Source organism: Rhizobium sp. 01N48 (assembly GCF_056399145.1).
Genome location: NZ_JBFTQT010000002.1, coordinates 288,358 through 519,043, shown reverse-complemented (window position 1 = coordinate 519,043; position 230,686 = coordinate 288,358). Strand labels below are relative to the sequence as shown.

At 60.9% G+C, this 230,686-nt stretch carries 197 protein-coding genes and 1 riboswitch (2 of these 198 running past the window's edge); of the genes, 99 read left to right on the top strand and 98 right to left on the bottom strand.

Going from position 1 to position 230,686, the window contains the following annotated elements:
• The 4 genes from AC1DOG_RS06010 to cysP form a co-directional block, all read right to left on the bottom strand.
• Nucleotides 1-173, bottom strand: partial view of a sulfate/molybdate ABC transporter ATP-binding protein gene (locus AC1DOG_RS06010; protein WP_112943249.1) — the 5' end (the start) only. It extends 862 nt beyond the left edge of the window; 173 of the gene's 1,035 nt are visible here — the first part of the coding sequence; its start codon is at nucleotides 171-173; its stop codon lies beyond the left edge, outside the window.
• A complete protein-coding gene (cysW, locus tag AC1DOG_RS06005; RefSeq protein WP_047504281.1) occupies nucleotides 170-1,078 on the bottom strand; it encodes a sulfate ABC transporter permease subunit CysW in 909 nt (302 codons plus the stop codon). The genes AC1DOG_RS06010 and cysW overlap by 4 nt, the downstream gene beginning before the upstream one ends.
• Nucleotides 1,079-1,080: 2 nt before the next feature.
• Complete coding sequence (gene cysT / locus AC1DOG_RS06000; RefSeq protein WP_112943251.1) at nucleotides 1,081-1,902, bottom strand: sulfate ABC transporter permease subunit CysT; 822 nt, start codon at nucleotides 1,900-1,902, stop codon at nucleotides 1,081-1,083.
• A 105-nt stretch (nucleotides 1,903-2,007) separates the two neighbouring features.
• The gene (cysP, locus tag AC1DOG_RS05995) at nucleotides 2,008-2,994 is read right to left on the bottom strand and encodes a thiosulfate ABC transporter substrate-binding protein CysP (protein ID WP_112943252.1); all 987 of its coding nucleotides are present in this window, start codon (nucleotides 2,992-2,994) and stop codon (nucleotides 2,008-2,010) included.
• Between the two features lie 400 nt (nucleotides 2,995-3,394).
• Here cysP and AC1DOG_RS05990 point away from each other — a divergent pair, with 400 nt between their 5' ends.
• The 9 genes from AC1DOG_RS05990 to AC1DOG_RS05950 all read left to right on the top strand — a co-directional run bounded on the left by AC1DOG_RS05990 (nucleotide 3,395) and on the right by AC1DOG_RS05950 (nucleotide 15,844).
• A complete protein-coding gene (locus AC1DOG_RS05990) occupies nucleotides 3,395-4,003 on the top strand; it encodes a YkoF family thiamine/hydroxymethylpyrimidine-binding protein (RefSeq protein ID WP_112943253.1) in 609 nt (202 codons plus the stop codon).
• A gap of 33 nt (nucleotides 4,004-4,036) precedes the next feature.
• Nucleotides 4,037-4,861: an ABC transporter permease gene (locus AC1DOG_RS05985; RefSeq protein ID WP_112943254.1), complete on the top strand. Its 825-nt coding sequence runs from the start codon at nucleotides 4,037-4,039 to the stop codon at nucleotides 4,859-4,861.
• Complete coding sequence (locus AC1DOG_RS05980; RefSeq protein WP_477927056.1) at nucleotides 4,858-5,646, top strand: ABC transporter ATP-binding protein; 789 nt, start codon at nucleotides 4,858-4,860, stop codon at nucleotides 5,644-5,646. The genes AC1DOG_RS05985 and AC1DOG_RS05980 overlap by 4 nt, the downstream gene beginning before the upstream one ends.
• Nucleotides 5,643-6,683, top strand: a complete 1,041-nt coding sequence (locus AC1DOG_RS05975; protein WP_112943256.1) for an ABC transporter substrate-binding protein — start codon at nucleotides 5,643-5,645, stop codon at nucleotides 6,681-6,683. The genes AC1DOG_RS05980 and AC1DOG_RS05975 overlap by 4 nt, the downstream gene beginning before the upstream one ends.
• Before the next feature lie 444 nt (nucleotides 6,684-7,127).
• Nucleotides 7,128-12,638, top strand: a complete 5,511-nt coding sequence (locus AC1DOG_RS05970; RefSeq protein WP_112943258.1) for a glutamate synthase-related protein — start codon at nucleotides 7,128-7,130, stop codon at nucleotides 12,636-12,638.
• Between the two features lie 2 nt (nucleotides 12,639-12,640).
• A complete protein-coding gene (locus AC1DOG_RS05965) occupies nucleotides 12,641-14,410 on the top strand; it encodes a sulfite reductase subunit alpha (protein ID WP_477927055.1) in 1,770 nt (589 codons plus the stop codon).
• Between the two features lie 254 nt (nucleotides 14,411-14,664).
• The gene (locus tag AC1DOG_RS05960) at nucleotides 14,665-14,868 is read left to right on the top strand and encodes a hypothetical protein (protein ID WP_112819834.1); all 204 of its coding nucleotides are present in this window, start codon (nucleotides 14,665-14,667) and stop codon (nucleotides 14,866-14,868) included.
• 167 nt (nucleotides 14,869-15,035) lie between these two features.
• Nucleotides 15,036-15,260 (top strand): hypothetical protein, encoded by a 225-nt coding sequence (locus tag AC1DOG_RS05955; RefSeq protein WP_477927054.1) that lies wholly within the window; start codon nucleotides 15,036-15,038, stop codon nucleotides 15,258-15,260.
• Nucleotides 15,261-15,571: 311 nt separating this feature from the next.
• Nucleotides 15,572-15,844 carry a DUF982 domain-containing protein gene (locus tag AC1DOG_RS05950; protein WP_112943261.1) on the top strand — a complete coding sequence of 91 codons (273 nt, stop codon included), beginning with the start codon at nucleotides 15,572-15,574 and terminating at the stop codon, nucleotides 15,842-15,844.
• 14 nt (nucleotides 15,845-15,858) lie between these two features.
• On the opposite strand, the gene AC1DOG_RS05945 is transcribed toward AC1DOG_RS05950, so the two are convergent.
• The 4 genes from AC1DOG_RS05945 to AC1DOG_RS05930 all read right to left on the bottom strand — a co-directional run bounded on the left by AC1DOG_RS05945 (nucleotide 15,859) and on the right by AC1DOG_RS05930 (nucleotide 21,267).
• Nucleotides 15,859-16,278, bottom strand: coding sequence for a hypothetical protein (locus AC1DOG_RS05945; RefSeq protein ID WP_289727708.1), 420 nt, complete (start codon nucleotides 16,276-16,278; stop codon nucleotides 15,859-15,861).
• Nucleotides 16,279-16,328: 50 nt separating this feature from the next.
• The gene (locus AC1DOG_RS05940; RefSeq protein ID WP_112819842.1) at nucleotides 16,329-16,823 is read right to left on the bottom strand and encodes a histidine kinase; all 495 of its coding nucleotides are present in this window, start codon (nucleotides 16,821-16,823) and stop codon (nucleotides 16,329-16,331) included.
• A gap of 179 nt (nucleotides 16,824-17,002) precedes the next feature.
• The gene (locus AC1DOG_RS05935; RefSeq protein WP_477927053.1) at nucleotides 17,003-20,155 is read right to left on the bottom strand and encodes an efflux RND transporter permease subunit; all 3,153 of its coding nucleotides are present in this window, start codon (nucleotides 20,153-20,155) and stop codon (nucleotides 17,003-17,005) included.
• Nucleotides 20,155-21,267 (bottom strand): efflux RND transporter periplasmic adaptor subunit, encoded by a 1,113-nt coding sequence (locus AC1DOG_RS05930; RefSeq protein WP_477927052.1) that lies wholly within the window; start codon nucleotides 21,265-21,267, stop codon nucleotides 20,155-20,157. Before AC1DOG_RS05930 ends, AC1DOG_RS05935 begins: the two co-directional genes overlap by 1 nt.
• A 786-nt stretch (nucleotides 21,268-22,053) precedes the next feature.
• Here AC1DOG_RS05930 and bcsN point away from each other — a divergent pair.
• From bcsN to AC1DOG_RS05895, 7 genes are all read left to right on the top strand, one after another.
• Nucleotides 22,054-23,046: a cellulose biosynthesis protein BcsN gene (bcsN, locus tag AC1DOG_RS05925; RefSeq protein WP_112943265.1), complete on the top strand. Its 993-nt coding sequence runs from the start codon at nucleotides 22,054-22,056 to the stop codon at nucleotides 23,044-23,046.
• 59 nt (nucleotides 23,047-23,105) lie between these two features.
• Nucleotides 23,106-25,295 (top strand): UDP-forming cellulose synthase catalytic subunit, encoded by a 2,190-nt coding sequence (gene bcsA / locus AC1DOG_RS05920; protein WP_112943266.1) that lies wholly within the window; start codon nucleotides 23,106-23,108, stop codon nucleotides 25,293-25,295.
• Nucleotides 25,295-27,871, top strand: coding sequence for a cellulose biosynthesis cyclic di-GMP-binding regulatory protein BcsB (locus AC1DOG_RS05915; protein WP_112943267.1), 2,577 nt, complete (start codon nucleotides 25,295-25,297; stop codon nucleotides 27,869-27,871). The genes bcsA and AC1DOG_RS05915 overlap by 1 nt, the downstream gene beginning before the upstream one ends.
• Nucleotides 27,868-28,920: a family 8 glycosyl hydrolase gene (locus AC1DOG_RS05910; protein ID WP_112943268.1), complete on the top strand. Its 1,053-nt coding sequence runs from the start codon at nucleotides 27,868-27,870 to the stop codon at nucleotides 28,918-28,920. The genes AC1DOG_RS05915 and AC1DOG_RS05910 overlap by 4 nt, the downstream gene beginning before the upstream one ends.
• Nucleotides 28,917-31,280 carry a tetratricopeptide repeat protein gene (locus AC1DOG_RS05905; RefSeq protein ID WP_112943269.1) on the top strand — a complete coding sequence of 788 codons (2,364 nt, stop codon included), beginning with the start codon at nucleotides 28,917-28,919 and terminating at the stop codon, nucleotides 31,278-31,280. Before AC1DOG_RS05910 ends, AC1DOG_RS05905 begins: the two co-directional genes overlap by 4 nt.
• A gap of 127 nt (nucleotides 31,281-31,407) precedes the next feature.
• The gene (locus AC1DOG_RS05900; protein ID WP_165936891.1) at nucleotides 31,408-31,575 is read left to right on the top strand and encodes a hypothetical protein; all 168 of its coding nucleotides are present in this window, start codon (nucleotides 31,408-31,410) and stop codon (nucleotides 31,573-31,575) included.
• A 129-nt stretch (nucleotides 31,576-31,704) separates the two neighbouring features.
• The gene (locus AC1DOG_RS05895) at nucleotides 31,705-32,373 is read left to right on the top strand and encodes an HAD-IA family hydrolase (protein WP_477927051.1); all 669 of its coding nucleotides are present in this window, start codon (nucleotides 31,705-31,707) and stop codon (nucleotides 32,371-32,373) included.
• A gap of 70 nt (nucleotides 32,374-32,443) precedes the next feature.
• Here AC1DOG_RS05895 and AC1DOG_RS05890 read toward each other — a convergent pair whose 3' ends face one another.
• The 6 genes from AC1DOG_RS05890 to AC1DOG_RS05865 all read right to left on the bottom strand — a co-directional run bounded on the left by AC1DOG_RS05890 (nucleotide 32,444) and on the right by AC1DOG_RS05865 (nucleotide 39,520).
• The gene (locus tag AC1DOG_RS05890) at nucleotides 32,444-33,769 is read right to left on the bottom strand and encodes an ABC transporter substrate-binding protein (protein WP_026282913.1); all 1,326 of its coding nucleotides are present in this window, start codon (nucleotides 33,767-33,769) and stop codon (nucleotides 32,444-32,446) included.
• 81 nt (nucleotides 33,770-33,850) lie between these two features.
• Nucleotides 33,851-34,702: a carbohydrate ABC transporter permease gene (locus AC1DOG_RS05885; RefSeq protein WP_018898041.1), complete on the bottom strand. Its 852-nt coding sequence runs from the start codon at nucleotides 34,700-34,702 to the stop codon at nucleotides 33,851-33,853.
• The gene (locus tag AC1DOG_RS05880) at nucleotides 34,699-35,634 is read right to left on the bottom strand and encodes a carbohydrate ABC transporter permease (RefSeq protein ID WP_112943270.1); all 936 of its coding nucleotides are present in this window, start codon (nucleotides 35,632-35,634) and stop codon (nucleotides 34,699-34,701) included. Before AC1DOG_RS05880 ends, AC1DOG_RS05885 begins: the two co-directional genes overlap by 4 nt.
• Nucleotides 35,627-36,727 (bottom strand): ABC transporter ATP-binding protein, encoded by a 1,101-nt coding sequence (locus AC1DOG_RS05875; RefSeq protein WP_112943271.1) that lies wholly within the window; start codon nucleotides 36,725-36,727, stop codon nucleotides 35,627-35,629. The genes AC1DOG_RS05880 and AC1DOG_RS05875 overlap by 8 nt, the downstream gene beginning before the upstream one ends.
• 247 nt (nucleotides 36,728-36,974) lie before the next feature.
• The gene (arfA, locus tag AC1DOG_RS05870) at nucleotides 36,975-38,486 is read right to left on the bottom strand and encodes an arabinosylfuranosidase ArfA (RefSeq protein ID WP_112943272.1); all 1,512 of its coding nucleotides are present in this window, start codon (nucleotides 38,484-38,486) and stop codon (nucleotides 36,975-36,977) included.
• Nucleotides 38,487-38,593: 107 nt separating this feature from the next.
• On the bottom strand, nucleotides 38,594-39,520 hold the full coding sequence (locus AC1DOG_RS05865; RefSeq protein ID WP_112819868.1) for an ArsR/SmtB family transcription factor: 927 nt from the start codon (nucleotides 39,518-39,520) through the stop codon (nucleotides 38,594-38,596).
• 193 nt (nucleotides 39,521-39,713) lie between these two features.
• Between AC1DOG_RS05865 and AC1DOG_RS05860 the strand changes: the two genes are divergently transcribed.
• The gene (locus AC1DOG_RS05860; RefSeq protein WP_112943590.1) at nucleotides 39,714-40,085 is read left to right on the top strand and encodes a hypothetical protein; all 372 of its coding nucleotides are present in this window, start codon (nucleotides 39,714-39,716) and stop codon (nucleotides 40,083-40,085) included.
• 57 nt (nucleotides 40,086-40,142) lie between these two features.
• On the opposite strand, the gene melA (AC1DOG_RS05855) is transcribed toward AC1DOG_RS05860, so the two are convergent.
• The 6 genes from melA (AC1DOG_RS05855) to melA (AC1DOG_RS05830) all read right to left on the bottom strand — a co-directional run bounded on the left by melA (AC1DOG_RS05855) (nucleotide 40,143) and on the right by melA (AC1DOG_RS05830) (nucleotide 49,147).
• Complete coding sequence (gene melA, locus AC1DOG_RS05855) at nucleotides 40,143-41,513, bottom strand: alpha-glucosidase/alpha-galactosidase (RefSeq protein WP_112820139.1); 1,371 nt, start codon at nucleotides 41,511-41,513, stop codon at nucleotides 40,143-40,145.
• 21 nt (nucleotides 41,514-41,534) lie between these two features.
• Nucleotides 41,535-43,202 carry an ABC transporter ATP-binding protein gene (locus tag AC1DOG_RS05850; RefSeq protein WP_112943591.1) on the bottom strand — a complete coding sequence of 556 codons (1,668 nt, stop codon included), beginning with the start codon at nucleotides 43,200-43,202 and terminating at the stop codon, nucleotides 41,535-41,537.
• 14 nt (nucleotides 43,203-43,216) lie between these two features.
• Nucleotides 43,217-44,350 (bottom strand): ABC transporter permease, encoded by a 1,134-nt coding sequence (locus tag AC1DOG_RS05845; protein ID WP_112943273.1) that lies wholly within the window; start codon nucleotides 44,348-44,350, stop codon nucleotides 43,217-43,219.
• Between the two features lies 1 nt (nucleotide 44,351).
• Nucleotides 44,352-45,359 carry an ABC transporter permease gene (locus tag AC1DOG_RS05840; RefSeq protein ID WP_112943274.1) on the bottom strand — a complete coding sequence of 336 codons (1,008 nt, stop codon included), beginning with the start codon at nucleotides 45,357-45,359 and terminating at the stop codon, nucleotides 44,352-44,354.
• A gap of 108 nt (nucleotides 45,360-45,467) precedes the next feature.
• Complete coding sequence (locus tag AC1DOG_RS05835) at nucleotides 45,468-47,555, bottom strand: ABC transporter substrate-binding protein (protein ID WP_111560630.1); 2,088 nt, start codon at nucleotides 47,553-47,555, stop codon at nucleotides 45,468-45,470.
• Nucleotides 47,556-47,680: 125 nt separating this feature from the next.
• Nucleotides 47,681-49,147, bottom strand: a complete 1,467-nt coding sequence (melA, locus tag AC1DOG_RS05830; protein ID WP_112943276.1) for an alpha-glucosidase/alpha-galactosidase — start codon at nucleotides 49,145-49,147, stop codon at nucleotides 47,681-47,683.
• A 201-nt stretch (nucleotides 49,148-49,348) separates the two neighbouring features.
• Here melA (AC1DOG_RS05830) and AC1DOG_RS05825 point away from each other — a divergent pair, with 201 nt between their 5' ends.
• Nucleotides 49,349-50,239, top strand: a complete 891-nt coding sequence (locus AC1DOG_RS05825) for an AraC family transcriptional regulator (RefSeq protein ID WP_112943277.1) — start codon at nucleotides 49,349-49,351, stop codon at nucleotides 50,237-50,239.
• Between the two features lie 16 nt (nucleotides 50,240-50,255).
• Here the strand turns inward: AC1DOG_RS05825 and AC1DOG_RS05820 are convergent, their stop codons facing one another.
• Both AC1DOG_RS05820 and AC1DOG_RS05815 read right to left on the bottom strand, forming a co-directional pair.
• The gene (locus tag AC1DOG_RS05820) at nucleotides 50,256-50,705 is read right to left on the bottom strand and encodes a YbaN family protein (RefSeq protein WP_112943278.1); all 450 of its coding nucleotides are present in this window, start codon (nucleotides 50,703-50,705) and stop codon (nucleotides 50,256-50,258) included.
• Nucleotides 50,706-50,790: 85 nt separating this feature from the next.
• On the bottom strand, nucleotides 50,791-52,827 hold the full coding sequence (locus AC1DOG_RS05815; protein WP_477927050.1) for an FUSC family protein: 2,037 nt from the start codon (nucleotides 52,825-52,827) through the stop codon (nucleotides 50,791-50,793).
• A gap of 191 nt (nucleotides 52,828-53,018) precedes the next feature.
• Here AC1DOG_RS05815 and AC1DOG_RS05810 point away from each other — a divergent pair, with 191 nt between their 5' ends.
• The 4 genes from AC1DOG_RS05810 (at nucleotide 53,019) to AC1DOG_RS05795 (ending at nucleotide 58,219) form a co-directional block, all read left to right on the top strand.
• Nucleotides 53,019-53,480: a MarR family transcriptional regulator gene (locus tag AC1DOG_RS05810; RefSeq protein WP_112943280.1), complete on the top strand. Its 462-nt coding sequence runs from the start codon at nucleotides 53,019-53,021 to the stop codon at nucleotides 53,478-53,480.
• A 338-nt stretch (nucleotides 53,481-53,818) separates the two neighbouring features.
• Nucleotides 53,819-55,120, top strand: coding sequence for an HlyD family secretion protein (locus AC1DOG_RS05805; RefSeq protein ID WP_477927049.1), 1,302 nt, complete (start codon nucleotides 53,819-53,821; stop codon nucleotides 55,118-55,120).
• Between the two features lie 64 nt (nucleotides 55,121-55,184).
• Nucleotides 55,185-56,486, top strand: a complete 1,302-nt coding sequence (locus AC1DOG_RS05800; RefSeq protein ID WP_112943282.1) for a hypothetical protein — start codon at nucleotides 55,185-55,187, stop codon at nucleotides 56,484-56,486.
• Nucleotides 56,471-58,219, top strand: a complete 1,749-nt coding sequence (locus AC1DOG_RS05795; protein WP_477927048.1) for a glycosyltransferase family 2 protein — start codon at nucleotides 56,471-56,473, stop codon at nucleotides 58,217-58,219. The genes AC1DOG_RS05800 and AC1DOG_RS05795 overlap by 16 nt, the downstream gene beginning before the upstream one ends.
• Before the next feature lie 323 nt (nucleotides 58,220-58,542).
• On the opposite strand, the gene AC1DOG_RS05790 is transcribed toward AC1DOG_RS05795, so the two are convergent.
• The 5 genes from AC1DOG_RS05790 to AC1DOG_RS05770 form a co-directional block, all read right to left on the bottom strand.
• Nucleotides 58,543-60,159 carry an FGGY-family carbohydrate kinase gene (locus AC1DOG_RS05790; protein WP_112943284.1) on the bottom strand — a complete coding sequence of 539 codons (1,617 nt, stop codon included), beginning with the start codon at nucleotides 60,157-60,159 and terminating at the stop codon, nucleotides 58,543-58,545.
• A gap of 61 nt (nucleotides 60,160-60,220) precedes the next feature.
• On the bottom strand, nucleotides 60,221-60,949 hold the full coding sequence (locus tag AC1DOG_RS05785; protein WP_477927047.1) for an SDR family oxidoreductase: 729 nt from the start codon (nucleotides 60,947-60,949) through the stop codon (nucleotides 60,221-60,223).
• A 22-nt stretch (nucleotides 60,950-60,971) separates the two neighbouring features.
• Entirely contained in the window at nucleotides 60,972-62,234 is a 1,263-nt protein-coding gene (locus AC1DOG_RS05780) for an ABC transporter permease subunit (protein WP_112943286.1), read from the bottom strand.
• Nucleotides 62,231-63,052 (bottom strand): ATP-binding cassette domain-containing protein, encoded by an 822-nt coding sequence (locus tag AC1DOG_RS05775; RefSeq protein WP_037179379.1) that lies wholly within the window; start codon nucleotides 63,050-63,052, stop codon nucleotides 62,231-62,233. The genes AC1DOG_RS05780 and AC1DOG_RS05775 overlap by 4 nt, the downstream gene beginning before the upstream one ends.
• 69 nt (nucleotides 63,053-63,121) lie before the next feature.
• A complete protein-coding gene (locus AC1DOG_RS05770) occupies nucleotides 63,122-64,168 on the bottom strand; it encodes an ABC transporter substrate-binding protein (protein WP_112943287.1) in 1,047 nt (348 codons plus the stop codon).
• 263 nt (nucleotides 64,169-64,431) lie between these two features.
• Here AC1DOG_RS05770 and AC1DOG_RS05765 point away from each other — a divergent pair, with 263 nt between their 5' ends.
• Complete coding sequence (locus AC1DOG_RS05765) at nucleotides 64,432-65,442, top strand: LacI family DNA-binding transcriptional regulator (protein WP_112820145.1); 1,011 nt, start codon at nucleotides 64,432-64,434, stop codon at nucleotides 65,440-65,442.
• 79 nt (nucleotides 65,443-65,521) lie between these two features.
• On the opposite strand, the gene mnhG is transcribed toward AC1DOG_RS05765, so the two are convergent.
• The 6 genes from mnhG to AC1DOG_RS05735 are packed head-to-tail and all read right to left on the bottom strand — an operon-like array spanning nucleotide 65,522 to nucleotide 71,483.
• Nucleotides 65,522-65,878 (bottom strand): monovalent cation/H(+) antiporter subunit G, encoded by a 357-nt coding sequence (gene mnhG / locus AC1DOG_RS05760; protein WP_183794294.1) that lies wholly within the window; start codon nucleotides 65,876-65,878, stop codon nucleotides 65,522-65,524.
• Nucleotides 65,875-66,156: a K+/H+ antiporter subunit F gene (locus AC1DOG_RS05755; RefSeq protein WP_112819904.1), complete on the bottom strand. Its 282-nt coding sequence runs from the start codon at nucleotides 66,154-66,156 to the stop codon at nucleotides 65,875-65,877. The genes mnhG and AC1DOG_RS05755 overlap by 4 nt, the downstream gene beginning before the upstream one ends.
• Nucleotides 66,153-66,629 carry a Na+/H+ antiporter subunit E gene (locus AC1DOG_RS05750; RefSeq protein WP_112943288.1) on the bottom strand — a complete coding sequence of 159 codons (477 nt, stop codon included), beginning with the start codon at nucleotides 66,627-66,629 and terminating at the stop codon, nucleotides 66,153-66,155. The genes AC1DOG_RS05755 and AC1DOG_RS05750 overlap by 4 nt, the downstream gene beginning before the upstream one ends.
• Nucleotides 66,629-68,248 (bottom strand): monovalent cation/H+ antiporter subunit D, encoded by a 1,620-nt coding sequence (locus AC1DOG_RS05745; protein ID WP_112943289.1) that lies wholly within the window; start codon nucleotides 68,246-68,248, stop codon nucleotides 66,629-66,631. The genes AC1DOG_RS05750 and AC1DOG_RS05745 overlap by 1 nt, the downstream gene beginning before the upstream one ends.
• Nucleotides 68,245-68,580, bottom strand: a complete 336-nt coding sequence (locus AC1DOG_RS05740; protein ID WP_112943290.1) for a Na+/H+ antiporter subunit C — start codon at nucleotides 68,578-68,580, stop codon at nucleotides 68,245-68,247. The genes AC1DOG_RS05745 and AC1DOG_RS05740 overlap by 4 nt, the downstream gene beginning before the upstream one ends.
• Nucleotides 68,580-71,483, bottom strand: a complete 2,904-nt coding sequence (locus tag AC1DOG_RS05735) for a monovalent cation/H+ antiporter subunit A (protein WP_112943291.1) — start codon at nucleotides 71,481-71,483, stop codon at nucleotides 68,580-68,582. Before AC1DOG_RS05735 ends, AC1DOG_RS05740 begins: the two co-directional genes overlap by 1 nt.
• A gap of 139 nt (nucleotides 71,484-71,622) precedes the next feature.
• Here AC1DOG_RS05735 and AC1DOG_RS05730 point away from each other — a divergent pair, with 139 nt between their 5' ends.
• Nucleotides 71,623-71,880 carry a helix-turn-helix domain-containing protein gene (locus tag AC1DOG_RS05730; protein ID WP_112819912.1) on the top strand — a complete coding sequence of 86 codons (258 nt, stop codon included), beginning with the start codon at nucleotides 71,623-71,625 and terminating at the stop codon, nucleotides 71,878-71,880.
• Between the two features lie 51 nt (nucleotides 71,881-71,931).
• Here AC1DOG_RS05730 and AC1DOG_RS05725 read toward each other — a convergent pair whose 3' ends face one another.
• From AC1DOG_RS05725 to AC1DOG_RS05645, 17 genes are all read right to left on the bottom strand, one after another.
• The gene (locus AC1DOG_RS05725; RefSeq protein WP_112943292.1) at nucleotides 71,932-73,002 is read right to left on the bottom strand and encodes an ABC transporter ATP-binding protein; all 1,071 of its coding nucleotides are present in this window, start codon (nucleotides 73,000-73,002) and stop codon (nucleotides 71,932-71,934) included.
• 11 nt (nucleotides 73,003-73,013) lie between these two features.
• Nucleotides 73,014-75,104: an ADP-ribosylglycohydrolase family protein gene (locus tag AC1DOG_RS05720; RefSeq protein ID WP_112943293.1), complete on the bottom strand. Its 2,091-nt coding sequence runs from the start codon at nucleotides 75,102-75,104 to the stop codon at nucleotides 73,014-73,016.
• Between the two features lie 13 nt (nucleotides 75,105-75,117).
• Nucleotides 75,118-75,951: a carbohydrate ABC transporter permease gene (locus AC1DOG_RS05715; protein WP_477927046.1), complete on the bottom strand. Its 834-nt coding sequence runs from the start codon at nucleotides 75,949-75,951 to the stop codon at nucleotides 75,118-75,120.
• Nucleotides 75,948-76,793 carry a carbohydrate ABC transporter permease gene (locus tag AC1DOG_RS05710; protein WP_112819920.1) on the bottom strand — a complete coding sequence of 282 codons (846 nt, stop codon included), beginning with the start codon at nucleotides 76,791-76,793 and terminating at the stop codon, nucleotides 75,948-75,950. The genes AC1DOG_RS05715 and AC1DOG_RS05710 overlap by 4 nt, the downstream gene beginning before the upstream one ends.
• Before the next feature lie 98 nt (nucleotides 76,794-76,891).
• On the bottom strand, nucleotides 76,892-78,202 hold the full coding sequence (locus tag AC1DOG_RS05705; RefSeq protein ID WP_112943294.1) for an extracellular solute-binding protein: 1,311 nt from the start codon (nucleotides 78,200-78,202) through the stop codon (nucleotides 76,892-76,894).
• 25 nt (nucleotides 78,203-78,227) lie between these two features.
• Nucleotides 78,228-79,268: a LacI family DNA-binding transcriptional regulator gene (locus AC1DOG_RS05700; protein WP_162725049.1), complete on the bottom strand. Its 1,041-nt coding sequence runs from the start codon at nucleotides 79,266-79,268 to the stop codon at nucleotides 78,228-78,230.
• Nucleotides 79,269-79,903: 635 nt separating this feature from the next.
• Nucleotides 79,904-80,872, bottom strand: a complete 969-nt coding sequence (locus AC1DOG_RS05695) for a 3'-5' exonuclease (protein WP_112943295.1) — start codon at nucleotides 80,870-80,872, stop codon at nucleotides 79,904-79,906.
• A 193-nt stretch (nucleotides 80,873-81,065) separates the two neighbouring features.
• Complete coding sequence (locus AC1DOG_RS05690; RefSeq protein ID WP_112943296.1) at nucleotides 81,066-82,745, bottom strand: ABC transporter permease; 1,680 nt, start codon at nucleotides 82,743-82,745, stop codon at nucleotides 81,066-81,068.
• Between the two features lie 28 nt (nucleotides 82,746-82,773).
• Nucleotides 82,774-83,736 carry an ABC transporter substrate-binding protein gene (locus AC1DOG_RS05685; RefSeq protein ID WP_112819925.1) on the bottom strand — a complete coding sequence of 321 codons (963 nt, stop codon included), beginning with the start codon at nucleotides 83,734-83,736 and terminating at the stop codon, nucleotides 82,774-82,776.
• A gap of 28 nt (nucleotides 83,737-83,764) precedes the next feature.
• A complete protein-coding gene (locus AC1DOG_RS05680; RefSeq protein ID WP_113168351.1) occupies nucleotides 83,765-84,805 on the bottom strand; it encodes an ABC transporter ATP-binding protein in 1,041 nt (346 codons plus the stop codon).
• Nucleotides 84,806-85,031: 226 nt separating this feature from the next.
• A complete protein-coding gene (gene pqqE, locus AC1DOG_RS05675; protein WP_477927045.1) occupies nucleotides 85,032-86,159 on the bottom strand; it encodes a pyrroloquinoline quinone biosynthesis protein PqqE in 1,128 nt (375 codons plus the stop codon).
• Nucleotides 86,159-86,452, bottom strand: coding sequence for a pyrroloquinoline quinone biosynthesis peptide chaperone PqqD (gene pqqD / locus AC1DOG_RS05670; protein WP_112819931.1), 294 nt, complete (start codon nucleotides 86,450-86,452; stop codon nucleotides 86,159-86,161). Before pqqD ends, pqqE begins: the two co-directional genes overlap by 1 nt.
• Complete coding sequence (gene pqqC, locus AC1DOG_RS05665) at nucleotides 86,452-87,234, bottom strand: pyrroloquinoline-quinone synthase PqqC (protein ID WP_051110751.1); 783 nt, start codon at nucleotides 87,232-87,234, stop codon at nucleotides 86,452-86,454. Before pqqC ends, pqqD begins: the two co-directional genes overlap by 1 nt.
• Nucleotides 87,206-88,120, bottom strand: a complete 915-nt coding sequence (gene pqqB, locus AC1DOG_RS05660) for a pyrroloquinoline quinone biosynthesis protein PqqB (RefSeq protein ID WP_112943297.1) — start codon at nucleotides 88,118-88,120, stop codon at nucleotides 87,206-87,208. Before pqqB ends, pqqC begins: the two co-directional genes overlap by 29 nt.
• 44 nt (nucleotides 88,121-88,164) lie before the next feature.
• Nucleotides 88,165-88,260 carry a pyrroloquinoline quinone precursor peptide PqqA gene (gene pqqA, locus AC1DOG_RS05655; RefSeq protein WP_018896842.1) on the bottom strand — a complete coding sequence of 32 codons (96 nt, stop codon included), beginning with the start codon at nucleotides 88,258-88,260 and terminating at the stop codon, nucleotides 88,165-88,167.
• Between the two features lie 145 nt (nucleotides 88,261-88,405).
• Complete coding sequence (locus AC1DOG_RS05650) at nucleotides 88,406-89,236, bottom strand: aldo/keto reductase (RefSeq protein WP_112943298.1); 831 nt, start codon at nucleotides 89,234-89,236, stop codon at nucleotides 88,406-88,408.
• A 22-nt stretch (nucleotides 89,237-89,258) separates the two neighbouring features.
• Entirely contained in the window at nucleotides 89,259-90,452 is a 1,194-nt protein-coding gene (locus tag AC1DOG_RS05645) for an MFS transporter (protein WP_112943299.1), read from the bottom strand.
• Nucleotides 90,453-90,582: 130 nt separating this feature from the next.
• On the opposite strand from AC1DOG_RS05645, the gene AC1DOG_RS05640 reads away from it, so the two are divergent.
• Entirely contained in the window at nucleotides 90,583-91,476 is an 894-nt protein-coding gene (locus tag AC1DOG_RS05640) for a LysR family transcriptional regulator (RefSeq protein WP_112819939.1), read from the top strand.
• Nucleotides 91,477-91,551: 75 nt separating this feature from the next.
• On the opposite strand, the gene AC1DOG_RS05635 is transcribed toward AC1DOG_RS05640, so the two are convergent.
• Entirely contained in the window at nucleotides 91,552-92,541 is a 990-nt protein-coding gene (locus AC1DOG_RS05635) for an aldo/keto reductase (protein WP_112943300.1), read from the bottom strand.
• 356 nt (nucleotides 92,542-92,897) lie between these two features.
• On the opposite strand from AC1DOG_RS05635, the gene AC1DOG_RS05630 reads away from it, so the two are divergent.
• Nucleotides 92,898-93,185: a hypothetical protein gene (locus tag AC1DOG_RS05630; protein ID WP_112819943.1), complete on the top strand. Its 288-nt coding sequence runs from the start codon at nucleotides 92,898-92,900 to the stop codon at nucleotides 93,183-93,185.
• Nucleotides 93,186-93,219: 34 nt separating this feature from the next.
• On the opposite strand, the gene AC1DOG_RS05625 is transcribed toward AC1DOG_RS05630, so the two are convergent.
• On the bottom strand, nucleotides 93,220-94,125 hold the full coding sequence (locus tag AC1DOG_RS05625) for a LysR family transcriptional regulator (RefSeq protein WP_112943301.1): 906 nt from the start codon (nucleotides 94,123-94,125) through the stop codon (nucleotides 93,220-93,222).
• Between the two features lie 366 nt (nucleotides 94,126-94,491).
• Between AC1DOG_RS05625 and AC1DOG_RS05620 the strand changes: the two genes are divergently transcribed.
• From AC1DOG_RS05620 to AC1DOG_RS05610, 3 genes are read left to right on the top strand one after another with little or no spacing between them, the layout of a single operon-like run.
• A complete protein-coding gene (locus AC1DOG_RS05620) occupies nucleotides 94,492-95,862 on the top strand; it encodes a c-type cytochrome (protein WP_477927044.1) in 1,371 nt (456 codons plus the stop codon).
• Between the two features lie 50 nt (nucleotides 95,863-95,912).
• A complete protein-coding gene (locus AC1DOG_RS05615) occupies nucleotides 95,913-96,440 on the top strand; it encodes a sugar dehydrogenase complex small subunit (protein ID WP_112943302.1) in 528 nt (175 codons plus the stop codon).
• Nucleotides 96,441-96,453: 13 nt separating this feature from the next.
• Nucleotides 96,454-98,088, top strand: a complete 1,635-nt coding sequence (locus tag AC1DOG_RS05610) for a GMC family oxidoreductase (RefSeq protein ID WP_477927043.1) — start codon at nucleotides 96,454-96,456, stop codon at nucleotides 98,086-98,088.
• Nucleotides 98,089-98,205: 117 nt separating this feature from the next.
• On the opposite strand, the gene AC1DOG_RS05605 is transcribed toward AC1DOG_RS05610, so the two are convergent.
• The gene (locus AC1DOG_RS05605; RefSeq protein ID WP_018896831.1) at nucleotides 98,206-98,916 is read right to left on the bottom strand and encodes a transcriptional regulator NanR; all 711 of its coding nucleotides are present in this window, start codon (nucleotides 98,914-98,916) and stop codon (nucleotides 98,206-98,208) included.
• Nucleotides 98,917-99,106: 190 nt separating this feature from the next.
• On the opposite strand from AC1DOG_RS05605, the gene oiaX reads away from it, so the two are divergent.
• The 13 genes from oiaX to dhaL all read left to right on the top strand — a co-directional run bounded on the left by oiaX (nucleotide 99,107) and on the right by dhaL (nucleotide 112,849).
• The gene (oiaX, locus tag AC1DOG_RS05600; RefSeq protein WP_112943303.1) at nucleotides 99,107-100,366 is read left to right on the top strand and encodes a 3-oxo-isoapionate-4-phosphate decarboxylase OiaX; all 1,260 of its coding nucleotides are present in this window, start codon (nucleotides 99,107-99,109) and stop codon (nucleotides 100,364-100,366) included.
• Between the two features lie 4 nt (nucleotides 100,367-100,370).
• Nucleotides 100,371-101,705 (top strand): four-carbon acid sugar kinase family protein, encoded by a 1,335-nt coding sequence (locus AC1DOG_RS05595; protein ID WP_477927042.1) that lies wholly within the window; start codon nucleotides 100,371-100,373, stop codon nucleotides 101,703-101,705.
• 2 nt (nucleotides 101,706-101,707) lie between these two features.
• Nucleotides 101,708-102,466, top strand: a complete 759-nt coding sequence (locus tag AC1DOG_RS05590) for a triose-phosphate isomerase (RefSeq protein ID WP_112943305.1) — start codon at nucleotides 101,708-101,710, stop codon at nucleotides 102,464-102,466.
• Nucleotides 102,467-102,521: 55 nt separating this feature from the next.
• Nucleotides 102,522-102,959 carry a D-erythrulose-4-phosphate isomerase gene (derI, locus tag AC1DOG_RS05585; RefSeq protein WP_018896827.1) on the top strand — a complete coding sequence of 146 codons (438 nt, stop codon included), beginning with the start codon at nucleotides 102,522-102,524 and terminating at the stop codon, nucleotides 102,957-102,959.
• Between the two features lie 76 nt (nucleotides 102,960-103,035).
• Nucleotides 103,036-103,863: a phosphogluconate dehydrogenase C-terminal domain-containing protein gene (locus AC1DOG_RS05580; RefSeq protein ID WP_477927041.1), complete on the top strand. Its 828-nt coding sequence runs from the start codon at nucleotides 103,036-103,038 to the stop codon at nucleotides 103,861-103,863.
• Nucleotides 103,864-103,939: 76 nt separating this feature from the next.
• Complete coding sequence (locus AC1DOG_RS05575) at nucleotides 103,940-104,881, top strand: substrate-binding domain-containing protein (protein WP_477927040.1); 942 nt, start codon at nucleotides 103,940-103,942, stop codon at nucleotides 104,879-104,881.
• Nucleotides 104,882-104,965: 84 nt separating this feature from the next.
• On the top strand, nucleotides 104,966-105,610 hold the full coding sequence (locus AC1DOG_RS05570) for a DUF2291 family protein (protein ID WP_112943307.1): 645 nt from the start codon (nucleotides 104,966-104,968) through the stop codon (nucleotides 105,608-105,610).
• Between the two features lie 2 nt (nucleotides 105,611-105,612).
• On the top strand, nucleotides 105,613-107,157 hold the full coding sequence (locus AC1DOG_RS05565; protein WP_112435306.1) for a sugar ABC transporter ATP-binding protein: 1,545 nt from the start codon (nucleotides 105,613-105,615) through the stop codon (nucleotides 107,155-107,157).
• A complete protein-coding gene (locus AC1DOG_RS05560) occupies nucleotides 107,154-108,218 on the top strand; it encodes an ABC transporter permease (RefSeq protein ID WP_018896822.1) in 1,065 nt (354 codons plus the stop codon). Before AC1DOG_RS05565 ends, AC1DOG_RS05560 begins: the two co-directional genes overlap by 4 nt.
• 3 nt (nucleotides 108,219-108,221) lie before the next feature.
• Complete coding sequence (locus AC1DOG_RS05555) at nucleotides 108,222-109,256, top strand: Gfo/Idh/MocA family protein (protein ID WP_112943308.1); 1,035 nt, start codon at nucleotides 108,222-108,224, stop codon at nucleotides 109,254-109,256.
• Nucleotides 109,253-111,130 (top strand): D-apionate lactonase, encoded by a 1,878-nt coding sequence (apnL, locus tag AC1DOG_RS05550; RefSeq protein WP_477927039.1) that lies wholly within the window; start codon nucleotides 109,253-109,255, stop codon nucleotides 111,128-111,130. Before AC1DOG_RS05555 ends, apnL begins: the two co-directional genes overlap by 4 nt.
• A gap of 58 nt (nucleotides 111,131-111,188) precedes the next feature.
• A complete protein-coding gene (locus AC1DOG_RS05545) occupies nucleotides 111,189-112,205 on the top strand; it encodes a dihydroxyacetone kinase subunit DhaK (protein WP_112943310.1) in 1,017 nt (338 codons plus the stop codon).
• The gene (gene dhaL, locus AC1DOG_RS05540) at nucleotides 112,205-112,849 is read left to right on the top strand and encodes a dihydroxyacetone kinase subunit DhaL (protein WP_477927038.1); all 645 of its coding nucleotides are present in this window, start codon (nucleotides 112,205-112,207) and stop codon (nucleotides 112,847-112,849) included. Before AC1DOG_RS05545 ends, dhaL begins: the two co-directional genes overlap by 1 nt.
• Before the next feature lie 27 nt (nucleotides 112,850-112,876).
• Here dhaL and AC1DOG_RS05535 read toward each other — a convergent pair whose 3' ends face one another.
• Nucleotides 112,877-114,076, bottom strand: a complete 1,200-nt coding sequence (locus tag AC1DOG_RS05535; protein WP_112943311.1) for an ROK family transcriptional regulator — start codon at nucleotides 114,074-114,076, stop codon at nucleotides 112,877-112,879.
• A 232-nt stretch (nucleotides 114,077-114,308) separates the two neighbouring features.
• On the opposite strand from AC1DOG_RS05535, the gene AC1DOG_RS05530 reads away from it, so the two are divergent.
• The 5 genes from AC1DOG_RS05530 to AC1DOG_RS05510 all read left to right on the top strand — a co-directional run bounded on the left by AC1DOG_RS05530 (nucleotide 114,309) and on the right by AC1DOG_RS05510 (nucleotide 120,076).
• Nucleotides 114,309-115,547, top strand: coding sequence for an ABC transporter substrate-binding protein (locus AC1DOG_RS05530; RefSeq protein ID WP_112943312.1), 1,239 nt, complete (start codon nucleotides 114,309-114,311; stop codon nucleotides 115,545-115,547).
• Between the two features lie 99 nt (nucleotides 115,548-115,646).
• Nucleotides 115,647-116,543: a carbohydrate ABC transporter permease gene (locus AC1DOG_RS05525; protein WP_477927037.1), complete on the top strand. Its 897-nt coding sequence runs from the start codon at nucleotides 115,647-115,649 to the stop codon at nucleotides 116,541-116,543.
• Nucleotides 116,544-116,548: 5 nt separating this feature from the next.
• Nucleotides 116,549-117,430 (top strand): carbohydrate ABC transporter permease, encoded by an 882-nt coding sequence (locus AC1DOG_RS05520; protein ID WP_026282700.1) that lies wholly within the window; start codon nucleotides 116,549-116,551, stop codon nucleotides 117,428-117,430.
• Between the two features lie 36 nt (nucleotides 117,431-117,466).
• Nucleotides 117,467-118,987 (top strand): DUF5060 domain-containing protein, encoded by a 1,521-nt coding sequence (locus tag AC1DOG_RS05515; RefSeq protein ID WP_477927036.1) that lies wholly within the window; start codon nucleotides 117,467-117,469, stop codon nucleotides 118,985-118,987.
• A gap of 24 nt (nucleotides 118,988-119,011) precedes the next feature.
• Nucleotides 119,012-120,076 carry an ABC transporter ATP-binding protein gene (locus AC1DOG_RS05510; RefSeq protein ID WP_477927035.1) on the top strand — a complete coding sequence of 355 codons (1,065 nt, stop codon included), beginning with the start codon at nucleotides 119,012-119,014 and terminating at the stop codon, nucleotides 120,074-120,076.
• Nucleotides 120,077-120,393: 317 nt separating this feature from the next.
• On the opposite strand, the gene AC1DOG_RS05505 is transcribed toward AC1DOG_RS05510, so the two are convergent.
• Nucleotides 120,394-120,603: a hypothetical protein gene (locus AC1DOG_RS05505; RefSeq protein WP_112943316.1), complete on the bottom strand. Its 210-nt coding sequence runs from the start codon at nucleotides 120,601-120,603 to the stop codon at nucleotides 120,394-120,396.
• A gap of 173 nt (nucleotides 120,604-120,776) precedes the next feature.
• Between AC1DOG_RS05505 and AC1DOG_RS05500 the strand changes: the two genes are divergently transcribed.
• The 9 genes from AC1DOG_RS05500 (at nucleotide 120,777) to AC1DOG_RS05460 (ending at nucleotide 130,097) form a co-directional block, all read left to right on the top strand.
• Nucleotides 120,777-121,580: a potassium channel family protein gene (locus tag AC1DOG_RS05500; RefSeq protein ID WP_112943317.1), complete on the top strand. Its 804-nt coding sequence runs from the start codon at nucleotides 120,777-120,779 to the stop codon at nucleotides 121,578-121,580.
• Between the two features lie 85 nt (nucleotides 121,581-121,665).
• Complete coding sequence (locus AC1DOG_RS05495; protein ID WP_477927034.1) at nucleotides 121,666-122,436, top strand: SDR family NAD(P)-dependent oxidoreductase; 771 nt, start codon at nucleotides 121,666-121,668, stop codon at nucleotides 122,434-122,436.
• Nucleotides 122,437-122,667: 231 nt separating this feature from the next.
• A complete protein-coding gene (hisD, locus tag AC1DOG_RS05490; RefSeq protein ID WP_113168354.1) occupies nucleotides 122,668-123,996 on the top strand; it encodes a histidinol dehydrogenase in 1,329 nt (442 codons plus the stop codon).
• Between the two features lie 4 nt (nucleotides 123,997-124,000).
• The gene (locus AC1DOG_RS05485; protein ID WP_477927033.1) at nucleotides 124,001-125,014 is read left to right on the top strand and encodes a zinc-dependent alcohol dehydrogenase; all 1,014 of its coding nucleotides are present in this window, start codon (nucleotides 124,001-124,003) and stop codon (nucleotides 125,012-125,014) included.
• Between the two features lie 49 nt (nucleotides 125,015-125,063).
• Complete coding sequence (gene hutC, locus AC1DOG_RS05480) at nucleotides 125,064-125,801, top strand: histidine utilization repressor (protein ID WP_113168203.1); 738 nt, start codon at nucleotides 125,064-125,066, stop codon at nucleotides 125,799-125,801.
• Between the two features lie 41 nt (nucleotides 125,802-125,842).
• Nucleotides 125,843-127,135 carry a hypothetical protein gene (locus AC1DOG_RS05475; RefSeq protein WP_477927032.1) on the top strand — a complete coding sequence of 431 codons (1,293 nt, stop codon included), beginning with the start codon at nucleotides 125,843-125,845 and terminating at the stop codon, nucleotides 127,133-127,135.
• Between the two features lie 279 nt (nucleotides 127,136-127,414).
• On the top strand, nucleotides 127,415-128,431 hold the full coding sequence (locus AC1DOG_RS05470; protein WP_477927031.1) for an ABC transporter substrate-binding protein: 1,017 nt from the start codon (nucleotides 127,415-127,417) through the stop codon (nucleotides 128,429-128,431).
• Between the two features lie 24 nt (nucleotides 128,432-128,455).
• The gene (locus AC1DOG_RS05465) at nucleotides 128,456-129,313 is read left to right on the top strand and encodes an ABC transporter permease (RefSeq protein ID WP_112819994.1); all 858 of its coding nucleotides are present in this window, start codon (nucleotides 128,456-128,458) and stop codon (nucleotides 129,311-129,313) included.
• 1 nt (nucleotide 129,314) lies between these two features.
• Nucleotides 129,315-130,097 (top strand): ABC transporter ATP-binding protein, encoded by a 783-nt coding sequence (locus tag AC1DOG_RS05460; RefSeq protein ID WP_112819996.1) that lies wholly within the window; start codon nucleotides 129,315-129,317, stop codon nucleotides 130,095-130,097.
• On the opposite strand, the gene AC1DOG_RS05455 is transcribed toward AC1DOG_RS05460, so the two are convergent.
• Entirely contained in the window at nucleotides 130,094-132,103 is a 2,010-nt protein-coding gene (locus AC1DOG_RS05455) for a N,N-dimethylformamidase beta subunit family domain-containing protein (RefSeq protein ID WP_477927030.1), read from the bottom strand. The two genes, AC1DOG_RS05460 and AC1DOG_RS05455, sit on opposite strands and share 4 nt — an antisense overlap.
• A 349-nt stretch (nucleotides 132,104-132,452) precedes the next feature.
• On the opposite strand from AC1DOG_RS05455, the gene AC1DOG_RS05450 reads away from it, so the two are divergent.
• Complete coding sequence (locus AC1DOG_RS05450; RefSeq protein WP_477927029.1) at nucleotides 132,453-132,680, top strand: hypothetical protein; 228 nt, start codon at nucleotides 132,453-132,455, stop codon at nucleotides 132,678-132,680.
• A gap of 47 nt (nucleotides 132,681-132,727) precedes the next feature.
• Here the strand turns inward: AC1DOG_RS05450 and AC1DOG_RS05445 are convergent, their stop codons facing one another.
• The gene (locus AC1DOG_RS05445) at nucleotides 132,728-133,342 is read right to left on the bottom strand and encodes a biliverdin-producing heme oxygenase (RefSeq protein WP_112943325.1); all 615 of its coding nucleotides are present in this window, start codon (nucleotides 133,340-133,342) and stop codon (nucleotides 132,728-132,730) included.
• Between the two features lie 153 nt (nucleotides 133,343-133,495).
• Nucleotides 133,496-136,432: a PAS domain-containing protein gene (locus AC1DOG_RS05440; protein ID WP_112943326.1), complete on the bottom strand. Its 2,937-nt coding sequence runs from the start codon at nucleotides 136,430-136,432 to the stop codon at nucleotides 133,496-133,498.
• 283 nt (nucleotides 136,433-136,715) lie between these two features.
• Between AC1DOG_RS05440 and AC1DOG_RS05435 the strand changes: the two genes are divergently transcribed.
• Nucleotides 136,716-136,862, top strand: a complete 147-nt coding sequence (locus tag AC1DOG_RS05435; protein ID WP_477927028.1) for a hypothetical protein — start codon at nucleotides 136,716-136,718, stop codon at nucleotides 136,860-136,862.
• A gap of 104 nt (nucleotides 136,863-136,966) precedes the next feature.
• Here AC1DOG_RS05435 and AC1DOG_RS05430 read toward each other — a convergent pair whose 3' ends face one another.
• The 3 genes from AC1DOG_RS05430 to AC1DOG_RS05420 all read right to left on the bottom strand — a co-directional run bounded on the left by AC1DOG_RS05430 (nucleotide 136,967) and on the right by AC1DOG_RS05420 (nucleotide 141,323).
• Entirely contained in the window at nucleotides 136,967-139,135 is a 2,169-nt protein-coding gene (locus AC1DOG_RS05430) for a TonB-dependent siderophore receptor (RefSeq protein WP_477927027.1), read from the bottom strand.
• A 171-nt stretch (nucleotides 139,136-139,306) separates the two neighbouring features.
• Nucleotides 139,307-140,191 carry a helix-turn-helix domain-containing protein gene (locus AC1DOG_RS05425; RefSeq protein ID WP_113009063.1) on the bottom strand — a complete coding sequence of 295 codons (885 nt, stop codon included), beginning with the start codon at nucleotides 140,189-140,191 and terminating at the stop codon, nucleotides 139,307-139,309.
• Between the two features lie 118 nt (nucleotides 140,192-140,309).
• Nucleotides 140,310-141,323: a LacI family DNA-binding transcriptional regulator gene (locus AC1DOG_RS05420; RefSeq protein WP_112943329.1), complete on the bottom strand. Its 1,014-nt coding sequence runs from the start codon at nucleotides 141,321-141,323 to the stop codon at nucleotides 140,310-140,312.
• Between the two features lie 193 nt (nucleotides 141,324-141,516).
• Between AC1DOG_RS05420 and AC1DOG_RS05415 the strand changes: the two genes are divergently transcribed.
• From AC1DOG_RS05415 to AC1DOG_RS05395, 5 genes are all read left to right on the top strand, one after another.
• Complete coding sequence (locus AC1DOG_RS05415; protein ID WP_477927026.1) at nucleotides 141,517-142,317, top strand: inositol monophosphatase family protein; 801 nt, start codon at nucleotides 141,517-141,519, stop codon at nucleotides 142,315-142,317.
• 127 nt (nucleotides 142,318-142,444) lie between these two features.
• A complete protein-coding gene (locus AC1DOG_RS05410; protein WP_112820016.1) occupies nucleotides 142,445-143,362 on the top strand; it encodes a DnaJ C-terminal domain-containing protein in 918 nt (305 codons plus the stop codon).
• Between the two features lie 2 nt (nucleotides 143,363-143,364).
• Complete coding sequence (locus tag AC1DOG_RS05405) at nucleotides 143,365-143,694, top strand: chaperone modulator CbpM (protein WP_112436559.1); 330 nt, start codon at nucleotides 143,365-143,367, stop codon at nucleotides 143,692-143,694.
• Between the two features lie 53 nt (nucleotides 143,695-143,747).
• Nucleotides 143,748-144,242, top strand: a complete 495-nt coding sequence (locus AC1DOG_RS05400) for a cupin domain-containing protein (protein ID WP_113168212.1) — start codon at nucleotides 143,748-143,750, stop codon at nucleotides 144,240-144,242.
• A gap of 601 nt (nucleotides 144,243-144,843) precedes the next feature.
• A complete protein-coding gene (locus tag AC1DOG_RS05395; RefSeq protein ID WP_018896782.1) occupies nucleotides 144,844-145,242 on the top strand; it encodes a helix-turn-helix domain-containing protein in 399 nt (132 codons plus the stop codon).
• A gap of 27 nt (nucleotides 145,243-145,269) precedes the next feature.
• Here the strand turns inward: AC1DOG_RS05395 and AC1DOG_RS05390 are convergent, their stop codons facing one another.
• The 6 genes from AC1DOG_RS05390 to AC1DOG_RS05365 form a co-directional block, all read right to left on the bottom strand.
• Complete coding sequence (locus AC1DOG_RS05390; RefSeq protein WP_018896781.1) at nucleotides 145,270-145,539, bottom strand: hypothetical protein; 270 nt, start codon at nucleotides 145,537-145,539, stop codon at nucleotides 145,270-145,272.
• A gap of 79 nt (nucleotides 145,540-145,618) precedes the next feature.
• The gene (locus AC1DOG_RS05385; protein WP_112943332.1) at nucleotides 145,619-146,362 is read right to left on the bottom strand and encodes a TfuA-like protein; all 744 of its coding nucleotides are present in this window, start codon (nucleotides 146,360-146,362) and stop codon (nucleotides 145,619-145,621) included.
• Nucleotides 146,359-147,615, bottom strand: coding sequence for a YcaO-like family protein (locus tag AC1DOG_RS05380; RefSeq protein WP_477927025.1), 1,257 nt, complete (start codon nucleotides 147,613-147,615; stop codon nucleotides 146,359-146,361). Before AC1DOG_RS05380 ends, AC1DOG_RS05385 begins: the two co-directional genes overlap by 4 nt.
• An 11-nt stretch (nucleotides 147,616-147,626) precedes the next feature.
• A complete protein-coding gene (locus tag AC1DOG_RS05375) occupies nucleotides 147,627-147,752 on the bottom strand; it encodes a hypothetical protein (protein ID WP_477927024.1) in 126 nt (41 codons plus the stop codon).
• A gap of 120 nt (nucleotides 147,753-147,872) precedes the next feature.
• Nucleotides 147,873-149,822 (bottom strand): BTAD domain-containing putative transcriptional regulator, encoded by a 1,950-nt coding sequence (locus AC1DOG_RS05370; RefSeq protein ID WP_477927080.1) that lies wholly within the window; start codon nucleotides 149,820-149,822, stop codon nucleotides 147,873-147,875.
• 260 nt (nucleotides 149,823-150,082) lie between these two features.
• Nucleotides 150,083-151,123, bottom strand: a complete 1,041-nt coding sequence (locus tag AC1DOG_RS05365; protein ID WP_112820026.1) for a glutamine synthetase beta-grasp domain-containing protein — start codon at nucleotides 151,121-151,123, stop codon at nucleotides 150,083-150,085.
• A 481-nt stretch (nucleotides 151,124-151,604) separates the two neighbouring features.
• On the opposite strand from AC1DOG_RS05365, the gene AC1DOG_RS05360 reads away from it, so the two are divergent.
• Together AC1DOG_RS05360 and AC1DOG_RS05355 are read left to right on the top strand one after the other, a co-directional pair.
• Complete coding sequence (locus AC1DOG_RS05360; protein ID WP_112943335.1) at nucleotides 151,605-151,808, top strand: DUF2735 domain-containing protein; 204 nt, start codon at nucleotides 151,605-151,607, stop codon at nucleotides 151,806-151,808.
• A gap of 140 nt (nucleotides 151,809-151,948) precedes the next feature.
• Nucleotides 151,949-153,157, top strand: a complete 1,209-nt coding sequence (locus AC1DOG_RS05355; RefSeq protein WP_112943336.1) for a TIGR03862 family flavoprotein — start codon at nucleotides 151,949-151,951, stop codon at nucleotides 153,155-153,157.
• On the opposite strand, the gene AC1DOG_RS05350 is transcribed toward AC1DOG_RS05355, so the two are convergent.
• From AC1DOG_RS05350 to panC, 5 genes are all read right to left on the bottom strand, one after another.
• On the bottom strand, nucleotides 153,158-156,241 hold the full coding sequence (locus AC1DOG_RS05350; protein WP_112943337.1) for an efflux RND transporter permease subunit: 3,084 nt from the start codon (nucleotides 156,239-156,241) through the stop codon (nucleotides 153,158-153,160). It abuts the gene before it with no gap.
• Nucleotides 156,238-157,314, bottom strand: coding sequence for an efflux RND transporter periplasmic adaptor subunit (locus tag AC1DOG_RS05345; protein ID WP_112943338.1), 1,077 nt, complete (start codon nucleotides 157,312-157,314; stop codon nucleotides 156,238-156,240). Before AC1DOG_RS05345 ends, AC1DOG_RS05350 begins: the two co-directional genes overlap by 4 nt.
• Entirely contained in the window at nucleotides 157,314-158,387 is a 1,074-nt protein-coding gene (locus tag AC1DOG_RS05340; protein WP_112943339.1) for an efflux RND transporter periplasmic adaptor subunit, read from the bottom strand. Before AC1DOG_RS05340 ends, AC1DOG_RS05345 begins: the two co-directional genes overlap by 1 nt.
• Nucleotides 158,388-158,691: 304 nt before the next feature.
• Nucleotides 158,692-159,513 (bottom strand): 3-methyl-2-oxobutanoate hydroxymethyltransferase, encoded by an 822-nt coding sequence (gene panB / locus AC1DOG_RS05335; RefSeq protein ID WP_477927023.1) that lies wholly within the window; start codon nucleotides 159,511-159,513, stop codon nucleotides 158,692-158,694.
• Nucleotides 159,513-160,382: a pantoate--beta-alanine ligase gene (panC, locus tag AC1DOG_RS05330; protein WP_112943341.1), complete on the bottom strand. Its 870-nt coding sequence runs from the start codon at nucleotides 160,380-160,382 to the stop codon at nucleotides 159,513-159,515. Before panC ends, panB begins: the two co-directional genes overlap by 1 nt.
• A 350-nt stretch (nucleotides 160,383-160,732) precedes the next feature.
• Between panC and AC1DOG_RS05325 the strand changes: the two genes are divergently transcribed.
• Nucleotides 160,733-161,404 (top strand): J domain-containing protein, encoded by a 672-nt coding sequence (locus AC1DOG_RS05325; protein WP_112943599.1) that lies wholly within the window; start codon nucleotides 160,733-160,735, stop codon nucleotides 161,402-161,404.
• Nucleotides 161,405-161,428: 24 nt separating this feature from the next.
• Here AC1DOG_RS05325 and AC1DOG_RS05320 read toward each other — a convergent pair whose 3' ends face one another.
• The 3 genes from AC1DOG_RS05320 to AC1DOG_RS05310 all read right to left on the bottom strand — a co-directional run bounded on the left by AC1DOG_RS05320 (nucleotide 161,429) and on the right by AC1DOG_RS05310 (nucleotide 163,860).
• Entirely contained in the window at nucleotides 161,429-162,463 is a 1,035-nt protein-coding gene (locus tag AC1DOG_RS05320; RefSeq protein WP_477927022.1) for a Tim44 domain-containing protein, read from the bottom strand.
• A 107-nt stretch (nucleotides 162,464-162,570) separates the two neighbouring features.
• Complete coding sequence (locus AC1DOG_RS05315) at nucleotides 162,571-163,029, bottom strand: YbaK/EbsC family protein (RefSeq protein ID WP_112943343.1); 459 nt, start codon at nucleotides 163,027-163,029, stop codon at nucleotides 162,571-162,573.
• A 39-nt stretch (nucleotides 163,030-163,068) separates the two neighbouring features.
• Nucleotides 163,069-163,860, bottom strand: coding sequence for a DeoR/GlpR family DNA-binding transcription regulator (locus AC1DOG_RS05310; RefSeq protein WP_112943344.1), 792 nt, complete (start codon nucleotides 163,858-163,860; stop codon nucleotides 163,069-163,071).
• Between the two features lie 513 nt (nucleotides 163,861-164,373).
• Here AC1DOG_RS05310 and AC1DOG_RS05305 point away from each other — a divergent pair.
• The gene (locus AC1DOG_RS05305; protein WP_477927021.1) at nucleotides 164,374-165,867 is read left to right on the top strand and encodes a DegQ family serine endoprotease; all 1,494 of its coding nucleotides are present in this window, start codon (nucleotides 164,374-164,376) and stop codon (nucleotides 165,865-165,867) included.
• 96 nt (nucleotides 165,868-165,963) lie between these two features.
• Here AC1DOG_RS05305 and AC1DOG_RS05300 read toward each other — a convergent pair whose 3' ends face one another.
• Both AC1DOG_RS05300 and AC1DOG_RS05295 read right to left on the bottom strand, forming a co-directional pair.
• Entirely contained in the window at nucleotides 165,964-167,130 is a 1,167-nt protein-coding gene (locus AC1DOG_RS05300) for a dihydrodipicolinate synthase family protein (RefSeq protein ID WP_477927020.1), read from the bottom strand.
• A 10-nt stretch (nucleotides 167,131-167,140) separates the two neighbouring features.
• Nucleotides 167,141-167,326 carry a hypothetical protein gene (locus AC1DOG_RS05295; protein ID WP_162725048.1) on the bottom strand — a complete coding sequence of 62 codons (186 nt, stop codon included), beginning with the start codon at nucleotides 167,324-167,326 and terminating at the stop codon, nucleotides 167,141-167,143.
• Nucleotides 167,327-167,399: 73 nt separating this feature from the next.
• Between AC1DOG_RS05295 and AC1DOG_RS05290 the strand changes: the two genes are divergently transcribed.
• The 12 genes from AC1DOG_RS05290 to AC1DOG_RS05235 all read left to right on the top strand — a co-directional run bounded on the left by AC1DOG_RS05290 (nucleotide 167,400) and on the right by AC1DOG_RS05235 (nucleotide 181,775).
• Nucleotides 167,400-168,446, top strand: a complete 1,047-nt coding sequence (locus tag AC1DOG_RS05290; RefSeq protein ID WP_112943347.1) for a LacI family DNA-binding transcriptional regulator — start codon at nucleotides 167,400-167,402, stop codon at nucleotides 168,444-168,446.
• Entirely contained in the window at nucleotides 168,443-169,447 is a 1,005-nt protein-coding gene (locus AC1DOG_RS05285; RefSeq protein ID WP_113168222.1) for a Gfo/Idh/MocA family protein, read from the top strand. The genes AC1DOG_RS05290 and AC1DOG_RS05285 overlap by 4 nt, the downstream gene beginning before the upstream one ends.
• 5 nt (nucleotides 169,448-169,452) lie before the next feature.
• Nucleotides 169,453-171,066, top strand: coding sequence for an acyl CoA:acetate/3-ketoacid CoA transferase (locus AC1DOG_RS05280; RefSeq protein WP_112943349.1), 1,614 nt, complete (start codon nucleotides 169,453-169,455; stop codon nucleotides 171,064-171,066).
• Entirely contained in the window at nucleotides 171,059-171,838 is a 780-nt protein-coding gene (locus tag AC1DOG_RS05275; protein ID WP_112943350.1) for an enoyl-CoA hydratase/isomerase family protein, read from the top strand. The genes AC1DOG_RS05280 and AC1DOG_RS05275 overlap by 8 nt, the downstream gene beginning before the upstream one ends.
• Entirely contained in the window at nucleotides 171,832-173,346 is a 1,515-nt protein-coding gene (locus tag AC1DOG_RS05270; protein WP_296433338.1) for an aldehyde dehydrogenase family protein, read from the top strand. The genes AC1DOG_RS05275 and AC1DOG_RS05270 overlap by 7 nt, the downstream gene beginning before the upstream one ends.
• Before the next feature lie 104 nt (nucleotides 173,347-173,450).
• On the top strand, nucleotides 173,451-174,713 hold the full coding sequence (locus tag AC1DOG_RS05265) for an ABC transporter substrate-binding protein (RefSeq protein ID WP_477927019.1): 1,263 nt from the start codon (nucleotides 173,451-173,453) through the stop codon (nucleotides 174,711-174,713).
• An 85-nt stretch (nucleotides 174,714-174,798) separates the two neighbouring features.
• Nucleotides 174,799-175,752, top strand: coding sequence for a carbohydrate ABC transporter permease (locus tag AC1DOG_RS05260; protein ID WP_112436635.1), 954 nt, complete (start codon nucleotides 174,799-174,801; stop codon nucleotides 175,750-175,752).
• Nucleotides 175,749-176,684, top strand: coding sequence for a carbohydrate ABC transporter permease (locus AC1DOG_RS05255; RefSeq protein WP_018896755.1), 936 nt, complete (start codon nucleotides 175,749-175,751; stop codon nucleotides 176,682-176,684). Before AC1DOG_RS05260 ends, AC1DOG_RS05255 begins: the two co-directional genes overlap by 4 nt.
• Before the next feature lie 4 nt (nucleotides 176,685-176,688).
• Nucleotides 176,689-177,804, top strand: coding sequence for an ABC transporter ATP-binding protein (locus AC1DOG_RS05250; RefSeq protein WP_112943352.1), 1,116 nt, complete (start codon nucleotides 176,689-176,691; stop codon nucleotides 177,802-177,804).
• Nucleotides 177,805-177,824: 20 nt separating this feature from the next.
• Complete coding sequence (locus AC1DOG_RS05245; RefSeq protein WP_477927018.1) at nucleotides 177,825-179,330, top strand: FAD-dependent oxidoreductase; 1,506 nt, start codon at nucleotides 177,825-177,827, stop codon at nucleotides 179,328-179,330.
• Nucleotides 179,327-180,106 (top strand): 3-ketoacyl-ACP reductase, encoded by a 780-nt coding sequence (locus tag AC1DOG_RS05240; protein WP_112943354.1) that lies wholly within the window; start codon nucleotides 179,327-179,329, stop codon nucleotides 180,104-180,106. The genes AC1DOG_RS05245 and AC1DOG_RS05240 overlap by 4 nt, the downstream gene beginning before the upstream one ends.
• Before the next feature lie 13 nt (nucleotides 180,107-180,119).
• Nucleotides 180,120-181,775, top strand: a complete 1,656-nt coding sequence (locus tag AC1DOG_RS05235) for a GMC family oxidoreductase N-terminal domain-containing protein (RefSeq protein WP_113009042.1) — start codon at nucleotides 180,120-180,122, stop codon at nucleotides 181,773-181,775.
• Nucleotides 181,776-181,781: 6 nt separating this feature from the next.
• Here AC1DOG_RS05235 and eutC read toward each other — a convergent pair whose 3' ends face one another.
• From eutC to AC1DOG_RS05180, 11 genes are all read right to left on the bottom strand, one after another.
• The gene (eutC, locus tag AC1DOG_RS05230; protein WP_112943356.1) at nucleotides 181,782-182,567 is read right to left on the bottom strand and encodes an ethanolamine ammonia-lyase subunit EutC; all 786 of its coding nucleotides are present in this window, start codon (nucleotides 182,565-182,567) and stop codon (nucleotides 181,782-181,784) included.
• A complete protein-coding gene (locus AC1DOG_RS05225) occupies nucleotides 182,560-183,945 on the bottom strand; it encodes an ethanolamine ammonia-lyase subunit EutB (protein WP_112943357.1) in 1,386 nt (461 codons plus the stop codon). Before AC1DOG_RS05225 ends, eutC begins: the two co-directional genes overlap by 8 nt.
• A 258-nt stretch (nucleotides 183,946-184,203) precedes the next feature.
• Complete coding sequence (locus AC1DOG_RS05220; protein WP_477927079.1) at nucleotides 184,204-185,001, bottom strand: class I SAM-dependent methyltransferase; 798 nt, start codon at nucleotides 184,999-185,001, stop codon at nucleotides 184,204-184,206.
• A 12-nt stretch (nucleotides 185,002-185,013) separates the two neighbouring features.
• A complete protein-coding gene (locus tag AC1DOG_RS05215) occupies nucleotides 185,014-185,784 on the bottom strand; it encodes an ABC transporter ATP-binding protein (RefSeq protein ID WP_112943359.1) in 771 nt (256 codons plus the stop codon).
• Nucleotides 185,781-186,821 (bottom strand): FecCD family ABC transporter permease, encoded by a 1,041-nt coding sequence (locus AC1DOG_RS05210; protein ID WP_477927017.1) that lies wholly within the window; start codon nucleotides 186,819-186,821, stop codon nucleotides 185,781-185,783. The genes AC1DOG_RS05215 and AC1DOG_RS05210 overlap by 4 nt, the downstream gene beginning before the upstream one ends.
• A complete protein-coding gene (locus AC1DOG_RS05205) occupies nucleotides 186,818-187,849 on the bottom strand; it encodes an ABC transporter substrate-binding protein (RefSeq protein ID WP_477927016.1) in 1,032 nt (343 codons plus the stop codon). Before AC1DOG_RS05205 ends, AC1DOG_RS05210 begins: the two co-directional genes overlap by 4 nt.
• 245 nt (nucleotides 187,850-188,094) lie before the next feature.
• Nucleotides 188,095-188,333: riboswitch (cobalamin riboswitch) on the bottom strand.
• Nucleotides 188,334-188,381: 48 nt separating this feature from the next.
• Nucleotides 188,382-188,768, bottom strand: coding sequence for a c-type cytochrome (locus tag AC1DOG_RS05200; protein WP_112820082.1), 387 nt, complete (start codon nucleotides 188,766-188,768; stop codon nucleotides 188,382-188,384).
• Between the two features lie 117 nt (nucleotides 188,769-188,885).
• A complete protein-coding gene (locus AC1DOG_RS05195; protein WP_477927078.1) occupies nucleotides 188,886-190,139 on the bottom strand; it encodes an ABC transporter substrate-binding protein in 1,254 nt (417 codons plus the stop codon).
• A gap of 2 nt (nucleotides 190,140-190,141) precedes the next feature.
• Nucleotides 190,142-191,194 carry an aldo/keto reductase gene (locus AC1DOG_RS05190; RefSeq protein WP_477927015.1) on the bottom strand — a complete coding sequence of 351 codons (1,053 nt, stop codon included), beginning with the start codon at nucleotides 191,192-191,194 and terminating at the stop codon, nucleotides 190,142-190,144.
• A 9-nt stretch (nucleotides 191,195-191,203) separates the two neighbouring features.
• Nucleotides 191,204-191,554, bottom strand: a complete 351-nt coding sequence (locus AC1DOG_RS05185; RefSeq protein WP_477927014.1) for a TIGR04076 family protein — start codon at nucleotides 191,552-191,554, stop codon at nucleotides 191,204-191,206.
• The gene (locus AC1DOG_RS05180) at nucleotides 191,547-192,317 is read right to left on the bottom strand and encodes a GntR family transcriptional regulator (RefSeq protein WP_477927013.1); all 771 of its coding nucleotides are present in this window, start codon (nucleotides 192,315-192,317) and stop codon (nucleotides 191,547-191,549) included. Before AC1DOG_RS05180 ends, AC1DOG_RS05185 begins: the two co-directional genes overlap by 8 nt.
• A 100-nt stretch (nucleotides 192,318-192,417) precedes the next feature.
• On the opposite strand from AC1DOG_RS05180, the gene AC1DOG_RS05175 reads away from it, so the two are divergent.
• Genes AC1DOG_RS05175 through AC1DOG_RS05155 form a run of 5 tightly spaced genes read left to right on the top strand, consistent with a single transcriptional unit; the run spans nucleotide 192,418 to nucleotide 197,305 of the window.
• The gene (locus AC1DOG_RS05175) at nucleotides 192,418-193,227 is read left to right on the top strand and encodes an ABC transporter ATP-binding protein (RefSeq protein ID WP_112943367.1); all 810 of its coding nucleotides are present in this window, start codon (nucleotides 192,418-192,420) and stop codon (nucleotides 193,225-193,227) included.
• Nucleotides 193,224-193,964, top strand: a complete 741-nt coding sequence (locus tag AC1DOG_RS05170; protein ID WP_477927012.1) for an ABC transporter ATP-binding protein — start codon at nucleotides 193,224-193,226, stop codon at nucleotides 193,962-193,964. Before AC1DOG_RS05175 ends, AC1DOG_RS05170 begins: the two co-directional genes overlap by 4 nt.
• Nucleotides 193,961-194,872 carry a branched-chain amino acid ABC transporter permease gene (locus tag AC1DOG_RS05165; protein WP_477927011.1) on the top strand — a complete coding sequence of 304 codons (912 nt, stop codon included), beginning with the start codon at nucleotides 193,961-193,963 and terminating at the stop codon, nucleotides 194,870-194,872. The genes AC1DOG_RS05170 and AC1DOG_RS05165 overlap by 4 nt, the downstream gene beginning before the upstream one ends.
• A complete protein-coding gene (locus tag AC1DOG_RS05160; RefSeq protein WP_112943370.1) occupies nucleotides 194,869-195,840 on the top strand; it encodes a branched-chain amino acid ABC transporter permease in 972 nt (323 codons plus the stop codon). The genes AC1DOG_RS05165 and AC1DOG_RS05160 overlap by 4 nt, the downstream gene beginning before the upstream one ends.
• 4 nt (nucleotides 195,841-195,844) lie before the next feature.
• Complete coding sequence (locus AC1DOG_RS05155; RefSeq protein ID WP_477927010.1) at nucleotides 195,845-197,305, top strand: aldo/keto reductase; 1,461 nt, start codon at nucleotides 195,845-195,847, stop codon at nucleotides 197,303-197,305.
• Between the two features lie 89 nt (nucleotides 197,306-197,394).
• Here AC1DOG_RS05155 and AC1DOG_RS05150 read toward each other — a convergent pair whose 3' ends face one another.
• Nucleotides 197,395-198,309: a proline iminopeptidase-family hydrolase gene (locus tag AC1DOG_RS05150; protein WP_477927009.1), complete on the bottom strand. Its 915-nt coding sequence runs from the start codon at nucleotides 198,307-198,309 to the stop codon at nucleotides 197,395-197,397.
• Between the two features lie 53 nt (nucleotides 198,310-198,362).
• The gene (locus AC1DOG_RS05145) at nucleotides 198,363-199,145 is read right to left on the bottom strand and encodes a helix-turn-helix transcriptional regulator (protein WP_477927008.1); all 783 of its coding nucleotides are present in this window, start codon (nucleotides 199,143-199,145) and stop codon (nucleotides 198,363-198,365) included.
• Nucleotides 199,146-199,269: 124 nt separating this feature from the next.
• On the opposite strand from AC1DOG_RS05145, the gene AC1DOG_RS05140 reads away from it, so the two are divergent.
• The 5 genes from AC1DOG_RS05140 to AC1DOG_RS05120 are packed head-to-tail and all read left to right on the top strand — an operon-like array spanning nucleotide 199,270 to nucleotide 205,240.
• Nucleotides 199,270-200,160, top strand: a complete 891-nt coding sequence (locus tag AC1DOG_RS05140; RefSeq protein WP_477927007.1) for a proline iminopeptidase-family hydrolase — start codon at nucleotides 199,270-199,272, stop codon at nucleotides 200,158-200,160.
• Nucleotides 200,161-200,211: 51 nt separating this feature from the next.
• Nucleotides 200,212-201,150 carry an ABC transporter permease gene (locus tag AC1DOG_RS05135; protein ID WP_112943374.1) on the top strand — a complete coding sequence of 313 codons (939 nt, stop codon included), beginning with the start codon at nucleotides 200,212-200,214 and terminating at the stop codon, nucleotides 201,148-201,150.
• The gene (locus tag AC1DOG_RS05130) at nucleotides 201,147-201,998 is read left to right on the top strand and encodes an ABC transporter permease (RefSeq protein WP_112820095.1); all 852 of its coding nucleotides are present in this window, start codon (nucleotides 201,147-201,149) and stop codon (nucleotides 201,996-201,998) included. Before AC1DOG_RS05135 ends, AC1DOG_RS05130 begins: the two co-directional genes overlap by 4 nt.
• Complete coding sequence (locus AC1DOG_RS05125) at nucleotides 201,995-203,707, top strand: dipeptide ABC transporter ATP-binding protein (protein WP_477927006.1); 1,713 nt, start codon at nucleotides 201,995-201,997, stop codon at nucleotides 203,705-203,707. Before AC1DOG_RS05130 ends, AC1DOG_RS05125 begins: the two co-directional genes overlap by 4 nt.
• 18 nt (nucleotides 203,708-203,725) lie before the next feature.
• Complete coding sequence (locus AC1DOG_RS05120) at nucleotides 203,726-205,240, top strand: ABC transporter substrate-binding protein (RefSeq protein ID WP_112943376.1); 1,515 nt, start codon at nucleotides 203,726-203,728, stop codon at nucleotides 205,238-205,240.
• Nucleotides 205,241-205,312: 72 nt separating this feature from the next.
• Here the strand turns inward: AC1DOG_RS05120 and AC1DOG_RS05115 are convergent, their stop codons facing one another.
• Both AC1DOG_RS05115 and AC1DOG_RS05110 read right to left on the bottom strand, forming a co-directional pair.
• Nucleotides 205,313-205,840, bottom strand: a complete 528-nt coding sequence (locus tag AC1DOG_RS05115) for a hypothetical protein (protein WP_477927005.1) — start codon at nucleotides 205,838-205,840, stop codon at nucleotides 205,313-205,315.
• A gap of 161 nt (nucleotides 205,841-206,001) precedes the next feature.
• Entirely contained in the window at nucleotides 206,002-206,259 is a 258-nt protein-coding gene (locus tag AC1DOG_RS05110) for a YMGG-like glycine zipper-containing protein (protein WP_111560741.1), read from the bottom strand.
• 189 nt (nucleotides 206,260-206,448) lie between these two features.
• Between AC1DOG_RS05110 and AC1DOG_RS05105 the strand changes: the two genes are divergently transcribed.
• Nucleotides 206,449-207,984 (top strand): phospholipase D-like domain-containing protein, encoded by a 1,536-nt coding sequence (locus tag AC1DOG_RS05105; RefSeq protein ID WP_112943378.1) that lies wholly within the window; start codon nucleotides 206,449-206,451, stop codon nucleotides 207,982-207,984.
• Here AC1DOG_RS05105 and AC1DOG_RS05100 read toward each other — a convergent pair.
• Complete coding sequence (locus tag AC1DOG_RS05100) at nucleotides 207,934-208,905, bottom strand: lysylphosphatidylglycerol synthase domain-containing protein (protein ID WP_112943379.1); 972 nt, start codon at nucleotides 208,903-208,905, stop codon at nucleotides 207,934-207,936. The two genes, AC1DOG_RS05105 and AC1DOG_RS05100, sit on opposite strands and share 51 nt — an antisense overlap.
• A 45-nt stretch (nucleotides 208,906-208,950) precedes the next feature.
• On the opposite strand from AC1DOG_RS05100, the gene AC1DOG_RS05095 reads away from it, so the two are divergent.
• The 3 genes from AC1DOG_RS05095 to treZ all read left to right on the top strand — a co-directional run bounded on the left by AC1DOG_RS05095 (nucleotide 208,951) and on the right by treZ (nucleotide 214,171).
• Nucleotides 208,951-209,727 (top strand): endonuclease/exonuclease/phosphatase family protein, encoded by a 777-nt coding sequence (locus AC1DOG_RS05095; protein WP_477927004.1) that lies wholly within the window; start codon nucleotides 208,951-208,953, stop codon nucleotides 209,725-209,727.
• An 85-nt stretch (nucleotides 209,728-209,812) separates the two neighbouring features.
• A complete protein-coding gene (treY, locus tag AC1DOG_RS05090; protein WP_477927003.1) occupies nucleotides 209,813-212,278 on the top strand; it encodes a malto-oligosyltrehalose synthase in 2,466 nt (821 codons plus the stop codon).
• A gap of 123 nt (nucleotides 212,279-212,401) precedes the next feature.
• A complete protein-coding gene (gene treZ / locus AC1DOG_RS05085; RefSeq protein ID WP_477927077.1) occupies nucleotides 212,402-214,171 on the top strand; it encodes a malto-oligosyltrehalose trehalohydrolase in 1,770 nt (589 codons plus the stop codon).
• A gap of 42 nt (nucleotides 214,172-214,213) precedes the next feature.
• On the opposite strand, the gene AC1DOG_RS05080 is transcribed toward treZ, so the two are convergent.
• Nucleotides 214,214-215,272 (bottom strand): DNA topoisomerase IB, encoded by a 1,059-nt coding sequence (locus AC1DOG_RS05080; RefSeq protein WP_477927002.1) that lies wholly within the window; start codon nucleotides 215,270-215,272, stop codon nucleotides 214,214-214,216.
• Between the two features lie 426 nt (nucleotides 215,273-215,698).
• Entirely contained in the window at nucleotides 215,699-216,136 is a 438-nt protein-coding gene (locus AC1DOG_RS05075; RefSeq protein ID WP_477927001.1) for a hypothetical protein, read from the bottom strand.
• Here AC1DOG_RS05075 and AC1DOG_RS05070 point away from each other — a divergent pair.
• Genes AC1DOG_RS05070 through AC1DOG_RS05050 form a run of 5 tightly spaced genes read left to right on the top strand, consistent with a single transcriptional unit; the run spans nucleotide 216,102 to nucleotide 225,938 of the window.
• Nucleotides 216,102-220,817, top strand: coding sequence for a DUF4082 domain-containing protein (locus tag AC1DOG_RS05070; RefSeq protein ID WP_477927000.1), 4,716 nt, complete (start codon nucleotides 216,102-216,104; stop codon nucleotides 220,815-220,817). The genes AC1DOG_RS05075 and AC1DOG_RS05070 overlap by 35 nt on opposite strands.
• 8 nt (nucleotides 220,818-220,825) lie before the next feature.
• Nucleotides 220,826-222,043, top strand: coding sequence for a GTP-binding protein (locus tag AC1DOG_RS05065; protein WP_477926999.1), 1,218 nt, complete (start codon nucleotides 220,826-220,828; stop codon nucleotides 222,041-222,043).
• A gap of 34 nt (nucleotides 222,044-222,077) precedes the next feature.
• Nucleotides 222,078-222,371, top strand: coding sequence for a hypothetical protein (locus tag AC1DOG_RS05060; RefSeq protein ID WP_112943385.1), 294 nt, complete (start codon nucleotides 222,078-222,080; stop codon nucleotides 222,369-222,371).
• A gap of 31 nt (nucleotides 222,372-222,402) precedes the next feature.
• Entirely contained in the window at nucleotides 222,403-224,538 is a 2,136-nt protein-coding gene (locus AC1DOG_RS05055) for a peptidase domain-containing ABC transporter (protein ID WP_112943386.1), read from the top strand.
• Nucleotides 224,535-225,938: an HlyD family type I secretion periplasmic adaptor subunit gene (locus AC1DOG_RS05050; protein WP_477926998.1), complete on the top strand. Its 1,404-nt coding sequence runs from the start codon at nucleotides 224,535-224,537 to the stop codon at nucleotides 225,936-225,938. Before AC1DOG_RS05055 ends, AC1DOG_RS05050 begins: the two co-directional genes overlap by 4 nt.
• 152 nt (nucleotides 225,939-226,090) lie before the next feature.
• Here AC1DOG_RS05050 and AC1DOG_RS05045 read toward each other — a convergent pair whose 3' ends face one another.
• On the bottom strand, nucleotides 226,091-227,005 hold the full coding sequence (locus tag AC1DOG_RS05045) for a hypothetical protein (protein ID WP_296433301.1): 915 nt from the start codon (nucleotides 227,003-227,005) through the stop codon (nucleotides 226,091-226,093).
• Between the two features lie 80 nt (nucleotides 227,006-227,085).
• Nucleotides 227,086-228,570, bottom strand: coding sequence for a hypothetical protein (locus tag AC1DOG_RS05040; protein ID WP_296433300.1), 1,485 nt, complete (start codon nucleotides 228,568-228,570; stop codon nucleotides 227,086-227,088).
• 265 nt (nucleotides 228,571-228,835) lie between these two features.
• Between AC1DOG_RS05040 and AC1DOG_RS05035 the strand changes: the two genes are divergently transcribed.
• Nucleotides 228,836-230,230 (top strand): O-antigen ligase family protein, encoded by a 1,395-nt coding sequence (locus AC1DOG_RS05035; RefSeq protein WP_477926997.1) that lies wholly within the window; start codon nucleotides 228,836-228,838, stop codon nucleotides 230,228-230,230.
• Nucleotides 230,231-230,262: 32 nt separating this feature from the next.
• Here the strand turns inward: AC1DOG_RS05035 and AC1DOG_RS05030 are convergent, their stop codons facing one another.
• Nucleotides 230,263-230,686 carry the 3' end of a glycosyltransferase family 2 protein gene (locus AC1DOG_RS05030; protein WP_112943388.1) on the bottom strand. Its footprint extends 554 nt past the window's final position, so 424 of the gene's 978 nt are visible here — the last part of the coding sequence; its start codon lies off the right edge, out of view; the stop codon is at nucleotides 230,263-230,265.

Genomic DNA, 230,686 nt, shown 5'->3' with positions numbered 1-230,686 from the left:
TGGCCGCCATCCGAATATTCGAGGCCGGCGACCATGCGCAGGATCGTGGTCTTGCCGGAACCCGATGGCCCCAGCAACGCGAGAAGTTCGCCGCTGCGAATATCCAGCGAGACGTCGCGCACGGCGCGGAACGTGTCGAAGGTTTTGACGACGTGGTCGAGGCGGATCTTCATGAGTTTTTCTCTGCTGGCTGGGCAACGAGGACAGGACGCGCGGCGGGCTTGGCGCTGCTGGAGCGGCGGCCGGCTCCCTGGCGCTCGAGCGCCACCTTGGCGATGATGGTGAAGATGGCGATAACCGCCAGGATCGAGGCGGCGGCGAAGGCGCCGGTTGCCTGATAATCGTGATAAAGCAGCTCAATGTGCAGCGGCAGCGTATTCGTCTGGCCGCGGATATTGCCCGAGACCACCGAGACGGCGCCGAACTCGCCCATCACGCGCGCATTGCAAAGCACCACACCGTAGAGCATCGCCCATTTGATATTCGGCAGCGTGACCGAGAAGAACGTGCGCCAACCGGACGCGCCGAGTGACGTCGCCGCTTCTTCGAGATCGCGCCCTTGCGCCTGCATCAGCGGTATGAGTTCGCGCGCGACGAATGGCGCGGTCACGAACATCGAGGCGAGCACGATGCCTGGGATCGCGAACAGGATCTTGATGTCATAGGCCTCAAGCGTCGGCCCGAAGATGCCCTGCAGCCCGTAGACGAAGAGATAGGCAACGCCGGCGACGATGGGCGATACGGAGAACGGCACCTCGATCAGCACGAGCAGGAAGCGCTTGCCCCAGAAATCGAATTTGGTGATCGACCATGCGGCCGCGACGCCGAACGCCGTGTTGATGGGCACCGCGATCAGCGCGGTCAGCACCGTCAGCATGATCGCATGCAGCGTATCGGGATGACTGATTGTGGCGCTGTAGACCTGCCAGCCCTTGGCGAAGGCTTCGACGCCGATGATGACGAGCGGCGCCAGGATGAGGAACGCGCCGATGATCAGCACAAGGCTGATCAAGGTGCGCCTGACGATCGGCTGATCGCCGACGCGCGGCGGTTTGCGGCGGGTGGGAATGCTGCTCATGATCAGTTCCTCACCGTGTATCGCAGCGCCCGCGCCTGCATCCAGTTGGTCAGCGCCAGCATGACGAAGGCCGTCAGCAACAGGACGGAGGCGATCGCCGCGGCCGCCTGATAGTCGTACTCCTCGAGCCGGATGAAGACGAGAAGTGCGGTGATCTCCGTCGACATCGGCTGGTTGCCGGCGATGAAGATGATGGCGCCAAATTCGCCGAGCGAGCGGGCGAAGGACAAGGACACGCCGGCGAGCAGCGCCGGCGTCAACAGCGGCAGCATGACCTTGCGGAAGATCGTCCAGTCCGAACCACCCAGCGACTGCGCAGCCTCTTCGTAAGCGGGGTCGAGATCTTCCAGAACCGGCTGCACGGTACGGACGATGAAAGGAAGGCTGGTAAAGCACATGGCGACCATGATGCCGATCGGCGTATAGGCAACCTTGATGCCGATGCCTTCAAGCACGGATCCGAACCAGCCGTTCGCCGCAAACAGCGTTGTCAACGCGATACCGGCCACTGCGGTCGGCAGTGCAAATGGCAGATCGACCATCGCATCGACAAGCCGCCAGCCGGGAAAGCGATAGCGCGTCAGCACCCAGGCAAGCGCGAAGCCGAAAAACAAGTTGAAGATCGTGGCGCCGAGCGCGGAAAACACCGTCACCCGGTAGCTGGCCAGCGCGCGCGAGGATGACACGATGCGCCAGTAGTCCTCTGGCCCAAGGCTTGCGGCCTTGAACACCAGGGCAGCCAGAGGCAAGACGACGATAAGGCCGACATAGAGAAGGGTCACACCCAGCGACAGGCGTAATCCGGGCAGGACATTGCGTCTCAAGCGGTCATTCCCTGTTTCATAAGTCCTGCTCTATAAGCACGATGACGAAAGTGGCCCGGCAGGCAAAGGCCAGCCGGGCCAAGAGATGTGATATCCAGTTAGTGCTTACCGGCTGCCATAAAGCTTGTCGAGAATTCCGCCGGAGGCGAAGTGTTCCTTCTGGATCTTTTCCCAGCCGCCGAAGGTATCGTCGACATTTACGAGACGGATCGCTGGAAACTGATCTTTGAACTCGCCGATCACCTTCTCATCGCGAACGCGATGGCCGAACTGCGCGGCAATCCGCTGGCCTTCCTCGGTGTAGAGGAAGTCGAGATAGGACTTCGCAAGCGTCTCGGTGCCATGCTTGGCGGCGACCTTGTCGACCACAGCGACGGGAAACTCGGCAAGCAGGCTGACGGACGGGATCACGCCCTGAACCTTGTCGGAACCGTACTGCTTCTCGATGCCGCGCGTCTCCGCTTCGAAGGTGATCAAGACATCGCCGGTCTCGCGCTCGACGAAGGTCGTCGTGGAGGCGCGGCCGCCGGTGTCGAAGACCGGCACGTTGTCGAAGATCTTGGTGATGTAGGCTTCGATCTTACCTTCGTCGCCCTTGTAGGCTTCTTTGGCCCAGGCATAGGCGGCGAGATAGGTGTAGCGCGCATTGCCCGATGTCTTCGGGTTCGGGAAGACCGCATGCACGTCGTCACGCGCTAGATCGTCCCAGTCCTTGATGTTCTTCGGGTTGCCGGCGCGCACCAGAAAGGATGGAAAGGAGTAGAATGGCGAAGCGTTGTTCGGGAACGCCTTGGTCCAATCCTTGGAGACGAAACCGTTCTTTGCCAGGAAATCGATGTCCGTCGACTGGTTGAAGGTGACGACGTCGGCTTCCAGCCCCTCAATGATCGAGCGCGCCTGCTTGGAAGTGCCGGCATGCGATTGATCGATGGTCACACCGGGATGCTGCTTGATGAAGGCTTCGTTCTCGGAGGCGAAAAGCTCGCGCGAGACGTCATAGGATGCGTTCAGAAGCTTCGTAGGCTCTTCGGCACGGACCTGAACGGAAAAGAGGGCGGCAAGCGCTGTGCCGAGAATGAGAAGGCGTTTCATCTATCGCTCCGGTGTTTTGTGGTGCGGTGAAACTAATCGCAAGGCGACCTGATCGCGAGGAACCACCGCCCCCGGTTGCGGACCGGCTTAGAAATTCTGTCCTTTTTTTGCCATATTTCGCGTCGGTTTTACTTCATCGACGTTCCGCCCTTCTCGCGACGTTTTCCTAAGCCTCTGCCAATAAAACGCTTTTCGAGTATCGGGCACTTGAGCCTGCCGCATGACGATCGGCGGGAGGTCATGGCTCACCGGCCCAATACATAGCCCTTGCGCTCGGTCAGGCTTTGGCGTATCACCCTGGCATCACAGGGGTGCTCCGTAATGCCGGGGCTGAGATACGGTCGCATGATCGTGGACCCTCAAGCTGATCTGGATAATGCCAGCGGAGCGAGGTAGAGCGATGTTTTCCGGCGCGCAGATTTCACTATATCCCATGACCGACGATTTCGTCGGTGTCATCACCCATGCGCTTTCTGCGCTCGATCCCCATCGTGACAGACTGCGGATCGAGACGGACGACATTTCGACGCTGATCATCGGCACGCCCGACGTCGTCTTCGCCGCCATGCGCGATCTGTTTGCGGCAGCCGCCAGCAGCGGCAAGCATTGCGTCCTGCACGCTACCATTTCGCGCGGCTGCCCCGGCGAGCCTGACGATCCGATCTGCCAGACGCCCGAACTGACCGGCCCCATGGCGCCGCTTGATGAGCGCAAGGCCCGCGCACACCAGGCGGTCAAGGACGCGCCTGTTATCGGCCAGGAAACGGCCGCGCAGTTTTCGCTCTATACGCTCGGGATCGACGGCCACATGGGCGAGATTTACGGCTGCATCGACTTCCTGAAGAATTCCGGTGTCTTCGAGAAATCGAAGAACTTCTGCACGAAGCTGCGCGGCGACACCGGCGCGGTTTTCGCGACCGTGCATGAGGCGCTGGTGCGCTTTGGCCCGCCGGCGGGCCATGTGACGATCGACCTTACCGTCTCGGCAAACAGCCCGTCCAAGCGCTAAGCGCCGACCCAGGCTCGCCCAAACGGTTGCTCCATGTCGATATCACGCCCGCCTTCACGGCAGGTCTTTCACGGCCTGCAACACAACATCCGCTCCGCTCTGAGCCGGGCCCTGCCGGCAATCGCGGCCGTCTGCCTTTTGGTGGCAGCTTGGGAGGCCTATGTCCGCCTGTCAGGCATCTCGCCCACGACCTTGCCCGCGCCGTCCCGCGTGCTTGCGCAGACCTTCCAGTCCCGGCAGGCCCTGTTCGACAATACGCTCCCGACATTGAGGGCCACGCTTGCCGGTTTCGGCTGCTCGCTTGCGGGCGCCTTCACCCTGTCGGTGCTGATCGACTTCTGCAAGTCCCTGCGTCGCGCACTGTTTCCGCTCTTCATCATCAGCCAGACGCTGCCGCTGGTCGCCATCGCGCCGTTGATCGTTCTGTGGTTCGGCTTCGGCCTGATGCCGAAGATCCTGCTGGTCGCGCTCGTTACCTTCTTCCCGATTCTGGTGGCGCTTTGCCAGGGCTATCAATCGACCGAGGACGAGCTGCAGCAACTGGTTGCCTCGATGGGCGCGCCGCGCTGGAAGCAGTTCCTGCTTACCCGCCTGCCATCCGCCCTGCCCTTTTTCTTCGCTGGGCTGCGTATATCCATCACCTACGCCGTCGTCGGCGCGATCTTCGCGGAATACGCGGGTGCTGCCAAAGGGCTCGGCATCTACATGCTGAACGCCAAGAACAATTTCCGACCCGACCTGGTACTGGCCGCAGTGTTCGTCAGCGCCGCGCTGACCCTCACGCTGTTTTCCCTCACCGTCATCGCCGAACACCTAGCCATGCCATGGGCGAGACGCGGAAAGGGAAGCGGCCGATGACCGTGCTGCGCTTGGAACTCGATCACATCACCTGCCGCTACGACGAAACCCCAGTGCTGTCGGACATCTCTCTGACAGTCAAACCCGGCGAATTCGTCTCCATTCTCGGGCCCTCGGGCTCTGGAAAATCCACGCTGTTCAAGCTGCTCACCGGCGCTCGCAAACCCGATGGCGGCAGCATGCGCTTCGAAGGCCATATGCTAAACGGAACAATCCGCCCCTTTGCCTTCATGCCACAGCGCGACGCTCTGATGCCGTGGCGACGCATAGTCGACAACACCACGCTCGGTCTCGAGGTTAAAGGCATACACCGCGCCGAGGCGCGCCGGCGGGTGCTGCCGCTGTTTTCCGAGTTCGGCCTCGACGGCTTCGAGCAACATTATCCGGCGGAATTGTCCGGCGGCATGCGGCAGCGCGCGGCACTGCTGCGCACCGTGGTCCAGGACAAGCCGATGCTGTTGCTCGACGAACCATTCGGCGCGCTCGACGCATTGACACGCGCGGGCATGCAGCGCTGGCTGGAAGAGATGTGGTCGCAGTATGACTGGACCGCGATGCTCGTCACCCATGATGTGCGCGAAGCGGTCTATCTCTCCGACCGCATCTATATCTTTTCGCCCCGCCCGGCCCGCGTTATCCGCGAGATCACCATCGATCTCCCACGCCCGCGCATACTAGACGGCGCGGCGCGTGCGCGCGCGACCGAGATCGAGGCCGACATTCTCAACACGCTCTTCAATGCCCCGAACGACGCCACAAGGACCAACTTGGAGGAACCACGATGAAAAACGCGATGCTGACCCGCCGCGCAGCCTTGGCTTCGGCCGCAGGGCTTGCTCTGACGCTGCCAATATCGCCGCTTCTGTCGAAGCCGGCCCGCAGCGAGGAGAAGCGCCCTGTCAAGGTCGCCCTGGACTGGACGCCGAATACCAACCACATCGGCCTCTTCGTGGCCCGCGACAAGGGATTTTACCGCGATGCGGGCCTCGACGTGGAGATCCTGCCCTACACGGACACTTCGGCAGGTACGCTCGTCGCCAACCATGTCGCTGATTTCGGAATTGTCGGCACCATTGGCCTCATGGCCCAGCGCACGGCAGACGCCGATCTGGTGGCGACCTACGCCGTCGTCCAGACAGAGACCGGACGTCTCGTCTTCAATGCCGATCGCGACGACATTCGCAGCCCCAAAGATCTAGACGGCAAGACCTATGGCGGCTTCGGCAGCGCCTGGGAGAACGCGCTGATCGGCTCGCTCATCCGCCATGACGGCGGCAAGGGCGAATTCGAGACCGTGACGCTCGGCACCTCCGCCTATCAGGCGCTCGCCAACGGCAGCGTCGATTTCACGCTTGAGGTTTACACCTGGGAGGGCGTGCAGGCGGAACTCGAGGGGATGAAGCAACGCGCCTTTCGCTACTCCGATTATGGCGTTCCGGACGAGCACACGACGCTACTTGCCTCCAGCCAGGCATTTCTAGACGAGAAGCCGGACCTCGCCCGCGTCTTCCTGGGGGCGACGCGCAAGGGCTTCGAGTTCGCGGTGGATCATCCCGACGACGCGGTCGAGCTCATGATCGCGGCCAATAGCGACGCACTGACCAATCCCGCGTTGGTCAAGGCCTCGTTGAAGGCGCTGATCGACGGACACTACTTCCGCACACCGGATGGCATCACCGGCCGCATCGATCCGGCCAAGATGACGGCGATCGGCGACTATCTCTTCAAGTCGAAAATACTGAAGGATGCCAATGGCAAGACACTTACAGCAGCGCCGGATTTCGCGCCGTACTTCAGCAATATCCCGCTCGACGCTGCTTGAGTTAGAAATCGACCGAAAAGTCGTCGCGGAATCTCGCGGCAGAACCTTCACTGTATGAAAAGAGGCGGCGTTTCCGGAACGTCGCCTCTTTCCATTTCACTTGCCAGCGAGGCAAGCCAGGCTTCGTCGAGAGGAAAAGTGCTCGCACTCCCGACTTAAACTTGACTCCAATGATCAAGATAAGTAAGCAATGCTGACGTAATCGAAGGTCAGCCATCGGCGGCCGTTACGCGGGTCCATTTCGACGATGACAGCACGCGCCTACAGCAAAGTGACGGTCCTCACGGCAGCGATTGCGCAGCCGGCCGCCACGCGTGCGTCCACGCATACCGCCAATAAAAAACGCCTTTAAATCGCCAGCGGAGGAGCGTGCCAGGTCACCTGCGGCTCCGCCTGCGGGACTGAAACGACACGCGCCAAGGCGCGACCAAGGGAGACGGGCAGATGAGCGCACAAGACAGGGTCACGGGCCTTTACGACATCAGCGAAGACAAGAGCAGCTGTGGTGTCGGCTTCATTACCCGCAAGGACGGCGTTCAGACCCACGACGTGCTGAAGAGGGGGCACGAGGCGCTCTGTGCCGTCCCTCATCGCGGCGGCATGTCGGCGGAGGGCGTCGGCGATGGCGCCGGCATCTCGGTCGATCTCTCCCTCTCCTTCTTCCGCGGCCTCACCGGCAAGCCTGATCTCGCGACCGGTCGCTTCGGCGTCGGCAATTTCTTCCTGCCGAACAACCCAGGTGAGCACCAGCGCGCGGCCGATATCATCGAGGCGGCGCTCGCCGATGAGGGCTTGCCCGTGCTTCTCGTGCGAGACGTGCCTGTCGACAATGACGCGATCCGCCCGATCGCCATGCGCTACCAGCTGCCGATCCGCCAATGGGTGTTCGCAGCTCCTAAGACCGCGAAGACGCCGGCCGAATTCGACTGGCGCATCCACAAGGCACTGCTTGCCATCGAAGCCATTGCCTATACCGATCCAGCCTTGGCCGGCTTCTATCCGCTGTCGCTCAGCGCCCGCACCCAGGTCTTCAAGGGCCGGTTGAACTCGAACGAAGTTCTGCCCTACTTCCGCGACCTCGTGGATCCCGCACACCAAATCCATACCATGTATTTCCACACGCGCTTTTCCACCAACACCGACCCGCACCCCTCCATGGCCCAGCCCTTCCGGCTGATGGCGCATAATGGCGAACTGAACACCGACAAGAAGAATCGCCTCTCCGAGGCCGCGATCGCGCTTGCCCGCAATTCCGCGATCATCCGCCCGAAAGGCCAGTCCGACAGCTGCCGTCTCGACCAGACCCTGCAGAGCCGCGTCATGGAAGATGGCCTCGATCTCGTCACCGCCGTCGTCTCGATGATGCCGCCGGCCTGGGAGAACGACGAGACGCTGTCTAAGGACGTCAGGGCAATGTTCGAGTATTTCTCGCTATACGAGGAGAAGAACGACGGCCCGGCCGCGCTGATCTTCGGCAACGGCACGATCGTCGGCGCCAGGCTTGACCGTCTCGGCCTGCGGCCGCTGCGCACCGTCGAGACCTCCGACTATCTCTGCGTGATGTCTGAAGCAGGCCAGATCGCCTTTCCGCCTGAGACCGTCCTCCGGCGCGGCCGGATCGAGGCCGGCGGCATGCTCTACTTCGACCACGCGGCCGGCCGATCCTTCTCGACATCAGAAGCGCTCGATATGCTCGCCGCACAGCGCGACTACAAAACGCTTCTCACCGAGGCCCGCATCCGCCTTGAGGACCTGACCGAAATACCGGCCGACCAGCAGGGATCCCCGCTCCGCTATAATGGCGATCTTGAGCGTCATCAGCGCTACGTCGCCTATTCGCACAATCAGGAAAGCTTCAAGTTCCTGATGGATCCGATGCTGGCGACGGGCGCCGAGAAGATCTCGGCAATGGGCTACGGCAATGCGATCAACGCCCTTTCAGACCAGGAAGGCGGCGTTGCCAAGTATTTCTCGCAGCGTTTCGCCCAGGTGACAAACCCGCCGCTCGACAGCATTCGCGAAGCCGACGGCATGACATTGCGCGTCGCGCTCGGCGCCAAGCCGAACACCGGCGCCAAGGCCGCCCGACAGATCGTCGTGCGCTCGCCGATCCTCACCCATCTCGACATGCTGAAGATCCGCGAGCAGAGCGAGACGCCGCTGCGTCGCTTCGAGATGCTATACACGCCCGTTGCCGGCGATGCCAAGGCCAACGAGCAGGCGCTGGAGGACGCGATCTCCAGGTTGTGCGACGCGGTGGAGGCCTTCGCGGCCGAAGAGGGCGGCATCGCCGTCGTCACCGATCGCCATGTGGCGCGCGACCGCGCGGCCCTGCCGATGATCATCGTCATCTCCGCGCTTAACCAGCGCCTGATCGAGACCGGCCTTCGCCTACGGGTCTCTATCATCGCAGAGAGCGGCCAGATCTCCTCGTCTCATCATATTGCCGCTGCGCTTGGCTTCGGTGCGTCCGCCGTTTATCCGCTCGGCGTTCAGTTCCGGGCCGAGGAGAAGTTCGGCGCCGACGCCGACAAAGCGTTCAAGCGCTTCGCCAAGGCGGCGGAAAAGTCGCTGATGAAGACGATGGGCAAGGTTGGTCTTTGCACGGCCGAAAGCTACATCGCCGGTGAATTCTTCGAGCCCAACTTCCTCGACACCAACGATCCCGTGCTGCGCCGCTATTTCCCGAATGTGAAGACCCCTGTTGGTGGCGTGAACTTCACCGTCATCGCTCAGGCGGTGTGCGACTGGCACATGCGGGCGCTCACAGTCACCGGTGAAAACGCTATCCCGCTGCTCGGTCTCTTCAAGGAGCGCGCCGAGGGCGCCGGTCACTCCTACGGCACGACCGCGGTGCGTGGGTTCGTCGACATGACCGAGGAGAAGATTGATTTCGAGCGGATGGCCAGCGACACCGACCAGTCCGAATTCTTTCGGCTCCTGCCGCTCAACCGGCTGGAAGATGCCTTCGGCCTCAACGATGCCGCCTATTACAGCACCAGCTTCGAAAAGCTGACACCCGAGGCGATCGACCGCTTCGAGATCACGCCCGGCTACCGCGCCTTCGCCCGCATGATGATGGAAGAGCGCATGAGGCGCCCAGCGGCATTGCGAGATGTGCTGGATCTGCCCGCCGATGTCAGCTTTTGCAGCAATGCCGAGGATTTCAGGCGCGAGATGGGCCGATTTTCCCGCATTGGGAACAACGCCTTCATGGTGCGCGGCCTTGCCTGCGAAAGGACCGGTAACGACGAGTTCCGGCTGCGGTTGACGGCCTCCAATGGCGGCCAGCTGACGCTGCTTTCTGCGCTTGCACAATCGCTGGTGAAGCGCTTCGAAAGCGACATCGTCGGCCACTGGCTGGAAGCAGGCGCTCTTGCCGTGCAGGCGAAGGGCGAGGCCCGCGACTATCTCTCGCTGCTGCGCACCGCGCCCGCGAGCATCCCACTTTCCGAGGTTCAAAACGCAAGCGAGATCACGCCGCTGCTCGCCTCCGGCGCCATGAGCCACGGCGCGCTTGTCGCTGCTGCCCATGAAGCGGTCGCCCACGGCACCAACATGGCCGGCGGCATGTCAAACTCCGGCGAAGGCGGTGAGCATCTGTCGCGCTACGGCACGATCCGCGCGTCCAAGATCAAGCAGTTCGCCTCAGGGCGCTTCGGCATATGGGCGGGTTATCTCGCCGATCCGATGCTGGAGGAGATCGAGATCAAGATCGGCCAGGGGGCCAAGCCCGGCGAAGGCGGCCAGCTGCCCTCGCCCAAGGTGACCGTTGAGATCGCGGCCGCCCGTGGCGGCACGCCCGGCGTCGAGCTCGTCTCGCCTCCCCCTCATCACGACACCTATTCGATCGAGGATCTGGCGCAACTCATCCATGATGCGAAGGCGGCGCGCGTGCGTGTTGTCGTCAAGCTCGTCTCGTCGGAAGGGATCGGCACGATCGCCGTCGGCGTCGCCAAGGCAGGCGCCGACGTCATCAATGTCGCCGGCAATACCGGCGGCACGGGTGCCGCTGCCGTCACCAGCCTGAAATACACCGGACGCGCCGCCGAGATCGGCATCGCCGAGGTTCACCAGGCGCTTTGCGCCAATGGCTTGCGCGAAAAGGTCACGCTGCGTTGCTCGGGCGCGCACCAGACGGCCAGCGACGTCATCAAGTCTGCTTTGCTTGGAGGCGACAGCTTCGAGTTCGGCACCACCGCGCTGATGATGCTGAAGTGCGTCATGGCGAAGAACTGCAACATCAAGTGCCCGGCCGGGCTGACCACCAACCAGGAGGTCTTCAACGGCGATCCGAGGGCGCTTGCGCAGTATCTGCTCAACATCGCCCACGAGACCCGCGAGCTCCTGGCATCGCTCGGCCTGCCGTCGCTGCGCCAGGCGCGCGGGCGTTCCGACCTCCTTCATCTCCTCGATCACCCCTCGAGCGTCGGGCAGCTTGACCTCCGCGCGATGCTTTGCGTGGTCGAGGAGGTGAAGATTACCGACCCCGTCTATATGGAGAAGGACTACGCCGTCGATGATGGCTTCCTCGAGCTCGTGCAGTCGGCGTTTATCGAAAACGGCAAGGCGACCGTCGAACTCGGCGGCAACCGCTTCCTCAACAACTGCAACAAAAGCGTCGGCGGGCAGCTGGCGGTCGATATCGAGCGGATGCTGAACTACGAGATCGATGCCGCCACGGCAGCCACCCTGCCGGCCGTTCGCCGGGACGAGCGCGGCCGCCGCTTCCTCGAGCCCGGATCGGTCAATATCGCGACCTCGGGTTCAGCCGGACAATCCTACGGCGCGTTCTGCAATGACGGCATGGTGCTCACCCATACCGGCACCTGCAATGACGGCGTTGGCAAGAGTGCCTGCGGTGGCACCATCGTCGTCAAGTCGCCGGGCGGCGGCTCCGACGAGGCGGGCGGCAACGTGTTGATCGGCAACTTCGCGCTCTTCGGCGCCACCGGCGGCCGCACCTTCGTGGAAGGCCAGGCCGGGGACCGTTATGCCGTCCGCAATTCCGGCGCGACATCAGTTGTCGAGGGCGTCGGCGACTTCTGCTGCGAATACATGACGAATGGCGCGGTTCTCAACCTCGGAAGCTTCGGCAAGGGCTTCGGCAATGGCATGAGCGGCGGCTTCGTCTATCAGTACGACCCCTATGGCGATCTGCCGAAGAAGGTCAGTCACGACTCGATCCTGCTCGGCTCGATCTCCGACAAAGGCGATGAAGCGGCAATCCATAGCCAAGCCGTGCACATGCTGCTCACCTGGCACCTGACTGCGACCGGCTCGTCCAAGGCGCGCTGGCTCTTGGAGAACTGGGAGAGCGAACACCACAATTTCGTCTATGGCATGCCGCGGGCGCTGCTGTTGTACCAGGATAGCGACGCGATCCTGAAGGCAAAGGCACGCAAGGAGCTGACCGAGGAACTGGCCTCGGCGCTGGCTGCCCATCAGGTCCGCAAGTTCAAGCTGGCCTACCGCGACCGCAAGCCGGTGCTCAACGGCCGGGTGCCCGGCTACGGGGAGACTGACACCGACGAAATGTTCGCGCTTCTCAACAATTACACCGTGCTTTCCATGGCACAGGGGCTGGCGATGGCGCGTGTGCCCAACGCACTCGGACCATCCGAGCCGGCCGTGGAAAAGGCTGTGCGAAACCTCATCCTGACGGAGGATTTCGCGCTGATGAGCAAGCTGATGCGGCACGCACGCGACGCGATCGATAGCCACAGCGACGAGCAGCTGGCGGTGATGATCGCCGCCAAGCGGCTCGCCGACTACAAGGAGGCGCTGGCGCGCCGCAACATCCTGTCGATGGATAGCCCCGGCACCTACGGCTGGATCATCCACCAGCATGCCCGCAACATCGGAAGGATCGGGCGCCTGCCGAGCTTCGAGGAGCTGTTCGCCAAGCGCGCCGTCTCCGACCTGACGACATCTGCCAGAACCAGCCGAGTGTGACGATGAAAGTGCCCTATATCCCCGCAGACGCCCCCTTCAATGGCGACCAGCGCGCCTGGCTTTCCGGCTTCCTGGCTGGCCTCCACTCTCGCCTGGCAATGGATGGTGACGGCAGCAACGCCGTAGCGACAGCGCCGCAGCAGCAGGCATCAAGCCCACTGCATATCCTCTATGGCACGCAGACCGGAAATGCCGAGGGTGTGGCCATGGATACCGCCGCGGCTGCCCGGGCCGCCGGGATGCAGCCGGTGGTCGAGGCGCTCGACGATATCGACATGGCTCGCTTCGCAACGATGAAGCGGGTTATTGTGGTTGTATCCACCTATGGCGAAGGCGAGATGCCTGATAATGCCCAACTCTTCTGGGAGGCGCTTTCGGCCGACAGCGCTCCCAGGCTTGAAGCCATGAACTTCGGCGTGCTGGCGCTCGGCGACACCGGCTATGATGGCTTCTGCCAGGCGGGAAAGCTGATCGACACCCGGCTGGAGCAGCTCGGCGCCCGCCGGATGGCGGACCGCCTGGATTGCGACGTGGATTACGAGGATGCCGCATCGGCCTGGGTCGGCGAGACCCTGCCGGTCGCAGCAGCGATCGACGGCGGAGCCGCAGAGCCGGCGGAACTGGCCGAAGCGACGGCCCTGCCTGTCCGCGAGAAGTCGCAATGGAACAGGAAGTCGCCCTATCCCGCGACCCTTGCCGTCAACCGGTTGCTTTCGGGCGCCCGATCCGCAAAGGAGATCCGGCATTTCGAGTTCGATCTTGGCGATAGCGGATTGGTTTACGAAGCTGGCGATGCGCTGGGCGTCATGCCAGTAAACAATCCGGCCCTTGTTTCGGCCATTCTGGAGCGCTTGGGTGCCGACGCGGAAGCGGCCGTTTCCGGCCTCGCCCAGCCCCTGGGCCGAGAGTTGACGACCAGCTTCGAGATTTCCACGCCTTCGCGCGAGCTGATCGCGGAGATCGAAAGGCGCGCCAGCCACGAAGAGCTCAGCCATATTCTGCGCCATGGGGACAGGCAAGCGCTGGAGAACTGGCTGTGGGGCAAGGACAGTCTCGACCTCCTGCAATTGCTCCCCGAGAACGCGATGAGCGCCGCCGATTTCGTCGGTCTGCTGAAGCCGCTGCAGCACCGCGCCTACTCGATCTCCTCGAGCCCGCTTGCTGCCGAGGGGCGCGTGCACCTGACCGTTGCCAGCGTGCGCTACACCACCAACGGCCGCGAGCATGGCGGGGTCTGCTCGACCTATCTGGCGGATCGAACAGAAGGCGATCTGGCCGGCATCTTCGTGTCGCAGAACAAGGCATTCCGCGTTCCCTCGGATGATTCTACCCCTGTTATCATGGTCGGCCCCGGCACTGGCATCGCGCCGTTCCGGGCCTTCCTGCAGGAGCGGCTGGCGTGCGGCGCGACGGGTCGGAACTGGCTATTCTTCGGCGACCAACACCGGGCGGACGATTTCATCTACGAAGAGGAGCTTGCTGCGATGAGCAGCGCCGGGCTGCTGACGCGGCTCGATCTGGCCTTTTCCCGCGACCAGCAGGAAAAGATCTACGTGCAGACCCGCATGCGCGAGAACGGCAAGGCGCTCTACGCGTGGCTGGAAGAGGGCGGGCACTTCTATGTTTGCGGCGATGCAACCAGAATGGCGCGCGACGTGGATCACGCCCTGCACGACATCATTGCCGTCCACGGCGGCCATTCCGCTGATGCCGCGACGACCTACGTCAACGAATTGAAGCGACAGAAGCGATACGTTCGCGACGTCTACTAGGGCCGGGACCGACTGGGCCCGTCACAATCCGAACATGCCATAGAGCGGTCGAAAACATCGGCCGCTCGAACGCGTTAATCAACACGGACCAAGTGCCGGGTAGGAAAACGTGAGCGTTCGTGCTCTCTTGGCACGGCGCGGTGTCATTTCGGCACGCTACTGGCTATAGTTTATTGGATATTAAGAACGTTGAACGAGACTCGCCTAGCCGTGACAGCGAAGCATGTAAATCGATGCAGGCAAGAATCGCTTGCATGAATGGCATGGCGGAAAACATGGAACATGAAGGTTTCGATTTACCGTTCCTCCTCAAGGAGATTGATATCCTTGCGGATGAACTCAGCAAGCTGCCCCCTTCGATGGACAGGACAGCGCTGGAACTTAGGCTGGCACAGATGCGCCAGATCGTTGAACTGCGACACAAGCGCCGCAGCATGAAGAACCTCGATCCCAACTGACGGCTCGACTGTTATCATGTGGTACACTCGCCTGCCGTGGATGTGGCAAGCGAATGCCCCGCTACCTACTCGTGACATGAGCGCGCTGTCGCCCGTATTGAGGATTGTGCTTCGAAATCCCCGGCAAAGAGGCTAATAAGCGCGCAAACCAACGAGAGGAATTGGCCATGGAACCGGAAACCGTAACGATCGACAACCGCAACGACTTCTCGCTTTGGGCGATCGAGCACGCCAAGCTGATTGTCAGCGAACAGGGAACGGCGCTCGCGCTTGCGGCGCGAGACATGGGTGACACGGAGATCGGCCAGGCTGGCAACGCGCTCGGCCAAGCGATTGCCGACGCTATGCTGGAAGTTTTCGATGGGCTGATGAACGGCGTTGCCGAGGAATAGCAGGCCCGCAGTTGTTCTGCTGACCTGAAAATGTGCAAGAATGAGCACTCGATATTCTTTGGGAACTTTTCTGCAGCTGGGGGGTTTTATCTGCGCAACGTATTGAAATCCGCGTTGCTGGATCAGCAAGCCCAATGCAGTCCAACCAAAAAGCCCGGTGCAGCCCCTCGCACCGGGTTTTTCACGTCCGCAGTCAACTGCACCACGTGCACCCACGCTTGATGCATTAAGAACATGCTATATATTAAGAGCGCGCTGGCAGCCCCACACGGGCTGTCGCCAATAAAATGCGCTTCGAGGGGTAGAAAGCGTTGGACACGAGACCATGGACGATCCCTGTTTTGGTCGCCTGCCGTCGTACCGGCGCCGTTTACACGGTCACCAGTACTCGTGAGGCGCTCAAAATGCTTTTTACCGCCTGGCCGGTCGCAGAGGGCAAGGCCTACTTTTCCGCCCTGGAAGTGTGCGACGGCGTCGCGATCGGCAAGGCATCGCCGGAAGATGCGCGCCTCGCCTTTATCGCCGCGGCCGATGAGGCCAAGGTGCCTTATGACGTGGTACCCGCCGCACCGGTCCCGCTATAACCGCTTCAGCGCGCTCACTCCTCGACGCCTTCCTCGAACGTGTAGGACGCGCACATTTCGTCGGAGCTTTTCGGCGCATGATGACCGGTAAACACCGCGATAGCGGCCAAGCCATCTCCGGCGGACCAATCCACGACATAGGTGACCGGCCCGGATCCACAGAGACGATTACCGTTCAGTAACTCGGGGTCGGAAGGATCGGCCACTCGATAGACCGAAGCCGGTACACGCTCGCCATCGACGATGAAGTGATCGGCGACCAGATTGGAGAACGACAGCTCGTCACCCGTTTCAAAGGTGATGCTGAAGTCGTCCATCGAGATGTCGCCGGTGACCGACATGGCCGTGTTGCTGACGGCCTTGTACGCGTCGGCCCATGACGGGCTCGCGGCCGACAGCATGGAAAAAATAAGACAGGATTTGAAGAAGCGCACGGTGACCTCGGGAGCAAAGGCAGGCACGGTAGAGCCGTGCCCGCGCGATATTACTCGGCTGCTGGTTTCAGGGAGCTGATGATCGCCTGGAGTTCAGGCCCATGTGCCTCCTGTGTCCCCTGCGATCCCCAATAGGTGATGACGAGCAGCTTGCCTGGTTTCGGTGAGAGCAGCGAGAGGCCGATATTGACGGCGCCGTCATTGTCGGTGCCGGTCCAGTCGAAGTTGGTCATGTCCATGCCGTTGATCGGCTCGTCGGACTTCTTCTGTGTCGAGCCGTCAACCTTCACGCCGTTCTTTTCAAGAAAGGCGATGGCGTCGTCGATGACCTTGTCCGTGCTCTTCTCGTCAGCGACGTCGATCGAGAGATAGATGGCCGAGTCATCGGACGTCGCCTGGATGCCGGTTTCGGTTTCCTCGGGTTCCCAGCTGTCGGGAATGGCGATTTGCGCGATGGGCGCGTCGCTCGGGAATGCAAGCGTCTTGGCCTGACTGATGCCGGGTATGAGGGCGGCAAGAAGCGCCCCGACGATAATCGTCTTCATGTAAGGTCCCTGGGGGTTAGAGAACATGTGTGCGGGTGCATATTAGCGTTGCGACGTTAAGAAGATCCGCACGCAGTCGCAGCGAGTCCGCTCCACCCCAGAAATGGTTTAGGCCCAGAAACAGTTCGGGCCGGCGTGGACATCATGTCCGCGCCGACCCGTTGTTCGAAAGACCGACTTTACTCGCCGGGAACGATCGACGCGCTGTTGCCGTGAGCCGCTTGCAGGCTATCCGCAGGCTTCGGCGCCTTCCAGGCGATCAGGCGGTAGAACATCGGAATGAAGAAGGTCGCGATGAACGTTGCCGCGAGCATGCCTCCGATAACGCCCGTACCGATGGCGTGACGGCTGGCCGAGCCCGCACCCGTGCTGACGGCCAGCGGCACGACACCCAGGATGAATGCCAGCGACGTCATGACGATCGGGCGGAAACGCAGGCGGGCGGCTTCGATCGCAGCCTCGCCGGCCGTCAGTCCCTCCTGGCGCTTCAAAACGGCAAACTCGACGATGAGGATGGCGTTCTTGGCGGCCAGACCGATCAGCGTGACCATACCGATCTGGAAGTAGACGTCGTTTGTCAGCCCGCGCAGCATCGTTGCTAGCAACGCACCAAAGAGCGCGAACGGGATGGCGGTTATAACTGCCAACGGCAGCGTCCACTTCTCGTACTGCGCGGCAAGGATCAGGAACACCATGATAATGCCGAAGAGCATAGCTTGCGTTCCAGCGCCCCCCGTTGCCAGTTCCTGGTAGGCCGAGCCTGTCCAGGCGATCTGGTAGCTCGCGGGCAAGGTCTCGTTGGCAACCTCCTGCAATGCGCGGATGGCGTCACCCGACGTATAGCCGGGAGCCGGGTTACCGGTGACTTTGGCCGAGTTGAACGCGTTGAAGCGTTCGACCTGGTCCGGACCGATAATGCGGGTAACCTTCACCAGCGCATCCAGCGGGATCATGTTGCCATTGGTCGAGCGGACGAACACTTGGCGGAGATCGTCAGGCGATTGGCGGAAAGCCGATTCCGACTGCAGATTGACCTGATAGTTGCGGCCGTAGAGTGTGAAGTCGTTGACATAGAGGCTACCGAACGTCGCCTGCATGGCATCGAAGACCGTGTTGATCGGCACGTCGAGCGCCTTTGCCTTCTCGCGATCGAGATCCGCGTGGTATTGCGGAACGCTAGCATCGAAAGTGGTGCGCACGGCAGTCAGCTCGGGGCGCTTGGAAGCCGCAGCCACGAGAGCATTGGCCTGTTCGGCAAGGTTCGCGATACCGTTGCCGCCACGGTCCTGAACATAGGCTTCGAAGCCACCCGTGGTGCTCAAGCCCTGGATCGGCGGTGGATTGAAGGCGAGAACCATCCCGTCCTTGATGCCGCTATTGGCACCGATGATCGGCCCGGCCATGTTTCGGGCGTCCAGGGCCGCCGTCGTGCGCTCCTTCCAGTCATCGAGAATGATGAAGGAGACACCGGCACTGCTCTTGATGCCGCCGGCGAGGATATCGAAGCCGGAAACCGCAAAGACGTCATGAACGCCCTCGAGCCTGGAGGTGTTTTCGACCACTTGGTTCATGACAGCTTCGGTGCGCGGAAGCGCTGCGGCCGGTGGCAAGATTGCGATCTGCAGTACCCAGCCCTGGTCTTCGTCGGGAACGAGCGATCCCGGAATGGAGTAGAAGAGATAGCCTGTCGCACCGAGCAAGGCGCCAACCAGCACAAGTCCGATGGCAAAACGCTTGACAAAGAAGCGAACTCCCGCCGTGTAGCCCGACGTCAAGCGCTCAAAGGCGCGATTGAAGACGCGAAACGGCAGCGCCGGTTCGTGATGACCTGGCTTCAGGATCAGGCCACAGAGAGCGGGCGTCAGCGTCAGAGCGACGATGCCCGATAGGATCACGGAGATCGCGATCGTGACGGCGAACTGCTTGTACATCTGGCCCGCAAGCCCGCCCATGAAGGAGACGGGGATAAAGACCGAGCAGAGCACGAGCACGATGGCAACGACCGGTCCGGTCACTTCGCCCATTGCCTTGATCGCCGCGTCTTTGGGGGACAACTTGTCCACCGTCATCAAGCGTTCAACATTCTCAAGAACCACGATCGCGTCATCCACGACGATACCGATCGCCAGCACCAGGCCGAAGAGTGTCAAGAGGTTGATCGAGAACCCAAGCAGGTACATGCCCGCGAAGGTACCAATGATCGAGATCGGAACTGCGATCACCGGGATGAGCGTCGCTCGCCAGTTCTGCAGGAACAGGTACACCACGATGACGACAAGCGCGATCGCTTCGAAGAAGGTGTGGATGACTTCCTCGATCGAGACCTGAATGAACTTCGTCGTATCGTAGGGGATGCGATAGTCAATCCCATCGGGGAAGGACTTCTTCAGTTCCGCCAGGCGCGTTGAGAGCTCGTGCATCGTGTTTAGCGCGTTGGCGCCCGGCTGCAAGTAGATCGCGATCGGAACTGCCGGCGTACCGTTGAGGCTGCTCTGCACCGCGTAGCTTTTGGTGCCAAGTTCGATGCGCGCTACATCCTTCAACCTGAGCGTCGCCGCGTTGCTGGTCGAGCGCAGGATGATGTTTCCGAAGGCTTCCGGATCCGTCAAGCGGCCTTGTGTCGAGACGCTGTAGGTAAAGGGCTGGCCGGTTGCGCTCGGTTGATCTCCAAAACGACCGGCGGCGAACTGCGAGTTCTGTTCCTGGATGGCTGTCGACACGTCGCTCGGCGTTAGGCCGTACTGCGCCATCTTGTCCGGCCGCAGCCAGACGCGCATCGAATAGTCGATATCACCCAGAACGTTGACGTCGCCAATGCCGGGAAGACGCTTCAGGTCGTCGATGACGTTCAAGAGCGCGTAGTTGCCGACATAGGCGCGGTCATATTGCGCGTTGTTGGAGAACATCGCCACGAAGGCAAGAATGGAATTCGAGCGCTTAGCGACAACGACACCCTGACGGGTGACTTCCTGCGGCAAGGTCGAGGTCGCACGCTGGACACGATTGTTGACATTGATCGCGGCCTGGTCCGGGTCGGTGCCAAGCGCGAATGTCACCGTGATCTGCATGGTGCCGCTGTTGGAGTTCGTCGATTGCATGTAGAGCATGTTTTCGACGCCGTTGATTTGTTGCTCGAGCGGCGCCGCAACGGTCTGTGCGACCGTCTCGGCGCTGGCGCCGGGATAGCTCGCAGTCACAACGACCTGCGGCGGTACAAGCTCGGGATACTGTGCAATCGGCAGGGCCCGCAGGGCCAAAAGACCCGCCAGAACAATGACGATGGAAATGACCGCCGCGAAGACCGGACGGTCGATAAAGAACCTATTACCCATCAGTTTGACGCCGTCTCTTTCGTATCCTTGCCACCGTCGGCCGCGGCGGCTTCAGCCGTCGCGTTGACGGCCGAACCCGGCCGCACCTTGATGACGCCCTCGGTAATCAGCTGGTCACCGGCCTCGAGACCCGAGTTGACGATCCAGTTGCTGCCGACTTTCTGGCCGAGTGTAACCGCATTGATCTTTGCCTTGCCGTCCTTGCCGACGGTGTAGACGAATTGACCCTGCGGCCCCTGCAACAGCGCCACCTCGGGGATGACGATCGCGTCATCGGCGGTCACGCCGCTTACTGTGGCGCGTACGAACTGGCCGGGGATCAGCTGGCGATCCGGATTGTCGATGATCGCACGGGCTTGGATAGTGCCCGTGTTGACGTCAACGGTCGCGGACGTGAAGTCGACAACGCCTTCGTGGTCGTAGGTCGAACCGTCGCCGAATGTCAGCTTGACGCGCAGCTTCTGTTCCTGGCCCTTGCTCTTCATCAGATCGATGAGATGGCGGACTTCGCGCGCCTCGGAATCCGAGAAAGAGAAGTTGACGTAGACAGGGTCCAGCTGGGTGATGTTGGTCAGCAAGCTTGAATCAGTGCTGATCAGGCTGCCTTCGGACATCTGCTCAAGGCTCGTGATGCCGCTGATCGGAGCAGTCACCTTGGTATAGCCGAGATTGAGCCCGGCGGTCGTGACCTGGGCCTGAGCGGAGGCGACGGCCGCCTCGGCGAGCTCGCGCGCCGAAATCGCATCATCGCGGCTCTTTTGGCTGCCGACATTCTGGTCAAAGAGACTGATGTTGCGCTTCTCCTCGCGGATGCCCTGATTGAGCTGCGCCTGCGCCTGTTTGAGCCCGGCCTGTGCCTGCATCAGTGCGGCTTCATAGGGCGCGGGATCGATGAGAAATAGTACATCGCCCGCCTTGACCTGGGCGCCCTCGACGAAGTTGCGCTTCAACAGGATGCCGCTCACGCGGGCGCGGACCTCCGTCTGGCGAAACGCCGAGACACGCGCGGCGTATTCGTAGCTCAGCGGTACAGAGCTGGCGGCAACTTTCACGGTCGTAACGGACGGAGGAGGCGGGGAAGCAGCCTGCTGGGCCATTGCCACGGAGGACATGAATATTGATACAGCCGCCACAAGCACGCCGCTGCGAACGGTGGAAAAACGCCGCTGATTTGTATTTTGCACTATAGTCGCCTTTACTTGGGCTCGATTCACCGAGCAACCTGGTTCCCTCCTCCCCTTGGCTCCTCCGCCAAGCTTTATTCCGGTTTGAAAATTGGCCAGCGAGGTTCCACCCGCAAGCAACCAAACGAATTTCGCTTGTCGCTCGCCTTGCCTCGAAGAACCTGCGCACGTCGATCAGGAAACAGCCGGCATTTTGCCTCTGCTTCCGGTTTCTTGTTTTATATCCCGTATTTAACAGCCAACCTGAGCGGAGCTCGGTCTTAGTGTCTACCTAACAGCTCGGTCCGAACATGTTAAGATGGCCAAATCAGCATAGGGCTATAAAGCACGTTCATGAATGGCTCTCCGCCGGCAGCAAGCGCGGAGTCGCCGGGTGGTTTCCGGGGCACTCAAATAGAAGCCATGCCATCATAAACCTACTCTAAAGTATCTTTTTATCTTTGTTATTAGCCGAACCTAAATTCGCCATATCTGCGCAGGCAAAGGCCGAGCATAGCCGCTTGAGTGGCGACGTATCGACGCAAGCAACTTTTTGTGTTCACTCCCCATCGCCATCACTCCGATGACGCGCAAATTAACGATTGGTTAACCATATCCGTCGTTTAGAATGATTAACGGCCGTCTGGTCGTTGATTCGAAGTCCGGGCGCCAAAATTGCGCCGGATACGGGGAAATACGATTGCGGCGATCGGAAACATGGGTTTGCTAAGATTGATGGCCCTTGCTGGGTTGGCTGGTCTTGCTGCCAGCTGCACATCGACTGGAAATATCAGACAACCGAGCGCCGCTGAAACAATTGCGAGCGAGAAGGCGCTTGTCCTGCCGCCCCCCGGCGGGCCGTCGATCGTGAGCGTAGTGGAGCAGAAGCGCGGCAATGGCGTCGATCAGTCGATTTCGCTGTTCACCTCGTCCTCGGTCCCCGGCCAGAACTTCCTGAAGGTGCAGTTTCTCGGCGGGCGCGGCGAAAATCCTGGTGCCGGCAACTCATCCTATAAAATGGTCAATGAGAGCGCCATTGGACGCGAGATGGCCGCCTCCATCCCCGGCGTGCGGATGGCACGCTCGGCGACCTTCCTGCAAAACAGCTACGGCCCCTTCGGCTACGCCTCCGGCACCAGCCGCAGCGGCGATACCTGCGTCTATGGATGGCAGCAGATCCGGTCCAGCCGCTCCGCCCAGACACAGGCCCGCAATTTCGGCATGATCCAGGTTCGCCTGCGCCTGTGTGACGCGCGCGCGACCGAGCGTCAGTTGCTGGGTGTGATGTACGGATATACCGTTATCGGCACGTTCAACGGCGAAATCTGGAACCCTTACGGCATGACGCAAGGGGGCGACCCCCCCATCGGGCGGCCGGGAAACCCGATCTATCCCGACGAAGGCGGTTATCGCTCCACACCGATGCCGATCGGCTACGAACCGGCGCCGACGCAGACCTTCTCGCGCCCAGCGCCGGTGCGCCGCGCAGCGGTTCGCCCTGCCGCCACGGCACCGGCGGCGCTGACTTTGCCGCCGGCGATCGGCCCGCGCGTGCCGGGACCCGACCTTTCCGAAAACGTGCCACAGGCTCCGATGGGTGCACCCACGTTGCCCAATGCGTCCGCGCGCCAGCACGCCTCGCAACAGACGATGACAGCGACCGGCGTGAACGTGCCGTCGCCGGAATGCATCGGCAACACGGCGGCAAGTGCCGCCTGCCAGAGATGACGATCAGCTAGGCCGGCACAGGAAACGGTGCCCGGCGCAATGCCTTTGAAGGAAAGCCGATGCATAAGGCCCGCAGCATCTTGATCTGGGCAGTGGTTGCGATCTGTGTGGTCGCACTGGTGACCCTGCCGGTGAATTTGCAGGCGCAGCTGATCGCCAGCATTACCGTGGTCGCCGTGATGGCGATCATCAAGGGCTTGAAGGGTGAAGGCACATGGCGCCTGATCGCGCTCGCCTTCGGTACGGCGATCGTCATGCGCTATGTCTATTGGCGAACGACCAACACATTGCCCCCGGTCAACCAGCCTGAAAACTTCATTCCCGGCCTGCTGCTCTATCTCGCAGAAATGTATAGCGTCGCCATGCTGGCGCTCAGCCTCTTCATCGTCGCGACACCCTTGCCGCCTCGTCCTTCGCGCGTGGGAAAGCTCCAGCGTTTTCCGCACGTCGACGTCTTCGTGCCCACCTATAACGAAGATTCCCACCTTCTCGCCAACACACTCTCGGCCGCCAAGGCGATGGACTATCCGGCGGACAAGCTGACCGTCTGGCTGCTTGACGACGGCGGGACCGTGCAGAAGCGCAACTCGAACAAGCTGCTCGAGGCGCAGGCAGCCGTCGCGCGCCACAACGAACTCAAGCAGCTCTGCGAGGAAATCGGCGTCCGCTATCTCACGCGCGAACGCAACGAGCATGCGAAAGCCGGCAATCTGAACAATGGTATGCAGCATTCGACCGGCGAACTGATCGCGGTTTTCGATGCCGACCACGCACCTGCGCGCGACTTCCTGCTTGAGACCGTCGGCTATTTCGACGACGATCCGAAGCTTTTCCTGGTCCAGACGCCGCACTTCTTCATCAATCCCGATCCGCTGGAGCGCAATCTGCGCACCTTCGACAACATGCCGAGCGAGAACGAGATGTTCTACGGCATCATCCAGCGCGGGCTCGACAAATGGAACGCGGCCTTCTTCTGCGGCTCTGCGGCGGTTCTCAGCCGCAAGGCGCTGGAATCGCAGAACGGTTTCAGCGGCATCAGCATCACCGAAGACTGCGAGACAGCACTTGCACTTCACGGAAGCGGCTGGAACAGCATCTATGTCGACAAGCCGCTGATTGCCGGCCTGCAGCCGGCGACGTTTGCGAGCTTCATCGGCCAGCGCAGCCGCTGGGCGCAGGGCATGATGCAGATCCTCAGGTTCCGCTTTCCGCTGCTCAAGCGCGGGCTGACGATCCCGCAGCGCTTCTGCTACATGTCGTCGACGCTCTTCTGGCTGTTCCCCTTCCCGCGCACGGTCTTCCTGTTTGCGCCGCTGTTCTATCTCTTCTTCGACCTGGAAATCTTCACCGCCTCCGGCGGCGAGTTCCTGGCCTATACCCTCGCCTACATGCTCGTGAACCTCATCATGCAGAACTACCTCTACGGTTCGTTCCGCTGGCCGTGGATTTCCGAGCTCTACGAGTATGTGCAGACGGTGCACCTGCTGCCGGCGGTGATTTCGGTCATGCTCAACCCGCGAAAGCCGACATTCAAGGTGACAGCGAAGGACGAGTCGATCGCCGTCAGCCGGCTGTCGGAAATCAGCCGCCCTTTCTTCGTCATCTTCGCGGTGCAGATCATCGCGCTGATCGTCACCATCTACCGCATCTATACCGAGCCCTATAAGGCCGACGTCACGCTCGTCGTCGGCGGCTGGAACCTGATCAACCTGATCATGGCCGGCTGTGCGCTCGGCGTCGTGTCGGAACGCGGCGAACGCGCTTCGTCGCGCCGCGTGCGCGTCAACCGTCGCGCGGAGTTCGGCATCAACGGCAAGTGGTACACGGCGTCCATCGAGGACGTGTCGGTGCACGGCGCCCGCCTGCATGTGTTCGACAAGCAGCTGGAGCAGTCCTTGGTCGGCGTCGAAGGCGAAGTTCGCTTCCGTCCGTTCAGCGGCGCCGATCTCGAAACGCTACCGCTCGTGGTGCGCAACATTCAGCCGACGGACGGACTGCTTGCGGTGGGCTGCCAGTATGTCCCGAAGAGCGCGCTGGACCACCGGCTTATCGCCGACCTGATGTTTGCGAACTCGGCGCAGTGGACGCAATTCCAGGAAGGCCGTCGCCGCAATCCGGGCCTGATCCGCGGAACGATCTGGTTCGTCGGTCTTGCGTTTTATCAAACGAGCCGCGGCCTGGTCTATTTCTTCCGCAGTATGCGGCCGGAGCGTGAAGAGCAGCGGCAAGTCTCGAAGGTGAATGGCTGATGCGGAAGATCGCCACATCCCTCGGTTTCCTGTTTGCCGCCACGGCTCTCGCCTATGCGCAGACAACGCCCTTCGACATGACTGGCGAACGTCCGCCCGAGGCAACGCCAGCGGTGCCACGCTTGACGATTCCGGCGACGCCTCCCGCTTCCGCTCCAACAACAACGCCGGCGCCGACGGTCGCAACGCAGCCGCCCGCGACACCCGCACCCGCCGCCCCACCGGCAGCCGTTACGCCTCTGCAGCCTTTCGCCGTCACTCCCGCGACACCGACGGCGCAACAGCCGGCATCGCCGCCAGCGCAGACGGATGCACCTGCCACGCAGCCAAGATCAGCACCGCCGCCGCCACCAGCAGGGCAGGCTGCGACACCAGCAGCACAGCCGCCGCAGAAACCGGTAACCGAAACGGCGTCCGCTCCCCTGCCTCCCGGCACATCGCGCCGCTATGTGGTGCCCTTCTCAAAGCTTGGGCTGGACGGCGAATATGACCGCAAGTCGTGGTCTGTCTACCTGACACCGGAGCAGGCCGCGGCGCAGGCGACCTTCAACTTCACCTACCAGAATGCCATCGTCGTCGCGCCCGAGAGCTCGCAATTCACGATACTGATCAACAACAGGGTGATTGGAGAGCAACCCGTCGGCTCGCCCGATGGAGCTTCGACCGTATCTTTGAGCATCCCGCCGCGCCTGCTGCAGCCCGGTGCCAACCTGTTGACGATCGAGGCGAAGCAGCGCCATCGTACCGATTGCAGCGTGCAATCGACGTATGAGCTCTGGTCGGACATCGACCCATCGCAGACCTATTTGAGCTTTGTCGGCGAAGAGGCCGCAAAATTCTCGAGCACCGATGCAATCCGCGCGATCGGCGTCGACGGCGCCGGCCAAACCGCGTTCAACTTCGTCGTTCCCGCGCTCGAGCAGCCGGGAACAACAAAACCACTTCTGAGGCTGGTGCAGGGTTTGTCGGTCCTCAGCGGCATGCCGAACCAGACCATGTCGTTTACAAGCGGCTCCCTGCCCGCCTCGTCTCCTGGCCGGATGACGGTCGTGGTCGGCACGCCCAGCGAATTGCAGCCACTGTTTGCGGTTCCCGTCGCCGCGCAGACTGCTCCTCTTGCAACCTTTGCAACCGATCCACGGTCTGGCCAGACTGTGCTCTTGATTACCGGACCATCCTGGCCGGCGATCGCCACGGCAATAGAAACGATCGTCTCGACAACCGACCGCGCCGTCACCGTACGTCGCGACGCGCTCGCCACGCAGCGCTGGACCGCGCCCGATGCGCCACTGATTTTCGCCGACAAGACGATTTCTTTCTCCCAGTTGGGTGTAAAATCGACCGAGTTCTCAGGACGGCGCTTCCGTACGACCTTCAACATCGCCGTACCGGCCGACTTCTACGCCAACGCCTATGGCGAGGCGACGGTGCTGCTCGACGCCGCCTATACTCAGAATGTGCTGCCGGGCAGCCATATCGACGTCTACGTCAACGGCAACATTGCCTCGACCCTACCAATCACCACGAAGGGCGGCGGCATCTATCGACACCTGCCAATCCGCGTGACGATGCGACACTTCAAGCCCGGCTTGAACTCGGTATCGATCGAGACAATCCTGCAGACGGATGAGGACAATGTGTGCGTGCCGGGCACGGCTGCCGGCGCGGGACCACGCTTTGCGCTTTTCGACACCAGCGAGTTTCACATGCCCGACTTCGCCCGGGTCGGCCAACGCCCCAATCTGGCGGCACTCGCCGGAACGGGTTACCCCTACAGCCGCGCTGCATCTCCGACACCGCTCTTCATCGACCGCGTGGACCCCGACACGCTCTCCGCCACGGCAACCGTGCTCGGCCAGATGGCCTTGATGGCAGGTCGGCCGATCGACGTCGAACCCGCCGCCTCGCCGGGCGCGATCGGCGAACGCGACGCCATGTTCGTCGGCTCCATTTCGCAGATGCCTCAGGCGGTGCTTTCGCAGCTCAACATCGCGACGACCAGCCAGGCGACATGGCGGCCGCTAGCCGCGACGCAGACGACGCCGAGCGAGACCAACGTAATGTTCGACGAATGGCGCTCCAAGGTGAGCGGCGGCGTCTGGCAGGGACAGATTACCTCGTTCCAGGAATGGCTGCGTCGCAACTTTGATATTTCGCTGAGCACGCTGCAGTTCATTCCCGGCGCCGAGCAGGTGTTTACGCCCTCCAACACGAACAGCTTCCTGATCGCGCAAGGCGCGAATACGGCGGGCAACGGGACCTGGACGATCGTGACCGCGCCATCCGCCAAAGATCTCAGGGAAGGTGCTGATGCCATGACGTCACAGCTGAACTGGCCCGAGATCGAGGGACACGTAACAACCTATTCGGCCGTGACCGGCAAGATCGATACTGTCCCGGTCAGCCGTTTCGATTTCATCGCGACGGAGACCTGGACCTTCGCCAACTATCGCCTGATCGCGGCGAACTGGCTCTCGACCAATGTCCTGTCCTACGCGGTGCTGCTCGTTGTGTTGTCGCTGCTGATCGGCGTCGCCACAGCCGGCATGCTTGGCCGACTGGGCCGTCGCGAATGAGGGGGTGGCTGACCATAATGGTGGCGGTCGCGTTCGCATCGCTGCTTGGCTTGCAGCAGCCCGCATCCGCGCAGACGGCGAAGATCGATGCAGCGTCGTGGAGTGCCTACAAGGCAAAGTTCCTCGACCCCACCGGCCGCATCATCGACAATGCCAACGGCAATATCAGCCATAGCGAGGGCCAGGGCTACGGCATGTGGCTCGCCTACCTAGCAAACGACCAGGCCGATTTCGAGCAGATCTGGTACTTTACCCGGACAGAACTGCTGCTGCGCGACGACGGCCTCGCGGTCTGGAAGTGGGACCCATCGGCCAAGCCGCATGTGACCGATGCCAACAACGCATCCGATGGCGACATGCTGATAGCCTATGCCCTGGCGCTGGCGGGATCCGCCTGGAAGAACAACGATTATCTGGAGGCTGCCGCCAAGATCGCGAACGCGCTTCTGGCCCATGCTGTCGTAAAATCGGGGGGGCGAACAATCCTGCTCCCTGGGGTCGAGGGCTTCACCGTTCCCGACCGCAAGGATGGCCCGGTCGTCAATCCCTCCTACTGGATCTACGAAGCCATTCCCGTCATGGCCTTGCTTGCTCCATCCGATGCGTGGGGTTCGCTGACCGAGGACGGTTTGACTTTGCTGCGCTCCATGCAATTCGGACCACGCAAGCTTCCGTCCGATTGGGTGAGCCTTCACCGGCAGCCGCAGCCGGCCGAGGGTTTCGATGTGGAGTTCGGCTACAACGCCATACGTATTCCTCTCTACCTCGCCCGGGCGGGAGTTTCGGACAAGGAACTGCTCTTACGATTGTCCTCGGGAATGACCGCCGGCAATGGTGCGCCGGCAACGATCAACTTGAAAGACGGCCAGCCGAAACAATCACTTGATGACGCTGGTTATCGAATTGTTAACGATGTTGTGGCCTGTGTAGCACAAGGAACGAAGCTGCCCGCGTCGTCCCGGCAGTTCGCGCCATCGCTCTACTATCCATCAACCCTTCAACTCCTGGGGTTGGCCTTCGTCGCGGAGAAACATCCAGAGTGCCTTTGAAATCCTCGCTTGTCGCAGTGTCGGTCGCAGTGGTGGTGGCAGGTCTTGTCACCGCGCTGAAGGATCGCGCCGCCATTCAGGATATGCTCGGCCTCAACCAGCCCGCAGCACCCCAACTAATGCTGATGGGGCGGATCAGTGGGCCTGACAGTCCACCCAAGCAGCCGGCTGACATGCAGTCGATCGCCGAGCAGATACAGGCAACGGCAGGCGCGCAAGCCCCAATCAACGCACAGCCGCAAGGCGAACCCGCCGCCCCGCAGCCAGACGCCGTCGCCCAAGCACAGCCGCAGCCACAACAGCCGGCAGCGCAGAGACCGGCAGCCGCGCCGACAAACCCGCAGCCTGCGGCGCCAAAGGTCGACGAGAGCGCGCTTCGCTATTTCGCGAGCCGTGGCGACAAAGCGAGACTACAGGCCGAGATATCGCGACTTCAGGCACTCTATCCGAACTGGGTTCCGCCGGCGGATCCGCTCGCGGTTCCCCAGAGCGGCGACAAGCAGCTTGAGGCGATGTGGCAGCTCTATTCCGAGGGCCGCTACGCCGAGCTTCGCAAGGCGATCGCCGACCGACAGGGCGCTGAAGCCGGCTGGCAGCCACCAGCCGACCTCCTTGACCGGCTGGACGTCGCGGAAGCGCGTGCACGCCTGGTGAACGCCTCTGATCTGAAACAATATGCGACCGTTGTGCAGATCGGCGCGGCGACGCCAAGCCTGCTCACCTGCGCCGATATCGACGTGCTGTGGCGCGTGGCAGAAGCCTTTGCCCGCACGGACCGTACGCAGCGGGCGCAAGATGCTTATACCTACATTCTGAAGACCTGCACCAACCCGCAGGAGCGTCTGGCGACCATGCAAAAGGCGTCCGGCCTGTTGGCCTACGCGCCGATGCAGGTCCTGCTTGGCCTTGAGCGTCCAGATGGAAACGGCGGTCGGGAGTTCGACAGCATTCGCAACGACCTCGCGCGCAATTTCGTCGCCGCCGGCAACGCCAATCCCGACCTCGCGGTCTCTCCAGATTACCTGACCCTGGTGCAGCGGTTGGCCGAGACGCAGGGGCTGGCTTCCGACAATCTCCTGCTCGGCTGGTATCACCTGCGCCGCGAGAACTATGCAGACGCGGAAAAGTGGTTCCGCGCCGCACGCGCAAAGGAAGATTCCGCCAGCGCTTCGCAGGGCTTGGCACTGGCTCTGATCGCGGAAAAGAAGGAACAGGAAGCCGAAGACGTCATGTACAAGTGGCGCAGCGATTCCAAGGACGCAACCGCAACCTATCTCGCCGCCACCGCCAACCTCATGGCGCTGCAGCCGCCGGCGAATATTCCCGAGGAGGTGCTGAGCCGTATCGCGACCGAGATCATCGCGCAGAAATATGTGCCGACAGCGCAACAATTCGGCTGGTACGCACGCTCGCTCAATCAGCCGCAGACAGCTGCGCGCTGGTTTGAAACGGCGCTGCGCTGGAAACCGGATGACGAACCGTCTGCCTACGGCCTGGTAATCACCCGCGAGCAATTGAATGACCACGGCGGCGTCGCGGAAGTGCAGCGCCTGTGGGCTGGGCGCTCGACGCGCATCGCACAGCTTGGCGAGACTTCAGCGCTGACGCCGCAAGTGCGCGCGCCGCTTCCCGGACCCGGTCAGGCTCCGCAGCTTCAGCAGGTCCAGCCGCAACAGGTTCAGGCGCCGCAGACGCAGACCTACCAGCCGCAAGTGATCGCTGCGCCCGCTCCCGTGGTTGCTGCAGCCACGCCGGCCCAACGCTCGATACCGCGACAGGCAGAGCCGAAACAGCAGGCGTCGCGAACCGCCCCTGCCACGCGGGGGGCGCGTCAAGCTCGCGGATGCTCGACGACCGTCGATGCCCGCCTGCTCGATCCACAAAGCGCGCTGAACCGCGGCTGGTGCCTGATGGACCTGAACCGCCCGATGGAAGCCGTCGAGGCCTTCGAGGCGGCACTCGCCAGCCCCACCCGCAAGGTCCGCGAGGACGCTGCCTATGGCCAGAGCTTGGCCTATCTGCGCGCCGGGCTTTCCAACAATGCCGCGGTCGCGGCAACCAAAGCGCCGCAGACCCGCCAGCGAGCAGCTGAACTGCAGGTTTCCATCCTCGCCGATCGCGCGCTGGCCGCCTTCACCGCGAAGCGCTACCGCGAAGCTCTTGTCTATCTGGACCAACGCGCGCAGTTGCAGCAGGAGCGCATCGATCTGATGGTGCTGCGGGGCTACAGCTACATGAACCTGCAGATGTACGGAGACGCCGAGCGCATCTTCAATGCCGCCGCAGCGGTCGGCAGCAAGGATGGATACCGTGGCCTCGCGGATCTGAAGGATGCGACGCATCCCGAAGGCAAACAATAAGCCTTGTAAATCCCCGTGATCCGCGTGACGTGTCCGCAGTCACCCCCCGCAAAGCGTACTCTAGCTTGTCGCTCTTGACGTTCTTCTAAAAATAGAACATAACAAGAACAAATAGCGAGGTAAGCGTATGACCAGAACTGAGGAAGTCATAGCAAACGCATTGGCGGTCGTGGCCGCGTCGCGAGCAGAGCGAGAGCGTGACGCCGAACGAAGACGCCGCGTTTTCGGCAAGATCGAAATCGGCCTGCCGCTGCCCAAGATCAAAGGCCAGCAGCTCAGCCTTGATCTCCACTGATCTGGCTTGCGGTGGCAGGTTTTCTCTTTCCGGGCGGTTTCAATGTCAGGGCGGATCGGGTATCCCCGCTGGCAAGAAAACGAAGACGGGCGAGCGCGTTTGTCCGTCACAGATGAGAAAGCTCGTCCATTGTCGGATACCACGCCTTCCTGCTTCGACCGCCCCTACTCCGCATTCCTTTGCGACATGGACGGCACGATCCTGAGCTCCCTACTCGCCGCCGAGCGTGTCTGGGGCGCATGGGCCGCACGGCAGGGACTTGATGTCGAAGCGTTCCTTCCGACCATGCACGGCGCGCGCGGAGTCGACACCATCGCGAAGCTGAACCTGCCGGGCGTCGATCCGGTCGCGGAAGCAGCCGCCATCACCGAAGCCGAGATCAACGATGTCGAAGGCGTTTTTGCGCTGCCTGGCGCCGCCGCGTTCCTGGCCGCGCTGCCGGTTGATCGCTGGGCAATCGTGACCTCGTCGCCGCTTCGGCTTGCGCATAAGCGCCTGGAAGCCGCCGGTCTACCGATCCCGAAATTCATCGTGACCGCTGAAGATGTGGAGATCGGCAAGCCCAATCCGCAATGCTACATCCTAGGCGCCGAGCGCCTGGGCTTCAGCCCGAGCGAATGCCTTGTGTTCGAAGATGTGCAGGCAGGTATCCTGGCAGGCGAAGCGGCCGGCTCCGATGTTCTGGTCATCACGGCGACGCAGCACCACGACCTCGAGACCTCGCATCCGACACTTCATTCCTACGAGGACGTTAAGGTCCGGATTTACGAGGACGGCAAGATCGGCCTCGGCAAGTAAACAAAAACGAAAATGCCCGCCGCGAGACCTGCGGCGGGCATCTGCTCTTCGGCTCGGGAGAGAGTGAGCCTTAGATGTTGGCAAGCAACTCGTTGATGCGCGACTCCATGTCGGTAAGCGCTGCATCGACATCCTTCTGACCGGTGATTGCGGCGCTCATTTCCTGGCCGATGATGTCCTGGATCGCGAACTGACGCTGAACGGTCGAGGGCAATGCGGTGCCGAGCGTTGCGATCGAGGCGATCGTGTCGCGATGCGGCAGGGCCTTGAACTCCTTGGAGTCGAGAACAGCCTTGACCGCCGGCAGATGACCGGTGCGCGACCAGTCGAAATCATTGTCGTGGAAGAACTTCAGGAACTTGCCAATCGCGGCGTTTTCCTCATCGGAACGGTCCTTGGTCGACACGGCCCAGCTGTGGCCATCCGCGTACTGCGCCTTCTTGCCGGCGAAGAGCTGCGGATACGGGTAGACAGCGTAGCCGCCCTTGTTGAGCGCCGTGCCTGCCGTTTCGGATGAGGCGTTGTAATCGCCGATTACCCAGGTGCCGTTCAGATGCACGCCACCTTCGCCGGCGAGGAAGGCATTGATGCTGGCGGCGTAGTCGAGATCCTTGACCGTGTCGCCATTGTCGTAGATCGCCTTGTACATCTCGAGCACCTTCTTGGCCTCGGGCGTATTGATCTTCACCTGCTTCGGATCCGCGAAGAAGGCGGAATCCTGCTGGAAGAGATAGGTGTAGAGGTTGCGCGTGTAGAGCGCGACCTCGTTGGCGAGATTCTGAACAAAGTAAGGCTTGCCGGTCTTTTCCTTGAACTGCTTGGCCTGAGCGAGCAACTCTTCCGGGCTGGTCGGCAGCTTCGGCGTGCCGTCGGCGTTGACCAGTTCAGCCTTTTTGAAGAGGTCCATGTTGATGTGGTAGAGCATGGTCCAGTTGTCGATCGGCAGGCCGTAAATCTTGCCGTCCTTGGTCACGCCGCCGAGGCTGGCGTCGGTGAAATCGGTCGGTGCGACGCCCACGGACTTCAGCACGTCGTCGAGCGGCATGATCAGGCCCTTGCTCTGGTAATCCGCGAGAACCGACTGGTGGATGGTGACGATATCGGGCGGATCGCCAGCGGCGAACTGCGCGGTCAGCTGGTCATAGCCCGGCCATTCGACCGTGGTCACTGTAACGTGCACATCGGGATTGTCGGCGTTGAACTTATTGATCAGCGAGGTGATGATGCCGCACTCGCCGACCGCCTTGCTGACATCGGTGTTCTTGCCCCAATCGGCATCGCAGGCGCCGAAGAAGCGCTGCACCGTGAGCTCGGTTGCGGCGAATGCCGGCGACGCGCCGACGAGCGCGATCACGGACGCCGCCGCCAGCATGTATTTCCTGAAGTGATGTGTCATGCCCTTCTCCTCCTCTTTGGGGCTTTGCCCCTTTGGCTGGCCTCCTCCCCGGAAGCCGGTGCGACGTCATCGCTTCAAGTCTCAGCGCACAGCGGCGCCGGAGACTGCCGTCACGATGTATTTCTGGAAAAACAGGTAGAGAACGAGAATCGGCGCGCTGGCAAAGACCGCCTGCGACATCAGGAAGCCGAGGCCTTCCGACTGCGCGAAGTTGGTCTGTGTCGAGGCGATGCCGACCGTCAGCGTATACATTTCCTTCTTGGTGCCCGAGATCAGCGGCCAGAAGTAATCGTTCCAGGCGCCGAGGAAGGTGAATATGCCGAGCGTCGCCTGTGCGGGAACCGTCAGCGGCAGAAGCACTTTCCAGAAGATCTTGAAGCGGCTCGCATTGTCGAGCAGTGCCGCCTCGTCGAGCTCCTTGGGGATAGCGCGGAAATACTGCGTCATCAGGAACACGCCGAAGGGCGCCGACAGGCCGGGCAGGATCAGCCCGTGATAGGTGTTGTGGAACTTCAGCCAGCTGAACAGCTGGTGGCGGGCGATCAGCACTGCCTGTTCCGGAACCGCCAACCCCAGGAGCACGATGATGAACAGCGTGTTGCGATAGGGAAAGTTCAGCCGCGCGAAACCGTAGCCTGCGAGCGACGAGAGCACCAGCGTGCCAATGGTAAGCCCGCCGGCGACGACCACGCTGTTCAGCACCCAGCGGAACACAGACGAGGTCGCCAAGATGTTGATATAGTTGTTGATCGTGTAAGGTGCGTTGAAGACGGAGTTCATATCCGCCATCAGTTCCTTGTTTTCCTTCAGCGACAGGCCGATCACCCACAGCACCGGCGCAAGCATCACCAGCGCGCAGAGGATGGCGAGGAAAAGGATCACGCGGTCGCCCAGCGAACGGCCGACCATGTTGCCACCTGTTGCGACACTCATCCTTCTTCTCCCTTCCGGCGCGAAATGACGTACTGCGCCATGGCAGCGATGAGGATCAGCATGAAGAGGATTTCAGAGGCAGCAGCACCCAGCCCGAGGTCCCATTTGGTGAAGGCCGCCTCGTAGATGTAGAAAACGATCGGCTTGGAGACGTTGTTCGGACCGCCCATGGTCATCAGCTTGGCCTGGCCGAACAGCTGGAACTGCAGGACGATCTGGATGATCACGACCAATGCGAAGGTGCGGCGGATGGACGGTAGCGTGATGTACCAGAGCGTGCGCCACCGGCTGGCATTGTCGAGCGCCGCCGCCTCGTAGATATCGCCCGGGATCTGCTGCAAGGCGGAGAGGAAGAGCATCATCGGCAGACCGATGCACCACCAGATGGTCGCGATCGCGATCCCGATCATCGCCAGCTTCGGATCCGAGAGAAACGCCGGCGGCGTGGCGCCGAACCAGCCGTAGATGGTGGCGAGCAGGCCGAAATTGCCGATAAAGACGATGCGCCAGATCAGCGTGACGATGGTGACCGACAAAACCGATGAGGAGAAATAGATCGTACGCAAAGCCGCAGCCGTCCGCGTCTTGCGGTTCAAGGCGAGTGCCAGCATCAGGCCGATGATGGCGAGCGCAGGCACGGTGAGCAGCACGAAATAGAAGGTGTTGCCGATCGCCTGGATGAAGATCTTGTCGCGAAACAGCCGGAAGTAATTGTCGATGCCGACGAAGCGGCCAACGCCGAAGGCATCCGCCTTGTGGAGGCTCAGCCAGATGCCCCAGAACAGCGGCACGACCAGCAATGTCACGAAGAAGAACAGATAGGGCAGAACGAAGATAGCGTTGCGCCAAAGCGGCGCATTGATGTTCTGCACCTTCAGGCGCGCGGAAGCCTTGGCGAGCGTGACGGTGCCAGACAGCGTTGTCTCAGTCATGCCCCGGCTCCTCATTGTGCCAGGCGCGCCCCTCGGCGTCGAAGAGATGCGTTCTGCTGCCATCAAGCGTCAGCCCCACCTCATCGCCGATCGCGACACGGCTGTTGCCAATATCTTCGGCGACGATGACGCTGCCATCCGTGAGCCTGGTATAGAGCAGCGTGCGGTCGCCCAGGCGCTCGAGCACGTCGACCTTGCCCGTCGTGGTGGCGGGTGCGCCGTTGGCGAGCTTCACCGCCTCGGCGCGGATGCCAAGCGCATGGCTGCCGCCTTTGATGCCGGCAGCGCGGATGGCGGTCTTGAGCTGCGTGCCGTCAGGCAGCTTGGCGCTGACGAAGCCGCTCTCTTCGGAGATCCCAACGTCGAGGAAATTCATCGTCGGCGAGCCGACGAAGGTGGCGACGAAGCGGCTGGCCGGACGGGAATAGATCTCCATCGGCGAGCCGATCTGCTCGATCTTGCGGTTGTTCATGACGACGATGCGATCGGCCAGCGTCATCGCCTCGATCTGGTCATGGGTGACAAAAATCATTGTCGACTTCACGCGATTGCGAAGCTGTGCGAGTTCGACGCGGGTGCGCACGCGCAGCGCCGCATCAAGGTTCGACAGTGGCTCGTCGAAGAGGAATGCCTTGGGCTCCTTGACAATGGCGCGGCCGATGGCGACGCGCTGGCGCTGGCCGCCGGAGAGCTGGCCGGGCTTGCGCTCCAAGAGGTGCCCGATCTCCAGCATGCGGGCGGCTTCCGCCACGCGCGCCGAGATCACGTCAGAGGGGACCGCGATGTTGCGCAGCCCGAAGGCCATGTTGTCGGCAACAGTCATGTGCGGATAGAGCGCGTAGCTCTGGAACACCATGGCGATGTCGCGCTGGCCGGGCGGCAGCGTATCGATACGCTCGCCGTTGATAGAGATGGTGCCTTCATCGACACTTTCGAGCCCGGCGATCATTCTCAGAAGCGTGGACTTTCCGCAGCCGGACGGGCCGAGAAAGACCATGAACTCATTGGCCTTGATCGACAGCGACAGGCCGTCGAGCACGGTCATCGAGCCGTAGCGCTTGCTGACATTGCTGATTTCGATATTGGCCGTCATCCGGCTGCTCCCAAGCTGCAGTCAGAATCCGAAAATCCGATATGAACACATGGCTGGCACGAAACGGCGCGAATAGCGCCTGCTTCGAGAAGCAGGCCGCCTTTCGTCCATGAAGGTGCCATAACAGAAGCGGTTGCTCCCATCTTCTCCTCCCAGTGGCACGTCAAATCTGGTTCGCTGACGTTAAATCATACAATTACGATGTCAACATATCTTCGATATGTATCAGCTATCGTGATTTAATGGATCAAGCCTGCAGCCGGATCACGCGGTAGGACAAAGGCGCGATCTTCGCCGTCAGCTTGCCATCGGCGAATGCCGAACCACTCGCCTTCACCGGCACCACATTGTTCGGCTTTTCGGCCGTGTTGGTGATGGTGAGATCCGAATGGGCGACGACCTGGTCGTCGATGACGCTGAGGTTGCCGAATTCGAGCAGGCTGGCGTCGAGATCGAGCGCTTCCGTGCCGTGGCGGTTGACGATGAAGAAGGTGACCGTCTTGGCGTCCTTGTCATGGACGGCCGAGACGTCGAGGTATGGCACGCTGCCGACATCCTCGACCTCGTAGGCCGGGCTGTCGACCATCAACTTCAGCGCCGTGCCCCGGCCATAAACCGAAGCGAAGTAGTAGGGATAGAAGATCGTCTGGCGCCATGCGGCACCGCCCGGCGTCGTCATGATCGGAGCGATGACGTTGACCAGCTGCGCGAGGCAGGCGATCTTCACCACGTCTGCGCGGTTGATGAAGGTGTTCAGGATGCAGCCGACCTGCAGCACGTCCTCGAAGTTATAATCGTCCTCGAGCAGCGCCGGTGCATGCGGCCAGCCATTGGCGCCGGCGAGCGTCGCCTTGTCGCGTTCCTTGGAGTGGTACCATACGTTCCACTCGTCGAAAGAGATATAAACGTCCTTGGTCGAGCGCTTCTTCGCCTTGATGTAGTCGATGACGCCGGCGACCGTGCCAATGTAGTTGTCGAGCTCGATGCTGCGGGCAAGATAGTTGGCCGTGTTCTTGGCGCGGTTCTCAAAATACATGTGCAGCGAGATATAATCGACCTCGTTATAGGTGTGGTCGAGAACGGTCGCTTCCCATTCGGGATAGGTCGGCATGTGGGCATTGGACGAGCCGCAGACGACCAGCTCCAGCGAGCTGTCGAAGGCGCGCATGGCCTTGGCGGTCTCATGCGCCAGTCGGCCATATTCGTCGGCCGTCTTGTGGCCGATCTGCCAGGGGCCGTCCATCTCATTGCCGAGGCACCAGAGCTTCACGTCCCAAGGCTCGGCGCGGCCGTTGGCGATACGCTTGTCGCTCCACTCGCTGCCGCCGGGATGGTTGACGTATTCGAGGAAGTTGCGGGCTTCATCCAGGCCGCGAGAGCCGAGGTTGACGGCGAGCATCATCTCGGTCTTGGCCGAGACGCACCATTCGGCGAATTCGTGCATGCCGACCTGGTTGCTTTCGGAGGTGTGCCAGGCAAGGTCGAGGCGCGTCGGGCGGCTTTCCTTGGGGCCGATACCGTCTTCCCAGTTATAGGCCGAGACGAAGTTGCCGCCGGGATAACGCACGATCGGAACGTTCAGCTCCTTGACGAGATCGATCACATCCTTGCGCATGCCGTTTTCGTCGGCGGTCGCATGGTCGGGCTCGTAGATGCCGGTGTAGACGGCGCGACCGAGGTGCTCGATGAACGAGCCGTACAGGCGCGGGTCGATGTCCGAGATCGTGTACCTGCTATGCGCGGTAACCGCAGCCTTCATGATACCCTCCACTATATCATTCTTTGTGATCCATATCACAATTTGAGGTGAATAAAGCGGAAGCCTCGGCCGGGGTCAAGGGCAAAATTCAGAAAATCGGGTACAGTCTAGCGTGTTCTGATACGCAGCAAGATATCCTGATCGTAATTGCCGAAACCACGACCGAAAATATTGATGCCGCCAGGGTGCTTTGCGTCATCGCGAACCCCGATGCGCAGGCGAATCGAGTGATGCTCGTCGAGTTTCAGATCCGAAAGCGCCACGTCGGAAATGCGCAGTCCATCAACGAAGGCGCCCTCGTCGTTGATGCGGAAGCTCTTCAGCTTGCCGTACTGCGAACCCTTCAGTTTCCACCAATCCGGCGTGAAAACCCCGCGTTTGTCGCCGAAATCGCCGGGGGACGTCCAGGTGCCAATATCGATACCATTGACCGTGAGCGTGATATCAGAGGGCCAGTCGGCGCTGGTGCCGGGCACTTCGGAGCTCAGTTCCATGACGAACTCGATCTCGCGGATGGGGGTGTTGGTCAGCCTGGCATTATTGGGAAACTGGTATTCGACATGACCCCGCGTGAACCATATCAGCGCCGTCTTCATGCGATCTGGATCAAGGAAAGTGTTGGGTACGTCGAGCAGACCGATGATCCCATCCACCGAGCAGAGACCGCAGGGCGCGGTCACATCGTAGCTGGTGTAGAGGCCAAGCGGCATCGCCACCTCGATCGCATCCGGTTCGGTTTCCTTGATTTCATTCTTGAAGACGACAAGGATCTCATCATAGACGCTATGACAGACTTTCTGGTTGCCCTTGCGCGCCTTTTGCGTCTCGGTGCGGATCAACCCCGCCTCCTCCAACATCTGCACATTGGTCGAGACGCTGGACTGCGGTAGCTCAAGAATATCAGCGATTTCGTTGACGTTGAGCGGCCCCTTTTCGTGCAGAAGCTTCAATACGGAAACCCTTGCCGGCGATGCCAGCCCCTTCAAAATGGGCATGCCCTCCTCGGGATCGACGACAAGAAAGTTGCGGCTCATATGGATCCCGTTCGCGGAAGATGAAATGCGTATTACTGTTGTATATCGAATATTTTGATTTGTTCAATTGTCCGAACTGAAATCGCCTGCCTGTTCATGCATTTCCATTCCTGGCTAATTTTACCGGCTGCGTTTCCGTCGTGGTCATGATCCCATGCTATGACGGGACCATCGCAACATGGGGTCGCCGATCTTGAGAGCCACGTTCCGCACGACATTCCTGCTTCTGACCGCGCTGGCGCCGACGCTAGTGGCAGCCCAAGGCTGGCAGAACGACGGCCGGGGAACCTCCATATGGAGCGTGGCGCCGTCCGAGGGGCAGTGCAATGTCAGCCAGGCGAAGAACCTCGCGCGACGTGCCGGTATCATCCGCACCAGTGTGGTCTATCAGGACAACGACACGCTGACGCTCCGGGGACTGACGGAATGGGGCGAACGGCGCGACATCATCTTCGCCAATGTTCGCGGCTGCCCCGAGATCGGTTTCCAGGATGTGCTGCCGTTGAATCAACGTCAGGAACAGCCCCAGCCCCAGCCACAACCGCCGCCAATTCAGAGACGCTAAAAAAGCCCCGCGGCTGAGCCGCGGGACTTCTTGAGGCCGTGACCGGGAGAGAGTTGGTCAGGCGGCCTGAACCTTGCGCGCGGTGCGCGCCCATGCCGGCAGCCAGTCGCCATGCGCGGCCAGCAGTTCGTCCGTCATCGCCCAGATCTGGTCGAGGTCGAGTTCGGCCGCGGTATGCGGGTCCATCATCGCTGCATGGTAGATGTGCTCGCGATTTTCAGTCATCAGCGCCTGAACCGTCAGTTCCTGCACGTTGATGTTGGTGCGCATCAGAGCGGTCAGCTGCGGCGGCAGATCACCGATGAAAGTCGGCTGAATACCGGATGCATCGACAAGGCATGGAACTTCGGCGGCGCAATTCTCCGGCAGCGAGGTGATGCAGCCGTTGTTGCGGACGTTGCCGTAGATCACGGAGGGTTCGCCGGTCCAGACCGAATTGATGATCGAGGAGGCATATTCCTTCGACTGCTTGACCTCGATCTTGTCGGCCGAGCGATAGGCTTCCGCCTGGCCCTTCCAGCGCTCGATCTGCTCGATGCAGCGCTTCGGATATTCGTCGAGCGGAATGCCGAACTTCTCGATCAGGTCCTCGCGGCCTTCCTTGATGAAGTACGGCGTGTACTCGGCGAAATGCTCGGAGCTTTCGGTGACGAAATAGCCGAGGCGGGTCAGCATCTCGTAGCGCACCTTGTTCGGGCAACGCGGGTTCCAGCCCGGCTTCGGAGCGCGACCTTCACGGTAGGCGCGCACGAGATCGGGATAGAGGTCCTTGTAGGAGCCGTCGGGCTGGCGATGCTCGAACTTCAGGTAGAAGGCCATGTGGTTGATGCCGGCCGAGCGGTAGCGAATATCCTCATAGGGGATATCGAGATCGTGGGCGAGTTCCATCGCCGTGCCCTGAACCGAGTGGCAGAGGCCGACCTGCTTGATGGTGGGATACTTCTCGGCGATCGCCCAGGTGTTGATCGCCATCGGGTTGACGTATTGCAGCATGATTGCCTCGGGGCAGACCACGAGCATGTCCTCGCAGATCTTCCACAGATGCGGCACGGTGCGCAGGCCGCGCATGATACCGCCGACACCGAGCGTATCGGCAATCGTCTGGCGCAGGCCGAACTTCTTCGGAATGTCGAAGTCGGTGACCGTGCAGGGCTCATAGCCGCCGATCTGGAAGGCGACGACCACGAAGTCGGCACCTGTCAGCGCCTTGCGCTGGTCCGAATAGGTCTCGGCCTTGGCCTTTGCGCCCAGCGTCGAGATCAGCTTGTTGACGACGATGGCGCTTTCTTCCAAGCGCTGCGGATTGATGTCCATCAGGGCGATGGTCGCGCCCGACAGCGCGGGTCGCTGCAGCACGTCGCCGATGATGTTCTTCATGAAGACGGTGGAACCAGCTCCGATGAAGGTGATCTTGGGGTTTCTTGCCATAATATCCTCCGGCATTGGCAATCAGGCTACCTCGAAAGCGGCTTTGACGAGCCGTTCGGTGTAGGCGGTCTTGGGATTGGTGAGAACTTCGTTGACGGGTCCCTCTTCCATGATCTTGCCATGCTGCATGACAATCACCCGGTGGCAGAGGGCACGCACGACCTTGAGATCGTGCGAAATGAAGAGATAGCTGAGGCCGCGCTCGTCCTGCAGCTTGCGCAAGAGCTCGATGATCTGCGCCTGCACCGAAAGATCGAGCGCCGATGTCGGCTCGTCGAGCAGGATAAACTCCGGCTCGAGCGCGATGGCGCGGGCAATGGCGATACGCTGGCGCTGGCCGCCAGAGAATTCATGCGGAAAGCGCGACAGGATATTGCCGGGCATGCCCGCCGCGATCAGCGCCTCGCGCACACGGTCCAGCCGCTCGGCCTTGGTCGCGCCGAGCTTGTTGACGACAAGTCCTTCCTCGATGATTTGGCCGATCGTCATGCGCGGATTGAGCGATGAGAACGGATCCTGGAAGACGATCTGCATGCGCGAGCGCAGCGGCCGCATCTCGCTGCGCGACTTGCCGTGGATCGGCTGGCGGTCGAAATAGATCTCGCCATTGTCTGCATCGTTCAACCGCAACAGCGCCTGCCCGAAGGTCGTCTTGCCGGAACCGGATTCGCCGACGAGGCCAAGCGTTTCGTGCTTGCGCAGCGTCAGCCCCAGGCTGTCGACGGCCACGAGCTCCTTCAACTCCGGCTTGAAGAAGCTGCCGTGGCGCATCATGAAGGACACGCGCACGCCCTTGGCGTCGAGAATGACCTCGGAGCCCTCGGGCAACGGGTTCGCCTGGCCGCGCGGCTCGGAGCTCAAAAGATGCTTGGTGTAGCTGTGCTGCGGATTGGCGAAGAGCCTTTCCGTCGTGTTGTGCTCGCGCATTTCGCCATGCTGCATCACGTAGACGTAGTCGGAGAACTGCCGGACAACGGTGAGGTCGTGGGTGATCAGGATCACCGCCATCCGCATTTCCTTCTGCAGATTGCGGATGAGGTTGAGGATCTGCGCCTGAACCGTCACGTCGAGCGCGGTGGTCGGCTCGTCGGCGATCAGCACGTCAGGATCATTAGAGAGCGCCATGGCGATCATCACGCGCTGTCGCTGGCCGCCGGACAGCTGGTGCGGATACTGCTTCAGGCGCGCTTCGGGATCGGGGATCTGCACCTGCTTCAGAAGCTCGAGCGCACGCGCTTCCGCCTGCTTCTTGCTCACCTTGCGGTGGACGCGGATCGCTTCGACGATCTGGCTGCCGATCGTGTAGATCGGGTTCAGCGAGCTCATCGGCTCCTGGAAGATCATCGAGATGCGGTCGCCGCGCAGTTTGCGGCGCTCGCGCTCGGCATATTTCAGGATATTGGCGCCGTCATAGTCGACGGTCGATTTCGGCGCGACGACGGCGCGCTTCGACAAGAGCCCCATGACGGTGCGGGCCGTCACGGACTTGCCGGAGCCGGATTCACCGACGATGGCAATGGTTTCCCCGCGGTAGAGCTGGAAGGAAATATCCTTCACCGCCTCCACGGTGCCATGCTCGACCTTGAAGTTGACGCCGATGTTGCGGGCGTCGATGACCGGGCTTTCCGTGTGCGCATCGTGATCGAAGCGGACGGGCGGGGCAAACGAGTTGACGAGTGCGAGAGCCATGTTCTTCACCTCAATCAATAGGGATCGACCGCATCGCGCAGACCGTCGCCGAGCGCGTTGAACGCGAAGACGGTGACGAGCACGAAGCCGACGGGAGCGAGGATCCAGGGATAAGTGCCGATCACCGAATAGTTGGCGGTGTCCTGCAGCATCAGTCCCCAGGAAATCAGCGGCGGCTTCACGGCAAAGCCGAGGAAGCCGAGGAAGGATTCGAGCAGCACGACGCTCGGGATATGCAGCGTGACGGCAACGATGACGTGGCTCATCACGTTCGGGAAGATGTGCTGGAAGATGATGCGCCGGTCCGTGGCGCCGACGGCCATGGCCGCGCGGACGTAATCGATGCGGGCGAGCGCCAGCGTCTTGCCGCGCACTTCGCGCGACATCTGCGCCCAGCCGAGCGCCGACATGACGACGATGACGAAGGCGAGGAAGACATTGGTCGGCGCCGTCACCGGGATCAGCGAGGTTAGCGCCAGATAAAGCGGCAGCTGCGGAAAGGCGAGCACGATTTCCACGAAGCGCTGTACCCAAGCATCGAACGAGCCACCGAAATAGCCGGAGACCATGCCGACGGTGGTGCCGATGACGGTGACGATGAATACGACCGTCAGCGCGATGGTGAGCGAGATGCGCGAGCCGATGATGGCGCGCGCGAGAACGTCACGGCCGAACTTGTCGGTACCAAGAAAATGCACCGGCTGCCCATCGACGGAGCCGAAGAAGTGGCGGTCGGTTGGGATCAGGCCGAGAAGGTTGTACTCCGAGCCCTTGACGAAGAAGCCGAGTACGCGCGGATTGTCATAGTCGGGGCCGACGATCGGCTGGAACGTTACCGGATCGAGCTCCTCGGATTCGCCGAGTGCATAGACGCGCGGCGGATAGGTGAGATTGCCGTCCTTATCGTGGAAGCTCACCATCTGCGGCGGCGCGAAGCCGGTATCAGTGGCCTTGGGGTCCATCGGCGCGAAAAAATCGGCGAACACGGCCATCAAGAGCAGCAGGCCGACGAGGACGAGGCCCATCATGCCGGTCCAGGAACGGCGCAGGCGACGCCAGACCAGCGACAGATAGCTTTCGTTGCCGTTATGCAGACCCTTGACGGTCTCTTCGTGCGGCGGCGGGGGAGCGGAATCGAAGGCGAGCATATCAGGCTCCTCCGTACTGGCGGACGCGCGGGTCCAGCATGGCAAGCAGCATATCGGCGATGATGTTGCCGACAATCAGCGTCGCGGAAAGAACCATCATGAAGGTGGCGGTGACATAGACGTCTCCGACCGCCATCGATCCGACGATCGCGGGACCGACCGTCGGCAGCGAGAAGATGATCGCCGTCTCGATTTCGCCGGTCAGCATATAGGGAAGCACGACGCCCTGGTACATGACGAGCGGGTGCAGCGCGTTGGGTACTGCATGGCGCATCACCACGGCGCTGCCAGACAGACCCTTGGCGCGGGCCGTCTCGACGTATTGCGCGTTCAGCGTATCAAGCAGGTTCCCGCGCATGACGCGCATGTTGTAGGCGAGCCCTCCGAACGTGGCGATGGCGACGACAGGCCAGACGTGGTGGACGAGGTCGGCGAACTTCGCCCAGGACCACGGCGCCCCGCCATATTGCGGCGAGAAGAAGCTGCCGATTTCCGAGACGTTGAAGTGGAAAACCATCAGGTAGACGATGATCAGCGCCATCAGGAAGCGCGGCACCGTCATGCCGAGGAAGGAGATGCCCGAGAGCAGGCTGTCGATCCAGCTATACTGGCGGGTGGCCGCCCAGATGCCGAAGCCGATACCGAGGATCGACGCGAATATGTGACAGACCAGCGCCAGAAGCAGCGTGCGCGGCAGGCGTTCGCCAACGACGTCGGCGACCGGCTTGTTGTAGAACATGCTGTAGCCGAAATCACCCTGGGTGATGATGCCCTTGATCCAGGCGAAATACTGAATGACCATCGGCTGGTCGAGGCCATGCGCAACGCGGTAGGCCTGGGCCTGCGCCTCGGCGGCTTCGAAGGACGCGCCGCTCTGGTTGATCAGCTGCGATCGGATGTAATCGGCATAGTCGCCCGGCGGAGCCTGGATGATCGCGAAGGTCACGATGCTCAGGATGATCAGTACGGGGATGGCGGACGCTATGCGCACGAGCAGGAAGCGTAACATCGGGCTCGTTTCTCCTTGCTGCCAGTCGCGCCTTTCGGTGCGGCCGGCTTGTTGATCTTGCCCGGCCGCGCATCACGCGCGGCCGGTCCGTTTCTTCGGGAGGAGAACTTAGTTGATCGGGCCCTTTTCGCCGGGCTTGCCGGGCAGCTGCTCAGGGAACAGCTCGTACTTGCCCTGCTTGTCGGCAGCCACCCACAAGCGTTCGCGGATGACGGAATCTTCAGCCCAGTTGAACATGAAGATCGGCGTTCCGGCCGGTACGTTCGAGAAGCGCTTGTTGATGATCAGCGCACCCGGGTACTCCGTGAGGCCAACCGTATCGACATTCTCGGTCGCGATCTTCTGGTACTGCTTCATCAGGGCGACGCGTTCGTCATTGTCCTGGCTGGTGCGGAACTTGTTGACGATGTCGACCAGCTGCTGCTCGTAAGGCATCAGATCGACCTTGTCGTCCTTGCCAGCGCGGTGTTGCCAGCTGGTGCGGGGGCCAACCGGAGCGAGCTGCTCGGTGTTCTGCACCACGGATGCAAGTTCCGTCGGGTTGCGCTGGATCAGCCAGTCGAAACGACCGCCGTAATGAGCGTCGTCGCGCTTCGGACCATCGAGGGCATTGAGAATGACCTTGATCCCGAGCTTTTCCATCTGCCCGACGACACCTTCCGCGAGGCTCTTGTCGGTGCTGTAGGTATTGTTGACGAGCAGCACGATTTCGAGGTTCTTGCCGCCTTCGGTGCCGGCGGGGAAGTTCACGAAGCCGTCGCCGTCGGTATCCTTCAACCCAACCTTTTCAAGCAGCGCCTTGGCACCCTTGAGGTCGAAGGGATAGTAGACGACGGAGTTGCGGTCGTAGAAACTCGTGCCCGAGGACAGGCCGCCTGGATAGATCGCCGTGAACGGACCCTTGACGAGAGAGTCGCCGATCGCCTTGCGATCGAGAGCCATGGTGACCGCCTTGCGGAAGTCCTCGTTGCGGTTCAGCTCGCGGATCGCCTGGCTGCGCCCATCCGGTTCGCCCCAGCCATTGGCCGAGAAGTTCATACGCAGATTGTATCCGATCAGGCGCGGGCCGAAGGCGAGACGAGCGGGTGCCGTCTTTTCGGCGGCGCGCTTCAGCGATGCCACGAAGTTTTCCGGCTGCTCGAGGTTCGAAATGTCGCCGGAGCCGGCAACGGCCTGCACGTCGCGGTCCGCCCAGGTCGAAAGCTTGTAGTGCAGCTCGTTGAGGTAAGGCAGCTGGTTGCCCTTCTCGTCGACCTTCCAGTAGTAAGGGTTGCGGCGCATCACGATGATATCGTCGGGACGGTACTCAACCGGCACCCAACCGCCCATGACGGGCATGTTCATGTACTCAGGCGGGAAGGCGTTCTTGAACTGGTCGTAGGTGTTCTTCGAGTATTTCGGATGCTGGGGCTTCAGGATATGCGACGGGCCCGGGCAGAAATTCGGGTACGCCATCGTGTAGAGATACTGCTTCGGGAAAGCTTCCTTGAAGGTCCACTCGACGGTGTAGTCGTCGATCTTCTTCAGCGTGGTTCCCTCGCCGAAAGCCTCGGGCGAAGCGCCGCCGCCAAGCGGCGAGACGTTTGGATCGACGACTTCGTCTTCCCAGTAGAACATGATGTCATCGGCGTTAAAGGCAACGCCGTCAGACCACTTGGCACCTTCGATGAGGTGCATGGTGAGCTTATGGCCATCTTCTGACCATTCCCAGCCCTTGGCGAGGTTCGGAAGCGGCTCGGTGTCCTTGGCTTCGACCTGGAAGAGCGGTGCGGTGCGCGTCAGGCATTCGGAAAGGCCGATATCGATGCCGCCCCAGCCTTGTGTCTGGCCGGCGCCGTAGTTCCAGCCTTCCGGCCGGCCGCCGATGACATGGCGCAGCGTGTCGCCATAGACGCCGATGCCGTCGACCATATTGTCGGTCTTGAAGACCAGCGGCTCCTTGGGGAGACGGTCCTTGACCGGGGGAAGCTTGCCGGTGTCAACGAAGTTCTTCTTCACCCAATCCGGCTCGTTATACGAGGGAAGCGCCTTGAACTCCTCGATGGAATCTCTCGATACGTAATTGATCTTACCTTCCGCCGGAAACTGCGGCGGGACGGGTGGCGTCGTCGGCTCGGAGGCGTAGGCGCTCAAAGCCTGGACCGAGACGCTCAGCGCCAGTCCGGCCAGAATGCCAAGGTTGCGGTAATGTCTCATCGTCTCTCCCTTTTGTATCGGGACGCTTGTCGGCTGCCCCGGTTCTCCTCAACGATCCGGAAACGGGCTTGCAGCGATGGCGTCCCCTCCTTGGAACGCCATCGCCACCCGTCCTCCGGGGAAACTTACACGGCCTGCTTGAGCGCCGCCTTCTCGGCGCGGAGCTCGTCGATCGAGCGAACGTTGCGGCGTGCCGCACCTGCCCATTCGCGGGTCTTCACCGTCGACTTCGCCAGACGTTCCTTGGCGGCCGGAACCGCATCCGCATATTGCGGCAACCAGCGCGCCTGGGCGACAACCATTTCGTCGACCATCTGCCAGACCTCTTCCGGCGTCGCCACCGCGCCGACCAGCGGGTCGTGCAGGACGGCGAGCTTCAGGAGATCGATGTCGCCGCTGATGGCGGCATGAACCGACATGCGCTGGACGTTGATCGACGCCATGCAGGTCGCAGCACAGGCTTCCGGAATGGTGATGCCGGAGACCATGTTGATGCCGAAGCGATCGACGAAGCCGGGCGATTCGATTATCGCATCAGAAGGCAGGTTGGTGATCACGCCGTTGTTCTTGAGGTTGAAGTGACCGCGATAGACACGGCCGGTCTCCAGCGCCTCGAGAATGTGGCTGGCGTGCTCGTTGGAGCGCTTGGCCGGATCGATCGGCTTTTCGGCCGAAGCGAGGAACTGCGGGAATTCCGTCTCGAACCAGTTGCGGGTTTCGGTGGAGTGGCGAAGATAGCCGCCGGTTTCGCCGTGGATCCAGTCCGACATATCGATCCATTTGGTGATTTCATCAGGCCGCTTGCGGTACCAGGGCAGGTATTCCGACAGGTGACCGTTGCTCTCCGTCGAATAAACGCCGAAGCGCTTCAGGACGTCGATGCGCAGCTTTTCCTGCTGCGAGAACACGGGATGCGCCTCGAAGGCGGCAACCAGCTCGTCCTTGCCAATCTTGCGACCGTTGAGCTTCAGATCGACGAACCAGGTCTGGTGGTTGATGCCAGAGCAAATGTAGTCGAGCTCGGAGACAGACTTCGCGCCGAGCACTTCGGCAATCTGTTCGGCTCCGTGCTGGACACCATGGCAAAGACCCACGGTATTGACCTTGCCGTATTCGATCGCGGCCCACGTGTTCATAGCCATCGGGTTCGCGTAGTTCAGAAACATGGCGCCCGGCTCAGCGACTTCGCGAATATCCTTGCAGAAGTCGAGGATGACTGGGATGTTGCGCTGACCGTAGAGAATGCCGCCGGCGCAGATCGTGTCACCGACGCACTGGTCGATGCCGTATTTCAGCGGAATTCTGATATCGTCGGCGTAAGCTTCCAGACCACCGACGCGCACACAGCTGATGATGTAGCGAGCGCCGGTCAGCGCTTCACGCCGGTTGGTCGTCGCCGTCACCTTGGTCGGCAGTTTGTTCGATGCAACAATCGTATCGAGGATCTGCTTGATCATCTGCAGATTGTGCTCGCTCATGTCCGTGAGCGCGAACTCGATATCCCGAAATTCTGGAACACACAGAATATCGGTGAACAACTTTTTCGTGAAGCCGACGCTGCCTGCGCCAATGATAGCGATTTTGAAACTCATGATCCTAGCCTCGATGCGATTAAGATGCCGGATTTGGATAGCAGGAAGAAGAATAGGCCGCGGGCTTGCGTCCGACGACGAAAAAGGCCAGAAATCCGGCTTATTCTCCTCCCCGCCGCTCCATGAGCCCGGCGGTGTTCTCTCTCTTGGGGCGGATTATGCGTAAAATCTTCAAGGCCGCCAGAGAAGGATTATGCTTTCATGGGTAATTTTGTGCTGCAGGATTTGATCGATCGTGGGCCGTCCATGCGAACGGTTTCCCTGCCGCGCGGCCGACAATCCCTGCATACCATGCCAACAAGCACCGGTTACGAAGTGCGAGAGAATGCCACCTATGACTGGGATGGACGCAAGCGCGGGCAGACGCCTTTTACCGTGTTGCAGCACACGATTAGCGGTGCTGGCAATCTACGCTACGAGAATCGCGAACTGCGGGTGAAGGGGGGCGAGACTTTGCTGGTGCTGGTGCCACACAATCATCGCTACTGGCTGGAGGACGGAGATCGCTGGGAGTTCTTCTGGATCTCGATGAACGGCGAGGAAGCACTGCGCATTCACCGATCTATCCTCGCGGTCACCGGTCCGATCTTGAAACTGCAGCCGCGGACGATCGAACATCTTGCCGATTGCAGCCTACGGCTAATCACTGGCGGCGAAACGCCTGGCTTGGCGTCGTCAATTGCCTATGAGGCGGCGATGGCCCTTTATGACGACGTGTTCGGCTCGCATCCCGTATTCAGCGAAGAGTACAGGACCATGCAGCACGTCATCGACTACATTACTGACAATCTTGAAAAGCCGCTACCGGTGGAGGACCTCGCCAGGGTGGCAGGCCTCAGCCGCGCGCATTTTTCTCGCATGTTCGCTGCCAACGAAGGCCTCCCGCCGGCCGAATATGTGCTGCAGAAGCGCTTGAAACGGGCGGTCAAGCTGTTGACGAAGACTGCCCACATGCCGGTCAAGGAAGTGGCGATCCGCTCTGGCTTTGAGGACGCCAACTATTTCTCCAAAGTGTTCCGTCGGGTCTACGGCACCAATCCGACGGAGTTTCGCACGACCGGCATGTATGCCAGCGTCGGCAGACCGCGCTGATGGCAGCCGGGCTGGTTCAATCCGAAGACTTTTGCGGTGGGGTGCCACGATCGGCGTCCGAGGGCGCCGATGCGGATGGCAGCGGCCGCGACCCGACATAAAATGCACATCCCCCGATCAGCAAGCCGACAAAAAGTGCGAGCCATATGCCCGGACTTGCCGCGAGGTAGAACACCACGTAACCCCCAGCCATGCCGGTGAGCGCCATGGCCTTGGCACGCATCGATATCGCGCCCTGGTCGCGCCACGCCCGCAGTGTGGGGCCAAACGTCGGATGGTTCAGAACCCAGGTTTCGAGACGGGGCGACGAGCGGGTGAAGCACCAGACGGCTAGGATCAGGAAAATGGTCGTCGGCATTAGCGGCAGCAACGCCCCGATAAAGGCGAGGACCAGCATCAGTATGCCAAGGATAAAATATCCTGCACGCAAAGTGAGGGCAGTGACGCGGCCGGGTTTCACAGACATCTTCCGGTTTATAGAGGGCGCAGTATCCCTTTCACGACAGCGTGGCGCAATGCAAGATACATGGTCATTTTTCCGGTAATCGCCGCTATTCTGCCGCCTCCCGCAACGCTAGCGGCTCGCTGTCCTGCAACTGGCGAGCATTGGGAAAAAGATTGTGCCGAAGACCGACTAGCGCCATCAGGATCTTGCGCACCGCCGACGACCTGACAGGGCCACGAACCGTATCGATCGCGGCATCGACCAACTGCAGCAGCGACTGGTCCGGCTGCGTCTCGAGCGTGCGCCGTCTTTCCGCGTAGAAATACGCAACAGCATCGAGAACCTCGTCTACGGCTGCACGCTGGTCTGCGAGAAGCGGCCCCTTGCATGCCTGCAGATCGACGACGCTTGTTCCAACCCGCATATCCTTCAGCATGTCCGCCTGGGTAACAGCGGAATCCTGCGCCAACGAGGCAAGACGCGGTACCATCAGCGAAAGACGATCCAGCATCGTATATAGCAGGGCCTGGGGGTCGCGCTTCTGCGACTTGCGCGCCACAGCGGCTATGTCAGCCCATGCGGCCTTGAAGAGCCTGCGCGCGCTCCACTCCGCGCCAACTGACCTAACCACGGCCGCAATACCGATCGCCATCAGCGTTCCGAGGACCGTCGAGAGATTGGCATTCAGGAAGGAGGCGAGATCGAAACTAGGCCTCGATTGCAGTGTCAGCATCGTCGGTATGTTGGCGGACAAAGCCATTCCGAGCAGGAAGGTCGATGGGCGCGCGATCAGCACGCCAAGCGGCAGAAAGAGAAAGCTCAGCGCCAGCACGAGCGAGGAGAATCCGCTGAGAACGGGCATTACCGCGAATACAAACACGAAGCTGAGAACAATCGCGACCATGCTGAAGATCATGAACTTGCGAATAATCGGCGTCGGATTGTCCATCGCGGCAAAGAAGCAGATGAGAATGCCTGCGATCACAGGTGCACCGGCGCCGCTGCTCCAGCCTGTCATGATCCAGAAGACCGTGCCCAGCACGATGGCCAGAGCGGCCGAAAAACCGGAGAAAAGCGCCATGCCATAGTCTCTGTGAATCGGGCGCGCGCTTTCCTGCTTGAAGCCGAACGACTGCCCCTTCCAGGCAGGCCGTGATCCCGAGGCAATATGCAGCCGCAAGCCCACGCATTTGTTCCAGATCTCCAGCAGGTCGCGCAGCCGGGCTGAGAAATCCAGCACCAGCAGATCCTGCCACCCGCTTGAGCACATCGCTTCAGCCTCAAGCGCCTGAAGCGGCGCCAGCATCTCGCTGTAGCACTCCTCCGACATCGGCTCTTTTGTCCGCATCCACGCCTCGACACCAGCAATGAGCTTCTTGACGGCGTGTGTGTGTTCGTACCCCGTCCTTGTTAGCGCGCCATCCACATCCACGAGGCCGGACACCACGGGCAGGAGCGTGATCATGTGACGCTGCAACTCGCGTGAAGCGCTGACGAGCTGACTGTGGCTTGACGTGTCGTAGGACACGTGGGTCGTGAACGTTCTGATATCGGCGGCCTCGGCCGCAAGACGGCCGGATGTGCGCATCAGTGTGGGATCCTCCGGGCGTCTGTCGAGTGCTGCCGCAATCAGAACAGATGCATCGCTCAACCAAGCATCGATGCGCGCCGTCAGTACCGGACCGGCATGACGTGGAAAAACAACTCGGTTGATGACTGCCGCGCAGATGACTGCGACAGAGATTTCTATGACGCGCGAGGTGGTATAGGTAAACACTGCCGACGGGTTGTCGACCAGCGGAAAGCTGGTGAGCGCGGCCGTGTAACCTGCCAGCATGAAACCATAGCTGCGCGGTGTGCGGTCGAGCAGGCTGATCGCGAGGCAAACCGCGACCCAAAGCGCGATCGCCAATGTCAGCAATTCCGGCGCATTCACGAGATTGGGCACGAGAATGATGCTCATCGCCCCACCCGCCGCTGTGCCGACCAGGCGATAGACCGCCTTCGAGGTGCTTGCGCCTGATAGCGGATGGGCAACGATGTAGACGGTAGTCACAGCCCAATAGGGATTGGGCAGGTCAAAGCACAAGGCAATGAACAGCGCCAGCATGGCTGCAATGAATGTCTTAATCGAGAAAACCATGTCCCACGTATCGGGGAGCCAGGTGAGCTTCTTGCTTGCCATATGAAACCGGAGGTGAGCGCTACAGCTCGTAATTTCGATCGCTTACGTACTATTCGCATACGAATTAAAATAAAACAATATGCTTTACTGCGCGAGCGAGCGCCTTTAGCGCTCTTTCAACGAGAAACAGCAAGGGACGGACGCAGAGGATGACAAGGCAGACGAAACCCTTGAGCCGCAGAGCAGCGGTCACCTCCAGCATGCTACAGGCGGGAAGCATCTGGAAGCGCATGGCGGAGAAAGCGCTGGCAGAGGACGGAATTTCGGCGTCGCGCGCCAATCTGCTCCTTCTGATCAGCCGGTCAGGCGGCGGTGTCCGGCAGGTTCAGCTTGCCGAAAGCCTCGGCCTCGCCAGCCAATCGCTGGTCCGCCTGCTGGATGAACTCACCGCCGGTGGTCATATCGAACGCAAAGACGACCCGGACGACAGGCGTGCCAAAACAATTTGGTTGACCCCCGACGGACAGCAACTGGCAGAACGCGTCGAACGCGTCATCGCGTCATTGCGCAACAGAGTGCTTCGCAACGTCGATGATGCCGACATCGAGGCAGCCCACCGCGTCTTGGATGCCATTGTGCGGGCAAGTGTAGAAAACACTAACGATGACTGAGACCAAAAAGATATAGAAGTGTCACAAACAAATAGCCAGATTCGAAGAATAGTAAACACGGCAATTAAGTGCTGCTGGCAATATTGCAACATCAACCAAATAAAAATGGAGATGCCACTCAATACATCACTTAAAGTAGATGAATTTTATTTGCTTGAATATTCTTCCTCATATAAAAGACTTTACAAATAAAAAACACCACCCTGGAAACGCCCTTCACTTCACCTGCAGCATGATGATGTCAGGATTGAAAAATGAAGGCCGCAAATAACGGTATCGACCCCAAGGACCGTAAGATACTATCTGTATCGCGTATCCTAGGTTATGCGTTTGCATTTATGCTGATTTTTATCATCGCGATGGCGATGGTTCCCAACCAATTCTTCATCGTCTCGACACGGGCGGTGATCAACGCACCGGTGCAGCTGATCGCTTCTCCCATCTACGGCAGGGTAGATAAGATCTCACTGCAGGTTGGCCAGGTCGTCAATCTCGGCGACGTCATGGCAACGGTCTCAAACCCCAACCAAGATCAGACATCTCTGACGGGACTCAGGCTGGAAAAGCTCGATCTGACCGAAAAGCTCAACAACACGACCAGCGTAGCGGCCGAGCGCACCGAGCAACTTAACAAGGTCAAGACGCAGATCGACAGCGTCAAGGCGGGCGTTCTGAGTGAACTCTCGGCAGTGATCGTCAATTCTGAATTCAACGTCCAAACCTATCAGGCCCGCCTCAACGAGCAGGACGCGCTGCTGCAGCGCCAGCAGACGCTCCTTAAAAAGGGCCTGATTTCCGACAGTAGTCTTGAGCCACAGCGCCAGAAGCGCAATGCAGCCCAGGCCGAGCTTGATTCCGCCAAGGGCGAGCTGCGCCGCAACGAGATTGTCCAGTCGCTTGTCGGCCGCGATATCTATACCGGCGGCACTGTTGCCGCGAACCTGCTGACGCTCGAGATGCAACGCACGAAGCTCGCCGGCGACATCGCCGAGGACAATATCGAAATCAACCAAATGACGGAGCGCAAGCAGCAGGTCGAGAACCTGATCTCGCGCGAGGAAGGACGCCTCGGCAAGACCGGTGCGGCCGAGGTCACCGCCGAGCGCCACGGCCAGATCGTCAGCGTCGACGCATCCTTCGGCGATTTCGTCATGCAGGGCCAGCCGGTCGCCAAGTCGCTCGACTGCACCGAGGCCTTCGCCGCGGCCGTCTACCGAAGCCGTGACGTGACCGCGCTCGAGATCGGCACGCCCGCGATGGTCAACTTCCGCAGCCTTGGCGTGAAGCGCAGCGGGCACATCTACAAGATCGTCCGGTACTTTAACTCCGGCCCAGAAAACCGCTATTTCGCGAAATTCCCAGAGGCCGAGGGCCATGAGGTCTATGTTCTGGTCAAGATCGACGAGCCGACCGCCCAGGACGGCAGTGTTGCCCAGCAAAACAACGACAAGTTCTTCGGATGCCACGTCGGCGAGGATGTCATCGTCTCTCTCGGCGAGACCATCACCTCCCGTATCGCGCGGTACTCGATGGCTGTCGTTGCCGGGCTGACATCGCCGGCGATTGTTCTGTCCGCATCCACATCGCTGGACAAGGGCACCGGTCCGCAACCGCCGGCCGACAAGATAGCGACACCCTGAAGAGCCAAGCTGAACGTTTATCCGCGTATTGCGAGGGGCGAAAATGAAGGGCATGAACTCGTCAATGGGTGAGGTTTGGCGCGGGTTGATCGCATCACTCCTGGCTGCCATCCTGTTTGCAGCGGCAATCAACGCGGCGCGTGCCGATGATGAGGCGAAGACGCAGCTCGCCTGCTCGATGTGCGACGCGCTGGCCGCCAAGATGACGGGCGAGCCCGAGCAGCCATTCGTCTTTCGCAGTTTCGAGCCGGCCAATGGCGGTTCGGCGCTGCATCCGTCGCTGGAGAATACCGGCTTCACCTACGACAATGCGCTTGCGATGATGGCGCTTTACGGCTGCCAGCGTACAGCCGAAGCCCGCCGCGTTGCCGATGCGCTGGTGGTCGCGCTTGAAACCGACCGTCACTACCACGACGGTCGCCTGCGCAACGCCTATCGCTCCGGCACGGTCATTCCGGGCAAGGAAGGCATGTTGCTTCCAGGCTATTGGAGCGCGGCGAGCAATTCCTGGATCGAGGACGGCTATCAGGTCGGAACTGCGACCGGCAGCACAGCCTGGGGCGCGCTCGCCCTGCTAATGGCCTATGAGGAAACCGACCAGCAGGCCTATCTCGACTCCGCCCGTAAAATCATGGATTGGATCCACCGCAGCACGGCCGATCCGAAGAATGACGGCTATTTCGGCGGCTTTTTCGGTCATGAGCCGACGCCGGAGCGGATGACCTGGAAGTCGACGGAGCATAATCTCGACGTCTACGCCGCCGACAGCTGGCTCGCCCGGCTAGATGCGGGTGGCGACTGGACGCACCAGGGCGACAGCGCACTGCAGTTTCTCAAGACCATGTGGACCGAGCCGGAAGGCCGCTTCTATATCGGCAGCGTGCCCGACAGCAACGCTCCGAACGTGGGCATGTCGGGCCTCGACGCCGAACTCTGGCCGCTGATCGCGGTTCCGGAATTCAAATCCAGGGCCGATCGCGTGATGGAATGGACTGACCTGAACCACGGGGTGGAGGGCGGCTACGACTTCAACAACGACCGCGATGGCGTCTGGCTGGAAGGCACGGCGCAGGCCGCGCTCGTGCTTCGCGAGACCGGCCAACCCGAAAAGGCCGAACCGCTTTTTGCCACCATCGCCAAGCAGCGCGAGCCCGGCGGCCTCGTCTACGCCACGGAAAACGAGCAACTAACGACAGGCCTGCAGGTCGGGCCGAACTCGGCGCCCGGCGACTTCAAGTACTACCGACTGCCGCATATCGGCGCGACCGGCTGGGCCGTTCTTGCCGCTCTCGATATCAACCCCTTCGTCGGCCTGAAAGGCCAGATGAAGGCCAGCAGCAAGGATGGTCCATGTCCCCCGAAGTAGTCACCTTGTCGGATTCAATACTGTTCTCACTGCTGGCGATCGCGCTGATCGTGGGCTGCGCCTGGCTGCTGGACGCCAATCGCGGCAAGGACCGCGTCATTTTCGGCACGATCCTGGTCGTCATGCTCCTGAACTATCTGTATTTCCGCATCACCAAGACATTGCCGGACTTCGAGTGGAGCCCCTACGCGATCTGGCCGCGCTTCTATCTCGGCTTCGAAGTGGTCGTCATCTTCTACACGTTGCTTTCGATCGTCTTCTTCTTCAAGCGGACCGACCACAGTGGCGCCGCCGACGCCAGCGAAGCGCTGATCGCGCAACATTCGCGCCACCCGGCCGTCGATATCTTCATCTGCACATACAACGAAGAACTGTCCATTCTGGAGCGCACGATCCTCGCCGCCAAGGCGATCGACTACAGCAATTTCACCGTCTGGGTCCTGGATGACGGACGCCGCGATTGGCTTGAGGATTACTGCAACGAGATCGGCGTGCGCTATCTACGCCGCAACGACAACGTCGGCGCCAAGGGCGGCAACATCAACAACGCGGTACGACGTTCCGCCGAGGACACCAACGCCCCCTTCATCCTCATTCTAGATGCCGACTTCGCGCCGCAGCGCGGCATCCTGAAACGAACGGTGGGCCAGTTCATCGACACCGAAATCGGCCTCATCCAAACGCCGCAGTTCTATTACAATGCCGATCCGGTCCAGCATAATCTGCTAGCCTCGAAGGCATGGGTCGACGATCAGCGCATCTTCTTCGACGTCATGCAGCCCTCCAAGGACGGATGGGGCGCAGCCTTTTGCGTGGGAACGTCCTGTATCGTCCGCCGTGATGCGCTCGATATGATCGGTGGCATGCCGCAGGAGACGGTGACTGAAGATATCCACCTCACCTATCGCCTGATGCAGAAGGGCCTGAAAACCCGCTGGCTCAATGAACGCCTGAGCGTCGGCCTTTCGGCCGAGAGCCTCTCGGGATATATCACACAGCGCTGCCGCTGGTGCCTGGGCACCATCCAGGTGGCGCTCCTGAAGGATGGCCCGTTTCTGGGACGCGGCTACACCTTGATGCAGCGGCTGCACTATTTCCACGGCCTGCTCTTCTGGTTCTGCCGGCCCTTCATCCTGCTCCTTATGGCCGCCCCACTTCTCTTCTACTTCCTCGGCCTGCCTGCCATTCTGATGGAGCCGGAGGCGTTCTTCCTCTATGCGCTGCCGATGGTCGCCGGCATGTGGACATTCCATTCCTGGGTTTCCGGGCGGCGGAGCCTGCCGCTTTTCACCGAGGTTTCGCAGATGGTCTCGGCCATTCCGATCACCATCGCCCTCATCCACGCCCTCTTCCACCCCTTCGGCCGGCCATTCAAGGTTACCGCCAAGGGTGAAGATCGCGGGCGTGTGGAGGTGCTTTATCCGATCGCCGCGACGTTCTTCGCCATCATTGTGCTGACCTTCGTCGGCATGCTCAACGGGCCATTGCTCAGCACTTACAACGATCTCGACGGCTTCAGCGTCGCCTGGGGCATGGTCGTCATGGTCTACGCCTTCGTGTCGATGCTCGTCTGCATCGAGCTCCCCCGCCCGCCCCTTGAAAAGCTTGAGCTTGCGCTTGCCCGCGAAGGACAGGTCGCCAGCGGCGGCAAGGCCGCTCCCTGCATGATCGATAGTAGGAGTGGGGCGCCCGAACCACGAAGCTTTGCGGGAGGAGGTGCATCGCTTCGTTAAAAATGAATATAACCGATATCTGTTCATTTTCTAGGCACTATTGTGCAGTGCAGCTATGCATTTTTCGCATGGAATAAAACAGAGATACCGATTGTTCAGGAACATGCCTGTCCGAGTGGCTCACTCATTCCGGCATCGCTGTCTCGACGGCATAGTCAGGACCACAAGCGATCAACAACTGGAACCTGCCGTTCAGGCGCTTCGAGGTGATGTTCGGCGCACGAGATCCGTTAAAGGCGCAGAGGTCGGCCCGTGAAACGCCGGAGTCTGGCACCCAGATGCAAGCCGACCATACAAGCTTTCACGTCTTCTTCGACGTGTCATCAACAACCACGCACTTTCTGGCCCAACTGCTGTAGCGCCTTGAAAGCATCATACCGTCTCAGATGGCTTTCAGCGGTTCGCCCTGCCGACGGCATGAACGTTTCATCGACCTTGGTCAGCATAACCATCGCCTCTCGAACATCGAGATAACAGCCACTGGCGACCGCGCCCAGGATCGCCGCGCCTAACAATACCGGTTCGTCGGCAATCGTTGCGACGATGGGCTTACCGCATGCATCCGCCAAAAGCTGACGAACAAAGCTTTGCTGGCCAGCCCCGCCGCTGATGACGACGGAACTGATCTCGACGCCCGCCTGCGCCTGGGCGTCGATGATCTGCCTGAGGCCATAGCCGATGCCATAGAGCCCTGCTACATACAGTCGAACGAGGCTGTCGATATCGCGTTCCATGTCCATGCCCGCTATCAGCCCGCGAGCGTGTGGATCGGCAAGCGGTGCGCGGTTACCCAAGAACTCAGGGACAACATGAAGGCCCTGAACGAGCGAGGTTGGGTCGGTTCCTGCCTTGCTGGCAGCAATGTCGGCAAGCATCACGGGAAGCGACTGGCCTTTTTCTTTTGCACTCTGCAACGCCTGCGCGGCAGCGGGATGAAATGAAATCAGCTGTTCTATTGCTGCGCCGGCAGCGCTCTGACCGCCTTCGTTGAGCCAAAGCCCGGGAACCATCGCCGAATAATAAGGCCCCCATACGCCCTGCACGAAGGCCGGTTCGACGGTCGATGTCATCGTGCACGATGAGGTACCGAAGACATAGCCAAGGTTCGCCGTCGGCCCGTCGCCGAAGCCAACCGTCCCGATCCCGCCGGCATGAGCATCGATCAGTCCAGCAGCGACCGCCGTCCCCGGTAGCAGCCCGAGTTCCGCTGCCGCCGCCGGCGTCAGGCCGCCGCCGAGTGCCGAGCCCGGCTCGACGATCGCCTGGCCGATGCGGGCAAAGCCTTCATCCGCTAGCGCGCCGAGGCCGATCTCTTCGAAATATGTCGGATCCCAGCGCTTCTCGTGCGCGAGATAGGTCCACTTGCAGGTCACGGTGCAGGTGGATCGCGAAAGGTCGCCTGTGGCCCGCCAAGTCAGGAAATCGGCAAGGTCGAAGAACTGCCATGCCGCCTCGAACACCTCGGGGCGGCACTCCTTCAACCAGAGCAGCTTGGGCGTCTCCATCTCTGGAGAAATGCGGCCGCCGACGTAGCGCAGGACCTCGTGGCCGAGCGCATTGATCCGATCCGCCTGGGCAACCGCTCTGTGGTCCATCCAGACAATAATATTTCGCTGCGAATCTTCCGATGGGCCAACCGGCAAGGGCTTTCCCTGGTCGCCGAGGACGACGAGCGAGCAGGTGGCGTCGAAGCCCAATCCTACGACATTTTTCGCCGCCACCCCGGCATCGCGAACGGACTGACGCACGGCTTCGCCGACTGCCTGCCAGATCTCGTTACTCGACTGTTCTACGATTGAGCCGGCTTCACGGTAAAGCGAGATGTCACGCTTGGCGCTGGCCAGCATTCGTCCGCCGAGATCGAACACCCCGGCGCGAGCGCTTCCTGTGCCGACATCAACGCCGATCACGTAGCGCGGTGTTTGGACTTCTTCGCTCATTGTCTCTCATCTTTCTAGCATAAATGGCTGATGCCCGCGCATTGCGCGGGAATCACTTTCGTTAGAGGTCGACACTATTGGGAAGGATCACGAGGTCACGAATGGTGACGTTGCGCGGCCGCGACAGCATGAAGAGTACGCAATCGGCARCTTCCTTGGGCTGCATCAGGCTGCCATTGGCGAGCGCTTCTTCCATCTTCGCCTTCGGCCAATCATCGAGTAACGCGGTGACGACAGGACCCGGCAAGACAGCTCCGACCCGCACACCGTGCTGCGCCACCTGACGACGTGTCGAATGTACGAATGCCTGTACGGCGAATTTCGAGGCGGTGTAGATTGGCTCCCAGACAACCGGGACAACACCTGCGATCGAGCTGGTGAACAGGATGTCGCCCGACTTCTGAGCGATCATGTGCGGCAGCACGGCGTGAACGGAGCGGAAAGCTGCGTTGATGTTCAGATTGAGCATCCTGTCCCAGGCATCGGGATCGCCGTCGGCGACCTGCCCGCCTATGTAGGCGCCGGCATTAGCGTGGAAGATGTCGAGTCTGCCGGCGACCTCCAGAATTCTGGGAAGGATGCCCGAGAGTTGCTTGCCGTCGAGAAGATCGACGACAAGCGGGAATGCGCGCTCGCCGAACGCCTCGCAGATTTCATCCAGCTTGTCCTTGGCGCGATCGATGAGGACGACGGTCGCGCCTTCGGCGTGTAATGTGCGGGCGCATTCGAGCCCAATGCCCGACGCCGAACCGGTTATGGCGGCGACTTTGCCTTTCATGAGGTCGGTCATGAATTTACTCCTTAAATTTAGATCAAGCGCGTCCGTGGCTGACGCGGGAACGGCGGGCGAGCGAATCGACGATGACGGCAATGGCGAGAACGCCGCCTGTGATCATGTAGCGCAACGAAGAGCTGAGGTTGAGTAGTGTCAAGCCGTTGGAAATCGCTTGGATGACGATGATCCCGAGCAGTGCGGAATAGGCGCTGCCGCGACCGCCGAAGAGGCTCGTCCCGCCGATCACGGCAGCGGCGATGGCGTTGAGGTTGACGTCACCCGTGCCGGCCTGCTGGCTCGACGACGCAAGACGCGAGGCTGACAAAATACCGCCGATGGTCGCAAGCGTTGAGCAAAGCACGAAAGCGCTCAGATAGATGCGGCGAACATTGATGCCGGCGCGACGCGCAGCTTCACGGTTTCCGCCGACGGCGAACATCGAGCGTCCCCATTGCGTGCGCGTCAAACCATAATTCAGGACCACCGCGATGGCGACGAATAGCCCGAACATCCACGGAATGCCTCGGCCGAGGTTGAGATAATAGACCGCGAACTCGAGTGCTGCGGTCAGCACAACGGCCTTGATAGCGGTAGCGGCAAAAGGCTGCGAGGATAGATTGACCGCCGCGCGCTGCTGACGCGTCCGCAGACCCTTGGCGATGATCACTGCACCCGGAAGCAGAGCCAGGAGGTAGGACAGCCAATCGGGCATGACTAGGATCTGGCCGAAGCGGACGAGCGGGGATGCATAGGGAAGGTTAATGCTGCCGCTCGGGCCCAAGATATAAAGCTGCATACCGAGCAGCGCCAGAAGGCCGGCAAGCGTCGCCACGAAGCTTGGCATTCCAAGCCGGTTGTAGAGTACGGCGTAAACGGTTCCGATGAGCGCGCCAGCGGCAATGGCAGCTATGATCGCAACGACGAAGGGGACACCGTTGTTCACCCAGAGCACACCTAGGATGGCGGATGACAAGCCGCTCATCGAACCTACGGAAAGGTCGATCTCGCCAAGCATCAGCACACAAACGATGCCGAGCGAGATGATGCCGACGGTGGCGCAGTCAAAGAGCAGGTTAACGAGATTGTTGGGTGCGAGAAACACCGGATTGAGGAGCGAGAAGACCGTGGAGATGACGATCAGCCCGACAGCGACCGGAAGCATGCCCAAGTCGCCGGATTTAACCCGATCGATAAAGGCCCCGACCATCGCCATCATGCTGTCGTCATGGCGGACGCGTTCGTCGCTGCGATCGAGCGTTGTGACGGGTGCGACTGTTGTATTGGATGGTTTCTGGCTCATGCCGGTCTCCCACTGTTTTCCTGCGCCGTGCCTGTCTTGCGCTCGATACGTCGCGAGACTGAGTTTTCCGTGGCGCCCGTGATCGAGGCGACAAGTTCCTGGTTGGATGCATCAGGCGTGAAGACGCCGTTGTTCCGGCCCAACCGCAATACGACGATGCGATCGGCCACGGCACGTACGTCTTCCATGTTGTGGCTGATGATGATGACGCCCAACCCGCGGTCACGGACACGCTCGATGAGATTGAGAACTTCGGCGGTCTGCGCGACGCCGAGTGCGGCCGTCGGCTCGTCGAGCATGATGATTTTCGGGTTGAGGAGGAGTGATCTGGCAATTGCCACCGTCTGGCGCTGGCCGCCCGACAGCGAGGCGATCGGCTCCCTGACGGACGGGATGCGCGCGGCCAGCTCCCGAAGCAGCGTCCAGGCGCGGACTTCCATCGCCACCTCGTCGAGCGCCCAGGGCGAGAGCTCATGCCCGAGGAATAGGTTGGCCACGACGTCGAGGTTCTCGCAGAGCGCCAGATCCTGAAACACGGTTGCAATACCGAGCTCCAGCGCCTTGCCGGGGCTGTCGAGCGAGACACTCTGGCCGCAGAACTCGATCGAACCGGAAGAAGGCTGGTGCACGCCAGCCAGGACCTTTACCAGGGTTGACTTGCCGGCGCCATTGTCTCCCACCAGGGCCACGACTTCGCCCGCCTTGACGTCCAGTTCGATATCGGTCAGCGCCGAGACGGCACCGAAGTTCTTCGACACATTTCGCAGTCGCAGGATGGGCTGTCCGCGCTCCGGTACATTGCTTGCTGTGGTGCTCATAGCTAAAGGCCTTTGTGCGTCCTTGAGAAACCGGCCGCACGCAGTGCGGCCGGAATGGCTGATTGGCTTTTAGTTGCCGATGCCGAGCTTCTTGCACCCTTCGGCATATTCGCCGGTGCAGATCTGCTCAGCCGTCTGGATCTTCTTGTCGAAGATCTCCGCCTTGATGTTCTCGGCGGTGACGACGGCCGGGATGAAGAGCTGCGACGGCGTGTTGTAGAGCGTCGTCTTGGCTTCCGGCTTCTCGCCCTTGATGAGCTGGACAGCCACCTGTGCGGCTGCGGCCGCTACGATCTCGGAAGGCTTGGAGATCGTGTTGTACTGGTCGCCCGAAATAATGAGCTGCAGGGCTGCGATCGTCGCGTCGTTGCCGGTGACCGGCGGAACAGGGTTGACGCCGGCTGCCTTGAACGCCGCGATTGCGCCGCCGCCGGTGCCATCATTGGCGGCAACCACGCCCTTGATATCGGCGCCGAAGCGCGTGATCTGGCCGGCCGCCCACTCCTGAGCCTTCGGCGGCGCCCATTCCGGCGTATCGAATTCGGCAAGCGTCTTGTATTTGGATTCCTTCAGGCCGCGATGGATGCCGTCGCGAATGAGGCCGGCGGCCGCATCGGTCGGCGAACCGTTGATCTCGAGCACACCGGCTCCGTCTGGCACGCCTGCCTTTTTCAAATGCTCGACCAGCGACTTGGCAATCGCGTAGCCGATACCTTCATTGTCGAAGGAAACGTAGAAATCAGCAGGCTTGTCCGGGATCGGACGGTCATAGGCGATGACCTTGACGTCCTGTGACTGGGCGAGCTCAACGAGACCCGCGGCTGCGGCGGAATCGACCGGGTCGAGGACCACGACCTTGGCGCCCTGCGCAATCACCGAGTTGAACTGTTGCTGCTGCAGCGATGCGTCGCCATTGGCGTTCTGGTAGACGACGGTGCACTTGGCACACAGCTTTTCCATCTCGGCCTTGAAGCCCGGAAAATCGTGCTGCTCATAGCGGGTCGACGCCTGATCAGGCATCAGGAACGCCACCGTCGACGCTTCCTGGGCGAGTGCTGCTCCGCCGAGCGCCACCAGCATGGTCGCCGACATCAGGGAAAGTTTGCGATAGGTCATGTTCTCCTCCTTAATTGACCAACAGCAAGGTTCGGCCATTGCCGCAACATTGACCTGACGCGCGATGCGCCAGTGCCCCCAAGCCGCGGCTCGACGAGCCGCACGGCAAAGAGGACCACCAATAGCTGCGAAATCACCTCCCGGTGCCAGCCTCCTAGCTGGCACGTATCATCGATTGAGCGCATTTGCTCAATCGATGAAGCAAGATTTGCCACTTCTCTCGTTTGATGTCAAGTTAGCGCCCGACACAGGAGATGAGAATTTTGAAATTGGACAGGCAGCAGAAGCGAACCACGATCTACGACCTTGCGGAACTCGCCGGCACCTCTGCGAGCGCGGTCAGTGCTGTCTTGAACGGGAACTGGAAGAAGCGCCGTATCAGCAAGCAGCTTGCCGAGAAGATAACGCGAATAGCCGAGGAGCAGGGTTACGCGCTCAACATGCAGGCAAGTCTGCTGCGCCGTGAAAAGTCGCACATCATCGGCATGATCGTTCCCAAGTACGATAACCGATATTTCGGTTCGATCGTGGAACTCTTCGAGACCATGGCTCGCGACAAGGGCTTCTTTCCGCTTATCACATGCACGCGACGCGACCCTGCGCTTGAGATTGAGGCCGCTCGAGCGATGCTCTCCTACCAGGTGGATTGCGTGATTGCGACAGGTGCTACGGACCCCGACAGGGTCACCGAACTATGTGCCGCTGCAGGCGTGCGGACGATCAACCTCGATCTGCCCGGCAAACTTGCACCCTCCATCATTTCCGACAACTTCGCAGGCGCTCGCGAGCTGACGCGAAGAATACTCGTCAGTTGCCAACACCGATTTGGCTCAATGGAACCACTGATGTTCGTCGGCGGTCGTGGCGGCGATCACAACACGATGGAACGTCTAAGGGGATTTCGCCAAGCACATGCAGATCACGGTATCGACCTTGATGACGACAGGGTCATCGCCTGTGGTTACGCCCCCGAAAAGGCGCAGAGCGCGCTGATGGAGCGCGCTACCAGCGGCTTGCCCTTTTCCAAAGGCATGTTCGTCAACTCGACAATTACACTTGAAGGCGTGCTCCGCTGGGTGCGGCTCGCCGGACCTGTCAGCGAGCAGGAGTTCGCACTCGGATGCTTCGACTATGATCCCCTCGTCGCCCTACTCGGCGACAACATCGAGATGGTTCGCCAGGACGTACCGGCAATGCTTGCCAGAATGTTCGAGCTGATCGAGCACGGAAACTTTGAGCCGAACGTGTCAGAAATCCCGCCCGTTCTTCGTTAAGCGTGCGGGCCGCAGGATAAGCGATACCGGTATTGCGCGGAAGACTTCAGCACCAATTTGGCGCTTACGCGTTCGTATCTCACTCCTTGGCGTGCTTTGGCGGCGCTTCTCGATTTCCCTCTGCCCGGTCTCTGTGCAAGGCAGCACGTGCCAGCATCATCAGAGTTACCGGTGTCGTCACGGTCACGAACACGCCGATCAAAATCTCGTGGACCGCAAAGCGAGAGGACACAGCGGAAAAGAAGATCATCGAGCCGAGCATAACCCCGCCAATCCCCCAGCTGGTTCCGAGTGTCGGCGCGTGGATACGTTGGTAGAAACTTGGTAGACGGAGAAATCCGATCGCACCGATCAGAGCCAGCAGCGCTCCGAGAACGAGGAAGAAGGCGACAAGCGACGCCACCCAGACCGGCAGATCCACGGCAGCGTGCATCATTCGATCACCTCCCCGCGCATCAGGAACTTCGCCAGTGCCACGGTTGCTACGAAGCCTATCATTCCTATGACCAATGCGGCTTCGAAATAGACCACCCTCCCCGTTCCGACGCCGAAGGTTACCAAAAGCAGCATGGCATTGATGTAAAACGTGTCGAGGCCGATGATGCGGTCTTGCGCGCGGGGGCCGACGAACATGCGGACCGAAACGATGGCCATGGCCGCAACGAGCATGACCTGAGCGACCGACACGGCCGTGAAGAGGATGATTGCACTCATGCGAATATCTCCAGCAACAGCGCCTCGTATCGGTTCTTGATCGTATCGCGCCATACGGCTTCGTTCTGTATGTCGAGAACGTGCAGCAACACCGTGTGATCGTTGGAATCATACTCCAGCCATGCGGATCCTGGCGTGCTAGTCAAGATCACGGCCAGCACGGCAAGCGCGAACTGGCTGCGGAGTTCCAAGTGTATGGTGATAAAGCCGGGGTTGTGCCGTCGTTTCCCGCTGCGCAAAATGATCCACGCGACGTCGATGTTCGACTTGACGATATCACCGAACACCAAACCGAAGAGCTTCGGCAGGAGATACCATTTCTTCAGCCGTACCGGTTCCGACTTGAGAGAGGCCATCGCCCAGCCCGCGAAGACCGCAACGACGAGGCCTAGGATGAAATGGCCGAGGGTGAAGCCGTTTAGCAGCAACCACATGATGAGCAGGCACGTCGCAAGAATGGGATAGGGAAGCATCACTCGCCCTCCGTTCCAGCTTTGACGCCCTTGATCGGCAGCGCGTTGTTGACCGCGTCGATATAGATCGACGGCTTGCTCAGCGTGCGGATCGTCGTGTCCATGTATTGCATCGCCGGCCCGGCCTGCACGGTGAGCGCGAGCGTCAGCGCCAAGAGGAACATCACCGGCACGATCTCGATCACCAGCACGCGGGGCACAGTTCCTTCGATCGAGCTCCAGAAGGTGCGGATGCCGACGCGCGTCATGGAAATCAGCGCGGCTATGCCGGAGAGAATAACGAGAACGACCAAAGCCCAGATCGCCGCAGTGGGCGGCACGCCGATGGAGCCGGTGCCCATCATCGCAGAGAGCATGGCGAATTTGGCGACGAAGCCCGAGAGCGGGGGAAGGCCGGAGAGCAAGATGCCGCAGGCCGCGAAACAAATGCCGAGAACAGCCATGGTCCCCGGCATGGTGACGCCTTCTTCCTCGTTTTCGGGCTCTTCGTCGGCCTCGCCATAAGCCTCCATAGTCACGGCAAGCACGTTTGCGCCCGCATCCTGGCCGCGTTCGACGAGTTCGATGAGCATGAAGAAGGCGCTGATCGTCAATGTTGAGCTGACGAGATAGAGCAGCGCGCCGGAAGAGACCGCGCCGTCGTTGATACCAAGCACCATCAGCAGTGTCCCCGAGGAGACCAATACGGAAAAGCCCGCAAGCCGTCCCAACGCCTGCGATGCAAGCACGCCGACGATGCCGAAGATCAACGTGGCCATGCCGCCATAAAGCAGAACCGGCGCGCCGAACCCGGCCGAGGGGCCCTCACCGAACAGCAGCATCGTCAGCCGCAGGATCACATAGATCCCAAGCTTGCTCATGATCGCGAAGATACCGGCCACCGGTGCAGATGCGGCGCTATAGGCGGTGGGGAGCCAGAAGCAAAGCGGCCACATGCCAGCCTTGATAAGGAAGACGACACCCAATATGCCGGCGCCGGCCTCCATCAACATGCGCCGGTCGGGCTCGATCTCGGGGATGCGGGCGGCAAGGTCGGCCATGTTGAGCGTCCCCGCCGTTCCGTAGATGAGGCTGACGCCGATCAGGAACAGCAGCGCGGCCACGAGGTTGACCGCGATGTAATGCATGCCAGCCTTGACGCGCAGCGGGCCCGAGCCATGCAGCAGAAGACCGTAGGAGGCTGCCAGCATGACCTCGAAGAAGACGAAGAGGTTGAACAGGTCGCCCGTGAGGAAGGCCCCGTTGACTCCCATGAGGAGCAGCTGGAACATGCTGTGAAAATGCGCGCCCACCGCATGCCAGCGCGCCAGCGAGAAGACGAGTGCCGACACGGCAAGCAGTGCGGTCAAAAGCAGCATCATGGCCGATAGCCCGTCGAGAACGAGCACGATGCCGAAGGGTGCCGACCAGTTGCCAACGAGATAGACGCCCTCGAACCCATTCGGGCCGCTTTCGATCCTGAACAGGATGAAAGCGATCACGGTGAGCAAGATCGCGGAGGCGAGGCTGACCATCGCCTTGGCGAGGCGGCGCCGCTCGTCGATGAACAGCAAGAGGGCACTGGCGATCAGCGGAATGAGGATGGGCGCTACGATGAGGTGATGGGACCAACCGCTCATTTCGGCTCGTTCCTTCCATCGACATGGTCGCTGCCCGTCAGCCCGCGCGACGCCAGGAGGACCACGAGAAACAGCGCCGTGGTCGCAAAGCCGATGACGATGGCGGTCAGCACGAGGGCCTGTGGTACCGGATCGGCGAGAATGGACGGATCGTCGCTTCCCAGGATCGGCGGAACGTTGGCCTTCACGCCGCCGACGCCGAAGATGAAGAGGTTGACGGCATAGGAGAGGAGCGAGAGCCCGATGATTACCTGATAGGTGCGCGGGCGCAGGATAAGCCAGACCCCGCAGCTCGTCATGATGCCGATGGCGATCGACAGAACCAGTTCCATCACCGCTCCTCCGATTTGGCCGCGTCGATCGTGCGCAGGCGGTTGATCCGCAACGATTGGTGGGCAAGGGCGACAAGGATCAGCACGGTCGATCCGACAACGAGCGAAAAGACGCCGAGGTCGAAGAGCAGTGCCGTCGCCGCCGGCACCTTGCCGATCAGGGGAAGTTCGAGATAGCGCGAATGCGAGGTCAGGAACGGATAGCCGAGCAACCAGGCACCGGCGCCCGTCAACACCGCCGTCAACAATCCCGCGCCCATCCACCGCAGCGGCAGAATGCGGACGCGGTCCTCGGCCCAGCGCGTACCGCCGGCGAGATATTGCAGGAGAAAGGCGATCGAGAGCGTCAATCCCGCCGAGAACCCGCCGCCCGGCAGGTCATGCCCGCGCATGAAGAGGTAGACGGAGAAGGTGATGATGACTGGGAACATCCACTGCATGATGACCGATGGTACGAGCAAATAGTCGCGCACCGTGTCGCCAGCCGAGCGCTCCGGCCGCTCCTCGTCGAAGCGGTTTTGCACCTGCTGCTGCTCCGGCATTCCCATGCTGTCTTCAGCCGGGCGGAAACGACGCAGCAAGCCGTAGACAGTCAGCGAGACGACCCCTAGCACCGCGATTTCGCCCAGCGTGTCGAATCCGCGGAAGTCCACGAGAATAACATTGACGACGTTTCGTCCGCCGCCGAGCGAATAGGCATGCTCGAGGAAATAGTTGGCGATCGCGTCAGGTACCGGCATCGTCATCACGGCATAGGCGATGGCCGACATGGAGACGCCGCAGAGGACGGCGAGCGCGAAGTCGCGGAAGCGCCGGAACCGGGCGCGGATCGTCATGGACTCGCGAATGTCTTCAGATCGTTTCGGCAGCCACCGCAGCCCCAACAGAATGAGAACGGTGGTAACGATCTCGACCAGCAATTGGGTGATCGCAAGATCAGGCGCCGAAAGCCATACGAAGGTGATGCACACGATCAGGCCGACGCCGCCGAGCATGACCAGCGCGGCCAGTCGATGGTATTTGGCCGTGTAGGCGGTACCGATCGCCAGACACACCCCGATCAACCAGAGCGCCGTGAAGACAGGATCGACGCCGGAATAGGCAAAAGGACGATGTTCGAAGCCGCGGAGATAGAGCGGCAGGGCACCCGCAAGCAGTCCAGCGACCACCAGCCACCGCAACTGCGGCTGCAGCTTGCGTGTCCCAAGCCGCCGCTCGGCAACGCGCGCCCAGCGCCAGGAGACTTCCACGAGGATACGTTCGAAGATGCGCTGCCCCTTCAGCCGCCGGATAAAGGGTGGACCGTCGTCGCAACGTGACAGATAACCTTTCAACGCCCAGTAGATCGCGGTTCCGGCGATCAGCGCTATGACGCTCATGATCAGCGGGAGATTGATCCCGTGCCACAGCGAAAGGCTGTAATCAGGCGTGTCGTCTCTTAAAACACTGATCACCGCGCTGTGGAGAAATGGTCCAATTGATAGTGCCGGCACGATACCGACCACCAGGCACAGCACGACGAGAAACTCGATCGGAAAGCGCATCCAGCGTGGCGGTTCGTGCGGATGCGCGATCGGCAGGTCGGTCGGCGCGGGGCCGAAGAAAACGGTGTGGATGAAACGCAGCGAATAGGCAACGCTGAAGGCACCAGCAAGCGTCGCGACATAGGGCAGAATTCTATCAAGGATGGAATCGGCGTGCGTCTCGACCGCTTCCGCGAAGAACATTTCCTTCGAAAGGAATCCGTTCAGCAGTGGTACGCCGGCCATAGCGGCGCTGGCGACGACGGCAAGGGTCGCCGTGATCGGCATGAACCTGTACAAGCCGCTAAGCTTGTGCATATCGCGCGTCCCGGTCTCGTGGTCGATGATGCCCGCCGCCATGAACAGCGACGCCTTGAACGTCGCGTGATTGAGCATGTGAAAAATCGCAGCCACCGTTGCCAATGGGCTTCCGAGGCTGAGCAGCGTCGTGATCAATCCAAGGTGGCTGATCGTCGAATAGGCAAGGAGCCCTTTCAGATCGCGCTGGAATATGGCGAAGTATGCGCCAAGCAGCAAAGTGATCATTCCCGCGGCGCCGAGGATCCAGAACCACTCGTAGGTTCCAGACAAGACTGGCCAGAAGCGCACGAGCAGGAAGACGCCCGCCTTCACCATCGTTGCCGAATGCAGGAATGCCGACACGGGCGTCGGCGCCGACATGGCATTGGGCAGCCAGAAGTGGAATGGAAACTGAGCGCTTTTCGTCAAAGCTCCAAGCAGAATGAAAATTAGCGCGGGCACATAGAGGCTGTGATTTCGGATCAGGTCACCTGAGTTCAGGATCTTGTCCAGATCGTAGCTGCCGACGATCTTGCCAAGCAAAATCAGGCCGATCAACAGGCAGAAGCCCCCGATCCCAGTGATCGTAAGGGCCATTCGAGCGCCGTCTCGGGCGGCAGCATTGTTGTGCCAGTAGCTGATCAACAGGAACGAGAAGATGCTTGTCAGTTCCCAGAATACCGACAGCAGGATGACATTCCCTGAAATGACAATGCCGACCATCGCTCCCATGAACGCAAGCAGGAACGAGAAGAATCGCGGGACCGGATCGTCTTCCGACATGTAATAGCGGGCGTAGAGGATGACCAGAAAACCGATGGAGGTGATCAGCATGGTGAAAATCCATGCAAAGGCATCCATGCGCAGAGTCAGATCAAGACCGAGCTGCGGCAACCACTCCGCGTTGAAGCGAATGACACCCCCGTCAGAGACCTGCGGGTAGAGACTGGCGCTAAGCAAAAGGGCGAGGAAGACGACAATACCAGCAAGGCTGGAAGGAAGGCGACGTGATACCGTTCTCAGGAAAAAGACCGACAGAATGCTACCCACGAACGGAAGAAGCAGCAGGGCAACGAGCATGAAGGGTCCGGCTGTTATCCCAATGCGTCTGTCCTTTTCGAATTGTGATTAGAGGCATCGCATATTTAGCAACGACCTAGAAATCACTTTTAAATTAGCCTATATGATCTATATCAACCAATATGGGCGATAGTCGAAGATGGGTCAAGCTTACGACCATAAGATTTTGTCGCCGGCCCTATGTAGAGCGGCACGCGGTCTCGTGGACTGGACACAGGCTGAACTGTCAGCACGGGCAGGCGTGTCGCGAAGCACGGTTCGCGACTACGAAGGCGGGCGCCACGATGTTCACCGCGCAACGGCTGCACAATTGAAAATCGCGCTTGAGAGTGGCGGTGTAACCTTCGTCAATCTGGACGACGGCAAAATAGCTCTTTGCTCCAGCAACGAGCAGTGACGCCGAGCTGGCTAGCCACCACGCCTGTCACGCGCCAAGCGGTTCGGCGCGCTATGGGGACACAATCCGTCGTCCCGTCTCCTGGTCGAAAAGATGCAGATTTCCCTGAGAAAGTGAAAGACGCTGTCGGCTGGCGACGTCGAACTGGGGCCGTTCGCGCAATACAATGGAAACCAGTTGCTCCCCAAGACGTGCCTCGACGAAAGTCTCCGCTCCCGTCGGCTCGATATTCTCGACGATGGCTTCAAGCTCGCCAACACCAGCGCTAACAAGTGCGATTTCTTCGGGACGCTTGCCAATCAATATCGACTGCCCATCGCGTACGCCTCCAGGAACCTTCAATCCGGTCCCCTTCCCGGTTTGCAGAACAAACTCGCCGGATCGGGCGACGGCCGGAAACAGGTTCATCGCAGGAGAGCCGATAAATTGCGCCACAAAAGAATTTGCGGGGCGATCGTAAAGCTCAAGTGGCGAGCCAACCTGCTCGATCTTGCCCGCCTGCATGACGACGATGCGGTCGGCCATGGTCATTGCCTCAATCTGATCGTGGGTAACATAGATCATGGTCGTTCCAAGACGGCGATGTAGCGACTTGATCTCGCCTCGCATTTGCACGCGCAGCTTGGCGTCAAGATTGGAAAGCGGCTCGTCAAACAGGAAGACTTGTGGCTTGCGCACGATCGAGCGCCCCATGGCCACACGCTGACGCTGGCCACCCGATAGGGCCTTCGGCTTGCGCTGGAGGAGCGGAACCAGACCCAGGATTTCCGCCGCCTCACGCACCTTTTTGTGCTTCTCTTCCTTGCTGGCGCCGGCCAGCGTCAGGGAAAACGCCATATTCTCCTCGACGGTCATATGCGGATAAAGCGCATAATTCTGGAAGACCATCGAGATGTCGCGGCTCTTCGGTGGCAGGTTGTTCACCACCTTGCCGCCGATCGATATTTCACCACCAGAGATCTCTTCCAGACCCGCGATCATTCGCAAAAGCGTTGACTTCCCGCAGCCCGACGGGCCTACGAGGACGACGAACTCGCCCTCATTGAAATTTGCCTCAATGCCGTGAATGACCTCAGCGCTTCCATAGCGCTTGACGACCTTATCGATTGTTACGCTGGCCATATTGTCACCCCTCACGCCGCGCCAATTGCGATGCGCGTGGCCGACAATGCACCCTCATGGATGATGAGACCGGCCGAACCGCCCTGAAAAGCCGTATCGTCGGCTTCGACGGTGGTGTCGCCAATTCGCGCTTCGAAATGCCCGCCCTTCGCCGACACCTTCAGCGTAAATGCCTTCTCGAATTCCACGTCGAGTGCGACGGAGGCAAGCACCTTGCGATCCTCGTCCTTGCACCTGACGATTTGCAACTCGCCGGCGCGAGTGACCAGCGCGGCATAATACCGGCGCTGACCCTGCGAACGGAAGACCAGACCGCCGTAATCGCCGAGATGGAGCATGAGATCGGCGTCGATCGCGTAATCCGTCCAGTCACGCGTGCCCTGCATGATCATGCCGTCGCCGCGGTTCTGGCTGATGCGGAAATCCTGCGGGAAGTGCTTGGAGAAAAAATGCACATTGCTCACCCAGGCACGCCGCCAGAAATCACCGGCACCCTCGGGCCGGCGAAATGTCACCGCCGGGCAGCCGTCCCAGGTCAGGCTGTCGATGACGACACGACCGTTTGCCCTGCCGTCGGCCGTCTTCAGCACCAAGCCGACCTCGGCGATCGGCTGGTATCCGGTCTCCGGCACAGTCCATGAGAGCGAGGCAGATGCGCCGGCTGCCAACAATTCGCCATGTGGCATGTCGATGGCGACGAGGTTGTCCGTCCCGTCATAGTGACGAATGCGCAGTTTGGCTTCGACGATACCCTTGTTGCCTGCATCAGCGCTGACGCGCGCCTTGAGCACCTGGCCGGCATGAATACGCGGGCTGGCCATCAGATCATAGGTGCGCATCTTCGTTACTTCGGCCGGGGTAAACACGGGCGTGGTGGTTGCCGCCTCGCGGCCCGGAGCAAGCGCGGAAAAATCGATCGCCAGACCATTGCCGGTGCCGCTCACCTTGAGATCGGCGAGCGCGCTATCGGCCGCTTGCGCACGGAAGCCTTGAACAGACCCCGGCAGTGAGAAGTGGAACTTGGCACCGTCCTTGGGCGCCGGTTCGTGGGCCTGACCAGCAAGCTTGCGGCCGAGATTGGCAAGCCAGAGAGCAACATCGACGGCATCGGCGATCGAGCGACCACCGTCGGCCGTCGACATGTAGAGCCGGTCAGCAACCGGGCCGCGCCAATCCGGGCCGGCGTCCAGTCCCTCGAGACCAAGCATGATGCCGTGCAGGCAACCGAGATTGCCGGCATTGCAATCCGTATCCCAGCCGGACGTGTTGACGATCATCTGGCCGCGCTGGAAATCATGCGGTGCATGTAGGAGCGCCATGATCATCAATGCATGGTTCGGAACGACATGGCAATTGCCCGGATATTTGTCGTAGCCGTAGTTATCTTCGATCCTTTGGCGGGTTTCCTCCCAATCCTCGTTACCGGATGTCCAGTGGCGGATATCAGCGACAAGCTTAGCGATCAGGCTGTCCTCCGGAATATAGGACAGGCCGGTGTCCAGCAGATGATTAACATCCTTGCTGACGAAAGCCTCCGCTTCCATTGCGGCCCAGAGCACTGCGGCATGGACCGCTTCACCGTCGTGGCTGACGGAACCAGCCGCACGCGCGAGCTTTGCAGCCTGCGCCGGCTTGCCGGGAGACACGAGCGCCCAGCCGTCGATGAAGATCTGCGCGCCGATCTGCTCAGCGACCGTTGCGCCATTGGTTTCGATCGAACCGGAGGCGGGTGCGGAAATACCGCGTTTCAGGTTGAGCCAGGCCGTGTGTTCGGTAGAGTTTCCGGCTCCGCCCCACCAGAGGATCGAGCGTTCCTCGATTATGTAGTTGAGCCAAGCCTTACCGATATCCTCGGCGGAAAGGTCGGGCGAGATGCCGTAGTCGTCGAGCGCGCGCGGGAAGGCGAAGGTGCCGCCGACGTCGTCGTCAGTGACGACAAGCGGATCGCCCAGCCGTTCGTGGACGTAGTAGGTGATCGGTCCGAGCTTCTGGAGAATATCCTTGTAGCGCCAGTTTTCGAATGGGCGGCCGAGATAGACGCCGATCAGCTTGCCGAGAACGCCGGCGTAGACACGGTTGTTGTAGTCTGCAGGTATGGACATCAGAAGCTCCTTGTCAGCCCTTCACCGAACCGCCTGCCATTCCTTCGATGAAATGGCGCTGCAGCAGGATGAAGAGAATTACGATGGGTAGAATAATGGTGAGGGCCGCCGCCATGATCTCGCCCCAGTCGGACGAGTACTGGCCGGACAGCAGGAAGAAGGAAACGACGGCCGTCAGCCTGTCCTGATCCTGCAGGAAGGTGGTTGCGATCAGGAACTCGTTCCACGAGTAAAGCCCGATGATCAACGCGACGGTGAGGATGCCCGGCGAGACGATCGGCAGGAAGACGCGCCGGAAAACCTGCCAGTGCGTCGCCCCGTCGATCAAAGCGGCTTCCTCAAGCTCCTTGGGAACAGCGAGAAAATAGGTGCGCAGAAGCATGATGGCGAAGGGCGAGTAGACCGCCGTGTAGATGAAGGAAACGGCTATCGGATTGTTGATCAGCCCGAAGCGCGCGAAGCCGAAGTAGAGGGGAAAGAGGAAGAGCTGGATCGGCGCCGTGGTGCTTGCCAGGAGATAGAAGGTGAGGATCTTCCACGTCTTGATCTTGCGGCGGGCAAGAACGTAGGCCGTCAGCGAACCCGTCGTGCAGACGAGGATGATCGTCATGCCGGTCAGCACCGCCGAATTGAGGAGTGTGCGGCCGAAATTGGCGTCCGACCATGCGCGGGTAAAGTTGTCCCAGCGCAATTCCGACGGCCAGGCGAGCGGATTTTGCACGATTTCGGCGGACGCCTTCAGCGAATTCAGCACCATCAGCACGATGGGAAACAGCGTGATGATCAGCAGCAACGACAGCGTCGCATAGACGAGCGTCAGTGTGATGCGGCTCTCGGTCATGTTCATTGTTCGAACTCCGATGCTTGCGCGCGGATATAGAGGACAGTGGCAGCCAGCCCGAAGAGGCTGATGACGACGGAAACAGCGGCCGCCTTGCCGACGGCGAGATCGTAGAAGGCCGAACGATAGGCAAGCGTCGACAGCACTTCGGAGGAATAGGCGGGGCCGCCCTGCGTGAGGATGTAGACGAAGTCGAAGACGAGGAACGACCAGATGACGGTCATGATCATCATCAGCGTGATGGTCGGCATGATGCCCGGAAGCAGCACGTAGCGGATCATCTGGAAGAAGGTCGCGCCCTCGATGCGGGCCGCCTCGATCTGCTCGGCCGGCACCTGGCGAAGGGCGGCAAAGAAGATGACGCACAGGAAACCCCACCAGTGCCACAAATCGACGACGGCAATGCCGTAAAGCGCGCTCGACGTCTCTGTCAGTGGGTTGGCAATTTCGATACCCAATCGCTGGAGAAGGCCCGTAACACCCGTCACCGGCGAGTAGATCATGCCCTGCCAGACACGACCGGTAATGGCTGTGGCGATGATAACGGGGAGGAAGTAGATGACCTGGAACGTGTTGGAGCCACGACGGGCGACCAAAAGCATTGTGGCCGCCAGCAGACCCATGCCGATCGGCACCGTCAGGAAGATGATCGTCCAGATGATGTTGTTGGTAAGCGCCGTCCAGAACACGCTGTCGCCCCACAGCGCCGCGAAATTGTCCAACCCGACGAAAACAGGTGTGCTGATGCCGTCCCATTCGAAGAAGGCAAGGGCCACCGTCAGCAGCGCCGGAATGGCGATGATGACGATGTTTATGATGAGGGTCGGCAGAACATAGAGTCTGTGCATGGTATTACCTTTTCGGGCATGGTCCGGCCTGCCCTGCCACCGGCACCGGTGGAAGGCGGGCGGGAGGCGCGCGCTGAGCGCGCCTCACAAAGTCCTGATCAGCGAGCCGGGACGGCAGGCGCCTTTCCGGCCTTGGATTCCTTCTGGAAGGACTCGTCGACTTTGGTCAGATAGTCCGTCGGCGAGATCTTCTTCAGCCAGACTTCCTCGATGCCATTGATGATGTAGCTGTCGGTCGCTGGCGGCAGGAAGGTCCAGGTGGTGTAGCCGTATTTCCCGTCGGCAACCGAGGCGGAGAGGTTCTTCATCGTCTCGGTAAACAGCGGCGTGACTTCACTCGCCATCTTGACGCTCGATATATCCTTGAGCGGGATATTCCATTCGCCCTGCCAGGCGGAGTTCATCGTGCCGTAGACTTCCGGCGAGAAGACGTAGTTGATCACCGTGGCGGCACCTTCGGGGTTCTTCGCCTTGGTCGCGATCGAGAAGGTCGAGCCGATCCCGAGCGGGAAGATCGGATCGCCGGACACGCTCGGGAAGCCGACGAAGCCCGCCTCGGAGCCAGCCTTCTTGCCGTAGGTCGCAACGTTCTGGAACTGCCATGTACCGGTCGGCATCATGCCGGCTTTTCCGGAGGCCATCGCGTCAGCCGCCTGCTCGCTGCTGGTCAGCGAGAAGTAGTTCTTGCCGAAATAGCCCTTCTGCCACCAGGAGTTCAGGCGATCGATCGACTTGACGAAAGGCTCGGCCGTCCAGGGCATTTCGCCACGCAGCGCCTTGTTGAGATTGTCGGGGCCGGCGACAGAATTGAGCGCCAGCGTCACGAACCATTCATTGGCGCCACGCCAATCGGCATTGCCGGCGGCGAAAGGCGTGATGCCTTCCTTCAACATGGCATCGGCGAGCGTTTCCATCTCGTCGAGCGTTTTGGGCGCCTGCCAACCATGCTTTTCAAACAAGGTCTTGTTGTAGAAAAGACCGACGGTCTCGTAAGTCTTCGGCAGCGCGTAAAGCTTGCCGTTATACTCACCCATTTTCAGGAAAACCGGCAGGATGCGATCCTGCCACTTGTACTTGGCGGCATAATCGTCGAGCGGCATGAGCTGGCCCGACTGGGCCATCGGCGCGACGTAGCTCGGGCCCGCCGTGTAGACGACATCGGGACCATTGCCGGACAGCATGGCAACGCGCAGCTGCTTGTCGAGTTCGGTGCCGCGGTAATCGATCTTCAGGCTCTGCTCTGGATTGGCCTTGTCGAAAGGCTCGACGATGTTCTCCTTGATCAGCTTCTGCTGATCGGGGGTTGCCTGCTCGTACCACCAAGTCACCCGATCCTGGGCGGCGGCGATCTGAGCGGCGCCGATGACGATGGCGGCAGCGGCAAGCAGTTTCGTCTTCATCTTGGTCATATTCATTCCTCCCTTGTTCGATGGATTAATTCTTTACGTCCGGCGGTGGAGCGACCGATGCTCGGATGACGAGTTCAAACGGCATCTCCTCGGGCTGGGCCGGCTCGGTTTCGCGGGAAATCAGGCGCGAGAGAAGTTTTTCGGCAGCGCGCGCGCCGAGGCGATCCTGAAATTGCGCCACCGTTGTGAGACCCGGAGTGACGAGTGCCGAGGCCATGATATCGTCGAAGCCAGCGACGGAAATATCCTTGGGGACCGACAATCCGTTTCGCAGCAGGCTCTTAATAACGCCAATCGCCATCAGGTCATTGGCGGCAATGACGGCGGTGACCCGCCGGCGGCTCGCGACGATGCGATCGGCCATCTCGCTGCCTGCTTCCACAGTAAAATGCGTCGCCTCAAGCACGATCGGCTCTGCGTGGCTCGATGCCATAGCGTCTAGATAGCCCTGTAGGCGAACGCTTTGCGGGCCACCGCGGGCAGCGACCATGGCGATGTCGCGATGACCAATACCTAGAAGATGCGTGGTAACAGCACGCGCGGCCGCCTGATTGTCGATAAACAGATCGTCTATCGGAAGCGAACCGCCCGATTTGCGTCGCACTTCGATGCGCACGACCGGCACGCCATTCTTTCCGAGGGGCGCGAGATCACGCGCTGACAGATTGAAGAACACCCCTACGACGCCGTCGTAGCGCCCCTGCAATGCGGCCGCGACCACTTGGCGTTCATTTGCGATTTCACCTTCCGTATCAATCGTGATGACCTCATAGCCGGCATTGCGAACTACCTTCTGAACGGCGACGACAAGCGAGGGATAAAACGGGTTCGTCAGATCCGGGACAACGCATGCGATGACATGAGACCGGCTTGTGCGCAGTGCCTGGGCAAAGCGGTTGGGCTGGTAGCCCAGCTGGGCGATTGCAGCCTCGATGCGGTCAGCGGTTTCAGGTGCAACCTTGTCCCTGCCTCCATTCAAAACAAGCGATACGGTTGCCTGCGCTACGCCGGCCTGCTCCGCCACTTCCTTCTGTGTGATCCTACGGCCAGCCACCACCAATTCCATCGTTGATACGTATCGATTGATTATTGATACGTATCAACGCAGGAGTCAAGCGCGTTACTGTCAGTTTGGTTGGCTCCTCCGGACGCGCCCGCCAGTTGTCCAGCGGGTGCCAGGCGACCGGACGAACGCGCAGGAATTTCGTTACCCCACGTAGCGCTGGATTTGCCCGATTGACCTGCGAGACCCATGAGATATCAGCTGTTCGGCGGATAGGAATGAGATTGGGCTGCCGATCCCGTTTAGACAGGGCGAATGTCCAAACTTGCGGTGCAAGGTCCCTCCTTTTGGCGATCAACGAACAATACCGGCCGTCACCGATATCTGCTCTCCTTCGTTCAAGGCAACGACCCCTGCCAATCATGTCAACCGTCAACGACCTGCGGCTTTGGCAAGGTTATGAGGACGGCATCGCCTAGCGCGCCGGCCCGCGCTGGAGGCTGGCGCCCGGCGCGAAACGAACAAACGCCTGCTAGGAGCGAGCGTTGTGACTTCGAATGCTCTACTGAGGGCCTAGAAGACTGCGGAAGCACGAGCAAAAGCACGGATGCCGCTGCGGTATTGTGCGAGAAAGTGACAGTGGATCACACCGCCATGCACGAAATGCAGAAGTCCACCGCCCTGGGATATTGGGGGAGTTACGCTCTGAAACGATCGAAGGCCGTCAGGCGACGGGTTGGCGGATCGGCGTCCGGCCAGCGGTAGATATCCAACCGGAGAAAGGAGAGCTCATCCTCGAAGGCGTTCTCATCGACCTCGACCCACCACGACTTGGGACGGCCGTCGCTTCCGTCCGACCAGCGGTAACCGCGAGCTTTCAAATGATCCTTCATGTCGAAAGGACTATTTTCGGCATAGATGCGCACGCGCGCATGCTGGCTGGCCGCATAGAGCTCCGAAAACGCGGTGCCGGGGCTCGCACTCTGGCCAAGCACCTCGAACAACGCGAAGCAGTCGTCGACCGCGCGGTGGCCATCGTGGAAATAACCCGCCTGTCCGACAAGGTAGCCAAGCTTCGTCCCTTCGAAGCCGCGGGCCGACCAGTCGATTTCGGCATTGGAGCAGGCCCAGGCCTTGCCGGCGAAAATCTGCGAGAAGGCTTCACAGAATGGCCGGTCGAAGCCGGCATTATGGGCGATGATCAGGTCGGCCGGCTCAATCAGGGCCTTCAACGCCGCAAGATCGATCTCCTGGCCTGCGACCATCGTGTCGGTGATACCCGTCAGCTTGGTGATCTCGGCCGGTATCGTCACCGTTGGCTGTTGCATGCCGCCGTAAACGCCCGTGACGTCGCCGATATTGCCATCGTGGTCGAAGCTGAACGCGATGACGCCAATCTCGATGATCTCATCCTTGCGGTGACTGAGACCTGTGGTTTCAGTGTCGAGGATAACGCCACGGAGCGGAAAGCCGGCGCGCGGCATCGCGGCCACGGTGCGCGGCTCAAGCTTCTTCAAAATCCGATAACGACCCGTCTCGACCAGGCGATCGACCATCGTCTGCTCGCTGATTTCGCCAGCAGCATGGCTCTTCAGCGGTCCCTTGCGCGGGGTCTGTCCGGAGGACTGGCTTGCGCCGCCCGAGAACATGTCGAACTGTTCTGCCATTGTCCCTGATCTTTGCCACCGCCCCCGTTCCGCCGCCAAAACGAACGAATCGAGTTGATATACCCGTAAGAGCAATGGGGAAATTGCACCGATCGGCAAGAATAAACAGCAACCGAAGCCGATTGATGCCGACGTAGCTCACGAAGGCTGTGGAAAAAATCTCGCGCACCAAAGGACCAGGCACAATGCCCATTTACTCCGCCACAAGCCCGCTGCGCCTTAGAAGCGACAGCAGAACCAGCGGGATCAGCGTGGTCAGCACGACGGTGACGAAGGCCATTGCCATGCCGAGACCGATCGACCCCTGCTCGAACTGCCGCCAGATAAATACCGAAATCGTCTGCATACCGACAGGCGCGACCAAGATCGACGCGACGAGCTCGCGGGTGGCGACAGCGAACACAAGCAGCATAGCCGTGACCAGGCTCGGCGCGATCAGCGGCAGCAAGATGCGGCGAAACGCCGTGAAGGCGCCAGCGCCGCAGACGCGCGCGGCGGCTTCGAGATTGTCGCCGATCTGATGCAGCGCCGCGGTGGTGTAACGCATCGGCTGCGGGAGCAGTATGCAGCAGTAGGCAAGAAGCAGTATAAGCGGTGTATTGTAGGGCGTGATCGGTAACACCGGCTGGTTCCACGCCAAAATAAGGCCCACGGCGACGACCACGCCGGGTAAGGCGTTCGGCAAGGCTGTTAGAAAATCCAGCATCATTCGGCCGCGGAACCGGGTTTTTGCCACCGCATAGGCCGAGACGGCGCCGAGGATACCGGTGAGCAGCGCCGTGCCCAATCCGAGCGCGAAGCTGTTGCCAAGCGCCCGCAAGGCACCGGCGCTGTTATCGGCGATCGCGGCAAAATTGGAGAGGCCGAGATTGCTGACGGCCAGACCGCCGGAGATAGTATTCGATAGCGCGGTCGCCAGGATGGCCAGAAGCGGGATCACGGTGGCAAGCAGCGTTACGAGACCGAAAAGGATGAGAACCGGAATGGTCAGAATTCCGAGCGGGCGCTTATCCTTGGCTTGCGGCTTGCCGCCCGTGGTCACATAGGAGCGGCGGGCGAGGATCCACCGTTGCGCCATGAAGGCGGCAAGCGACAGTATCACCAGCATCAGCGAAAAGACGGCGGCGCCCGCAAGATCGATGGGCCAGTCTGAAATGCGCAGATCGATCTCAGTTACCAGAACGTCGAAGCCGGATCGCCGCCCAAGCGCTGCCGGCGTACCATATTCCTCGATCGCCGCCGCGAAGACGAGGAGCAGGCTGGCGGCCAGCCCCGGCGTCGAAAGCGGCAGCGTAATGCGCCAGAAGGCGCGCCAGGAAGAGGCGCCGAACACGCGGCCCACGTCGGCATAACGCGCTCCGACAGCTTCAATTGTGCGCGAGACCGCGAAGTAGACCAGCGGAAACGTGTTGAGCGCCATCACCGTCGTCATCCCCGCCAGGGAAAACAGAAAGGGGGCGAGGTGAAAGCCGGTCAGCTGCTGCAGATAGCCGCGCGGCTGCAATGTCATGATCCAGCCGAGCGTCGCAATATAGGGCGGGATCATGAAGGGAACGAGCAGCGCCACGTCCCAAAAGATCGCAAAGGGCACCTTGAACAAGGCGCGGAAAACCGCAAGCGGCACGGCCAGCAACGCGGCTGCCATCATGACGCAGATGCCGAGAATGACCGAATTGCCCCCCATTCGCAAAAGCTTGGGATCGGATAGCATCTCGGGAAGGTGCAGGAACGGGGCGGCAAGAGAACTCCGCCCCAGTTCAGGGAAAATCGCCTGGAGGACAATGAAGACGAACGGCACGGCCACGACGATAATCAAACCCGATGTCGCCACCCATACTATCGGCCCGGTGCCGGCTGCGCCGTTCGCTTTCATGCTCTTCAGTCTCGATTCTTCTTCAGTCTCAGTTGCCGGCGGCGAAGATCTTGCCAAATTCCTTCAGCGTCTCGTCGCGCTTGCCGTAAACGGCAGCGGCATCGATCTGGAGTACCTTGAGATCGGCAACCAGCGGACGGTTGGCCGGGATGTCGCTGCGGGCGGGCATCAGGTAGGTGGCGGCGACCAACTTCTGGCCTTCGTCGGACAGCATGTAGTCGATGAACTGCTTGGCTTCATCCTGATGCTTCGACCAGTTAAGGATCATTGCTGGGCGCGGCGCGACGACGGTGCCCGAAGCCGGGAAGATGACGTCGATCGTTTCGCCCTTTGCCTTGCCGGCGAGCGAGATGTAATCGACCGCGCCGAATACGGCTGCCTTGGCACCCTGCAGAACCGGGTTCAGCGCTTCGGCATTGGCGCCGGCGACAACGGCGCCGTTGGCATTCAGCTTGGAGAAGAGGTCCCAGCCCTGGCTACCGGCAAGCGCAGCCACCAGTTCGAAGCTTGCACCCGACTGCGCGGGATCCGGCAGGTTGACGAGATCCTTGTATTCCGGCTTTGCGAGGTCGGCCCATTCGGTCGGCTTAGGCGTATTGCTTGCGGGGTTCCAGGCGATACCGAGCGCGGAAACGCCTTGGGCAACTGCCGTCTCGGACTTGAGGAAGTCAGGAACCTTGGCAGCGTTCGGGCTCGTGTAGGAAACCAGCCAGCCGCGCTTGGTAAAGTCGGTCGCCGTATCCCAAGATGCCGAAATCAGCACGTCGACAACCGGATTGGCTGCTTCGGCTTCAATGCGCGCCATGATCTTGCCCGTCGTCGCCTGGAACACCTCGACCTTGTGGCCGGTTTGCTTGGTGTAGCCTGCAGCAAGCTTCTCGATCAGGCTACCCGGGCCGGCAGAGTAGACGGTGATGTCGGCGTGGGCGACGCCTGCCGCGAGTATGCCGGCGATGAGGGCGAAGCCCGCACCAAGAAATGATCTGCTCATATGTGCCTCCATAAGCGTTTGATATGCTTCAGTTACGCGTGAACCAGCGCATGTTCGCGCTATCGATGGCGAGGTTGACCACCTCACCTGTGACAGCGCGCTGGCGCGCCAGGAATGTGAGTTCGCTTGCAGCCGGCCCGGCGCCCAGCGTAACCGTGGTCAGATAGCCATCGCCACGAAACTGCGAGTGGACGACCTCGGCGGGCAATCCCTCCCCCGATGTCAGGCGAACGGCCTGAGACGGCAGCAAGACATGGGTCGCGCCAGCGGGGGCATAGTCATCCTTGAGGACGATACCGGTTTGGTTGAGACGAAGGCCGCTCTCCTCGCGAAAAACAGGAACAACGCAGCCTAAGCGCAGGAACTCAGCGACTTCAGGCGTCGCCGGCGCGCTCACCAGTGTCTCGGGCGACGCCATCTGCTCGATGACGCCACCGCGCATCACGGCAACCTGATCGGCCAGTGAGAACGCCTCGCTCTGATCATGGGTAACATAGACTGCGGTAAGGCCGAGATCCGACATCAGCGCGCCGATTTCGCGCACCATGGTCTCGCGAAGCTCGCGGTCGAGGTTCGACATGGGCTCGTCGAAAAGGACGAGTGCCGGCTCCGCGACGATGGCGCGGGCGATTGCAACGCGCTGCTGCTGCCCGCCCGACATGTCGCTGATGCGCCGGGCGCCGAAACCGCCGAGGCCGACCCGTTCAAGAGCTGCCGCGACACGCCGCTTACAATCCTTGCGACTGACACCGCGCATCTCCAGCGGGAAGGCGATATTGTCTGCGACACTCAAATGCGGCCAGAGCGCATAGTCCTGAAACACCATGCCGAGGCCGCGCTTTTCCGGCGGCACGAACAGGCCGCCAGCGGCATCGGCCACCACACTTCCGTTAATCTTTACGCTGCCCTTGTTCGGCGCCAAGAGGCCGGCCACCAGGCGCAGAAGCGTGGTCTTGCCGCAACCGGACGGGCCGAGCAGCGCGAGAACCTTGCCCTTCTCAAGCGAGAGATCGACGTTGTTAAGTACCGTGTTTGAGCCAAAATGGAGGCTGAGACCCGACACCGACACGGCGGCTGGTTGTGCAGAAAAATTGGTTATCATGACTATCAACAGAAAGAAATTTAGCCGCTTATAGTCAGACGGAATGACACTTTCGTGACACAATTGTTAACGTGGGATGTATGACATCACAGAGTTGTGGGACGGCAAACCGCCCGTATTCCAGCGGGCAGTCGCGATCCGCGCCGCCGGTTTTCCGACGGCGTGTGATTTCGCAAAGCTTGAGGTCAACCCTCTATCGACCGCGATAGACGAACTCGCCAGGGATAGCCGCCGCATCCTTGTCGGCCTGCAATGTCAGTGCGTCGCGCAGCGGCGAGCGAATGCAGACGGGGTCGGTTGCGCTGGCATCGCCGGCAAGCGCCATTGCCTGGCAGCGGCAGCCGCCGAAGTCGATCGCCTTGCGGTCGCAGCTTCGGCAAAGCTCCGGCATCCAATCTTCGCCGCGATAAGCGTTGAAGGCGGAGCCGTGATACCAGATATCGGACAGCGACTTCTCGCGAACATTATCGAAGGTCAGCGAGGGGATCGTCTCCGCTGCGTGGCAGGGGAGAACCCGGCCAGACGGCGTAACATTCAGGCCGATCCGTCCCCAGCCACCCATGCATGCCTTGGGATAGGACGAGTGGTGGTCGGCCGGCACATAGTCGATGACGAGAATGCCTTCCAGCCGCTTGCGGGCCTCGATGACGGTCTTGTTTGCCCGCTCGACTTGCTCTCGCGTCGGCATCAGTGCGGCGCGGTTTCTTTCGGCCCAGCCGTGAAACTGCACGGTGGCGATCTCGATACGCCGGGCGCCGAGCTTCACCGCGAGATCGAGCATGTCGTCCAACTGATCCATGTTCTGTTTGTGGCAGACGGCATTGACCGTGAGCGGTATGCCGCTTGCCTTGACCCAGGCGGCGACGGCCATCTTGCGATCGTAGCCGCCCTTATAGCCGCCGACGCGATCGGCGCTCGCGGGGTTCGTTCCCTGCAGCGAGAGTTGCACGTGGTCGAGACCAGCATCGGCGAGCTCGAGCAGGCGCTTCTCGGTCAGGCCGACACCCGATGTGATGAGATTGGTATAGAGACCGGCGGCTGCACCCGCTGCCGTCAGCTCGACCAGATCGCGCCGCGAGGCCGGCACCCCGCCAGAGAGATGCAGATGCAGGACGCCCATTTCGGCAGCCTGCTGGAAGACCCGGATCCACTCTTCGGTCGACAGTTCTTCCTTGATGCCCGTGAGTTCCAGCGGATTGGAGCAATAGGGGCAGGCAAGCGGACAGCGATGCGTTAGCTCTGCGAGCAGTGCCATCGGCGGCGGCGCTACTGAAGATAGCGGAGCAACCGTTTGCTTGACGACCCTTGCCTCGACGCCCATCACAACACCTGCAGCATGCGACGATTGGCGAGCTCGCGGATGAATGCCAGGACATCGGTCGCGATCTGCTCGCGCGGCGCCTGGAATTCGGCGGCGAAGTCGTCGGCAATCGTGTCAAGATTGCGCTCGCCATCGAGCGCTTCGATGATTTTCACGGCGATCTCATCCACCGCCATCGCCAGTTCAGGTGCAAGCAGAACGGTCTGCCCGCGCACCGGATCGTGGCGCAAACGCACGCCACGGGCCAGCTTGACGACCATGCTGCCGGTTATCGCGACCGTGTCTTCGCTCATCACGCGATCTCCTCGAGCTCGCCGATCACGCCCTCGCGACCGTCCCAGCCACCCGGTGGGATCAGGCCCGGCGTAACATAGGCGAAATGTAGCGCATCGAGCTGCGCCCACAACACCTCGGTCTTGAACGTCAACGCCGCTGCCGCCGCGTCCTGCTTCTCCAGCGTGTTCGCATTGTCGAGCACATAGGCGAGGCCGAAAGCGACATCGACGGGCGCCTCGTTCAGCCGCTGACGGAAATAGGAGAGCGCCTGATCGTCAGCGAAGGCGTAATGCTGCAACAGCCCGGCGATACGATCGGCATGGATCTTCGGCGCGAAAAGCTCCGTCAACGATGAAGCGACGGCCTCAAGCAGCGGCTTTTCGCGCACGAAGTGAACATAGGCTTCGACGGCAAAGCGCGTGGCGGGCAGGATGCCGCGACCGGAAGCCACATAGTCAGGATCGAGGCCGACGGCTTCAGCGAGCTTTAGCCAGCGCCGGATGCCGCCACCTTCGGTGAGCCCACCATCGTGATCCTCGATGCGGGAGCGCCAGGCGCGGCGCATGTCGGCATCCGTGAGGCGCGACATGAAGGCGGCGTCCTTCATGGGGATATGGCTCTGGTAGCAATAGCGGTTGATCACCCAGGCGCGGACCTGCGTCATGGTGCACTGGCCGCCATGCAGCATTTTGTGGAACGGGTGCTTGTCGTGATAACGATCCGCGCCGATCGCCATCAGGCGCGCTTCGAATGCCTGCCGGTCAGGTGCTTCAGTCAAAGTCGATCTCCATGCCGTCATGGCCAATCTGGAAGCCGCTCGCCTCGAGCATGTCGCGCTCGGGCCCGGCCCGCCAGATCGGATTGGTGTTGTTGATGTGGACGTATATTTTCTTGGCGATATCGAGCTTCGACAGGGCCGCTAAGCTGCCATCGGGGCCGCTGATCGCCATATGGCCCATGCGCTGCCCGGTCTTCTGGCCGACGCCGAGCGTGATCATCTCATCGTCGGTGAACACGGTGCCATCGAAGAACAAGGCGTCGGCGCCGTCGATCCGCTCGATGAGGCCATCGCTGATGTGGGCGCAGCCTGGAATGTAATAGACGCGCTTGCCCTTTGCGATCAGCTCGACGCCGACAGTCTGCTCGCCTTCCAGCTTCAGCTCGGGTTCGCCGTTTTCCATGAACAGCGGCACCTTGCCGGGGACAGCGAACAACCGGGCCTCAATGTCCGGAAGTAGCGAAAACGGCTGCTTGAGCGTTATCGTGTGACGTTTCACAAAGGCGGGATCAAGGGCGCGGAAGACGGGGTTGTCGTCGATGACCCCGGCAATCGCCGTCGTCACGAAGATGTCCAGCGGCTGCTTCTCGCGCAGAATCAACAGGCCGGCCAGATGGTCGATATCGCCGTTTGTGATCAGCACGCTCTTGATCGGACTGTCGCGCAGCGCCTTGGGATGCAGCGCGCTATTGTCGATGATCTGCTGCCTGATATCGGGAGAAGCGTTTAAAACCGCCCAGCTGTGGCCATCGAGACTGACGGCGAGCGATGATTGCGATTGTGGCCTGACACCGGATGCCGGATCGCGCGCAAGGCGGCAATTCTGGCAACCGCAATTCCATTGCGGAAGGCCGCCGCCCGCGGCGGCCCCAAGAACCAGACCGCGAAAGCCAGATGAATCTGTCACGCGCGGACCTCAAACATTACAAGTCAAATTGGATTTAGCCGACCTTAGAAGAGGATCGGTTCGTTGCCGTCGGCAGGAGCGTAACGGTTGATTTCCATACCGCAGCTGACTTCGATGAACTTAGGGGCGTGCCAAGACATGTGTGTCTCCATTCATGCTGGTTTGTCTTACAAGGGTTCACCTAGGCCCACTCATGCTGCACTGCAATAGCGTTTTCAGCATGGCTGCCCGCCCAATGTCGCAAGGCCATCACAATCGCGAGATCGGGCGGGCAAAGCGGCCAGATTAGGCTGCCGGGTCCCATTCAGGCGCCAGACCGTCGGGGCTGACGATGCGGCCGTCGGCCTGAGCAAGCGCATGGATGCGCGCCATGTCCTCATCGCTCAGAGCGAAATCGAAGATCGCGGCGTTCTCTGCAGCGCGCGCTTCCGAGACGGTCTTCGACAGCGTAACGAAGCCCTGCTGCACGATCCAGCGAAGCACGATCTGCGCGATCGAGCGGCCATGCGCTGAGGCGATGTCGGCTAGAACATGGTCGCTCAAAACTTTGCCATCGGCCATCGCGTAATAGGCGGTAAGCGACAAGCCCACCTCGCGCGCGGCCTCGATGACCGGACGCTGATCGAGATACGGATGATACTCGACCTGGTTGTTGGCAAGCGGCCGTTCGCTGAGACGCGCGGCATCCCTCATCAGCGTCGTATTGAAATTGGAGACGCCGATGTGGCGCGCCTTGCCTGCCTTGGCGACGTCATTCAACGAGGCGATCTGCTCTTCCAGGCTGACGACGGTGTTCGGCCAATGCAGCAGCAGGAGGTCGACATAGTCGGTCTTCAGCTTCGACAGACTTTCATCGACGGAGGCCAGGAAGGCGCTGCGCTCGTAGTTCGCAACCCAGACCTTGGTGGTGAGAAAGATATCAGCGCGGGCGACACCCGACGAGACGATCCCTTGGCCTACGGCAGCTTCGTTGCCATAGATCTGCGCGGTGTCGACGTGGCGGTAGCCGGTCTTCAGCACATTGCAGACCATCCGTTCGGTATCGGCGGCTTCCATGCGGAACGTGCCGAATCCGAGCGCGGGGATGGAAGCGCCATTGGCGTTGACGAGTTTCATGAGGATTTTCCTTTCGATAGTATCAGGCCGCGGAAGCGACGGTATTGGTTGAAGCAAGCGCGCGGCGGTCGAGCGAGCCGCTCCAGAGCGTGAGAATGAGGGCGCCGACGACGAAGATGGCGCCGACCCACGGCGTGGCCCCAAGGCCGAGCGAAGAGGCAACCACGAGGCCGCCGACCCAGGCGCCCGCCGCGATGCCGAGATTGAAGGCGGCGATGTTCAAGGCCGAGGCGACATCGACCGCTGCCGGACGGACCACGCCGGCAAGCTTCACGACGTAAATCTGCAGGCCAGGCACATTTGCGAAAGACAGGAAACCAAGGGCGGCCAGCGTCGGGATCGTCAGCCAAGGCGACACGGCGGTGAAGCTGAAGATGGCGAGAACGATGGCCTGCGCGGTGAAGAGCCAGGCAAGAGCCTTGATCGGATCACGGTTGGCGAGGCGTCCGCCGGCGATATTGCCGATGGCGATCGCGATGCCGTAGAGCACCAGGATCAGACTGACGGCCGAGGCCTGGAAAAAGGTGACCTGCTCGAGGATAGAGGCCAGGAAAGTGAAGGTGACGAAGGTACCGCCGTAGCCGAGAGCAGTCATGGCGAAGACGATCAGCAGACGGCCGCTGCCGAGAACCTTGACCTGCTCGCCGATCGTTGCCGCCGGCGCCTTCTTGAGGTTTGCCGGCAGAAGGATCCATAGACCCGCGAAGGCAATGACGCCGAGACCGGCGACAGCCGCAAATGTCGCGCGCCAGCCGAAGGTCTGACCGATGAGCGTGCCGAGGGGAACGCCTGTCACGATCGCGACCGTCAAACCCATGAACATCATGGCAATCGCCGAGGCGCGCTTATTCTCGGGAACGAGATCGGCGGCGATGGTCGAGCCGACGGAGAAGAAGACGCCGTGCGCGAAGGCAGAGAGAACGCGGGCGACAAGCAGAGGCGCGTAGCCTGGGCTGAGCGCTGCCATTGTATTGCCGAGAATGAACAGCGCCATAAGGCCGAGAAGCAGCAGCTTGCGATCGAGGCGACCGGTGAGCGCGGTCAGAACAGGCGCACCGAAGGTAACGCCGAGCGCGTAAACGCTGACGATCAGGCCAGCGAGCGGCAGATCGATGTTGAGATCATTGGCGACGGTGGGCAGGAGCCCAACGATGACGAATTCCGTCGTGCCGATCGCGTAGGCCGCGACGGTTAAGGCAAACAGGGCAAGGGGCATTGTTAATCCATCCAGTGACGATGCCGGACAAGCGGCGATTTGGGATGGCGGCAATATGGACCACTGACATTATCTCGATAAGCAGCTACATTGCCTCAATAGTTATGAATTGAATTCACAGGAGTGAGCAGTGGATAATACCGTCGGCGAGATGGAGGTCTTCGTGCATACAGCGAAACTGCAGAGCTTTTCGGCGGCCGGACGCCTGCTGCGCATGTCGCCTTCGGCGGTCAGCAAGCTTGTGAGCAGGCTGGAAGAACGCTTGAAGACCCGCCTTATCGTCAGAACCACGCGCAGCCTGCAACTGACGCAGGAAGGCGAGGTCTATCTCGAGCGCGCGCAGCGCATTCTCGAGGATATCAAGGAAGCCGAGCAGATCGTTTCGACAGGCGGCGAGGCAGCACCGCGCGGACGTCTGCGGGTGAGCGCCTCGGTCGCCTTCGGCGTTCGTCATGTGGTGCCGTTGATCCCGGAATTTCTGACCCGCTATCCGAACGTCCAGCTCGACCTTTCACTGACCGACGGGATCATCGACATCGTCGAGGAACGCGCCGATGTCGCGATCCGCTCAGGCAATCTTCGCGACACCTCGATGAAGGCCCGCAAGCTGATGGACAGCCGGCGCGTGGTCGTGGCGGCACCGAGCTATTTCGAGCGCATGGGCAATCCCGAAAAGCCCGCCGATCTCGACCGGCACAACTGCATGACGTTCAACTTCCGGCAAACCTGGGAAGAGTGGCCGTTTCGGGACCCCGCAACAGGGCAGACCTTCCTGAAAGCGGTCCACGGTAATGTCGAAGTGAATAACGGGCCGACCATTCGCAGTCTCTGCCTCGCGGGCGTTGGGCTGATCCGGGTGGGCGCATTTCACGTGCAGGAGCATATCGACGAAGGCCGTCTGGTGCCGGTGTTAGAAGCGTTCAATCCCGAGGATATCGAGCATATCCACGCCGTCTATCCCGGCCACCCGCATCTCGCGAGTCGGATCCGGGCCTTGATCGACTTTCTCGCCGAGCGGATCTAGCCGCGAGCGTCAGCCAACTTGGAAACGGCGCACCCGAGGCACGCCGTTTCCAAGTTCCAATTCCGGGCTCGTATCTTAAAGACCGGTCGTCTTCATCAACTGCTCCGGATAACGCTCGCCCTCGACCTGGATTGCGGCGGCAGCCGTCTCGATCTGCGCGAGATCGTCGGCGCTCAGTGCCACCTCGGCCGCGCCGAGGTTTTCCTCAAGGCGATGCAGCTTCGTCGTGCCGGGGATCGGCACGATCCAGGGTTTCCGGGCCAGCAGCCAGGCCAGTGCGATCTGCGCCGGCGTAGCCTTCTTGTCCTCGGCGATGCGCTTCATGAGATCGATCAGCGCCTGGTTCTTCTCCATCGCCTCCGGCGTGAAGCGCGGCAGCATCTTGCGGAAATCGCCTTCGCCGATCTTCGTGTCCTTGTTCATAGCGCCGGTGAGAAAGCCCTTGCCGAGCGGGCTGTAGGCAACCAGCGCGATGCCAAGCTCCTCGCAGGCTTCGAGAATGCCGTTGGTCTCCGGCCCGCGCGTCCACAGCGAATATTCGTTCTGCAGCGCGGCGACCGGCTGCACCGCATGGGCGCGGCGGACCGTCTGTGCGCCCGGCTCGGACATGCCGAAATGCTTCACCTTGCCTTCCGCGATCAGATCCTTGACCGTGCCGGCGACGTCCTCGATCGGCACGTTGGGGTCAACGCGGTGCTGGTAGAGCAGGTCGATGACATCGACCCCGAGGCGCTTCAGCGAACCTTCGGCCGCCTTGCGGATCTGCTGGGGGCGGCTGTTGACGCCGGCCATTTTGCCATCAACGATATTGAAGCCGAACTTCGTGGCGATCACCACCCGGTCACGCATCGGCCGGAGCGCCTCGCCGACGATCTCTTCATTCGTATAAGGTCCATAGACCTCGGCGGTGTCGAAAAACGTCACGCCGCGCTCGACGGCCTGGCGCACCAATGTCACGCTCTCCTGGGTGCTCAGCGCATGGCCATAGCTGAAGTTCAGGCCCATGCAGCCAAAGCCGAGGGCAGAGACTTCCAGTCCGCTTTTTCCAAGTATCCGCTTTTCCATATTACGCTCCTTCAGGACGGCGCTCGCCGTCTCACGTCGGTATTAAACAGGAGTGCCTCCGGCAAACGATGAGCTTCATTCTCACTGTCCGGGCATTCCAGATATTCCTGCACCCTAAAAGTACCACCGAACCCGCGACCGCATTAGACCATGATCTCCGCATGGACTTATATCTGCGGCTCATGAGTACGCATGGAAGAACCGATGAGGAAGCAGGGACCGCAGCTGGGTTGCCCAGTCGGAGCCAACGCGTGCAAGGAGAAACGGTGGCACATTGATGAACCGACGATTGCGCCTACATCAAGCATTATTGGCTGCAGTAACCGCACGCCTTTCAGAAGGGAGGGTCGTCCATCATGAAGGGATCCAAGACGATTGTGCAGATGAGTGTCCGCGAACGGCGGGACATATTGGCCGCTGTTGCCGATGCGCTGGAGACAAGTGCCAAGGAGGCATTAATCGAAGGCAACGCAAGTTTTGCGGCGAGCTCAGGTGACCTTGCTTCGACAATTCGCGGCAGCGTGCATGGCCTTGCGAACACCGATCTCAAGGCAGCCGAGTTCCTGCTGCAGCAAGCCATGACACTGATCGAGCAATTCCGATTCCGCGACCCACATCGCCCAGAGACGCTGACGCTCCACTGAATCTGGCATAGCTTCGAAGATATGACGGCAACTTTCAACGGCCATCATCAAACGTTTGCACGTAGTGTTTCAGATGCGCCAGTAACATCCTCGCATAGCCTGGAAGCTGCATTTCGTTTCTGACGCAAACGTATAGTTCGCGATCCGCCCAAGGCTCCGAGATTGGCACGACCTTGAGATTCATGAAGTGTGCGTAGCGTCGTGCAGCACTCTCTGGAATGATCGACACACCAGCTCCCTGTTCGACAACCCGGCACGTCGCTTCAAATCCTGCAATCAACAGCCGGAAATGCGGTGTGCGTCCGAGCTCGTTCGCTTGACGCCCTAGAAACTGCATCAAGGCCGGATTGCCTTGCTGGCCAACTAGCTTGAAATCCAGGATGCGCGGAAACGCGACAGCATCGAACGGCACGTCGAGATCGCGCGGCGCGATCAGCACCAGCCGGTCGGGAACGAAACGAAACCGCTCGAGCCCGGTCATATCGGCCGAGGAGGCAACAATCGCGATATCGGCCTGGCCCTGCTTCAGTAGGTTCACCGCCTCGAGGCTCGGTTTGTCCTCGACGCTGACACTGATATCCGGGCTTGCTGCAAGAAAGGCGCCAAGCGCCTGCGGCAAATGCTCTGCAAGCATATTGGTGTTTGACAGCAACCTGACATGACCGCTGCGGCCATCGGCGAAAGCGTCGAGGTCGGCCTCGATCCGGCGGGCGTCGTCCAGTATCTGACGGGCATGACTTGCCAGCATTTCGCCCGCCAAGGTCGGCTTGATCCCCCGTCCAGTACGTTCGAAGAGCTCGAGATCGAACGCCTCCTCAAGACGCCTCAGGCGCGCACTTACGGCCGCCACGACGACATTGTTCTGACGAGCGGCGGCTGTCAGACTACCGCCGTCGACCGCAGCCAGGAATATGCGTAAGTCAATCAGGTCGAATTTCACGGTTCCGCTTTCATTTTCTGTGAAAACTGTTTGTATGACAAATTGATTTTCAAACGCAGCATAGCGCGGTTATGACGATTGCCAAGTCGCGAGCGTGACACGTCGACGCATAAAGCCATATCCTCATTTAGAGCGATTTAGCAAAGCAAGTTCAGTGATTTGCTTTTCTTACATTGGCTTGAATCGACGTTTTTCACATATGTCCTCGCGGCGACGTGGATCGGCTACGCTCGTGGGAGGTGATGCAAAGCCTGTTGTCGTTTATTCATGCTTGATGAAAGCACGTCGATAATGCATTTGCATACCGCCATCTCTCGGCCTCACTTTAAACGCCTGCGATCGATCGCACTCTGTCTCTCCGCGCTGGTGTCCATCACTGGCGCAGCCTCCGCGCAAGATCAGACGGCGACGCCAACCGACCTGATCACCAAGGGCCGCTACCTGGCGACCGCGGCCGATTGCGCCGCGTGCCATACCGCGCCCAACTCCGGGCAGCCCTTTGCCGGCGGCTATGCGATCGAATCGCCGCTCGGCAAGATTTTCTCGACCAACATCACGCCATCCAAGACCGACGGCATCGGCACATACAGCGAGGAAGACTTCGCTCACGCCGTTCGCAACGGTGTCGCCAAGGATGGCAGCCATCTCTATCCGGCGATGCCTTACACGGCCTACGCCAAGCTCTCCGACGAGGACATCTCCGCGCTCTACGCCTACTTTATGCAGGACGTGAAGCCGATTGATCACGCGCCGGAGAAGACGGCGCTGCCATTCCCGTTCAGCATCCGCGCCTCTATGTCGGTGTGGAACCTGCTCTTCCTCGACAAGGATCGCTTCCAGCCGGATGCATCCAAGTCCGCCGAGTGGAACCGTGGCGCCTATCTGGCCGAGGCTCTCGAGCACTGCAGCACCTGCCACACGCCACGCAATCTCCTTATGGCGGAAAGCGGAAGCCGGGCGCTTTCGGGCGCGTCCATCGGCTCTTGGTTCGCACCGAACATCACCTCCGACAAGGTTGATGGCATCGGCGGCTGGTCCGACGAGGAACTCGTGCAGTATCTGCGCACAGGCCATGTCGTCGGCAAGGCGCAGGCAGCCGGCCCGATGGCGGAAGCCATCGAGCACAGCATGCAGCACTTGACCGAGGCGGACCTCAAGTCGCTCGTCGTTTATCTGAAGGATACGAAGCCGATCACCACTGGCGAAGCCACGCCGCGCTATGATGTCGGCAAGCCCTCGACAGCCGAACTCGATCTACGTGGCCTGCCTGGCCAGGCCGTTACCGAGAAGGGCTTCCATATCTTCAGCGGCTCCTGCGCCGCCTGCCATCAGGTCGATGGCGAGGGCAACGACCACTATCCGTCGCTCTTTCACAATACCGCAACCGGCGGCAATAACCCGGACAACCTGATCGCAACGATCCTGTTCGGCCTGTCGCGCACGATCGACGGCGTTCCGACATTCATGCCGGCCTTCGGTGAGAACGCGTCTTACACCGATCGCCTCTCCGACAAGGACGTCGCCGATGTCAGCAACTATGTGCTGAGCCATTTCGGCAACGGCAAGGTGACCGTCACCGCAGCAGATGTCCTGCGTGTCCGCGAGGGTGGAGAAAAGCCGGTATTGGCAGCGGTTGCACCGTTCATCGTTCCGGCGTTTGCCGTGGCGTTGATCCTCGCTGCACTCGTCATCGCGCTACTCGTTGCTCGCCGCAGGCGGCAGCCGGCCCACGCCTGACCATTTCACCCTTTTTCCCAGTTCTGACTACCTCATCGAGGATATCAGCGATGCCAATCGACCCGAACAATGCGGGCTCTCTCATGAGCCGGCCCCTCCACCGCCGAGACCTCCTGCGCGCCACCGTGGCCGTCGGGGGACTGGCCGCCCTCTCCTCCTTTGCAGCACCAGTATCGGCGTTCGCGGCCGACGATGACGTCCAGGGCTTCACCAAGCTTTCCGAATTCCTGACCGGCTACGAACTCGACCCCGTGCTCGGCGCACGCTTCCTTGCAGCACTCTCCAAGCGCAGCAAGACGCTGAAAGCAGACATCGCCGCCCTGCAGCAGGCCGTGAGCCAGTCCGGCGCCAAGGACATGGACAGCTTTCTCGCGACAAAGCCCGCCGAGCCCGAGATGAAGACTTCCGCGAAGCTCGTCTCCGCCTGGTATCTCGGCGTGGTCGGCGACCCAGAGGACGCGGAACTCATCACCTACGAGAAATCGCTCATGTACCGCCCGACCAAGGGCCTCCTTCCCATTCCGACCTACGGTCCCGGCCCGAACGCCTGGGGACCGAAGCCCGGCAGCAAGATCTGACAGGATATAGACAATGGCAAACGACGCATATGATGCGGACCTGATCGTCATCGGATCGGGTGTCATGGGCGGCATCGTCGCCGCACAGCTCGCCAAAGCCGGCAAGAAGGTGATCATTCTCGAAGCCGGTCCGCGTGTCGATCGCCGCGAGATCGTTGAGACCTTCCGCAACGCTCCGGTCAAGCTCTCGCTGGCGAACGCCAAGCTGCAGGGCGCCGGATCCCCCTTCCCCAGCATGCCCTGGGCGCCATCCACCTATGGCGACTATCTGCAGTATGAAGGCCCGGTTAAATACAACACCTCCTACCTGCGCGTTGTCGGCGGCACGACCTGGCACTTCGGTTCGGCCCTCTGGCGCATGATTCCGAACGACTTCAAGATCCAGTCGCTTTACGGTCGCGGCCGCGACTGGCCGATCGGCTATGACGATCTAGAAGACTACTACAACAAGGCCGAGCTGGAGCTCGGCGTCACAGGCATGGACGGCCAGGACGAAAGCGGCCAGGGCGGTGGTYCGATGCCGCCTCGTTCCATGCCCTTCCCGATGAAGCAGCTGAATTCCAGCTACATGTTCGCGACGCTGGCTGAAAAGCTCTCGGTCGGCGGCTTCAACCCGGTACTCGAGCCGCATGGCCGCGCCTCGCGCCCCTACGGCAACCGCCCGGTCTGCGCCGGCAACAACAACTGCAATCCGGTCTGTCCGATCGGCGCCAAGTATGACGGCTCGATGCACATCGACGAAGCCGAACGCCATGGCGCCAAGCTGCTCGACAACTCGCCAGTCTACAAGGTGGAAGCGGGCGACGACGGCAAGATCACTGCGGTCTGGTACAAGAAGCCCGACAATTCCGAGCACCGGCTGACGGCGCGCTATTTCGTGCTTGCCGCCTACGGCATCGAGTCCGCCAAGCTGCTGCTCATCTCGACCTCGGACAAGTATCCGAACGGCATCGCCAATTCGTCGGATCAGGTCGGCCGCAACCTCATGGACCACACCGGCATCAGCATGAACATGCTGACCAAGGAGGACATGTGGCCGGGCGAAGGCCCGACCGAACTGCTGGTCTATCTCAACCAGCGTGACGGCGCCTTCCGCAAGGATTACCCGAGCTACAAGATCAAGGTGCGCAATACGGTACCGACAGCCCAGATGACCGAAGGCTTCATCAAAAAGGGCATCATGGGCTCCAAGCTCGACGAGCAGATCCGCAAGTACTCGGCCCGCTCGCTGAACTGGGCGATCGATTTCGAGCCGCTGCCGCTGGCCGAAAACCGCGTCACGCCGTCGAAGACCAAGTTCGATGCGCTCGGCATCCCGGTTCCGGTGCTTTATTACTCGGTCACCGACTACTGGAATGCCGGCCGCGATCGTGGCCTGGAAGATTTGAACAAGATTGCCCAGCTGCTCGACGCCGAGGTCCTGTCGACCGACGTGAAGTGGCAAAACCGTCAGCACGTCATGGGCACGACCCGCATGGGCGACGATCCGAAGGACTCAGTCGTCGACCGCGATTGCCGCACCCATGACCACTCGAACATGTTCATCGCCGGCACCAGCGTCATGCCGTCGGCCTCTTGCATGAACCCGACACTGACGGGTGCGGCGCTCAGCGTGCGTATTGCCGAGCAGCTGATCAAGGAGATCTGATTTCAGCACTCAAAAAGGTCTCGGCCGCAATGGTCGGGGCCTTTCGCATCTCAAAACGAAAACAGCGACCGCCTGGCAGGCAGGTCGCTGTTTTCGTATTCGCCGATGGAAGCGACGTCAGTCGCGGTTGGTATAGAGCGCGCTAGAGCGCTCAAGGTGTTTCAAGATCGCCGCTTCCGCACCATTCGCATCGTTGGCAGCGAGACAGTCGAGGATCTGCTCATGCTCCACCAGCGTGAACTTCTCCTTGCCGGTCCAGATCAGCATGTCTGTGTGATAGGCCTTCAGCCATGCCAGCATCGCCTCGCTGACGGCAACGAAGATCGGGTTACCCGAGATTTGCGCGATCCGCGTATGGAACTGCATATCGGCGGCGATGAAGTCTTCCGCGTTGCCGAGCGAGCGACGCTGCTCCTCGATGATATCGCGAAGATCGGTGATATCGGCAGGCGTGGCCTTGACCGCCGCCTCGCGCGCCATCCCGCGCTCGAAAAAGATGCGTGAGCTCTTGAGGTGATCGAGCGAGTCGGCCGATTGCGCGAGCATGATCTTCGCCGTCAGGTCCACCTGGCGGAAAATCGATCTTGCGGTCAACTGCAGAACTTTGGCGCGCTCTCCGTGCGAGATGTTGACCAGGCCCATATTGGCCAGCGACTGCATCGCCTCGCGGATAGCCGGCCTTCCAACCCCGAAGCGCTCCATCAGCACCCGCTCCGAAGGCATTTCGTCACCGGGGCGAAGCTCGCCCGAGGTGATCATCCTCTCCAGCCGATCGAAAACCTCATCGGATAGTTTGCGACGCACGATCTGTTCGATTGGCTGGTTCATGGTGTCTCGCTGGCTCACAATATCCCTCCTTTATGCATGCTAGCGTCCCGGCACGAAAGGCCGTCGTCGGAAATCGGTATGCGCTCTTTCAAAAAATTTTCGTTGCAGAAATTGGAATACTCATTATACCAGTTCATGAGTTGACGCCATGGCAAACTTTCGGCCTAGGCAGGAGGAGCAACGAAACCTCATGATGATCACAGTTACCTACCGCATCGAAACGACCGGCAGCGTCGAGGCCATGGCCGCCAAGATCGCCAGCGATCAGTCGACCGGCACGTTCGTCCCTGTTCCCGGCGAAACGGAAGAGCTGAAGGCACGCGTCGCGGCACGTGTTATCGCCATTCGCCACCTGCCCGATGCGGAATACCCGACCTGGCCGGAAGTTGCACCCGGCAGCGGCCCCATCCACCGCGCCGATGCCGATATCGCCTTCCCGATGGACGCGATCGGTACGGATCTCTCCGCCTTGATGACCATTGCCATCGGCGGCGTATTCTCGATCAAGGGCATGAGCGGCATCCGCATCGTCGACATGAAGCTGCCTGAGGCCTTCGCCACCACCCACCCCGGCCCGCAATTCGGCCTGCCCGGCAGCCGCCGGCTGACCGGCGTCGAAGGTCGGCCGATCATCGGCACGATCGTCAAACCGGCGCTCGGCCTGCGCCCGCATGAGACGGCGGAACTTGTCGGCGAACTCATCGAGTCCGGCGTCGATTTCATCAAGGACGACGAAAAGCTGATGAGCCCGGCCTATTCACCGCTCAAGGAGCGCGTCGCGGCCATCATGCCAAAGATCCTCGATCACGAGCAGAAGACCGGCAAGAAGGTCATGTACGCCTTCGGCATCTCGCATGCCGATCCAGACGAGATGATGCGCAATCACGATCTCGTCCTGAAGGCCGGCGGCAACTGCGCCGTCGTCAACATCAATTCGATCGGCTTCGGCGGCATGAGCTTCCTGCGCAAACGTTCGGGCCTCGTGCTGCATGCCCATCGCAACGGTTGGGACATCCTGACCCGCGATCCGGGCGCCGGTCTCGACTTCAAGGTCTACCAGCAGTTCTGGCGCCTGCTCGGTGTTGACCAGTTCCAGATCAACGGCATCCGCATCAAGTATTGGGAGCCGGACGAGAGCTTCGTCGAATCCTTCAAGGCCGTCAGCACGCCGCTGTTCAGCAAGGCCGACTGCCCGCTGCCAGTCGCTGGCTCCGGTCAGTGGGGTGGCCAGGCGCCGGACACCTATAACCGCACCGGCCGCACTACCGACCTGCTCTATCTATGCGGCGGCGGGATCGTCAGCCATCCTGGTGGCCCGGCGGCCGGCGTACGCGCCGTGCAGCAGGCCTGGCAGGCGGCGGTCGCCGACATCCCGCTCGACGAATACGCCAAGGATCACCCGGAACTCGCGGCCTCGATCGCGAAGTTCGGCGACGGCAAGGCAGCTTGAGACCATGACCAAACCTCTGCTTACCTATTACGGTGACGATTTCACCGGTTCCGCCGACGTCATGGAAGCGCTCGCCTCCAACGGCGTGCCGACCGTGCTCTTCCTCGGCATCCCCAGCACCGCGACGGCAAAGCGTTTCGCCRATTACCGCGCCTTCGGCATTGCCGGCACCAGCCGCAGCGAAACGCCGGAGTGGATGGAAAAGCATCTGCCGGCGATCTTCGAATGGCTGAAGGCGCTCGATGCCGACATCTGCCATTACAAGGTCTGCTCGACCTTCGATTCCAGCCCTGCGGTTGGCAACATCGGCAAGGCGATCGAAATCGGCAAGGCACTCTATGGCCAGCCGGTCGTACCTGTGGTCGTCGGCGCGCCGCAGCTGAAGCGCTTCACCGCTTTCGGCAATCTCTTCGCCGCCTACCAGGATCGCTACTATCGTATCGATCGCCATCCGGTCATGAGCCGTCATCCGGTGACGCCGATGGCCGAAGCCGACCTGACGCTGCATCTGGCAAAACAGACGGCACTGCCCGTAGCGCTCGCCGATCTCGTCACCACGGCGGCGCCCGATGCCGACCAGCGCATCGACGAGACGATCGCGGACTTCGATGGCATCCTGCTGATCGACGTGGACAGCGCCCAGTCGCAGGCTCTCGCCGGCCGTCAGGTCTGGCGGGCCAAGCGCGACGGCGGCCTGTTCACAGCCGGCTCGTCAGGCGTCGAATACGCATTGCTGCAGGCATGGAAGGCCGAAGGGCTGCTTGGCGAACCGACAACCTTCGCCGAGCCCGGCAAGGTCGATCGCCTTGCCGTCGTGTCCGGAAGCGTCTCGCCAACCACCGAACGGCAGATCCGCAACGCAACGGAAAACGGCTTTGACGGCATAGCCGTCGATCCGCTCGATCTCGTCGGCGAAAGCGGTGACCGCGCCATCGAAACGGCTGTCACTGAGGGCGTCCAGCGCCTGAAGGAAGGCCGCAGCGTCATCCTGCACACGGCGCTCGGCTCATCGTCAGACAAGGGAACCGATATCGATCGTATTCCCGGATCCCGCCATCGCCTCGGCTCAGCTCTCGGCACGATCCTGCGCCGGTTGATCGAAACCGAAAAGCTGCCCCGCGCGGTCATTGCCGGCGGCGACACGTCGAGCCACGCGCTGCAGGAACTGCGTGTGGACGCTCTGACGACCTTGCTGCCACTGCCGCAGACCCCCGGCTCGCCACTCTGCACCGCGCACGGCAACTACGCGCCGACCAACGGACTGCAGATCGCGCTCAAGGGCGGCCAGGTCGGAACCGACGGCTATTTCGCACAGATCCGCGACGGACGGAGGGCTTGAACATGCGCTACTGGGTTGGCACTAGCTTCAAGATGAACAAGACGCTTGGCGAGGCTCTGTCCTTTGCCGAAAAGCTGGCAGTCGCCGATGGCGATCGCCACGCGGACATCCAGCGCTTCGTCATCCCGCCCTTCACGGCGGTGCGCGAGGTCAAGAACGCTCTCGCCGACAGCTCGGTGAAGGTCGGCGCGCAGAACATGCATTGGGACGCCGCCGGCGCCTGGACCGGCGAAATCTCGGCTCCGATGCTGAAGGATTGCAACCTCGACATCGTCGAGCTCGGCCACTCCGAGCGTCGCGAGCACTTCGGCGAGACTGACGAAACCGTCGGCCTGAAGGTCGAAAGCGCCGTCAAGCACGGCCTGATCCCGCTGATCTGCATCGGTGAGACGCTTGCCGAGCGCAACGCTGGTGATGCCGACGCGGTGCTGAAGCGGCAGGTTGAGGGCGCGCTGGCGCGCGTGACCACATCAGGCAAGGACGCGGAAATTCTTCTTGCCTACGAACCGGTATGGGCGATCGGCGTGAACGGCATTCCGGCCACCGCCGACTATGCCGACGAACGCCACGCGCGCATCGCCGATGTGGCTGCCAAGGTGCTCGGTCGGGCGGTTCCGGTTCTCTACGGCGGCAGCGTCAATCCAGGCAATTGCGAGGAGCTGATTACGCAACCGCACATTGACGGCCTTTTCATCGGCCGCTCTGCCTGGGCCGTCGAAGGCTATCTCGACATTCTGAAGCGCGTTGCCGCGGTCATCTGATCGCAGCCACCAATTCCATTCATCCAGCCCCCGAATGATTGAAAGGACACGGACCATGAAAATCGCCATCGGAGCGGATAGCGCCGGCAAGCCATTGCTTGACGTGATCGCCGCCCACCTCGCCACCAAGGCGGGCCTCGAAGTGCACGATCTCAGCCAGGCCGGCTTTTACGCCGACCTGTCGCAGAACCTCGCGCAGACCATCGTCGACGGCCAGCATGAGCGCGGTATTCTCATCTGCGGCACCGGCATTGGCGTTTCGATCTCGGCCAACAAGGTTCCGGGCATCCGCGCCGCGCTGACGCACGACACCTACTCGGCCGAGCGCGCCGCGAAGTCCAACAATGCACAGATCATCACCATGGGCGCACGCGTGATCGGTCCGGAACTTGCCAAGTCGATCGTCGACACCTGGCTCGCCTCCGAATTCGACCCGAAGGGCGCTTCGGCAGGCAACGTCGACGCCATCAACAGGCTCGACGCGGTTAAGTAATACTTATTCTGGGGTGGTGATTGACTCATCATACCAGCAACGTTAACAATTCCAGCAAAACACGAAGTGAGGAAACATGACTTCCATTGCTCTGTTCGGCGCCGGCGGCAAAATGGGCTACCGGCTTGCAAAGAACCTTAAGGGTTCGCGCTACGACGTTCGCCACGTCGAAATCAGCGATGTCGGCAAGGCACGCCTGAAGGACGACCTCGGCCTTTCGACCGTGGACGTAGACGCAGCGCTTGACGGCGTCGACGTCGTCATCCTGGCCGTTCCGGACACGCATATCGGCAAGGTTGCCGCCAGCATCAACGACAAGCTCAAGGCCGGCACCATGGTTGTTGCGCTTGACGCTGCCGCGCCATTCGCTGGCCACTTCCCGGAGCGTCCTGATCTGACGTACTTCGTCACGCATCCGTGCCATCCGCCGATCTTCAACGACGAAACCGACATGCAGGCCAAGAAGGACCACTTCGGCGGCCTCTTCGCTAAGCAGCACATCGTTTCGGCTCTCATGCAGGGTCCGGAAGAAGCCTACGCCGTCGGCGAAGAAATCGCCAAGACGATCTGGGCACCGGTCATGCGCTCGCACCGCGTCACCGTCGAGCAGATGGCGATGCTGGAGCCGGGTCTCTCCGAGACCGTTGCCGCTTCGCTGCTCGTCGTCATGAAGCAGGCCATGGATGAGTGCGTCGCACGCGGCGTTCCGGAAGAAGCTGCCCGCGACTTCCTGCTCGGCCACCTGAACGTACTCGGCGCCGTCATCTTCGGCGAAGTCGAGGGCGTGTTCTCGGACGCTTGCAACAAGGCTATCGAATTCGGCATTCCCGCCCTGATGAAGGACGATTGGAAGCGCGTGTTCGAACCGCAGGAGATCGCTGACAGCATCAAGCGTATCACCTGATACCGATCCCGGGAGGGGGCAACCCCTCCCCTTTCACCGCCCTGCTGGGAACAGGGCTTCTTTTGGGAGGAAACCAATGAGACTGACACGTAGACTGACCGTCGCTGCCTTTGCCAGCGCGCTCGCATTTGGCGTTGCCATGCCCGCTTTTTCGGCGGACCTGATCGCCATCATCACCCCCGCACACGACAACCCGTTCTTCAAGGCTGAAGCCGTAGGTGCTGAAGCCAAGGCGAAGGAACTGGGCTATGAAGCGCTCGTGATGACGCATGACGACGACGCCAACAAGCAATCCCAGATGATCGACACCGCCATCGGCCGCGGTGCGAAGGCCATCATTCTTGACAACGCCGGCGCTGATGCGACCGTTGCCGCCGTCAAGAAGGCCAAGGACGCGGGCATTCCGTCCTTCCTCATCGACCGCGAAATCAACGCCACGGGCGTTGCCGCCGCGCAGATCGTTTCCAACAACTACCAGGGCGCCCAGCTGGGCGCGCAGGAATTCGTCAAGCTGATGGGCGAGAAGGGCAATTATGTCGAGCTCGTCGGCAAGGAATCCGACACCAATGCCGGCATCCGCTCGCAGGGCTACCATGACGTCATCGACGACTATCCGGATCTGAAGTCGGTCGCCAAGCAGTCGGCCAACTGGAGCCAGACGGAAGCCTACGCCAAGATGGAAACCATCCTGCAGGCGAACCCGGATATCCAGGGCGTCATCTCCGGCAACGACACGATGGCCATGGGCGCGATCGCCGCTCTCCAGGCCGCCGGCCGCAAGGACGTGATCGTCGTCGGCTTCGATGGCTCCAACGACGTCCGCGACTCCATCAAGTCCGGCGGCATCAAGGCCACCGTTCTGCAGCCTGCCTACGCACAGGCGCAGATGGCTGTCGAACAGGCCGACGCCTACATCAAGAACAAGACTCTTCCCAAGGAAGAGAAGCAGTTGATGGATTGCATTCTCATCAACGCCGACAACGCCGCCAAGCTCGAAACCTTCGCGATCGCCAAGTAACGACAGCTTGAGACCACTGGCGAAGAGCGCGATCATCCGCGCTCTTCGTTTCTTATCCTATTCCATAAGATTGGAGTTTCGTGGATGGCGAGGGTCAGAAGCGCGGTTGTGATCGCATTGCTTGCGATGGCACTGCCGGGCTGCAAAATCATCAAAACGCCGACGGCGGAAGAAAAGGCTGCGGAAACCGCAAAGAGCGCCTTCGATCCCGCGGCAAAGGTCGAGGCCATCTGGCAGTCGCAGGCAATTCCTTATCTGCAAAAGCGGGCCGGCGATTTGAAGGACGTCGTGGCGCTTGCTGCCTCCAGCCCGGATCAGGCCGGCGAGAAATACGGCAATCCCCGCAAGCAGGCGAGTGCGCCCTGGACCTATGCGGTCAAGCTGAGCGGTAAGGTTGTCGCCGCCGATACCGCGTCGCGCGCCGCCACGATCGATCTGGACGCCGATGGCGATGGAAAGGCCGACGCCAAGGTGCAGATTGGCCCCGCCGTGCGCGGAACGGCGCTGCGCGATACGCTTGAGTTCGTCAATTTCAACGAATTCAAGAACCAGATCGAGTGGGCCCAGTTCGGCAAGGCGTTCAACGAGAAGATCAATGCCGCGCTCCTGGGGCCCCTGCCGCGCGACGGCCTGACTGGCAAGACCGTCACGGTCACCGGCGCCTTCCCGCTGCCGTCATCCGGCCAGTTGCCGCTGGTGACCCCGGCCGAACTGACGGTAGGGCCGTAGTGATGAGCGAAACGATCGAACACGACGTTATCCTGCGCCTCGAAGAGGTGTCCAAGGTTTATTCCGGCATCGTGGCCGTCAAGCGCGCCGACCTCGAGCTCCGGCGCGGCGCGGTCAACGTGCTGGTCGGCGAGAACGGCGCTGGAAAGTCGACGCTGATGAAGATCATCGCCGGCGTCGAGCGGCCAACGCTTGGACGCATCGTCCTCGATGGCGAAACGGTCTCCTTCGACAGCCCTGCCGACGCCCAGGCGCACGGTATTGGCATGATCTTCCAGGAGCTCAACCTCTTCGCCAACATGACGGTGGCCGAAAATATCTTCGCCACCCGCGAGATCACCCGCGGCATTCGCGGCATCGATCACAAGGCGCAGATCGAAAAGGCAAACGCCTTTCTGAAGCGCCTGGATGCCGGCATCAATGCCGAAACCATGGTCGAGGACCTGCCGATCGGCCAGCAGCAGCTTGTCGAAATTGCCAAGGCGATGTCGCTCAACGCCCGCATCCTGATCATGGACGAGCCGACATCGGCGCTATCGGCCGCCGAGGTCGAAATCCTGTTCAAGGTCATCGCCGAACTGAAGGCGCAGGGTGTCGCCATCGTCTATATCTCGCACCGGCTGGAAGAGCTGATGCGGATCGGCGATTACATCACCGTGCTACGAGATGGCCAGATCACCGGCCATGCGATGGTCCGCGACATCGACACCAAGTGGATCGTCCGCTCGATGATCGGCTCGGATGCCAAGGATTTCGCCAAGGCAGCCGACCATGAGCTCGGACCGGAAGCCTTTCGCGCCGAGGAGATCAGCCTGCCGCGCAGGACCGGCGGTCTGGCCGTCGATCACGTCTCGCTTTCGGTCCGCGCGGGCGAGATCCTCGGTATCTACGGCCTGATGGGCGCGGGACGCAGCGAGTTCTTCGAATGCGTAATCGGCCGCCACAAGCACTCAACCGGCAAGATCTTCATCGACGGTCAGGAAGTACGCGCGCAGGATACGACGGGGCGGATCAGGAAGGGGCTTGCCCTCATCCCCGAGGATCGTCAGCGCGAAGGGCTGGTGCAGGTGCTCTCCATCGCCAGCAATCTGACGCTCGCCAGCCTCGATCACTTTACGCGGATCTTTCATATCAAGGCAGGCGCCGAAAGGCAGGGCATCAACGACATGATCCGCGATCTTTCCATAAAAGCGCCAAACCCGGAATTCGAAGTCACCTCGATGTCCGGCGGCAACCAGCAGAAAGTGGTTATCGGTAAGGCACTGATGACCAACCCGAAGGTTCTCCTGATGGACGAGCCCAGCCGCGGCATCGATGTCGGCGCCAAGGCGGACGTGTTCCGCACCATGCGCAGACTGGCCGCCAAGGGCCTTGCAATTTTGTTTTCAACCTCAGACCTTGAAGAGGTCATGGCCCTTTCCGACCGCATCGCCGTTCTCAGCAACGGCAAGCTGGTCGCCGTCTTCGACAGAAGCGAAGCAACGGAAGAGGCTATCATCGCGGCATCTGCCAAAGGTCACGGACACCAAGGAAAGCTCGCGTCATGACGGCGGACACCTCTTCCACATTCGGGGCCAAGCGGTCGAGCGGCTCCATTCTCCTCACGCTGATGAAGCTCAGAACCTTCATCGCCCTTTTTGCCGTGATCATCTTCTTCGCGATCTTCGCGCCGAATTTCACATCCACGGCCAACATGATCTTGATGTCGAAGCACGTCGCGCTCAACGCGTTCCTCGCCATGGGCATGACCTTCGTCATTATCACCGGCGGCATCGACCTTTCGGTCGGCTCGATCGTCGGCCTGTGCGGCATGGTCGCCGGCGCCTTGATCCTCAACGGCGTGGAACTGCCGATCGGCTACACGATCTTCTTCAACATCTATGAGATCGTGCTGATTACGCTGGCCGTCGGCCTGGCGATCGGCCTGATCAACGGCTTGTTGATCACCAAGCTCAACGTCGCGCCGTTCATCGCGACGCTCGGCACGCTTTATATCGCACGCGGCCTCGCGCTGCTCTCCTCCGACGGCCAGACCTTCCCCAATCTCGTGGGCAAGCCGGAATACATGACGACGGGCTTCGACGTCTTCGGCGCCGGCCGCATGCTGGGCCTGCCGGTCTCGATCTGGATTCTGATCGTGCTCGCCCTAATTGCCGCCTACGTGGCGCGCTCGACGCCGATCGGCCGGCATATCTTCGCCGTCGGCGGCAACGAGCGTGCAGCGCGCATGTCCGGCATCCGGGTCGATGTGGTGAAGATCTTCGTCTACATGTTCTCGGGCCTGTGCGCGGCGATCGTCGGCCTCATCATCTCGTCCGAACTGATGGCCTCGCATCCGGCCACCGGCGAAAGCTTCGAGCTCAACGCGATCGCCGCGGCGGTCCTCGGAGGCACCTCGATGTCGGGGGGACGCGGCACGATCGGCGGCACGATCATCGGCGCCTTCGTCATCGGTATCCTGTCCGACGGATTGGTCATGATGGGCGTATCGTCCTTCTGGCAGATGGTCATCAAGGGGCTGGTCATTATTATCGCGGTTGTGGTGGATCAGGCGCAGCGCCGTCTGCAACAGCGCGTGACTCTCATGCAAATGGCAAAGGCAGGATAAGCAATGACGGAATTGAATGGCGCACTCATCGGCTGCGGCTTTTTCGCGGTCAACCAGATGCATGCGTGGCAGGACGTTGCCGGGGCTTCGATCGTGGCGATCTGCGATCGCGACCCCGAGCGGCTGAAAATCGTCGGCGACCAGTTCGGCATCGACAGGCGCTATAGCGATGCGGCCCAGATGTTCGCCGATGGCGGCTTCGATTTCGTCGACATCGCCACCACCGTCCAGAGCCACCGCGCTTTGGTCGAGATGGCTGCCGCACACAATGTGCCGGCGATCTGCCAGAAGCCATTCGCAAAGACGCTCGACGACGCCAAGGCCATGGTCAAGGTTTGCGCCGATGCCGGGCTGCCCCTGATGGTACACGAAAACTTCCGTTGGCAGACGCCGATCCAGGCCGTGAAGAAGGTTCTGGAATCCGGCGCGATCGGCCAGCCTTTCTGGGGCCGCTTCTCGTTCCGTTCGGGCTACGACGTCTTTTCGGGTCAGCCCTATCTCGCGGAAGGCGAGCGCTTCATCATCGAAGATCTCGGCATCCATACGCTCGATATCGCCCGCTATATCCTGGGCGACGTGGCAGCGCTCAGCGCCCGCACGAAGCGGGTCAACCCCAAGATCAAGGGCGAGGACGTCGCCACCATCCTGCTCGACCACGAAGGCGGCGCGACCTCGATCGTCGATGTCAGCTATGCCTCCAAGCTCTCGACCGAGCCTTTCCCCGAGACGCTGATCGAACTCGACGGCACCGAAGGCAGCATCCGCCTGTCGCAGGGCTACAAGCTCGAAGTAACAGGCAAGAACGGCACCGAGATCTCTGACGTGTCGCCGACGCTGCTCTCCTGGGCATCGCGCCCCTGGCACAATATCCAGGAAAGCGTCTACGCCATCCAGCAGCACTGGGCCGAGCGCCTAGCCTCCGGCGGCGAAACCTCGACCTCGGGCGCCGACAACCTCAAGACCTTCGCGCTCGTCGAGGCAGCTTATGACAGCGCCGCCAGCGGCCAGACGGTCGATGTCAAGGCGATGCTGCGATGAGCACGCCTTCAGACGGCTTCCGGATCTACGGAACGCATGCGGTTGAGCAGGAGCCTGTCCGTCTCACCGCGGGCAGGCTGACCGCTGATCTCAGCGACGGCAATCTACGCACGATCGCCTATGACGGTGTGGAGGTACTGCGCGCCGTCTCCTATCTCGTGCGCGATCGTGATTGGGGCACCTACGCCCCCGAAATCGCCGACCTGACCATTGAGCAAGGGGACGATGCCTTTTCGGTCCGCTACACCGCCCTTTGCAAGGGAACGAATGCGACCGAGCTGTCGATCGGCGTGCGCATCTCGGCGCAAGCCGGCTCGCCTCTGGTTTTTGAGGCCGATGCGATCTCCGGCACAGGCTTTGAGACGAACCGCTGCGGTTTCTGCATTCTTCACCCGATCGTCGGCGTTGCCGGCGCGCCCGTCACCRTCGAGCATGCCGACGGACAGCGCGTCGAGACGCGGTTCCCTGACCAGATCGAGCCGTGGCAGCCGTTCATGAACATGAGCGCGATCACCCACACCGTCATGACCAACGTGACGGCGCGGTGCGGCATGGAAGGCGATGTCTTCGAGATGGAAGACCAGCGCAACTGGTCGGATGCCTCCTACAAGACCTATGTGCGCCCGCTCGCTTTGCCCTGGCCCTACCAGATACCGGCCGGTGAAACGGTCAAGCAGCGCATCGTCCTCGATATTGCCGACAAGCGCCAGAAGCCATTGGCTGCGACGCCAAATGGCCATTCGTCGCTGACGACACTGACGCTCGGCGAGCGTCGCGGGCGCATGCCAGCAATCGGCATGATCGTAACGCCGGAAGAAGCGGGCGCCGTAGTCACGGCGAGCGCCGTGCTTGGCGAGATCAAGCCACAGGAACTGCTCTTTCATTTCGACCCTGCGGCCGGACATGGTGCGGAAGCCTTCAAGCGCTTCGCCGAGGTGGCCGGGCTTCATCCCGGCACATCAACGCTCGAGATCGCGCTGCCGTGCAAGCAGCTGCTCCTTGAAGAAACGACGCTGATCGCAACTCAGATGCGCGATGCCGGCTTCAAGCCGGACGCGATCATCATCTCGCCATCGGTCGATCGCCAATCCACTCCGCCGGGCAGCAAGTGGCCGGAATGCCCGCCGCTCGAAGATGTCTACGACGCCGCGCATGCGGCATTCCCGGATATTCGCATCGGCGGCGGCATGCTCAGCTATTTCACCGAGCTCAACCGCAAGCGTGTGCCTTCCGCTCCGCTTTCCTTCATCAGCCATTGCACTAACCCGATCGTCCATGCCGCCGATGACCTCAGCGTCATGCAGACATTGGAGGCCCTGCCCTTCATCACGCGATCGGTCCGCGCAATCTATGGCGACAAGCCTTATCGCATCGGCCCATCGACAATTCCGATGCGGCAGAATCCTTACGGAAGCCGAACGATGGACAACCCGAAGGGCGGCCGGATACCGATGGCCAACACCGATCCGCGTCACAACGCTCTTTTCGCGCAAGCCTTTGCGATGGCCTATGTGGCAAAGGTGCTGGACGCCGAGCTGGAATGCCTGACTCTCTCGGCTGTGACCGGAAGTTTCGGCCTCCTTGCCGGACAGGATGAGCCCTTCACCGCCGATGGACGCCGCCCGCTCTTCAACGCGGTCAAGACGCTCGCCGGTCTCGCCGGCACCGAGTGGAGGGAGTGCCTGTCTTCCAACCCCTCGCGCGTTCTGGCGTTCGCGACGAAGGCGGCGACGCGCGCAACACTCTGGATCGTCAACATCACCGGCCGAGACCAGGAGGTTGATCTCGGATCGCTCCGGCTCTCCGACGCGTTGATGGGCGGCGTGCTCACTCTTTCCCCATATCAGACGACCTCCGTCGCGCTTTCGGATTGATCTTGCGTCTGGAAGGCGTAGCTATAGCCTTCCAGACGCGTCAATCGGGAGGACCAGCGTGAAGACCAAAAAGCTTATCAATGACGGCGGCGCGGCGGTCGATGAAATGCTCGAGGGCATCCTCGCGGCGCATCCTGACCATCTCTACGCCATCGACGGATCGCCGCGATCGATCGTTGCGAAGCGCGGCCCGCGCGATGGCAAGGTGGGGCTGGTGATTGGCGGCGGCTCCGGCCATGAACCGAGCTTCCTCGGTTTCGTTGGCAAGGGGCTGGCGGATGCTGCGGCTGTCGGCAACGTTTTTGCCTCGCCTCCGCCCGATCCGATCATCGAATGCGCAAAGGCGGTTGATCACGGCGCAGGCATTCTCTTCATGTACGGAAACTACGCGGGCGACGTGATGAACTTCGACATGGCGGCGGAAATGCTTGCCATGGACGATATCGACGTACGCACCGTGGTGACTACCGACGACGTCGCCTCCGCACCGCGCGACCAGCGAGAAAAGCGCCGTGGCGTCGCGGGCAACGTCTTCGTCTTCAAGGCGGCCGGTGCTGCCTGTGATCTCATGTACTCGTTTGACGAGGTCGAGCGTGTCGCGCGCAAGGCCAACGACCACACTTTTACCATGGGTGTCGCCCTATCCCCCTGCTCGCTGCCGCAGACGTTGCGGCCCAATTTCGAGATCGGCGGCGATGAGATGGAAGTCGGCATGGGCATCCATGGTGAGCCCGGCGTCTCGCGCGAAACGCTGAGGCCGGCCGACGCTGTCACCGACGAACTGCTCGATGCGATCTTGAAGGATGCAACTATCGCGCCGGGAACCCGCTTGGCCGTCCTGATCAACTCGCTCGGCTCCACGCCGCTGATGGAACTCTACATCATAATGCGCCGGGTGAAGGCGCGGCTGGACGAGGCTGGTCTTGTCATTCACACCTCGCTCGTCGGCAACTATTGCACCTCTCTCGAAATGGCTGGTGCATCAATCACGCTCATGGCGCTCGATGACGAATTGCAGGCGCTGATCGATCATCCATGCGATTGCGCAATGTTTCGCAGCGGGAAGGCGATCTGATGGGTGAGATGACGACGAAGGACCTTCAGCGCCTCTTCCAGGATATCGCCGACGTGATGACCGCAGAGCGGGACAATCTGTGCCAGCTGGACGGCGTCATTGGCGACGCTGATCACGGGATCGCAATGGAGCTCGGTTTTACCGCTGCAGCCAAAGCCACCGACGCACTTGACCCTGCCGATACAAATCCGACGACGCTGTTCAACACGGCTGCCAAGGCGTTCCTGAATGCTGTCGGTGCCTCCTCCGGCCCGCTTTACGCAACCGCCTTCATGCGGGCTGGCACAGCAGTGAAAGGCAAGGCGACACTTGGCGACGATGATCTGCTCGATGTCTTCGCCGCCCTTGCCAGGGGCATCCAAGACCGCGGCAAGGCCGAGATCGGCGAAAAGACGATGGTGGATGCCTGGGCACCGGCCGCAGCGGCCTGCGAGGAGGCCAGGGCACGCGGAGACGGTTTGCGACAATGCTTTTCACAAGCACTGGAAGCGGCCGAACAGGGACGCGATGCGACCAAGGATATGGTTGCCAGCAAGGGGCGCTCCGCGCGGCTCGGCGAGCGATCTCTCGGCCATATAGACCCCGGAGCGGCGTCCGCCACCATGGTCATATCGAGCATCCGAAACGCCCTGACGTCGGAATAGGCCTCCTCCAAACTGCCGATTCGGCACTCAGGATACAGGCGACGCTTCGTTGGTGATGCGTCCGTGTTGCCGCAACACGAGCGCCACCGCGCCCATGACCGTGTCGTCGTTGCCCCGGAACGTGCCGACGACGAAGCGAGGCTTGCGCTTTTGCGGCGAGTGCGCGGGCGGCGCGACGGAGTGGCGGGCGAAACTTCGCTCGAGTCCACCGATAAAACTCTCGCCAACCTCGGCCAGCTTGCCTGCGATGATGAACAAGGGGGGATTGAGGATGGTGAAGGCAATCCCCATTCCCCAGCCCGCCATCTCGGCCGCGTCATCGACAAGTCGCGCATATCCTGGATCGCCATTGCGCGCGCGTTCGACAAACTGTTCGATGCTGACGGGCTCACGCAAGGATTGCTCGGCATATCTCAGCAGCTGGAAGCCGCCAGCGAAGGTCTCGAGACAGCCGCGATTGCCGCAGCGACACAGCGGTCCGCGCGGATCGAGCGACATGTGGCCGAACTCGGCGGCATATCCATGGGCGCCGCGCTGCACCGTGCCGTCGATGACGATGGCGCCACCGATGCCGAGGTCGAACTTGAAGAGGACGAAGTTGGTTTCCCCAACCGCCGCTCCCCAGGTCATTTCCGCTAGAGCGCCGCAATGGCTCTCGTTTTCGACATGGATTGGGCAACCGAGCTGCTCGAAAAACACATCGGCGATATTGGTGCCGCACCATGTCGGCAAGATGGAGCCGTTGAGGATTTCACCGTCATATGAAACCGGCGCGGAAATCGCCAACCCCACGCCCAGCAGTTCGGACATTTCCACACCAAGGAGAGCACATTGCTCTTCAAGGCTCGCCCGCACACATCGCGCGGCGTCCTCAGGCGTATAGTCCGTGTCCATCGCGAACCAGATATCCGACAGTACGGTGTGGGCGAGGTCGCAGATCGCGATGCGGATTTCGCCAAGCCCAAGGAGCACGCCGGCGCACCGTCCCGCCGCCGGATTCAGAGACAAAAGCTGTGATGGCCGCCCAAAACCGTTGCTCTTCGTATCGACGTCGAGAACGACGCCGCTATCTTTCAGCTCGGTGAGCAGCGTGGACACGGTCGACCGCGCCAACCCTGTCGACTTCACCAGTTGTGTCGCGGTCGCGGATCCGATCGCCGCAATCGCGCGTACGATGCGCCCCGCCGGCGCGGTTTGATCCTCGAAAAGTTCCCTTATGCCAACCATTCACAGCTCCTCTCCATGAAATAGCGCTGACTCGCCGCTCGGCCGCAAGATGTTTCTGAACAGAAATTAATAGCGCCTATCCCACGCGTAAAATCTCCTGCTTCGAAAATTAAAGCCCGAATTTTAGCATATATGCAACCTACTTTGTTCATTTTCGAAATAAGTCTTGACTTCAGTCGAAATTTTCGAGAGTGTGAACATTGGCGGAGAGGACCGCACAAGGGAGGGTTTAATGACGATCAAGACTACACTCATGGCCACGCTATCCGTGCTCGCGATCACCGCGACGAGCCTGAAAGCGGAAGACCTGACGCTCTGGACGCTGAACTTCGACAACAACGCTGCCAACGTCGCGCTCAAGAAGGTCGCAACCGACTTCGAAGCTGCAAATCCCGGCACCAAGGTTGAAATCGTTCAGCGCGCCATCGATGAGCACAAGACCGCGCTGCGTGTCGCGGCCGGCTCGAACAAGGGCCCCGACATCTACTTCAGCTGGGCAGGCCTTGGCCTGGGCGGCGAATATGTGAAGGCCGGCCTTTCGGCACCGCTCGACAAATATTACACCGAATACAAGTGGAACGATGAGCTGCTTCCGGCTGCAGCCGCATTCGCCGACCTCTATCCCGGTGGCAAGCATGGCGTTCCCTTCACCTTCAAGGGCGAAGCCGTCTATTACAACAAGAAGCTGTTCCAGCAGGCCGGCATCACCGAAGAGCCGAAGACCTATGAAGAGTTTCTGGCCGACGCGGAAAAGCTGAAAGCCGCCGGCATTCCCGCCTTCACCTTCGGCGGATCGGTCAACTGGCACGTCATGCGCCTGATGGACGTCATCTTGGAAACGAAGTGCGGCGCCGAAAAGCACGACGCGCTGAAGGCCATGAAGGCTGATTGGTCTACCGAGCCTTGCGCCACCGACGCCTTCACCGAGTTCGCCAAGTGGACGAAGGATTATACGCTGCAGCCTTTCATGGGCATCGACAACAAGCAGTCCTACAGTCTGTTCACGGCAGGGCGCGCGGCGATGATGCTGGAAGGCGACTGGCTGGTCAGCCAGCTGGAAACCAGCGGCGCCAATCTGGACGACTACGGCATGTTCCCGTTCCCGACCAACACGCAGCGCCTCTACGGATTTGCCGAGTATAACTACATCAGCACCAAGAGCCCGCATCCGGATCTCGCCGCGAAGTTCCTCGACTACTTCCTGTCGACCAAGGTGCAGCAGGATCTCGTCGGCCAGATCAGCTCGACATCGGTCAACAAGAACGTCCAGTACGCGAACCAGAAGCCGCTGGAAGCCGAATGGCTTGATGTCTTCAAGACCTACGGCAAGGTATACATGAACGGCGACCAGGCCTTCCCGCTTGACGTCACGACCGAGTATTTCCGCGTGATCAACGACGTCGCAGCCGGCAACACGGCACCTGCCGATGCAGCGAAGCAGCTGCAGACGTTCATCGCCGGTCGCACCTAAGTCCTCCCAGGACATCGGTCGGTCCCGCACCTTGCTGGGACCGACCACCGCTCAATCCAATGCCACTCGCCAGACACACGTCGCGCGGAGCAGATACCCATGTCATTGAAAAATCGAACACACGACCCGCGCTTCCAGGCGCTCCTGTTGCTCGCGCCTGCCATGGCGATCTACGCGGTCTTCGCGCTTTACCCGATGTTAAACGTCGTGCTCCTCAGCTTCCAGAAGTGGAACGGACTAGATCCGCAACGCCCCTTCGTCGGCCTGGCTAACTACCAGTACATTTTCACGCGCGATCCGGTATTCTGGGTCGCCTTCAAGAACACGGTCATCTGGACTATCATGTCGGTGGCCTTCCCGCCGATGGTCGGCCTGTTGCTGGCGCTGACGCTCAATCAGAAGATCTTCGGCCGCAACACGTTTCGCGCCATCTTCTATCTCCCCGTCATCATCGCGCCGATCGCCGTCGCAACGATGTGGAAGTGGATGTACGACCCCTTCTTCGGCCTGTTCAGCCAGCTCATGACCAATATGGGTTTGCAGATGTGGATCAAGGACTGGCTAGGCGACCGCAACATCGCGCTCTACTCGGTCTTCGTCGCCTATCTCTGGCAGTCCGTCGGCTTCTCGATGGTGCTGTTCCTGGCCGGCCTTCAGAACGTGTCGCAGACGCTGGTCGAAGCCGCCCGCATCGATGGCGCCGGCCGCTGGGCGATCTTCAAGCATGTGACCTTTCCGGCCCTGCGCACCACGATGACCATCGTGCTCGTTCTCTCGATCATCTCGTCACTGAAGGCATTCGATATCGTCTACGGCCTCACCGGCGGAGGACCGGCACAATCCACGCAGATGCTGGCGCTATGGGCCTTCACGCAGGCGATGCAGATCTTCGACTTCGGCCGCGGCGCCGCCATCTCGGTCGTCCTGCTGCTGATCACCATCGCGATCGTCGTGCCGTACCTGCGCTGGACGCAGAAGCATGAGGACACCGAATAATGACGATGACATCATCAGGACCGATCTCTGTGTCTGAAACCATCACCACCACGAACAAGCCCGGCCGTGACCCCGTCCTGATCGGCCTGTGGATCGCGCTGATCATCGTAGCCCTCGTCTGGTTCGCGCCCTTCGTTTTCATCGTCTTCACATCGCTGAAGACGAAGGCAGCGGTGACAAGCACCGGCGCGTTCATGCCGCCGGTCGAATTCGCCTTCGAGAACTATGCCAGTGCATGGAGCCGCGGCAACTTCGCCGAGTCGTTCATGAACAGCGTGATCATCACCGTCTTCAAGGTGCCGCTTGGCCTCGCCATGTCGGCGATGGCGGCCTACGCACTGGCGAAGATCAAGATGAAAGTAAGCAAGCTCCTGCTGCTTATCGTCGTCTTCGGAACTATGATCCCGTTCCAGGTGATGCTGGCGCCGCTCTTCACGCTGGTCAATTCCTTCGGCCTGATCGACACCTATCCCGGCGTCATCCTGCCCTACATCGCCTTCGGCGTTCCCTACCAGGTCTTCATCCTGCATGGCTTCTTCAAGGGCCTGCCGAAGGAGCTGTCCGAGGCCGCGCTGATTGATGGCGCCACTCACTTCACCATCTTCCGGCGCATCTTCCTGCCGGTCTGCCTGCCGGTTCTGGCTGCGCTCCTCATCCTCGACTTCGTTTCCACCTGGAACGAATTCGCGATGGCGCTGGTGCTTCTTCAGGACCAACACATGTGGACGCTGCCGCTCGGCCTGATGTCCTTCCAGGGCCAGTTCTCCAGCGATTACGGCCAGTTGAACGCCGCGATCGTCATGACGGTCCTGCCCGCAACGCTCGTCTATCTCATTTTCCAACGGTACTTCGTCTCAGGCCTCACCTCTGGTGCGGTCAAAGGCTGAGCGACCGAAATTCAAAGTCTTTCGAGGAGATCTTTCATGTCCACAGCAACAGTCGAAAAATGGGGTGTGTTCGAAGTGGCCTTCAACGGCCCGTCCGGCGGCAATCCCTATCTCGACGTGAGCCTCGACGCCGTCTTCACCCACAAGAGCCGCGAAGTCCGCGTGCCGGGTTTCTATGACGGCGATGGCGTCTATCGCGTACGCTTCATGCCCGATGTCGAAGGCGAATGGTCGTTTAAGACGCGTTCGCAGACCGCCGAGCTCAACGGCAAGACCGGCGCATTCGTCGCGATCGCACCGTCTGCGGGCAACCATGGCCCGGTTCGCGTGCGCAACAAGTTCCACTTTGCCTACGCCGACGGCAAGCCGTTCCTCTCCTTCGGCACGACCTGCTACGCTTGGACGCATCAGCCGCTTGAGATGCAGGCGCAGACGCTTGAGACGCTGAAGACCGCAGGCTTCAACAAGATCCGCATGGGCGTATTCCCCAAGGACTACCCCTATAACACCAACGAACCGCTCTATCCCTCTTTTGAAAGTGGCGCCGACGGCAAGGAAGATTTCGATCGTCCGAACCCGGTCAAGTTCCGCCATTTCGAACAGCAGGTCGCGGCTCTCTGCGAACTCGGCATCGAAGCCGACATCATCATGTTCCACCCCTACGATCGCTGGGGTTACGCGGACATGTCGGCCGATCAGGACTTCCGTTATGTCGCATATCTCGCGGCACGCCTTGCCGCCTATCGTAACGTCTGGTGGGCGCTCGCCAATGAATACGACTTCCTGCTCGACACCAAGCCGGTGGAGCAGTGGGACCGCTATTTCCACATCCTGGAAGAGAACGATCCCTACCAGCACCTGAAGTCGATCCACAACGGCGAGGTGTCGATGAACTTCGATCACCGCAAGCCATGGGTTACGCATACCTGCATTCAGAACCCCGACGTCAAGCTGACGCAGACCTGGCGCGACGCCTATGGCAAGCCCGTCGTCAATGACGAGCCGGAATATGAAGGCAACATCGTGCAGTGCTGGGGCAACCTGACGGCGCAGGAACTGGTGCACCGCTTCTGGATCACCGTGACGCGCGGCGGCTATGCCGGACATGGCGAGACCTATTCGCACCCTGATGATCTGATCTGGTGGGCCAAGGGCGGCGAGCTGCGCGGCGAAGCCTGGAAGCGCATTAGCTTCTTCCGTAACCTCTTGGAGCAGGACGTGACACACGGCCTTGATCCCATGGGCGCTGTCGGCGAATGGCCGTGGACCCGCGTTTCCGGCGTGCGCGATGGCAGCACCGACCTGCGCTACATCTATCTCGGCGAGCATCAGCCCGTCGTCTGGTCCTCGGGCTTCCCGAAAGATGGCGACAACTATGAGGTCGACATCATCGACACGTGGAACATGACGATCACGCCCGCCAAGAAGGTGGAAGCGCCGATTCCGCACCCGACACGCCACGGCGCGATCGTGCGCGGCGGCAAGGCCGATGCCGCTTTCGGTGTCGAGCTGCCGGGCAAGCCATATCTGGCACTTCGCGTGCGCAGCGAGCGTTGAGCAGGTCTCACAGGGAGGAATTCTATGTCCGGATTGGCCATTAGAAACGTCAAGAAATCCTACGGTGCCGTGGACATCATTCACGGCGTGGACGTCGACATTGCCGATGGCGAGTTCGTCATTCTCGTTGGCCCGTCCGGATGCGGAAAGTCGACCCTGCTCAGAATGATCGCTGGGCTGGAGGAGATCACCGGAGGCGAGATTTCGATCGGCGGCCGCGTCGTCAACAATCTGCAGCCCAAGGATCGCGACATCGCGATGGTATTCCAGAACTACGCGCTCTATCCACAGATGACGGTCGCCCAGAACATGGGCTTCGCGCTGGAACTGGCCGGCGCAAAGAAGGCGGAGATCGACAAAAAGGTCGGCGAGGCCGCCGAGATCCTCGGCCTGCAGCCGCTGCTTAGCCGCAAGCCGGCGCAGCTCTCCGGCGGCCAGCGCCAGCGCGTCGCCATGGGCCGCGCCATCGTGCGCGATCCCAAGGTGTTTCTCTTCGACGAGCCGCTCTCCAACCTCGACGCCAAGCTGCGCGTCAAAATGCGCGCGGAAATCAAGGCCCTGCACCAGCGCCTGAAGACCACGATCGTCTACGTGACGCACGACCAGATCGAAGCCATGACCATGGCCGACAAGATCGTCGTGCTGCAGGGCGGCAAGGTCGAGCAGATCGGCACGCCGCTCGAGCTCTACGACCGGCCGCAGAATGTCTTCGTCGCGGGTTTCATGGGCTCGCCGGCGATGAACTTCCTCGAAGGCAAACTGACGGGTGGCGACACACCGCGACTGGTACTGCCATCGGGCCAACAGGTCGAGCTCTCGCAGGGCGCTGCAAACGCCGATGGCCGCGACGTCATTGTCGGCATTCGCCCTGAGGACCTGGCGTTCGCGCAAGACGACGGCGTTCCGGCGACCGTCAGCGTGGTGGAACCGACAGGATCTGAAACGCATGTCGCGCTTGAGGTCGAAGGCAAGGAGATCACCTGGGTCATGCGCGAACGCGCCGACCTGACACCGGGCCAGGTCGTCAAGCTCTCGCTGAAATCGCCGAACGTGCATTTCTTCGACAAGGTCACGCAGCGCCGCATCTAGACTGCGACAAAACGAACAAGACTTGCATTCGTCGTTTCAAGGTTTGGATGCAAGGCTTTTGCAGCAGTATTGCTTTCAAGGCAGGTATTGTCCCCCATCGCGTGGCTGGTAACCTTACCAGCTAACCAAGCAACGTACTTTCAGTTGCATGGCAACATGAAGCAATGCCATCAAACGGACAGCGGTCCCAAACACCGTGGTCCGTGGGGTTACGGATCGGTAAACCCGTCCTCGCGGGGCGAGGACGGGTTCTAGACTTTCGATTATGCGATGAAATAGCTTTCAACGCCCGAAACCGAGCGTTGGCAGACAGTCGCTCAAGACGCCGTCTTGACCTGTGTTTCAGCTTGTTCGGCACGCATGCCGGCGCAAAACGCGGCCGTTCTGTTTGCGGCAAAGGCTTGCGCGCGCTTTTTGGCCGCCGTTTCGAGCAATTCGGCGAAAACGCCGAGGCTGATCCGATCGGCCCGCAGCATCTGGCGGATCATCGGATCCCTCAACACTTCCGACATGGTCATGTCCTGCATGGCACACTCCTTTGTTGCAAGGAGGGATACTACGCGCATGTAACACCCAAATGTCGCCAGCGTGGCAGGATCAAGGCAAATGACACGTTGCAGTTGCTGGATGTCGCTGCTCCGATTTCATTTCCGCCCACCTTCACGGTTGAAAAGCTGAAGGCGATTGATAGTTCTGGCGCATGAGCAACGCGCGCACCGATTCAAACGATGCAGACGGCATCGTCAAGACACTCCGAAAGCAACTGAACTGGCTGCAACGCGGAAGGGATGTCCGCTCGCTTCAGCTGCAGGGTCTGCTTGCCTTCGTCGACCTCGCTATCCTTGCCTTCTTCCTGTTCGGGCCATATCTGAGGACCGGGCCGTCCTATCTCATCATCGACTATATGATCGCCGTGTGGGTGGCGATTGAACTGATCGCCCAGGCGATCGTTGCCGGAAGCCTAAAGGCTTTCGTGAAACGACCGATGAGCTGGATCGATCTTTTCATCCTGGCGACGCTGCTGCTTCCGGACTTGCTGTTCAACTTCACCTTCCTGCGGGCCATGCGGATCTGGGCGATCGGCAACAGCCCATTCCTGAAAGAGGGATTGCGGCGCCTTGGCTGTGCGCATCTGCTGGATGTCGTACGCGCCTGCGTCAACCTCGTGGTCTTCCTCTTCATCGTCACCGGCTTCGTCTACACCACATTCTTCTACCGCCAAGGCGGATGGGAGGGCTTTGTGGATGCCTTGTATTTCACCGTGGCGACGGTCACGACGACGGGCTTCGGCGACATCACCTTGCCCGGCGCCATGGGAAAGCTGACATCGATCGTGACGATGATCGTCGGCATCTCGCTCTTCGTCCGCCTCGCGCAGGCGGTCGTGCGTCCCTACAAGGTGAACTTCCCCTGCCCGCAATGCGGCCTGCAGCGCCATGATGCCGACGCCGTGCATTGCAAGGCCTGCGGACATCTGCTGAACATTCCCGACGAAGGCCAGTGACGGCGGCGCGATCAGCCACGACCGTTATATGTATAGATATGATCGCGGAAAGATGCTTTCCTCGGCGCAACATCGGAGGGATCACATGTCCGGACATCCATTCAATCTGAAGGGGCGGGTCGCCGTCGTCACCGGCGCCAGCCGCGGCCTTGGCCAGGCGATCGCCCTTGCGCTGGCGGATGCGGGCGCCGACCTCTGCATCACGGCGAGAGTGCTGGCGTCGCTGCAGGACACGAAGACCAAGGTAGAAGGCCGGGGTGTGCGCTGCATCGCTATCGCACAAGATGTCGGGGACCTCACCTCGATCGACGCAGCGCTGGAACAGGCATGCGCGCTTACCGGCAGGATCGACATCCTCGTCAACAATGCCGGCATCGAGCAGGTCGCGCCTTCGCTCGATGTGGACGAGGCGCTGTGGGACCGGATTGTCGGAACTAATCTCAAGGGCGCGTTCTTCTGGTCGCAGGCGGCGGCGAAGCGCATGTCCAAGCAGGAGACCGGCGGCAGCATCATCAATCTCTGCTCCCTGACCTCCTTTGTCGGCATTCCGACCGCCGTTCCCTACGGCTCATCCAAATCCGGTCTGCTTGGAATGACGCGTGCGCTCGCCGCAGAATGGGCCGAGGCCGGTATTCGCGTGAACGCGATCGCGCCCGGCTATTTCAGGACAGCGATGACCGATGGCTTCTATGAGGACGATGACTGGCAGGCGCGCATGCTGACAAGGATCCCGCAGCGCCGCTTTGGCGAGGCGGCTGATCTCGGGGGCGCCGTCGTGTTTCTCGCCAGCGACGCGGCGGGCTATATCACCGGCCATTGCCTCCCCGTCGACGGCGGTTTCCTCGCCTCCATCTGACACATGACCGCCAGCAAGGTGCGGCGCACAATTCTCGGTGCAAAGTGCGTTGACATGGCATGTATATACATGTTTCACTCGGTCAAAATGAAATAAAGCGGAACATCAATCCTCGACCTGAGCCACTGGTTTGAGTAGACAGCCGATCGAACGGACATCGGCGGCGAAGCTGTGCCCTTTGCTGGGTTTTCGCCGGCGCTTGACCAAGACGCCAACAAGGTTACGTGCACAATGACTGAAGTCTCCTTTTACGAATATTCGAAGCTTTCTTCAGACGAAAAATCGTCCCTGCTTCGCCGGTCGGAGACCGATATCTCCGGCTTTATCGAGAAGGTGGGCCCGATCCTCGAGGCGGTTCGCACGGAAGGCGACCGGGCCGTTGCACGCTTCGGCCGCGAGCTTGACAAGGCGGACGTAACGGAAGGCTCGATCCAGGTGACCGAGGCCGAGTTCGACGCCGCCTTCAAGCTCGTCGAGGACGACGTCATCGAGGCGATCAAGTTCGGCATATCTAACATCCGCACCTTCCACGATGAGCAGAAGCCCGAGGCCATGTGGCTGAAGGAAATTCGCCCGGGCGCCTTCGCCGGCGACCGCTTCACGCCGATCCAGTCCGTCGCGCTCTACGTGCCGCGCGGAAAGGGCTCCTTCCCCTCGGTCACGATGATGACCTCGGTTCCGGCCGTGGTTGCCGGCGTGCCGAACCTTGCGATCGTCACCCCGCCCGCGCCGGATGGAAGCGTCGATGCCGCAACACTGGTCGCGGCCCGTCTCGCTGGTGTCAACACCGTCTACAAGGTCGGCGGCGCCCAGGCCGTCGCCGCCGTCGCCTACGGCACGGAAACGATCAAACCGGCGCTGAAGATCGTCGGGCCGGGCAGCCCGTGGGTCGTCGCCGCGAAGCGTCTCCTGTCAGGCGTGATCGACACAGGCCTGCCGGCAGGCCCCTCCGAGGCGATGATCTTCGCCGATGACACCGTGCATGGCGGGCTCGCAGCACTCGACCTCTTGATCGAAGCCGAGCACGGCCCGGATTCGTCCGCCTATCTCGTCACCCACAGCCGCCGTGTTGCGGAAGAAGCCATCGCGGCCCTTCCGGAGCATTGGGGCCGGATGACGGAACAGCGCGTCGGCTTCTCCAAGACCGTGCTCACAGGAAAATGCGGCGGCGTCGTGCTGACCTCCTCGATCGAGGAGAGCTATGCCTTCGTCAACGCCTACGCGCCTGAGCACCTCGAAATTCTCTCCACCGACGCCTTCGCGCATCTCGGCCACATCACCGAGGCCGCCGAGATTCTACTCGGACCGCACACGCCCGTCAGCATCGGCAATTTCTGTCTGGGTCCGAACGCAGTGCTCCCAACCAGCCGGTGGGCGCGCACCTATGGCCCGCTGTCGGTCACTGACTTCGTCAAGCGCAGCTCGATAGGCTACGTCACAGCACCTGCTTATCCCGAATTCGCAGCGCATGCTCACAAGCTTGCGCTGTACGAAGGCTTCTCCTCGCACGCCAATGCCGTCTCCGACGTGCGCGACGCTTACCTGAAGACGAAAGGCTGAGCCCTTGAAAGCTGTGCGCCTCCACGATGCTGGGGATTTGCGGGTCGAAGCGATCGACCCGCCATCGGCCCCACCCAGTGGCTTCGTCAATGTGGAGGTTCGCGCCGCTGGCATATGCGGCTCCGACCTGCACAACTTCCGCACCGGCCAGTGGATCAGCAGGCGCCCCTCGACGGCAGGTCACGAGTTCTGCGGCCGGGTGACCGATGTCGGCGAAGGCGTCGAGCATCTCAAGGTTGGCGATTACGTGGCGGCAGACTCGCGCGTCTATTGCGGCACCTGCCCGGCCTGCATGTCGGGACGCAGCAATGTATGCGAAACGCTGGGCTTCGTCGGAGAGGCATGCGACGGCGGTTTTGCCGAGCATGTTCAGCTGCCGGCAAAGCTGCTCTTCAAGCATGAGCCAACGTTGGCACCGAAGGTCGCGGCGATGGCGGAGCCGCTCGCGGTTGCGCTGCATGCTGTCAAACGCCTCAACGCAGCACAGAATGAAGCGGTTCTCGTTATCGGCTGTGGCACGATCGGCGGCTTGAGCGGGCTGCTGTTGTCGAAGCTCCATAAGGGCAAGCTTCTGTTCGCCGACACCAATGCCGAGCGCGCGGCGCTGGTCGCGCGCGTCTGCAGCGGGACGGCGGTCGCGCTGGACAAGGCTGCGATCGACACCGCGCTGATTGGCGAACGGCTGCGCTATGCCATCGATGCGACAGGCAACGTTGATGCGATTGCCGCCGGCCTCGATCTGCTTGCCGGCGGCGGCGGCTTGGCGCTTGTCGGCATCAGCCATGGTAAACTGGATCTCGATCCGAATATCCTGGTCGAACGGGAAATATCGTTGGTCGGCTGCCATGCTTTCGCATCCGAGCTGCCGGAAGCGATCGCCCTGCTGGCCGAGTTGGAGCCAGCGCTCATCGAATTCAGCGAGGTCTTGGCGTCGCTCGACGATGTCCCGAATGCTTATCAGCGGCTGCTCAAAGGCCAGAGCCAGAAATTGAAGACCATCGTCGAGATCGCGGATTGAGGTTCGCCACGCGATAGCCGTTCACGAGAACGAACTGGAGAGTTTGTCATTGAGTGCACTTTCGGATTCGGCATCGCCGCTCTACGAGAAGGTCAAGGACTTCGTGCTCGCGAACATCGGCAGCGGCAAGTGGGCGCAGAATGCCCGGCTGCCCTCCGAAAACGATCTCGTGAATTCGCTGGGCGTCTCCCGAATGACCGTCCACCGTGCGCTGCGCGAACTCACCTCGGAAGGCCATCTTCGCAGGGTCCAGGGCGTCGGCACCTTCGTCGCGCCGCCCAAGGCGCAGTCGACGCTGATCGAAGTCAGCAACATCATCAACGAGATCCGTGATCGAGGCGGCAAGCATCGCGCCGGCGTCATCCTGCTCGAGCGCGTCGAACATCCCGCGCCCGCCATTGTCCGCGCATTCGAATTCGATCGCGTCAAACCCGTCGATCACTCACTCGTCGTGCATTTCGAAAATGACATTCCGGTGCAACTGGAGGAGCGGTATGTGAACCCCGCTCTCGTCCCGCATTATCTCGATCAGGACTTCACCTCGATCGCGACGCTGGAATATCTGCAGCGCTGCACGCCGCTGACCGAGGTCGAACACTTGATCAGCGCGGTGCCTGCCGGCGCGGAGCAGGCGCGTCTGCTGCACATGCCCGAGCGCGACAGCTGCCTCGTCCTGCACCGCAAGACCTGGACCGGCGCCACGGTCGCGACCGTCAACACCTTCACTCATGTCGGCAGCCGCTACTCCCTCGGCAGCCGGTATCGCCCGACCCACAAGCCTGCCTGACAACACGGATCAACACCCTATTTATTCGAGAAGCGCATTCCATGAGCCAGACCAACAGCCGAACCGCCATTATCCGCGATCATGCCAAGAACCGCGATGGCGTGGCCGAGACACTTCTCGCCGAGTTGCTTTTCGATCTGTTCGAGCTCGATGCACAGAATCTCGCGATCAATTTCGATCAGTACAGCCTGAACTCGTTGAACGGCTTCTTCGAAAGCGGCGGGGAGAAATACTTCTTCAAATTCCACCAGGAGGAAGGCGAGGAGAAGATGGGCGGCGAGTACTACCGCGCCGATATCCTGACGCGCGCGGGCCTTCCCGTCGATCAGCCGGTGATGATGTCGACCCTGCCGGGTGAACAGATCCTCGTATACAAACGTCGCTTCGACCCGCGCTTCTCCGACGTGCTGCGCGCGATCGATCTTGAGCCGGATGCGGCCGCAGCCGTGGAGGCGGTGGACGCAGAGCGCGAGCTCAGCGAGGCCGTGCTGAAGGTCTATCTGGAGACACTACACCCGGTGACGCCGGCGCAGGTGGCCGAGGAGCCCGTGCACCGGCTGTTTTCCGCCCGCCTCGTCAGCGAACCTGGCACGGCTTTCCCGGGCGGGCGCTACGAGAGCTTTTACATCGGCAAGCACTTCGCCTTCCCTGGCGTTTCGCTCGATTGGAGCGAATTCGCAGCGGCGCGCTTCGTCATCAACGGGATTGCCTATGAAAAGACGGTCGGCGAACTGTTTGACGATGCGCACAGCCGCCTTGCGCCACTTCGCCTCGCCGATGCCGGCGGCGTCACCGCCCATGGCGACGCTCACAACGCAAACGTCTGGTACCGCAAGAGCGAGGATGGTGCGTCGCTCGCCTTCTTCGACCCCGCTTTCGCCGGCGAGCATATTCCGACGCTCCTTGCCGAGGTCAAAACCACCTTCCATAACATCTTCGCACACCCGCTCTGGCTCTACGAGCCTGCCCTTGCCGAGCAGAAATTCGAAGCCCGGGCGCGCTACGAAAATGGCACGCTGCATGCCAATTTCGACTGGCAGCCGAGCCCGGTCCGTCAGGCCCTTCTCGACGTCAAGTCAACGGCGCTGTGGAAGCCGCTGCTTGCGGAGCTGAAGAGCCGCGCACTGCTTCCAGCGGATTGGAGGACGGTGATCCGGCTCGGGCTGTTCCTCTGCCCGACGCTGGTGATGAACCTTCGCGCCGGCGCGGCCACGCATAATCCGACGTCCTCACTGATCGGCTTTTCAACGGCGGTCATGGTGGGCAGTGAGCCGACAGCGGGCGCCGATATCGTGACCCGCTTCCTCGACGCGATCGATCCGGAGCATGCGTAAGATGAGCGTTTTGCACCATCACGAATTCGCCAAAACGCGACATCGGCGATTGCCGAAATCGACAGGCGCATTCATAGAGGGGTAGAGGTTTTCTGACTTTGCGCGGCGCCAATTGGCGGTATCGCGCAGATTCAGATTTACAAGTTCGGGCAAAGAAATGACTATACATAATGCTACTCAGCCAATCGCCCAAAATATAGGCTGAACATACAAAACGCACGAATGACGTCTCGGCTTCGGGCCTAGCGAACACATTCATCATAGAAAAGAGGGGTTACCATGACATACGCATCGATCAAGTCTCACATGTCGCGCCTGGCCATCGTCGCCGGCGTTATCGGCGCTCTCACGCAGGCCGTCCCGGCTTCGGCAGCCGACATTCCCGCCAAGCCGGAAGCCGGCACCTTCAAGCTCGGCATCGAGCCCTGGCTCGGCTACGGCCAGTGGCACGTCGCCGCCAGCAAGGATCTCTTCAAGAAGTCCGGTCTGGAAGAAGTTGAACTGGTCAATTTCACGGAAGACAAGGACCTGAACGCAGCGCTCGCCAGCGGCCAGCTGGACGCAGCTAATATCGCGACCCACACCGCGATGGGCATGGTCGCCGCCGGCCTGCCGGTGAAAATCGTCTCGCTCCTCGACTTCAGCCTCACGGCCGACGCCATCCTCGCAGGCAGCGACATCAACAGCGTCGCCGACCTGAAGGGCAAGAGCGTCGCTTATGAAGAAGGTACGACCAGCGACATCCTGCTCAATTACGCGCTGGCCGCCAACGGCTTAACCATCGACGACATCACCCGTGTTCCTATGCCGGCGGCCGATGCCGGTTCCGCTCTGATCGCCGGCCAGGTCCCGGTTGCCGTGACCTACGAACCCTACATCTCGACCGCACGTGCGCAGGACAAGCCTGTCAAGCTTCTCTTCGAAGCCGGCAAGGATCCGGGCCTCGTGTCTGACGTTCTGGTTGTTCGCGAAGACGTTCTGAAGTCCAAGCCGGGCCAGGTTCTTGCCATGCTGAAGGCCTGGGACGCAGCACTTGCCGACTACAAGGCCAACACGGCCGAAGATCGCGCGATCATCGCCAAGGCCGTAGGCGCATCGCCTGAAGACCTCGCGACTGCATTCGACGGCGTGCAGTATTACACGACCGCCGAAGCGTCCAAGGCCTTCGCCGGCGAATTCAAGACCAAGACCTTCGTCGATGTGCTCAAGGCCGCGAAGCTTGCGAAGATCCTAACCCAGGACGTGACCGCGGAACAGATGATCGACTCGTCCTTCGTCGACGCTGCCAACAAGTAACGCGCTATTCAAGACGGATCATCCATGTCGGCATCACAATCCTCGTCTGCCAGCACCGACACCCGCGCGCAGTCGCGCGCGGGTGTCGGACGACCGCCCAGTGCATTTCGCATCGGTGATCCGCTTGGCGCAAAAACGTTCCTCCTGATCGCAGTGTGCGTCTTCGCACTGCTGTTTGCCTTTTGGTGGTCAGCAACCGCGACCGGCTGGGTCAAGCCCATTTTCCTTCCGAGCCCGGGCGCTGTCTGGACCAAGATGGTGGAACTGACGCTTGACGGGACGTTGCTGAACGATGCCGGCATCAGCATCTATAGAATGCTCGTTGGCTTCGCGCTGGCATCGCTGATGGCGATCCCGATCGGCATCATGATCGGCTGCTACCGCACCTGGGAAGCGGCGATCGAACCATTTATCGACTTCGTGCGCTACATGCCTGTCGTCGCTTTCGTGCCACTGACGATCCTGTGGGCCGGAACCAGCGACATCCAGAAATTCGTCATCATCTGGATCGGCACGTTCTTCCAGCAAGTGCTGATGGTGATGGACAGCGTCAAGCGCGTCCCGCCCGACTTCGTTGGGCTTGGACGAACGCTTGGTCTTTCGGAACCGAAGATCCTCTGGCGCATCGTTCTTCCGTCGTCGCTGCCGGGGATCTGGGACACTCTCCGGATCAGCATGGGTTGGGCCTGGACGTGGCTCGTTCTGGCCGAGCTTGTCGCGGCCACCTCGGGGCTTGGCTACCGCATCGTTGTGTCCCAGCGCTATTTCCAGACGCAGACGATCATCGGCTACATCCTGCTTCTTGGCATACTTGGCCTGATCACCGATCAGAGCATGAAAGCTCTCGAGCGTGTTTTCTTCCGTTATACGTCGAGACATTGATATGACTGAACCGAAACTAAAGATCCAAGCGCTCAACAAGTGGTACGGATCGGGCAAGCGAAGCGTTCACGCCCTCAGCGACATCGATCTGGAACTGGCGGACAACGAGTTCGTGTCGCTGGTCGGCGCTTCCGGCTGCGGCAAGAGCACGCTTCTGTCGATCGTCGCCGGCCTGCAGAAGTTCAACGACGGAGTGCTCCTGACCGATGGCGCGCCGATCGTGGGACCCGGCCTCGATCGCGGCGTTGTCTTCCAGTCCTACACGCTGCTGCCCTGGCTGACCGCGCAGCAGAATGTCGAGTTCGCCCTTCAGGCGGCGGGCCTATCGGCTGCCGAACGCAGAGAAGTCGCGCGGCACCATATCAATCTGGTCAAGCTCGACCGTTTCGCCGATGCCTTCCCGTCGCAGCTATCCGGCGGCATGAAGCAGCGCGTCGCCATCGCACGAGCGCTGTCCTACAGGCCAAAGATGCTGCTGATGGACGAGCCCTTCGGGGCGCTGGATGCGCTGACCCGCCATCAGATGCAGGAACTGCTGACGCAGATCTGGGAAGAGCACCGCCTGACCGTGCTGTTTGTCACCCATGACGTCGAAGAGGCCGTCTACCTTTCCGACCGCATCATTTCGATGAGCATCAATCCCGGCCGAATCAACGCAACCTTCCACGTCGGCCTGGCGCGCCCGCGACATCAGGACATGATCTCGACCTCGGACTTCATCTCCATTCAGAAGGAAGTGCTGGCGGCGATCCGCGCGGGTTCGCAGCAGGATGATGCACTCTAAGCTGTGAACCGGCCGACGAGATTGAGCATAATGCGGCCGACATCATTATCTTTTCCCGCCGCCGGCAGCGCGCCGATCCACGCAACGGAGCTGGCGGAAAAAACCAATCCGCCGGCATCGTGACGGTAAATCGTCATATCCGATCGCCGCATCGCGGCCCGCTCCGCTTCGCCATCGGCAAGCCAAAGATCGGGACGCACCTGAAAGCTGTCGTCGAAACCATCGGCGACCGCCAGCCGAACCAGGTTGGCTGGGGTTTCCTCCGAACGCAGCACCGCATCCACCTCGTATCCCGCCGCGCCGCCGAGTACCGTGCCACTATCGCCGAAGGCCTCGCCGACACCGTCGAACAGCCATGCATGTTCGCCGCCGTAACTCCCTTCCAGCCGGCGGTATGGTCGCGATGGACCAAAGCTCATGATCACATAGGTGACGCCAACAAGCGCCTGGGGATGACGGTTGCCGCGATCTTCCCAGTTTCCGCCCAGCTCGCCCGTCATCGAGAGGTGCATTTCGCCCGGCCGGCCACTCCAGATATCGTTCTTGCCGCGCCGCAGTTCCATGTTGTCGCCGTCAAAGGCGACCACCCAATAAAAGCCGTTACCACCGAGATAACCGAGGCTTCCGCCGGCCGCGAGATAGCGATCCAACCCGCTCATCATCGCGGACGACCAGTATTCCGGATGACTGCCTGTCAGCACCAGGCTGTAGGCCGACAGGCTCTCCAAGCCTTCGTCGTGAAGATCGTGATCGGTCAGCACATCGACCGCGATGCCATGGCGCGCGTAGAATTTCAGCAGCTGCAGATCGACAGAAAGAAGATGCGGCGAGTTCGACAGAGGGTAGTGATAGTCGTCCCTCAACGTCGCGCGCGGGCGCCGGCTCGAGGTCAGGCTGACGCCGCTGAGGTCGCTGTGGGTGTCGTATAGGCTGAGGAAATTGTTGTCGATCGCGAACAGGTGGGCGCGGTCGCTGCCATGCCAGGGGTAGCGATGCGGCGGCAGTTGTTCGTCGGCGTAAGCGAGATAGGTCGCCGTCGGCAGCAGCACTGCCACGTTCGATTGAGGCTCTGTCGGGCGAACGAAGAATGGTAGCCTCTCCACGCCGCGATCGGTCCCTATCTCAAGCGCATAGACACCGGGTCGGGCATCCTCGGGGATGTGAACAGTCAGATCCGCCGCCCAGTCGAAACCGCCGAAATCATCGTCGTGCAGGTGGATGGAATCGAAATGATCGGGATCCAGACGGGGATCATGGATTTCACCGGAAAAGCGCGGCGAGGCGACGGCAAATGTCGGCGCATTGTGGAGGATGATCGCAGGATCACTTTGCTGGACAGGCCGAATATCGCCCATCGGCCCGCGCGTGGGAAAGCGCCATTCCGTCTCGTGGCTGGCGCTGATTAACCGGATGCGGCCGAGCCTGCCGTTCAAGGTCTGTCGCGAGCGATCCGCGGCACCGCCGATACAGATCAGCCCGGCGGTATCTGCCGCGACGAGCGGGATCGTCCGTACCGCTACGGCCTGCTGGTCAGCACGCCTAACCCTGTAACCGATCGCGCTCGGCGAAACGGAGACGTCGAGTTGATACCATCGCTCGTTGCGGACTTCGGCAACGGTATGGCTCTGACCATCAATCACGGCAACCAGACGGCCATCCGGCGCCAGGCTGAGAAGCAGGGAACCGATCGCGATAACCGGCTTCGATGTCTCGTTCCTGGTGAAGAGGATTTCGAGGGATAGTTCATAGACATCAGACCGAAGAGCCGTAGCCGGGATCTCGGCCCAGGAGCCGAGTTCGTACTCCCGGATGGAGAGCGTGGTCGAATGCCGTGCGATCTCCCATTCGACGGCTACCACCTCGTCGCGATCAAGCGTGACGATCCTGACGCTTGCGTTCGGATCGGCGCAGGACAGAAAACCACCCGTGGCGCCRCCGGCCTTCACGCTCCAAGGCTCGATGAAACCAATCGCAGCCATTGCGTCGTGGTTCAATTGCTTTCGCATGCAGGCACACCCCGTATTCTCAAAGTAGGGGCGGCAATCCGATGGCGACCCAGTATCGGCGGGAGTTTTGTCTATACATCTTCATGCCGTCAAGCGCTCCGCCGGCTGAGATATTCTTGCGATGCGTACCAAACCGACAGATTCTGACCTGTTAACGACGAGGGCAATAGGCTAAGAGCGCTTTGGCCGCATCCGTTTTCCCCGATGCGGCCGAAACTTCAGCCTCGCCCCTACGCGAGGCTTTTCTTTGTCCGCCAACCATTCTTCAATACGTGGACAACCCTTTCACAGCGTTGAGTTTTTTATCTCCCCAATGCACGATATGCGCAATGCGAGGGAGACTCACATAATGCGTTCAGGATTGGGGACGATCACCATTGCCGATGACGGGCATAACGGCCATGTTGCCTACGAAATGACAGAGAAGGACGGGCTGTTGTTTGCCGGCGAAGAATTGCTGCGGCGCGCGAAGGCCGCCAAGCAAGTAATTTTCCGACCGCTTGCCGCGACGACCGAACACCGAATCCGCATCGGAAGCGTCGATGCAAGCTGCGCCAATTTTATGGTGATCAGCTGAGCCGACTGCGTCGTCGGTTCACGTGAGATTGGTAGAACCCGCCCATTTCAACGCTCCGAGAAGGCAAGCTCAGCGAAATCATAGACACGCGCGAAGGCAGCGTCCGCTCCATCGATGACGGCCCGCTCCTCTCCATCGCTCAGTTCCACGCTGTCGAGCGCTGCGGTAAACGTTCGCCAATGCAGGCCACGCCCTTCAGGAGCACCTGCAAGATGGCGCGCGCCCATCGTCTCGTCGAGACCGAGCTTGGCCGCATATTTCAAAAGGAATGCAGCACCAAGATTGGACCCTTCGATCACGTATAGCCATCCAAGGGAATCGCCGAGTGCGACCTTGTCTCCCTTGGTGAATGTCGGAGTGCACATCGACTGCGGGACTGCGATCCCGAGATCGGCAAGGTCCTGCTCTATGAACGTCAAACGACGACGACCGGAGAGATCTGGCAGCAAAGCGCCGAGCTCTTGATTGAAGAATAGGGCATCGAGATCACGGTGAAACAGGTACTGCATGGTGACGAACCGGCCGTAGCTCTCGCGATCTGTGAAGGGATTAGCCTGCATGATGCGCTTGTCCAGTCGTTCGTGCGCTGCATGCGTCGCAGCCTTCAGTCGCTGAGTACGCTTTTCCTCGGGCACCGCCGAAATTTCCGTGGCAATCGACATTGTATTCCGTCCTTCAGTCAGTTCTCGGCCATTGAGCTTGCGCCCAGCCAGGTTTTTGCGCCTCGCTTCTGCGAAGCCAAGCCGTGATATCGAATGCCGATCGAGGGCCCAGCATTATCACCCATCCACCGCCCAAATGGGACCGGACAGCATTTAGCGCTTGGTTGCCCAAGCGCGCTCAACGGCCGATTTCAATTCCATCTCGGAATAGGGTTTGCGCAGGAGGAGAGCCTTCGACGGAGCGCCCGTCGGTAGACTGTGTTCTCCCGTAGCGAATACAATGGCGACGTTTGGATACAGACGGCGTACGGCCGCAGCCAGATCGACGCCGCTGACATCAGGTAATCCGATGTCCGCGACCAGTACGTCGATCTCGTTTCCCTGCAAGAACTCGAGCGCCTCCGCGCCATCTGCCGCCTCCGTCACCTGGTGCCCGAGTTCGAGCAGCATTTCAGCTGTGTTGGAGCGGATCAGGAAATCGTCCTCGACAAGCAGAATTCGTGGGACCACCGCAGCCACAGGCTCGTCGATCGGTGCCGCGCTGCGCGGCGAGGAGGCCTGGCTGATCTGCTTCTGGTTGGCGATCACATGGCGGAGCCGGCGCGCCAACGCCTCCCGCGTATAGGGCTTCGATAGCAACTCGACACCCGGGTCGAGCCTTCCGCCGTGAACGATCGAGTTTTCCGTATAGCCTGACGTAAAGAGCACTGCCACACCGGGCAGCCGCTCCTTCGCGCGGCGCGCCATCTCACTGCTCTTCAGCGGCCCGGGCATGACGACGTCGGTGAAGATCACGTCGATTTGCATGCCACTTTCGATCACATTCAGTCCGGCCTGCGCGTCCTTCGCAGTCAATACGCTGTAGCCGAGATCGGACAGCGTCTCGACGACGATCGCGCGGACTTCCTCATCATCTTCGACGACAAGCACCGTTTCCGTGCCGCCCACCACAGGCCCGCCATGCACTGTCACCTCGCGGTCCTCGTCGGCAACGGAACGCGGCAGATAGATGCGCACCGTCGTTCCCTGATCTACCTCGCTGTAGATCTTCACATGTCCGCCCGACTGCTTGACGAAGCCATAGACCATGGACAGCCCGAGCCCAGTTCCCTTGCCTTCTGGCTTGGTCGAGAAGAACGGCTCGAACACCTTGTTCAAGATTTCAGGCGCCATACCCGTGCCGGTGTCGGTGACAGCGAGCATCACATACTGACCCGGCATGACCTCCTGATGGCTGCGCGCATATTCCTGGTCGAGCGCCGCGTTGCCCATCTCTATCGTCAACTTGCCGGAACCGTTCATAGCGTCGCGCGCGTTGATCGCGAGGTTGAGCAGCGCGTTTTCCACCTGCGTGGGATCGGCATAGGTGTTCCACAGCCCGCCACTGGTAATGACCTCTATCTCGACCGCTTCGCCCAACGAACGCCGCAGCAGATCGTCCATTCCGCCGATGAAGCGGGCGATATTGATAACCCGAGGTTCGAGCGCCTGCCTGCGACCGAAGGCGAGCAGCTGGCTTGCGAGCTTCGCACCGCGGTTGACGCCTGCAAGCGCATTGGCCAAGCGCCGCTCCGCCCGCTCATTGCCCGTCAGATCCTTGGACAGGAGCTGCAGGTTACCCGAGACCACCTGAAGAAGATTGTTGAAGTCGTGCGCCACGCCGCCCGTCAACTGGCCAATCGCTTCCATTTTCTGCGCTTGTTGCAACGCGCGCTCGGTTTGATGGCGCTCGGCGATTTCGGCTTCAACTCGCGCCTCAAGGCTTTCGTTCAGCTGCCGCAGCTGCTCTTCGGCTCTCACGCGGTGGCGAACCTGGCGCTCGAGGCTTGTGGCGTGCTCCTGAAGGCTGGCCTCTGCCTCGCGCTGTTCGGTAATATCAGTATGAACACCGACCCATTCCTCGATCTCGCCCGAAACATCTAAGATCGGCACGCCGCGAATGGCGAACGTCCGGTAGACGCCATCGGCGCGCCGGACCCTGTGCTCATGAACATAGGTGGCCTTTGCCGCGACCGCCGCCTTCCAGCTTTCGACCGAGCCGTCCTGGTCATCCGGGTGCACGGCGTCCGCCCAGCCGTAACCCTGGTAGCTCTCGAACGGCTGCCCAGTCAGCGCCGACCATGCCGGCTGCTCACCGAGCATGCGGCCGTCGGCGGCGTTCGTCCAGATCACACCGTGGACGGCATTCACCGCCGCGCGGAAACGGCCGTTGCTCCGTTGCAAGGCTACTTCGGACCGCTTGCGATCCTCAATATCGATCATCACCACATAGATGCCTTCGACATCGCCGCCTGAAGCCCGCCGGGGCACATAGCGTATCTCGACATTGCGATCCGTTCCATCCGGCCGGGTGATGGATGTATCGGTGATGATGCGGTCGCCGGCCATCGCCTGCTCGACCAGGGGAAGGCGTGTCTGATAGCTGGTCTGGCCAATCACCTCAGCCACATGCTTGCCGACCACATCGGCTGCGTCGAGGCCGAACCATTCCACGTAGCCCTGGTTGGCGAAGCGGTAGATATGGCTGCGATCGATGAAACCGACGAGGATGGGGAGCGCATCCGTCAGCCGTTTCAGCTCCTCGCGGCTTTCCGCAAGCTCGGCCACCGCCTTCACCTTGTCGGTATTTTCGAGCACCGTGCAGAGAACGCCGTTCACCTTGCCGTCGTCATCATAGATCGGCGTGTAGAATAGGTCGAAAACGACTTCCTCAGGGAGGCCGTGGCGATGCAGAACCATCTTCTGGTCGCGGTATGACTGGACCTCACCGCGGAAGCCGGCCTCGAGAATCTTGCTGTTCCAGTCCCAGATCTCCGGCCATATCCCGGGGACCGTCGCGCCGAGCGCGCGCGGATGATAATTGCCGGCAATTTCCACGTAGCCGTCGTTGTAGATCATGACATGATCATCGCCCCACATCAGCACCTGCGGGATGGGCGAATTGACGATCGAATTGACCTTGATTCTCAGGTTCTGCGGCCACTCGCTGATCGGGCCAAGCGAGGTTGCCGCCCAATCGAAACGGCGAACAAGTTCTCCGGTCTCGCCGCCGCCGATGGGCCAATGGCCGGACGTGAACTGATAAGTCATAAAGCCACCAAATGAACCAGAAATTCTCTTGTTTCATAGGGGACGGGAATGACCCTGTCCATGGCGCTAGGGCGAGAACAAGCGCGCCAGCAGGCATAATATTTTGGCGCTGACGCGCGCCGGAAAACCGCTAAATGCAGAAGATGGAACGACGGCCGTTGGAGTTGCACTTCGGTTGCCATAAGCAGAAAAAAGACAGCCGACGCGATCACCGGCTTTTTCATTTAAGTTGACGCTGCTATGGGAGCATGATGTCGTCCGTTAGAACGAGGAAACAGGCGAGATGAGCGATAACGTCATCCAGTTCCGCAAACCCGCGCCACAAAAGACCCCGAAGCCGCCACGCCCATGGCTGCGCAAGCTGATCTCGATCGTCGTGGTGATCGCCGCCTTTGTCGCGGCTTGGATCTATTTCAAGCTGGCTGGCTGATCCGGCCACCCGCAAGTCGCATTTAAGACTCGACCGCATTAAAACGAAAACGGCTGGAGAGCGAAACAGATCGCTCTCCAGCCGTTTTCACGAGTACGGTCAGCTTACCACTTCTTGGCAAGCTTGAAGATGAAAGTCCGGGCATCGCCGTAGCCGCAGGCGCCTTCAGTGCGGCAAGCCTCGACATATTCCTTGTCGAACAGGTTGGCGACGTTGAGCGATGCCGTCCAGTTTTCCTTTTCGTAGCGGATCGCCGCGTCGAACACGGTCGATTCCGGAACGCGAAGCGTGTTGGCCTCATCCGCCCAGGAACGACCCTTGTGGCGAACGCCGGCGCCGAGGCTGAGGCCTTCGAGCGGGCCGTTCGTCACAGTGTAATCGACCCACATGGAAGCCGTATAGTCAGGCACGACGTAAGGCGTCTTGCCGATCAGGCCGGGGTTCGGGTCGTTCTGTTTAACGGTCACGTCGGTCGCGGCGAAGGCGCCGAGCAGCTTCCAGTTGTCGTCGATGTTGACCTTGGCTTCGAGCTCAAAGCCCTTCGATTCCACTTCGCCGAGCTGGTCGGTAAAGGGCGCGACCGGGATAGAGACAGAGTTGTTGCGCTTGTTGATGTGGAAGACGGAGGCGGTGAAGGACGCATCCATGAAGGTCGGCTCATACTTGATGCCGGCTTCATACTGTTCGCCCTCTTCCGGCTTCAGCGGCCCGTGTCCGCCACGGCCGACCAGCGGGTTGAAGAAGGTCGCGGCGCTGACATAGGGCGTCAGGCCGTTGTCGAACTCGTATGCAAGACCGGCGCGGCCGCTCCAGGCGCCGTCGGAATCCTCGAAGCTGTTAGAAGACGCCAGCCGATCCTTGAAATCGGTATTGACGTGATCGTAGCGGCCGTTGAGCGTTGCCAGCCAACCATCGCCGAAATGGATCTGATCCTGCGCGTAAAGGCCGATCTGATTCATGGTGACTTGCTCGCTGTAGAGCGGGTCCATCGGCAGCTGCGGGAGGCCGTAAACGGGGTTCGTCACGCTGAGCGAGCCGGAGCCGAACTTGTTGTTCTGCACGTTGTCGATGCGGTACAGGCGGTAGTCGACGCCCAGCATGACCTTGTGCTCGGTGCCGCCGAGATCGAAAGTGTTTTCGATGCGGTTATCCCAGGCCAGCGTATCGACGGAGGTGTCGCCCTCGAAGTTAAGAAGCTGAAGGTCTGTCGGACCGGACCACAGATAAGGATAGACAAGGCGCTCGTACTTATCGAGATGGCCGTAACGGGCATTCGACGAGTATTTCCAGCCGCCCTCGAACTCGTGCTCGAACTCGTAGCCGATCATCTGCTGATCGTAGCGGCCGGTATCGATATCCGGATCACCGGGGAAGAAGCGGCGCGAGATCTTGCCGACGCCGGGCTGGTCGACGACCGTACCTTCGTAGGGCAGGAAGCCATTGCCCGTGTGAACCTGATCAAGACCACCGGCATAGGCCCAGACGGTCAGGCTTGTCGTATCATCCGGCGAGATGGTCAGCTGCGGCATGACGAAGCCGCGCAGATCATGGGTGTAATCGGTATAGCCGTCACCGCCGGCGATCTTGCCGGTCAGGCGATAGGTCATCGTGTCGCTCGACCCGACCTTGTCGGAAACGTCGAAGCCGGTGAAGGCGTTGCCATTCGAGTTGATGCCGATTTCGGTGTAATAGAGCGGATCGTCGGTCGGCCGCTTTCTGATCATATCGATGATGCCGCCGGCATTGGCGCCACCATAGAGAACCGAAGCCGGACCCTTCAGGACGTCAACGCGCTCCAGCATGAAGGGATCAATCTGGAAGTTGCCAAAACCATAGGAAAACAGGTTGAGGCCATCGAGATAGACACCGCTCTGTCCGGCATCGAAACCACGGATGTAGAACCAGTCAGTATCAGGATCGGTGCCGAAGGTCTGCGTGGCGACGCCCGCCGTGTAACGCAGGGCCTCATCGACCTTGTTGATGACAGCCCGATCATCGAGCTCCTGGCGGCCGACGACCGAGACGGACTGCGGTATTTCGTTGATTGGCGTATCCGTCTTCGAGCCCGCCGTGCTCTTCTTGGCCACATAGCCCTTCACCGGGCCGGTTGCCTCGCTGGCGCCGTCAGCCGCCGCAGTTCCGGCGCCCTGGATGACGACGGGCTTCAGCTCGGTCGCATCCTGCGCTACTGCGAACGTGGCGCTCGCGCCGAAGATGGCGACACCCGCCAGAAGCTTTGCCTTGAAGATCACTCGGTCTGCTCTCGCACCCATATTTGTCGTCACCCTACTCACGCCACCGTCATCCCAACGGCCCGGCCAACATCACGAATAAGATGAGTGATTAACTCAATTTTAACGGCCCAGCTTGTCGCGATCCCGGACGAATTGAATGTTTTTGGGCAATTTTTTGCGGAGCGGCCAAACGCTCACTCAGTGTGTCGTTCAAGCAACGTGGGCCTTTTTCCAGGTGGCGGGCGGCGTTCCGATATTCTTGCGGAAAACGCGCGTGAAATGCGCCTGGTCCGAAAAACCGGTCTCGGCTGCGATGACCATGAGCGGCTGGTCGCCGTTCAGCAGGAGCTCTTTCGCCCGCTCCAGCCGCGCATTCATCTGCCACTGATGCGGCGCCATGCCGGTGGATGCCTTGAAGGCATGGCTGAAGTGGGATTGCGAGAGCCCGGCGAGCGTCGCAAGCTCTTCCAGCCGAATATTGCGCATGCAGTTCTCGGTGATGAAATCCGTTGCCTTGCGCAATTGCCATGAAGCGAGCTTGCTGCGCTTGCGCACCTCGCTTTTCCCAAGCTTCATCACGTCGATGATCAGCGCTAGCGCCAGACCGTCGCCATAGAGATCGTGCAACGGCGCCGGATTCATGCATTCGGCCGCGATCATGCGCGACAGCGTCAGCACGCGCTCGTCGGAAAACAATAAGCGCGGGCTCGTCAGCCGATCGGGATCGAGCTCCTCCATCAAACGGCGCGCGACCATCTCGGCGTCGAAATGCAGATCCAGGTGACGAAGAAATTGCACGTTCTTCAGATTGGCCCAGAGCTCCATTCCCGCAGGCACATAGGAAATCGGCTGATTCTCGTCCTCTTCCGCGGCACCCGCACCCTTTGAACTCAGCTTCATCGTCGAACGGCCGGCGCCATTCATGTCGAGAAGGATAAAAAGCCTGGGATCATTGGACACATAGTAACCGCCGGCATAGGGCGCGCACTCCACATCCCAAACATCCGCAACGATGCCGTTCCAGGATCGCCTGTGAAGGCCGCCGACGACGGAGAAACCTTCGATCTTGTTCTGCATGCGGGGCTGAAATGTCATGGATGGGCGCGCACTATACCTTCTTAATAAAGTCAAGTTTAAAGCAAGCGCTGATCTAACGCAATCCCGCGCTATAAAAGCCCCCATATTTTAAGGCGCGGTGGCCGTGCGACTTCGATCAGCCCTTGCGGATGGACCCGCGCCAGATGAGTTCGGCTTTCAAGCGAACCGAATGAGCTCCTTCCGGCTCGTCCTCATGGCCACCGGTAGCAAGCCACTTTACCGCCTGCGTGGCGATCGCCATAACCGGCTGCGCGAAGGTCGTGAGATTGAAGGAAGACCACGACGCCTGCTCAATATCGTCAAAGCCGGCAACGCACAGCTGATCCGGGATCGACAGACCGAACTGGTGACGCGCGGCATCCATGAAACCGAAGGCGAGCAAATCGGTGGCGCAGAACACGCCATCAGGCCGCTCGGCGCGCGTCAACATACGCTGCGCAAGCACCCGACCCGCCTCGTATCCCGTCGATCCATAGCGCTCGACGACGACCTCGAGGCCGAGCTTTGTGGCGGCAGCGATAAAGCCGCGCTCGCGACCCATCAAGCTTGGCGTCCCAGCTTCGGAGTTCGCGAAAGCGAGGGTCTTGCACCCCGCGCGCACGAATGCGGTCGCGATCCTGCCGCCGGACTCGTAGTCGTCGAGGTTGATCTTCAACGGACCGGGCTGGTCGTCATCGCGGTTGATCAGCACCAGGCGCTGGCCGCTGCGGAGGCAAAGCTGGGTGATCGACTTATCCGGCAGTCCGGAGAGGATGATCGAGGCATCGGCCCGGTAGCGGATAGCCTGCTGCAGCGCGCGGTCGACGCTGCCGTCCGAGCGATCAGTGTTGACAAACATCGCGACCTTGCCGGCGTTCTGCAACTGGATTGTCAGTTCCCGCAACAGCGCCGAGCGATACGGCGTCGCGACATCGGAAACGATCAGGCACACGATGCCGCTCTCATTTCGCATCAGGCCGCGGGCGAGATGATTGACGTGATAGCCGAGTGCCTCAGCTGCTTCCAGCACCCGCCTGCGGGTGTCAGCGGATACGCTGGCTCCGGGCGTAAAGGTTCGTGATACGGCGGAACGTGATACCCCTGCCCTCTCGGCAACTTCTTGCGCGCTGACGAATAACTTAGACGGCATAGCGATCCTTTTGTTGCACGCACCTTTGCATCGAGTTGCACTTGCGTGCAATCCGTAACGACCCTAGCCAATATGAAGTTTTCATGACGAATATTGACATCACACACGGCGATGTGTTCGCTTTGCACGCGCTTGCAAGCGCGACTTTCAGCGGCTGTATCCAGCCATCGTTTCCAATAAAGGACATGTTGCGATGACATTGCGCGTTATTGCAGGGCTCGAAGCACGTCTGGCCCTAGCCGCGGCTGTTGCCCACGAGGCGGGCGCCGTGGCGCTCGATTATTTCAAGCGCCGCGACACTCTCGTGATTGAGACAAAACGCGACCCGCAGGACGTGGTGTCGATCGCTGACCGTGAGGTCGAGAACCTGATCCGCGCACGGTTCGCGGACGCCTATCCCGGAGATGGCGTTCTCGGCGAGGAGTATGGCCTGACATCAGGCACGTCGGGCTTCACCTGGGTGATTGATCCGATCGACGGCACAAGTCCCTTCGTCAGCGGCATGCCGAACTGGTGCGTCTCGATCGGCCTGCTGCACGACGATATGCCTGTCGTGGGCGTCATCGCCTCGCCTTGCCATGATGAGATATACGCCGCAGCCCTCGGCATGGGCGCCACCTTGAACGGCAAGAAGCTTGAACTCAGCCCCGACCGCAACATCCGCAACGCGGTGACCGGTATCGGCGCGAACAGCCATGTTTCGCCCGCCACAGTCGCCAAGATGGTCGAGGAACTGCTGGAAGCGGGCGGCAATTTTATTCGCAACGGTTCCGGCGCGCTCATGCTCGCCTATGTCGCCGCGGGCCGCCTCGTCGGATATTACGAGCCCTACATGCATGCCTGGGACTGCCTGGCCGGATATTGCCTCGTCCAAGAAGCCGGCGGCTGGTTCCATCCTTTCCCGACCAATGGAGAGGGATTGACCAAGGGTGCCAAGGTGCTCGCGGCGGGACCCGGCGCCATCGACGATCTCCGCAAGATCGCCGGCGTCTAAACACGCTCGCCTCGACGGCGGGCGCGAGAACAGAAGCGACATCGCGCCTCTCGTCCCACGCGATTTTGCAACCTATATATACATGCGAAGAATGCCGGCGATCCGCGCCGGCTGAACGGAGACCTGTATGAGCCGAGATCCGTACGAGCTTCTGGGCGTCAAAAAGGACGCTACGCAAAAAGAGATCCAGAGCGCGTTCCGCAAACTCGCCAAGAAACTGCACCCGGACCTTAACCCTGGCGACAAAAAGGCGGAGGACCGTTTCAAGGAAATCTCTGCCGCCTACGAGATCGTCGGCGATGAGGACAAGCGCAAGCGCTTCGACAAAGGCGAGATCGACATGACCGGCGCCGAGCAAGCGCAGCGCAACTACTATCGCGACTACGCCTCGCAGGCCGGTGCCGGCAGCCGCTATCAGAACAATGCCGGCTTTGCCGATTTCGGCGACAGCGACGACATATTCTCGAGCTTCTTCTCCGGACGCGGACGCAGCGGCGGGCAGTTCCGTTCGCAGGGGCAAAACCGGCAATACTCGATGGAAGTCGATTTTCTCGACGCCATCAACGGCACCAAGACACAGATACGCCTTCCCGATGGCCCGGCCCTCGACTTGCAGATCCCGGCGGGAACCCGCGACGGCCAGACGCTGCGCCTGAAGGGAAAGGGTGAGCCGGGGATCGGCGGCGGTCCGCCAGGTGACGCTTTGGTGGAGATCCGCGTTCGTCCGCACAAGGTTTATGTTCGCGATGGCGATGACATCCGCATCGATCTGCCGATATCGCTTCCTGAGGCGGTGCTCGGCGGCAAGGTGCGTGTGCCAACGCCATCGGGCGCGGTCAATCTGACGCTGCCCGCGAATTCCAGCAGCGGCAAGGTCTTGCGCCTGAAGGGCAAGGGCGCGCCGAAGCGCGGCGGCGGGGCCGGCGATATCTATGTGTCGCTGAAAGTCGTCTTGCCGGATGAGCCGGACCCGAAGCTTGCCGAATTCATGAGCGAGTGGACGCCGGCCAATCCGCAGAATCCGAGAAAAGGCATGGAGGAGTAGCCATGAATGATCTTGAATTCCGCCGAACCCTGAAGATCGACGTGACCGTGGTGGACGTATGGATTGAGCAGGGGTGGCTGATCCCCGAAGCGCATGATGGCGATCGTGAGTTCCGCGACGACGATGTCGCGCGCGCGCGGCTGATCCTCGACCTCACCCGCGATATGGGCGTCAACGAGGCCGGCGTCGACTTGATCATGGATCTCGTTGACCAGATACACGGGCTGCGCGGCACCGTCCGTGACATGCTTGGCGCCATGGAGCAGCAGGACGACGACGTACGCCGCCGGCTGCGTCGCAAACTCGACGCGCTGTCCACGCGAGCAGGCTGAACGGCGCAGCCTTGCGGGTAACAAAGGGACCGGACAAGAAAAGGAGACCATACTTGAACAACGATGACGGCTCCCACGACGCAGATTATCCGCATCAACCCATCGACTGGCGCGAACACGGCGTGAAGGTCATCCCGGGTAATGCGCTCGATCCGAACACCGCGCAGACCCCAGGCATGAACCGAGCAACGGCGATCAACAATGCCCGCGCCGGCGCTGAGAAGATTTGGGCCGGTACGGTCACGATCCACGCCAACGCGAAGACCGGCGCGCACCATCATGGTGACCTCGAAAGCATCATCTATGTGGTGAAGGGCAAGGCCCGCATGCGCTGGGGCGACAATCTTGAATTTACTGCCGAGGCCGGACCCGGAGACTTCATTTTCGTGCCGCCCTACGTGCCGCACCAGGAGATCAATGCGAGCCAAAACGAGACGCTCGAATGCGTCCTCGTGCGGTCCGGACAGGAGCCCGTGGTGGTCAATCTCGATATTGAACCGGTTGAACTGCCGGAAGACGTTCGGTGGATCGATCCGATACACAAATAATCCACTCTCGGTAGTGCGCTAACGAAGAATTGATCGACGGCGACATCCGAAATTCGCTTCAGATAATTCTTTCGTCTCGGCAGATGACGGTCATCGAGCCCCAAGGCCGAAATCGACGAGAAAACGACAGCCGGATCCATGTTTCCGTCCAGCACCTTACGTCAGAAGCACTGCCCAGCAGGGACTTTCGGTGGCCGGCGCGAACAAGCGCAGACCACAACAATAAGTTCAGAAGGTACTAATCCAATCTTCAATCCGCCGCGTACACCGTTTTGTTACTACCCGGAAACGCCCTAAAAAGACCGTTCCAGGCGGATATCAAGGCCTTCGATGCAAGTCTCAAATTCCGGCGATTTATCTACCGGAAGATGTATATAAGCCTCGTTTGGTCAAAACAAACCGGAATACTTACTTATGATTGCATTCGACGTCGCACAAATTTGCTGAACTACAGGCTTTTTTCAGTTGAAAGTCAGTGTCTTCAGGCACATGAGTTGGCGGGAATAAAAGTGAGCGGCACAATTGATCCGTTCAAATATCTTGGTAAGGTTGCCGCAGGGAATAATAAGCACGCCGCAACTGGCGTTAGAAGGATAAGGCCATGAAAGAAGCTCCGCATACCGTCGACGTTCACGTAGGCAAGACGATCCGCATCAAGCGCCTGATGCGCAAGGTTTCGCAGACCGAACTGGGTGACCGCGTCGGCGTCACGTTCCAGCAGATTCAGAAATACGAGAAGGGCTCGAACCGCGTTTCGGCAAGCATGCTGGTCGAAATCGCCGGTGCGCTCGATGTCGACGTCCGCTCCTTCTTCGAAGATATTTCGGCCAACGCCAATGACAATCCGACCCCGAGCGACGAATTCGTCGTATCGCGCGACGGTGTACTCCTGAACGCTGCCTTCCTGTCGATCAAGAACGAGCAGGTTCGCAAGAAGATCGTCAAGCTGGTGCAGGCAATTGCCGGCATGGAGCAGATCGAAAGCGAAGCCGCCGAATAAAGCGGCTTCGGCGGGTCCCATCAACGATTAGTGGCGCTCCAGTACGACGAGGTTTTCTCGCGCGTCTTTCATTGCCACTTTCGTCTTGGTACCGATCAGCTTCTCCAGATTCACGTCCAGCTCACGCTCCGGGTCGATTCCATCCCAATCGATGACGACCTGAAGCAGAGCCATGTTCGTCAGATGCGTCAGGTTGTTCAACTTGAGCTTCTGCGCTTCGTCCTTCGCGGCCGACAGCAAGCGGAAAATCCTCGCGTATTCGCTTCCGCTTCCCTCGTCCATCGTCTGAATGTTCATCTCGTCCGCTCCGCCTCTCTGAGACGCCCCAAACACCACTTTGGGGCTCCAGTGCTTCCATCATTCAGGCGTGGCGTTATTAGAGCGTTACAGGCGTTACCGGGGTGCTGATTTCCGCATGCAGCATCTCCCAGTGTGACGTTGCCGCGAAGCCCCAGTTGCGCTTTCCAGCGGTGAATTTCACGCTCTCGAGGTAATCCAGAACCATATCGGCATCGGCGCGCTTGCGCTCGATCTTGTTCGCACGAATCAATTTCACGATCTCCTTGGCGCGCATGGTGTTGTCGAAAGCGCAACCTTCCACCGCCTTCGGATAGGTGCGCTCGGAAAAATGCAGCGCGCGGCCCGCCAGAAGAAGCTTCTTGTATTCGCCCGACAACAGCAGGCCCTGCCTGTTCAGCGCGTCGATGGTCGGCTGATAATCGACCCACGGAACGGAGAGCGGCAGCCAGCCCAGCTCCGCCGGCGCGTGAACCAGCGCCACCGCCTCATCGTCGATGAGCCGGCCATCGGCGTAGTCGTCATAGATCGAGCCGATGCCGACCATGCCGAACGCCGAGCATTCAGCGGCTCTGAGCGCGCCCATGCTGGCGCCGCCTGCGACGACGACGTTCTGCTCGAGCGCGAAGAGGATTTCCTTGTGCCAGACGGACGGCATCTCGCCGAAATAGCCATCGACGATGCCGATGGCACGCGCGCCGTCACGCACCGCCTGCAGGATATCGCCTCGGGCGGCTGGCCCGCGAAACTCGATCGACAGATGCTCGGCCTGAAGCTTGTCGAGATCCCGGCCGAAGCTTGGTCCTGCGAAAATTACTCTCATGCCTGGGCTCCCTGCATGGCGCCGATCGCGCGCAAGCCAAGTTGAATGAATTCTCCGCTGACATCGACCTCGAGGCCGGGCACGATGACGCGGACAACGGAGACCGGAAGGCGCGGATGCGGGATCGGCAAGGTCACGACCTGCTCAATACCCCGCGCACGCAGCCGATCCAGAATGTGACGAATGGTCTGCTGGATGCTACGCTTGGCAGGCTCGGCAAAGCGCGGTGCGACCGGCGTCTCGTCGCAGAGTTCGATAAGTTGCTGCATCGGTCCGTCGCCATCGAGGCGCTGGTAGACGCGCGGCGAGAAGTCGTCACGGCTGCCGGCAATCGCCGTCAGCCGGCTCTGCGCTGCCTCGGTGATGGCGCGCAGCGCCGCGCGAACAGGATCGGGATGACAACCGCAGCCGCCGCAGACATTCGTCCAGCGCGCATCGACGCGGTCGCCGAGGTCGCCGGGAACGATGACAGCGAGAAAGCTCGGCACGCCGATATCGGTCGTCATATCAAGCAGCAGGAGCCGCATGCCGGCGCGGGCGATGCGGTCGGTGATGATGTCGATGACGGGATCGCCGAAGCCAGCCGGATCGATGCGCGAGCCGCGCAGTTCATCGAAGGGCCGCAGTTGCGTCAGCGCCCATGCGTCACGCTCGACCAGTTCGCACAGGCCGTGAAGTACGGCTTCGGCAGGGCGATTGCCCGATGCCAAGCCGTCGCTGGACTGCTCGAAGCCGGAAGGGCGCGTGCCACGATGGTCGAGGCCAACGAGCGACCACGGCACGAAAACCGGCGTGTCGTTCATGATGTCGAGGCCCTCGCTCCAGGCGAGCGGGCCCGTATCGATATCCGACGGCACGCAGCGCGCAACGGAATCGAGATCGATCATCGGCGCGCGCTCAGCCTTCATGCCGGCGAGCGTGGCGATCACCAGATCATCCGGTTGCATCTCGGCCACGCGGGTTTCGACCGCTTCCATGGCAGCCGAGGTCATCGCGGCGTCCTCGTCGATGCCCTTGCCCTGAAAGACGGACAGCGTGTAGCTGTTGGGGCGGGTCGCGAAGGCGACCGGAATTTCAAGAAGATCGAGCGCCGTCAACAAGCCGACGCGCGTTATTCCAAGCTCGGCAAAGTGCGGCTTGATCGCCGCGAATGTCTGTCCAGGCGTCAGGGAGCGGTCGTGGTAGGCGCTGACGCCCGCCGCGGAAAGGCTTAGATCCCCAGCCAGATACGTGAGTGCTGCCTGAACAGACATCCGCAAAAACCTCAACGGAACTTCAGAGCGTGAACGATGTTCGCGGTCGCGTTGGTGTCGAGCTGAACGGCGCTCTGCTTCAGAACGGCCTGGGCAGCAGCGGAGAGGCGAACGGTGGACTTGATTGCGTTGGTCATGGTTTTCTCCTTTTGGTGGCAGCATTTGCTGCGGACAGGAGAGACTGTGACCGGCCGGCGTTATTCCGGTGTGACTGGAAATTTCGCTAATTAACGGCATAAACCGCCATGTGTCGCACTTCAGGACAGACCGGCCATCCTGAGTCCGTCTATCAGCTGGCGAGTATCGTCAGGGTTGCGATCTGGTACGAAACGCCAGACATCTTCCGTGCGAAAATCCGGAAAATTCTCGAGGACAACCGAGGCATAATGCGCTGCGGTGGCCTTGTCGCCGTTCTTGGCGTGCGCTGCGGCGAGCAGACGCGAGGTCGCCGGCCGGTCCTTGACGCGGTCGAGCACCTCGATCGCCTTGGCGTAATTCTCCTGGACGAAATGAATGCCGCCCAGGTTCCAGTAGTAGTAATCCGGCGGCAGCGGATTGAGCTTCAGCGCGGCGTGGCTGAGCTCTAGCGCGCGGTCGCTCTGCCCGTCATGCAAAAGCGCATCGGCGTGGTCGGCCAGAATATCCGCGTCATTCGGATTGAGCATCTGCGCTTCGGCGAAGAAATCGAGGCTATCGGCAAAGCGGCGGCGATAGAGCGCCACGAAGCCTAGCTCGCGCATGGCTCTTCCGCTGTTCGGATCGCTGTCGCGAGCCTGCCATGCCGAGCGATCGGCATCTTCCAGAAGTGCGGTGTCCTTCATGCCCCGAACGAGCCATTCCATGCCCAACACGCGAGCCATGCCGGCATGGGCGGAGGAGAAGCGGTCATGTCTCGATAGTGCCGACTTGAACCATTTGCGTGCCTGCCGGAGGTGCTGCAGATCGGTCTTCGAAACCAGCCGCTTGCCCTCGAGATAGAGCCGATAGGCCGAGGGCGAGACATCGTGCATCATATCCGTCAATTCGCGCCGCTCGATCGTATCGGCGAGCGTCATGACAATGCGCCGCGCCAATTGGCCGAAGGACTGGTTGACCTTCTGCATGGCAAGCGGCAAGTCGATCGCCCAAAGCACTTCGGCGGTCGAGGTCTTGGTCAGTCGGCAGGTCGCGTAGATCTCGTCCTCACGGCCGTGGATCGTCACGTAGACGGTGTAATCGAAACGCAATTCCGGCGGCATCGGCTGCAGTTCGCCGCTGGCGAGGCTGCGGTTCAGGATCTCGACGCTGGTATGCGCAGCAATCACCTTGAAGCCGCGCTGCTGGCTGAGACCGATCGTGACGTCCTCGAGCAGCGCGCGGCCGACACGCTGCAAAAGCGGTTCCGACAGCATTGTTTCCGGCGGAAGGATGAGCACGCGCGGCTGGCCGAGCGGATCGGCGGTCGCGGGCCGGACGGGGGCTGCTTCGGCTACGGCAGGGGCGGCCGGCGGGATGATGCCTAACTCCAGCGCGAGTGCCTGGGTCATCGCATCCGGGTCGGCGCCGTAATCGGCTTTCAATTCGTTGCGGCAGCGGAAGTAGACTTGCCGCGCCGAGCCAAGATCGCCTGCCGTCGCATGCGCCTTCATCAGCGCGCGGCAGGCCGCCTCGTTCGCCGGATCCGTGGCCACAAGCAGCCCGGCCAGCAAAACGGTATCGGCAAGCGTTAGCTTGTCGGGCGAATCGAGCAGCGTCATCAGATGAGCATCGCGGCATTCGGCGATGCGACGGCGCTCGATCGTGACCCACTCGTCCGCTTCCATCGTCGGCGCGCGAAAACCTTCGAGCAATTCGCCCGCAAGCAAGGCCCAATCGCTCCGCGCCAGCGGATGCGTTGCATCCCTGAGCAGCAGGACATCGGTGGCCCAGTACTCGGCATTGAGTGTAACATGCGTGTTGGTGGCGGTGATCAGGCGGGGAAGCCCTTCCGGCACGCTGCGATCGATGCGGGCGAGCAGCTGTCGAAGGCTGCCGGCGCGCTGTTTCGACACGTCGGACTGCCAGAGCATGCCCCGCAATGTCTCACGCTCCATTGAGAACTGCGACGACGCAGCCACGAAAGCCAGGAGCGGATAGGCTTTTTCCGGAAGCACGATTTCGCCGTTATTGGCGAAAAGCGCGGGCTTTCCGAGCAAGCGAAGCAGGAGGCTGTGCTTAGCCACTGACACCAAGGGTAACTCGCGTTTGGATGATCCAACACAAGTATAGTGAAAAGAGACTGTAACGCAAAAGGAATGCGGCTGCTCGGTTGAGTTTTTCAACCGTTAGACGATGCCGATCACAAACAGGGTTTAGAAAAATCGGGATCCGCGGGAAGAAATCGCAACGATGGTCGATCACCGTGCCAATGCGAGGCACATCAACCGTGATCCAAAAGAAATGGCGCCGGCCTTTCGACCAGCGCCATCACAATCAATCAGGATTTGGCTTAGGCGGCAGCCGAAGCGAAACCAGCCGTCGGAACTTCCGAGATCGTCTTCAGAACCTGGGAAGCGATCTGGTAAGGGCAACCCTGCGAGTTCGGGCGGCGATCTTCCAGATAACCCTTGTAGTCGTTCTTGACGAAGGAGTGCGGAACGCGGATCGAAGCGCCACGATCGGCAACGCCGTAGGAGAACTTGTTCCACGGAGCAGTTTCGTGCTTGCCGGTCAGACGCTTGTCGTTGTCCGGGCCGTAAACGGCGATGTGGGCATCGAGGTTCTTTTCGAACTGCGCCATCAGAGCTTCGAAGTAGGCCTTGCCGCCAACTTCGCGCATGAACTTGGTCGAGAAGTTGCAGTGCATGCCCGAACCGTTCCAGTCGGTGTCGCCGAGCGGCTTGCAGTGATACTCGATGTCGATGCCGTACTTTTCAGTCAGGCGCTGCAGCAGGTAGCGAGCCATCCAGATCTGGTCAGCGGCCTTCTTGGAGCCCTTGCCGAAAATCTGGAATTCCCACTGGCCCTTGGCCACTTCAGCGTTGATGCCTTCGTGGTTGATGCCGGCAGCGAGGCAGAGGTCGAGGTGCTCTTCAACGATTTCGCGCGCAACTGGACCAACATTGCTGGAGCCGACGCCGCAATAATAAGGACCCTGCGGAGCCGGGTAGCCCTGCTCCGGGAAGCCGAGCGGACGGCCGTTTTCGTAGAAGAAGTATTCCTGCTCGAAGCCGAACCATGCATCTTCGTCGTCGAGGATGGTTGCGCGGCTGTTGGAAGCATGCGGGGTAACGCCATCAGGCATCATGACTTCGCACATGACGAGGACGCCGTTGGTACGGGCCGGGTCCGGATAAACGGCGACGGGCTTCAGCACGCAATCGGAGCTGCGGCCTTCAGCCTGCATCGTGGAGGAGCCATCGAAGCCCCAGAGCGGCAGCTGCTCGAGCGTCGGGAATTCTGCAAATTCCTTGACCTGCGTCTTGCCACGAAGGTTCGGTACCGGGGTGTATCCATCGAGCCAGATGTACTCGAGCTTATACTTGGTCATTTGCGAGTCTCTCAAAACAAAGGTGTCAGCAGGTCCCAGGGACGCAGCGGCCGAAGCCGCCTTGCCCGTGGAGGGATGCCAAAGAGTATGCATGTAGCGTGCCAGTTCGCGACGAGAGGCGAAAAGACCACGCGGAAAGGGGCCGATGCAGTGCCGTTCAGGCAGGCGCCCGGCAATCGGTACGGGCCCTGAAGTGCCAGTGGACTCAAGCGTTTACGCCGCCTATCGATCGAACGTCTCGCTGGAAAAAGATGAACGGCAGCGTCGTCAGTTTTTTCCGCACAATACCCATTTTGCGCATTTATTATGCAGATGCATATTTTATATATTCAGCAAATTTCTGATATAAAGCTGTTCAAATTGCAATTGCACACGATTCAAACATTTGTTGCACTTTTTTCAATCAAATAGCGCATTCTCTGTGCAGCTGTGTTATTGTTTCCCTTAACGCTTTAGGGCGGACTCAATTTGGAGGCATGACATGGTTACTGGTGTGCATCACGAGTCGGCAACGATCTACGCTTTCCCCACGAAGCGCTTCGCTTCATCGCCGCTTCACCAGAAGGTGGATCTGGAAAAAGATCTGGAACCCTGCGTTTACGACAGCTGCTGGTACCACGAAGACGCCATGAAAGAGGAAGAAGCCTCGGCCCAGCCGCGCTTTACCCCGCGTTTCGTCGACTGACAGCTTTTTGTCGGCGAGGTTTGGTGCGCCCTGTTCGCATCGGCGTGTAACGTGATTGCACGCCGCTCCGCCTTCGCGGGGTTGCGTATATTAAGCGCACGCGTCATGACGGGCCTGCGAGTTCAATTGCGGGCGAATATATGTCGGACAAAGAGGTAGCCATCATCGGCGGCGGACCGGCGGGGCTTATGGCGGCGGAAATCCTGTCTTCAGCCGGGCATAGGGTCACGGTCTACGACGCCATGCCGACCGTCGCCCGAAAATTCCTGCTCGCCGGAAAATCCGGCCTCAACATCACTCATTCCGAAGACTATCTGCGCTTTGCGACGCGCTTCGGCAGCGCGAACGGTCGGTTGCGCGATGCGCTCGACGCCTTTCGCCCTGACGACATCAGGCAATGGGCCGCCAATCTGGAGACCGAGACCTTTGTGGGAACCTCCGGACGTGTCTTTCCCATGGCGATGAAGGCATCGCCTCTCTTGCGCGCGTGGATCAGGCGGCTGGACGCGCAGGGGGTGACAATCCGGACGCGGCATCGATGGCAGGGCTTTTCTAACGGCGGCTATCTGTTCGAGACGACCGAAGGCGACCGCGTTGTGCGGCCCGATGCCGCCCTGCTCGCCCTTGGCGGCCAGAGCTGGCCGCGGCTTGGCTCGGACGGTCGCTGGGTCGATTGGTTGCGAAATGAGGCCGTTACGGTTCACGATTTCCAACCAGCCAATTGCGGCTTCGATGTCGACTGGAGCGCCGTGTTTCGCGAGCGCTTCGCCGGCGCTGCGGTCAAATCCGTGGTGGCAACCTCTCCAGCGGGATCGACGCAGGGAGAGTTCGTCGTTACCCAGCACGGCATAGAGGGAAGCCTAGTTTACGCCCATGCCGCGGCATTGCGAGACGCACTGACATCTGGACATCCTGCCGAACTCATCGTCGACCTGATGCCCGGGCGGACGCTGGAGCGAATCGAGCGCGATCTCGCCAGGCAGGACGCCAAGACGAGCCTCGCCAACCGACTGCGCAAAGGCGCCGGCCTTGATGGCGTCAAGGCTAACCTCGTTCGCGAATGCGGCGATGATGCCGACCTGCGCGACCCTGCGCGGCTAGCGCGGCTGATCAAGGCGCTGCCTATATCCGTCGTCGCCCCGCGCCCGATCGCCGAAGCCATTTCGTCGGCGGGCGGCATCGCATGGAATGGGATCGACGAGCATTACATGCTGAAGCAGTGCCCCGGCCTTTTCGTCGCCGGTGAGATGATCGATTGGGAAGCCCCAACGGGCGGCTACCTGCTCACCGCGTGCTTCGCGACCGGTCGTGCGGCCGCGCGCGGCATCGCAGACTGGCTGCGGACCTGATCAACCTGCGCCTCCAGTCACTTCCCCTTCCATTGCATGCTCGCCTTCCGGCCGCTTGATCCGGAACCACGCAAGATATAGCGCAGGCAGGAAGAGCAGCGTCAGCACCGTGCCGACGATGATGCCGCCCATCATGGCATAGGCCATCGGCCCCCAGAACACCTCGCGTGAAATCGGGATCAGCGCAAGGCTCGCCGCCGCCGCCGTCAGCAGGATCGGCCGCATTCGATGCTGCGTCGCCTCTCGCACCGCATCCCATGGATGATGCCCCTCGCGCCTGAGTTCCTCCACCTGCACAACAAGAATTACCGAGTTTCGGATCAGGATGCCAATCAAGGCTAGGATGCCAAGGATCGCCACGAAGCCCATCGGAGCGCCGCTCGACAATAGCGCGATCACAACGCCGATCAGGGCCAAAGGCGCGACCGCGAAGACCAGAAACAGCCGCGAGAAGCTTTGCAACTGGATCATCAGGATGGTCGCCATCGTAAACAGCATCATCGGCACCACGGCGGCGATCGGCGCCTGGCTCTTGGCGCTCTGTTCCACGCTGCCGCCCACCTCGACAGTAAAACCTGTTGGCAGTTGGGCGGTGTAGGCATCGATAGGCTTGGCCAACTGGTCGACAACCGTCGCCGGCTGCTTGTTGTCGATAACGGCGGACTTGATCGTGACGGTCGGCAGGCGGTCGCGGCGCCAGATCCTCGGCGGCTCGGTCTCGTAGCGGAAATTCGCGATCGCAGCCAAGGGAACAGAGTTGCCGTTGCTGGTGCGTAGCTGCAGGTCGCGCAACGTCTCGATCGACCGCCGCTCGGATGCCTGGGCGCGCGCGAGAACAGTGATCAGATAGATATCGTCGCGCACCTGCGTTACTGACGCGCCGCCGACAATACCATTCAGTGCCGACGCTATATCCTCCGAGGTGACGCCGAGTTGACGCGCCTTGTCCTGGAGAACATCGACCTTGACGACACGCTGCGGCTCGTTCCAGTCGTAAACTACATCGCCGAGCGACCGATTCTGGCTCATGACCGCGCCGAGTTCCAGCGCGCGCTGGCGAACCCCTTCGATATCAGGACCGCTGAGACGATAGGCGACTGGGCGGCCGACCGGCGGACCGATGTCGAGCAGCTTCACATAGGCGTCGGTGCCGACGAAGGTCTTGGTAAGATACTCCTGAAGATCCACGCGCAGCTTGTCGCGTACTTCAAGGCTCTTGGTAATGATCACCACCTGACCAAAAGACGGGCTCGGCGGCTGCACGTCGAAAGAGAGCACAAAGCGTTGCGCGCCCTGCCCCACATAGGTGGACCAGCGCTCGATATCGGGATTGCCTTGCAGCTTCTCCTTCTCGAACTTCGCCATCTGCTGATCGGTTTCGTTGATCGAGGCGTTATTGGGTAGTGAAAAGTCGACAATCAGTTCCAGTCGGTCGGACGACGGAAAGAACTGCTCCTGGACGAAGCGCATGCCGTAGACCGCGCAGGCAAACGCGATGACCGTCGCCGCGATGGTAACCCAGCGGAAGCGCATGCAGACATCGAGGATCTTCGCGAAGCCGTTGGCAAACCATCCGCTCTTCTCCTCGTGCCGCTTCATCGTCTTGGGCAGGATGGTCACCCCAAGCAAGGGCGCGAACACCACCGCCACGATCCACGACACAACCAGCGACACCGCGATGACAACAAAAAGCGAGAAGGTGAACTCGCCGGCCGCGCTGTTGTTGAGCCCGACAGGCATGAAGCTCGAGACGGTGACCAAGGTTCCCGTCAACATCGGAAAGGCCGTATGCGAGTATACGTAGGTCGCAGCCTTGGTGATCGGATCGCCGGCTTCAAGCCGCGCGACCATCATTTCCACGGCAATCATCGCGTCATCGACAAGCAAGCCAAGCGCGATGATCAGTGCGCCAAGCGAGATGCGCTGCAGCGAGATGCCGTCATATTCCATGAAGACGAAGGTGATTGCCAAGGTCAGTGGGATCGCGAAGGCGACCACCAGCCCGGCACGCCAGCCGAGACTGACGAAGCTCACCAAGAGCACGATTATGATCGCTTCCGCCAGCGCTCGCGTGAACCCCGACACCGCCTCTTCGACGATAACAGGCTGGTCGGCGACGAGATGTGGCTCAATGCCGATCGGCAGCGTCGCATGCACCTTGCGCAACTCGGTCTGCAGCGCCTTGCCGAACTCAAGCAGATTGGCGCCCTGCTTCATGCCGATGGCCAGTGCAATCGCCGGCATGCCGTTAACGCGAAAGAGAGCCGTGGGCGGATCCGTATAGCCGCGCGTGATGGTCGCGATGTCGCTCAGCCGGAAGAAGCGGTTGTTGACCTGCAGATTGACGCTGCGCAGACTGTCTTCCGAGGTGAACTGGCCGCTGACACGCAGGCTGACACGCTCGCCTTGTGCCTGCAGCACGCCCGATGGCGTGATCGCGTTCTGCGATTGCAACGTGTTGAGGACATCAGCCTGGCTGATACCGAGCGCTGCGAGTTGGCGGGTCGAGAATTCGAGGAAGATTACCTCGTCCTGCGCCCCGACGAGATCAACCTTCCCAACATTGGGGACAGTCAGGATACTACGGCGCACGCTCTCAACATAGTCACGCAGCTGGCGCTGCGTGTATCCGTCGGCGGTGAAGGCGTAGATGTTACCGAAAACGTCGCCGAAGCGATCGTTGAAGGTAGGCGCTTGCACGCCCGAGGGAAATTGCCCTTCGATATCGCTGATCATGTTACGAACGTTCACCCAGATCCCAGGCACATCGCGTGCTTTGGTGGAATCTTTCAGATAAACAAACACCGTCGTCTGGCCCGCAATCGTCAGCGAATTGGTATAGTCGAGCGAATCCAATTCCTCGAGCTTGCGCTCGATGCGTTCGGTGACCTGCCTCGTGGTCTCCTCGGCGGAAGCGCCGGGCCACTGCGTGGAGATCGTCATCGTCTTGATGGTGAAGTTCGGATCTTCCTCGCGCCCGAGGTTCATGTAGGAGAAAATCCCGAGCAGTGCGAAGACGATCATGAAGTACCAGATCATCGACCTGTGTTCGAGCGCCCAGTCGGAGAGGTTGAACTTGTTCATGAGCGCGCACCACCCTCGACCTTGATCTTCTGCCCCTCTTTCAAGCTATGAACGCCGGCGATGACGACGCGTGTCCCCGGCTCCAGACCCGAGACGACCTCCGGATGCGCCGACGTCTTGTCACGCAGCTTCACCTCCTGGGATCGAACGGTTTCGGCTTTCTCATCAACAATCCAGACCAGGGTCTTGCCGTCCTGATTGAGGACTGCCGAAGCCGGCACGAAGAGCTTTTTGATATCGCGGGCCTGCCGGATAGCCGTGATTGTTGTTCCTATCCTGAAGGCATCCGGCGGGTTCTGCAGCGCTATCTTAACGCGGCGGGTGCGTGTGGCGGCATCTGCTGTCGGCGCCACCTCGCGCACCACACCTGCCGACGTGATCGATGGATTGATCTGAAGCAGGATGGAATAGGCATCCCCTATCGCGGGGATCAGTTCGCCCTCGGGAATGTCAATGACCGCATCGCGTTCGCCGGGCATGGCGACCGTCAGGACGGATTCGCCAGCCGATACCACCTGCCCGACTTCGACGGAGGTGGCGGTCACGACCCCGTCGAAGGTCGCGAGAAGCTGCGCGTAGGAGAGATCCTCGTTCGACTTGTCGAGCGTGGTCTGTGCCTGCACCACGGCCGACTGCGCGGTCTGGGTCGCCTGAACGCTGCTCTCGAGGCTGGACTTAGTCGCCGTTCCGCCCTGGAAGGTGGCGCGGGCACGTTCTTCGGTGGATCTCGCATTGGCTAGCTGCGCCTGCGCATTGGCTAGCTGCGCCTGTGCCGATCTGACCGCAAGCTCCAGCGAAGTCGGCTCAAGGGAGGCCAGTAGCTCGCCCTTCGTCACGACATCGCCCGTGTTGACGTCGCGTGCCACCATCAGCCCACCGACGCGAAAGCCGAGCGGTGTCTCCGTCTTCGGCGCGACCGTTCCGGCAAAGCTCGGGGTCGGCAAGTCCGATAGCTCGACGATGCTAGACAGGACCGGCCTTATCGGGGGCGCGCTCTCCTTTTCTTCGCTGCATGCGCTGAGCGCTATGATCATGGGGATGACAAGAAGCTTCGGGATAGAAGACCGCCGCATCAGCTCTGCCCTCCTTCGACCGTCACCTTCTGACCCGGTCGCAGCATCTTGCCCCCATCGGTTACGACCATTTCGCCGGCATCGAGCCCGCCCGATATGATCACGCGGCCGGTCTCGTAGGTCGCGACCTTGACCGGCTTCAGGCTGACGGTTTCATCCTTCGGATCGATGATCCAGACCGCCGGTTTGCCGTCAATGGCAAACAATGCGGTCCAGGGCAGGATGATCATCTTCGTCGGCGCCGATTGCGCGAAGCCCGTTACCGGTGCCCCCAGCGTCATCCTCGGTGGCGTCTCTTCGAGCGTGATCTTGACGCGCACGGTGCCGGTGGAGGTGTCGATCGTCGGCGAGATCTCGCTGACCTTCCCGAAGGCAGTGACACTAGGATCGCTGACGAGCGCGATTTCGACCCTCGGCGCATCGGGTTTTGACTGCAGCAGCGTCTCGTAGATGTAAAACACCGCGTCGCGCGGCCCGTCCTGCGCCAGGGTGAACGCCGTCTGCGCAGCCTGCATCACTTGGCCGACTTCGACATTGCGGGCGGTGATAATGCCATCGGCATCCGTCTTCAGCTCTGTATAGCCAAGCGCATCCTTGGTCGTGCCGAGCTGCGCCTTGGCGTTGTCGAGCGAACCTTTCGACGTATCGAGGGCGGTTGCTGCCTGATCGTAGGATTCCTTAGAGATCGAACCGCTGGCAAGCAGCGTCTTGCGCCGCTCGAACTCCGAGGTCGCCTGCTCGACATCGGCCTGCGCTGCGACGAGCGCGGCCTGCGCGGCCTCAACATCGGCCTTTTGCTGCTGCGGATCGACCCGCGCGATCACCTGCCCGGCGGTCACGTGCGCGCCGACATCGGCGGTCCACTCGGTGACCTTGCCGCTGACGCGAAACGAGAGATTGGATTCAATATGGGCGGCGATCGCGCCGGTGAGCTTGATGCTGTAGCGGAAATCCTGAAACGCGACCGGCTCCGCATGCACCGGAATGGTCAGTTCGGCGGGCTCGCCGCCTTCTCTTTGGCAGGAGGTGAACGAGAGGCATAGAAGAAACAGGCTGAACGTCTTGATGTGCATCTTAGGAGTTCCCCCGAATTCCAAAACTGACGCAAGCTGAGTAGGCCTTATTGGCGCTGAGGACCTGTCGGCGGATGGCCTAAGKCTACAGCAATGAATTCACTCCTAAAAAGTCTTATAATCGCTGCGAACGCACCGGGATCGACATCACACCGTCATTGCTTCACCAGAACGCGACCTGTGACATCATCAGGAAGCGACTTGCACATGAAGCATGCTGACTGTAGCGCACTTCCGCAAAGATGCAATTTCCGCGGAAGGCCCGCGACGAAAGATCGCTCAAGCGTGCAAAAGGCGCACGCGTTTACTTACGTGGCTGGAAGGTGTGTTCCACGCCCGGAAAGCGGCCGGCGCGGACGTCTTCGGCATAGGTCTCCACCGCCTGCGACACGAGCGGACCGAGCTCGGCAAAGCGCTTGACAAAGCGCGGCTTGAAATCGCTGAACAAGCCCAACATATCATCCGACACCAGCACCTGGCCATCGCAGGCGACAGACGCGCCGATGCCGATGGTGGGAATGGAAAGAGATGCCGTGATCTCGCGCGCCAGCGGTTCGACTGTTCCCTCTATGACGACGGCAAAGGCGCCCGCATCGGCCACCGCCGCCGCATCGCGGCGGATCTTCGTCACCTCCTGCTCCGAGTGCCCCAGCGACCGGAAGCCGCCAGCCGTGTTGACCAGCTGGGGCATCAACCCGATATGAGCGAAGACGGGCACGCCGCGCGATGTCATGAAGGCGATTGTCTCGGCCATCTCCTCGCCACCCTCGAGTTTGACCCCGTCGCAGCCTGTTTCCTGCAGGATGCGGACGGCATTGCGGTAGGCTTGCTCCTTGGATTCCTGGTAGCTGCCGAACGGCAAATCGACGATGACGCACGCGTGCGACGTGCCGCGCATGACCGCGCGGCCGTGAGCGATCATCATGTCGAGCGTGACGCCGACCGTCGTCTCCATGCCATAAAGCACCATGCCCAGGGAATCGCCGACCAAAAGCAGATCGCAATGCGGATCCAGAAGGCGCGCGATCGGCGTCGTGTAGGCGGTGAGGCAAACGACGCGATCTCCTCCCTTCATCGAGCGGATCGAGGCCGTGGTCAGTCGCTTTTGCTTGCCCTGCGCGCTCATCAGGCGGTCCTCGACTGCGCTGTCAGGCCAATGACGCGATTATCGAGCAGCCGCGTGCTGCCGATGCGCACGAAAAGTGCCACGAGTGCCGGCGCCGATTGCAGCGAGGTCAGCGGTTCGAGTGTTTCGGGATGCCTGACGGCGACGACCTCAGCGCTTGCGAGGGGTTCGGATGCGACAAAGCGGTTCAAAGCGGCTTCCAATTGCGCGGGGTCATTACAGCCTCCGGCGTAGAGCCGGGCCGCTTCGTCGAGCGTCCGCGGCACGATGACGGCAGCGGCGCGCTCCGTCTCGCTCAGGTAGACATTTCGGGAGGAGCAGGCCAGGCCATCGGCCTCGCGCACCGTCGGCACTGCGACCACATTGACGGGTTGCGCGAGATCCTCGACCATCCGCTTGATCACCACGACCTGCTGGTAATCCTTCTCGCCGAAATAGGCGGCATGCGGCTGGACGATATTGAAGAGCTTGGTGACGACAGTCGCGACACCGGCAAAATGACCTGGGCGAACCTCGCCCTCCAACTGCCGGCCAATCTCCGGCACATCGACAACCGTCAGCATCGGGTGCGGATACATGTCCGTCACCTCGGGCGCGAACAGAAAGTCGACGCCGGCATTCTTTAGAAGCGCAGAATCCCGCTCGAGATCGCGCGGATAACGCGCAAGATCCTCGTTGGCGCCGAACTGCAGCGGATTGACGAAAATCGACACCACGGTCACGTCGTTTTCAGCCTTGGCGCGCGAGACGAGTTCCATGTGACCGACATGCAGAAAGCCCATGGTCGGCACCAGACCGATCTTTTTGCCCTCACGTCGATCGATCCTCAGGCACGCCCTAAGATCCGCTATCGATTTGATAATACGCACGAAACCGTCCTCCGAAGCTCTCCACCAGCAGAGCTAGTGCAAGAAGGTGGCGGATAGAACTCGATTTGACTGACAGCGTCAACGCAAGCGCCGGCATTATATCGATTAAGCATTCCTTCGGCATCCGATTTTCCTATGGATCTGATTTCCGAGCGGAAAACGATGTGGCAAGCAGGTAAGTCCAATCAAACTGTGGACAGACGGTGGATGCCTTCAGCCAATCCGGGCGTTCACGCAAACTTATGTATTCTTTTGTCCAAACTCTGCCCCAGTGATGGTAGAAGAACGGCATTGATAGACGAATGCCCTTCACGGGTGTCACGACGATGTCCGACAGCAGCGGAGGGACAGTGACCAATCCATACGAGATTCTCGGTGTCCGCAGGGACGCGAGCGATGACCAGATCAAATCTGCCTACCGTAGGCGCGCGAAGTCGACGCATCCGGATTCCGGTGGCGATCCCAACGCATTCGGGCGGGTGCAAAAGGCCTATGAACTGCTGCTGGATCCCGTTCGCCGCAAGGTGTTCGACGATACCGGCTATGACGTCGAACTCGCCGATCCCGTCGATCTGCAGGCGCTGATCGTCATCGAGAAACTCGTCAATGAGTTGACGCTGGATGAGCGCGAGCCCGGCACCTTCGATCCGCTCGCGCGCATGCGCGACGATCTCTCAGAGGACATGCGCAAGGCGCGCTTTTCAAAGCGCGAACTCGAGCGCCACGCCGCGCGTATCGAGCATCATCTGGAACGCCTAGAAAAGCGACCTTCGACCGACATCCTCGGCTCGATGCTACGCGCCCGCGTCAAGGCCATCGCCTCTGCGATCAGCGAGACGGAGGCCAAGATCAAGGCCAGCGAACGCGCCTGCGAGATGCTTTACGACTATGCGTATGAAGTCGACGTCAGCGAAAACGAAGAGGGCCTCCTCACAGAAGAGGAAGCCGCTCCAACAATTGCCGCGCCGCGTCGCGAAGATCGACCGCTTTGGGTCGTGCCTGCCGCAGCTCAGGAGGGCTGAAGCAGGACGTTAACGACATGGATATCAGGCAGCGCGCTGTTCGGTGCCCTGGATTGCGGCAAGCTTCCAGTCAGTGCCGGATTTGCGCACGAAGGTCCAGACCTCGGTGCTCTCAGTCGGCGAGCGCGTGTCGCCGCTGACCACCCGACCCCCATCACGCTCGACGACAGCATCGATGGACTGATAGCGCATGGCAAGCGTTGCGTAATCGGAACCGTCTTCACGCCAGGCTTCGGCGACATCGCCCTGCAGCAGCTTGACGTCGCTGACCTGATTGCGAACGCCGTTGGAAGCGTTTTCGCCCAGTTCCTCGGCGAGATAGGACATGGCTTCCGGCGTGGTCAGCTTGCGCAGCGTGCCGTAGTCCTCGGCACCGTAGGCCGTCTGAACCTCGGTCAGGAGCCGTTCGAACCGGTCAAGGTCGTCAGACTTAATCCCGATTTCGTCGCTCGGCTGATCGTTGCGCGGCGGTTGCGGAGCGGCATTCGAGCCGCCGAGGCCAAAGCCGGCTGCACCGGAGCCGATGCTCGGAATGCGGAAAGACGAGTTGCCGTTCGATGCCATCGGGCTGACGCCGCTCGAACGCGCCGAGCCATAGGCCGGCTGCTGACCGCGATTGGCGAAGAAACGGACGGCGAGCATGACGGCGCCGGCGATCAGAGCGAACTGCAAGAGCATGCCGAGGAAGCCAAAGCCGCCGCCGAACCCGTGACCAAGCAGCATGCCGAGCAAGCCGCCAGCAACCAGGCCGCCGATCATCGACCGGCCGAAGCCGCCAAACAGGCCACCACGCTGCTGGGCACCACCGAAGGCCGGCTGCGTCGCGGCGCCAGGCGCGTTGGCTTCAGGGCGCTGGCTCATCGAACGATCCATCGGAGCGGCAGGGGCCGGCGCGGTGCGGGTGACAGGCGGCGCCTGGAACGTGCGTGTACCGCGGCTACCGAAACCGGAGCTTCCTGCCCGCCGCGCATCCGCATCGCCGATGGACGCAAATACGGTAACGCCTGTCAGGGCGGCGATCGCCGCAACCTTGGCAAAACGTGAAACGGCACGAGGCATCTAAAGTCTCCCATATGGCAACAGTTGAGTTTCGCCTTCTTATATAGGTTTCTTTTTCTGCGTTTTAAGCTTTGCGTTGAATCTGGTTCAATTGTTCGTGTATCTGCCTATTGGCAAACGTCGACCCAGGTCGCCTTGGTCAACTCCGCCAGGCGATCCGTGGCGATCCGGACAGCCGAATTCGTCGATCCCGCGGCAGGCACCACCTCTTCAAATTGCTTGAGGGAAACGTCGCAATAAATGCGCAGCGGCGACGGAAGCCCGAACGGACAAACCCCGCCAACAGGGTGACTGGTCGCCGCGACGACCTCTTCGGCATTCAGCAGCCGCGCCTTGGTGCCGAAGGTATCCTTGAACTTGCGATTGTCCAGCCGCGCCAGACCGCCCGCGACGACCAGGATCGGCGCGTCATCGAGACGCAGGCAGATCGTCTTGGCGATCTGCGCCGGATCGACCCCATGCGCCTCGGCCGCCTGCGCGACGGTCGCAGAACTCATTTCGGTTTCGACGATCTCGATATCGGGAGCGGATGCGCTGAGAAATGCACGGACGGTCTCTAGGCTCATGGGCAACAATCATCCTTGGTGGGAACACTGGAAAGCGTGTCACGCCAGCTCAGTCTGCGGCTGGCTTTGCGTGCTGGTCTCAATCAGCCGGACATCGTTCTCAAGACAGAACTGCCGCACGGATGGAACCGGGCAACGATCGGTAATAAAGGTGTGCACCTGGGAGAGCTGGGCAATCCTGACCGGCGCCGTGCGCTCAAACTTGGTGGAATCGGCGACCAGGATGACATGGCGGGCATTTGCGATGATCGCCTGTGCCACCTTCACCTCGCGGAAATCGTAATCGAGAAGCGCACCATCCTCATCGAGCGCGGAGGCGCCGATCACGGCGTAATCAACCTTGAACTGCCGGATGAAATCGACCGCCGCCTCCCCGACGATGCCGCCATCGGCGCTGCGCACTACGCCACCGGCAATCACAACCTCGATGGCCGGCAGCAACCTCAGCCGGTTGGCGACGTTGATGTTGTTGGTGATCACCATGAGCTCGTGATGATTGATGAGGGCTTCACCGACGGCCTCGGTTGTCGTGCCGATATTGATGAACAACGACGCGTTGTTGGGAATGAGGCTGGCGGCAGCCAGGCCGATGGCCTGCTTTTCGCTCGAGGCGATCTGACGTCGCGCTTCGTATTTGACGTTCTCCGTACCGCTCGGGAAGACCGCGCCACCATGCACTCTGGTCAAAATCTGGGCATCGCAGATGTCGTTGAGATCCTTGCGAATGGTTTGCGGCGTCACGGAGAAATGTGCTGCCAGATCCTCGACGAATATCCGGCCTTTCGACTTGGCCATATCGACGATTTCGGTTTGACGGTCGCTAAGGAACATTGTGCGAGTGCTTTCGCTTCAGTTTCGTTCTCTGCCCGAATACCCATAACAGAGCACAAGCCAGCGCGCAAAATGACGATGATGAGTTTCGTTCATAACAAAATTCGCGGCTTGGGTCACTTTAGTGTGTATCGACGCGCCGATGGTGCCGCGCTAGGGAAGCCCCGCGTCCCAGCCCTGCGGCGGACCACGCAATGCCTCCCAAGGCTCTTCCGCGATCGGCAGCTTGTCCGAGGACAAAGCATGGCCGATCGCAGTCGAAATCCCCCCTTAAAACCACCCATAGACCGGCCGGAGAAGAGCATTCGGCCTGCGATAGTCGTCGCATTCGCGCGCGCGACATATACTAGGCGTCACATCATTAAACTTTTGTAATAAATGACGAAAACGTAACAATTACCTAATCTATATTTAATTTGAAAATACATCCTGGTCGGCAGATATGTATCTCACGCGTCTACTACTGGTGAAAGCCATCACGCGATCGAGCAACACATATAAAGGACAGACATCATGTCAAACATCCTCAATCGCCGCCGGTCAGCAGCCCTTCTCGGTGCGGCAATCATCGTTGGCGCGGCCTCGCTTCCTTATGCGTTCGAAACGTCACCGGCCGTAGCGTCGCCGGCGTCGGTCGCCACCTCCCCCAACGGCAGCGGTTCTTTTGCCGATGTCGTCGATGCCGACAAGCCGGCCGTGGTGACCATCGTGACGACGATGAAGGCATCGGGCGCCGATGACAGCACCGACAATTCCGAGATGCAGCAGCAGTTCAAGCAGTTCTTCGAGCAGCAGGGGATTCCAGTGCCGCATCAGGCACCGCAATCGGGTGAGCATGCGCAGGCCCTCGGCTCCGGCTTCATCGTCAGCCCGGACGGCTACATCGTCACCAACAACCACGTCATCGCCAACGCCACCGATATCAAGGTAACGCTCGACGACGGCACGGAACTGCCCGGCAAGCTGATCGGCGCCGACGCCAAGGCCGATTTGGCCGTGGTCAAGATCGAGGCCCCGAAGGCCCTGCCGACCATCGCCTGGGGCGATTCCGGCAAGCTGAAGCTCGGCGACCAGATTCTGGCGATCGGCAACCCCTTCGGCATCGGCACGACCGTGACGGCCGGCATCGTCTCGGCACGCGGCCGCGATCTGCACAGCGGCCCATATGACGACTTCATCCAGATCGATGCGCCGATCAACCACGGCAATTCGGGCGGTCCGCTCGTTGATCGCGACGGTCACGTCGTCGGCATCAACACCGCCATCTATTCGCCGAACGGCGGCAGCGTCGGTGTCGGCTTCGCGATCCCATCGGATGAAGCCAAGACGATCGTCGCCAAGCTGCAGAAGAACGGCTCCATCGAGCACGGCTATCTCGGCGTTCAGATCCAGGGCGTCACACAGGATGTCGCCGATGCGATCGGTCTTGCCAAGCCGCAAGGCGCGCTCGTCGCCGACGTCTCGGAAGGCTCACCCGCTGCCAAGGCTGGTCTCAAGGCTGGCGACGTCGTCACCAACGTCGGAAGCGACAGCGTGACATCGCCGAAGGATCTCTCGCGCCTGGTGGCAGATCTGTCGCCTGGCGACAAACAGACCGTCACGGTCTGGCGCGGCGGCAAGAGCGTCGACTTGAAGGTCTCGATCGGCGGTGGCGATGACGGACAGCAGCTCGCAAGCGCAGGCGGCACCGAAAAGCATGCTCAGAGCGGGCCGAGGATCGGCGTTGCACTTGCCGACCTCACCCCCGATATCCGCGCACAGCTTCGCCTGTCGCAGAAAATCGAGGGCGCGGTCATCGCCAACGTGTCGCCGGACAAGCCCGCCGCGAAGGCCGGCCTACAGACCGGAGACATCATCCTGTCGGTGAACGATAAGACCGTTCACGACGCGAGTGAAGCTAAGAACGCGGTGGCGGATGCAGCAAAGACCGAGAAGAAGTCCGTGCTGCTCCTCGTACAGCGAGGCGGCAACAAGACCTTCGTGGCTGTTCCCTTCGCTGCGGCCTAGCGTTCGGGAGGACCGGCGTCACCACACGCCGGTCCTTTTATTAATTTGAGACAGGACTATGCCGATCATCATAAGCCAGGCGGCTTTCCGCCTGGCTTATTGCACGCCGAAGACGCCGACGAAGTTCTTCATGCGCTCAGCCGCCAACTCCGGCCGATCGAGCACATTTGCCTTGTCGGCCAGGCGGAAGATATCCGCATAGTGATTGATGCCGCGCGCCGATTGCATGCCGGCGGGCAGGCTGAAATGGCGTTGGTGGCCGTTCAGCCACGCCAGGAAGACCACGCCCGCCTTGTAATATTGCGTGGGCGCCTCGAAGATCTTGCGCGACAGCGGCACCGTTGGCTCGATCACGGAGCGGAAGGTCGTGGTATCACCCGCCGCCAGCGACGCGAGCGCCTTGGAGGCAGACGGCGCCACGGCGTCGAAAATACCGAGAAGCGCGTGGCTGTAGCGTTTGCCATCACCCTCGATCAATTCAGCGTAATTGAAGTCGTCACCGGTGAAGCACATTACCGCCTCTGGAAGACGGTCGCGAAGCTGCACTTCCTTGGCGTTGTCGAGCAACGAGATCTTGATACCTTCGACCTTGCTCCGGTTTTCATTGATGATATCAAGCGCGCATTTGAGTGCTGGCTCGAAATCAACGCTTCCCCAATAGCCGGCAAGGTTCGGATCGAACATGTCACCCAGCCAGTGCAGGACAACCTTGTCCTTCGCCTGCGAGAGAATGCGGCTGTAGACCTTGATGTAATCGTCAGGTGATTTGGCGACGCGGGCAAGCGCGCGGCTCGCCATCATGATGGCGCGACCACCGTGTTTTTCCACGAACTCGATCTGCGTTTCGTAGGCCTTGATGACGTCATCCAGCGAGCGCGCATCGGCCGCCGCTAGATGGTCTGTGCCAGCGCCGCAGGCAAGATCGGCACCATCGACATGGCGCGCCTCTTCCAGCGACCGGCGAATGAGCTCCTGCGCACCTGCCCAATCAAGCCCCATCCCGCGCTGCGAGGTGTCCATGGCTTCGGCGATCTTGAAGCCTAGGCTCCAGAGATGGCGCCTGAAACCGATCGTCGTATCCCAGTCGATCGCCGGCTTGCCCCAGGGATCGAAATCCCGGCACGGATCGGAGACGACGTGGGCCGCAGCATAGGCAATCCGATTGAATACCGGTGGCTTCGACGGCCGCTCGATCGGGGTTCCGACGAGGCGATATTCGCGTACAGCACCATCGGCGTCAGGCAGATTCAAGGTCAAGCTCATGGGGTCCTCCTCAAGACGTGGACAATGCAATAATTTGGATCGTTCCAAATTGCAAGCCCGTTTTATCCCATGGGAACCAGGCGCCACCTGTCGCTTTCAGCACGCCAGCAAGTGACGAAATCAGTTGTTTTCCGCCATTTTGCATCGCAACAGATACTTTCCCGTGAATTCCACCGGGAGCATCGGCGTCGACCAATTAACTCCGCTTGACAAAGTTGGAACGTTCCAATTATTAACAGGAAAAAGGCGCTGGCTAAGGGAGGACATTCATGGGCAAGGGACGGGTCACCGTCATCGACATCGCGAAGGCTGCCGGCGTTTCCAAGTCGACTGTCTCGCTGGTGCTGCAAGCCTCGCCCCTGGTGAATGAGAGCACCCGTACGAAGGTCAACGCCGTCATGCGGGAGCTGGGCTATGTTTATAATCGCGGCGCGGCGAACCTTCGCCAGGCGAATGCGCGATCGAAGATCATCGGCATCGTCGTCAACGACCTCACCAATAGCTTCTTCGCCGAACTTGCCGTGGGCGTCGACACGGTCGTGCAGTCGGCCGGCTTCGTGCAATTCCTGTCAAACACCAGCGAGAGCATCGATCGCCAGCGCGAAGTCATAGCCTCGATGCGCGAGCATGGCGTCTCGGGCCTGATCATCTCGCCGGCGCGCGGCACCGAAGCGCTCGACCTGAAGCCGCTTGTCATGGCCGGCATTCCGGTCGTGCTCGTCGTTCGCAACATCCCCGGCGCCAAGGTGTCGTCGCTCGTCTCCGACAATCATGCCGGCACCTTTGCCGCCGTCGAGCATCTGGCAGCGCTCGGCCACAGCCGCATTGCATTCGTCGGGGGCTTTCCAGACACCGCCGTCTTCGACGAGCGCCTGGGTGGCTATCGCGACGCCATGTCGAAAACCGGCACCGGCTTCCAAGAGGAGCTTGTCGTCTCGTCCGCGCCATCGCGCGCTGGCGGCGTCGATGCGCTTGCACGCGCTATGGCCATGCCAGATCCGCCAACGGCCGCCGTCTGTTTTAATGATGCGGTTGCCTTCGGCGTCTGCGACGGGCTGAGAGCGCGCCGCATCGAGCCCGGCAAGAACTTCGCCGTCGTCGGCTTCGACGACGTGATCGAGGCAAAGACCACGGTGCCGGCACTGACCACCATCTCGGTCGATCCGCAGGGGATCGGCCAACGCGCCGCACAGATGCTGCTGAAGCAGATCAACGCTGGAAAGCCAGAAGCGGAATCAGCCGTGAGCTCGGTGCGCCTGATCGTGCGCGAAAGCTGCGGCGCGGCGATGAACAAGCCTGGGAGGAAAATGGCATGACGGTTCGTTGGGGTCTCATCGGCGCGAGTACGATTGCGCGCGAATGGGTGATTGGAGCAATTCGCGCCACTGGCGGCGAGGTCGTCTCCATCATGAGCACCAGCCAGGAGCGCGCCCGCTCCTATGCCGCGGAGAATAATATCGGCAAGCACGTCTCCGATCTCGATGCTCTCCTCTCCGACCCCGAGATCGATGCTGTCTATATTTCGACCACCAACGAGCTGCACAGCGCCCAGGCAACTGCCGCCGCGCGCGCGGGAAAGCATATTCTCTGCGAAAAGCCACTGGCGCTTTCTCTCGAGGATGCTCATGCGATGACCAAGGCTGCAGATGAAGCGGGCGTCGTTCTCGCCACGAACCACCACCTGCGCAATGCCTCGACCCATACTGCGATGCGTGACGCAATCGCGGCCGGCCAGATCGGAAAGCCGCTCTCGGCACGCGTGTTCCACGCTGTTTACCTGCCGCCGCATCTGCAGGGCTGGCGGCTCGACAAGCCGCAGGCCGGCGGCGGGGTCATTCTCGACATCACCGTCCATGACACGGACACGCTGCGCTACGTGCTCGGACGAAACCCCGTCGAGGTGATCGCATTTTCGCAGGCCGGCGGCATGGGCAAAGAAGGTCTAGAGGACGCCGTCATGGGCGTCATGCGCTTCGAGGACGATATCATCGCCCAGTTCCACGACGGCTTCACCACGAAATACGCCGAGACCGGTTTGGAGGTGCACGGCACAGAGGGCTCGCTGATCGGCCGCAATGTCATGACCCAGCGGCCAGATGGCACCGTCACCTTGCGGACCGCAGACGGCGAGCGGTCTCTGTCAGTCACCGGCGGCAATCTATACGAGACCGCGCTCACCGCATTTCACGCCGCCGTCGCCGGCAATGGAAAGCCGTCAGCAACGGCCAAGGATGGCATATGGTCGCTGGCGACGGGTCTCGCGGTTGCGCAAGCCGCGCGCACGGGTGCTGCGGTGCCGGTCAAGACAGGACTTTGAGAGAGATGAACAAGCACGTCACCCCATCGCAAGCTGCTGACCTGATCCCCGACGGCGCCGTTGTTTCGGTCTCCTCGTCCAGCGGCCTGGGCTGCCCCGACCTGATGCTTAAAGCGATCGGCGAGCGCTTCGAAGCAACAGGCCATCCGCGCGACATCACCACGCTGCACCCGATCGCCGCCGGCGACATGAGCGGGATCAAAGGCATCGACCACATCGCGCGCAAGGGTCTCCTGAAGCGGATCATCGGTGGCTCCTACCCCTCCGGCCCGTCGACGGCCGAACCACCGCTGATCTGGCAAATGATTACCGGCAACGAGATCCCGGCCTATAACATCCCCTCCGGCGTGATGTTCGACATGCACCGCGAGGCGGCCGCCAAGCGACCCGGCGTTCTGACGAAAGTGGGGATGGACACATTCGTGGACCCGAAGCGTCAGGGCTGCGCGATGAACGCCGCCGCTCAGGAAACACCCGTGGTCAAGCGCGTCTCTTTCGAGGGAGACGACTGGCTGTATTTTCCGGCCATCACGCCCGATGTCACGATCATCAGAGCAACGACGGCTGACGAGCACGGCAACCTGACCTATGAGCACGAGGGCGCCTATCTCGGCGGGCTAGACCAAGCCCTCGCCGCGCGCAACAATGGTGGCATCGTCATCGCGCAGGTGAAGCGCATCACCAAGCAGGGCTCGCTGAAGCCACATGACGTGCGCGTGCCGGGTATGCTCGTGGACTACATCATTGTCGACCCAGAGCAGAAGCAGACGACACAGACGCTCTACGATCCTGCGATTTCAGGCGAAATCTTCCGCCCGCTCGATACGTTCCGCGTGCCCGAATTCAACATCCAGAAGGTAATTGCGCGTCGCGTCGCGCAGGAGCTTCAGGCCAACAGCTGCGTCAATCTCGGCTTTGGCATCTCGGCGAATGTGCCCCGCATCCTGATGGAAGAGGGCCAGCACGGGTCGGTCACCTGGGTGATCGAGCAAGGTGCGGTCGGGGGCGTTCCGCTGCTCGACTTCGCCTTTGGCTGCGCCTCGAACGCCGATGCCTACATGCCATCGCCCTACCAGTTCACCTATTTCCAGGGTGGCGGTTTCGACGCGTCGCTGTTGTCCTTCCTGGAGATCGGCCGGGATGGCTCGGTCAACGTCTCCAAGCTCTCCTTCCGTCCGCATGTGACGGCCGGAGCCGGCGGCTTCGTCGATATCACCGCACGTGCCCGCAAGATTGTCTTCTCCGGCATGTTCAATGCAGGCGCCAAGCTCAGCATCGCCGATGGCAAGCTTGTCATCGAGAAGGAAGGCAAGCTGAAGAAGCTGGTCAACGAGGTCGAACACGTGACCTTCTCCGGCCGCCGGGCGATCGAGCAGGGCCAGGACATCACCTATGTGACCGAGCGCTGCGTAATGAAGCTCACCGCCGACGGGATCGTCCTCACCGAAATCGCACCCGGCATCGACCTGCAGACGCATATTCTGGAACAATCGGAGTTCCCCCTCTTGGTCGCCAAGGAACTCAAGGTGATGGACGCCGGGCTCTTTGCCGAAGGGCCGATCGGATTGTCGCTGCCGGTAAAAAGTGCCCGCGTTCTGGAGGGCACCTTCCATGACTAGCGGAACCGTGCGCATCGACATCGACCGCTCTCTCGCTATCATGACCGTATCACGGCCCGAGAAGCTGAATGCGCTCGACCTCGACATGCTGAAGGCTCTGTCGGAAGCCGCCGACGCGGTGGAAGCCAATCCGGATGTGCATGTCGCCATCCTCACCGGCGAAGGCAAGGCCTTCTCGGCGGGCGGCGATATCAAGGCCTGGGGGCACATGGCGCCGCAGGAGTTCGGGCACGCCTGGGTGCGCTACGGCCATCGTGTCTTCGAGCGTCTCGCCACGCTTCGCGTACCCCTGATCGCCGCGCTGAACGGCCACGCGCTCGGCGGCGGGCTCGAGTTGGCAGGCCTTGCCGACATCAGGATCGCCGAAGAGCAGATCAAGATCGGCCTTCCGGAAACGGGCCTTGGAATGATCCCCGGCTGGTCGGGCACGCAGCGTCTCGTCAAGCGGTTCGGCGCGCAGATAGTGCGCAGGATGGCGCTGGGCGGCGAGATCTTCACGGCCGAGGAAGCCCGCCAGTCCGGCATGGTCGACATGGTCGTGGCCACCGGCACCGCTGTCGACGCGGCACGTGACTACGCACGCCGCGTCGCGACACGCGGACCGGCGGCACTCGAGATCACAAAGCTTATGATCGCATCGGCAAATGGCGAGGACAACGGTACGGCGGTTGAAGCGCTCGGCTCGATCCTGGTCGCCAAAACCGGCGACCTCAAGGAAGGCGTGACCGCGTTCAGCGAGAAACGCCCGGCACAGTTCAAGGGAGAATGGTAATGACGGTTCTGGTCACCCCAAAGGCGCTCGCCAATCAGACGGTTCGTGACTTCAAGATGCTGATTGACGGCAAATGGATCGCCGGCAATGCCGCACCGATCGAGCGTGTCGCGCCGAGCCACGGCGTCGTCGTCAGCCGCTTTCAGACTGGTTCCAAGGCGGACGCCGAGCGCGCGATTGCAGCCGCGCGCAAGGCGTTCGACACCGGCCCTTGGCCGCGCATGACGGCATCGGAGCGCTCCGCGATCCTGCTCAAGGCCGCCGATCTCATCGCCGCCAGGGCCGATGAGCTTGCCTATCTCGATGCGATCGAGGCCGGCAAGCCGATCTCTCAGGTCAAGAGCGAGATCGCAGGATCGGTCGATATCTGGCGCTATGCCGCCGCCCTTGCCCGCGACCTGCATGGCGAAAGCTACAACACGCTCGGCGACGGCACACTCGGTGTCGTGCTGCGCGAGGCGATCGGTGTCGTCTCGATCATCACGCCGTGGAATTTCCCGTTCCTGATCGTCGGCCAGAAACTGCCCTTCGCGCTTGCGGCAGGCTGCACCTGCGTGGTCAAGCCGTCGGAACTGACCTCGGGCTCGACGATCGTGCTCGGCGAAATCCTGCAGGAAGCCGGCGTCCCCGATGGCGTCGTCAATATCGTGACCGGCACGGGCGCCGAAGTTGGCGCGATCATGACTGCACACCCCGACGTCGATATGGTTTCTTTCACCGGTTCGACCGGCGTTGGTAAGCTGACGATGACCAATGCGGCGCAAACGCTCAAGAAGGTCTCGCTGGAACTCGGCGGCAAGAACCCGCAGATCGTGTTCCCCGATGCCGACCTAGACGCCTTCATCGACGCGGCCGTGTTCGGCGCCTATTTCAACGCCGGCGAATGCTGCAATGCAGGCTCGCGGCTGATCCTGCACAAATCCATCGCGAGCGACGTGGTCGCGCGCGTGGCGGCGCTTGCCAAGCTTGTAAAGGTCGGCGACCCCCTGGATCCGACCACACAAGTTGGCGCGATCATCACGCCGCAGCACTTCGACAAGATCGCCGGCTACGTCGCGGCGGCAAAAAGCGCCGGCGCCGAAGTCGCCCATGGCGGCGGGGCGCTGGATCTGGGCATGGGCCAGTTCATGGCACCGACCATTCTCTCTCAGGTCACGCCGGGGATGACGGTCGCGCGCGAGGAGGTGTTCGGGCCCGTCCTCTCTGTCCTCACCTTCGAGACCACCGAGGAGGCGATCGAGATCGCCAATTCCATCGATTACGGTCTCTCGGCCGGCGTCTGGAGCAAGGATTTCGATACATGCCTGACAATCGGGCGTAGAGTACGTGCGGGAACCGTCTGGATGAACACATTTATGGACGGCGCATCGGAGCTGCCGTTCGGGGGATACAAGCAGTCCGGCCTCGGGCGCGAACTCGGCCGCCATGCGGTGGAGGATTACACCGAGACGAAGACGCTCAACATGCATATCGGCAGCCGCACAAACTGGTGGATGCCCAGGAACTGACAGCCGGCGGGGAGCCGGTCTGCAGAAACCACGCTCGAGGAGGGCGGGGGATACGGAACGAGAATGGGTCTCGTTTCGCGAACTTGAAAACGGGAGGTTTTCAAATGCGCAGATTTCTAACGGCGACCGCCGTGGTCGCATTGGCAGTTGGTGCCGTGGGTGGTTTGGCCCGCGCTGCCGATGTCAAGGAAGTGCAGATGCTGCATTGGTGGACGTCGGGTGGCGAAGCCGCCGCGCTCAACGTGCTGAAGGGCGATCTGGCGAAGGAAGGCTACGCTTGGAAAGACGTGCCTGTCGCCGGTGGTGGCGGTGACGCCGCGATGACCGCGCTGAAGGCGATGGTTGCGGCAGGCACCTACCCGACCGCTTCGCAGATGCTCGGCTACACCGTTCTCGACTACGCGCAAGCAGGTGTGATGGGCGATCTCACCGAAACCRCGAAGAAGGAAGGCTGGGACAAGTCTGTTCCGGCAGCGCTGCAGAAGTTCTCCGTCTATGACGGCAAGTGGGTCGCAGCTCCCGTCAACGTTCACTCCGTCAACTGGCTCTGGATCAACAAGGCCGTGATGGACAAGATCGGCGGCACGCAGCCGAAGACCTTCGAAGACCTCGTTGCCCTGCTCGACAAGGCGAAGGCCGCCGGCGTCACGCCGCTCGCCCTCGGCGGTCAGAACTGGCAGGAAGCCACTATGTTCGACAGCGTCGTGCTTTCGACCGGCGGACCGGAGTTCTACAAGAAGGCCTTCAACGAACTCGACGAGGAGTCGCTGAAGTCCGACACGATGAAGAAGTCGTTCGACAACCTGGCCACGCTGATCAAGTATGTCGATCCGAACTTCTCCGGCCGTGACTGGAACCTTGCGACCGCCATGGTCATCAAGGGTGATGCGCTGGTGCAGGTCATGGGTGACTGGGCCAAGGGCGAATTCGTCGCCGCCAAGAAGACCCCTGACACCGACTTCCTTTGCTACCGCTTCCCGGGCACCGACGGCAGCGTGATCTACAACTCCGACATGTTCGGCATGTTCAACGTTCCCGACGATCGCAAGGCCGCCCAGGTGGCGCTTGCGACAGCAACGCTGTCGAAGAGCTTCCAGTCGGCGTTCAACGTCGTCAAGGGCTCGGTCCCTGCCCGTACCGACGTGCCGGATACCGACTTCGACGCCTGCGGCAAGAAGGGCATCGCCGACCTGAAGGCAGCCAACGAAGGCGGCACGCTGTTCGGCTCGCTGGCACAGGGCTATGGCGCGCCTCCGGCCGTTGCCAACGCCTACAAGGACGTCGTCTCGAAGTTCGTTCACGGCCAGATCAAGACCTCCGACCAGGCTGTCGAAGAGCTCGTGAAGGCAATCGACGACGCCAAGTAATCGGCTCCAAGCATGGTCTTCCCCGCCTCAGATGGCGGGGAAGATATCGACTGCCAACGTCACCCTTGGGAGGGGGATGAATGTTATGAGCACTATCGCTACTACCAAACCAGAAGTCACAGCGCAGCGCGGAACGTCGTTTTCCTTGCGCGGATGGCTGCAGGACGCGCTGCCGAAAATCGTGCTCGCGCCGAGCTTTGCCATCACGCTGGTCTTCGTCTACGGCTTCATCCTCTGGACGGTCTATCTGTCCTTCACCAATTCAAAGACCTTTCCGTCCTACGCGCTGACCGGGCCTCGCGCCTATCAACGGCTCTGGCGCTGGACCTTCGAGAGCGATCCGCCATCGTCCTGGTACACGTCGATCACCAATATGGGGATCTTCGGCTTCCTCTATATCGCGATCTGCCTGGGCCTCGGGCTGCTGCTCGCCATCCTGCTCGACCAGAAGATCCGCGGCGAAGGCATTCTGCGGCCGATCTTCCTCTATCCGATGGCGCTCTCCTTCATCGTCACCGGGGTTGCCTGGAAATGGTTTCTCGATCCGGGCCTCGGGCTGGAGCAGACGTTGCACCATTTCGGCTGGACGAGTTTTCACTTCGACTGGATCAAGAACAAGGACTTCGTGATCTACACCGTTGTCATCGCCGGCGTCTGGCAGGCCTCGGGCTTCGTCATGGCGATGTTCCTGGCGGGCCTTCGCGGCATCGACAGCGAGATCATGAAGGCGGCGCAGATCGACGGCGCCTCGACGGTGCAGCTCTACCGCCGCATCATCATTCCGCTTCTGAGGCCCGTCTTCCTGTCGGCCTTCATCGTGCTCGCGCACATGGCGATCAAGTCCTACGACCTCGTGGTCGCGCTGACCTCGGGCGGTCCTGGCGGCTCTGCCTGGCTGCCGTCCAACTTCATGTATGAATACACCTTCAAGCGCAACGAGATGGCCGTCGGCTCGGCCAGCGCCGTGATCATGCTGATGACCATCTCGGCCATCATCATTCCCTATCTCTATTCGGAACTGCGGGAGAAATCACGATGAGCACGGTCACATCGGATGCCTCCCACATGGCACGCATGCGGATGTTCAACCGCATCTTCATCTACGGCGTACTCGCGATCTTCGCGATCATCTACCTGATGCCGCTCTTCGTCATGTTGGTCACCTCGTTCAAGACGATGGACGAGATCCAGGGCGGCAACATGTTGTCGCTACCGGCGGCGCCGACCTTCGAGCCATGGATCAAGGCCTGGGGCGAAACCTGCGTCGGCCTCACCTGCGCCGGCATCAAGGGCTACTTCTGGAACTCGATCAAGATGGTCGTTCCCGCCGTCGCGATCTCGACCATCCTCGGCGCGCTGAACGGCTACGTGCTCACCAAGTGGCGCTTCCCCGGCCATACGCTGGTCTTCGGCCTGATGCTCTTTGCCTGCTTCATTCCGTTCCAGTCGGTGCTTTTGCCGATGGCGACCATTCTCGGCAGCCTCGGCCGCTTCGGCAACATGCTCACCAATGATATTGGCATGTCGCTCGGCTTCGGCAATCCGACGGTCAATCTGGTTATCGTCCACGTTGTCTACGGTCTCGGCTTCACGACGCTGTTCTTCCGCAACTACTACGAGGCATTTCCGACCGAACTGGTGCGCGCGGCGCAGGTGGATGGCGCGAGCTTCTTCCAGATCTTCCGCCGCATCATGCTGCCGAACTCGCTGCCGATCATCGTCGTGACCGTGATCTACCAGTTCACCAACATCTGGAACGACTTCCTGTTCGCATCCGCCTATGCGGGAACCGGCGAGTCCATGCCGATGACGGTGGCGCTGAACAACGTCGTCAACACCTCGACCGGTGTGGTCGAATACAATGTCAACATGGCCGCGGCGATGATCGCCGCCATGCCCACGCTTCTCGTCTACATCCTCGCCGGCCGCTACTTCGTTCGCGGTCTGATGGCGGGCGCGGTCAAAGGATAATCCCATGGCTTTTCTCGAAATCTCAGGCCTCAGAAAGCGTTTCGGCGCACTGGAAATCCTCAAGGGCATCGATCTTGAGCTGGAAAAAGGCGGTTTCCTGGTGCTGGTCGGCCCGTCGGGCTGCGGCAAGTCCACGCTGCTCAATACCATCGCAGGGCTGGAAGCCATCACAGAGGGCGACATCAGCGTCGATGGCCGCAGCATTTCCGATCTGCATCCTTCCAAGCGCGACATCGCCATGGTGTTCCAGAGCTACGCGCTCTATCCGAACATGACGGTGTCAGGAAATATCTCCTTCGGCATGGAAATGCGCGGTGTGCCAGCGGACGAGCGCAAGGCGGCGATCGACAAGGTGGCCAAGGTGCTGCAGATCGGCCATCTGTTGGACCGCAAGCCGAGCCAGCTTTCCGGCGGCCAGCGGCAGCGTGTCGCCATGGGCCGCGCGCTGGTGCGCGATCCCAAGCTCTTCCTGTTCGACGAGCCGCTCTCCAACCTGGACGCCAAGCTGCGGGTCGATATGCGCATCGAAATCAAGCGACTGCATCAGGCGACCGGCAAGACGATCGTCTACGTCACGCACGACCAGATCGAGGCGATGACGCTGGCGACCAAGATCGCCGTGATGAAGGACGGTGAGGTGCAGCAGTTCGGCACGCCGGCAGAAATCTATAACAACCCCGCCAACATGTTCGTCGCCGACTTCATGGGCTCTCCGGCCATGAACCTCCTCTCCGGCACCATCGAACAGGGCGCGACGGGCCTCTCTGTCTCGCTCGCCCGTCCCAGCGGCGAGCCCATCCGCCTGCCGATCGCGCCGGGCCACGAAGCGTTGCAGGCGCATGCCGGCCGGCAGATCGTCTTCGGCATCCGGCCGGAAGCGCTGACCGACCCCGATGGCGCCGACCGCAACGCCCGCGCACTCGCCGAGGGCGATTGCCTGATCGACGTCGTCGAACCGGCCGGGTCCGACACCTTCGCGGTGACGAAACTGGGCGGCAAGGAAGTCGTCGCGCGGCTGCGCGCCGATGCCCGCATTCAGCCCGGCCAGAACGCGCGACTGGCATTCAACCTCGACAAGGTGGTCTTCTTCGACCCGCAGAGCCAGGCGCGGATCGCGTGATCTGACGGCGGGACAGCAATATGAACAGAACACCTGATATCGTCATCATCGGCTCGGGCATCGGTGGCGCGACCGTCGCTGCCGGACTCGCTCCCACCGGCACCGAGATCCTCATTCTCGAAGCCGGCGAACGGATCGCCGACCACCCGGTCAACCGCGACCAGCGGGCGATCTTCCAGCGCGGCCATTTCCGCCCGAAGGAAACCTGGTACGAGGCCGACGGCACCGGCTTCAATCCCGGCAACTACTACAATGTCGGCGGCAATTCGAAATTCTTCGGCGCCGTGCTCTCGCGCTACCGCCGCGAGGATTTCGAAGAGATCCATCACCGCGAAGGCGTGTCACCCGCATGGCCATTCCCCTATGAGGAACTTGAACCGTGGTATGGCCGCGCCGAGAAACTGTACCGGGTGCGCGGCGCGCTCGGTGATGACCCGACGGAGCCGGCGCATTCGACACCTTATGACTACCCGCCGGTGCGCGAAGAACCTGCCATCGCCGACGTCAGGGCGCGGCTGAAGGCGAAGGGTCTGCACCCTTTCTCGCTCCCCTTGGGTGTCGATATCGACAAGTGGCTGGCGAAGGCGCCAACCCCATGGGACGCACATCCGAACTCCGACGACGGCAAGATGGACGCGGAAACAGCTGCCCTGTCGCAGGCCCTGAAACACGACAATGTCCGCCTTCAGACCAACTCTCCCGTCATCAAGTTGGAAGCGGATGCGGACGGACGCATTTCAGGCGTCACCTACCGTCAGGGTAGCGAAGCCCGCACGCTTCATCCAAAGCTCGTGATCCTCAGTGCCGGCGCTGTGCAGTCCGCCGTGCTATTGCTTCGCTCGGCAAGTGACCGGTTTCCCGAGGGGCTCGCCAATTCCTCGGGCCAGGTCGGGCGCAACTTCATGAACCACAATTCCTCGGCCGTGATCGGCGTCTCGCCGCGATATCGCAACACCTCGATCTACCAGAAGACCTTCGCCTTCAATGATTTCTATCTGTCCGACGGCAATGGCGGACCGCCGCTTGGCAACGTCCAGCTGCTCGGCCGCATCTCCGGCAAGGTATTGAAGGGCTCGCTGCCGAATGTCCCGGAATGGCTGCTCAATCGGATCACCGGCCATGCGATCGATTTCTACGCCATGAGCGAAGACGTTCCCACTCCAGAAAGCCGGGTGATGGTCGATGGCGAGCGCATCGTCTTGAAATGGCATCGCACCAATTGGGATGCCCATCTCTCGCTGGTCTCCAAGCTCAAGGACATCCTGAAGTCGATCGGCTTCCCGCTGGTGCTCAGCCGGCCATTCGACAAGCGCACGCCCTCGCACCAGTGCGGAACCATCAGGATCGGTCGCGATCCGGCGTCGGCTCCGCTCGACATCTACTGCCGTGCCTTCGATCACCAGAACCTCTTCGTCGTCGATGCGAGCTTCCTGCCGACTTCGGCAGCCGTCAATCCGGCCTTGACGGTGGCGAGCCAGGCATTGCGCGTTGCCGACCACATTGCATCAAAGGATTTGACAGCATGACGACGCATTCGGACAAGCCCGTAGCCGTGGTCACCGGCGGCCGTCGCGGCATCGGGCTGGGCATTGCCGGCGCGCTGGCGAAATCAGGCTTCAATGTCGTGATAACAGGCGTCGGCGCCGTGGAGACCGCGGACGAGACCGTCGCGCAGCTGAAACAACACGGTGCCGACGCGATCTACCTGCAGGCCGACATTTCGGCCGTCGAAAAGCACGAGGAAACGGTTCACGCGATCCTGCAGGCCTTCGGTCGCATCGATTGCCTGGTCAACAATGCGGGCATGGCGGCCGTGGTCAGGGGCGATTTCCTCGGGCTGACGGCTGACAATTTCGACGCGATCATGGCCACGAACCTGCGCGGCACCGTGTTCTTCACCCAGGCGGTGTTGAAGGCGATGCTTGTTTCCGGCGACAAGCCGCACCCGCGTTCGATCATCAACATCACCTCGGTATCGGCCGAGGCAAGCTCTCCGGAGCGCCTGGACTATTGCATCAGCAAGGCGGGGCTTGCCGCCTTCTCTCAAGGGCTCGCGCTGCGCCTGGCGGAATCGGGCATCTCCGTCTTCGAACTCCGGCCGGGCATCATCCGCACCGATATGACGGCAGGCGTGACCTCGAAATACGACGCGCTGATCGAAGGCGGCCTTGTGCCGATGAAGCGCTGGGGCGAGGCCGACGATATCGGCCGGATTTGCTCGGCCCTTGCCTCCGGCGCCTTCGCCTTTGCGACCGGCACCGTCATCGACGCCGATGGCGGCCTTTCCATTCCCCGCTTGTGACAGGATAGAACCAATGGGCTTTGACTACATCATAACGGGCGCGGGTCCCGCCGGCTGCGTGCTCGCCAGCAGGCTGAGCGAAGATCCAGATGTCAGTGTGCTTCTTCTGGAAGCCGGTGGCGGTGACTGGAACCCGCTGTTTCACATGCCGGCCGGCTTTGCCAAGATGACCAAGGGCGTGGCCAGCTGGGGATGGGAAACGGTTCCGCAGAAACATATGAAAGGCCGGGTGCTGCGCTATACGCAGGCAAAGGTGATCGGCGGCGGCTCCTCGATCAATGCCCAGCTCTATACCCGGGGCAATGCCGCCGACTATGATCTCTGGGCCGGCGAGGATGGCTGCGAGGGCTGGGACTATCGCTCGATCCTGCCTTACTTCAAGCGTGCCGAGGACAACCAGCGCTTCGCCGACGACTACCACGCCTATGGCGGGCCGCTCGGCGTCTCAATGCCTGTCTCAGCGCTACCGATCTGCGACGCCTATATCCGCGCCGGCCAGGAGCTCGGCATTCCCTACAATCACGATTTCAACGGCAAGCAGCAGGCGGGCGTCGGCTTCTACCAGCTGACCCAGCGCAACCGCCGCCGCTCATCCGCGTCACTCGCCTATCTCTCGCCCATCAAGGGCCGAAAGAACCTGACCATCCGCACCGGCGCCCGCGTGAGCAGGATCGTGATCGAGGGAACGCGGGCCGTCGGCGTCGAAGTGGTGACGGACAAGGGCTCCGAGGTGATCCGCGCCGAGCGCGAGGTGCTGGTGTCATCAGGCGCGATCGGCTCGCCGAAACTCCTGCTGCAATCCGGCATCGGTCCGGCCGACCATCTGACATCGGTCGGCGTCAAGGTTCACCACGATCTCCCCGGCGTCGGCGGCAACCTGCAGGACCACCTCGACCTCTTCGTCATTTGCGAGTGCACCGGCGACCACACTTATGACGGCGTCGCCAAACTGCACCGGACCGTTTGGGCAGGGCTGGAGTACATTCTCTTCCGCACCGGCCCGGTTGCGTCCTCGCTCTTCGAGACGGGTGGCTTCTGGTATGCGGACCCGCATGCGCGTTCCCCCGACATCCAGTTCCACCTCGGGCTCGGTTCGGGCATCGAGGCGGGCGTGGAGCGGCTGAAGAACGCCGGCGTGACGCTGAACTCGGCCTATCTACATCCTCGCTCGCGCGGCACTGTCAGGCTCAAATCATCGGATCCGGCGGCAGCGCCGTTGATCGATCCGAACTACTGGTCCGACCCGCATGACCGGACGATGTCGCTCGAAGGCCTGAAGATCGCGCGAGAAATCATGCAGCAGGCGGCGCTGAAGCCATTCGTCCTGGCCGAGCGGCTGCCGGGACCGAAGGTGATGACCGACGACGAACTTTTCGACTACGGCTGCGCCAACGCCAAGACCGATCACCACCCCGTCGGCACGTGCAAGATGGGCACGGGCGCCGACGCGGTCGTAGGGCTCGATCTCAAGGTGCACGGGCTGGAAGGCCTGCGCGTCTGTGATTCGTCCGTCATGCCGCGCGTACCCTCCTGCAACACCAATGCGCCGACGATCATGGTAGGAGAGAAGGGCTCGGACATCATTCGCGGCAAGCTGCCGCTTCCCGGCGCCATCTTCGAGCACGAGCGCAACGACACGCGACCGCGCGCACGGGCGGGCATCCGGTGAAGCCGATTACGAAGCGCTGGGCAACCTGACCAGCGCTTCCTTCAGGCTGACGCCGCTGACACCTGTCTTCGTCATGTCGGCGATGAGACCGGCGATGGTCTTCGCCGCCTGCTCCATCGACAGGCCACCCTCGCGCATGTTTGAGACGCAGTTGCGCCGGGAATCCGGCGTGCCGACGGATGGCTCGTAGGTGATATAGGCGCCGAGACTGTCGGCCGCGGATAGACCGGGCCTCTCGCCGATCAGCACGATTGTCATCCGCGCACCGAGAATTTCGCCGATCTCGTCGGCAAGCGCCACCCGCGCCTGCCGCGCGACGGCAACCGGGCCGATCGACAAGCCGGCGCGGCTCAGAAGGCCAAAAAGCTCGCGCACGAGCGAGATCGCATTGATATCGACCGCACTCGACGAGAGGCCGTCGGCTATGGTGATGACGACATCGCAGCCTTTGGCCTCAGATGGCAGAGCATGCAGCCGCTCGACCGAAGCGCGCGACAACTTGCGGCCAAGATCAGGCCGGCGCAGATAGCTGCCGCGATCCTCGGCCATGCTTTCCACCGAGACGACATCCAGCCCGAGCGCCATGAGGTCGCTCTTCAGCCGATCTTCGTCGACCGTCGACCATACAGCTTCGCGGGCCCGGGCATGATCAAGCAGGAAGGCCAGCTGCGCCTTGGTCGGCGCGCCGGATCCGAAGCGCCCGAGCGCGACACGCGCATCGGTCATCTCGGACAAATCGACGGTGGCCGGCTGGAGATCGGCTCTTAGTTCGGTGGCGGTGGATTTAGACAAGAACGGCCCTCGACAGGTAATCGGTCAGCATGGCAGGCGCACCGGACAGCGCACCGGCTTCATTGGTCAGTCCGACATCGCGAAGCCACGTCTCGAACTCCGGCGCCGGCGGGCGCCCAAGGGTCTCGCGGCAGAAGACGGCGTCGTGGTGGGACAGCGACTGGTAGTTCAGCATGATGTCGTCGGCGCCGGGTACGGTGATGACAAAATTGACGTTTGCCGCGCAGAGCAGCGTCAACAGCGTATCCATGTCTTCCTGATCGGCATCGGCATGGTTGGTGTAGCAAACGTCGACGCCCATCGGCAGGCCGAGCAGCTTGCCGCAGAAATGATCCTCGATGCCGGCGCGGATGATCTGTTTCCCGTTGAAGAGATATTCAGGCCCGATGAAGCCGACCACGGTGTTGACGAGCAGCGGATCGAACTCGCGCGCGACGGCATAGGCTCTCGTCTCCATCGTCTGCTGGTCGACGCCGAAATGCGCGTCGGCCGAGAGTGCTGCTCCCTGCCCGGTTTCGAAGTACATCAGGTTGGCGCCCGGCATGCCGCGCTTCAGCGATCGTCCGGCATCCTGCGCCTCCTTCAACAGCGCGAGATCGATGCCGAAGCCTTCATTGGCCTTCTGCGATCCCGCAACCGACTGGAACATCAGATCAACCGGCGCTCGCGCTTCAACCGCACGGATGGCTGTGGTAACGTGGCCGAGACAGCATGTCTGGGTGGGTATGGCGAGGCGCTCGCGGATTTCGTCGAGCAGCGAGACGATCCGCACATAGTCCTCAACACTATCAGTCGCCGGATTGACGCCGATGACGGCGTCGCCGGAGCCCATCAATAGACCGTCGATCGCCGAAGCGGCAATGCCGCGGCTGTCGTCGGTCGGATGGTTCGGCTGGTTGCGGGTCGACAAGCGGCCGGTCAGGCCCAGCGTGTTGCGAAAGCGCGTGACGACCTGCCGTTTGGCGGCGACGGCGATCAGATCCTGCAGCCGCATGATTTTCGAGACGGCCGCCAGCATTTCCGGCGTGATGCCATAGGTGATCGCCTCGAGTGCCCGCTGATCCGTTTCTGGCTTCAGCAACCACTCGCGAAACTCGCCCACAGTGAACGAACTGATCGGCGCGAAAGCTTGCGCGTCGAACTGCCTTGAAATCAGCGCCGAGACCTCGTCGATCTCCGATGGAATGACTTCTTCGGCGAGAAAAGCCTTCAGTGGCAGATCGGCAAGTGCCATCTGGGCTGCGAGCCGCTCGACCGGTCCGCTCGCCGCGATACCCGCGAGCTGATCGCCGGAGCGTTCCGGCGTCGCTTTTGCGAGGAGGTCCTTGAGATCGCGAAAGCCGAAGCGCGTTCGTTCGATCGTCGTGCTGTATGCCATTGTGGGAGTCCTAGCGTTCAAGGGTCTCAGCCCACCCGATCCAATCGGGCTGACTGACAGGCGTATTCCTCCCTTGAGACTGCCGGCGCTCGCCTTCTCGAGTCGATGATCCGGCCTCCCGTGCCGATCATCGCAAGCATGAGCGCCATGCCGTTATGCGCAGATGACCTCGTCTAGCCGATCACGTCAACATGCTGCGATGGCAACAGGCTGCAAAATTCGCCGACGGCATCAAATCCACCGCCTTTGCGCGATAGATCAGGCCTCTTCACCTTGCGAGACGCCGGCGGATTTGGCCACGAGAATGAAGCGCCGATAGACCAGCGTCCGAAGCCGGTTACGCAGATTGGCGCCGCGCCGCTGCGCCTTCGCGATCGGTCCATGCGACGCGATCTCGAAACCTATGAAGCCGGCCCGCGTCAATTGCGGAACAAGATCATCTGGCCGCAGGCCGGCGCCGAAGGGGAGCGCGGACATGATCGCCGAATGGCGCTCGCTCATCGCGCCATCATAATGCCGATCCGCGCCGCAGAAACGATCGATCCGGCGGATGAGCCATGCTGCGGCGCGGCCGAGCCTTGTCGGCTTCGCCCAGTCGCCGTCGAAGACCAATAGCGTGCCACCCGGCTTCAGCACGCGATGCCACTCGCCGAATGCCTTTGCGGGATCGGTCAGCGTCCACACCAGATGCCGGCAGATGATGGCATCGTAGCGGCCATCCGGCTCCATCGGATTTTCAGCGTCTGCCAGCACAAAGCGCAACCGTTCCTTGCCGGTATGCTTGGCCTTGGCGATTGACAGCATGGCCTCGGAGAAATCCAGCGCGGTCACATCATGGCCGAGATCGTGGATCACCGCCGTGACCTCGCCGGTTCCACAGGCAAGTTCGAGGACACGCAACGACGTCGGCCCCAGATGATCGCGCATCGGCTGCTGCCAGGCGTCGAACTCCGGTCCACGCGGTATCCTGTGGCCGAAGGCAAGATCGAAAGTCTGCGAGCGCTTGGACCAGTAGTCCCGGATCTCTTCCTTCAAATCGAAATTGGTTTGTCTGATGGACATCGAACCTCAAGAAATACAGCCAAGAAAATGGATATGCTGCCGACCATGATGCGGCGAGCGCTCGATATGGGCGCGCACTCCGAACACATCGGCGATCAAGCCTTCGGTCAATACCTCGTCCGCCGGTCCGACCGCAACAAGCCGACCCTGGCTAAGCACAGCAATCCTGTCGCAAAACATGGCGGCGAGGTTCAGATCATGCAGCGCAACGATGCTGGTGACCGGCAGCTTGGCAACCAGCGACAGGATTTCGAGCTGATGCTGGATGTCGAGGTGATTGGTCGGCTCGTCGAGCAGAAGCTCGGTCGGCGTCTGCGCCAGCGCGCGGGCGATATGCACCCGCTGCCGCTCGCCGCCCGACAGCGTATGCCAGAGCTGCCGCGCCTTCTCGACCATGCCCACCTGCCGCAGCGCATTCTCGACCGCTTCTTCATCATTGGCGCTCCACGGCGCCAACGGACCGCGATGTGGCGTGCGCCCGAGACGGACGACCTCAGTGACCGTCACCTGTGTTTCCGTCGTGGCCTGCTGCTCGACAAAGGCAACACGCCGGGCAATGTCGCGGCGTGCCAGCGTGTCGATGCCGGTATCGCCGAGTGCAATGACACCGCTCTTCACCTTTCGCAGCCCGCCGATCAACCGCAGCAGGCTGGACTTTCCCGAACCGTTCGGCCCGATTAGGCCCAGCGTCTGGCCGGTGGGGACCTCGAGACTTATGCCCTTGACAACAAGCACGCCTGACGTTGCCCAGTGCACATCGCTGATGGAAATGCTCATGCGGGCCGCCTCGCCTTGTAGAGAATGAGCGCGAATGCCGGCGCGCCGAAGAGCGCGGTGACCACGCCGATCGGCAACACCTGCTGCGGGATGATGACGCGCGAGACGATATCGGCGACCACCATGAAGATCGCTCCGGATATCGCCGTTGCCGGTAACAGGCGCCCATGCCCCGGCCCGACCACGAAACGCGCCGCATGCGGAATGACCAGCCCGACGAAGCCGATCGAGCCGACGATGCTGACCATCGTCGCGGTAAGCAGCGCCGTGAGCGCAAGCAGCACGATCCGGATACCAGCGACCGGAATGCCGAGCGCCGCCGCAGCATCGGTACCGAAAGTGAAGGCATCGAGCGCGCGGGCGTAAAGCATGCAGACGAGAAAGCCGGCGATTGCAACGGGAGCGGCAAGATAGACATCCGGCCAGCGTACGCCGGAAAGGCTGCCGAGCAGCCAGAACATGACGCCGCGCGCCTGCTCGGCATTTGCCGATGTCGTGACGATATAGGACGTCAGCGCGTTGAAGAGCTGCGAACCGGCGACACCTGCGAGGATGATACGGTCCGTCCCGCCGCCGGAGCCCACCGCCAGCAAAGACACCAGCAGGAACGCCGCGACCGCGCCGACGAAAGCGCCGGCGGAAAGCGTCAACACGCCATAGCCGAAACCGAGGATCATGACGGCGACGGCCCCGGTGGACGCGCCGGCCGAGATGCCGAGTACATAGGGCTCGGCCAGCGGATTGCGCAGCAACGCCTGCAGCACCGCGCCGCATAGCGCAAGAGCCGCTCCGGCGCTGGCGGCGACAAGCGCGCGGCTCAGGCGATAATCCCAGATGATGCCTTCATGGATGCGGCTGAGTTCAAAGCCGGTGCCAAGCAAGCGGTTCGCAACGGCCTTGGCCGTCGTGTCGACAGGAATGGAGATCTCGCCGATAGACACGGCGAGACTGATGACAAAGCCCAATGCCACGACGGCAAGGACGAAGAGCACGAACAGCGCTCTCCATCCTCGGTGGGCTATCGACGCGTGCCTCACTTGGAAAGACCGAAGGACTTGATGCCGGCGGCAAGGCGTTCCAGGCCGTCGATGGTACGGATCGTCGGGTTCATCGACTGCGCATCCATCTCGACGAAGTGCCTGTTCTTGACGGCATCGAGCTGGCTGGTGACCGGGTCCTTTTCAAGGAAGTCGATCTTAACCTTCGGATCGTCGGCAGCGTAGCGGCGACGGTCCATGGTGGCGATGACGATGACTGCAGGGTTGGCCTGCGCGATCGTTTCCCAACCGACCAGCGGCCACTCTTCCTCGGTGCTGACGACGTTGCGGGCGCCGAGCGTTTTCAGAATATAGGCCGGAGCGCTGTTCTTGCCGGCGATAAAGGCATCGCCCTGCACTTCCTTGCTGGAAAACCAGAAGGCGACAGGCAGATCCTTCGCCGACCCGCCAATCGATGCCACGGCATCCGCTTCGCGCTTCTTCAAGTCAGCGATCAGGGCCGCGCCGCGATCCTGGATATCGTAGATCTCCGCCAGTTCGGCGATCTCCTGGTAAATCAGCTCCATGGTGAAGAGCTCACTGCGCACGCCGTCGCCACCATCGGTGTTGACCTTCGCGACGCAATCAGCCGGCGAGACATAGGTCTTGATGCCAAGACCGGCGAACTGCTCGCGCTTGCCGACCGAGCCTTGCGTGCCGACATGCCATTCGAACTCGGCCGCAACCAAGTCCGGCTCCTGGCCGACGACGGATTCGAAACTCGGATCATTGTCGGCCAGCCGCTTGATCCCCTTGTTGACCTCGGCATAGGCGGGCAGCACCGGCCCGACCCAGACCGCCGTGCCTACGATCTTGTCGGCAAGGCCGAGCGAGTAGAGAATTTCGGTCATGCCCTGGCCGATCGACACCGTCTTCTTCGGCGCGCTGTCGAATGTCACCTGCTGGCCGCAATTGGTGATCGTCAGCGGGTAGGTCGTTGCCGCTGCATGGGCGGCGGGGAGAAAGGTGGTAAAGGTGCAAGCCGTCGCGATCGAAAGCAGCGCGGTTCGCAGGATGATGCGGTTCATATTGGTCCTCATGTATGACTGAAGCCCGCAGCCGACTGGCCGCGGCTGTGAAACTCGAAGCGGGGACCGCCGCGGATGATGCAGGACGACACAGCAGAGCGCTCGCCTGAAATCATGCGGCGGCGAAAACTATCGTTGGATCACGGACATGAGATTTGTGGAGGGGAATAAAGCGGGACCGCGCCAGCGGCTGACGTCAAAAACCATCATATGATGCTCCTCTCCGGACAACCCCGTCCGGGATGGTGGACACTGTTTTGACGGCAGGTCTCCTGGCTTGCGAATATGCACCTGACATCTGCCTTCCCACGAAGAGCTTCGCAGTGGCATGGCGTTCGAGACGAACACCACAAGAACATCAGGCAATCCGCTTACAGTTGCGGGGGCAGCCACGGTCTTGGCCCCATTCGGGTCGTCCGCACCGTGTTCCCTATTAATCCCGTCGGAAGTCATCCCTTCGGGAACCATCAGGTGTGACTTAGGCGATCCGGCGCCGAGGCGTCAAGCCGTGGCGGACCGACATTCGGCGCGCCTAGGGATTGGCTCGGAGATAGCCGATCAGGTCGGTGATCTCCGACGTCGTCCATAGGCCGCCGAAGCTCATCTTCGTTCCCGGCACTTTCTTCTTGGGGTTTGATAGAAATTCCGAGAGCGCCGCCTCGTCCCAGACAAGTCCGCCGGCACCGGCCGTCTTCATCGCTTCGGAATATCGGTAGTCGGGCAAGCTTCCGGCTGGACGGCCGACGACACCCTTCAGATGCGGGCCGAAACCGTTGCGATCGGAATCGACCGTGTGACAGGCAACGCACAGCCTGAACACCCGCCGTCCATGCTCGACATCCTCGGCGGATGCCGCGGATGTCGTCACGAGCAGGCTCGCGATCGAACAGATCGACGGAAGGATTGAGCGCTTTTTCATATGTCGATGGCCTGTCGTTGTGTTTGCCAAATGCATCTGCTTAGCCAACAAAGCACATGGGCGCCCAGACCAGACTGGTGCGACATGGGAGCACATCCCCCATGTCGCCTGGCGCTTCTACTGCGCGGTCTTGATCTTGGTGACCTCTTCGGCGCTCAATTCGCCGACCGTCGTCACCTCGCCATTGCTGATCTTCCACAGGCGGAACGGGCCGGTGATATCGCCGTACTTGTCGAAGCTGACAGGGCCGATGACACCTTCATACTTCACCGGCTTGCCGTCCTTGATGAGCTGCAGCGCCTTGGCGAACTCTTCCTTGCCGGCATGGATGGGCGTGCCGCCCTCGGCGACAACTTCCGGCATGGCTGCCTTGATGGCGGCCGCATCGGCCTTGCCGGCCTTGGCAATGGCCAGCGCCACGATCGCACCCGCGTCATAAGAGCGGTCGGCGGCCGGGGCCGAAGGCGAGATGCCGCCGGAGAAGGCTTCGTAGTTGCCGGTGAAATACTCGGTCGACGCCGTCGGGCTGGTGCCCGAGGAGGTGCCGTAGGCGTTCTCCAGATACTGCGCGCCGACGCTCTCGATGAAGTCCTTGGAGTTCATGCCGTCATTCAGCAGGAAGGTCTGCTTGCCACCGCCGGAAACCCAGGCGCGGGCGATGGTCGCGCCATCGACGGGGGTGCTGACGAGATAGAGCGCATCGGGCTCACCAGCCATGGCGGCGCTGGCTTCGGACGCGTAGCTCGACTGCTTCTCGTTATAGGGTGTCGTCGATGTGATCGTGCCGCCGAGCTTCTGGTATGCGGTCGCAAACTCCTTGACCATGTTGACGCCGAAGTCGTTGTTGACGTTGATGATCGCGATCTTTTTCAAGCCCTGATCCATCGCGAACTTCGCGGCGGCCGTGCCCTGCAACGCGTCGGACGTGATGGTGCGGAAGAAGACGCCGTTGGTCTTGCCGCTGCGACCAAGCTCGGTCAGCGTCGGCGAAGAGGATGCGGGCGAGACCTGCACGACGCCGGCCGGCGCCGTCACCGATGTCAGGATCGGGATCGATACCGACGAGATGATACCGCCGATGATGACCGGCACCTTCTTGATGTTGACGAGCTGGGTCGCCTGATCGACGGCGACGTTGCCCTGGCTCTGGCTGTCGCGCGTGTCTGCAACGATCTTGCAGCCATTGACGCCACCGGCATCGTTGATGTCGCGGAAGGCCATCTCAACGGACTTCGCGCCCGCCTGGCCATATTCACCGGCCGGGCCGGTAAGTTCCATGACGAGGCCGACGGTGATGTCGCAATCGGCCCCGAACGTCGGCGCCGTGGACGCAGCAAGGGCAGCGACCATGGCGGAAAGCAGGAATGTCATTCTCATTTTTGTTCCCCTTTGTTGAGATTGTACTTCATGATGCTGCCGTGGCGGCCTTCCCTGTCCCGCTCCAGCGTATAAACGTCGCCGTCGAGCGGCTTCGATTGCGTAAGGATCGCGTCGATCTCGGCTCTATCCGTTTCGCTGAGCGCGATATCAGCGATGGCGAGATTGGACTTTAGGTGATCCCTGTTGCGGGCGCCGACGATAACCGCTGCGACACCAGGCTTGGTCAGCATGGCGGCGCTTGCGATCGTGGCGATATCGGTATCATGCCGGTCGGCGATCCCGCGCAGCGTCGACAGCAACGCCTGGAATAGATCCCAGCCGCCGAAATCGTCTATGATCAACTTGTATTTCGTCAGCGAGCGGTTTTCGAGAGAATGCTCCGGCTCCTTTTGGCCGAGCCAGCGATCGCCGAGGAAGCCGCCGGCCACGGTGCCGTAACACAGCAGTGCGAAGTTCTTCTCCTGAGCAAGCGCCACCATACGCTTTTCCGGGCGCCGGTCGAGCAGCGAATATTGCAGCTGCAGCGAGGTGAAGGGCACGCCGGAACCGATGATCGCCTCGATATGATCGGTGTCGAAATTGGTGCCGCTGATCTTGCCGATCTTGCCGGCCTCATGCAGCTCCTTCAGCCACCCAGCCGTCTCCAGCCAACCCTCGATATCATAGGCCCACCAATGGAACTGCACGAGATCGAGGCAATCGAGGTTGAGCCGCTTGCGCGAGGTATCGATGACGCCTGCGACATAAGCCTTGTTGATGTTTGGCAGCACCGTCAGATCGGGCACGAACTTGGTATGGACGCGGATGCGCGACAACGCCTCTTCTCCGCGCAGATTCTTGTAGGCGACGCGGAAACGGCCGATCAGCTCTTCGACACCGGTATAGATGTCGGCGCAGTCGAAGGTGGTAATCCCCGCATCAGCGAATGCGATCATGTCTTCGACAGCGCTGTCGCCATCGATCGCGCCGTGGCCGCCCGCCAGCTGCCAGCCGCCGCGAATGACGCGGGAGATTTCGTAACCGGGGGCGATGGTGATGCGCTGCATGTATTCGACCTATTCGTCGTTCAAGGGAACCGCCGTGGTGGCGGCATGGCTGAAACGGCGGATACCCGTGCGGGTGATCCTCAGCCGTGTCGAGCAATTCGGGTCCGGGCAAGCGATGTCGGCGTCCGTGGTCATCCAGTCGTTGCGATCCGTCGGGCGTTGCTTTGCCGCGAGCAGCGGCAGCACGGAGGAGAGCGAGTAGATCGAGATCCCCTGCCGCTCCGGCAGATGCAGCATCTCGCCCTTGAGCTCGAAATGATCGCCCGGCTTTGCGCCGCAGTAAACCGCGCCGCCTTCGGGGATGATCACGTCGACCCTCAGATCAAACAGGTCGAAGCCGTCGTCGATGGGTTCAGGCATGGTGGTCTCCCGATGCATTGCCGTCGGGTTCGGCATCCAGCCGCCCGCGGATGAGATCGAAGGAGCGGCTGATGTCGTTGGAAAGCGATTGCATCGCGGCCTCGGCATCGCGCTTTTCCAGCGCATCGATCAGCGCCCAATGATGATTGGTGGCGGCAAGTCCGCCCTGTTCGTCGTGAATATGCGCGGCCTTGCGAATGATCGCGCCTGATTGGAGCCACAGGCTCTCGACGATAGGGATCAGCACCTGCGAGCAAGCCGCATGATAGATGTGGAAATGGAATTGCTGGTTCAGCGCCGAGGTGACATGGCCGATGTCCTTGCCATGCTGCTCGAATGCGAGATCGCAGTCGATATTGATCTGCTTCAGCACGGCAAAATCGTCATCCTTCAGATTGGGCAGCGCCAGCGCCACCATCTGGCCCTCGATCAGGATGCGGGCGCGGGCGAGATCGTCAAGACGTTCGCGGGTGATGAGCGGCACGCGCACCGAGCGATTGGGCAGCGATTCCAGCGCCTGTTCGGACACGAGACGGCCAAGCGCCTCGCGCACCGGCATGGTGCTGGTCTGCAGGCGCTCGGCCAGATCGACGATGCGCAGCACGTCGCCGGCATCGAACATACCGTTGATCAGCGAATTGCGCAGCTGAGCGTAGACGCGGTCCTGCAACGTTTCGCGCCCGACCGGCGACAGCGCTTCGTCACGGTCGTGACCGCCATCGGCCGGCTTCCTCGCACGGGCTCCTGCAGAGGGGGCTCCCATCAAGCCTCCCCCGTGGAACGCCACTTTTTTCGGTTGCTTTTCACCATGGGGTGAAGTTTGATCAAACATCACCAATCAAATCAAGAGACTTCTTTCCTCCATGCCTTTGCCAGTGCCAGACGCCCCACCGAAAGCGGCAGAACCCGCCAAAGCCGTGATCGACGCGCGCGAGCTGGTGAAGTCGTTTCAGGGCAATGTGGCCGTTGGCGGCATGTCGCTGAGGCTCAACAAAGGCGAGTTGATCGGTCTCATCGGCCCGAACGGCGCCGGCAAGACGACGCTGTTCAATCTGATCGCCGGTAGCCTCAAGCCCACATCTGGCGAGATCTGGATCGGCGGCCGCGAGGTCTCGCAGGAAAGTCCGGAGCAGAGAATTGGCCGCGGCGTCGGCCGCACCTTCCAGATCCCGAAGCCGTTTCTCGAGATGACCGTGCTGGAGAATGTGCTCGTCGGCGCGCAGGCGCAGGACGGCGAGCGGCTGTTCGCCAACTTCCTGCGCTTCGGTCATGTCAGGCAGCAGGAACGATTGGCGACCGATAAGGCGCGCGCGCTGCTGGAGTTCGTCACCTTGTCGGGCCTCGAGGGACAACCTGCCAAGGTACTGTCCGGCGGGCAGCGCAAGCTGCTCGAACTCGCACGCATCCTGATGGCCGATCCGCAGGCAATCCTGCTCGACGAGCCGGCGGCGGGCGTCAACCCGGCGCTGTTGGAAACGATCATGGAGCGCGTGCTGGAGCTCAATGCGCAGGGCAAGTCGATCCTGCTGATCGAACACAATATGGATATGGTGTCGCGGCTCTGCTCGCGCGTCGTCGCCATGGCGCTCGGCAAGCCGCTGGCCGAGGGCACGCCTGCCGCCGTCGCCTCAAATCCGGATGTCATCGAAGCCTACCTCGGAGCGGCGGCATGACCGCGCCGGCGCTTGAAACCCGCGCGCTGGTCGCCGGGTACGAACCCGACCTGCCGATCGTGCGCGGCGTTGATCTCTCGGTGGCGCCCGGAGAGCTGTTGGTCCTGCTCGGGCCGAACGGGGCCGGGAAGTCGACCTTCGTCAAGGCGATCGCCGGCGTGGTGCCGATACACTCGGGAAGCGTCCTGCTCGACGCGCGGGAGATCACCCGCGTCGCGTCCCACCGCAAGATCGCCGAAGGCCTCGCCTTTGTGCCGCAGACGGAAAACATCTTCGCGACGCTGACCATCCACGAAAACCTGCAGCTTGCCGCAGCCGTCCTGCCGAAGGCGCAGCGGTCAGACAGGATCGCCGCGCTCTACCGTCGCTTTCCCGATCTCGCCAGCAAGCCCTCGCGCTTGGCCGGCGCGCTATCGGGCGGGCAGCGGCAGATGCTGGCCGTCGCCCGTGCGCTGATCGTCGATCCCTCCGTGCTCATCCTTGACGAACCCTCTGCCGGCCTGTCGCCGAAAATCGTCGGCGAGGTGTTTTCGATGTTGAAGGAGATCAACGCCGGCGGCGTCACGGTCATTCTCGTCGAGCAGAACGTCAAGGCGGCGCTCGCGATCGCCAGCCGCGCCGTCATCCTTGTCGAAGGCCGGATCAGGCACGAAGGCGAGGCCTCTTCACTGCTCGGCGATCCGCTGATCGCCAAGCTCTATCTCGGCACCAACAAGCAGGCGTCGGAGGCACCATGAACCCGCAATTTCTCATGGACGGCCTCGTCGCCGGCGCGATGATCGGCCTTGGCGCCATCGGCGTCACGCTCACCTATTCGATCCTGCGCTTCGCCAATTTTGCGCATGGCGAGATGCTTTCCTGGGGCGCCTATCTGGCGCTCGCCGTCAGCGGCGGCCTCGGGTTCTTGTCCACGTCGCTGACCAAACCGATCGGCCCATTCTCCTTCGGCTGGTCGCTGCCGCTCGCAGCCGCCCTCGCGATCCTGCTCACCGGCTTGCTTGCGCTCGCCGTGGATGCGGTGCTGTTCGGACGCCTGCGGGCGCGCGGCGGCGCAATCATCATCCTCGTCATGGCGAGCTTCGGCGCCTCGCTTGCGCTGCGCAGCCTGCTCGAATTCATCTTCACCTCGAAGCCCGCCTATTACACCAAATCTCTGCAGATCGCCGTGAAGATCGGTGGCGGCCTGCGTGCAACGCCCGACCAGCTCCTGTCACTCGGCCTGTCCTTAGTCGCGGTCATCGCCATCCATTTGCTGATGACCCGCACAGATGTCGGTCGCTCGATGCGTGCCGTCAGCGAGAATCCCGCTCTGGCGGGCATTGCCGGCGTCGACGTGCGCCGTGTGATCCGCGTCGTCTGGTTCGTCGGCGCTGCCCTCGCCTGCATCGCCGGCATCATGACCGGGCTCCTCGTCCAAATCCGCCCCTATCTCGGACACGACCTGCTGCTGCCGCTGTTTGCAGCTGCGATCCTCGGCGGGATTGGCAGCGTTCCTGGCGCGATGATCGCTGGATTGATCGTCGGCCTGTCGGAAGCGGCAGCCGTGCAGATCGTTGGCGCCGAGTGGCGAGCGGCGGTCTCCTTCGTAATCCTTGTGGCGGTCTTGCTTTTTCGCCCGCGCGGCTTGTTCGGGAGAACGGCATGAGCCTTGATCTGATCGCTTACGTCGCCTTCTTCCTCACGATGGCGCTCACCTATGCCATCATGTGCCTCGGGCTCAATGTGCAGTGGGGCCAGACCGGCCTCTTCAACGTCGGCATCGCCGCCTTCGTCGCGATCGGCGCTTACGTATCCGCACTTTTGACGACGCCGGATACGCCCGGCCGCTTCGGCGGTTTCGACATGCCGATCGCCATCGGCTGGCTCGGCGGCGCGCTGTTCGCGGGCCTCGCCGCCTGGCTGGTAGGCGCGCTGACCATTCGGCTGCGATCCGACTATCTCGCCATCGCCACCTTCGGCGTTGCGGTCACGGTACAGCTCTGCGTGCTCAACCTGCAGCCGCTGACCGGCGGCGCCTTCGGCATCGGCTTCATTCCACGCCCCTTCGGCAGCCTTGCCGCCGATCCGCTGGCATTTTCCCTTTCAAATCTCGCGCTGATGGCGGCAGTGGTACTGGCGCTTTATCTGGCACTCCAGCATCTCGCAAAGAGCCCCTGGGGCCGCGTGCTGCGCGCGATCCGCGAGGATGAGAGCGCGGCGCAGGCGCTCGGCAAGCGGCCGATCCGCTTTCGCCTCCAGGCCTTCACCATCGGCGGCGCCATCATGGGGCTGGCAGGCGCCGCGCAAGGACATTTCATCGGCTTCATCGCGCCCGACAACTATTTGCCGATCCTGACCTTCCAGGTCTGGGCGATGCTGATCGTCGGCGGCTCCGGCAACAATCGCGGCGCCATTCTCGGCGCGGTGCTGGTCTGGGGTCTGTGGGCGCTTTCGGCCGCCGCCGTCTCCGCCTTCGTGCCGCCCGAACAGCAGGCCCGTGCGGCATCGCTGCAGATCGTCATGATCGGCGTCGGGCTCTGCCTCATCCTGCTCCTGCGCCCCCGCGGCATTCTCGGCGCTTCCAGCGCGCTGGCCTCGCTGACGGGCAAGCGCAAACAGACATCCAGGGAATAGAAACATGTCCACCACGCCCCCACGCATAGCGCTCACCAAGGATCTCTCCATCAGCCGCATCGTCTGCGGTCTCTGGCAGGTGGCCGACATCGAGAAGAACGGCACGGTGATCGATCCCGACAAGGGCGCCGATGTGCTGCAGGCCTATGCGCGTGGCGGCTTCGACACGTTCGACATGGCCGATCACTATGGCTCGGCGGAACTGATCACGGGGCGACTGCTCTCGCGCTATCAGAATGGCCAGCGGCCCGTCGCCTTCACCAAATGGTGCCCGGAGCCGGGACCGATGACGGCTGATGTCGTGCGCCGCGGCGTCGAGGAGCGGTTGACGCGGCTTGGTGTCGACAAAGTGGATCTTTTGCAATTCCACTGGTGGAGCTTCGAGCATCCGGCGTGGCTCGACGCCCTGCACGAGATGCAGCGCCTGCGCGAGGAAGGCCTGATCGGCGCGCTCGGCCTCACCAACTTCGACGCCGGGCATCTGGCGCTGGCGATTGCCGATGGCATCGAAATCGCCAGCAATCAGGTCTCGTTCTCGCTGGTCGACCGTCGCGCCGCGGGTGCGCTCTCGAAGCTCTGCGCCGAAAGCGGCGTCAAGCTTCTCGCCTATGGGACGCTGTGCGGCGGCTTCCTCTCCGAGAAGTGGCTGGGCCAGCCCGAGCCGGCATCGATCGCCGATTGGAGCCGCTCGAAATACAAGCGCTTCATCGACACCGCCGGCGGCTGGGAAGCCTTTCAGGGCATTCTCAGCGCCGCCGCAACCATCGCGACCAAGCATGGCGTCTCGATCTCCAACGTCGCGAGCCGCTGGGTTCTAGAACACGACGCCGTCGCTGCCACAATCGTCGGCGCGCGCATCGGCGAAAACGAGCATCGCGGCGACAATCTCAACGTCTTCTCCTTCGCCCTCGACGAAGAGGATCACGCCGCACTGAACACCGCCTTCGCCAAGACGCAGCCCATTCCCGGCGACTGCGGCGACGAGTATCGCAAGCCGCCATTCCTAACCGCCTCCGGCGATCTCAGCCACCATCTGGATGCCATTCCATCCGTCTACACGGCTCAGCCCGTGCCCGGTCGTCCGGGCCGTTCGCGTGTCTCGTCCGGCAGCATCTGGGAGCCGATCGCCGGCTATAGCCGCGCCGTCAGGGTAGGAGACCGTATCCTCGTTTCCGGCACGACCGCGACGCATGGCACGAACCGCTGCGTGGCATCGGGCGACGCCGGCGCGCAGGCGACCTACATACTCGACAAGATCGCGGCTTCGATATCGGCGCTCGGCGGCAAGATGGAAGACGTCGTCAGGACGCGCATCTATCTGCGTGATGCCAGTCAGTGGGAGCCGGTGTCTCGCGCGCATGGACGGGCTTTCGCTGATGTTTTGCCGGCCAACACGCTGATCGAGGCCGGCAATCTGGTCGGCGAATACGAGGTCGAGATCGAGGCGGAAGCGATCTGCGATTGATGGCGTCGCGCGCTCCGGCGTGACCTTGTCATAAAAGCGCTGCCCACGAGGGGCAGCGACAGCTGTCGTGAACGCGCTAGCTCACATCTTCAGTCGTGCCGCGACAGGAACGCCGAGACGGTGGCGAGGCAGAGTTCCTTCTCCTCGACATGCGGCATGTGACTCGACCGTTCGAAGAGCACCCACTCGCAGCCGGGAACGCTATCAAGATAGGGCTTGACGACGAGCGGCGTCGCTTCATCGTACTTGCCTGAAATCAGCAACGTCGGCGCTTCGATCCGGCTCAACCGGTCCTCGATCGTCCAGTCTTTCATCGTGCCGATAACGTGGAATTCAGTCGGGCCGTTCATATTGCGGTAGACGGTGTTGTCCTCGTCCATGATCGCGAAGGTCCGCGCGACTTCGGCGGGCCATGGCGAGACACGGCAGACATGGCGGTCGTAGAAGACCCTTGATGCTGTGACGTATTCAGGATCGGTCAGCGTTCCTGCCTGCTCGTGCTTCAAGAGCGTGTCCTGCACCTCTGTGGGCAACTCCTCGCGCAGGCGATTGGCCTCGGAAACCCAGGTGTGCATGTTGGCCGGAGAGTTGGCGATCACCAGAGCCTTCAGGCCCTTCGGCTTGCGAACGGCATGTTCGGCACCCAGCATGCCACCCCAGGACTGGCCGAGGAAAGCGTAGCGATCGGCAATGCCGATATGAGTGAGCAGCGCATCGAGTTCCTCAAGGAACAGTGCCGGCGTCCAGAAATCCGGACCCTTTTCCGGCAGGCGCGTCGAATTGCCGTTTCCGAGCTGGTCGTAGTGGATGACGGCGCGGCCATCGAGCGCGGCAATACCCTTGAAGGAATCGACATAATCATGGGTGCAGCCAGGCCCGCCATGGGCCACGACCAGCGGCAGCTTGCCGCTGTCGAGTGAACCGGTGATGCGATACCAGGTGCGGTAATCGCGAAACGGCAGGTAGTCTTCCTTCGACGTGACGGGGGTCACTGATAGCTCCATCTTTGGGTATTCGATGGAAAACCATAACGTGGCTGCTGAAACGGCGGCAGCTATCACAAGTTATAGGATGGCCGGTCTTCGAGCAGCCGGTAGTGCGTGGCGCGGACCACGGCCTGCGTGCGGTTCTTGGCGCCGAGTTTCTTGGCGGCGGCATTGAGGTGCATGACGACAGTTGGCACCGAGCGCTCGATGATGCGGGCGATCTCCTTGGCTGAAAGCCCCTCCGCCGAGTAACGCAGGCACTCGCGCTCCCGCTCGGTCAATCGCGCCTTGCCGGCGCTGCAGGCGTCCGCGTCAAACAGCGGAAAGGCCGCCTCGTGGAAGACGTGGGCCAGTAGGTTGAAATCGGCGATATAGCGCAAAGCCTGCTTCTGGAAGCCCTTCTCGCGACCGTAGCGAATGCCGGTGACGGTCGCGTAGTCGCCGCGCGGCATGTGGATCGGCACCGTCACGCCCGTCGACATGTCTCGCTCGCTGAGATAGCGCGCCACCGGCTCGGTATTTTCGCCCATGAAGCGGTTGATCAGCGTTTCGGCGTTGGCATCGTAACTCCAGTAGAACGGCGTCGACGTGCGCAGCGCCACCTGCTGAACCGGATCGATCCGGAAATAACCGCGATTGAACCAATAGTCGTGCATGTCGTCGGAAATGTTGCGCAGCTTCAAGAGCGAGGGGATCATGATCTCGCCGTCCAGATCGTAGGGGATCGGCGTGTAGTCATAGATCAACGCCTCGAAGCCGAGTGTCTTCATTTCCTCGAAGACTTGATCGATACGCCCATCCAAAGTCTGGTGATCGGTGAATTGTGTTTTGATCGCGCGGATATCATCAAGCATGGCCTGCTCCCGGTGAGCGAAGCGCCACCTATCACTTCTTATAGCTGGCGCGAAACGCTGTTTGGGATAAAAATTTAGCCTTGCCCAATTAATGAGCAAGAAGAATCTTTTGCCGGAGACATCAATGTGGCGTGAAATCGAGCCGGACCAGCGATACGACATCGAGGTCGATGGCTTCAAGGTTGTCGCCTATAGCTTCGGAAGCGGCAGCGAAACGGTCCTCTGCCTGAATGGCGGACCCGGCCTCCCCTGCGATTATCTGCGTGAAGCGCACTCCTGTCTGATCGACAAGGGTTACCGCGTCGTCGCCTTCGACCAGCTGGGAACCGGCGCGTCTGACCGGCCGGATGACGCAGCACTCTGGACCATCGGACGCTACGTCGAGGAGACGGAAACCGTGCGCAAGGCGCTCGGTCTCGGCAAGGTGCATATGCTCGGCCATTCCTGGGGCGGCTGGCTGGCGATCGACTACGCGCTCACCTACCCCAAGAACCTGCAGACGCTGATCCTCGAGGATACCGTCGCAGACATGCCGCATCTCATTCTGGAGCTTGAACGGCTGCGCGCAGCACTCGGTCCCGAGACGGTGGCAATGTTGCAGAAGCACGAGGCGCAGGGCACATACGACCACCCGGAATACCAGGCCGCCGTAACCATTCTCAACTATCGCCACGTCTGTCGCCTGCCGGAATGGCCAGCCCCGGTCCGCCGCTCGCTCGACGATTGGAACATGGGACCCTACGGCACGATGCAGGGACCGAACGAGTTTCTCTATATCGGCAACCTCAAAGACTGGAACCGCATCCCAGACCTGCCTCGCGTTACCGTCCCCACGCTGATCACCACCGGCGAGCATGACGAACTGACGCCGGCCTGCGCGCTGCGCATGAAGCTTGCGCTGCCGAACGCCGAGCTGAAAGTCTTCGCAAACGCCAGCCACATGCCCTTTTACGAGAACCCCGGCGATTATTACCCGGCCCTGCTGGACTTTCTATCGCGGCACAAGGCAAGCTGATGCATAGAAAGCCAACAAGCATCATGCGGATGGAAAGGGGCGATCGCCACAATGCATCGCTATAGATTTGTTCTCACGCGTCCGCTGCAGTTTCTGCCCGTCATTTTCGGCATCAGCGTCATCACCTTCATTCTGGTCCGGCTGATCCCCGGCGACCCCGCGCGCAACATTCTTGGAACTCGCGCAACGCCTGCGGCGATTGCCAATATCCGGGCGCAATATGGCCTCGATGAACCGATGTGGCTGCAGTATTTCTACTTCCTGCGCAATCTCGCCAATGGCGAGATGGGAAAATCCATTCTTTACAAGATCGACGTGCTGAAGCTGATCCTGACGCGCATCGAACCCACCGTCGCGCTGGTGCTCGCAAGCGTGATCCTTTCCGTGCTGATTGCCGTACCTATGGCCGCCGTCGCGGCGCGCAATCGAGGCGGTGCGGCAGACCATGCGGTACGGGTGATTTCCACCTTCGGCATCGGCTTCCCGCCGTTCTGGCTCGGTTTGATGCTGATCATCGTCTTCAGCGTGCAACTCGGCATCTTCCCCGTCTCCGGATACGGCGCCACGCTCAGTGAAAAGCTCGCTCACCTAGTGCTTCCCAGCCTGACGATCGCACTGTCGCTTTCCACCGTCCTGACGCGCAGCCTGCGGGCCGCGATGATCGAGGGGCTGAAATCGGATGTCGCAACGGCGGCGCGCGCGCGTGGCATGCCTGAGGGCATCGTCTTCTGGAAGCACGTCCTGCCGAACTCGCTGGTACCAACCATCAACCTTTTGGCAGTCAATATCGGTTGGCTGATCGGCGGCACCGTTGTCGTGGAAAGCGTCTTCGCTTTGCCTGGCATGGGACAGCTTCTGGTGCGCGCCATCTTCTCGCGCGACTACATGGTCGTGCAGGGCGTGGCCATGGTGTTTGCCTGCGCCACCGTTCTCATCAATTTCATCGCCGACATCGTCACCGTCACCGTCGATCCCAGGGTGACGCTATGAGTGCCATCATATCTTCTCCCCCATCCTTCAGCTGGCGGAAATTCATCGGCAAGCGCCCGGCGCTTTGCGTCGGCGCCGGCATCCTGCTGGTCTTTCTGATCCTTGCCATCGGCGCGCCGCTGATCGCGCCCTATGATCCGATCTTCCAGAACGCAGATGTCCGCCTGCAGGCGCCGTCGCTGCTGCATCCCTTCGGCACCGACAATTTCGGCCGCGATATCCTCTCGCGAGTCATCTGGGGAACCCGGATCGACTTGCAGATCGCCATTATCGGCGTGGTCTTCCCCTTCGTCATCGGCACGACGGTCGGCACCATCGCCGGCTTTTTCGGCGGCATTGTCGATGCGCTGTTCATGCGGCTCGTCGACATCATCCTGGCCTTTCCATTCCTGGTGCTGATGCTGTCTATCATCGCGATCCTCGGACCGGGGCTCAGCAGCTTCTACATCGCCATGGCACTGGTCGGCTGGGTCTCTTATGCGCGGCTCATCCGCGCGCAGATGCTGGTGCTGAAGAAGAGCGACTACGCGGTGGCCGCCGTCAGCCTCGGTTTCAGCCGCTTCCGCATCATGTTCCGCCATCTTCTGCCGAACGCCATTGCCGGCTCGATCGTGTTCTCGATGTCCGATGCCGTGCTCGTGCTCCTGAGCGGCGCCGCGGTCAGCTATCTCGGACTTGGCGTTCAGCCGCCGATCGCCGAATGGGGTGTGATGGTGGCCGAGGGCCAGAGCTTCATCACCACGGCGTGGTGGATCACGCTCTTCCCGGGCCTGTCGATCGTCGTCTTCGCTTTCGGTTTCAGCATGCTCGGCGATGCGCTCGGCGAAATTCTCGGGGTCCACGAATGAGCGCTCCCCTTCTTTCCGTTCGCGACCYGACGGTCAAAGCCCATGGCGACGAGACCGTTCGCACGTTGATCGACGGCGTGTCGCTCGATCTCGGTCAGGGTGAAATCCTCGGGCTCGTCGGTGAAAGCGGCTCCGGCAAGAGCCTGTTCTGCCGCTCGCTGATACGGCTGCTGCCCTCTTCCATCTTGAAGATCGATGGGGGGCAGGTGCTGCTAGAGGGCCGCGATCTGACCGGGATCAGCGATGCGGATATGCTTGCCGTACGCGGCGGCGAGATCGGCATGGTCTTCCAGAACCCGACAAGCCATCTCGACCCCGTCATGCGGATCGGCGATCAGATCACCGAAGGCATCCGCTATCATCAGGGGCTCAATGCTCAGGATGCGCGCGCTACCGCGATCGAAATCCTGCAGCAGGTCGGCTTTCCCGATCCGGTCAGACAGTATGACAGCTATCCGCACGAGTTTTCCGGCGGCATGCGACAGCGTGCAATGATCGGCGTGGCCCTGTCGTGCAATCCCAAGATCCTGATTGCCGACGAGCCGACCACCGCTCTCGACGTGACCATCCAGGCGCAGATCCTGCGGCTGCTCATGGATATCCGCGACAAGCGCGGCCTGTCGATTATCCTGATTACCCACGACCTCGGTATCGTCGCCCAGACCTGCGATCGCATCGCCGTTCTGCGCGGCGGCCAGCTTCTGGAACAGGGACCGAAGCGGGCGATCCTGACGCATCCGCAGCACCCCTACACGGTGAGCCTGATCGCCAGCCACCCATCGATGCCCGAGGAGGCAGCGGCACCACCGGCGGCAACCGAGCCGGCAAGACATGCGGTCCCGCCGCTCTTGGAAATCGACGACCTGCATGTCCGCTTCAATACTGGCGGCAGCCTATTCAAGGGCAGTGCAAAGACGGTCAGCGCGGTGGCGGGTGTCAGCCTGCGGGTCATGCCTGGTGAAAGCGTCGGCATCGTCGGCGAATCCGGCAGCGGCAAGAGTACGCTGGCGCGCGCCATCCTCGGCCTGACGCCGCTGTCGTCAGGACATGTCACCTTCGACGGCATCGATCTCGCGCAGCAGAGGATGGCGGGCTTAGCGAGAATTCGCCGCGAGGCCGCGATGGTGTTTCAGGACCCGTTCAACGCACTAAACCCGCGCATGACGATCGGGCAGACGCTGTCGGAGGTCCTGAAAGTCCAGGGCAAGGTCGCCTCTTCGTCCATTCCCGAACGTATAAACGAACTGCTCGACCTCGTCGGCCTTGAGCGAGAATTCGCCGGCCGCAAGCCGCGCAGCATGAGCGGCGGTCAGTGCCAGCGCGCCGGTATCGCGCGCGCGCTGGCCGTCGACCCGAAGATGATCATCGCCGATGAGTGCGTGGCTGCTCTCGACGTCACCATTCAGGCGCAGATCGTTGAGCTGTTCCAGGAGCTGAAAGCGAAGATGCAGCTGACGCTGCTCTTCATCGCGCATGACCTCGCCATCGTCCGCAATCTCTGTGAACGCGTCGTGGTCATGTATCGCGGCGAGATCGTCGAGGAGGGGCGTTCGGCCGACGTCTTCGCGCGACCGCAGCATCCCTATACCGCGGCACTGATCGCCGCCATTCCCGACATCGACCCCGACAAGCGCCTCCTCGGCGACGCCTCCGCCGCCGAGCGCGAGAACTACTTCATACCGCCGCAACCGAAGAAACATTCGCGATAACAACAAGGGAACACAGAGATGAAAAACAGATGGAAAACCGTAGGCCTCGCAGCCATCATGGCCGGCCTGACACTGAGCGCCAGCTATGCGGAAGCAGCCGGTGTGCTGACGATCGGGCGCCGCGAGGATTCGACGACGTTCGATCCCATCAAGACGGCGCAGAACATCGACAACTGGGTCTTCTCCAACGTCTATGACGTCCTCGTGCGCGTCGACAAGACCGGCACCAAACTGGAGCCCGGTCTAGCCGAGAGCTGGACGACCTCCGACGACGGCCTCACCTACACCTTCAAGCTCCGTGACGCGAAGTTTTCCGACGGCTCGCCGCTGACCGCCGAGGACGCGGCCTTTAGCCTGCTCCGCATCCGCGACGATGCCGCTTCGCTGTGGGGCGATTCCTACAAGGTCATCGATACGGCCGTTGCCACCGACGCACATACGCTGACGATAAAGCTGAAGAACCCCTCCGCGCCCTTCCTGTCAACACTGGCCCTGCCGAACGCGTCCGTCATCTCCAAGAAGGGAATGGAAACGCTGGGGCCGGACGCCTACGCTGAAAAGCCGATCGCTTCAGGCGCTTTCACCGTCGAGGAATGGCGCCGCGGCGACCGCGTTATCCTGAAGAAGAACCCCAACTTCTGGGAAGCAGACCGCGTCAAGCTCGATGGCGTCGAGTGGGTTTCCGTTCCCGACGACAATACGCGCATGCTGAACGTCCAAGCCGGCCAGCTCGACACGGCAATCTTCGTGCCCTTCTCGCGCGTCGAGGAGATGAAGAAGGACCCGAACCTCAACGTCGATATCGACGCCTCGACCCGCGAAGACCACCTGCTGATCAACCACGCGCATGGTGCGCTTGGAAAGAAGGAAGTGCGTCAGGCGCTCGACATGGCGATCGACAAGAAGGCGATCGTCGACGCCGTCACCTTCGGTCAGGGCACGGTTGCCAACTCCTACATTCCGAAGGGCGCGCTCTATCATTACGCTGACAACCTGCAGCGGCCCTACGATCCGGCCAAGGCAAAGGAAATGCTGGCGGCCGCCGGCGAGCCAAGCCTGACGCTCAACTACCTCGTGCGCGCAGGCGATGAAGTCGACGAACAGATCGCTGTTCTCCTGCAGCAGCAGCTACAGAAGGCAGGCATCACCGCCAACCTACAGAAGGTCGATGCCAGCCAGGAATGGGACATGACCGTTGCCGGCGACTACGACATTTCGGTCAACTACTGGACCAACGACATTCTCGACCCGGACCAGAAGACCACCTTCGTGCTTGGCCATGACAGCAACAACAATTACATGACCAACTACAAGAGTGATGCGGTAAAGGACCTAGTCGCCAAGGCGCGCCTGGAGCTCGATCCGAAGAAGCGCGAAGCGATGTATGTCGATATCCAGAAGATGGCCAAGGAAGATGTCAACTGGATCGACCTCTACTACAGCCCGTACATCAACGTCTCGCGCAAGAACATCGAGAATTTCTACCAGAACCCGCTTGGCCGCTTCTTCCTCGAAGACACGGTCAAGAACTGAGATCGGTGGAGCTTAGCTCTTAAAGAATGACGGCCGCTGTAGGTTCCTGCAGCAGCCGTTCGGTGTCTGGAGTTACGCCGCCGAACCCAGTGCGGGGCGAACAAGACGATCGCCCTTATCCGGCGCCGGCGGCTCGGCCGCGTTCAAATAGAATCTCGCAGGCGCCGTCAGCGAGAACCAGAGGCAGGCTCCCAGCATGAAATAGGCGCTCGTGATATCGTCGACCGGCTTTGCGAGCGGCAGAACCAGCGCGCCAACGAGCACCGCGAGCCTAAGAGCCCACTCGTTCTCGCGCTTCTTCAAGGCGGTGGCGCGCAGGGCCTTGTAGTCTTTCAAATCATAATCGGCCGATGCCGCGCTTGCCTTGTAGAGCTTCAGCGCGGATGGCAGCGCGAGCATGACGAGCGCAGCCTCGCTCAGCCACAGCGCTTCGCCCGCCAAGCACTGCATGGCCGCGATGAGCAGAAACGCGATGGAGAGCAGGTTCCAGACCGGTTCGAGAAGATCAGGTCGCTGGCCTGTGCGGCCGTGCCAGAGTTTCATGACCGTTGCTGCGCCGTGCAGCAGCGGTTCATCAATATAACGATTTATCCAATTCATGCGCTCGCCCAAGACGCGTTGCCGACGCTTTCTCATCAGCAAAAGAATGGGTCGGCATCATGGCGCTGGCATCATGTTTGCGACGATTGCACAAGATTCAACGCGCGCGATGCCGGCAGGCATCACGTGCGTCGAAGATCCAATCCGCCCGGATCAACCGGTTAGCGGCAACGTGCCTCGTAGGTGCGGCCATAGCGGTCGCGATAGACGCAGTAGCCGCGACGTTCCTGCGATTGGCCGATCAAGGCACCCACCGCACCACCGGCGACAGCACCGACGGCCGCGCCGCCCCAGCTGTTGGTTGCCACGCCACCGATGACAGCGCCGGTCCCCGCACCAATCGCCGTGCCTTGTTCGGTCGCGGTGCACGACGCAAGACTGCCTGCCACTGCGGTTACCAACAGAATAGCTCTGATCATTATTTCACTCCTCGGCTCATCCTCTACCGTGAAGTAAACAATTGACGTGGCTTTTCGTTCCACGATCGTTTTCTCGCCACGCACGACAGCCCGGCACGACCCCGGAAATACGGTACACGATGACGGAACAAGTCACCCCTTCAAGCGTTACGGCCACGTCAAATACCAAGCGGGGCGCCGGACAGCAGAATGACAGAATTCCAACCCATCGCCGATCGACTGAAGGCGTCTAAGGCAACCGAGTTCCTGAAACGCGCAACCCGCAAAACAGAAGCTTCTCTTCCCGCTTTGCCGGGCGGCATCATTCGGCAGCGACGCAACGCTTGGCAGGTCGGCAAGGTAGAGAAGGCCGCTTTCCTGATCGATGGCGCCGCCTATTTTCTGGCGCTTGACCAGGCGCTTCGCAAGGCCGTTCATACGATCTGGATCGTCGGCTGGGACTTCAACCCGGATATCAGGCTCAGACCCCATCAAAGCTCCGAAACGCTTGGTGAGCTTCTCCTGTCGCTCGCCGATGAGAAGCCGGATCTGCGCATCCGCATACTGGTATGGGGCATGGGGCCGATCTACTCCGGTAAATCGCTGCGTCTCTTCCGCGAGAGCGAATTCTCCGCCCACCCGCAGATCAGCATGCGCTTCGATCTGCGCCACCCGATCCGCGGCTGCCATCACCAGAAGCTCGTCTCGATCGACGACAATCTGGCTTTCCTCGGCGGTATCGACTTGACCGCCAGACGATGGGACGAGCCGGATCACAAGATGACCAGCACGCTGCGGAAATCGCCGGATGGTACGCCTTATGATCCCGTGCACGACTTGCAGTCGATGGTATCCGGCCACGCGGCCCAGCTGATCGGCGATGTCGCCCGCAGGCGATGGAAGCGTGCCACGGGCGAGCGCCCGGCGCCGGCGCCAGCAGGCGGCGCCTCATGGCCGGCAAGCGTCAGCGCCGACCTTGCGGACGCAACCGCCGCGATCGCGCTGACGGAGCCCGGACTGATCGGCAAGCGCGGCCACTACGAAGCCTTTCGCCTGACACGCGATGCAATCAAGGCCGCGCGCAGGCTGATTTACATCGAGACCCAGTATCTCGCGTCTTTCGGCGTCGCCCGCACCATTGCCAAGCGATTGAAGGAGAGCGACGGCCCGGAGATCACCGTTCTCGTCACCAAGAGTTCGCACGGTTTTCTCGAAAAACTAACGATGGGCAACAACCGCGACAGACTGATCCGCCGGCTGAAGCGCATCGACCAATATGACCGGCTGCGGGTCATGTATGCCGTGGTGCCCGACAAGCAGGGCGGCGAGAAGGAGCTGGTCATCCACTCCAAGCTGCTGATCGTCGACGACCATTTCATTCGCATCGGCTCATCCAACCTGAACAACCGCTCCGAGGGGCTGGATACGGAATGCGATCTGGCGATCGAAGCCTCGACCAATGCGCATCGCTTGGCTATTTCGACCTTGCGCTATCGGCTGTTGGCGGAACATCTGGAGACGACCCCGGAGACGGTGCGCGAGACCGAACGCAGCCTGCGGTCGCTCAATAGCGCGGTGGACGCGCTGAATGTTGGCAAGCGTGGGCTTCGGCACTTCGCGATCGATGTCTCGAAAGGCGAGACGTCGCCGCTGACAGGCACCACGCTCGTCGACCCGCGACGTCCCTACTGGCCGCTACAGAAGCTGCGCCTGCGCGTCGGACGGCTGGCCGCCGCGATCTTCTGATACTATCTTGCCGCGCTTGCGCAGCACCACCTCGCTGATCGCGAAGAGGGGAATACCGATCAACAGCGGCACGATGAAATAGATCACTCTGAAGGCCACTAGCGCGCCGATCGACGCTGCACCCGGCAGGACATGGCTGACGGTTGCTTCGAGTACACCGAGGCCACCCGGCACATGGGTGAGAAGGATGGCGATGTTGGCAAGCACGAAGGCTGTCGCCGTCTGCACGAAGCTGGCATCGCCCTGCGCCGTCAGCATCTGGTGAAGGCAAGCGGCGACAAAGACGAAGTTCAGCGTGCCGATGACGACCTGACCGATCGCAAGCTGGAGACGCGGCATCTCGAAGCTCCACTTCCACAGGCGCAACGGCGCACGAACAGTCGCGGCGAGAAGGACATAGGCGGCTGGGAGGGCAAGGCAGGCCAGGGCCAGCATGAACAGACCATCGGCGCTCATGGCGAGCAAGTTTGCCGCATCGCTTGGATTGATCAGGAGCGCCAGCCCCGCAAGGACCGACAGCCCGATGCCCACGGTGACGCCGCAAAACAGGATGACCTTCGCCACTTCCTCGGCACTCAGGCCCCAACGCGCATAATAGCGATAGCGAACCGCGCCGCTGCTCAAGGCGGCGACGCCGAGATTGTGGCCGATGGAAAGACCGGTGAAGGAGGCAATCGCCGCCTTCGGATAGCTCAACGGCTTTCCCGCGTACCGCAGCCCCATCCAATCGAAGCCCGTCAGGCACAGGTACGAGAGTGTTGCGAAGCCCAGGCCGTACAACAGCCGTGAGACGGGGATGGCGGCGATTGACCGCGTGATCTCATCGATCGAATAGCGACTGAAGACCTTATAGAGGAGATAAGCCGCGAGAAGCAGTCCGAGAACCAGGGTTGCATTGATGAGGACACGCTTCGCCGACATGAAGATTCCATTCCGATTGATCTTTCAGTAATGGAACGAAACAGGATGAAATCGGGTTCCCTGTCGATGAGCGCATCGACAGACACTTCGCACCGAAATGAAGACCGGGAACTGAGAATCCTCACCTACAATGTGCACAGCTGCATCGGCACTGACCGGCTGCTCGACCCTGGCAGGGTCGCCGACGTGATCGCGCAATCGGGTGCCGACATCATCGCGCTTCAAGAGCTCGATGTCGGCCGCAAGCGAACCGGCGGCATCGACCAGGCGCATATGATCGCAACCCTTTTGAAGATGGAGGCCCATTTTCACCCGGCTCTTAATGTGCAGGAAGAAAAGTACGGCGATGCCATACTGACCGCCCTGCCGACACGGCTGATGAAGGCCGGCCCCCTGCCCTCGGTCGGCGAGACGCGGGGGGCGATCTGGACACAGGTGGATGCAGGTGGACGAAAGCTCAACGTGCTGAACACCCATCTCGGCCTGCGCAACATCGACCGTATAAAGCAGGTGCGGACGCTGCTCTCGGACGAGTGGATCGGGAGCCCGGATTTTCACGCGGCACCGTGCGTTATCTGCGGCGACCTCAATGCACGAGCGTCATCGCCGGCCTACACGATGTTGGCCGGCCAGTTTCGCGACGCTCAGCTGAACATGGCGGAACGCCCGAGGCCGACTTTTCCGTCCCGCTTTCCACTGCTGCGGATCGATCACGTGTTTCTATCGCACGACCTCAAAGTCAGCGCCGCCAGTGTAATCTCCACGCCGCTGGCAAAGCGCGCCTCCGATCACCGGCCGTTGCTGATCACTCTGAAATTCTAACCGCCTCGAACGTGTCAGGAAATTGCATGGGAACAAAAGGCGCGCTGGCGCTGTTGCTGTGTCGCGACCCCACCAGAGGCGACAGATGCACATACCGACATCGACCTACAGGCTGCAATTTCGAGATGGCATGACCTTCGACACTGCCATCGATTTCATCCCCTGCCTGAAATCACTCGGCATCAGCCATCTTTATGCATCGCCGATCTTCACTGCCACCTCGGGATCGACGCATGGCTACGACGTCACCGATTGCAACGAGATCGATCCCGCGATCGGCGGACGCGAGGGCTTCGAGCGCCTGAGCGCCGCACTGAAAGCCGAGGGCCTCGGCCTGATCCTCGACATCGTGCCGAACCACATGGCGGCCTCGACCGAGAACGCCTGGTGGGCGGATGTTCTGAAATTTGGCGCGGACAGCAAATATGCTGATCATTTCGATATCGATTGGAACCAACGGCTGACGCTGCCGATCCTCGGAAAGAGCTTCGACGACGCACTCGCCGATGGCGAGTTCGAGTTGCAACGCGATCCGCAAACCGGCGATTGGTCGCTCGCCTATTTCGAGACCCGATTGCCGCTCAACCTGGATAGCACCGCGCCATTATCAGGCGACCTGAAAGATCGCTCGCAGATATCGAGCGTTCACGATCAGCAATCCTGGCAGCTGACTTTCTGGCAGGATGCCGCGAAGACGCTCAGCTATCGGCGCTTCTTCGAAGTCACCGGACTGGTTGGGCTGCGTGTCGAGGACGAGCAGGTCTTTGCCGACAGCCATGCGCTGGTGCTCGACTTGGTGCGCGCCGGCCACGTGCAGGGGCTGCGGCTCGATCACATTGACGGGCTCGCCGATCCCTCTGCCTATCTCGACCGCCTGCGTGCGACCGTGGGCCCCGAGATTTATATCGTCGCCGAGAAGATTGTCGGGCATGGAGAGACACTGCCGGCCGACTGGCCGATCGAAGGCACAACCGGATACGAGTTCATCTCGGCGCTCAGCAATCTCTTCATCGATCCCGATGGCATGCGCGAATTTCGCCATGCCTATGCCAATCTCTCGCCGGATGCGGCCGATTTCACCACAGGTCTACGCCAGGCAAAGTTGCTGATGGTCGAGCGCAACTTCGAGGGCGAGACAAATCGGCTTGTGGCGATCGCGCATTCATTTCTGGCCGATCAGGACGAACAGCGGCTTGCATCCGCCATCAAGGAACTCCTCGTCGCGTTTCCCTTCTATCGCACCTATGGCCATGCCGGAAAATTGTCGGACAGCGATCGCCTGCTCATTGAGCAGGCCGTTGGCGATGCCGCTCAGCAAACCGGAGACCGCGATGCGTTGGACGCCGTAGCGATGCTCCTCGATGGCGGCCCTCGCACAGAAGAATTCCAGCGACGCTTCCAGCAGTTGAGTGGCCCGATCATGGCCAAGGCCATGGAAGACACACTGTTTTATCGCCACAACTTGCTTCTTGGCGCCAACGAAGTCGGCGGCGAGCCGGGTCGGCCGGCGGGCGGCGTCGATGCATTTCATGAGTTGATGCAGCAAAGGGCAAAGCAGCAGCCAAACGGCCTGTCGGCCACCTCCACCCACGACACCAAGCGCGGCGAGGACGCCCGCGCCCGCCTTTACGTTCTGAGCGAGGAACCTGATGTATGGCGGCTAGGGGTAGAACGCTGGCGTGACATGAACCGCGGCCACCTGACCGAGTTGCCGGCAGGCCTGACGCCCGACGCCAATGTCGAATGGATGCTCTACCAGGCATTGGCCGGCATATGGCCGGAGGAGTTTCGCGATGGCGCTGCCGGAGCACTGACAGATCGTTTCGTCGCCTATGCCGAGAAGGCAGTGCGCGAGGCAAAGCTTGTGACGGACTGGAATGCGCCGCACGAACAATACGAGACGGCAGTCAAGAGCTATGCGGCCGCGCTCACCGCCTCCGCCAGCCTGACCTTCCACGAGGACTTCGCCGAAACGCTCCGGCCGGTGATGGCCGCAGGCTACCTGAACAGCCTGTCGCAAACGCTGATCAAGCTGACGGCCCCCGGCGTGCCCGATATCTATCAGGGCTCGGAAGCTTGCGACTTCAGCCTCGTCGATCCTGACAACCGGCGCCAGATCGACACGGCGGAACTCGCCCGCCTGCTGGCAACGCGGGACCCGATTTCGGAGCTGACCGTTCCAGCCCTCAAACAGCGCATAATCCAGATTGGCCTCAATCTGCGCAAACGCCTGCCTGCCCTGTTTGCCGAGGGAGATTATGTGCCTTTGTCGGTGACCGGCAGCCGCCGCCGCCATGTCATCGCATACGCTCGGCGGCTGCGCGATACGTTCACCATCACGGTGACCCCGCGCATGATGATGGGGCAGTTGGAGCCTGGAAAGCTCTTTGCCGGCCCCGAATTCTGGGACGACACCGCCATCATCTTGCCCGCGGGGCTACAGGGTTCGATACGTGATCTCCTGACTGAGCGGTCGATCGACACCGCCGCGTCGATCCCCGTGGCGAAGCTCCTGGGAAGGCGACCGGTCGCTTTGCTGCAAGTTGAGTGACCTGTTCAGCGGTATGGATAACTCAACCGTGACAAACCGCCACTCCGTCGGTCGCGAACCTTTCGCCCGCGCCCGCGTTGAGTGCAGCCAATCCCATTTGTCGAAAGGCCTCGCGTGACTGATATGCAATTCGGACCCGTCATTTCCGACAGGGGCGTGGTTTTCCGCCTTTGGGCGCCTCTTCTCGACAGCGTCCGCCTGAAGCTGGAAGACCAGGAACCCCGACCCATGAGCCAACTCGCCGACGGTTGGCACGAGGTGGAGGTCGCCGGCGTCGGCGCGGGCGCGCTTTACCGGTTTGTTCTTCCCGAAGGCCTGCAGGTACCCGATCCGGCCTCACGCTTTCAGCCGCACGATGTGCACGGGTTCAGCGAGGTCGTCGATCTCACGGACCACCACTGGAACGCCGAAACCTGGCCTGGGCGCCCGTGGGAAGAAACCGTCCTCTACGAACTGCACGTCGGCACCTTCACCGAAGAGGGCACCTTCCTCGCGGCAATCGGGCGTCTCGATCATCTCGCGCGGCTAGGCGTGACGGCGATCCAGCTCATGCCTGTTGCCGATTTTCCGGGACGTTACGGCTGGGGCTACGACGGTGTGCTACCCTATGCGCCCGACGGCAGCTATGGCAGGCCCGAGTATCTAATGGCGCTCATCGATGCTGCCCACGAACGCGGAATCTCGGTCTTCCTTGACGTCGTCTACAATCACTTCGGCCCCGACGGCAATTATCTGCCCCTCTATGCGCCGCTGTTCACCGACCGGCACAAGACACCGTGGGGCAAAGGCATCGATTATGATGGTGCGATGGCGCGGCCGATGCGCGAATTTGTCATTCAGAACGCCATCTACTGGATCACCGTCTTCAGGCTCGACGGGCTGCGACTGGATGCCGTTCACGCCATCAATGACGACAGCGAGGAACATCTGCTGCTGGAACTCGCACGGCGCGTGCGCGCCGCCGCTGGCGTTCGCCATGTTCACCTGATTGTCGAGAACGAGGAAAACGACAGCGATCTCCTGAAGCGCATGAGCGATGGCAAAACAGGTCTGTTCACGGCACAATGGAACGACGACATCCACCACACGCTGCACATCGCCGCCACCGGCGAGCGCTTCGGCTATTACGCCGATTACGCTGATAATGGCGAAGCGCTTGCGCGTTCGCTCGCGGAAGGCTTTGTATTTCAGGGCCAGCACATGCCCTATCGCGGCGAAAACCGGGGCAAGAGCACGAGCGAACTGCCGCCTACGGCGTTAGTCTCCTTCATCCAGAACCATGACCAGATCGGCAACCGGGCGATGGGCGACCGGATCATCGCCGCGCAGCCCGTTCACGTCATAAAGTCGATGGCAGCGGTCTATCTGCTCGCGCCGCAAATACCGATGTTGTTCATGGGTGAGGAATGGGGGGCGCGCGACGCATTCCCCTATTTCTGCGACCTCAATGAAGAGCTGAACGAGATGGTGCGAAAAGGGCGCCGCGAGGAGCTCTCGCGACTGCCGGGCTTCGATACGGATGATCTGCTGGACCCGACCGCGCCATCGACGTTCGAGATGGCCAAGCTCGATTGGTCTGCCGTCACCGATCCCCACTGCGCCGACATGCGCGACTTCTACGCCTCGCTGCTTGCGATCCGCCACAAGAAGATCGTCCCGCTTCTGGCAGGGATGCGCCGAGGCGAAATCGTCGCCGGATCGGACTTTACGGCCGTCGCCGCCGATTGGTCGTTGGCGAGCGGCGGCCGGTTGTGCCTGCGGGCGAACCTTGGAGAGGAAACGATTGCGATGGACCCGATGACGGATGGGGCAGAGGCAATCTTCGGCCTTGACGCGTCATCTGGCAGTAACCTGTCGCCGTGGTCTGTCTGCTGGAGCGTAAGCCGCGAGTGACGAACCATTATCAGGCTTTCCATCGGCCGAAGACGCAGCCTTTCAAGGCAAGGATTTCAGCCAACCCAGCACACCGTCCTCTTCCGCATCCATCCATTTCAGCAGTCGCTTGCTTCGTGTCGGCCTCGCGCGCAACAGCTGGCCCAATCTGCCGGCCTTGAACTCGTCGAACACAGCGGGATGAATGTAGGACGAGCGGCACACCGCGCGCGTATTGACGAGCATGGCGGCAATGGCGTCGATCACTTCGTTCATTTGTCGCGCGAGCGCGGCCTCGGTGGCGGCAACCTCCAGGGGTGTGAAGGCAGTGACGGCCGCGCAGGTCGCGCCCCATGTCCGAAACTGGCGGGAGCTGAACTCGGCGCCGGATACATCCCGGATATACTCGTTGACGTCCTGCGACGATATTTGCCGGCGGGTCCCGTCTTCGCAGACATACTGGAACAATTGTTGTCCCGGTAATTCCTGCAGGCTGCGGACAACGCGCGCGATGCGCCTATCCGTGTGCACCAGGTTCCACTCCTTGCCGGATTTTCCCTTGAAGCGGAACTTCACCTTGGAGCCGTCGATCTTGACGTGTCGGCGGCGCAAGGTCGTCAGGCCGAAGGAGCCGTTATCCTCAGCGTATGCCGCATTCCCGATGCGGATGTAGAGATTGTCGAGCATCCAGACGACGGTGGCCAGTGCCTTGTCCATCGTCGGCGCGCGGGCTCGCAAATCGATGTCTACTCGCGCTCGTATGTCAGGCAGGCGCTCACCGAAGTCGAGTAGCTGGTCGAACTTGGCACGTGCCCGCTCCGAATGCCATTCCGGATGATAGCGATACTGCCTCCGCCCTCGCGCATCGATGCCGATCGCCTGCAGATGCGAGAGAGGATCGGGCGATATGCGAACGTCGACATAGGCAGGCGGAATCGCTAATGTATTAAGCCGCAAAATCTCCGCGCTATCCGTGATCCTGCCGCCATCGGGAGCGTAGTAGAGGAAACCATTTTTTCCTGCCTTACGCGTGATACCACTCTCGATATCCGTGGTGTAAACCAGTCGAGACGAGGCCAATGCCGCGTTAGGGAAATCCGGTTGCTTGATCGTCTGGTCCATGGGGCAGTAACCCCGTGATCAGGGATCCAGTTCCCTTCACGACCTGAGCTGTTCAATGAATTGTGCATGGTGCATTTGGTCGATCTGGCGGCCGCTATTTGCATCGCTCAATGGCGCTCGATGCGAGATACAAAGCAACAAAGACGTATCGACGCAGATATTCGAGCAGAATCCGAACAAAACGCTCGCGCTAAGTAATCAAAACGAAGTACAAACCGCTTTTCTGCGTACCACTGATTGCCGTCGTTTCCTGCAGAACGAAAGATGGCACCATGGCCACTCGTCAGGGGATGTGTGGCAGATGATTAAAGTACGCGGTCGTAATAATAGTTATCTCAGTGCGTTCGGCGGGGCCACGACAGTCTATGCCGCGGCCCAAACCTGGAGTACTGGCGCTGCGCCCACCGCTTCAGATGCGACAAGTGCTCAACCGAACACAACGGCCACGGCGTTCCAGGTATCCGCGAATGGTGCTGCGACAACCACCGCAGCTACATTCAGTTCCGCTAGTGATGCCGCTTCGACCACAAACTCGGCGACCTCAGCGCTCATCGACACGTCCACGGCGACAATGTCGACCAACGAGCCACGGACGGTTTTGCCGGCGGATGCGGCTCCTATGCCCGCCCGCCTCGCGACAGCAAGCGCGAGCATAGTTCTTCCAAACAGCAGCGCTCCTTCGTCATCGGTCGATGCCTCCACCTCGTCAGTTGAGGCTGTCGCTCCCACCGCTTTAGCGGTCTTGCGTACGGCCTCTGCGACGGCGGCATCAACGGCTGTGGCATCGGCAGAAAGCACAAGCGAGCCGACCGCGACGACAACCGCGCTGATGGCACCGGCGGCCGTTGCGGCCACGCCGAACAAGATCGCTCTTGAGAACATGAAGCAAGGCACGGCGCGTAGCGAATGGGCGCTCGAAGGAGACGGCAATGGCACCATTCAGGGCTTCGCTACCGAGATCAGCTCCAACATCGGGCAGACCGTCGATTTCAAGATCGCGACGGATTCGACGCACTACCGCATCGATATCTATCGCATGGGCTATTACGGCGGTGATGGAGCCCGCAAGGTCGCGTCCATCGACAAATCTCTAACGACCGCTCAGATCCAACCACACCCGATCGTTGACATGTCGCTTGGCCTGATCGACTGCGGTAACTGGTCGGTGTCGGCCAGCTGGGAGATTCCAGCAGACGCTGTATCTGGCGTCTACTTCGCCAAGCTCGTTCGCGAAGATGGTGTCGAGGACGCCGGCATTATCCCGTTTATCGTGCGCGATGACGCCTCAGCGAGCGATATCGTCTTCCAGACGTCGGACACGACATGGCAGGCTTACAACGCCTGGGGCGGCGCTAGCCTCTACTACGGCGAAGTGCCCGTCGATCCTGCCGACATGATTGGCTATCTGCCTCCGAATTGCAGCTGTGGCCTGACAGCGATCGGCCGCGCTTCGGCGGTCAGCTACAACCGACCGATCATCACCAACACCAGCCCGGTCGGCGGCACTCACGATTACATCTTCGGTGTCGAAGCCTCCGCAATCTCTTGGCTAGAGCAAAACGGCTACGACGTTTCCTACATCTCTGGCGTCGATTCAGCCCGAAGCGGCAGCCTACTCCTGAACCACGACGCATTCCTGTCCGTCGGCCACGACGAATACTGGTCGGCCGAGCAGCGCGCCAACGTGGAAGCGGCGCGCGACAGCGGCGTCAACCTTGCCTTCTGGAGCGGAAACGAGGTCTATTGGAAGATCCGCTGGGAAACCAGCATTGACGGCAACGGCACGCCTTATCGCACGATGGTCTGCTACAAGGAGACATGGGGAACCAGCAGCGACCCGAGCAGTATCGGCACCGGCACTTGGCGTGATCCACGCTATGCCGATCCGGGCCAGGAGCCGGAGAATTCGCTGACGGGCACGATGTTCACCGTAGACAGCTACCGGCAGGATACGATCACCATCCCTTACGACTATTCGCAACTGCGCTTCTGGCGCAACACCGACGTTGCCAACCTGCAGCCGGGTGAAACCTACAGCTTGGTGCAGAACCTTCTCGGCTACGAGTGGGATTCCGACGTAGAGAACGGCTTCCGGCCGGCGGGCCTGATCAATCTGTCGCTCTCCAGCGTATCCGTAGACACCTACCTGCGAGACTACGGAACGACCGTTGGTAGCGCGATCGCGACGCACAGTCTGACCATGTATCGCGCCGAAAGCGGCGCGCTGGTCTTCGGGGCTGGAACTGTATTCTGGTCATGGGGTTTGAACGCCGATCACGAGGGTCCCGCCACGCCGACCGATCCGAATGTCCAGCAGGCCATGGTCAATATGTTCGCCGACATGGGCATCCAGCCGACGACGCTCGACGCCAGCTTGGTTCTCGCCACACAATCGACAGATACTCTCAAGCCGACCTCGACCATCACTTCACCGACACTCGGCGGCAGTTTCCTCGAAGGCCAGCACGTCACTGTGACCGGAACCGCAATGGATTTCGGCGGCGGCATCATCGCCGGTGTCGAAGTCTCGACCGATGGCGGGCAGCACTGGTTCAAGGCCACTGGTCGGGAAAACTGGAGCTACAATTGGGTCGTCCAGGCAAGCGGCACTTACACGATCATGTCACGGGCGGTGGATGACAGTGTCAATCTGGAGGCTCCATCAGCCGGCACCCAGGTGACCGTTTCGTTGCCCCAGACGCAAGGTCTCTGGACGCTTGCATCGAAGCCTACGACCGAAACGGCTATCGACCGTGATCCGGTCGAGCTTGGTGTCCGCTTCCAATCGACCACAGGCGGTTTCGTGCAGGGCATCCGCTTCTACAAGGGCTTCTATAACATCGGCGAACACGTCGTCAGCCTCTGGAACGCCGATGGTACGCTCCTCGCAACCGGTATTTCCACGAACGAGTCTCTGTCGGGCTGGCAAACCGTGATGTTCTCGAGCCCCGTGCAGATCACCGCGGGAACGACGTATACCGCCTCGTACCACAGCAACGGCTATTTCTCAGTCACAGAGAATTACTTCGGATCGACATATAGCAACGGCCTTTTGAAGACCGTCGATGGAGGCGGTGTTTATTCTTACAGCCCCACCTCCGTTTTCCCGACCCTCAATCCAAGCGGCTCGAACTACTGGGTCGACGTCGTGTTCGACGCTGGCGCCAACACCGCCCCTGTCGCCAACGACGACGGCGGCTTCACGATCGGGCGCAACGGTTCCCTGACGCTGTCGATCGCGGCTCTGACCGCAAACGACACCGATGCGAATGGCGACGCTCTGACGATAACCGCAGTCGGCAATGCCGTGAACGGGACGGTATCTTTGAACACCCAGACCGGAACAGTGGTGTTCACGCCGACCGCTGGCTACACCGGCCCTGCGACGTTTACCTACACTTTGTCGGACGGACGCAATGGTACCAGCCAGGGCAATGTCAGCCTGACGGTGCAAGAGGGGCCCGCAGGCGTCGGGCTGTTTACCGCCGCCGAAGGACCGACCGGCTCGGCAATTCACGATACGACGCCGGTGGAACTCGGAATGAAGTTTGTCTCATCCGAGAGTGGCACGATCACCGGCATCAGCTTCTATAAGGCCGCCGGCGATACCGGCGCTCATACCGGATCAATCTGGACCGCAGACGGGCAGCTCGTCGGGACTGTAAACTTCGCCAATGAATCGCTGAGCGGCTGGCAAACCGCGACGTTCAGCAGCGCGATCCAGATTGCCGCCGGCGTCACCTACATTGCGTCGTATCATACGACCGGCTCCTACGTCGCGACCACGAATTACTTCTCGACCGATCACACCAACGGCGTTCTAACCGGGCTTTCAAGTGCCGCAAGCGGTGGCAATGGCCTTTACAGCTACGGTGCGAGTTCGCTTTTCCCGACCTCCAGCTATCAGGCATCGAACTACTGGGTGGATGTCGTCTTCAACCAGTCGACGGTCAGCAATACGGCACCGGTCGCCGCAAACGACAACGGGCTCCAGGCCTATTCAAACACCGCCCTATCGATCGCCGCTGCCACGCTTCTTGCAAACGACACCGACGCGGACGGAGATTTGCTTTCGATAACGGGCGTGAGCGCGGCGGCGAACGGCATCGTTACTTTCAACAGCCAGACGAATTCCGTGATCTTTACGGCAGCGAGCGGCTATGTAGGCGCCGCAAGCTTCACCTACACGATCTCGGACGGGCGCGGCGGCACGGCATCGGCGCAAGTAAACCTGACGGCCAGCCAGCCAAACACCCCACCGACGACATCAAGCTTGTTCTCATCTTCGCAGACGCCCACGATCGCCGCCGACAGCGATTCGAGCTCCGTCGAACTCGGCGTCAGGTTCGTGGCGTCCGCCGGCGGGCAGATCACCGCTCTGCGCTATTACAAGAGCGCTCAGGATACCGGAACCCATGTCGGTTCGCTCTGGAGCAGCACGGGCACCTTGCTCGCCTCCGCGGTCTTTACCAACGAGACGACGAGCGGGTGGCAAACGGTCACGCTCAGTGCACCGATCACCATCACCGCAGGCACGACCTACGTCGCTAGCTACCACTCCAACGGATATTATGCAGCCACGCCGAACTATTTCACGGCCGACTATTCGAATGGCGGGCTGACGGTGYCAAACGGCAGTAACGGCGTCTATTCCTATGGCTCGACAAGCCTGTTCCCAACGGCAAGCTACAATGCGACAAACTACTGGGTTGACGTCGTCTATCAGAGCAGCACACCAACGGTGGCCAACACCGCGCCGGTCGCGGTGGACGACACAGGCTTTTCGACGACACCGGGCGCCACGCTTACGATCCAGGCAGCGGCCCTGCTTGCCAACGACACGGATGCTGATGGCAACACGCTGTCTGTCACCAGCGTCAGAAACGCCGTGAACGGCACCGTGACCTTCGACAGCCAGACGAACGCCATCACGTTCACGCCGACGGCAGGCTACTCAGGTTCGGCGAGCTTCTCTTACGCAATTTCTGACGGAGCAGGCGGAACGGCGTCGGCGCAGGTGTCGGTGACCGTCAATCCGCAATCGACGGCACCCACGCAAAGCGTCTTTGCCGCAAACGCAACTCCGACGGTTGTTTCGGTCAACGATAATTCGCCTGTTAATCTCGGAATGAAATTCCAGGCCGACACCGCAGGTTGGATCACTGGCATCAGCTTCTACAAGGGCGCGACGAACACCGGCACCCATACCGGCTATCTCTGGACAGCGACCGGCGATCTGCTTGCAAGCGCAACCTTCACAAACGAAAGCGCCAGCGGTTGGCAGTCCGTCACGCTTTCGAACCAAGTGGCGGTCTCCGCGAACACGACTTACGTCGTATCCTACAGTGCCAATGGTAACTACTCGGCAACCAGCGGATACTTCGACAACAGCGTTTCCAACGGCAATCTCGAGGCGATGTCATCCGCTCTCAGCGGCGGCAATGGCGTCTATGCCTATGGTACGGCCGGGCTGTTCCCGACCAGCACCTATAACAGCACCAACTACTACGTCGACGTGGCCTTTCGGCCGCAGCTGGCGGCTTAGGAACGAGCATGGAACGGGGCGCAAGCGACAACAGGCTTCCGGTAACGGTTTTGGCGGGCTTCCTCGGCGCCGGCAAAACCACCCTGCTCAATCATGTCCTGCGCAATCGCGAGGGACGCCGCGTGGCGGTCATCGTCAACGACATGAGCGAGGTCAACATCGACGCCGACCTTGTTCGGGGCAACGCCAACCTGTCGCGCACGAACGAAACGCTGGTGGAGCTCAGCAACGGCTGCATCTGTTGCACGCTGCGCGACGACCTGTTGACGGAGGTCCGCCGGCTCGCCGCCGAGGGTCGCTTCGACTACCTGCTGATCGAAGGCACCGGTATTGCCGAGCCGCTGCCGATCGCCGCCACCTTCTCGTTTCGCGACGAAAACGGCGCAGCGCTCTGCGATACCGCCCGACTGGACACGATGGTGTCAGTCGTCGATGCGGCCAATCTCTTGGCTGACTTTTCCAGCACGGATTTCCTTAGCGATCGTGGCGAGGTCCGCGATTCAGAGGACAACCGCTCACTGATCGACCTTCTCGTCGACCAGATCGAATTCGCCGACGTCATCGTGATCAACAAAATCTCGGAGGTCGATGCGGCAATGCGCATCATGATACGGCAGATCGTGGCGTCGCTGAACCCGGACGCGCGCGTGGTCGAGACGGATTTCGGTGACCTGCCGCTGGGCTCGATCCTCGACACCCGCCTCTTTAGCGAAGCGAAATCTGCGCGCCATCCGCTGTGGCACAAGGAGCTCTATGGATGGGGCGACCATGTACCGGAGACGGAAGAATATGGCATTTCAAGTTTCGTCTACCGCGCACGCCGGCCATTCGATCCGGTGAAGCTGGAGCGTTTTCTGGCGATAGAATGGCCGGGGCTGATCCGCGCAAAGGGCCATTTCTGGCTCGCGACCCGGCCCTCGGAAATAGGCCAGCTTTCGATTGCCGGCGTTCAGCGCCAGATTACCGCTAAGGGCTATTGGTGGGCGACGGTGCCAAAGGCGCAATGGCCACGCTATCCGCAATTCCGGCAGCTACTGGACAAGCACTGGAACGAGATATGGGGTGACCGCCGCCAGGAACTCGTCTTCATCGGCGCAGGTCTTGATCAGGAGGTAGTCTGCGCAGCGCTCGACGACTGCCTCGTTGGCAACGATACCGGCTTCGATCAGCATTTGGCACAGGGCATGCACGATCCCTTTCCAGCGTGGCAACACGGCCATGCTTGACACATTCTGAAACAACCAAACCAGAGGGCATACAATGAGCAGCGAACTTTATTCTGATGGCATCGGCGAAATCACGGTAACTGGAACGATTGTCAGGATCGACCTGATGTCGCTTTCGGCAACGGAACGTGATGCAAGCAACAATCCGAAGCCTGAATTCCGCCAGCGCATCATTATGCCTGTCGAGGCATTCGCGAACGCGGTGGATCTGATGCAGAAAGCGCTCGGCGGTCTCGTCGAGGCAGGCGCCGTCCGCCGCATCAGCGACATTCAGACTCCAGCGGCGGATGCGGCTCAGTCGCAGAACGCTTCGCCGAATTTCAACTGAACGCTATCGCTATTCCGGGTGGGCCACGCGTATGTTTTTGCACACCAATCTCCACTGTCTTGCTCTCGTCGCGCGTCACCACGGCGTCGACCTCTCACCTGAGCGCCTACAGCATGACTATGCTGTAGGGGAGGAACCTGTCGCCATGCGCCAGCTTCTGCGCATGGCGAAAGACGCCGGGCTGAAGGCCAAGAACCTTACGCTCACCTGGCCATCGCTCTTCCAGCTGGGCAATGCCTATCCCATTCTTGCCGAACTTGAGAACGGCAACTGGGTTGTAGTGGCCGGCGCAATCGATAGCGATGAAAAGCAAGTGCGCGTCCTCGACCCACTAGCGGCCCGGCCTGAATTCATTTTGCTGAGCGAAGAGCAGTTCACCAAATCGTGGCGCGGTTCCGTCGTCCTGATGAAGCGCAACCATCGCATGGGCGACGACGACCAACCGTTCGGCTTCCGCTGGTTCATTCCTGAAGTCATCAAGCAGCGCAGCTTCTTCCGTGATGTCGCGCTTGCCGCCTTTGTTCTTTATGGCCTCGGATTGACCACCCCGATGTTCTTTCAGCTGGTCATCGACAAGGTGCTGGTGCACCAAAGCTACGCCACGCTGACGGTGCTGACGATCGGCATCGCCGTCGCCCTGATCTTCGACGCAACTTTCAGCTTCCTCAGACGCTATCTTCTGCTTTACGCGACGAACCGGATCGACATCCGCATTGCCACCCGCACATTTGGACACCTGCTCAATCTTCCCATCGCGCTATTCGAACAGGCATCCGCCGGCGTTATCGTCAAGCATATGCAGCAGACTGGGCGCATTCGTGAATTTCTTACCGGGCGTCTTTTCCTCACGCTTCTCGATGGAATTTCGCTGCTTGTCTTCATCCCGATCCTGCTCCTTTACAGCGTGAAGCTGACCTTTGTGGTGCTCGGCTTTGCCGCTCTCGTCGGGCTCGTGGTGATGCTGCTAGTCGGCCCGTTCCAGCGACGTCTGCAGGCGCTCTACAAGGCCGAAGGCGATCGACAAGCGCTCTTGGTCGAAACCGTGCACGGCATGCGCACCGTTAAGTCGCTTGCCCTGGAGCCCCGCCAGCGCAAGGTGTGGGACGACCACTCAGCGCAGGCGATCTCCGTGCGGTTCCGCGTCGACAAGATCTCCACGGTCGCTCAGTCGCTCACCGGTCTTCTGGAAAAGCTGATGGGCGTGGCGATCATAGGTCTTGGCGCCCTCGACGTCTTCAATGGCTCAATGACGGTCGGCGCACTCGTTGCGTTCAACATGCTGGCTGGCCGCGTCTCCGGGCCGCTGGTGCAAATCGTGACAATGGTGCACGAATACCAGGAAGTCGCGCTCTCTGTTCGAATGCTCGGCGAGATTATGAATCAGCGTCCGGAACAATTCGGCCGCGGTCGCGGCATCCGCCCGCAGCTTCGCGGACGCATCGATTTCGACAAGGTCACCTTCCGCTACGCGCCCGATGGCGCGCCGGCGCTCGACGATGTCACGTTCAGCATTCCTGAGGGGTCCGTTTTCGGTGTCGTCGGCAAGAGCGGCTCTGGCAAGACGACGATCACGCGCCTGATCCAGGGATTGTATCAAAGCCAGCAGGGCCTCGTTCGCGTCGATGGCTACGACAGCCGCGAGATCGACCTCGTGCACCTGAGAACCAGCATCGGCGTAGTGCTGCAGGACAACTTCCTGTTCAAGGGCACCGTTCGCGAAAACATCGCGGCCGCAAAGCCGGATGCCAGCATCGAGGAGATTATCGAGGTCGCGCGCATCGCCGGCGCAGAGGAGTTCATTGAGCGCCTGCCGCGTGGCTTCGAGACCATGCTTGAGGAGAACGCCGCGAACCTTTCCGGCGGGCAGAAGCAGCGACTAGCGATCGCGCGCGCTCTGATCACGGATCCCAAACTGCTGATCTTCGATGAGGCAACGAGTGCGCTCGACCCCGACAGCGAAGCTATCATCCGGCAGAATCTTAGCCAGATCGCGGCCGGTCGGACAGTGATCATCGTCTCGCATCGGCTCTCCACGCTTGTCGACGCCGATGCCATTCTCGTGGTGGAACGCGGCAAGATCGCCGACATCGGCCGCCACGATCAGCTCGTAACGCGCTGCATGACCTATCGTCATCTTTGGTCGCAGCAGATGAGGCAGGTAGCATGAACGCCCACGCTGGAAAGCCAAACCTTCCCGTTCCGGTCAAACCGGACGACAATCAGCTAGCCTCGCGCGGGGGATTTTCTCCTGTCATCGCTGAGTTCCAATCCGATGCCGTGGAACTCGAGGAGCGTGCTCCACCGCGCGTCGCGCGCATGACGCTCTACTGCATCACCGCGTTAATCGTCTCGGCGATCATATGGGCTTCGGTGTCATCGATCGACGAAGTGGTGATCGCGCCAGGAAAGCTCGTGACGACGCAGCCAACGATCGTGGTTCAGCCGCTCGAAACCTCGATCGTACGAACGATCGACGTGAAGGCCGGCGATCTCGTACATAGCGGCCAGACGCTGGCAACGCTCGACGCGACCTTCAGCCAGGCGGACGTGGATCAATTGACTGCGAAGTTCGCCGCACTCGACGCGCAGGTAAAGCGTATCGAAGCGGAGCTGTCCGGTGTCGATTACTCGTCCATCGCCGGGGCGACGCAGAACGAGATCTTGCAGGCACAGCTGTTCGGACAACGCCGTGCGTTCTACACAGCGCAACTGCAGAACTTCCAGCAGCAACTCGCCGGTCAGGCCGCGACGATCGCCGCCAGCAAGGCACAACAAGCAGTGCTTATCGATCGTCGCGAGAACCTAGCTCGGATCGAAGCCACTCGCGAACGCCTCTATGACCGCGAGAGCGGGTCGCTCATCACGCTGCTTGCGTCTCGCGACGCCCGGCTTGACGTCGAGGCAAGTTTGTCGACCGTAAAGGGTCGCGCCGATGAAGCGGAGCATGCCTACGCGAAGCTGGAGGCCGATCGCCAGGCCTTTATCGAGGACTTCCGCCGCGCATCGATGGAGCAGCTCGTCGATCTCAGAAGCCAGCGCGACACGGCCGGCGAAGAGCTGAAGAAGATGGAACTGCGGCGAAACATGGTGATCTTGACCGCGCCAGCGGATGCGGTAGTGCTCGATCTGGCGCAGCGCTCAGTCGGCTCGGTCGTCAAGGAGGCCGAACCTATCGTCACCCTCGTTCCCCTGAACGTGCCGCTTGAGGCCGAAGTATCCGTCAATTCACGCGACATCGGCCGTATTGAGACCGATACGCAAGCGCGCATCAAATTCGACGCCTATCCCTTCCAGAAGTACGGTACGGCGTCGGGAACGGTGCGAACGATCAGTCGCGACACCTTCACTCCGACCCAGCAGGACGCCGTCGCCACGCAGTCGAACCAGCCTTTCTTCAAGGCCCGTGTTCTCCTAGCTGACAAGAGCCTCGGCACGGACAAGGACCCAGTCCGGCTACTTCCTGGTATGGCGGTCTCGGCCGAGATCATGGTCGGACAGCGGACCGTGATTTCGTATTTCTTGTATCCGCTGCTGAAAGGACTGGACACGGCGATTCGGGAGCCTTGATTAAGGCGCCCTTTCTCCCAGCGTTTGGCTTACCTGCACGTCGACTGTTGCAGATCGTACGAGCATGACAAGGCGACACTATCCGGCATAGGGCAAGCCGGATAGTGTTGGCTCATCGAGCGGAAGTGTGATGCACGAAAATCAGCGCTGTTTTAGCGCGCTTCCAACGCTGTGCCGTCATCCCAAGTATTACCGGTCCACACATTGCCCTCTCCACCGGCGGCGAATGAAGTCGTCGGGCCGAAGGCTGCGCACTTCCCGTTTTTTCCGCGCTGCCAGACGTTGTCCTTCACGACGATAAACGTCGGATTGGAACCAAACGGCTTTGTCGGATTGTATCCGAATGATGTGCAAAAGCCTCCAGGGGTTTCTTGGAAGAGATTTCGTTCGAATGTGAATCGGGTGAGCTCGGAAAAATCCCCGTAGATCTGGGCGGATCCCGAACAACCGCCGTCGCCAATGTCCTCGACATCGCAGGTAATTGTGTTGTGCCGAAGTGTTACGTCTCCCCAGCCGTTTGAAAGAAAGCCACCCAAATGCTGCGGCTGACCGGGCTGAAGATATTGCCCATGCAACCATGAATCTTCGACGAGACAATTGGGCGTGCACTGGACACTTGTCTGCCCGCCCCTAACGTCGGACCGGCGCACAGTAACGTTTGAAAAGCCGATCGCCGGTCCCTGCCATTTACCACCGTCTACAAGGCTATCCTCGATCGTCAACGATGCACCCGGCGTGTCGACGTCAATGCGCCCCGTCTTGCTTCTGGTGATAACGACACCCGGAGCTTTCACGACCAATGGGCAGCCGACAATCCGTGCATCAATAACAGTGTTGGGCTGGGTAATGTCACACGGCCCATCGTAGGGTGTAAGCTCGGTACCCTTCGGCACACCCGTATTATGAGGCCCAGGGAACGTCTTGACATCGACAGGTCGCGGTTCGGCCGCATGCGCGACTGCAACATCAACGGAGAGGCTCGCCGCAATGGAGGCAGTAACGATCCACACGGCCGCCGGCCGCCGGCCTACCGTCCGATTTGAGCGGCTGGTCGATATCGTAGCCATACTAAGTTCTCCATCACCGACGAGATCGGCAGTTGCGATATAAGGGAAAAACTAACGTCAGAGGACGGCAGAGCTTGGAATCAGGTAGCGACAACCCTTGACCGCCATGAGCCAACAATCTGTCTGATCTTTCTGGATGCGCGCTTTGGATTCCTTATTGCCTCCGTTGCGGGCCGCAATATATCGCGGTAGTTTCCATATCTGTTGACCGGAATTTCGGATATCTCACGCCAAAGAAGCGCGATTACCTTCGAATATATGTCGCCTTTGCGACGCATCGCCGGAGGCAGAGACAACATCTCCGTATAATTTTCCCTGGAGATCATAGGATTTATCTCACAGTGCCTCGGTTTGACGTATGAATCGCAGAAACCCCATGCGCTCATTCGCAGCTCGATATAGGCGAGATCCAGGATGAGGAAGGCGTCGAGATGGGAAACAGGTGCGAGCCACTCTTCTACAGCTCGCAAGACTTCGACAGTGGGTGACAGCTTCAATCTGCTTATAAGGCCTCTTGCGTCAATCACGGTGTCCTTTTCGGCGTTCAGCCAAAGGAAACCGCGGCCAACTTCTCCACCTAGGCCGCCAATGAAGTATTGCCCTTCCAGAGGCTTGACGCTCGGATGCATCTTGACGTTGTTGCCACCAACACAATGTCCAGCTCGAAGGAGCCACAGATCTGCCTCAGCCCGCGTTGCCTCCCGGTAGGGAAGAACGTCGTGCTCTAGACCAAACTCGCGCGCCAAGCGCGTGGCACACGCGACATCGATGTCTGCGGTCGGTGCGGCAACCGTCGCAAAAGAGACATCTGCGATCATGGATCGTGCGCATGCCAGAAGAAGACGTGAATCATTGCCTGCCGTCAGCGCAATGGTTGTCTTTCCCGCCTTGGCAAGAACCGCCGTCGTCCTGCTGATACGATCACACATCCGAAGGCAAGCCGCCAACGGATCCTTGGCGGTCTCAATTTCAGCAAACGGCCAATGGCGCTTCGTCGTCCACGTGCAAAGATCAAGATAATGGTTGCACAGCAGACGCGAAATTCCTTCGTGCGCAGTCATGCCAGCTGTGAACCAACCGGCATTTTCGACGTCTAGTGCCTTGTAAAGCCTCGCGCGAAAGCGCGCTGCGTATGCGGCGGGGTCCAAGAGAACAGCTGCGGTCGCACCCGCCAACTTCCGTTCACTGTCATAAACGACGGAAAGACTGCCGTTGGCATCAAGGTAAAGACGTTTGATACCGCCAACGCTCATGATGAACAGGAAACTCCCGGTCAGGCGATAGACATTCCGTTCGATAAGAGCGTCAAGAGATTGCACGTCACCGAGTACGCCGTCCAAATGATATTCTCGGTCAACGATTACACCCTTATCGAGGTCGATCGGCGTCCCGAGCATGAAACCGATTTGGTCGCCGTTTGCGTCGAGGACCGGGAGAACTCGCATTTCCTGTGCCACAGCCACGCACAGACCATCAAGCGTGTGGAGCCGCCAGCCCAGCGGGCACGCAGTTGGCCCTGCCGAAATAAAGAACTGTCCGTCAAGCTTGTCGTGTCCAGGCAGCATCTGAGGTTCCTTTGCCGCGATTGCACGGGCGTTGGTGGTCCGACCGAACTCAAAATAATCAAAGAAAGATTATCTTATATAAATAACGCAGGTAAGCGCATCATTCCTCGTCTATTCGGACGATGCCAAAGTATACCGGAAGGATTAGTCGCGCATTCACCCGACTTTGATTATTATGAGTCACGGGCCAGTTGCGGCTCAATTCGTCATGGCTTTCAGCCAAGCGGATAAACGGTAATCTCCTAGCGTCTTTCCGGATATCGCGATGTCTAAATACAAAGTTGCCAGTATCCAGCCGCGTTTAGCATCAGAGGTCCGGAGAACAGCAATCACAGGCCAGAACCACCTACGCCAGCAGCTGCCTCGCGCCGCAACGCGTCAACGATCCGACGTCTCCTCGTCGACAACCCATCTAGCGGTTGGGGTTAAGCTGTTTCTAATCGGACTTATGATCCCGTGGATCATCCCGCTCGGACCACTTAACGTTTCCGTCTATCGCCTCGTCCTGATTTTCACGCTGCTACCTGACGTCGTAAAGCTGGCGCAAGGTCGAGCCGGGCCAGTTAGGATCGCCGATATAGGTCTCTTCCTCTACTGTGTTTGGGTAACTGTGGCCCTCGGCGTCGCACATGGTGTGGGTGTCGCTACGCAGTCCGGCGGAATGATGCTTATCGACGGAGCGGGCGCCTATTTGCTGGCGCGCTGCCACATTCGTACACCCGACGATTTCCGCAATATGATCGTCTTCGTTGTCAAGCTGCTAGCATGCTTGGCTCCCTTCGCCCTTTACGAATGGCTGACCGGCCAGAAGCCGCTTTTGGTTGCGTTTGGAGCGATATTCCCCACGGTCGACGTGACAAAAATGTTGCCTCGCATGGGGCTTTGGCGTGTTCAGGGACCCTTTAGCCATTCCATTTTGTTTGGCGTATTTTGCGGCAGCATGCTGGCACTCACCGCACTTGCCTCCAGCGACAAGGCAGCCACTCGTCGCCTTCTGGCCTGCCTCGTCGTTGGAACAACGATCATGTCCATGTCTTCAGCTCCGATCGCCGGCGTCTTCTTTCAATTGGCACTCTTGGCATGGGACAAGACGCTAGGCAGCTTTCAGGCGAGATGGAAACTGCTGTGGGGTTTTGCCCTTATGGGCTACCTGGTGATTGAGTTTGGTTCCAATCAGACGCCCATCCAGTTCTACATCTCGCACTTCACCTTCGAACAGCAAACGGGATGGTATCGAATCTGGATATGGAATTATGGTTCGGCCTCGGTCGGAAATCATCAGCTTTTCGGAATCGGGCTTAGTGACTGGGAGCGACCGAGTTGGATGGCAAGCGATAGCGTCGACAATTTCTGGCTTCTAACCGCAATGCGTTACGGCCTACCGGCTTTCGTACTGATGTGCTTGTCATGGTTATCGCTTTGGTTTGCGATAGCGCTGAGAAAGGGACTGGATCAGCGCGCCAGCTCATGCCGCACCGCCTACCTTATGTGCATGGCGACGTTCGTTTTCGTGGGATCGACTGTGCATTTTTGGGGTGCAACCTACGCCTGGCTTTTCTTTCTCAGCGGCGCAGGCGTCTGGTTGCTGGATGCCAGGACCGAGGAACAAAACGACGTTGGGCGGGCGCAAAAAAGCAGTTTCCGTCGAGCCCGCACCTGAAAAGCTGGCACACCTTGGCTGGGAGCTAGGTTTCATCCTCGCATGGAGCGCAGAACCTGCCACACACGCGGACCAAGCGCTCTGTTTGCCAAGTAGCGAAGCCAAGCGCGCGAGCGCCAAACGTCCGGATAAAGTTCCTTTGCCAAATCCGATAAACGGTTTGCCGTTGCGATATCACCTTCATTGAAGGCCTCGCCCGCCTGATAAATCGAGTTGCGGCCTAAGGCCTGAAAGAGAAGCGTCTTGAACAGACGCGGATTTTTCAGCTCCGGAGCACTGTATTCCAGAAAGTGATCGATCGCAGCGCGTCTTTGTTGAACATCAGGCAGTCTGGCAGCCGAGTACGAACGTGACATGTTGCTGGAATGCATTCGGTAGACTGCTTGCGTAGCATTAATAAAACCAACTGGGCCGGTAGCCGCTAAACGCAGCCACATCGCCATATCTCCAGCGTGA

Bases quoted from the DNA above. Each gene is read 5' to 3' on its own strand.
- cysW (WP_047504281.1), bottom strand. From the start codon at position 1,078: ATGAGCAGCATTCCCACCCGCCGCAAACCGCCGCGCGTCGGCGATCAG.
- cysP (WP_112943252.1), bottom strand. From the start codon at position 2,994: ATGAAACGCCTTCTCATTCTCGGCACAGCGCTTGCCGCCCTCTTTTCC.
- AC1DOG_RS05990 (WP_112943253.1), top strand. From the start codon at position 3,395: ATGTTTTCCGGCGCGCAGATTTCACTATATCCCATGACCGACGATTTC.
- AC1DOG_RS05985 (WP_112943254.1), top strand. From the start codon at position 4,037: ATGTCGATATCACGCCCGCCTTCACGGCAGGTCTTTCACGGCCTGCAA.
- AC1DOG_RS05980 (WP_477927056.1), top strand. From the start codon at position 4,858: ATGACCGTGCTGCGCTTGGAACTCGATCACATCACCTGCCGCTACGAC.
- AC1DOG_RS05975 (WP_112943256.1), top strand. From the start codon at position 5,643: ATGAAAAACGCGATGCTGACCCGCCGCGCAGCCTTGGCTTCGGCCGCA.
- AC1DOG_RS05970 (WP_112943258.1), top strand. From the start codon at position 7,128: ATGAGCGCACAAGACAGGGTCACGGGCCTTTACGACATCAGCGAAGAC.
- AC1DOG_RS05965 (WP_477927055.1), top strand. From the start codon at position 12,641: ATGAAAGTGCCCTATATCCCCGCAGACGCCCCCTTCAATGGCGACCAG.
- AC1DOG_RS05960 (WP_112819834.1), top strand. From the start codon at position 14,665: ATGAATGGCATGGCGGAAAACATGGAACATGAAGGTTTCGATTTACCG.
- AC1DOG_RS05955 (WP_477927054.1), top strand. From the start codon at position 15,036: ATGGAACCGGAAACCGTAACGATCGACAACCGCAACGACTTCTCGCTT.
- AC1DOG_RS05940 (WP_112819842.1), bottom strand. From the start codon at position 16,823: ATGAAGACGATTATCGTCGGGGCGCTTCTTGCCGCCCTCATACCCGGC.
- AC1DOG_RS05935 (WP_477927053.1), bottom strand. From the start codon at position 20,155: ATGGGTAATAGGTTCTTTATCGACCGTCCGGTCTTCGCGGCGGTCATT.
- AC1DOG_RS05930 (WP_477927052.1), bottom strand. From the start codon at position 21,267: ATGTCCTCCGTGGCAATGGCCCAGCAGGCTGCTTCCCCGCCTCCTCCG.
- bcsN (WP_112943265.1), top strand. From the start codon at position 22,054: ATGGCCCTTGCTGGGTTGGCTGGTCTTGCTGCCAGCTGCACATCGACT.
- bcsA (WP_112943266.1), top strand. From the start codon at position 23,106: ATGCATAAGGCCCGCAGCATCTTGATCTGGGCAGTGGTTGCGATCTGT.
- AC1DOG_RS05915 (WP_112943267.1), top strand. From the start codon at position 25,295: ATGCGGAAGATCGCCACATCCCTCGGTTTCCTGTTTGCCGCCACGGCT.
- AC1DOG_RS05910 (WP_112943268.1), top strand. From the start codon at position 27,868: ATGAGGGGGTGGCTGACCATAATGGTGGCGGTCGCGTTCGCATCGCTG.
- AC1DOG_RS05900 (WP_165936891.1), top strand. From the start codon at position 31,408: ATGACCAGAACTGAGGAAGTCATAGCAAACGCATTGGCGGTCGTGGCC.
- AC1DOG_RS05890 (WP_026282913.1), bottom strand. From the start codon at position 33,769: ATGACACATCACTTCAGGAAATACATGCTGGCGGCGGCGTCCGTGATC.
- AC1DOG_RS05885 (WP_018898041.1), bottom strand. From the start codon at position 34,702: ATGAGTGTCGCAACAGGTGGCAACATGGTCGGCCGTTCGCTGGGCGAC.
- AC1DOG_RS05880 (WP_112943270.1), bottom strand. From the start codon at position 35,634: ATGACTGAGACAACGCTGTCTGGCACCGTCACGCTCGCCAAGGCTTCC.
- AC1DOG_RS05875 (WP_112943271.1), bottom strand. From the start codon at position 36,727: ATGACGGCCAATATCGAAATCAGCAATGTCAGCAAGCGCTACGGCTCG.
- arfA (WP_112943272.1), bottom strand. From the start codon at position 38,486: ATGAAGGCTGCGGTTACCGCGCATAGCAGGTACACGATCTCGGACATC.
- AC1DOG_RS05865 (WP_112819868.1), bottom strand. From the start codon at position 39,520: ATGAGCCGCAACTTTCTTGTCGTCGATCCCGAGGAGGGCATGCCCATT.
- melA (WP_112820139.1), bottom strand. From the start codon at position 41,513: ATGGCAAGAAACCCCAAGATCACCTTCATCGGAGCTGGTTCCACCGTC.
- AC1DOG_RS05850 (WP_112943591.1), bottom strand. From the start codon at position 43,202: ATGGCTCTCGCACTCGTCAACTCGTTTGCCCCGCCCGTCCGCTTCGAT.
- AC1DOG_RS05845 (WP_112943273.1), bottom strand. From the start codon at position 44,350: ATGCTCGCCTTCGATTCCGCTCCCCCGCCGCCGCACGAAGAGACCGTC.
- AC1DOG_RS05840 (WP_112943274.1), bottom strand. From the start codon at position 45,359: ATGTTACGCTTCCTGCTCGTGCGCATAGCGTCCGCCATCCCCGTACTG.
- AC1DOG_RS05835 (WP_111560630.1), bottom strand. From the start codon at position 47,555: ATGAGACATTACCGCAACCTTGGCATTCTGGCCGGACTGGCGCTGAGC.
- melA (WP_112943276.1), bottom strand. From the start codon at position 49,147: ATGAGTTTCAAAATCGCTATCATTGGCGCAGGCAGCGTCGGCTTCACG.
- AC1DOG_RS05825 (WP_112943277.1), top strand. From the start codon at position 49,349: ATGGGTAATTTTGTGCTGCAGGATTTGATCGATCGTGGGCCGTCCATG.
- AC1DOG_RS05820 (WP_112943278.1), bottom strand. From the start codon at position 50,705: ATGTCTGTGAAACCCGGCCGCGTCACTGCCCTCACTTTGCGTGCAGGA.
- AC1DOG_RS05815 (WP_477927050.1), bottom strand. From the start codon at position 52,827: ATGGTTTTCTCGATTAAGACATTCATTGCAGCCATGCTGGCGCTGTTC.
- AC1DOG_RS05810 (WP_112943280.1), top strand. From the start codon at position 53,019: ATGACAAGGCAGACGAAACCCTTGAGCCGCAGAGCAGCGGTCACCTCC.
- AC1DOG_RS05805 (WP_477927049.1), top strand. From the start codon at position 53,819: ATGCTGATTTTTATCATCGCGATGGCGATGGTTCCCAACCAATTCTTC.
- AC1DOG_RS05800 (WP_112943282.1), top strand. From the start codon at position 55,185: ATGGGTGAGGTTTGGCGCGGGTTGATCGCATCACTCCTGGCTGCCATC.
- AC1DOG_RS05795 (WP_477927048.1), top strand. From the start codon at position 56,471: ATGTCCCCCGAAGTAGTCACCTTGTCGGATTCAATACTGTTCTCACTG.
- AC1DOG_RS05790 (WP_112943284.1), bottom strand. From the start codon at position 60,159: ATGAGCGAAGAAGTCCAAACACCGCGCTACGTGATCGGCGTTGATGTC.
- AC1DOG_RS05780 (WP_112943286.1), bottom strand. From the start codon at position 62,234: ATGAGCCAGAAACCATCCAATACAACAGTCGCACCCGTCACAACGCTC.
- AC1DOG_RS05775 (WP_037179379.1), bottom strand. From the start codon at position 63,052: ATGAGCACCACAGCAAGCAATGTACCGGAGCGCGGACAGCCCATCCTG.
- AC1DOG_RS05770 (WP_112943287.1), bottom strand. From the start codon at position 64,168: ATGACCTATCGCAAACTTTCCCTGATGTCGGCGACCATGCTGGTGGCG.
- mnhG (WP_183794294.1), bottom strand. From the start codon at position 65,878: ATGATGCACGCTGCCGTGGATCTGCCGGTCTGGGTGGCGTCGCTTGTC.
- AC1DOG_RS05755 (WP_112819904.1), bottom strand. From the start codon at position 66,156: ATGAGTGCAATCATCCTCTTCACGGCCGTGTCGGTCGCTCAGGTCATG.
- AC1DOG_RS05750 (WP_112943288.1), bottom strand. From the start codon at position 66,629: ATGCTTCCCTATCCCATTCTTGCGACGTGCCTGCTCATCATGTGGTTG.
- AC1DOG_RS05745 (WP_112943289.1), bottom strand. From the start codon at position 68,248: ATGAGCGGTTGGTCCCATCACCTCATCGTAGCGCCCATCCTCATTCCG.
- AC1DOG_RS05740 (WP_112943290.1), bottom strand. From the start codon at position 68,580: ATGGAACTGGTTCTGTCGATCGCCATCGGCATCATGACGAGCTGCGGG.
- AC1DOG_RS05735 (WP_112943291.1), bottom strand. From the start codon at position 71,483: ATGCTCGTTGCCCTGCTGCTTCTTCCGTTCGTGGGTAGCATTCTGTCG.
- AC1DOG_RS05730 (WP_112819912.1), top strand. From the start codon at position 71,623: ATGGGTCAAGCTTACGACCATAAGATTTTGTCGCCGGCCCTATGTAGA.
- AC1DOG_RS05725 (WP_112943292.1), bottom strand. From the start codon at position 73,002: ATGGCCAGCGTAACAATCGATAAGGTCGTCAAGCGCTATGGAAGCGCT.
- AC1DOG_RS05720 (WP_112943293.1), bottom strand. From the start codon at position 75,104: ATGTCCATACCTGCAGACTACAACAACCGTGTCTACGCCGGCGTTCTC.
- AC1DOG_RS05715 (WP_477927046.1), bottom strand. From the start codon at position 75,951: ATGAACATGACCGAGAGCCGCATCACACTGACGCTCGTCTATGCGACG.
- AC1DOG_RS05710 (WP_112819920.1), bottom strand. From the start codon at position 76,793: ATGCACAGACTCTATGTTCTGCCGACCCTCATCATAAACATCGTCATC.
- AC1DOG_RS05705 (WP_112943294.1), bottom strand. From the start codon at position 78,202: ATGACCAAGATGAAGACGAAACTGCTTGCCGCTGCCGCCATCGTCATC.
- AC1DOG_RS05700 (WP_162725049.1), bottom strand. From the start codon at position 79,268: ATGGAATTGGTGGTGGCTGGCCGTAGGATCACACAGAAGGAAGTGGCG.
- AC1DOG_RS05695 (WP_112943295.1), bottom strand. From the start codon at position 80,872: ATGGCAGAACAGTTCGACATGTTCTCGGGCGGCGCAAGCCAGTCCTCC.
- AC1DOG_RS05690 (WP_112943296.1), bottom strand. From the start codon at position 82,745: ATGAAAGCGAACGGCGCAGCCGGCACCGGGCCGATAGTATGGGTGGCG.
- AC1DOG_RS05685 (WP_112819925.1), bottom strand. From the start codon at position 83,736: ATGAGCAGATCATTTCTTGGTGCGGGCTTCGCCCTCATCGCCGGCATA.
- pqqE (WP_477927045.1), bottom strand. From the start codon at position 86,159: ATGGGCGTCGAGGCAAGGGTCGTCAAGCAAACGGTTGCTCCGCTATCT.
- pqqD (WP_112819931.1), bottom strand. From the start codon at position 86,452: ATGAGCGAAGACACGGTCGCGATAACCGGCAGCATGGTCGTCAAGCTG.
- pqqC (WP_051110751.1), bottom strand. From the start codon at position 87,234: ATGACGGCATGGAGATCGACTTTGACTGAAGCACCTGACCGGCAGGCA.
- pqqA (WP_018896842.1), bottom strand. From the start codon at position 88,260: ATGTCTTGGCACGCCCCTAAGTTCATCGAAGTCAGCTGCGGTATGGAA.
- AC1DOG_RS05650 (WP_112943298.1), bottom strand. From the start codon at position 89,236: ATGAAACTCGTCAACGCCAATGGCGCTTCCATCCCCGCGCTCGGATTC.
- AC1DOG_RS05645 (WP_112943299.1), bottom strand. From the start codon at position 90,452: ATGCCCCTTGCCCTGTTTGCCTTAACCGTCGCGGCCTACGCGATCGGC.
- AC1DOG_RS05635 (WP_112943300.1), bottom strand. From the start codon at position 92,541: ATGGAAAAGCGGATACTTGGAAAAAGCGGACTGGAAGTCTCTGCCCTC.
- AC1DOG_RS05630 (WP_112819943.1), top strand. From the start codon at position 92,898: ATGAAGGGATCCAAGACGATTGTGCAGATGAGTGTCCGCGAACGGCGG.
- AC1DOG_RS05615 (WP_112943302.1), top strand. From the start codon at position 95,913: ATGCCAATCGACCCGAACAATGCGGGCTCTCTCATGAGCCGGCCCCTC.
- AC1DOG_RS05605 (WP_018896831.1), bottom strand. From the start codon at position 98,916: ATGAACCAGCCAATCGAACAGATCGTGCGTCGCAAACTATCCGATGAG.
- oiaX (WP_112943303.1), top strand. From the start codon at position 99,107: ATGATGATCACAGTTACCTACCGCATCGAAACGACCGGCAGCGTCGAG.
- AC1DOG_RS05590 (WP_112943305.1), top strand. From the start codon at position 101,708: ATGCGCTACTGGGTTGGCACTAGCTTCAAGATGAACAAGACGCTTGGC.
- derI (WP_018896827.1), top strand. From the start codon at position 102,522: ATGAAAATCGCCATCGGAGCGGATAGCGCCGGCAAGCCATTGCTTGAC.
- AC1DOG_RS05580 (WP_477927041.1), top strand. From the start codon at position 103,036: ATGACTTCCATTGCTCTGTTCGGCGCCGGCGGCAAAATGGGCTACCGG.
- AC1DOG_RS05575 (WP_477927040.1), top strand. From the start codon at position 103,940: ATGAGACTGACACGTAGACTGACCGTCGCTGCCTTTGCCAGCGCGCTC.
- AC1DOG_RS05570 (WP_112943307.1), top strand. From the start codon at position 104,966: ATGGCGAGGGTCAGAAGCGCGGTTGTGATCGCATTGCTTGCGATGGCA.
- AC1DOG_RS05565 (WP_112435306.1), top strand. From the start codon at position 105,613: ATGAGCGAAACGATCGAACACGACGTTATCCTGCGCCTCGAAGAGGTG.
- AC1DOG_RS05560 (WP_018896822.1), top strand. From the start codon at position 107,154: ATGACGGCGGACACCTCTTCCACATTCGGGGCCAAGCGGTCGAGCGGC.
- AC1DOG_RS05555 (WP_112943308.1), top strand. From the start codon at position 108,222: ATGACGGAATTGAATGGCGCACTCATCGGCTGCGGCTTTTTCGCGGTC.
- dhaL (WP_477927038.1), top strand. From the start codon at position 112,205: ATGGGTGAGATGACGACGAAGGACCTTCAGCGCCTCTTCCAGGATATC.
- AC1DOG_RS05535 (WP_112943311.1), bottom strand. From the start codon at position 114,076: ATGGTTGGCATAAGGGAACTTTTCGAGGATCAAACCGCGCCGGCGGGG.
- AC1DOG_RS05530 (WP_112943312.1), top strand. From the start codon at position 114,309: ATGACGATCAAGACTACACTCATGGCCACGCTATCCGTGCTCGCGATC.
- AC1DOG_RS05525 (WP_477927037.1), top strand. From the start codon at position 115,647: ATGTCATTGAAAAATCGAACACACGACCCGCGCTTCCAGGCGCTCCTG.
- AC1DOG_RS05520 (WP_026282700.1), top strand. From the start codon at position 116,549: ATGACATCATCAGGACCGATCTCTGTGTCTGAAACCATCACCACCACG.
- AC1DOG_RS05515 (WP_477927036.1), top strand. From the start codon at position 117,467: ATGTCCACAGCAACAGTCGAAAAATGGGGTGTGTTCGAAGTGGCCTTC.
- AC1DOG_RS05510 (WP_477927035.1), top strand. From the start codon at position 119,012: ATGTCCGGATTGGCCATTAGAAACGTCAAGAAATCCTACGGTGCCGTG.
- AC1DOG_RS05505 (WP_112943316.1), bottom strand. From the start codon at position 120,603: ATGCAGGACATGACCATGTCGGAAGTGTTGAGGGATCCGATGATCCGC.
- AC1DOG_RS05500 (WP_112943317.1), top strand. From the start codon at position 120,777: ATGAGCAACGCGCGCACCGATTCAAACGATGCAGACGGCATCGTCAAG.
- AC1DOG_RS05495 (WP_477927034.1), top strand. From the start codon at position 121,666: ATGTCCGGACATCCATTCAATCTGAAGGGGCGGGTCGCCGTCGTCACC.
- hisD (WP_113168354.1), top strand. From the start codon at position 122,668: ATGACTGAAGTCTCCTTTTACGAATATTCGAAGCTTTCTTCAGACGAA.
- AC1DOG_RS05475 (WP_477927032.1), top strand. From the start codon at position 125,843: ATGAGCCAGACCAACAGCCGAACCGCCATTATCCGCGATCATGCCAAG.
- AC1DOG_RS05470 (WP_477927031.1), top strand. From the start codon at position 127,415: ATGACATACGCATCGATCAAGTCTCACATGTCGCGCCTGGCCATCGTC.
- AC1DOG_RS05465 (WP_112819994.1), top strand. From the start codon at position 128,456: ATGTCGGCATCACAATCCTCGTCTGCCAGCACCGACACCCGCGCGCAG.
- AC1DOG_RS05460 (WP_112819996.1), top strand. From the start codon at position 129,315: ATGACTGAACCGAAACTAAAGATCCAAGCGCTCAACAAGTGGTACGGA.
- AC1DOG_RS05450 (WP_477927029.1), top strand. From the start codon at position 132,453: ATGCGTTCAGGATTGGGGACGATCACCATTGCCGATGACGGGCATAAC.
- AC1DOG_RS05445 (WP_112943325.1), bottom strand. From the start codon at position 133,342: ATGTCGATTGCCACGGAAATTTCGGCGGTGCCCGAGGAAAAGCGTACT.
- AC1DOG_RS05440 (WP_112943326.1), bottom strand. From the start codon at position 136,432: ATGACTTATCAGTTCACGTCCGGCCATTGGCCCATCGGCGGCGGCGAG.
- AC1DOG_RS05435 (WP_477927028.1), top strand. From the start codon at position 136,716: ATGAGCGATAACGTCATCCAGTTCCGCAAACCCGCGCCACAAAAGACC.
- AC1DOG_RS05430 (WP_477927027.1), bottom strand. From the start codon at position 139,135: ATGGGTGCGAGAGCAGACCGAGTGATCTTCAAGGCAAAGCTTCTGGCG.
- AC1DOG_RS05425 (WP_113009063.1), bottom strand. From the start codon at position 140,191: ATGACATTTCAGCCCCGCATGCAGAACAAGATCGAAGGTTTCTCCGTC.
- AC1DOG_RS05420 (WP_112943329.1), bottom strand. From the start codon at position 141,323: ATGCCGTCTAAGTTATTCGTCAGCGCGCAAGAAGTTGCCGAGAGGGCA.
- AC1DOG_RS05415 (WP_477927026.1), top strand. From the start codon at position 141,517: ATGACATTGCGCGTTATTGCAGGGCTCGAAGCACGTCTGGCCCTAGCC.
- AC1DOG_RS05410 (WP_112820016.1), top strand. From the start codon at position 142,445: ATGAGCCGAGATCCGTACGAGCTTCTGGGCGTCAAAAAGGACGCTACG.
- AC1DOG_RS05405 (WP_112436559.1), top strand. From the start codon at position 143,365: ATGAATGATCTTGAATTCCGCCGAACCCTGAAGATCGACGTGACCGTG.
- AC1DOG_RS05395 (WP_018896782.1), top strand. From the start codon at position 144,844: ATGAAAGAAGCTCCGCATACCGTCGACGTTCACGTAGGCAAGACGATC.
- AC1DOG_RS05390 (WP_018896781.1), bottom strand. From the start codon at position 145,539: ATGAACATTCAGACGATGGACGAGGGAAGCGGAAGCGAATACGCGAGG.
- AC1DOG_RS05385 (WP_112943332.1), bottom strand. From the start codon at position 146,362: ATGAGAGTAATTTTCGCAGGACCAAGCTTCGGCCGGGATCTCGACAAG.
- AC1DOG_RS05380 (WP_477927025.1), bottom strand. From the start codon at position 147,615: ATGTCTGTTCAGGCAGCACTCACGTATCTGGCTGGGGATCTAAGCCTT.
- AC1DOG_RS05375 (WP_477927024.1), bottom strand. From the start codon at position 147,752: ATGACCAACGCAATCAAGTCCACCGTTCGCCTCTCCGCTGCTGCCCAG.
- AC1DOG_RS05365 (WP_112820026.1), bottom strand. From the start codon at position 151,123: ATGACCAAGTATAAGCTCGAGTACATCTGGCTCGATGGATACACCCCG.
- AC1DOG_RS05360 (WP_112943335.1), top strand. From the start codon at position 151,605: ATGGTTACTGGTGTGCATCACGAGTCGGCAACGATCTACGCTTTCCCC.
- AC1DOG_RS05355 (WP_112943336.1), top strand. From the start codon at position 151,949: ATGTCGGACAAAGAGGTAGCCATCATCGGCGGCGGACCGGCGGGGCTT.
- AC1DOG_RS05350 (WP_112943337.1), bottom strand. From the start codon at position 156,241: ATGAACAAGTTCAACCTCTCCGACTGGGCGCTCGAACACAGGTCGATG.
- AC1DOG_RS05345 (WP_112943338.1), bottom strand. From the start codon at position 157,314: ATGCGGCGGTCTTCTATCCCGAAGCTTCTTGTCATCCCCATGATCATA.
- AC1DOG_RS05340 (WP_112943339.1), bottom strand. From the start codon at position 158,387: ATGCACATCAAGACGTTCAGCCTGTTTCTTCTATGCCTCTCGTTCACC.
- panB (WP_477927023.1), bottom strand. From the start codon at position 159,513: ATGAGCGCGCAGGGCAAGCAAAAGCGACTGACCACGGCCTCGATCCGC.
- AC1DOG_RS05320 (WP_477927022.1), bottom strand. From the start codon at position 162,463: ATGCCTCGTGCCGTTTCACGTTTTGCCAAGGTTGCGGCGATCGCCGCC.
- AC1DOG_RS05315 (WP_112943343.1), bottom strand. From the start codon at position 163,029: ATGAGCCTAGAGACCGTCCGTGCATTTCTCAGCGCATCCGCTCCCGAT.
- AC1DOG_RS05310 (WP_112943344.1), bottom strand. From the start codon at position 163,860: ATGTTCCTTAGCGACCGTCAAACCGAAATCGTCGATATGGCCAAGTCG.
- AC1DOG_RS05305 (WP_477927021.1), top strand. From the start codon at position 164,374: ATGTCAAACATCCTCAATCGCCGCCGGTCAGCAGCCCTTCTCGGTGCG.
- AC1DOG_RS05300 (WP_477927020.1), bottom strand. From the start codon at position 167,130: ATGAGCTTGACCTTGAATCTGCCTGACGCCGATGGTGCTGTACGCGAA.
- AC1DOG_RS05290 (WP_112943347.1), top strand. From the start codon at position 167,400: ATGGGCAAGGGACGGGTCACCGTCATCGACATCGCGAAGGCTGCCGGC.
- AC1DOG_RS05285 (WP_113168222.1), top strand. From the start codon at position 168,443: ATGACGGTTCGTTGGGGTCTCATCGGCGCGAGTACGATTGCGCGCGAA.
- AC1DOG_RS05280 (WP_112943349.1), top strand. From the start codon at position 169,453: ATGAACAAGCACGTCACCCCATCGCAAGCTGCTGACCTGATCCCCGAC.
- AC1DOG_RS05275 (WP_112943350.1), top strand. From the start codon at position 171,059: ATGACTAGCGGAACCGTGCGCATCGACATCGACCGCTCTCTCGCTATC.
- AC1DOG_RS05270 (WP_296433338.1), top strand. From the start codon at position 171,832: ATGGTAATGACGGTTCTGGTCACCCCAAAGGCGCTCGCCAATCAGACG.
- AC1DOG_RS05260 (WP_112436635.1), top strand. From the start codon at position 174,799: ATGAGCACTATCGCTACTACCAAACCAGAAGTCACAGCGCAGCGCGGA.
- AC1DOG_RS05255 (WP_018896755.1), top strand. From the start codon at position 175,749: ATGAGCACGGTCACATCGGATGCCTCCCACATGGCACGCATGCGGATG.
- AC1DOG_RS05250 (WP_112943352.1), top strand. From the start codon at position 176,689: ATGGCTTTTCTCGAAATCTCAGGCCTCAGAAAGCGTTTCGGCGCACTG.
- AC1DOG_RS05245 (WP_477927018.1), top strand. From the start codon at position 177,825: ATGAACAGAACACCTGATATCGTCATCATCGGCTCGGGCATCGGTGGC.
- AC1DOG_RS05240 (WP_112943354.1), top strand. From the start codon at position 179,327: ATGACGACGCATTCGGACAAGCCCGTAGCCGTGGTCACCGGCGGCCGT.
- AC1DOG_RS05235 (WP_113009042.1), top strand. From the start codon at position 180,120: ATGGGCTTTGACTACATCATAACGGGCGCGGGTCCCGCCGGCTGCGTG.
- AC1DOG_RS05225 (WP_112943357.1), bottom strand. From the start codon at position 183,945: ATGGCATACAGCACGACGATCGAACGAACGCGCTTCGGCTTTCGCGAT.
- AC1DOG_RS05215 (WP_112943359.1), bottom strand. From the start codon at position 185,784: ATGAGCATTTCCATCAGCGATGTGCACTGGGCAACGTCAGGCGTGCTT.
- AC1DOG_RS05205 (WP_477927016.1), bottom strand. From the start codon at position 187,849: ATGAACCGCATCATCCTGCGAACCGCGCTGCTTTCGATCGCGACGGCT.
- AC1DOG_RS05200 (WP_112820082.1), bottom strand. From the start codon at position 188,768: ATGAAAAAGCGCTCAATCCTTCCGTCGATCTGTTCGATCGCGAGCCTG.
- AC1DOG_RS05195 (WP_477927078.1), bottom strand. From the start codon at position 190,139: ATGACATTCCTGCTTTCCGCCATGGTCGCTGCCCTTGCTGCGTCCACG.
- AC1DOG_RS05190 (WP_477927015.1), bottom strand. From the start codon at position 191,194: ATGCAGCGCATCACCATCGCCCCCGGTTACGAAATCTCCCGCGTCATT.
- AC1DOG_RS05185 (WP_477927014.1), bottom strand. From the start codon at position 191,554: ATGCCTGAACCCATCGACGACGGCTTCGACCTGTTTGATCTGAGGGTC.
- AC1DOG_RS05180 (WP_477927013.1), bottom strand. From the start codon at position 192,317: ATGGGAGCCCCCTCTGCAGGAGCCCGTGCGAGGAAGCCGGCCGATGGC.
- AC1DOG_RS05175 (WP_112943367.1), top strand. From the start codon at position 192,418: ATGCCTTTGCCAGTGCCAGACGCCCCACCGAAAGCGGCAGAACCCGCC.
- AC1DOG_RS05170 (WP_477927012.1), top strand. From the start codon at position 193,224: ATGACCGCGCCGGCGCTTGAAACCCGCGCGCTGGTCGCCGGGTACGAA.
- AC1DOG_RS05165 (WP_477927011.1), top strand. From the start codon at position 193,961: ATGAACCCGCAATTTCTCATGGACGGCCTCGTCGCCGGCGCGATGATC.
- AC1DOG_RS05160 (WP_112943370.1), top strand. From the start codon at position 194,869: ATGAGCCTTGATCTGATCGCTTACGTCGCCTTCTTCCTCACGATGGCG.
- AC1DOG_RS05155 (WP_477927010.1), top strand. From the start codon at position 195,845: ATGTCCACCACGCCCCCACGCATAGCGCTCACCAAGGATCTCTCCATC.
- AC1DOG_RS05150 (WP_477927009.1), bottom strand. From the start codon at position 198,309: ATGGAGCTATCAGTGACCCCCGTCACGTCGAAGGAAGACTACCTGCCG.
- AC1DOG_RS05145 (WP_477927008.1), bottom strand. From the start codon at position 199,145: ATGCTTGATGATATCCGCGCGATCAAAACACAATTCACCGATCACCAG.
- AC1DOG_RS05140 (WP_477927007.1), top strand. From the start codon at position 199,270: ATGTGGCGTGAAATCGAGCCGGACCAGCGATACGACATCGAGGTCGAT.
- AC1DOG_RS05135 (WP_112943374.1), top strand. From the start codon at position 200,212: ATGCATCGCTATAGATTTGTTCTCACGCGTCCGCTGCAGTTTCTGCCC.
- AC1DOG_RS05130 (WP_112820095.1), top strand. From the start codon at position 201,147: ATGAGTGCCATCATATCTTCTCCCCCATCCTTCAGCTGGCGGAAATTC.
- AC1DOG_RS05120 (WP_112943376.1), top strand. From the start codon at position 203,726: ATGAAAAACAGATGGAAAACCGTAGGCCTCGCAGCCATCATGGCCGGC.
- AC1DOG_RS05115 (WP_477927005.1), bottom strand. From the start codon at position 205,840: ATGAATTGGATAAATCGTTATATTGATGAACCGCTGCTGCACGGCGCA.
- AC1DOG_RS05110 (WP_111560741.1), bottom strand. From the start codon at position 206,259: ATGATCAGAGCTATTCTGTTGGTAACCGCAGTGGCAGGCAGTCTTGCG.
- AC1DOG_RS05105 (WP_112943378.1), top strand. From the start codon at position 206,449: ATGACAGAATTCCAACCCATCGCCGATCGACTGAAGGCGTCTAAGGCA.
- AC1DOG_RS05100 (WP_112943379.1), bottom strand. From the start codon at position 208,905: ATGTCGGCGAAGCGTGTCCTCATCAATGCAACCCTGGTTCTCGGACTG.
- AC1DOG_RS05095 (WP_477927004.1), top strand. From the start codon at position 208,951: ATGAAATCGGGTTCCCTGTCGATGAGCGCATCGACAGACACTTCGCAC.
- treY (WP_477927003.1), top strand. From the start codon at position 209,813: ATGCACATACCGACATCGACCTACAGGCTGCAATTTCGAGATGGCATG.
- treZ (WP_477927077.1), top strand. From the start codon at position 212,402: ATGCAATTCGGACCCGTCATTTCCGACAGGGGCGTGGTTTTCCGCCTT.
- AC1DOG_RS05080 (WP_477927002.1), bottom strand. From the start codon at position 215,272: ATGGACCAGACGATCAAGCAACCGGATTTCCCTAACGCGGCATTGGCC.
- AC1DOG_RS05065 (WP_477926999.1), top strand. From the start codon at position 220,826: ATGGAACGGGGCGCAAGCGACAACAGGCTTCCGGTAACGGTTTTGGCG.
- AC1DOG_RS05060 (WP_112943385.1), top strand. From the start codon at position 222,078: ATGAGCAGCGAACTTTATTCTGATGGCATCGGCGAAATCACGGTAACT.
- AC1DOG_RS05055 (WP_112943386.1), top strand. From the start codon at position 222,403: ATGTTTTTGCACACCAATCTCCACTGTCTTGCTCTCGTCGCGCGTCAC.
- AC1DOG_RS05050 (WP_477926998.1), top strand. From the start codon at position 224,535: ATGAACGCCCACGCTGGAAAGCCAAACCTTCCCGTTCCGGTCAAACCG.
- AC1DOG_RS05045 (WP_296433301.1), bottom strand. From the start codon at position 227,005: ATGGCTACGATATCGACCAGCCGCTCAAATCGGACGGTAGGCCGGCGG.
- AC1DOG_RS05040 (WP_296433300.1), bottom strand. From the start codon at position 228,570: ATGCTGCCTGGACACGACAAGCTTGACGGACAGTTCTTTATTTCGGCA.
- AC1DOG_RS05035 (WP_477926997.1), top strand. From the start codon at position 228,836: ATGTCTAAATACAAAGTTGCCAGTATCCAGCCGCGTTTAGCATCAGAG.